Source organism: Nitrosovibrio sp. Nv6 (genome assembly GCF_900110495.1).
Classification (GTDB): domain Bacteria; phylum Pseudomonadota; class Gammaproteobacteria; order Burkholderiales; family Nitrosomonadaceae; genus Nitrosospira.
In genome coordinates this window covers 1-230,686 of record NZ_FODX01000003.1, presented here as the reverse complement: position 1 = coordinate 230,686, position 230,686 = coordinate 1, and the positions used below count along the sequence as shown (strand labels likewise).

Genomic DNA, 230,686 nt, shown 5'->3' with positions numbered 1-230,686 from the left:
ATCGAAGGCGGGCTCAGGTGGTAATAGTTTCCATCGGTTTCGTTTGAGTCTGGCTCATTTTCAGCGTATTCAAAAATCGGCAATGAAGGTCCTCACATTCAATAAAAAGATAAGCGGGATTTCAGTTCAGCGCATGATCGTCCTGATCATTTCGATAGGCGGCCTGTCTGGCTGCGCCTTCTTTGCCCCTCGCTATCAGATCACGCATCGTTATGAGCCTCCCACAGATCCGGCAGCCAGTATTTGCCTGGAAAAGTGTACCCAAAGGCTGGAGTCCTGCCAGCAAAGTTGCACATCCACCTATCAGGCATGCCTGAAGCGCATAGAGCCGCTCGTGGAAGAGAGATACAAAAATGCCATGCAGCGGTATGAAAATGAACTCGAAACGTACCGCCGTCACATGAATTCCAGATATCTGGGTTGGGGACGCGCTACGCTCGGATGGGGACGCTCCGCCTGGGGTTGGGGCGGCTATCCATGGGGATGGGGCGGGTCACCGTGGGGTTGGGGAGGACCTTATTATGGCCTGGGTTACTCCTATCCCTTTTATTACCAACCTGCGCCCCCCACCAGACCGAGTCGCACCAGGGAGTTTGACCGGTTGCGCTATGAGCAATGCGAAGTCGAATGCGGGTGTCAGTCGGTTCAGGATTCCTGTTTCCTGAGCTGCGGCGGCAGGAAAATTGTGGAGGAACGTTGTATTGCGAACTGCCCCTGAAATAACGACATTACCCTATACTCTGGTTGCAGATACTTCCAGGTTATCGATCAACCGTGTTTTACCCAGCCAGGCCGCTCCCAGTATAACCAGATTCTCATCGCCGACCTGTGCTGGCATCAATGTGTCGCATTGCTGTATTGCGATGTAATCGACTTTCCATCCGTGGCCGCAAAGGATTCCTTTTGCATTTTCCTCCAGCTCATGAAAATTTCTATCGCCGTTCGCTATTCCTTGCTTCACTTGGGATAATACGTGATGCAATCGCGTCGCTTCAGCGCGTTCCCTTTCTGTCAGATAGCGGTTACGAGAACTCAACGCCAGATGGTCGGATGCGCGTATGATTTCTCCCTCCACAATTTCCACTGGCAGATTCAACTGTCGCACCATTTCACGCACGATATGCAATTGCTGATAGTCCTTCTTCCCGAACACCGCTGCCTGGGGTTGCACAATATTGAAAAGTTTCAATACCGCTGTTGCCACCCCGCGAAAAAATCCTGGACGAAATTCTCCTTCCAGCGTGTCGGCCACCGGAGGCGGCTCCAGCATAAACTCTTGTGCGACCGGATAAAGAGTCTTTTCCTCGGGTGCGAATACCACGTCGACACCCCTATTTTCCAATAGCTCACAGTCATCCGCCAGATTACGTGGATACTGGTCGAAATCCTCGGTTGGTGCAAACTGCAGGCGGTTGACAAAAATACTTGCCACGACACAATCCGCTCTGTGGCGAGCAATGTCGACCAGCGACAAGTGGCCTTCGTGCAGCCCGCCCATAGTCGGAACAAGCGCAACGGAAGACTCACGCCCGAGGCGCAAACGCAAGGATGAGATGTCGGCAATGACCTCCACACTTAATCAGCCGGTTAGAATGCATGCTCCGGGCCTGGAAATTTTTCGGCTTTGACCGCCTTGACATAATTTTCCACCGCCTCATGGATGCTGCCCGTGCCAGCCATGAAATTCTTCATGAATCTGGCCTTTTTGCCCGAATAAATGCCCAGCATGTCATAAAGCACCAGCACTTGCCCCGAGCAATCCATACCGGCGCCGATACCGATAGTTGGAATAGAAAGTTTTTTGGTAACCTGTTTAGCGAGCTTGGCCGGGACGACTTCCATCAGGAGCATTCCGGCGCCGGCCTTTTCCAGGGAAACCGCATCTTCCAACAGCTGTTCGGCTTGGTAGTCGGTCTTGCCTTGCACTTTATAGCCGCCCAATTGATGTACCGATTGGGGCATTAAACCGATATGGGCGCAAACCGGGATACCGCGCCGCGTCAGGAATTCAACCGTTTCCGCCATGACGGAGCCACCTTCGAGTTTGACCATATTGGCTCCCGCGGCCATTAGCTCGGCAGCATTCTCAAAGGTGTCCTCCGGGCTTACCTGAGACGTACCGAAAGGCATGTCAGCCATGATGAATGCCTTGTTCGAACCCCGGGCCACGCAACGGGTGTGATAGATCATGTCATCCAGCGTAACGGGAAGGGTGCTTTCTTCTCCCTGGAGCACATTACCCAGTGAATCCCCCACAAGCAGAATATCGACGCCCGCATCTTCCAGCAACGCCGCAAAACTTGCATCATAACAAGTGAGTATGGCGATTTTCTCCCCATCATCCCGCATTTTTTGTAAAGCGTCGTGTGTGATGCGCATGGCTGAACTCCCGGTTTAGTGCGTCAAAAAAATTGCTGCTTGAGAATGACTGGATTGTCGCGGTTCAGCGCTGTCGAGATGAATAGCAGTGCGCGTTCTCATGCCGCTTCCACATGCCTTGCCGAAGCCGATTCAATCATTTTTAATATCCGTTCTGCCTGATACGTTAAAACTGCCACGTAAAAATTCCTCGCTGCGATCAGATCCCCCGATTGAAATATTCCCGCGGACCGCACATCTGCTCTACCTGCCTCAACAATAGATCAAAGTCCTCCTGGTTATCAACAAAATTGAGATTCTCGCTATTGATTATCATGAGTGGTGAGTCTTCGTAGTGATGAAAGAATCGGGTGTAACTGTCAGCCAGACGCCAAAGGTATTCGCCGGAAATATTTTTCTCCAAGGGGTTGCCGCGCCGTTTCACTCGTTCTATCAATGTGGCGGGAGAAGCCTGCAAATAAATCACCAGATCGGGTAGCGCCGCTTTGGGCTGCAGGTGATGATAAATTTTCCGGTACAGATCATATTCAGCATCGCTCAGCGTGAGTCTGGCGAAGAGCGGATCCTTATCGAGCAGGAAGTCGGCCACTGTCGTTTTGCTGAACATATCAATTTGTGCCAGGCCCTGTAGCTGGTCAGCGCGCTGGAACAGAAAAAACAATTGTGTTGGCAGCGCATAGCGCGGGATATCATCGTAGAATCTTTCGAGGAATGGGTTTTCGCCGGGCTTTTCGAGCAGGAGTTCGCTATCCAGGTGATCCGCGATGCGCCGCGCCAGACTCGTTTTGCCTACGCCTATCGGCCCTTCCACCACGATGTAGCGATATTCTTCCAGCTTCACTTATTTTTTTCTCTTTCAACTTGCTGTCCTCCACAGGCGGCCAGCAACTCAGCGATAGCGCCCAGCCCGGGTATGCGGAAGTCCGGCGCAATTTCCAATAGCGGTTGCAATACAAATGCTCGCTGATGCATGCGTGGATGCGGCAGGATCAGGCAGTCAGCGTTACACCGCAGGTCATCATACGTCAGTATGTCCAGATCCAGGGTTCTCGGCGCGTTGGCGTACTCACGTACGCGTCCGTGACCATGTTCAATATCCAGCAGGGCTCTGAGCAGGTCATATGGCGCGAGAGCGGTCTCGATTCGCGCCACTGCATTAATGAAATCAGGCTGATCGATCCGTCCCAGCGGCGCGCTGCGATAGAGTGAGGAGCGCACCAGCAGACGGCTTGAAGGGAGAGTCGCCAGTTCGTCAAACGCGCGCCTTACCTGGGATACCGGGTCATTCAGATTGCTGCCCAGACCGATGTATGCCTGAGACACCATCTGATCGTCCGAGGTTCGACTCATGACACTGATCTATTCCTGTTCGTCCGTAACGGCATTGCTGGTGCTGTCCTTATCGGTAGCGGTCGACTTGCGGCGGCTACGGCTTCTTCTACGCTTCTTTTGAGTTTCATCCTTGAGCAGCATGTCTTCACGTTCCCGGGTGCTCGCGTGCTGGAACGCTTTCCACCAATTGCCCAGCTCCTCGTCTACTTCGCCGCTTTCACAACGCAGTAACATGAAGTCATACGCGGCGCGAAAGCGGGGATGTTCCAGCAAACGGAAGGGCCTGCGTCCGGACCGCCCGGTAAAACGCGGCTGCATCGCCCAGATTTCCTTCATGACGGCGTCGTACCGGCGCGGGATCGCAAGATTGCCATTTTGTACCGCCAGCACATCGTCCATCGCCTGATGCAAAGCGGGAATCAATTTTTCTCCCGCGGTTTGGCGGATATTCCACGCCGCGATCACCTCATGCCATAAAAGGGCCGCAAACAGGAAGCCCGGTGATACAGGTTTTTCCTGACGCACGCGCTCGTCCGTATTTTTGAGTGCGAGCGTTATAAAGCGCTCACCCAGCGGTTGCTCGAGTATAACGTCCAGCATCGGCAGCAAGCCGTGATGCAATCCGCGACTGCGCAAGTCGATCACGCACGCCAACGCATGACCAGACAACAGCAGTTTCAGCATTTCATCAAACAGCCGTGACGGCGGTACGTTCCGCAATAGCGGAGCAAGGTCGCCAATGGGCGCGGCCGAATCCGGGTCGATCTGCATATCGAGCTTGGCCGCAAGCCGAACTACGCGCAGCATCCGTACCGGATCTTCACGATACCGCCGCACCGGGTCGCCGATGACCCGCAAGCGCCGTGCCTTGATGTCCTCGTAGCCGCTCAGATAATCCCAGATTTCTTCATGGACTGGATCGAAGAACAATGCATTGACAGTGAAATCGCGTCGCCTGGCGTCCTCTTCCTGGCTGCCGAATATATTGTCTCGCAGCAGGCGCCCATGCTCGTCAGCATGCGTGTCCGCCGTAATTCCGTCCTCCTCGCCGACGGACGTGCTCCCGCGGAAAGTGGAAACTTCCACTGTCTCGGCGCCGCACATCACGTGCACGAGTCGAAAACGACGGCCGATAATGCGCGAGCGGCGGAAAATGGCGCGCACTTCCTCCGGCGTGGCATTCGTGGCGACATCAAAATCTTTTGGAACCAATCCCAGCAGCAGGTCGCGCGCTGCGCCACCCACTACGAAAGCGGAATATCCCGCCTCTTGCAATGTCGAAGTTACTTTCAGCGCACAGGAGTTGATGTGATCGCGTGTAATGCCATGTTGTTCACGCCGGATGACATGCGGCACAGCAGAAGAAGAGCGTGTCGAGGTAGAAGCAGGCGTGTTGCGGTTGAAGACGCGGTGGAGAAGTTTACGAATCATTACAAAATTAGGTGAATAAGTTAAGTCCCAGGCGGGCGAACTCATCCAAGGTGAAAGTCAAGTGAGACAACGGCACTGCAGCTCATCAGGCGACAAAAGATGGCTCCAAAAAAGAGCTGAAAAACAAGTTGAGAAATGAGCGTCAGCCGCCGAATTCGGAATTATACACGTGGCATCGTTTCCGGAACGAAATGGCGTGCGACTCCGGCACCGAATTCGGTCATATTACACCGATAAAGCACTTCGAGATTGTCCCGATTGAGTACTTCGTCCACGCTACCCGCGAGGACGCGGCCGTTGTCGAACAGCATCAGTACGTGATTGCAGAAGCGGCTTGCCCAGCCGACCTCGTGTAGCACCATTACAAGCGCCTTGCCTTGCCTGGCCAATTCGCTAAATAGCGTCATGGCGCTCAATTGATGGCGCAGATCAAGATGCTGTAGCGGCTCATCGAGCAGATAGCATTGTGGCGACTGCGCAAGCAATAAGGCAATACGCGCGCGCTGACGCTCGCCGCCGGAAAGTGTCGCAAGCGGGCGATGGGCGAGGCTGGTCAATTCCATTCGCTCAATAGCCCGAGTAGCAATTTCATGGTCAATGGCCTGCCAGCCAAACATGTTTTTGACATGGGGATGGCGCCCCAACAACACATATTCATGTACGCTGCCCCAGAACTCGCCCGGCTCTTCCTGCAGCATGATGCCGAGATTGCGAGCGAGCTCGCGGCGGGGCCAGGCTTGCGGTGGTTTCCCAGCCACGGTTATCCGCGCTTCATCGCCATCCTCCGGTTGTCGCAAGCCGCCCAATGCGTGTATCAAAGTGGTCTTGCCGCAACCGTTCTGGCCAAGTATGGCCCAGCATTCGCCGGGATTGACGGCTAAATTCAAGTTGCGGCATAACATCTTGCCGGGATATTGCAGCGTCAGATCTCTGGTTTGTAGAATCATTCATTGGTGAAAATCAAGGGTGATGTGGCGGTGGTTCTTATACTCTGAGATATTCACTTTTTCTTCCCAGCCACCGCTGAAGGTGGCGTTTCGCGGCTTCCGGATAATCGCGCAGCACTTCCTCAGCAACGACACGGGCCGCATCGAGTAAATCCCCATCTTGTTCCAGATCGGCAAAGCGCAGCATGGGGACGCCGCTTTGACGGGCGCCCAGGAATTCCCCGGGACCACGAAGACGTAAATCCTGCCGCGCGATTTCAAAGCCGTCGGTTTGTTCGAAAATGATTTTGAGCCGCTCTCGAGCAATTGCCGAGAGGGGTTTCTGATACAGCAATATGCATATGCTGCCCGCTGCGCCTCGCCCCACCCGGCCTCGCAACTGATGTAGCTGTGCCAGTCCCATGCGTTCGGCGTGTTCGATCACCATCAATGAGGCGTTGGGCACATCCACGCCCACTTCGATAACCGTGGTCGCCACGAGCAATTGAATCTCGCCTTGCACGAACGATTCCATGACTGCCGATTTTTCCTGGGACGGAAGGCGTCCATGCACCAGGCCGATTTTCAGTTCCGGGAAAGTCAGGCTCAATATTTCATAAGTCTCCAAGGCCGTTTTGAGTTGCAAAGCCTCTGATTCTTCAATCAGCGGACAGACCCAGTAGGCCTGTTTCCCGGCACGGCACGCCTCGCGCACGCGAGCGGTCACTTCGTCGCGGCGGCTATCCTCAACCAGCTTGGTCACAATACGGGTTCTGCCGGGCGGCAACCCGTCTATTACCGACACATCCAGATCGGCATAGTAGCTCATCGAAAGCGTTCGGGGAATGGGTGTCGCGCTCATCATCAGTTGATGGGGCATTGAATTGGTTCCAGCACCTTTCTCCCTCAACGCCAATCGCTGGTGCACCCCAAAGCGGTGCTGCTCGTCGATGATCACAAGACCCAGCCGGTCGAATTCCACCCGCTCCTGAAATAGCGCATGGGTACCGATCGCAAACATGGCGCTCCCCTGGGCAATATCGGCGAGTACGGTTTCCCGCTGCTTTTTTTTCTGATTGCCGGATAACCAGCCGATTGTCACGCCCAGCGGCGCCAACAACGGGCCAAGCCACGTGGAAAGCTTCTGATAATGCTGCTCGGCAAGAATCTCTGTCGGCGCCATCAATGCCGCCTGGCAATTATTTTCAATTGCCTGTAACACGGCCAATGCGGCAACAACAGTTTTGCCGCTGCCCACGTCTCCTTGCAACAACCGCTGCATTGGATGGGCCGCAGCCAGATCGTGGCTGATTTCAGAAAAAGCATTCTTTTGTCCACTGGTGAGTTCGAAGGGCAGCGATTCCAGCAGCGCTTTGGTCAACCTGTTTTTTGCCATCAGGGCAGGGGCGGCGCCACTGCGGCGCTGCCGATAATGCAAACGCATGGAAAGCTGTTGCGCCAGCAATTCGTCGAATTTGATCCGGCGCCAGGCAGGATGAGTGCGTTCCTGCAATAGAGCGGACGACGCATCCGGTGGTGGCTGATGTAGAAATATTATGCTGTCCCTGAAACTTCGGAGGCGATTGCGGCTTAATACCGCATCAGGCAGCGTTTCCGAGAGATGGCTTTGCTCATCGCCACTATCCGGCGTCTGCCGCAGCGCTTGCTGAACCAGCTTGCGCATCGTTTCTGACGAGAGCCCGGCAGTGACCGGGTAAATTGGGGTCAGCGCGTCGGCCAGCGGTTCATGTTCACGCACGACACGGCATTTTGGATGAACCATTTCAACGCCAAAAAAACCCGGGCGCGCTTCCCCCAGCAGCCGCACCCGCGTACCGGCCGAATATGCTTTCACCTGGCTGCCATAAAAATTGAGGAAGCGCATGAACAGTATGCCGCTGCCGTCTTCCACCTGGCATACCAGTTGGCGCCGCGGCCGATACATCACTTCATTATGGGTTATGACGCCCTCGACCTGAACTGCCTTGCCTGCAGGCACATCGCGGATAGGATAGAGATGAGTTTCATCTTCATAACGCAGCGGCAAATGCAGCACCAGATCGAATTCGTCGGTGATGCCCAGCCTGTCGAGTTTTTCCTGTATTGTTTTGCTGGCGGGGCGAATGACGGCGGCGGACGGCATGGCGCGTGAAAGTGCAAGCCGTCCGGTCACCCCGGCAATACCAGCACCGCGTCCATCTCCACCTGTGCTCCACGCGGCAATGCCGCCACGCCTATCGCCGCACGCGCGGGGTAGGGCGCATCGATATAGCCAGCCATGATTTCGTTTACTTTCTGGAAATGGGCAAGGTCGATCAGATAGACATTCAATTTGACGATATCGCTGAGGCTTCCACTGCTTGCCGCTGCAACCGCCTTCAAGTTTAAAAATACCCTGTGGATTTGCTCCTCGATCCCGGCCGCCATCTCCATCGTGGAGGGGTCCAGGCCGATCTGTCCGGAAACGTAAACGGTATCTCCTCCACTCACGCGTATCGCCTGCGAATAGGTGCCGATTGCCTGGGGGGCGTCGGCAGTTTGTATCGTCTTTTTATTCATCTGATTTCCTTTTGTTGTAAATACCATTGCGGCATAAAAACTCGTAAATTTGAAACCCTGAATGCGGTCTTTGCGATATGATGAAGGGAACTTCAGCACATTTCAACCGCAAACCCAAATCCTGATGCTCAATCACCATCGCTTGAGGAACAAGGGACTGCAGGTTCAACAGCCTCTTGCACCCGTGAAAAAAATTCACCGGGCATAGCTCGATCATACAATAATACAACTCGTTCCCAAGTTCGCCATATTGCCATGATATCCGGACTTGAAAAGATCCTTATCGCCAAAATCCAATAAGAAGTAGAGCGCGAATGTTCACAAATAATATCCACAATCCATGCAAAAACTGATCATCCAGGGCGGTGTGCCGCTGTCCGGCGAAATCCATATTTCCGGCGCGAAAAATGCCGCATTGCCTATTTTATGCGCTTCCTTGCTTACGGCGGAAACACTCGCGATCGAGAATGTTCCGCAGCTGAATGACGTAACCACGATGCTGAGCCTTCTCGGGCAAATGGGCATCGGTATTGCGGCGGATGGCAAGAGGACGAAACTGACCGCGGCACATCTTTCCCATTTTGTTGCGCCTTATGAGATGGTGAAAACCATGCGCGCGGCCATTCTGGTGCTGGGCCCGATGCTGGCGCGCGCCGGTGCGGCACGGGTGTCCCTGCCCGGCGGCTGCGCCATCGGTTTGCGTCCGGTTGATCAGCATATCAAGGGATTGCAGGCAATGGGTGCGGAGATCGATATTGAGCATGGCTATATTAACGCAAAAGCAAAACGTCTTAACGGCGCGCATATTGTCATGGACATCGTCACTGTTACCGGCACCGAAAACCTGATGATGGCGGCGACACTGGCCGATGGGACAACGGTACTTGAAAATGCGGCGCGGGAGCCGGAAGTGACGGACCTGGCAAACTGTCTTATCGCCATGGGCGCGAAAATTCAGGGAGTCGGCAGCGATATCATCACGATTGAGGGCGTAGAAACCTTGAACGGCGCTACCTATCGCGTGATGGCCGATCGTATCGAAACAGGCACGTTCCTGGTGGCGGCCGCAGCCAGCGGCGGCGAAATACACCTCAAGGAGACACGCTCCGACACGCTCGACGCAGTACTAGACAAGCTGATGGAAGCCGGCGCAGCGATCGAACATGGCGAAGACTGGATACATTTGAAGATGAATAATCCACTGAAGTCCGTAAATCTGCGAACCGCACCCTATCCGGCTTTCCCCACGGATATGCAAGCGCAATTCATGGTATTGAACAGCGTCGCCACCGGCACCGCGATCATTACCGAAACCATATTCGAAAATCGGTTCATGCACGTACAGGAATTAAAACGCATGAATGCCGACATCAAGGTGGAGGGCAATACTGCGGTGGTATGCGGTGTTGCAAGCCTCGATGGTGCTAACGTCATGGCTACCGACCTTCGTGCCTCCGCCAGCCTGGTGCTGGCGGGATTGATCGCCAAGGGGGAAACCATCATTGACCGCATTTACCACCTGGATCGCGGCTATGAGCATATCGAGGACAAGTTGTCCCGGCTGGGGGCGAGAATCAGGCGAGCGAGTTAAGGAACCACAAAACAGCGAAGCCCAGGAATTATCATAAATCCCGTGAGTACATAGTTTCAGGGTAATGTCCTGGCGAGCCGGAACCCCAGGTAACGCATGCGTTTGTTCGTATTAAACCAGTTTCGGGTCGTCGTGCGCATGTCCTGCGGCCGGTGATTCCAGGAGCCGCCAAAAAACATGCGCTTCGCGCAATTGCCTTGCCAACAGGTGTCGGTCCATTGCCATACATTGCCCATCATATCGTAAAGGCCGAATGCATTGGGTTTGAAACTGCCCACGGGCGCAGTTCTCCTGTTGTCCCACTCGCTTCCACAGCCATCACAATTGGCATTATTGCGTCCGACATCATTGCCCCAATAATATGCAGTGGTGGAGCCTGCCAGCGCGGCAATTTTCCATTCCTCTTCAGTCGGCAGCCGGTAGTGCTTTCCGGTTTTATCCGATAACCATCGAATGTAGGCTTGCGCATCTTCCCAACTCACATTAACCACGGGTCTGTTGCCGCGCCCCCACCCGTTATCCGATGGGACATAAGCGCCACAGCCGCCGGCGGCCACGCAGGCATCCCACTCATTGAAGGTAACGGCATATTTGCCGATGGCGAATTTATGACCGGGAATGGATACCATTTCCGGACAAACGGCGCAGGCTTTGCTCCCTTCATTTTCTTGCCGATCTTTTTGGTCAAATTGGGCTAACCGTTGCGTTCCGTTTTCCTGAAACAGGCCGTCCGCTATCCCGATTTCCTTTCCGAATGTTTCACTGCTTTTCTCTTTGTCATCGTTCTCACCGGTTTTCTCGGACACGTCCAGATTTGCGAGCAGTAAAGCCTCGTCCACAGATGATTCGAATTTGCTGCTGGAATTCTCGCTGACAGACGTTTTTGCATTCAAGGCATTGTCCGCGCGTCCGGCGACAGAGCTGGCCGCGAATGCACTTACTTTGGCAGGTGTCAAAAAGATTGCAGATACTACAAATATCAAGGCGAACCGAGAGCGAGGATAAACTGATTTCATGAATTCCATTCTGAAAAGCGGATGAGAAAGATTTGTTTTAACACAAAATTTACAGACTATTGTATAGAAAAGCCACCGATCTCGAAAAACCCCCGGAGTTGCGGTACATAACAATACCGCTATATTGTTAAATTCCAATTTCCAGCGTAGCCTGTCCTGTTCCTCGTTTTCGCTTCATTCGTCAGAAAAAATGGACACGATATCAGTGCAGTGCTGCATCGCTGGAGGAGGTCCTGCGGGCATGATGCTGGGCTTGCTGTTGGCCCGCGCTGGTGTCGAGGTGCTGGTTCTGGAAAAGCATGCGGATTTTTTGCGCGATTTTCGTGGGGACACGATTCATCCTTCCACACTGGAAGTCATGCATGAACTGGGGTTACTCGAACCGCTACTGAAATTGCCACACCAAAAAGCATGGCGGATCACCGGACAGTTCGGCGATCTGGCGCTTACCATCGCTGACTTTACTTATCTGAAAACGCTTTATCCGTTTATCATTTTCATGCCGCAGTGGGATTTCCTGAATTTCCTGGCTAATCGTGCAGCCCATTATCCAACGTTCAGATTGCGGATGAATGCTGAAGTGACCGGCCTTATCGAAGAAACTGGACACATCGTTGGGCTACAGGCGGCAACGCCGAAGGGCCCGCTAACCGTGCGTGCGAATCTGACCGTGGGGGCAGATGGCCGCCACTCCACCGTGCGTGCGCACGCGGGCTTGCCGGGAACGGAATTCGGCGCGCCGATGGATGTATTATGGTTCCGGCTATCGCGATGCCCGCATGATCCGGAAGACCCCGTCGGACGTTTCGACACAGGCAGAATTTTCATCATGCTGAACCGGGGCGCCTACTGGCAGTGCGGTTTCGTAATTCCGAAAGGGTCGCACGCTCAAATTCAGGGGCGGGGCTTGCCATCATTGCGCAATAGCATTGCGGAATTGGTCCCCTTCACAGCCGACCGTGTTGGCGAATTGCAAGATTGGGAGGCAATCAAATTGCTTACTGTTCAGGTTGACAGGTTGCGCCGGTGGTATCGATCTGGTGTTCTCTGTATAGGTGACGCAGCGCATGTAATGTCGCCCGTCGGCGGTGTCGGAATCAACCTCGCGATTCAGGATGCAATCGCCGCGTCGAATTTGCTCGCTGCCCCGTTGCGCGAAAACCGGATGACGATCAAGGACCTCGATCGAGTTCAGTTGCGTCGCGAATGGCCGACACAGATGACGCAACGGTTGCAGCGCCTTCTTCAGAATCGGGTCATCGGCCGGGTGCTGCATGGGAATGATCCTCTCTCGCCCCCCTTTTTTCTCTGTCTCCTCGCTCGCTTTCCCTTCCTGCGATGGATTCCCGCCAGGCTGATCGGGATTGGGTTTCGTCCGGAGCATGTGAACACACCCAATGTATGGGGTGACTCAGGCATGGGATGAATCAGGTAAGGGGTTACTGCGCGAGGTTGCGCTTATCGTATTACGAGCCTCCACGGATCAAAAACACGCTGTGGATTCACGTTTTTGGCGTCGTGGCCAGCGATAATACGTGTGTTAGCGTACTGAATCTCCTGCCGACTGGAATATCATTCCAATCGCGGCAATTTGCTGTATTTTCATAGAGGAGGAGGGCAAGCATGAAATTTTCTTCAACATTGGCAGCAGAATTACTCGGGCTGGCTAGCGTATTGATCTTCAGCGCAGCCGGCACGGGAATGGTTCACGCGGGCGAACGCGATATGCCGGCTGAGATAGCGCCCGCTGATTCCCCGGCTGTGAGGGATAAAGAGAACGAGAATGGAGCTGAAAAGGAAAAGCGGTCGAAAAACAACCGTTCGTCCAGCACCAGGCGCGACAATTCCAGATACAGCACGGACGGTATCGAAAGATATGACGAAGATGAAGAATACAGCGGCACAGGCCCCAGGCGCGAGGGCCGCTACTAGGCAAACAGGGGACCTCGACCTGTCGGCGGCTGAAATCCGGGCTCTGTATAAGCACGTTACGTCAAGGGTGGCGCGTTACGTCACCGGTTGATCGGCTTATATCTGATCCGTTTTGGTTTGGCGCCTTCCTCACCCAGGCGCTTACGCTTGTCGGCTTCGTATTCCTGGTAGTTGCCGTCGAAGAACGCGACCTGAGAATTGCCCTCGAAGGACAGGATGTGCGTGGCAATACGGTCGAGGAACCAGCGGTCGTGCGAGATGACCAGCACGCACCCCGCAAACTCCAGCAACGCGTCTTCCAGTGCGCGCAAGGTTTCCACATCGAGATCGTTGGAAGGTTCGTCCAGCAGGAGCACATTGCCCCCGGAAATAAGCATTTTGGCTAGATGTAGCCTTCCACGCTCGCCGCCCGAAAGGTTGCCGACAATTTTCTGCTGATCGGCGCCCTTGAAGTTGAAACGGCCAAGATAAGCGCGCGCGGGCGTTTCATATTTCCCGACGTTCAGGATGTCATGGCCGCCTGAGATGGTATCGAACACGCTTTTGCCGCCTTCGAGCGCATCGCGCGATTGGTCCACATGCGCTATTTTTACGGTTGATCCGATTTCTATATCGCCGGAATCCGGGTGCTCCTTACCCGTGATCATGCGGAACAGGGTCGATTTTCCCGCCCCGTTGGGACCGATGATGCCGACGATCGCCCCGGGCGGAACCTTGAAGCTCAAATCGTCGATCAGCAGGCGATCGCCATAGGCCTTGGACACGTTCTTGAACTCGATGACTTCATTACCAAGCCTGTCGGCAACGGGGATGAATATCTCCTGCGTTTCGTTGCGTTTCTGGTACTCCTGGGAGTTGAGTTCATCGAAACGGGCAATTCGCGCCTTGGATTTCGCCTGGCGTCCCTTGGGGTTCTGGCGTACCCAATCGAGCTCTTTTTTTAGCGCTTTCTGACGCGCGGATTCGGCCGATTCTTCCTGCTTCAGCCGGGTTTCCTTCTGTTCCAGCCAGGAACTGTAGTTGCCCTTCCAGGGAATGCCGTGACCACGGTCAAGCTCCAGTATCCACTCCGCCGCGTTGTCAAGAAAATAGCGGTCATGCGTGACTGCTACGACCGTACCGGGGAACCGGGTGAGAAATTGTTCCAGCCATTCCACTGACTCGGCATCCAGGTGATTGGTGGGTTCGTCCAGCAACAGCATGTCCGGCTTTGACAGCAGAAGTTTGCACAATGCCACGCGGCGTTTCTCCCCGCCGGAAAGATTCCCGATAACGGCGTCCCATTCGGGCAAACGTAGCGCATCGGCGGCAATTTCCATCTGCTGATCGACATTGGCACCGCTGGCGGCAAGGATGGCTTCCAGCCGGACCTGCTCGGACGCCAGCGCGTCGAAATCGGCATCCGGTTCGGCATAAGCGGCATACACCTCTTCCAGTTTCTGTTGCGCACTGAACACTTCGCCCAGTCCTTCCTGCACAGCATCGCGCACGGTCTGCACGGGATTGAGCTGTGGCTCCTGCGGAAGATAGCCGATATTGAGGTTGGGCATCGCTGTAACCTCACCTTCGATATCCTTGTCCACCCCCGCCATGATTTTCAGCACAGTGGACTTGCCCGAACCATTGAGACCAAGCAGACCTATCTTTGCGCCTGGGAAGAAGCTGATGGAAATATCCTTGAGAATCGTGCGTCTGGGCGGAACGACTTTGCCGACGCGATTCATGGTGATTACGTATTGAGCCATAGATAAGTGTCAACGTTAGTAAAATTTTTCAAGTTTAACCTATGGAGAGGCTCTGCCGGGATTAAACAAATAGTTAAAAGAACGCCGGAGTCCTCCAGGTACCAGCCTTATCGGTTGTATCTTTCAGGCTTCGATTCTTCTGGTGCTGTTCGAAATTATCCGCATTTGATAGTTGCTAATTCTCCTGCTGCTCGTTCCAGCGGGCGTGCTCGGCTTTGGATTTCGGTCACACCGTTCAAGAGGTGATCCGGTATATCGAACCCTTTCTTTCCCACCAGCGCGTAATAGAACAGCTGACGTCCATCAATGGATATACGATGCCTGTATCGTTCCAGGTGATGAACTTCTAGCGCATCGCTTACCAGTAGCGATTTAATCAAGCGGGAGAATCCGGAAGTATCGCTCTCAAGTAGAAATGACTCTTTGATATTAAAGGCAATCCATCCTGACGGTGCAACAAGATTGAATGCATTGGCAAAGGCTTTTGCCGGAATATCGCCAAAACCAAGTGCGGCGACACAAGTAAGGCAATCGATTTGCCACGCAGCCAGTTCTCGTTGCATGGAAGTTTCGAGATTGGAGAAATCACAGACATAATATGCATCGTATACGCTTGGCCTGTCACGTTCACAGGCAATATAGGCTTCTTCCGAGATATCAGCCCCGATAACGCGCGCTACTCCCATATTGCACAGCTGCTCTCCAAACATACCGTTTCCGGCTCCAAAATCGAGCGCCCGCAATTCTGTCATTTCAACGCGATTGTCCCCTAGAACTTTCGCCAGGATATCGCCGATTTTCTGGGGCGAATTGCACTTGAGACGATGATAAAAAAGCTGTTCATACAAACCGGGACGTTTGTAAATTTCACCATATTCATGAAAACGGAACTTGATGTCCTGTCCGTTTTCGAGGACAGAGAAAAAGACCTCGTCCTCACCAAGCTGATGAGATTCTCCGATAGGGAATTTTATACTGTATTGCTGATGCTTCATTTTTTCTCCTCTCCATTGAAAAAAGCCTGACATGGTTGGAAGGAGGAAGGCGTCACCGTCGGCCAACCCCACTAATTCCAGGTTGTGATAGTCCTGTATGCCGCGCCATGCATTGCGTTTGACGTTGGAATGAAAAGTCTGTCCTGCTAAAATCCGCCGGAAAACCACGCGGATTCCTGATTCAAAGCCTTGTTGTCATTGAGCCGCTCCTTTTCAACCTCCCCATTTTCCGGTAGAGGCTGTTGAGCTATGCGGGTTGATTGCGGCTTAATTTGATACGCATGCCGGATCAGGCGTGGTATTACCTGTCAGCCGAGAAAGGTGAAAATGGTTCAGCTGGAAATAAGCCTGACCTTTTTACCATGCGTTTTAGTGCGACCCAGTGCACTTGGTGCGAATGAGTCGTTCAGTGCTATCTTTGGTATCGTAAAAATCGACTGACGGCTGACCCTCCGCGCTTTACTCATGCGCGTGGATTCGTTTGGCCTATCGTTCGTTGCTGCTTTCACGGCCGGACACGCTTTCATGCTCTCGACCAGCGCATGAAATTGGGGAAAGCAATTCTGTGATGCGCAGTTCCGCGTACTCTTTACAGCAAGGATAATAGCAATGCCGCAATGACGTATTCGCTGGAGGCCAGCAATTTACATTTCTTTCCGCCTATCTCCAGTACCGACTATAGGCGCAGCGACTCTATTATACCGTCTTTGCCTGTCGATTGAAGTTTTGCTGCCGAACCTGGGCTGATTCACGATGGAAGGCCCTATCACCGCAGCTTGTCGTAGCGCTAGCGCTTATCCTTTGATCATCCATATTTTCCAATGGCCAACGTTGTTTCTCTCAAAGCCATCAACGCTTCCTGTAAGGCGCCTTGCATTGAGCCAACTGACGTACGGCGGCCAGCAGACAGCTATCCCTGCCACGATCCTCACCCCCGTAATTTATCCATATGGCCCGTAGCCCGTGTGAGGCGCTCTCCGTTATCTTTGGTGTCGTAAATGTCGATGGACGGTCTGCCTTCTGCCGCCTTCTCCATGCGCGCACGAATTTCCGCCGCCATTTTGTTGTTGCGTTGCACGGCCGGGCGTCCTTCCATGGACTCGAACCAGCGCATGAAATTGGGGAACGCCGTTTTGTCGATGCCGCGATCCGCATGCCCTTTACACCATGGATAGGTTGCGATATCGGCGATTGTGTATTCGTCGCAGCCAAGCCAGGCGCTTTCACCTAACCGATTCTCCAGTACGTGGTACAGGCGCAGCACCTCGTTATTGTATCTATCCCGCGCATACTGATTGTCGCTGGCCTGTCTGTTGAAGTGATTGGCCTGGCCGAACATGGGGCCAATATGGGCCACTTGGAAAAATAGCCATTGGAACGTGTCATAACGCTTGCGCGTATTCCGTGGTAGAAACCTGCCGGTTTTTTCCGCGAGATACGCGAGAATAGCGCCGGATTCCATCATGGAGTACGGGCCATCTCCTGGTCCTTCCGTATCCACGATTGCGGGAATCTTGTTATTGGGATTGAGCTTCAGGTGTTCAGGCTTGAACTGTTCGCCGATACTGATATTGACGTCGATGTGCTTCCATTCGATTCCGGTTTCCTCAAGCATGATCATTACCTTCTGGCCATTAGGCGTTGGGCTCGAATGCAGTTCAATCATGGCTCCTCCTTTATGTCATTGTATTGATCGTTTTACTCGCATCGTTGAATTGTGTCTCTATGGAATTTTATGCAGGATGACTGGAGCGAGCGCAACCCGTCATCGGGCTTGTTTACCTCTCGCGAAAACTGTCATTAGCCAAATTGCCTCAATATCCTCCATGTTTGATACGTCATATCGTGTGCGAGTTTGTATGAGTTACGCTAAACTTTACCATCCTGCATTAGCAACAGGCGGGAATGGTTCAAAGGATTCATTTATTGCTATTACCCGTATCACTTTCCGCGGCTGAATGCTTAAGCAATAATTACACAAAGTTATAGTCCACTTTTCCACATTAATCCCGGAATTCGCCCTTGTTCAAAATAATTGGAGTTTTATTAGGCTACTACCTCTTCGGTATTTTCGGAGCATTTCTCGGTTATATCGTCGGAAGCTTTATTGACCGTTATAGGGCTTATGGTGCGGGTGCAATCAATCCGCTCACGAGCGCCCATCGCCAAAAAGTTTTTCTCGAAACCGTTTTCATCTCAATGGGAAAACTTGCGAAAGCAGATGGGCATATTTCCCAGGATGAGATTACCCATGTTGAAGACTTCATGCAAAAGCTGGGAATGTCCTCTGAGCACCGGCAACTCGCAATTGCCCTGTTCAAGCAAGGATCCGCGCCGGATTTTGATATCAGGCCCAAGCTGAACGAATTCATGTCTGTTTGTGGACATACGCACAGTCTCAAGCAGATGCTGCTGATTTACCTCATCGTCATGGCGTTGGCCGATGGGCGCCTGGATGCGGCGGAGGAGGGCCTGCTGCGTGACGTTGCCCTCCACTTGGGCTATGACCAGCTTGCTTTCAGGCAATTGCTGGACATGGTATTAAATCAGTCGCATTTTGCGGGAGGCCAGGCAACCTCGCCCACTGCTTTGGACGATGCTTATAAAGCCTTGGGCGTGACCAGGGAAAGTAGCGATCAGGAAATAAAACGTGCATATCGCAAACTGATGAGCCAGTATCATCCGGATAAGCTGATGGGCCAGGGCCTTCCCGAAGATATGATTGCCATGGCCACCGCGCAGGCTCAGGAAGTGCAGACTGCGTACGATTTGATCAAAAAGAGCCGCAATATGTAGGTTTGTAATGATTGCGATCACCAGATGTGGATATCACTAAAACGGAGGTTGGGCCTCCGCAATAAAAACTGTTATTAAGGGGAAAATAGACCGCCGGAAGAGGCACTTGATCCCTTGCGAAAATGCAGTAGATTCAAGACCATTCAGATGATCAGCTACAGTATGTACGGGTCAGACTTCACGCCCGAATATCCCTCCAAGGATTTTTCTGTCGATATGGTTATTGAGATAAGCTGCCCCAAACCCCCCGAAGAGTTCCTTCTTCGTAACATCCAGTTCTGATTCTTTAGCCGCCAGTATTTCACGGGTAGAAGGACGCTCGCACATTGCATCGTAAAACGTCTTTAATGCAGGATCGTCTCGAAACAGATGCATCTCGGGTATATCGAACAGCTCGGAAAACATTTGGCTAAGCTCGAGCGTATAGAACAACTGGAAATCCGGCAAAAAAGGCTCTTTGCCAAGCAGGAATGGCGCCATTTTCGAGCCATTAACCAATCGGGGTAGCCACATTTTGCTTAACAGAACAGAGCAAAGATTATAGATATGCCCTTCTTTTTCGATTTTGAGTTTCCATGCTTTTGGAAAATATGCGCTGACAACAAACCAGTTGAAGAATGGACCCGCAATGGAGAAAGTGATGAAGTCATTCTTGGCATCGACCTCTGCACAGAGCATCGGATCATCAACAGGATAAAACTTTTGTGCTTCTGGATAGATTCTCGCGAGATATCGACAGATCGCGTGACTTTCTGAAATATCAACACCATTGACATCCCTGAGAGTAGGAATTTTCCCAAGAGGATTTCGTTCCATATGCTCTGGCGTAAGCGTGCCCCCCTGAAACGGAGACACTCGTTCATAACGATAAGTTAGACCGGTTTCCGAGAGCATGTGTGCGACCTGACTCATATAAGGTGAGAGCCAGAATCCGTACAGCGTACGCTCGACATTTGATTGATCGGGCATGGAGAATTCCTTTTGTATTGCAGTTTAATGTTAAGTAGGTGCCTTATTAGGGGCATGGTACTGATCTGTTCCCGGTAGTAATGCCAAGGGCATTCCAGTAAAGTTCAGTTAAAAATTAACTTTCATCTCTCTCATAGCCTTGATTTCCTTTTGCATCATCTAATCCCGCTATTCTTTATTCGCTTCATTCTCTCTACGTAGAGATAATCGTATTTCCCCCATAAATTCCACCGGGTCCTGCTCAAATCGTTGAACCAGATTCTCGTGTACATTACTTTCAGGAACATATTTTGCACCCCAACGTACCAGCTCCATGATTGGAGGCGCCAGATCCACGCATTTTTCAGTAGGCATATAAATAATCTTGCGCGCATTAGCCGGATCGCGGCGTCGCAAAAGGAGGTGGGATTCCTCCAGTTTTTTCAGGCGATCAGAAAGGATATTGGTAGCGATTTTTTCCGGGGAATTTTGAAAATCCCCGAAGTATCGCTTACGGAAGAAAATGAGATCACGAACGACAAGCAGCGTCCATTTGTCGCCCAATATGTCCAGAGCGCAACTGACTGGACAGGAGGAACGGCTGATCTGGTTTGATTTCGTCATAACTTCGCGCTGGCCTGCAGATTAACTTGCTTTTTGCAACCAAGAATTATACTTTCATTCTGCAATTAATGTAGGTCCATGAGTGTAATAAAGTAAAGAAGCACTTTTCCTACGTTCGGGTGTTCTCGATACCGCATTATCCTCGCCGCCTCGAAGCCCGGCGCGTGGAAGCCCGCCAAACCTGTACCCGCTCGGATTTCATAAGTTTGTAACCAAGCAGGCTAAGCAGCAGCAGTGCAATCAACGGACCTGTTGCAGCACGAAAAATATTCGCGTAGTTGATCATCTGTACGCGCAACGAATACTCATAATGTACCGGAGGGACCGCCTCGCCGGTAATAAATACCGTGTATAACCCCTTATCCAGACTGGTCTCTCCCCTTATTACCCCATCGGGATGATAACTCGGACGCAGGTATGCCACTGTCTCATCATCAACCTCGCTGGTTCCCCGCACTACGCGTATCCCCACGGGGATGTCGCGCAGCGCCTGATCCGCAAGGTCTATTACCAATAAAGTATTCCCTTCCCTGGGTATTTCTGTGCAGTATTGATTGCTGGGTTCATGTTGAGGCTGGTAGGCACTCAAATGCACCATGCTGTCATCATCAAGCCTGCGAGCGCATGTATCTTCATCCATCGACACCTTCCCATGCGCCCCAGCCATGCCACAGTAAAGCGCTGCGGTAACAATAATAATGAGCTGTATCACTTGCTTGATCATTTGATTGCTCCTTGAGGTAGGGTTCAATTGTGTATTCGTTATCCCCTGCATGCTGTTTTACTGTGGCTTATTGCAAATCGCCCCATCCCCCTGTGATGTAACGGGGAGCGGGGCGGTTCAGGCAGTTCAGGCCACTGCTCAGATTCCTCAGTTAGCTCTTTACGGTACGATCCGGTTGCTGAGGATGACTTTGCTCTGGCCGTTCCAGACGACGTCGGTCAGGTTGGAGTAGCGGGTGACGATCTGTGCCACAACGCCGCCGGCAAACAAACCCGACCAGCCTAGCACCACAAAGCCCCAGTGCAACGGAGCGCTAAAGAGCTCTTCCATGAACCAGAAAGCATGGCCCCATTCGTTCAAGCCTACGTTCGGCAGAATCATGAGCGGACCGGCAATGGCCATCACCAACGGGAACGAGGTGCCCCGAGCGTACAGCGGCAGACGGGTCATGGCGTACAGGTAGGTGGCCACGCCGCACACGATGTACATCGGGAAGGAGCCATAGAACACCACCACGTGACTCGGGGTGAAGCTCGTGTCACGAATGATGACCTGGTGCCAGGAGGCATCCTGCTCGGTAAAGAAGCTGCCGCCCCAGTAAACGCCGAACAGATAGACGCCCAGCCACATCATAAAATAGAAGTAGCGCTTGATCTCAAGCTTGGGGTCGAGATTGTCCAACTGCTCCTTCGTATCCCGGGTCTTCCAGATCCAGCCCCAGGTGATCAGGGCAAAGATCGGCATCACGGTCATGTGCACCCGCCACAGCCCCATCCATACCTTCTCAAACTCGGGTTCCATCGAGTCCATTCCGTGCGAGTAGGCAAACGTCCGCTGGTACCAGATCCAGAATATCGCCACCGCCAGCATAGTGATGAGACCGAATTTGTACCACTTCGAGTCGTACCACAGCGACATGTCGTAGTCCCGACCTTCCGACTTCGCCTTACTTGACGTTTCTAGTGTTGTTGCCATATTTCAGTACTCCTTTAGATTAACTGCCCGCTACTGTTTGAGCGGATTTGCCTTTATTCTCCATAAATTTAAAATGTTTTATGGGGATAAGGCGCGTTACATCATTCACTCTTGCAAATACTGCGCCTATCAGGCAAAGATTTGAAAGCCGTTCCAGAATAGTGCTATTCCAAGCAGACCCAGCAGCCCAAACTTATACATCATTGATTCGTGCAATGACGGCATGCTGGAAGCACGAACACCTGCTTGCGGATAGCTGCGCAACCTTCGATGTCTTGTTGCCATTTCAGTACTCCTTTTGGTTAACTCACTACCACTTCTTCCATGACCTCTTACTAACGCAGTTAACAAGTATTTTGCTTGCAATTAGCAAGTGGTTGGAGTATAGACCTGGAGACGGATAGGCGTGTAGTCTGCTAAATCAGATATCAGAGTTCTATTTTTGAAACGATGGATGGCCCCTTATGCAAGACCTGAACGACCTCTATTACTACGTCCAAGCCGTGGATCATGGCGGCTTTGCTCCGGCAGGCCGGGCCCTGGGCATGCCGAAATCGAAGCTTAGCCGCCGCATCGCCAAGCTGGAAGAGCGCTTGGGTGTGCGCCTGATCCAGCGCTCGACACGTCACTTTGCAGTTACCGACGCCGGCGAGACTTATTACATGCATTGCAAGGCGATGCTGGTGGAAGCTGAGGGGGCCCAGGAAGCAATAGACACGCTAACAGCCGAACCCAGGGGTGTAATCCGGATGACATGCCCCATACCGCTGGTGAATGCTTATGTGGGAGTGATGCTGGCTGATTTCATGGTGCGCTATCCGCGCGTCACAGTGCAGATGGAGGCGACCAACCGACGTGTCGATCTGATCAGCGAGTCACTGGACATCGCCCTTCGTGTGCGACCACCGCCCCTGCAGGACAGTGATCTGGTTATGCGCATCCTGGCTGATCGAAGCCAATGTTTGGTGGCCAGCCCCGCGCTTGTCCAGCAACTTGGCTTTCCTGCTGCACCAGCCGCTTTGGGCAATTGGCCGAGCCTGGGCCTGGGGACTGCACAACAAATCCATAGCTGGATGCTGCATGGGCCGAATGGCGCACAAGCCACACTTCATCACACGCCACGCTTCGTGACGACGGACATGATCGCGCTAAGAGATGCCGCTGAGGCCGGTGTCGGTGCAGTGCAGCTGCCGATGGTCATGGCGCGAGACCAGCTGACGGCTGGTTCATTGGTTAGGCTGGTGCCAGACTGGGCGCCGTGTCGGGAAATCATTCATGCGGTGTTTCCGTCCCGGCGCGGGCTTCTGCCATCTGTGCGGGCGTTAATTGATTTTCTCGCGCAGCGTTTCGAGATGCTGCATGAGGACTAGGCTAGCTTAAAAGCACTATCGGGGACTCCAGATCGGGTAAGGATATAAGTTCCGTGCTGCGGCGAATGTAATAATCCAGAATGCCTTGGTGATCCAAGGTTCGCCTCCCGGTTTTGAATTGCATAAGGGATCCTTTTCGCCACAATAAAACGAACAATGAACGCATTGTTTTTGCTGATTCACATTGCTGCATAAGGATGGGCGAAAACAGAGAGTATATTCATGAAAATGGCTATCACAAGTATTCGCCAACGACCAGAACCTGGACTTACAGATAGACGCTCTAAACAGGGCAGAGTGTGACGGATATTCAACACGATCAAGGGGTCAGCGCGGCCACTATCAAACGTGAAGGGCTATCCCTGGGCAATTGCCGCGGTAGGGAAAGTGACGTGCGGCCATGTGGAAGCTGGACGCAAGCCGTCAAAGTGTCAGAGGCTCAACGTATCCAGTCATTTCATAATAGCCGCGGCCAGCGGGTTTACCATCGCGGGTAATGGTAACGGCGCCTTCCCAATAGACCGAGCCCGTCGATTGCCGCGAGTCGAGTTCCTGGTCGTCTTGCAGGGGGGTGAGCAGCCATTCGGTCGAGCCGGTCCGAATGCGCATTTCCACAGGATAAGTAGCATTCGTACGAGGCGAACGCCAGGTACGCTGGGGTTCGAAAGTTACCTGCTCCGGCTCGAATTTGGTGAAGCGGCCGGACGGGTCGCGGATTCCGGCATACGCCCACACTTTGCTGCCATCTTTGCTGCGGATTCGAAACGCCATCAGGGAAGATCCGTCGTCGAGATTTGCGCCGACCCAATCCCATCCTTCAGCCGCAGGATCGAGATAGGCGGTTGACCACTCGTGGTCGAGCCAGGCAATGCCATTGACAGCGGTTTCCTTGCCATCGCGGGTGACGGTTCCCGTAACTTGCAGCTGCGGCTCGCTGTAGTAATAGCTTGCTTGTTCCGGTCGCGGTCCTTTTCGCGAAAAACCATTGAGGTCTTGCAGCATCGGCGCCTGCGTGGGTATTAGCGACAATTGCAGCATAAAGTTATCCGCTGTTATGCTTGTCCCGTACCGTCCATTTTCCTCTCGCACGAAGTACCAATCGTTCAGCTTTACATTCGTGTTGCCCTCTTTTGTATAGGCCAGCCCGAAACCTTCGCGCGCGCTTTTTTGATCGTGAAGAAGCTTACCTGCGGCGGGATCGGACAATGCCGCATGCGCAATGATGAGTTGCTGGGGGGCAAAGCGGCTCGGATTGGATCGATCGTGTTGGGTCGCCACGCGAAAAAAAGTGACCTGGAAGCCGAGCGGCTTTTTTTCCGGGGTTTCCAACCAGCCTGTCGCATACCACCATTCGTTGCGAAAGTCAGGATGAGCGCCAAAGTCGTGGGGAAAGGCAAGCGGTACGCCCTGAATCACGGGGGAAAGCTGAGGTGGTGCAGCGAAACCGATAGCGGCACCGAACCAGGTAATGATGAAAAATGCAGCAAGAAATCTGGCCCGCTGAAATGATATTCTCGCGGCCCTGGATACCGAGCGCTCCTGCCTGCTGGAATGATCGACATAGGCAGGGTTGCATTTAAAAGGTTGCATTACCAATCCTCCCGTACTGCACGTATTGCATTGCCAGACACCGCATGGCGTCCTGATGCGAGCGCGGTCATGGCAGCCGACGCCATCAGTACCAGTGCCACTCCCAGCAGCCCTTTCCACGGGAGGCTGAGCTGCATTGTCCAGTGGAACGACTGGGGATTCACGATGAAGACGAGAATCAGGCTGATACACCAGCCGAGCACAAAACCGAGCACAGCCCCGAGCGCGGTCAACAGGCAGCCTTCCACGGCAAGCATACCGAGGACCTGCCGGCGCGTCATACCGATATGGCGTAACATTCCGAATTCTTTCGTGCGTGCGAAAGCTTGTGCTGAAAAGCTTGCCGCCACGCCAAGCAGCCCGATGATCACTGCCACGCCTTCCAGCAGATAGGTTACCGCAAAGCTGCGGTCAAAAATATTCAGGCTTAATGCGCGTATCTGACCGGGCTCGGAGAACTCCAGCGCGTCACCGAACGGCAGGCGTCTCATGGGTGCAATCACTTGCTCAGGGGTTATGCCGTTTTCCAGCCAGAGCGCGGCATCGTTCACCAGCCGATCCCCCGTCAGCCTTTGATAATCCGCCAGCTGCATCTGTACCGCGCCGAATTGCCGCCCGTAGTCGCGCCACACGCCCGCGACGACGAAGCTGGGCGCCGGATCGGCTATTGGCAACGCAACCTGCTTGCCCGGCGTGTAATCATATAAATCAACCATCGCTTCAGATACCCAGATTGGTATCGCGTCCTTCGGAAGCAAAGCGGGCGCAATTGCCTCACCGGTCATCGGTAGAGTATTGCCCGGATCGGTCATGTCGATGGGGCGCGCAATCAGCGCAATGCTGGGCCGGTCAGGATCGAGCGTCAATTTCGATGAGCGGAAAAAATCAGCACGGGCGATCCCGGGTATGGCTGCGAGCGCTTTCATTTCATCCGGCGTCACGCCGCGTGTGTCTCCGCCCATGGCTGTTCGTAAATATATGTCGGCGGGCAGAATATGTTTCAGCCAGTCGTCGACCGACACACGAAAACTTGCCACCATGATCGCCATCGCAACCATCAAGGTAAAGCTGGCAAGCACCCCGCCCAGAGCGATAGCCGCCTGATTGGGTGCATTGGCCAGTCGTGCCAATGCCAATGTCGTCAGTGCCGGCGTGGCCCCGGCGGTTCCGGACGTACGGTTGTCCACCGCAGAAGACACGGCAGAGAAAACCAATGCTGCAAACCGCGGCATGAGGACGATGCCACCAGTCAGTAATTGTGCTACAGCGAGATAGCCAAAGACCGGCAAATCGAAAATCGGCGGCAACTGCGTAAACAGGGCACCCGAGGCCAGACAAAGCAAGCCGGGCCAGGGCGTGGCCAGTTTCGAGAGTGCGACATCTTCGCTTCCGGATTTGAGTGCCTGCGCGGGCTTGGCGGTTGCCGCTTCCCAGGCCGGCGCAGCGCTGCCCAACAAGGTAATGCCTAATCCCAGAATGAAAAAGACCGCCGCTGCCAGCGGGTCAAAATACACGGTCGGTTTTACTCCCGTAAAAAATCCACCGCCAAGGTCTCCGCCAAAATAATGCAGTGCGGTGGCGGCGGTTGCATAGCCAAGGGCAAGCCCGGCCAGCGAGCCGACAGCGCCGAGAGCGCCTCCCTCGAATAAAACCTGAGTCAGAAGTTGCCTGCGCGTTAGTCCGAGTACCCGCAACAATGCGAATTGATGACGCCGCCGGACGACCGATAGCGCCTGCGTCGAGAATACCAGGAACGTGCCGGTGAATAGCGCTACCATGGCGAGCATGTTCAGGTTGACGCGATAGGCGCGCGACATGTTGGCGACACGGGTTTCCTGATCAGCAGTTTCCGTGATCAGATACTGGCCGCGTGGTTCCAGCTCCTGTTCCAATGCTGTCTTGAACGCCACCCGATCGATACCCGGCGCCAACTTCAACTCGATACGCGACAATTGGCCAATTCGGTGGAAGCGCCATTGCGCCGCGCCAATGTCCATCACTCCGATACGCTGTCCTGCGCGGGCCCGTGTCAGGCTGCCCGCAATCCGTAGCGTGATCGTTTGAGTTCCTACGCGGAGTGGCAAGGGATCGCCTTGCTTTACCCCCAGCCATTCCATCGCGGCGGGGGAGAGAAAAATGGCGTCATCAGCCAGGATATCGAATAGCTTGTCCTCACCCGGAATCCCGATCAGGTCCGGCGCCATGAGCGAGGCGCGAAAAATATCCAGTCCGAGAATTTTTAATGTGCCGTCTTTTCGTTCCTGCGAACTGCCTGGAATAGCAACATCCAGTTCCAATACCGGGTTGGCAAGTTCAACATTGTCGCGTTGCACCAGGACCGGATAGATTGACTCATCGAAGGTGGCTTGCGGGCTCCGCACTTCCAGGTCGGACTGACCCGAAAGACTTCGGGCGGCGGCGGAAAATTCACTGAATGCGGCGGCGTTGATCAGATGAATCGCAAACCCAAGCGCCACCCCGAGTGCAATTGCAATGACGGCGACCGCGGCCTGTACTCTGTGAGACTGCCATTCGCCCGACAACAGCCAGCGGGACAGCGTCCCCTTGTTCGCTGACTTCGTCATTCACTTTGATATGAATCTGCTGAAACTGCCGGAGCTGCCGCATCCGCCACTTTTGCTGGGGCCACGGGGTGCAGGCCGTCCTTCGTCAGCGCGAGGATCCGATCCGCCGTCGCGGCGGCAGCATGCGAATGGGTAACGATAATGCCCGATGCGCCGTTCGCCTTGATCTCCCTGCGCATTAGCATGAGGATATCGCGCGCGGTGTCGGGGTCGAGGTTGCCGGTCGGTTCATCGGCGAGTACCAGTTTCGGGCGGTGTACCAGCGCCCTGGCAATGGCGATGCGCTGAAGCTCTCCGCCGGACAGTTGATGGGGGAAGTGGTGTCCTCTGCCACCCAGACCAACCGCGTCCAGCATCGGTTCAGCGCGCTCTATCGGCGCGCCGTTAAGCAGCAAGGGCAATGCAATGTTCTGGCTGAGCGTCAAGTGTGGCAGGATGTGAAATGCCTGAAAAATGAAGCCGAATTCCTTGCGCCGCAAACGCGTCGCCGCATCGTCATCCAAAGACGACATGGCGACTCCATTAATCAATATCTCGCCCGTGTCCGGAACATCCAAACCGGCGATCAGATTCAACAGTGTCGATTTGCCGACGCCGGACTCGCCCATGATTGCCACGTACTCCCCGGCGCCGAGCGTGTAAGACAAATTGGCCAATACCTGCCGTCCGCTCGCATAGGCTTTGCCAATATGGCGCAGTTCCAGCATGACTGATTAAACTCCACCCAGCGCGCAGCGTGATATGAGACCGTATTTCACAACGATTGCTTTATCCGGCCGGCTTGGCCGGCGGTAAAAGGCAATAACAGGACAGCGCATGCGGTTATCCGGAAAAAATATTATTATTGTAACTGGGTTAGCCCTTGAGGGCAGCCTCAAATGGGTGGTAATGCGGCTTGAGGGTGATCTGGGAGCGCCGGAATGCAAGATTGATTTGAATTCGAGACGAAAGGAAGAGGGAAAGGAGAGACAATGCGTCATTTAAACGCGATTAAGTCCTCAATACGGGATCCAAATACGCGATTGGTCGCGATCTGGGTTGCCGTCGTAGTGGGTGCATGCCTTGATGCTATAAATCAGGGGATCCCGTTGCTATTGGGAGAACCCATGACATTTGGACGCTGGATTTCGTTTTTTATTACTCCAGTGGTTCCATTCCTGGTCAGCTGTCATGGCCAGGGGATGAGGAAAAAGGGATAATTATTTCCCCACGGCATCCGCATTGCAGCGTGATAACAGTGATGCATGTATTGTGGCAGGAAGTAACGTAAAGAACTATTCGTAACGTATGAACTCCTCCGCGGGGGAGTCAGCGCCGTATCGCCTGATCAGTGTTTCAATCTCCGCGAGCAGGGCGTCGTCTTCGTCGTCCTCCAGAACGCCATCGCCGACCAGTCTTGCAGACAGGCCGGAGGCAATCGCCTCTTTTATCGTTTCCAGCGTGGGCGGATTTTCCCGATTCTCGTCATTCATCACAGCATCAATCAAACGGGAAAGCGATTCACTCGCACTGCTCCGCGCAAAGTCGATGGCAAGCGCATCTTCGTCAAACTCCTCGATCAGCGCATCCAGTTCGTCAAGCAGCGACACGTCGATATCGAAATGATGCAACCGCTCCGCCTCGTTCAATGAAGCGGGCAGCAAGCCAGTGATAAAGGCGCGCACCGATGCTAGTGTTACAGGTTGCTCCGCATCCGGATCGTTGACCTGGCTTTCGATAAGCGCTGAAAGGTTGGGGCTGACGCGAGTGGCCACATCAATAGGATAACGGATCATGATTTTGTTCCTGGTATTAGGTACTCTGGCGCAATCGTTTGGTACGACGGCATGTTCTTCAGTTTAGGTCTCATGACAAAAAAGTCAATGTTCGATACATGAGCGAGAACCGTTGGGCCTGGACCTGCGGTAGAGCTGGATGAGGGGCAGTTAGCAGCCTGTCGGACTTAAAGGAAATCGGCTGCAAAAGCGTCTGGCTGGTCCATATTTCGCCGCTTTTTCGGCCAATAGAATAACTATTGGCCTTCAAAATCAACAAAATCTATCCTCACCCAGTCACTTTTTCGCTTCGATTCTTCAAGTCCGACAGGCTGCTAGCCCGAAGCGGAGAGGATGGCGATAACCTCTTCGTCCGTTACTTGCGGGAAATCCACGTAAAACTGTGCGACCGCGTGGAAATTGACGGGTGCCGAAAGGCATACCACCCGATCCGCGTTGCCGCGCACCTTTTCTAGCGTGTCGGGCGGCGCCACGGGCACCGCGCAGATCAGCTCTGCAGGCTTCTTTGCCCTGAGCGCATGCAATGCCGCGAGCATGGTCGAGCCGGTAGCAAGTCCGTCATCGATCACAATAACCACGCGTCCCGAGGGATCGATCGGTTCCCGCACGGGAGTGTATTGTGCCCGGCGCCGCCGTATTGTTTCCAGTTGGGCGGCGACTTCGTTCCTGATGTATTTCTCACTCGCGCCCACATCGCCGGCATAATCCGCAAGGTAGGTCCATCCGCTTTCATCGACTGCGCCAATGGCGAATTCGGGATTGCCGGGTGCGCCCACCTTATGCACCAGCACCACATCCAGTTCGCCGTCCAGTTCATCGGCGACGACTTTCGCCATCGGCACCGCACCCCTCGGAATCGCCAGAATCAACGGGTGCTTGCCTTGGTATTCAGAAAGAGCAGCGACAAGCTGTTTCGCTGCTGCAATGCGATTTTCAAAAATCATGGCTATCTCCAGTCATGCCCATCTTGCATTCCTGCGCAATAGGGGCAAAGTTTAAAGGCAGTCTCGTCAAACCTGACCATGTTGTTTTTCGTTGCGCTCCTCGTACCGGTCGTTGAAGCGGCATGGGCAAGCGATTTGAATAATCAGCTCATTGCGGGACCGGCGCCTTTGCTGGTTGCCGCATCGTTCGATTGAGAAGTACTTGAAGCTCGCTGAGCGGACGAGTGTTAAGTACGTTTTGTTTTTCCAGCCAGCCGCGCCTGGCTTGCCCAACCCCGAAACGCAGGTTGTCGAAGTCAAAAGTACTATGCGCGTCCGAATTGATGCTGACCAGCACGCCCTCTTCCTTGGCCATCTGGCAATAAATGTCGAACAAATCCATGCGGTCCGGCTGAGCATTAAGTTCCAGAAAGCAGCCGCGGCGTCCGGCTTCTCGGATAATACGCGGCATGTCGACGTCGTATGGGGCGCGCTGCTGGATGAGCCGGCCCCCCGGATGCGCAAGCATAGTGAAATGGGGGTGTTCCATGGCGCGCAGAATACGTTCGGTCTGTCTCGCTCGCGAAAGCCCGAATTCGCTGTGGATCGCGCCCAGAACAAGGTCGAGTTGCCTCAGGATATGGTCCGGTAGGTCGAGGTTGCCATCTTCCAGGATGTCCACCTCTATTCCCTTGAGCAAGGTGATACCCTCCAGTTCTTCGTTAATCGCATCGATTTCTTCACATTGGCGTGCCAGCCGCAGCGGATCGAGGCCGCGTGCGAAGGCAAGGCGGCGTGAGTGGTCCGTGATCGCAAGGTATTCCCAGCCGCGGGACTTCCCTGCAAGCGCCATTTCACGGAGGGTGTTGTGGCCATCGGTTGCTTTGGTGTGGGCATGGAGGTCGCCTCGAAGATCGCCGGGTTCAACCAGATGTGGTAGCCGTCCAACCCGCGCCTTCGCAATCTCGCCCCGATTTTCACGCAGTTCCGGCGGGATATAAGACAGGCCGACAGCACGGTAAACCGACTCCTCGCTGTCTCCCGCGATGCGTTTTTTACCCTGGTACACGCCATATTCGTTGATTTTCAATCCTCGTTTCTGAGCGATATACCGAACGGCAATGTTATGCGCCTTGGAGCCGGTAAAGTAGTGCAGGGCGGCGCCATAACTTTCCCTGGGTACGACACGCAGGTCGACCTGCATGCCGCACTTGAGAATAACGCTGGCTCGTGTGCCGCCCGCCGCCAGCGTTTCGGCAACCTCGTCATAAGCAATAAAATACTGCATGACAGTGCTGCCGGGCGTTGCCGCGACCACAATATCGAGATCGCCGACGGTTTCGCGCATGCGTCTGTAACTGCCCGCGACAGTTACCTTCATTACGCCAGGCACTGCCGCCAAGTACGATCGTAACGCTTCGGCATATTGCGCCGCGACCGCCAGCTTGAAGCGCCTTATCTGATTGACATGTGCTTCAACCGCCTGGAGGATGTTGAGCTCGGTCTTTTCGCCGAAGCCCGGCAGGACTCGAATGCGGCCATCGCGCGCAGCGCAGTAGAGTTGCTCGACAGTCTGAACATCCAGATCGTGATAGAGATGCCTGACTCGCTTGGGGCCAAGACCGGGGACTTTCAGAAGCTCGGTAACGGCGGGGGGAAGCTCCGCGTGCAGACGATCCAATAAGCTGCAATGATCGGTGGTCACAATTTCCTTTATCTTGGCGGAAAGGTCGTGACCGATGCCAGGGAGGCGTGTCAGGTCCTCGTCCTTTTCCGCCAGCACATATGCTTCTGTAGAAAGCTCGCCAATCGTGCGCGCAGCATTACGATAGGCGCGTATGCGAAACGGATTCGCTCCCTCGATCTCAAGCAGGGCGGCAATCTCCTCGAAGATGGCGGCGATGTCTGCATTATGGCTCGGCATGGGAGGTTTCCCCGGTTTGATCTTTTCAGCCAGACCCGACTGGCTGGGCACAGAAAGCGCCTTCCCGATTCAAAGTGTAGTACATCCAGAGAATCCGGTTAGGGGCCGGAAATAGCAGAGGCCAATCCGATTTGCACTTGACACCGCTAACAGGTTCTCCTATAGCTACTATATGGAGTGTGGTTTTTGGATTGAAGGTAATATGGCAGATCGAGATTAAATGAAGGAATTACGACCAAGGGATTAACTATGCTAGCCCAATCCCCACCTTATTTCGAACACGATGCCGATATCGGTATTATCGGACGCGGGGCTACTATCGAGCAGGCATTTGAGGCAGCAGCACAAGCGGTATTTGGCATTGTCACGCAGCTGGATACGGTGCAGCCAAAGACTGCGGTGACAATGGAGTTCGAAGAAGCCGACTTCGAGTTGGCCCTTGTAACCTGGCTGAATCTGTTGCTGGGCAAGGCGCGTGAACTTGGCATGGTTTTCAGCCGCTTCCATGTGCAGCACCGCGATAATCATTGGCGTGCCGAGGTACTCGGGGAAAAATGGCATCCGGGCCTTGAGCGCGGTGTCGAAGTGAAAGGCGCCACCCTCACCATGCTCTCGGTGAAACAAGCCGGCACAATGTGGGAAGCGCGCTGCATAGTGGACGTGTGATATGGATATACAGCTGTTACGCCAACTGCAACCCTACCTGTGGAGCCTGCCGCGCAAGTCCGGCGAGGAACGTGCAGAAGTATTGCTTTACGGCACCGAGCCCTTGCTTGTCAGCATGGACGATAAGGTACTGGAGCAAGCCGCCAATGTGGCCTCTCTGCCAGGTCTGGTCGGTGCCTCGATGACCATGCCGGACGCACATTGGGGCTATGGCTTCCCCATAGGGGGCGTCGCAGCGTTTGATGCTGAACAAGGCGGCGTGATTTCTGCCGGCGGCGTGGGTTTCGATATTTCCTGCGGTATACGCTGCCTGCGCAGCAACCTCGATTTGAACGATGCTGTGCCATACTTTCCCAAACTTGCGAATATTCTGTTTCGCGTCATCCCTGCTGGCGTTGGCGAAGAGGGCGAAATCAAGCTGAATCCCGAGCAGCTCGACCAGGTGATGCACAACGGCGCGCACTGGGCTGTACAACACGGGTATGGCAATGCCGCGGACCTGGAATATATTGAAGAACATGGCCGTGTCACCGGCGCTGTGCCCGATAACGTCTCTGAGCTGGCCAAAAAGCGCCAGCGTGGGGAGATGGGCACGCTCGGTTCCGGCAATCATTACCTTGAAATCCAGGTGGTGGATCGTATTTTCGACACGGCTGCCGCACTGGCTTTCGGACTGCATGAAGGGCAGATCCTGATTTCGATACATTGCGGTTCGCGCGGGCTCGGGCATCAAATCGGGACTGATTATCTGCTCCTGCTGGCCAAAGCTGCCAGCCGCACCGGCATCCGTTTACCCGACCGCGAACTGGCTTGTGCGCCGATCAAATCTCCGGAAGGTCAGCAATATATCGGTGCGATGAATGCGGCAATCAACTGCGCACTTGCCAATCGGCAAATCCTGACGCATTTGACGCGCACCGCCTTTACGGATATTTATCCGCAGGCCGAGCTTGAAACCTTGTTTGATGTTTCGCACAACACCTGCAAGGCAGAAACGCATGAAATCGACGGAAAGCCCAGATTGCTCCATGTACACCGCAAGGGGGCAACACGCGCATTTGCCCCGGGTCATCCGACATTACCCGAACGCTATCGTGCGGTAGGCCAACCGGTCGTCATCGGCGGGAGCATGGGGACCGGCTCATACATTCTTGCCGGCGCCAGCGGAAACCCGGCATTCGCCTCCGCAAGCCATGGTGCAGGTCGCGCCATGAGCCGCCACCAGGCATTGGCGCGCTGGAAAGGCCGCGCACTGGTGGACCAACTTGCGCAACAGGGCATCCTGATTCGCACGCGGTCGATGCGAGGTGTGGCGGAAGAAGCGCCAGGCGCTTACAAGGATGTTGATCTGGTTGCAGAGGCGACGGAACAAGCGGGGCTCGCGCGCAGGGTCGCTTTCCTTAAACCAAAAGTGTGTGTCAAGGGATAATTTTTACAGAGGAGGATCATGTATCAACGTATTCTGGTTCCGGTCGACGGCAGTCCAACTTCGGAGCGCGCGCTACAGGAAGCAATTCGGCTTGCCCAGCAACAAAGCGCTCAGCTGGAGTTGGTGCATATCATGGGGGACATTCGCCTTATGGATGCCGATAGTTATATCAATTACGCGGAAATGAAGGAAACAATAACGAGCACGGGCAAAAAAATACTGGCACAAGCACAAACGGTGGTTCAGCAAGCAGGCGCGGCAGTGGAGGTGAAACTGCTGGAAGCACGCGGTGAACGCATTGCGAGTGCGATCATGGAGGAGGCCAGGCGCTGGCAGGCAGACCTGATCGTAATCGGCACCCACGGCCGTACCGGCTTCAGCCGTGTTCTATTCGGCAGCGTCGCCGAAGGCGTAGTGCGGACAGCGCATATACCCGTGTTACTGATTCGCGGTGCCTAGATCAGATATGGGGTAATGCAGCATCATAAGGCAGTTCTATTAGAAGATGTGCAGCCCGCTTCATTCTGATGGCTGCACAATACGAATCGTCGAGAGGACACAATCATGAGATTGCAATTGCAAATCACCACACGCGATATTCCCCATTCCGAAGCACTGGAAAGCCACATCCGGAAAAAAGCGGAAAAGCTCGAGACGTTTTATCCTAACATCATAGGGTGCCGGGTAGTAATCGAGGTTCCGCACAAACATAAACAACAGGGACGCATGTTTAATGTGCGCCTCGACATTACGGTGCCAGGGAAGGAGCTCGTGGTGAACCGTGAGCCGGACGAAGATGTGTATGTTGCGCTGCGCGATGCCTTTGGCGCCGCCAAGCGTCAGCTCGAGGACTACGGACGGCGCCAGCGCGGAGAAATCAAGGCGCATGCGCCTGTGCTGCACGGCAGGGTGGTACGTTTGATGCCGGAGGAAGGTTACGGTTTTGTCGCGACGCCCGATGGGCAAGAACTATACTTTCATCGTGAAAATCTCGCCAACAATAATTTTGAGCAATTGGAAGAAGGCAGCGAGGTGCAGTTTCTTGAAGATATCGGCAGTGAGGGCTTTCAGGCGAAGCGCGTGAGCACCGGCAAGCATCACGTAGAAGAACCGGAAGAGGCAGAGCCGCGCTTGACCGGTCCGGCTCGCTAGAGAATATAGAACTGCAAGGGGTGATGCGGAGATTGCAATGAAGGCTGATCTTGCTGGCGGTGACGCACTTATCATAGTCGACGTGCAAAACGATTTTCTGCCGGGCGGCAGCCTTCCTGTGCCCCTTGGAAATGAGGTCATTCCCGGCCTCAACCGTTATATTGCAGCATTTCTTTTTCGCCAATTGCCCATTTTCGCTACCCGCGACTGGCATCCTCCCGATCACTGCTCCTTCCAGCAGCAAGGAGGACCCTGGCCTGCGCATTGTGTCGCGCAAACAGCGGGCGCGGCATTCCCGGCAAACCTGGAAATTCCGTGCGATACACACATCATTTCCAAGGCTACCTCCAGAGAGAAGGACGCGTACTCTGGTTTTTTCGAGACCGAGCTGAACGCTGTGCTGCAATCGACCGGTATTTCTCGCTTGTTCATCGGTGGTCTTGCCACCGAATATTGCGTCCTCAATACCGTCAAGGATGCCCTGACATATCGGTACACCACTTTTGTCCTGAGGGACGCGGTGCGCGGAATAGATGTCAACTCAAGCAGGTCTGCGCTAGAGGAAATGGCGCGCCTTGGCGCGAATCTCATCGACTTTGAAGCGCTCGCCGCGTGAACCCGCTTTCCAGTCCATTGTTGACTGATCATTATCAGTTGATGATGCTGGAGAGCTACCTCGAGCAGGACATGCAGGAAACCGCCGTGTTTGAGCTTTTTGTTCGCAAGCTGCCGCCGGGGCGAAATTTCATGATTGCGGCTGGACTGGAGCAGACGCTCGATTTCCTGGAAAACCTGAAGTTTTCACCGGAGGAGTTGACGTGGCTTGCTCCGCATTTCGGGGATTCCCTGATCGCCTACCTTGAGCAATTTCGTTTTACCGGTGACGTACATGCGATGCCGGAAGGCACTCTTTTTTTTCCGGATGAGCCTGTCCTGCGTGTCACCGCGCCACTGCCGCAAGCCCAGCTGGTCGAATCGCGCATCATGAACCTGATGCACTTCGAAACTTTGATAGCATCCAAGGCTGCTCGATGTGTCCTGGTGGCGCCCGACAAGTTGCTGGTGGATTTTGGCGTGCGCCGTGCACATGGGGCGGAGGCTGGGCTGCTTGCGGCGCGGGCGAGCTATCTCGCCGGGTTTTCCGGCACTGCCACCGTTCTGGCTGGGGCAATGTATCAAATTCCACTGTTTGGCACCGTTGCACATTCGTACATTCAGGTACACGAGGATGAAACAACTGCTTTTGAACACTTTGCACGCAGTCATCCTGACAACGTAATTTTGCTGATCGATACCTATGATACAGAAGCCGGTGCAGCCAAAGTCGTCGTCCTGGCCCGCAAACTTTCACAAGATGGAATCAGCGTAAAGGGCGTGCGGCTGGACAGCGGCGATCTCGGAATGCATGCCCGGTGCGTGCGCCAGATACTCGACGAAGGGGGCCTGGAAAAAGCGACCATTTTCGCAAGCGGGAATCTGGATGAATACCGGCTGCACAAGCTGTTGTCGTCCGGCGCGCCTGTAGATGGCTTTGGTATAGGGACTGCGCTGGATGTATCAAGCGATGCACCTTCGCTCGATTGTGCCTACAAGTTACAGGAGTATGCCGGCAAGCCGCGGCGCAAACGCTCGGAGGGGAAAGCCACCTGGCCTGGTCGAAAGCAGGTGTATCGCAAATATGCTAGCGCTGATGGCTGCATGGCTGGCGACGTTGTGGCGCTCGCAGAAGATGATTTTCATGAGGGAGAACCCCTTATCGTGCCCGTAATGGAGGCCGGTAGACGTATTGGTGAAAATATTCCGCTGGATGAAATGCGTCGTCGGACATTAGCGAGCTATGCCAGGTTACCGATGCCTCTGGCAACGCTTGAAGCGGCGCCAGCTTACCCGGTTGAAATTTCCACATCATTGCGAACGTTAGCGAAGCAACTGGATGAGGGTTCAGGCGCATCCGGGCGTCAAACCTGAACGTCATAGTCTGACGAACTCAACGCGTTCCGCCCTCCCAGGGACTGTACAGCGAACTCCATGGAGGAAATTTTAAGTTGTAGGGCAATAATGGACTCCTCCTTCTGTTGATTGCTGGATAGAAACTACAGTCTGGCACACTTCGATGCCGCAGGAGGGAGAGTCCATTTCATTGCCCTACGTTTTGATAGCGCGCAGCCGCTCATACAATTCCCGCTCTTCACGAGTAAGATGCTCCGGCACCTCCAATCGAATACGAAGATACATGTCCCCGTGCCGGTCGCTGCCAAACTCCGGCAAGCCTTTTCCCTCCAGGCGCAATATCGCGTCGGGCTGCGTGCCCGCGGGCACGATCACGCTGGTGGAGCCGTTCAGTGTGGGTACTTCAAGTGTAGTACCGAGTACCGCGCCAGTGATGGGCATGCTTACGGTCCGCAGCAGGTCGGCACCCGCTCGCTCGAAGCGCGGGTCGCGCAGCGAGCGAACCACCACAAACAGATCTCCGGCAATTCCATCCGGTGGGGGACCCGGCATTCCTTTTCCGGTTATCCGTAGCGCCATGCCTTCCTCGACGCCCACTGGGATTTTTACGGTAAGCGTTTCCCCTTGCTCCACTGTTCCACTGCCATTACATTCGGGACAGGGATGTTCATTGATTACGCCGCGCCCATGGCATGCTGAGCATGGAGTGATCTGCTGAATCAGCACATGCTCCTTTTCCTCGCGCCGGCTGTACGCAACGCGTCCTGTTCCGCCGCAGGTTTCGCATTTGCGGGGCGCAACGCCACCTTTTCCTCCAGTGCCATGACAGGCTTTACAGGTTACCGGCCGAGTAAAGCGAACCTTTTCCTCACCCCCGCTGGCTACGCGTTCGAGCGTAACGTACAAATCCACCTCGATATTCGCACCACGCAGTGGGCCTTTGCGACGACGCCGAAAAAAACTATCAAACGGACTCTCAACACCAAAATCAAAATTGAGCCCGCCAAAAATATCCGCAAAATTGATACCGTTGAACAAGTCTTCCCGGCTGAAATCCGCCACGCCTTCGAACCCGCGCGCATCATACTCGGCCCGCTTCTTGGGGTCGGACAATACCGCATAAGCCTCGGCAATTTCCTTGAAGCGTTCCTCGGCGCCCGGTTCCTTATTGCGGTCAGGATGGTATTTCAGGGCGAGGTTGCGGAAGGCATCCTTGATCGCCTTCTGGTCGGCGTTCCTGGCAATGCCTAGCAACTCGTAGTAGTCACGCTGGGCAGAAATAATGGTTCACCTTGAATTTATTTATTCAATGAGAAGATACCGTGATTTATCTTATTTGTTCAGCGAGAAATACCGTGAATGAGCTTCATCATCCCGGACATGATCCGGAGTCAGTGCCAGTCAACTAATGAATTTCGTCATTCCAGGCTTGACCCTGAATCCAGTCCCACCCAACCAATGAACTTCGTCATTCCGGGCTTGACCCGGAATCCAGTGCCAAGCCAACTCGACGCGCTTTGCACGCCGCTGGGATAATGGTTCTGTCAGCATGGCATTTTTACCAGTTACTCACTGGATCAATATATTCATGTACTCTTTCGATCTTTCTCAAAAGGCAAAAATTATTTTTGAAACCGGATTTTGCTTCCCTTGTTTGAGAGGGGCTGGAATTGCGTCGCCTGCCCTTATCGAGAGCCGGATCTGATCGAGAGATAAAAAGGATTAATCCGGATTCTTCTCTTCGCCCAGTTTTTTTTCAAGTTGCAGCAGGAATGATTTACTGATTTCCGTCAGCTCGTTCAGTCGCGCCGCAACCCTTTGATTGAGACTGCCTTCGGGATATTCTCCACTGTCGCCGGGCTCCCCGGCTGGCAAATTCGTCAAGATGCCAATAGCCTGATCGACATTCTCGATTGGGTATATATGGAACTGTCCGGCCTTGGCAGCCGCCACTACATCCTGGCGCAGCATCAGATGCTTGACGTTCGTCGAGGGGATCAGCACACCCTGTTCACCGTTTAATCCTCTGGCCGCGCAGATATCGAAGAACCCCTCTATTTTTTCGTTCACTGCGCCGATTGCCTGCGCCTGCCCAAGCTGATTTACCGACCCGGTCACGGCGAATGCCTGATTGATCGGTGCGCTCGCAAGATTGGAAAGCAGCGCGCACAATTCGGCCATAGAGGCGCTATCACCCTCGACCATCCCGTAGGATTGCTCGAACACCAGGCTGGCGGACAGCGCAAGCGGCTGGTTCCTGGCATAGCGCGCCGCCAGAAAAGAGGAGAGAATCAGTATCCCCTTGGAGTGAATGGCGCCCGAGAGCTTCACTTCACGTTCGATATTGATCAGTTCTCCGTCGCCAAAGCGGGTGGTGGCGGTAATCCGGGTCGGCTGGGCAAAGGCAAAATTACCCAGTACGATCACCGAGAGGCCATTGACCTGGCCTGCTACCGCACCCTCTGTATCAATCATCAGGGTGCCGCGCAGTATTTCTTCATGCAGCCGGTCTTTCAAGCGATCCTGCCGGCGGATCTGCGTATCGATAGCCCGCTGCACGTCACCGGCGGCAACCACCTCATGACCGGCTTCCCGGGCCCAGTGATCAGCTTCGCGTAGTAAATCGGCCACGCTGCGCATGTGTATGGAGAGCCTTTCCGCATCGCCAGCCAGGCGCGCACTGTGCTCGATGACTCTTGCCACTCCGCTGCGGTCGAAAGGCAGCAACGCTTCCTTCCGGGTCAGTGCGGATATCAGGCGTGCATACATCATAAGCGTATCTGCACTGCGCTCGATGCGCTCCTCGAAGTCCGCCGCCACCTTGAACAGTTCGCTGAATTCCGGATCGTATTCCTGCAACAGGTAATAGAATAGACGATCGCCGAATAGAACTATTTTGGCATCGAGTGGGATAGGTTCCGGCTCCAGCGACACAGTGCTGATCAGGCTGTACATCTGCCCCAGGGATTCAATGTGAATCTCACGGGATTGCAGCGCCCGTTTAAGCCCTTCCCAGGCGAATGGCTGCACCAGCACTTTGCGAATGTCCAGCAGCAGATAGCCGCCGTTCGCCCGGTGCAGCGCACCGGGCTTGATCAAGGTAAAATCCGTGACGAGCGCGCCAAGCTGGGCAATATGCTCCACTCGTCCGATAAGATTCGTGTAGGTTGGATTATCTTCGCTGATGATGGGTGCCCCAGCTTTTTTACCGTTCGTTGCCAGTACATTCACCTGATAGTTGTGGAACGTCTGGCGGGTGACGATAGTCATGCCGGAAATATTGGCGGACTCTTCCTGTTTGCGGAAATCGTCCACATGCTCCACCATATCCTGTTGTACCGCATCGAGATATTTCAGCACCTCGGGCAGATCGGCATAAATGGCGCGCAATTCATCTATCATATGCTCGACCGCAGATAGCGCAATTTCACGGTTGAGCTCCTTGACCCGCTCACTGCGTTCTCTCCGCCATTGCGGCACGTGGCTCAGGATCTTTTCCAGACGTTCCTGCAACTCGGCAATAGCGGTTTCTATCCGCTTTCTTTCTTCTTCCGGCAGTTTTTCATATTCGTCCGGTGGAATCACCTCCTTGTTGCGAGTCGGGGCAAAAGCAAATCCCTCGGGTGTGCGCAGCAGAGTGACCTCCTGCTTTTCGGCGTCATCACCCAGTCCCTTGAAAATATCCTCCTGCCGCTTGTGAAACTCCGCCTGGATTGCCGCCGTCTTGGCGCGATACTCATCGCTTTCAAACAGCGCGGGGATTGCACTGCGCAAATAATCCACCAGCTTCTCCATGTGCTGGCGCAACTCCTCTCCCCTGCCGGATGGCATTCGGAGCGCGTGGGGTTTGTGCGGCTGGGTAAAGTTATTGATATAACACCAGTCGTCCGGTTCTCGCTCGTCATGCGCTTTTTTTTCGAGGAACTGCTGCACCGAGCTCTTTTTTCCCATGCCCGATGGTCCGAGCACGAAAAGATTGTAACCCTCATGACGAATGCTTGCGCCGAAGTGCACTGCATCCATGGCGCGTACCTGCCCGATGATTTCCGTCAGATCCTCCAGATCTGCCGTGGTTTGAAATCCAAGCTGATCGGGGTCGCACGGGCTGCGGAGCAGTTGATGGTCCAGTGGAGAAAGAGTTGTCATTTTTTCCGGGTAACGGCAATGCCGTCTTATTAGTTGTTATGCTGCACAGGACATGGAGCTTATCTGTTTTCGTTATCACGATACTCGGCATCCACCACCTTGCCGCGCGGACCGGATCCGCTCGGCCGCGGTTCACCTGTTGCTGTGTCTACATTGGGAGGCTGTTCCGGTCCTTCCCAGCGGGTTTCCCCATAGGGCGCCCCTTTCTGGGCCTGGCCGGATTGCGCATAGAGTGTGGCCCCTGCCTCCTTCAGCGCCTTTTTTAATGCCTCGGCTCTCTCGGTGGCGAGGGAAACGTCTTTTCTGACCAAAGCTTCTTTTGTTTCGCGCAAGGCTGATTCAACCCTTTTTTTCAGCTCATCGGTGAGCTTGTCAGTAAAGTTGGCAAGCATTTTCTCAGCCTCGTAACATGTTGCGTCGGCGGCATTGAGCTTTTCCGCATCATCGCGCCGTTTCTTGTCAGCCTCGGCATAATGCGCCGCATCATCCACCATGCGTTTCTTGTCATCCTCGGAAAGTCTGGTAGAACCGGATATGCTGATGGACTGCGACTTGCCGCTCGCCACATCACGTGCGGAAACACCGAGAATGCCGTTGGAATCAATGTCGAAGGTCACCTCGATCTTGGGAACGCCGCGGGGTGCGGGCGGCAGGCCATCCAGATTGAATTCGCCCAGACTGACATTGTCGGCGGCCATGGGGCGTTCGCCCTGGAAGACATGTACGGTGACACTGGTCTGCATATCGGCTGCGGTGGTAAAAGTTTCAGTGCGTTTAACCGGGATGGGGGTATTACGGCCAATCAGGGAAGTCGCGATTCCGCCCAATGTTTCCACTCCCAGCGTAAGCGGTGTAACATCCACCAGCACGATTCCGCTTACCTCTCCCGCCAGCACCCCGGCTTGAATTGCGGCGCCGGCAGCTACGCATTCCATCGGGTCTACCCCCATCTCCGCCTTGCGCCCGAAGAGCTCCTCGAAGTAGGCGTGCACGACCGGCATGCGAGTCGGCCCGCCAACGAATACAACACGGTCCACATCTCGAGGAGCAATGCCAGCGTCATGCAGAGCCTGCTCAACCGGGCCGCGGCAGCGCTCGATCACCGGGCGCACCAGACGTTCCAGTTCGGTGCGGTTCAGATCCATTTCAAGATGACGAGGCTCGCCGTTCACGGTGGCAAGATAGGGCAGGCTGATGTGGGTAGTGATGTTGGCGGTGAGTTCGATCTTTGCTGCTTCCGCCGCTTCCAGCAGGCGTGCCGCCGCCTTGGCATCATTACGCACGTCCACGCCTACAGCCATATGAAAGCGCTCCACCAGATGCTCAAAAATACGCTGGTTCATGTCAGTGCCGCCAAGCTGGGTGTCGCCGCTGGTGGCCTTGACCTCGAACACGCCCTTGCCAAATTCCATGATAGTAACGTCCAGCGTGCCGCCGCCCAGATCGATCACGGCGATGCGCAATTCCTGGCCCAGCCGGTCCAGCCCGTAAGCCAGTGAAGCAGCCGTCGGTTCGTTGACGAGGCGTACAACCTCGAGCCCGGCAATACGGCATGCGTCCTTGGTTGCGGAGCGTTGATTGTCGTCGAAATAAGCAGGCACCGTCACCACGACTTTTGCCACGGCTTCACCCAGAAAGGCTTCGGCATCGCGCTTGATCTTCTGCAACAAAAAAGCAGAGAGCTGTTCCGGCGAGTATTCGCGTTCTCTTAGACGGATGATTTCCCGTTTGCCCATCCTGCGCTTGAAAGCGCTGGCGGTTCCTTCCGGATTTGCCGCCGCTTGGCGCCGTGCCGGCTCGCCTACCAGAATCTGCCCGTCGGCGGTAAGCGCGACGTAGCTGGGGAACGCTTTGCCACCGATGCTGATACCCTCGGCGCTGGGAATAATAACCGGCCGTCCGCCGCGTAGAACCGCGGCTGCAGAGTTGGAAGTGCCGAGGTCGATACCAATGATAGCCATATACCTCCCGAAATTTCTGATTCGCTACATAAAATAAACAAGTGCGACTGTAAAAGCTCCTACTACATGATAGTTCATGCAACGGCTTTCTGAAGTGTTTCAAGTATCACCCTTCGCAATTCACGCCATTGAGGACCGCCCTCAAGAACATGTTTCTGGTTGATTTCCAGCTCTATTCCAATATAGGTATCTGCGGAAAAACGGCGGCGCAGGTAAGTAACAAAACCGTCAGCCCTGCCCGCGTAGGGATAGTTGCGGCGTACCATCAGGCCGGGGGCGCACGCTTTGAGGTTTGTCCGCCACCGCCTGCACAAATCCCGCTCGTGAGGTCGTGACGGATCATAAAGCAGGCCGATATCGGCATTGCGGATTTGTCCATTGAGTTCCGGCGTGAAACTGTGTGATGAGATATGGATGATTTTTTCGCCGCGTCCAATCGCCTCGGCAATACTGGCCTCGGCCGAGGTGCGATAAGGCATGTAGTAGCGTGTCAGAATCTCGCAACGGACCGCGGCCGGCGCAAATCGAATGGCCTCGGAATAAAGTTGCGGATGGTGGACCGAGCGGTTGAGATCGATTAGCAGACGGCTTGTGGCAGCGGCAAACAAAGGAGCGTCAAGCGCCTTCGCAAGCTCCTTCGCCATGCGCAGGGCGCCGCGGTCGTAGCCGCGATGGCTGCGCAGCAAAGACTCAAAGCCGCCAAAGAATTGCTGGTAGCATTGTGGAATTCGATTGCCGCCATGTTCGCAGGTAATCAAAAAGTGGAATATATCAGTCAAGGCTGCCTTATCACTCAACCTCCCTTATGACCTCCCTCATGTGAACAGCGTTTGACGACAAACCGATAAATACGCTAACTCATCCCCAAAAACATCCGCCCTTCTTCCAGACACTCGCACAGTTCCCGATAGACGGCCATCAGCCGGGTCCTGCTGTAGTCGGAGCCCAGGGCGAGCAGAATGCGGCGGGCCAGCGGACCGTGCTTCAGCATGGTTTGGAGTCCGTTCTGCCAGGTTTTTCGTTGTTCAGGCTGGTTTCCCATCATTCGTGCGATGAGATGCTGCCACAGCTCGCGGACTTCGCAACGCTGAGCGGGAAAGCCCATAAGCCGCAGATATACGGAATCCGTTATCACCGCTCGCTCGGCATCGCGTATGCAAGCCCGCATGATCCTGATCAGTGCATCCGTATCGAAGGCCTGCTGTTCCGCAAGTGGCGCACAGGTTTCATCGTAGAGAGTTCGCACAACATCAACTGCGGCAGCGGCAATGGCGAGGTTAGCCTCCGGACATTCCTGTGTGTCCACCACGCGTATTTCGATGGCGTTGCGGTCGAAGCGGGGAACTGCGCCGCGCGCATTGAGCCATTCATGCTCCAGAATTCCTTCTTCATCAAACACCGCGATGTCCTCGTACATCGGCGCCAGAATTTCTGCCTCGTACACGGCGCGGCTAGTGGCCGTTTCCGGGATCACCCGGCCTATCGTCGAGGGTATCCTTATTTGATGTGTGCAATAGTTTTCCATGCGAAAATCGAGAAAACCGGAGTTGCCGCCATCGGCGATTGGCGAACTCGCGGACAGCGCCGGGAGGATAGGCAGCAGCAGCCGGACGGCAGCGTGAAGACGCGTAAATTCATGGTCACCGGCAAAGGGCAGATTGAGATGCATGCTCTGCAGATTGGCCCAGCCATGCCGCTTGCAATTGAAGATCCGGTCATAGGCGCGATAGATATCTGCATTGTCATGTGGCCACAGCCGTGTCTCAGTGCCAGGGTCCATCCACGGATGCATGCCGCCAGGCATGAGCCTGGCCCCCATGGGTTCGAGCAGGCGATTAATTCGCTGAACCTCGCCCTGAAAGGCCGCCGGTAGGGATTCCATTTCGGAGACGGGATTTACATTTTTGAGTTCGAGCAGGTGCAGCACCAGTTCGTTGGACCATGCCAGCGCACCTTGCCCTACCTCGGAAGCGCGCGTTCCCGAGAGCCTCTGCAGCAGCTCGTCAGCCACCGGCAAGACCGAAAGAGTCTCGCGATCGACGATCATATACTCCAGCTCTATGCCGTAGCCGGAGAATGCCTGTAAGGCGTTCATCGCCCCTCGGCCTGCTCGGCAGGCTGCCGATATGAATGGATAACCAGCAAATTGGCGTCATGCGTCACAATGCCCAGCATCACGGCGCCCATAACCCGATCGATATTACTCCAGTATTCCTGGGACGGCCCGTAAGGATCGGCTATCAGAACGGTACGCTTATCCCGGTTATAGCCGGCCATGACAACAAAATGGCCGGCCGGATAGCCGCGCACATCGTCCGGTATGTCATGCGGTCCATACTCCCGCGAGGCGCGATAAAGAAAGGTAGAGCTCAATCCCGTCAGGATAGGCAGACCGCGACGCAAGAGGCCGTGAATGAGTGACTGAGAGAGGTCGGTCAGGCGCAGCCTTCCGCCCAGGCGCAGAAATTCCAGATAGCCGTCGGTGGCGTGCCGCAGCCTGGGATTCTCTTTTACCTCGCGCTGCTGCCGGAGCCGATCGGCAATATTCACTCCGGCGACAAACCAGGTGGGATCGAATACAGTAAGGTTATATGTATATATTGTCGCCTGAAAGCCATTGCGCAGAGCATCGCAAGCCAGAAAAACAGCGAAGGTGCCACCGCCGCTTTCCAGTTTACGGGTGCGGGCAATGATGCTTTCCAACGGCTCGGTCTTTCCCCAATAACTGTAAATGGTATGCAGGCAGGTGGGTCCACAGGTCGTTTCATCCGGCTGCGGCAGGGTTGTGACCGGCAAGCGTAATGTGGTCCGGAGCATGGCAATAAATCTGATTACTGCCTGGGAATTACCGCGCTCAAGCGTAGCAATCAGATAAGATTAAGCAAAGTAAAGTAAAGGTTATCACGGCGATGATCGAAAAGGAATCGGGCTTCCTTGAGAACAGGCCTATCGGAACTCCCCGGCGAGAGTTGAGGGGGATCAGGTCCATCGTGTCCAATATGGCCGCGAATGGGCGCGATTTTGTTCCAGCTTATTTCCGAAATCAACGCTCAAACGTAATGCTTTTTATGTCGTGCCCAACAACTGTTTCAGCTTCTTCCACGCCGGCTCATCGGCAGTGATACCCGCTTCCTCATTGACGAACTCTACCGTAACTGCGCGCTCCTGCGCGGATAGCGCTTCCTGCTTTTCCTGCAATAATTCCAGCACGGCGAGATCGGCTTCAGAGGCATCGTTCGATTGACTCTGTCGCTGCATGATGCGTGAACGCAATGTCGCTGTGCTGGATTTCATTGACGCGATGGCAAATGGCGCCGCCAATTCATGTGCGAGCTGACGGAAATGTTCACGCTCATTCTGATTGAGAAAAGCAGCATCTACAATCACCGGCATACCAGCGGTGAGCAAGCCTTTAGCCAATTCGAGGAGTCGTGCGTACGTCCGCCGTGTCGCGTCCGCGCTGTAAATGCTGCTCGCATGCGTGCTGCTATCCGCCAGCGGAGCCAGTCCGAATAAACGCTTGCGTTCCACATCGGAGCGGATGCGGATTGCCTGAAGCTGCTCCAGCGCGGCCTGCGCAAAGGTTGTCTTGCCAGATCCCGGCAAGCCGTGGGTGATGACCAGCCCAGGCTGGTAATACCCGACGCGTTCCACAGCCAGAGCAAGAAAACTGCGGCACCTTGCCAGACCCTCGGCCTTGACGCGTTTGGACAGGCTCGTCTGTCTGGCGCGGATTGCGTTGACCATGGCGCGAACGGCGGCACGGTAGACGATATAGAAGCGCAATACGGATACGCCATCATAATCACCGGTGACCTCCAGATAGCCATTCAAAAAACGGTAGGCCAGGTCAGCGCGCTTGTAATGCAGCAGATCCATGACGGTAAAGGCAACTTCGCTCATCACATCGATCCAGCGCAGCGCAGGATCGAACTCGATACCATCGAAGGGAACGGGCTGCCCATCAATGAGTGCAATATTGCCAAGATGCAGATCTCCATGACACTCACGTATAAAACCCTGTGCGTGGCGATGTACGAAGTGTTTCTTGCATCCGGCATATTCTTTTTCACTGGCATGGCGCAAGGCGGCCACACTGCCTTCATCTTTGCTGCCCTTGAGCGCGGCTTGCAGCCGGTCCAAAGTTTGCGCCACCGCTGAATATATGACATCTGGGGAACCGAACGCTGATGCTGCTTCCGTTACGGGCAGGGCATTATGGAAATCTGCGATCTTGAACGCCAGGCTGTCGATGTGCTCTGGCAAAATTTTATTGTGTGCCGCCAGTCGATCGAACTGCCCGGAAGCGGGGAAACGCCGCATCCGGATAGCATATTCTATAGCTGGCAGTGCTCCGAACTCGGGTCTTTCCGGCGTGCCGCCGATGGGAATGACATCAAGATATATTTTCGGCGCGAGACGCCGGTTAAGCCGAATTTCTTCATCGCAATAATAGCGGCGCGATGCCAGGCTGGTAAAATTGAGAAAGCCCAAATCGACTGGTTTCTTTATCTTATATGCATACCTCCCGGCTAGCAGTACACACGAAATGTGCGTCTCGGCCAGCCGTACGCTCCTGGCCGCATGAGGATAGCGGCTACAGTCCATCAAGGCCTTGATCAGTCTGTTTTGAATATCTCCTTCAGCTCGTGGAGTATGGGGAAGCGGTTGTGATTGTTTGGGCGGCATGTCCATTACGACGTCATTACGCTGTTCAGGCAAATAAGAATAATGTACTCACGGGTTACGCCAAAAGGTTGAGGCAGGCTTGATCCATGAAGTTACATGCTGCAGACACCCAACGGGAATTTCAGCTGAACTGTTCCGTGAAAGACGTGAGAAACCGCGCAAACGAGTCTGCCCGCAGCCTGTTTATTCCCGCCGCCGCCTTGCGGCCGCCTCCAGTCTCAAACTTCATGCAAAGTATATCGGCGCCCTGCGGATTTGCCTTCGATGAACGCACGCTGACCGAGTAATCTCCGTATCGGTTGGGCGTGATCACTGCATGAGCGCGCGACGGGTTGCTGTTCGCAAGTCTATTTGCAAAGATACCACTCACCCGCCTCGCCCAAGGCGCATCCGGCAGTAAATAAGCCGCATGGTGAACGCCCTCCAGCACGGGAGACAAAGAATCGATCATACCGATATCATCACGGAACCCCGTTTCAAGCCGAGTAAAGGCGGGCGATTCGGCGATAAAAACAAATGGATCAGGATATGGCTTCATTTTTTCATACAGCTCAACCGGAGGGTAATGCAGATCTTCCACGGTATCGCCGTATCCGTTGTAGTTCAGGTACTCGCCCAGGCGCGCCAGCTTTTCTATTTGCCGTTCGGCAAGTCCCACCGATTCCGCCAGCGCGCAGGCACGTTGCCCAAGGTTGTCGCCAAAGGCGGCAACGATTGCCCATAATCGATACCGTCCCTCCAGATGGCGATCAACCAGAATACTGGTACACACATCTGCCGATACGTCAATGTGTGGGATGAAATTATCGTGCCGGGGTATTTCGCCGGCATAGTGGTGATCGAAGTATTCGACGGTTGCGCCAGCTTCGAGCAATCGCATGAGTCCTGTACGATTACTATCCAGTGAAATATCGAGCACGATTATCTGATCGCCAGACCCAGCCTGCACCCGATCAAGCAGCCTGATATCCCGCTTGACCCCGGTGATCAGTTCTGCCGGTGCCGGGTCTGCCAGCCGAAGCTGATGCAGCGCGCATAATCCATCGGCATCGCCGTTGAATGCGTAGTAGCGGCTCATATTTGTCGGTTTCCCAAAATTACGAGGGACAGCCTCCGTATTTATGAAATCAGGCATTGGATATTATACCTTGCCGAATCCTTCTCCCCGGTAAACTATCCTGCTCAGCTACAGATTCAACCTGTCCCTTGCGTACGATTCGCCGGCTGACAAGGCTTCGCGGGAAGAGACCAATTGGTTTCTGACCAGGATATTCAAGCCAAAGTGATGCTCGAGTAGACTTGCATAGATTTTTTTCGAACACTGGTACCTGGGGTATTCAGTTGCTCAGTGTAGGGGCGCCGGAGATAACCTTGCATCATCTCCGGACGAGGCAGTACGGCTAGCGGCTAGTGATGACCCTGGCTTGCATTTCCTCTGCCGTCAGGTAGGGCGATGCGAACGTTTTGCATCATCCCCTGGTCCTCATGGTCCAGGATGTGGCAATGCAGCACGAAGTCACCGATGTAGCGTTGATAACGGGTGCGGACGACCAGTGTGTACTGACCAGGAGGATTGCCGGGGGGAACCAGGTTTTTCACCCATAGCGTATCCTTCCACACGCCCTTCAGGGCGCGATACTGCGGATCGGGAATTCCATCTGTAGTATCCATCGAATCCACGGCGTCAGCGGTACTGACGTCTTTCCCGTTGGGATCCAGTATTTTAACGATCTGGAACGGATTGATGTGGATATGGAAGGGATGGCTGACGAAATCCGATTTCAGCGTCCATTCATCCACCCCGCCCAGTTTGAGTACCCGGTCGATTCTACCTGGATCGTAGGGTTTGCCGTTCACCTGGAACTGTGCCGGATTTTGGTTGACGTCTATATTGAACGTCATTTCCTGCGTGCCGGTAACTTCGCCATTCTCGATGTCGGCATGCGGCACGAACTTGGAAAGCTTCAACCCATCGCGCAGGTCGCTTTCCACCTTGCCCCGAATCTGTCCCGGCATATTAAGCCTGGCTGCGGTAACGAGTTCCGAAGTCAAGTAACGAGTGACATCGTCCGGAACGGGCCGGTCCTGATCGACGCGGACGAAACCCAGCAGTTGACGGGACGGCGCAGTCTGTTCGACACTTGCAGATGCTGAAGCGGCGTCATCAACCACGCAATAAACACCGGATTGCGGAAACACCATCAAAGCATCCCAGCGGTAGGCAGGCTGATAAACCGTGACATCTGTCTTGATCACGGCTTTTGTGGTCAGCCCATCCGCTGCGATCAGATACTGGGGCAATGCCGGACCGGTGCAATTCTCTTGCACGTACGCGTCGTGCTGGGCTGCCGTTAATCGGGCCGAACTGCGGCTGCCTTCCTTAAGCTTGCGGAATTTCAGATTGATGGTATCGCGAACGCCGCCATGAATTACGCGCCAACGTTCAATCTGACCCGTTTTCGCCCCTTTAAAGACGGGGAGGACCTGGCCATTGATACTCGTATACCTGCCCGAAGCTGGCCACGATCCGGGACCGAACTGGTCATAACCTTCGACACCGCCAACATCCCTGGGATCGCATTTATAGCTGCCGTCCGGGTTTGTCTTGATCTTCCCCTGGGCATCGCGGCAGGCGTACTGGATTTGCTGCATAACCAGTAGACGCTCCGTGAAAGGCTGAGTGCTGGTGGGCGTAAGCAATGTATCGATATCGCCGTTCGCGTTCTGCGAGGGGAAACGTGTGCCGCGGATGATAAGCGCCCCGGCCATGCCGCTGGCCACTTGCAATGCGGTGGATCCATGGCGGTGCGTGTGGTACCAGAATGTGCCTGCGGGGTGGTCTGACGGCACCTTGTACTCATACTGGAAGCTGACGCCGGGGTTGATGGAGATCAGCACGTTATCACCGTTTCCAGCAGGGTTTACCCATAGGCCATGGGTATGCAGATTTGTCCCGTTGAAGCAGTGAGGCGTGTTGACGTTCTCAATCTTCGTCGAGCAACTTGGATCCGGCGGCAACTGATTGTTCAACGTCATCCGGATCGTCTCACCAGGAAAGATTGAGATGGTAGGCGATACATAAGGAGCATCAGGATTGACTCCCTTGCCCTGATAGCTCCGCAGCTTCACCGCGTCGTAACGGTGTTCAGCCGGATTCCAGATCTTGCCGTCGGTGTAGGTGACATTCAGATCTAACGCTGTTTCGGTTGCCGGCAGAGGCATGCCTTTGGCCACGGCGCGCGGCTGAGCTTGGCGGATGATGTTCAGCAAAGGCGGATTTTCCACCACGCGCGAATGCTCCAATTGGGCATTTGCAACGGATGTAAAGGCGCACAACGCAACTGCGGACAGTGCAAGGGCGGGGAGGGGACGGGACACCAGGGACATGAAATTCTCCAATTGAACCAACATGGATACACGAATATTGCGGACTCAGTTACTCTCGGTTGCTCTTAATTGCTCTCATTTGCTAATGGGTACATAAATCAAATCGATGCTTTCAATTTCTCGGGGCTGCGGAGCACGAGCGGGCTCACCCGGCGCTTCGACTTCCAGGCGCAGCCGCACGCGTCCGCTTGTGATGACGTTCTGGGGAAGAGGGATGGTGTGCGTAACGGCTTCTTCTTGTCCGCTTAGTGCAGGGAAAGACGAGGCGGTACCGAGCAGTACTCCATCGGGAGTACTGATCCTGATCTCCGTCCCTCGCGGAAGTGCGCCCGCGCGAATCTGGACCCAAACTGCTTCCCCATTGGCGGGTGGGCGCGTGATCGGCAATTCGATCAGATTCGGCCGGGTTTCATCCTCTGCGATTGCGCTGCTCATACACGCGGCGGAACACATCAGTACGACAATGACTGACGCAAGGCGCAATCGTAATTTGCGTAATCCGCATAATCCGCGTAATCCGCATAATCCGCGTAATCCGCACATCATCTTCCCGGTCAATGCGCTTCCACCACGATGGAAAGAACTTCTGCCCTTGTCTCCACGCCGTGCTTTGCCGTCAGTACTCCAGGCATTGCCATTTTTTCCGGAACAACCTGGATATTCAATGGCGCGCCTGCCTTGAGCTGATTACCCTCACGAATCGCGGCAAGTGCACCTGAGAGAGGTACCGTGAATGTGATGGGTGCGTGCACGACGTGGTGACCGAACATCGAAAGAGTACCCACGTAATGCGGACTTGATGGACCAATCGCGGCATTGTCGGGCGCATTTACCAGAACAGCGAAATCATGGCCATGCGCCAGTGGAGGCAGGGCGAGCGTAACCTTCGCAAACAGCGTTGGCGCGTCCGGTCGTGATCCTGCCTGGAGCAGCGCGGGTGGAATCGTCACAGCGCCACTGGCCGCATCTCCCGCGCTTATTGTCGAATCAGTAACTTGCGCGCTGAAACGCTCGATCCGGGCTGCCGCAGCCGCCTTGGCGGCAGAGGCGGCCAGACCTTTTGGAACGATCTGCTCACCTGATCCGGGCTGATAGCTGTAGTTGAAATCTCCTATCGTGGCATAGTCGCCGGCGGTTCTTTTGGTTACCGGCTTCCCTTTCGAATCGACAAAGAACATGAACGGTTCTTTTGACCATGCCTTGTAATCCGGATCTTCCGGCAGCACCGGGTATCCAAGCGCCTGCTGCTTGCGGGTCCACACGTCCCAAAGCCGGTCGATGTTCGCGTGGTGCAGGAAAAAGAGAGGGTCGACAGGCGACAGGTTGGCCTGCATGAAACCGCCGCTGTCAGTGGTTTCGCCGCCTTGATCGGTGAAGATACCCCCAACACAATTATGAACCCTGTTGTGCGGTTGGCCTTCCAGTACGCCGAATCCGGTCAAACCGCTATGACCCGCGGTTTTAGGGCTGTTGAAGGTGGTGAAATCCCGTGGCGAAAGTGCAGCCAGCAGCGTTTCCAGCGAAACAGCCTTTGTCGTTTTCTCATCAAATCCAGGCTTCTCTCTCGTCAAGCCGCGAGCATGGGCTTGATCGAAAAAGAACAGGCCTCTCGGGTCATTCAGGATATCGAACCAGAGATCATCGGGAGATCGGACCCCGCGAGCGAGGAGTTGGCCATATTGCGTCTCGTCGTCAAATTGACCGTCCTTATAAATTCGTTTCCAGTAGCTCGCCTTCGCGACAACGTCGCGGAATCGGGCCTGGAATTCTCCGGATTGCCCAATATAGGCAGGATGAGCCGGTGTGAGCACATCCTCAAACATGACGTCGGGAACACCCGGTTGAAACGGACTTCTGGGGTCCGTGTTTTCGGTCCAATCCCAATACGGAAGCGCAAAACTCGGATCGCCGCTGAGCTCCCGGCAAATCTGCTCGAACCATCCTATATAGCCGCGATGCCAAACCAGAAACCACCAGTTGCCGTGCGGGCAGTCCATCGTGTGCGTGAGGGCAATGCGGTACCAGTTGCGCGGATCTTCCGGCGGCAGCCTGAGCATTGCATGGATCGCCTTTTTGTAGCTATTGATGGTTCGCTTCGCCTCCGGATTTAAAAGGTTCAAGCGCCGGTACTTGGCAGTCCCTTGTGCATACGATTGACCGAATGGAAGCGCGGCCGCGCCCACTGCAGTAGCAGCCGCAGCTGTCGCTTTTAAAAATGTGCGGCGTGACATGGGTGATGATGACTGCAATTTCTTGTCTTGCATTGAATAAACCTCTTTATGATTATTGATTATTGATTATTGATCGGGCATTACGTGGCTGGTTAGCCTGATTTGATTTGGGTAGGTGATTTCAGGAGCATGGAAGGGATGGGAACGGTGAAGGAGTATTATCTACATGTTTTGCTGCATTATTTTTGTCAATTCGTGCAAGCCAAACGCTTACTATGAAGACGAAGGGCACACAATTAGATACTCAAATGGGATTTCTGGGTAGCTGTAAGATCTTACAGGTATGAACTCGGAGACAGTTCGTTCGCTAGGCGTTGTACTTCAACGGGAGGGTGACGCCATGAATGTCCTGTTGTGCGATGGAGATCACAATTGCGATAGGCAAATTGCATCCGACAACAGCAATTTTGTGTATTCAGTACGCATAAAAAACGGATTGACTTTATTCGGGCCTGTTTTTTTCGCTCGGCACCGTGTGGCTAAAGAGTCAATGGCTGCGCGATGGCAAGTGCTCAGTGCTGAAGGTCCCGAGCGTGGTAATCCCGGTCGAGCGCAACCTGTTGCTTGATCCCACCCACCCTGACTTTGCCAGGATCAAGACCGGCCAGCCCGAGATACCTGAGAGCGGTTTGCGATTGATGCGCAATCTTTCGGAAAGTCTAAAGAAGGATGCAAATAAGCCGTAGTCATCCTAAGGCAATGGTGTTTCTTGAGGTGGCGGACAAAATTCATGATGGAAAAAGTACGTAAAGAGCGAATACTTATCCTAGCAAAAACCTATCCATCCCCCAGCACCCAATACGTAGAAACCTCTTGCATCGCTGGAATCAACGAGCATGCTGCCATGCGCCACATGCATCCGGTTCCGTTTCGACTAATCGGGAGAGATCAACAGTTCAGGAGATGGAGTGGATCGAGGCGCGAATTGAGAAAGCGAATCGAAATCATCGCAAAACCCTCGCTGTGTGGGATTCGGCGTGGCTTCCAGTGCCGTAGGGAGGGCTTGAACCGGAATTGTTATCGGCGGCGAACTAGATCGGTCTCAAAAAAAGCATCGACCCCATCGAGCCATTTGCGTAGTGCCAGCGCGACACTTTCGATCTTTCCATCTCGAAATGCGCATTCCCAGATCACAGCCACCCGCCAGCCCAAGGCTATCAGTTTTGCGATATGTTGTTGGTCACGGTCCATATTTGCATTGAACTTGATGGTCCAGAAATCTCGATTCGATGCTGGAGTAGTGCACCAGTGACAACCAGGATGCCGATGCCAGAAACAGCCATGCACGAACACCACTGCTCGACGGCTAGGAAAAACGATGTCAGGACGGCCCGGAAGGTCGGCGACATGGAGGCGGTAGCGCAGGCCTGCAGCATGCAGGCGCCGTCGCAGAAGCAGTTCGGGTTTGGTGTTTGCGCCCCGGATGCCGGCCATCATACGAGAACGAGTTGGAGGATCAACCACATCCGCCACGGTTTACTACCTCTCTTTTTTTGTGCAACGTGATACTCTTCATTCATTTTACCCTTAGCATCTAGAGAATTCTGAATGTCGTCAAAATATGCCGTCGTAGACATTTTTGCTGGTCCCGGGGGCTTGGCTGAGGGGTTTTCCAGCGTCCTCGACAGTACTGGCGATCGCCCCTTTTCTATCGCGCTCTCCATCGAGAAAGAGACGACGGCTTATTCTACCCTACTGCTTCGTAGCTTCCTTCGTCTGTTCGGCGGCAACCTTCCGGACAACTATTATCGGTTCCTGAACGAGGGGACCGCCGAACCGGACTGGGCTGAGCTCTATCCGAAGGAATGGGCGAAGGTCAAGGAGGAAGCATGGCAGCTTGAGCTGGGCGTCGAAGATTCTGCCGACCGACTCGACGCCCGGCTTGACAAAATCCGTGATACCAATGCAGGAAATGTCGTGCTCATCGGGGGGCCGCCCTGCCAAGCCTATTCTCTTGTCGGGCGAGCCCGAAATCAGGGCAAGGAAGGCTATAGTCCGAAGGAGGACCGACGCCACTTCCTATACGAGGAGTATATTCGTATTCTTAGGCGGCTACGTCCCGCCGCGTTCGTGATGGAGAATGTGAAGGGAATGCTCTCGTCGTCGGTCGATGGGAAAAGCCGCATATTCGACGGTGTACTGGAAGATCTCCGCGGCGATCATAGGGATAGTGAGCGCTACAGGTTGCTTGCCTTAGCGCCTCGATTGGGACGGCAACTGGATGTTGGGCGGCTTGAACCAAAGGCCGTGGACTTCGTAATCCGATCCGAGGATTTCGGAATTCCGCAGGCGCGTCACCGTGTCATCGTCGTCGGAATACGTGGTGACCTTGCCCAGCGGATTCCTGACAGCTCGCTCGGTGCGTGGCTCGATCACCGCCGTTCTTCAGTCACAATTGGCAGCGTGCTTGATGGGATGCCAAGGCTCAGGAGCGGCCTCAGCAAATCAGCGGATGGCGATAGCGAATGGCGTAATGTCGTGCTTCGAGCAATGGCAAAGGTGGCGGAGATCGATTCCGGCTTGCCCGCCGACCAGCATCTGGCATTTGCCACGCGAGCGGCGAAGTATCGTGCATGTCTCGCCGCCACAAACGAGCTACCAGGGCGTGAAGGCAAAGGTGTAGGCATCGCGGCCAAGTGCCCCGCCGAGCTGCGGGATTGGCTCATTGATACCCGCCTCACCACGCTTCCAAACCATCAGGCGCGGTGTCATATGGAAAGCGATCTTGCACGCTACTTCTACGCTGCGGTCTACGCGGAGGCGAGCGGTCGCTCGCCGAAGGCCTCGGATTTTCCTCCCGATCTTGCACCGGCCCACCAGAACTGGACATCCGGAAAATTCGCCGACAGGTTTCGTGTACAGCTTGCCGGAGCGCCATCCACGACCGTCACCAGTCACATCTCAAAAGACGGACACTATTTTATCCATCCCGACCCACTCCAATGCCGGAGCCTTTCGGTGAGGGAAGCGGCGCGCCTTCAGACATTTCCTGACAACTATTTCTTCAAGGGCAACCGCACTCAGCAATATATCCAAGTTGGCAATGCCGTACCGCCGCTACTGGCCCGCTGGATCGGCGAGGCGCTGAGCGCAATACTGATCGAGACTGAGCACGTGGGTGCTGGCCTATCACCCGAGCAAAACGATAACAGGAAGAGGCTTTCCCATGTCGCCTGAGTTTGACATTGCCAATCCCGGAGCGGTGGAGCTCTTCGAATCCCTTCGTGCATTCGGGTACGACCTTCCGACTGCGCTGGCTGATATCGTAGACAATAGCATCACTGCCCGCGCCCGTAACATCTGGATCGATCTCAACTGGAAGGGAGCAGACTCGCGGATCATCATCCGTGATGACGGCGACGGGATGACGGAAATGGGTTTAGTGCAGGCTATGCGCCCTGGGAGTCTCGGCCCGCTCGCCGAAAGGTCTGCGAATGATCTCGGCCGCTTCGGTCTTGGCATGAAGACCGCATCGATTTCCCAATGCCGATGCCTGACGGTAATGAGCAAGGCAACGTCCTCCACCACAGTCGTCCGACGCTGGGATCTCGATTACATCGCCTCGACGGGAACTGGAGAATGGCGACTTCTCAAGGGTATCGATCTGCTTCCGCCGACGGACCATGAAGTGCTGGCGGATCAAGCGACGGGCACCGTCCTGTTCTGGGATCGTCTCGATCAGCTCGTCGGCGACGCATCTCTGGATGACGAAGTGGCACAACGGCATTTCAGAGAGCGCGCCGATGCGGTGAAACTCCATCTTGCCATGGTCTTTCACCGATTTCTGCGGGGTAGAAATTCCATTCGAATTCACCTTAACGGCAGACCGATCGAGCCTTGGGATCCATTCCTCGAAGATGCGGACGCGGTTGATCCTATGCCATCTGAGACCTTGGTCTTCGGGAACGAGGAAGTGGTCGTGAAGCCGTTCATCCTTCCGCATCACAGCAAGTTATCTGCAGAACGCCATGCCTTGGCGGCGGGACCAAAAGGATGGAACGCCCATCAGGGTTTTTACATCTACCGGAACCGCCGCCTGCTGGTCGCGGGCGATTGGCTGGGCCTTGGAATGCAGAAGGAAGAGCATTACAAGCTCGCCCGAATCCGGGTCGACCTCGGCAATTCGTCCGATCTCATTTGGCAAATCGACGTCAAGAAATCGCGCGCACGACCGCCGACCGTCCTTCATAAGGACCTGCAGCGTTTGGCACGCGCTGCCAGAGGCCGGGCTGCGAAAATATACCGGCATCGCGGCAAGGTACTCCAGCGTCAGCACGGCGACAATCAAGTCTTTCTCTGGACGCACCTAGTTAGGCACGGGAAGACGTTCTACAAGGTAAATCGTGATCATCCACTCGTGCGCAAGGTACTAGGCGACACAGGCGATAAGGCAGCCGTCCGAGCCTTGCTCAACCTCGTCGAACAGGCGGTTCCTACACCGCTGATCGTAATCAACAATGCCGAAGCACCAAACGCCTTCGGCGGACCATTCGAGGATTCACCCTCTGATCTGCGTCAAGCGATGGAAGCGGTGTTTTTCGCAATGGTGGATCAGGGACGAAATCGTGCGGACGCTGCCCGGGCACTTGCTGGCATGGAGCCGTTCAATCATTTTCCAGAGCAGCTTGCTGGGTTTCTCGATGAGGTTGCCAGAAGAGAAAGCGAGATACAAGAGCTGATGAAAAGGAGGTAATGACAATGGGTTCAGCGGAAGCAAGGTTTGCCAGCGCCTATGCCGTGGCAAGCGGACTTCTCATGATGGAAAGCAGGATCACTCAGGAGGCGCTGGAAAGGGTCGTCACAGCCGTCGGCGCCATGCCGACGTTCGCCGATATCGATCTCAAACGCCTCACTAAGGAGCTCGAGGCCGACAACAACGTCCATGTTGGCGGTTATTCGGTCATAGACGACAAGGAATTCCGCGCGTGGATCGGTGCCAAGCGCGAAACGCTGCACTTCGCCTTCTGGGAACGCTATAGGCACTTCCTCGAGAAGCGCAAGCGCATCCCAAGGGACGTCCTGATCCAGTTGGACCGGCTGACGGACGACATCCTCGATCGTCTTCGCGACCCGGATACACCAGGAGATTGGGACCGCCGCGGCCTAGTTGTCGGCGATGTGCAGTCTGGAAAAACGTCGAATTACATCGGGCTTATATGCAAGGCGGTCGACAGCGGTTTCCCGCTCATCATAGTCCTTGCCGGTGTTCACAACAGCCTGCGTAGCCAGACGCAGCTCCGGCTTGATGAGGGGTTTCTGGGCTTCGACACAAGACTCAACCTCGTGTTCGAGCAGGAAAACCAGCGTATCGGCGCCGGCGCGATGCCTGGCGCGCCGTTCCTTGTCGCACATTCGCTGACCAGCAGCACAGAGACTGGCGACTTTCGACGAGGGACCGCGCAGGGAACGAAGATTGTTCCGGGCGGCCGTGATCCGGTCATTCTCGTAGTCAAGAAGCGAGTTTCGATCCTCACAAATCTGATCGCGTGGGTTCTCTCCGTCCGCGGCGAGAGCGACCCAGCGGTGCCTGGTGGCCGCGCCATTCGTGATATCTCGCTTCTGGTCATCGACGATGAGGCTGACAACGCGTCCGCAAATACGAACGAGTATCGAGACGAGGATGGAAACATCAACGAGGACAATGATCCGACACGGACGAATCGCCTGATCCGTCAGCTCCTAACAGCCTTTCAGAAGAGTGCCTATGTCGGATACACAGCGACCCCCTTTGCCAATGTCTTTATGCATCACGAGGCGTTCGCGAAGGATGTAGGCAAGGACTTGTTTCCCAGCAGCTTCATCATTAATATCCCGGCTCCATCGAACTATATCGGCGCGGAGAAGGTCTTCGGACTCAAGCGTCCAGGTTCAGCCGATGATGAAGCCGGCCTGCCCATAATCCGTCCGGTTTTTGATGCGGACGCCATCTTTCCGCCACGTCACAAGAAGGCGCTTCGGGTCTCCGAGCTACCGGACACGCTGCACGAAGCTGTTCTCGCCTTTATCCTTACCTGCGCCGCGCGGAGGGTCCGTGGAGATGCTGAAGTCGACAATTCCATGCTGGTCCATGTGACTCGGTTCACACTGGTACAGGAACAAGTAGCGCGGCTTCTCGATGAGGAACTCATCGACATCCGCCGACAGCTCGAATTCCCCGGGGCGGGTGGCTACGTTGAAAAGCGACTGCATGACCTCTGGGAACGAGATTTTGCCGCCAACGCGTCAGCGCTTCGCGAGGCCCTGCCCGACCATGATCTTCCGGAAGTGTCATGGGACGAGGTGAAGCGGTACTTGTTCGATGCGACGAAGCGTATCGTGGTTCGCAAGATCAACGGCTCGGCGAAGGATGCATTGGACTACCGCGAGCATCCCCGCGGCCTGTCGGTAATCGCGGTCGGCGGCGACAAGCTCTCCCGCGGCTTGACCCTCGAAGGACTGTCGGTCAGCTACTTTGTCCGGACGTCTCGCATGTACGATACGCTAATGCAGATGGGACGCTGGTTCGGCTACCGTCCCCGCTACGCGGACCTCTGCCGGCTCTACACCTCACCGGAACTTCTTAAATGGTACCGCCATATTGCCACCGCGACTGCCGAGCTCCGGGAGGAGTTTGATCTCATGTTCGCGATCGGAGGAAATCCACTGCAGTTCGGCAACCGCGTTCGGACACATCCGGATGGCCTTCTTATTACCGCCGCAAACAAGATGCGCGCTGGAACGCGCATTCGCGCCGGCTTTTCCGGCACGATATCGGAAACTGTGTCATTCGATTTGGCGAGTGCTGAGCGCAACTTCGGCACCTTTGCGGCCTTCCTTGAACGGTTGCCTCGGATCAAAGGCGCCAGTGGGCGCTATGCTTGGAAAGATGTCGAGGGTAGCGAGATAGCGACTCTGATGCGCGCGCTCGAAACGTCCCGGGACTCCTGGAAGGCGAACTCCCAAGCGATCTCGGAATATATCACTGATCGCGTCAAGAACGGAAGGCTCACGCGCTGGACAGTATCGCTCGTTGCAGCGGGACGGTCGAAGAAATCGCTGTCCATCGGGCCATATCCAGTCACGCTGATCCAACGCGACAACCGCTCCGAGGGTGACAGGTGGAAATACACCATCGGGCGCCTAGTGAGTCCGAGTGACGAAGCCACTGACCTCGACGAGTCCAAGTATTTGGCAGCCCTCGCTGCCACGACTGCTGCGTGGGAGAAGAAAACCGCTCCAAAGGGCGACAGGCCTGAGATACCGGGCGGACCGTTCATCAGGAAGCAGCGCGACTTCGAAAACGGTCTATTGCTCATCTATCCGATCGATTGGGGCACCGGGAAAGAGGTCCCGCTGATGGGCTTTGCAGTCAGTTTTCCTTTCGACGACGATGCACCTCTGATCGAATATGCGGAAAATAGCGTCAAGCAGCTCGAGGAGCTCTTCGAATGAACCCGGCTGAGATGCTCGAACTGTGGCAGGATCTTGGAAATGGCAATCGAAACGCCACTGGCATGGATCGGCGCAGGCTAAACAAGACTGCCCCGGTCGATATGTTCGCCTGCATATATTGGCCAAGCCGCGGGCCCGGTCTACTGGTTGAAGGAAATGGTGAACAGGGGCTCTTTGCAGGTCGCGTTCCTACTTGCCGCGGCGTACGGGTGACCCATGAGGTGCTCGAGACTAACTCGGGTGTACGTACCATTCTTAGAGTTATGCTCGAGGACCAGCGCCTGCTGGACATCTTCGCGGTTCTGTCGGCCGATCTCGTCAATGTGGTCGCATTGGAGCGTGGTGGGGCCTCTGCCCTACGTCGCTGCATCGATCGCCTCTGCATGTGGCAGGGACTCTTGGAGCGCGTACCCCTCGAGGGACTATCTGATGAAAGTCAGCGTGGGCTATTCGGGGAATTGATGGTGCTCGAACATCTGCAGCTTTCCGCGCTCGACCCCCTTGTGGGGGTGCTTTCGTGGGTAGGACCCGATGGCGCACACCAGGATTTCGAGATAGAGGGATTGGCGGTCGAAGTCAAGACAACGTTTACCAAGCGCCGTACTCGCCTTATGATTGCAAACGAGAAGCAGCTCGACGAGCGCACTCACCATACCCTGCTACTCGCGCATGTTCGGCTCGACGAGAGCGCAACTGAAGGTATCACGCTCCCCGATCTCGTCAGCCGCCTGCGGATTGCGCTGCAACCGGACCCAGCGGCATCACGGGAGTTTGATCTGCGACTCATGCAGTGCGGCTATCTCGACGTTCACGCGCCGCTCTATGGCGCTCATCGCTTCCGTGTCTTCGGGATGCGTATTTTCCGTGTCGACGGCGATTTTCCTCGGCTCACCGAGGCCAACCTCCCTCCGGGTGTGGGCGACATCCGCTATACGATTATAGCTGATGACCTCTCGAGCCATGAGATTACCAAGGAAACCGTGATCGAGTTGTTAAGGTCGACTCATGAATGAACTTGATGAGCTCAACGCATTTGCGCGCAGTGTCCAGCAGGACGTGATCGCGCGGGCCGACGCTGCTGATGACGGCGCTCTGCGGGCCGAGGTATTCACGGAGATCATGTTGGAATATCTGACCGAGGCCGGCGAGATCGACGATGGCATTTCCTGCTCGTTTGAGGCCCACGGAATACGCTGCAGCGGTTATTTTTTGTCGGAAGACAATGACCGACTCGATCTCTTTCTCTGCCTGCCGTACCTCGACGGAACCGCGGTCTCGACCCCGAAAAGCGAGATCAACACGGCGTTCAAGCGGCTGTCGGCATTTCTGGGAAAGGCTTTCGAAGGGGGGCACAAGAGACTGGAGGAGGCGTCGGACGGCTACGACATGGTCCGTTCGATCTGGCAGGCCCGAGCTGACCTCAGCAATGTAAGGCTATTTGTAATCACCGATTCCCTCGCAAGCATCGAACGGATCGACAATAAGACGCTCGGTGAGATCGAGGTTTCAAGCCATCTATGGGATCTGCGGCGAATTTACCGGTCGGCTTCGTCCAGTCGCGGGCGCGAGGCGATCCGCATTGACTTCACGAAGATGCACGGCAGTCCCATCCGATGCATCACGTCAACGTCTGAGGAGGGAGGATATCGCTGCCTCTTTGCAGTCCTGCCGGGTGATCTCATCGTCATGATGTACAAGCAGTTCGGGCCGAGACTGCTGGAGCGGAATGTGCGCAGCTTCCTGCAGCTCAAGGGCAAGGTCAATCAAAGTATTCGGAAGACAATTATCGAAGAACCCCAGATGTTCCTCGCATTCAACAACGGGCTCTCAGTCACTGCCTCTGGCGTCGTGATCCATGATAATGGTGACGGCACGGCCGATCTGCTCACAGCTGACGACTTTCAGATAGTGAACGGCGGCCAGACGACCGGGTCGATCTTCCGCGCGTCACGAAAGGACAAGGTGGACGCCAGCCGTCTTCACGTTCCGGTGAAGATCACCGAGATATTCTCGGACGGTGACGTGGAGCATATTGCACCGCGCATATCGCAGTCGGCGAATAACCAGAATAAGGTCAACATGACCGACTTCTCATCGAACCATCCGTTTCACAGAAGAATGGAGGAGCTGTCGCGGTTGATTTGGGCACCGCCGGCACCCGGGATGCAGCGCCAGTCGAAATGGTTCTACGAGCGCGCCCGCGGTCAATATCATGATGCCCTCGCCCAGAACCGAACTCTCATCGAACGCAAGGCCTACGAGGCAATCCAACCGCGTCGGCAGATGATCACAAAGACGGATCTAGCGAAATTTGAGCAAACATGGTCGCAGCTGCCGCATATCGTGAGCCGAGGTGGTCAGAAGTGCTACCTCCACTTCATGGACCTAGTTGAGCAGCGAGGCGCCTTCGTCCCAGACGAAGTCTATTTCAGGCGCGCCGTCGCGCGTGCTCTACTGTTCAAGGAAACCGAACGTATTGTCTCCAGGCAAAAATTCGGCGGCTATCGCGCCAACATCGTTACCTACACCCTCGCGTGGATTTCCCACCGAACCGCCAAGCGCATCGACCTCGATACGATCTGGCGTTCGCAGGGCCTGTCTTGGGCACTGTCCGCCTTCATCGAGACGTTGTGTGTCCACACTCACGAGCACATTACCACCCCGTCGGGTGGACAGAACATTACCGAATGGTGTAAGAAGGAAGTCTGTTGGGACCGATTTCGAGAGCGCGAGATAAGCATTCCGCCCCAAGTCGAAGGTGAACTTATTAGCCGAGACACGGCGCAGGTTCGTGGGGGGAGCCATGTGGTGGAAGAACAGACATCAGCTGTCGAAGCAGAGCTGATAACTCGCGTCAGCAGTATTCCCGCGGAAACATGGTTTAGCGTCGCAGCATGGGCAAAGGATACACAGACCCTGCAGTCGTGGCAGAGAAGCCTTTCTTTCAGTCTCGGAAAGCTTGCGCGAGATGGGAGGCGACCTTCTCGAAAGCAGGCCTTGCACGGCGAGGGGATAATCGCGGCGGCTCGGGCACTGGGTTTCCCAGGGTAGCGCAGTCAGCAGTCGTTGGCAAGATTCGAACGAAATTCTTTAGGACGGTCCTTTGGGCCCAACTACACAAACGCTTGAAGATCCCGAAATACTTTCTGCGTGACGTTCTCGCAATGCTTGTGAATGCGAATCGAGGTGGCTGTCGTGGTGACTTGGGCTCGCTTGGTGGGTCAGCTCGCGGACGATTAGGTCTGCATTTTTGGGATCAAAGGGCGATCTACTCGGCCGTTGTTGCCGTCTCAGGCGTAAAATCCGCAATAGCGGCGTTCGTAGTTCTGCTCCGAACTGGCGGAGAGAGAGGGATTCGAACCCTCGGTACGGTTGAAGCCGTACGCACGCTTTCCAGGCGTGTACCTTAAACCACTCGGCCATCTCTCCTGTTGAAGGAATCCCGGCCGGCAACCGGCAGGGGCGCAAAGGATAAACCAGAACGGCGTTTCCGGCAACTTTTCCGGTACCATAGCGGAAAAACGCAATCATCCAAAGAGGTATGACGGATGTTTAGCGTTCCAAAATCAAAAACCAGAAACAGGACTTTGTCATGCAAATCAAATCCCGCATCCGCACCGTCCCGCATTATCCCCATGAAGGCATCATGTTTCGGGACATCACTACGTTGCTTAAAGATCCTGTGGGATTGCGCGCCACCATTCAGGAAATTGCCAGCCGCTATAAAGACACGAAGATTGACAAGATTGCCGGTATTGAATCACGTGGCTTCATCATTGGCGCGCCCGTCGCTTACGAGCTTGGTATAGGTTTCGTGCCGGTACGTAAGAAGGGCAAGCTGCCTGCCGAAACGCGTGGGCGGGATTACCAGTTGGAATATGGCAGCGATCGCATCGAAATTCATGTGGATGCGATTCAGAAAGGGGATCGTGTGCTGCTGGTGGACGACCTCATCGCGACTGGCGGAACGGCAGAGGCCGCGGCTGCACTGATACAGGAAATGGGAGCTGAGGTTGTGGAGTGCTGTTTTGTTATTGATCTGCCGGATATCGGCGGAAGATCGCGGTTGGAGGATCAGGGGCTTAAGGTATTCGCGTTATGCGAGTTTGAGGGTGACTGATTTTCATCCGGCATATCGCTGAAGCGCCAAAGGTATTTTTTTCGTTGGGGTACCGTTGGGTTACGCTTTGCTAACCCAACCTACCGCTACCGCTCATACGAAGCAATGCGCTTTGCTTATTGAATCCTGTATTTTTATGCTTTTGTCTTAAAAACGAAAGTTGTACTGGACATAGAAGAGGTCCGGCGAAACACGCGGCGCTTGCGCCTTCAGAAAGTCGCCGGCAAACAGTTTCGAATATCCCACGAGCACGTCCTCGTGCCGGTCGACATGAATGTTGAGACGGAAGTCGATCTCATCGCCGACATAGCTGCCTGACTGGCCTGTGGCATCCCGCAAGGTGGCGGCGCCTGCGGCGTTGTACAGAAAGTCGCGTTTATTTGCGAGGTAGAACCGGTGATACTGGGCGGTAAACGTAGCCCATGGCTGGGGATGAAGATTAATCTGGGCGTTGAAGTCGTGGATATTCTGTCTGCCCACGCGGTCGATCCAGCCTAAATAATAGTTTCCGAAGGGGAAAAGCTGGTTGAAGGTGTTGCGGCTGCCATCGCTCAGGTTGTTGTCGCCCGAGGCGAAGTCATAGCGGAGCCAGAACTGGGGATTCATCGGCGCTTCCTTGAAGTGGTAGCCGGCGCCCGAGGCGACGGCGAAGGCCGAAATGTTCTGATTGGAATACTGGCCGAATTGATACATGCCTTCCAGTTCGTACAGAAACTGGTTGTAGTCGCCAGCAAGGCGGCTGCCGACCGTATGCACAATCGAATCGCCTCTCATGTTATTTCTGCCGAGAGCCAGACCCCGGTTGTCGTCCAGGCTCAGGAAATAAAAATCGGCCAGCTGCCCCTTCCTGGGCTTGTACGTTCCCCATAAGCCAAAGAATTCGCGCTTTTCATCCCAGTTATCGAATCTGCCTCTTTCCGTATTCATCGGACGTACCCAGAATGCGTCCAGATCAAATGTCGGGCTGCGCCAGAATCCTTTTACGCCCTGGAAGGTGCGCCGCGTATTGACCCAGTCAAGAGTGGAGATCAGCCTTTGCGAGCCATAGAGCAACTCCTGACGGCCTACGCGCAGATAAGCCGGGCCATCTTTGACGTTGGCGATTTTGATATCCGCAAAAAGATTCAGCATGTCGGTGTGATTGACGTCCGTGGGAAGCGGCGTCAAGCCCTGGCCGAAGGTACGCGCATCCAGAAACTCGGCAAATAAGCGAACTCGATCCTGATACCAGAAGTCCGCATGGAACCGGCTGCGGATCAAATGGTAGTTGTCGTTTGTGGTGGTTAACCGGGCGTCGGATTCCCGCGCATACCGATACCAGAAGTTGCCTCCGAAGGACAAAAGGAAGTCATCACCGAGATGGATGCGCTTGAGGGGGTCAAAAATATTCTTTTCATGCTCCGGCTTTTCCAGGTAGCGGAAATCGATGTCAAAAGCCGGCGTGGTCATCAGCGCATAGGGGGCGTAGGGGGAAACAGGCGGAGCGGGGCGCTGGTTCCCGGTTACATGATCCCCCAGTGAGTAGTAACCCGGCCCGGATGGCGCTATCGTAAACATACCCGGACGGGATGGAGCTGTTACGGGAGGAACTTTCGACCAGTCAAATCGAGTGCCGTTTTCCGGCTCCGCCGCAAAAACCTGGGGGGCGGTCCCCAGGATTCCTGCAAAAAGGCAAAATTTCAAAAAGGATTCAAGCCTGCGTATTGCAGGCGTGGCGGAAAACGTATTCGGCAGGATGGTTTTTATGCTTATGGCTTGAGAAGCCGGGCAACTGGGCAGGCTCATGGCGGGAAGGTTGCGTTTCCAGATCAAAAATTGGCCGCAACTATAGCAGAGCCAGGCAGAATTTTAAACAGCTGAACAATTGATAGCGGTTTTTATACAGGTTCCCGCGGCCTGGATATGAAAGATAGATACGATGCAATGCGCTTCGCTTATTGCACCCTGCATCGCACTATCGTGAATATGAAGATTGAATAGATGCAATGCGCATTTCTTATGCATCCTGCATTGTACGTCGATTGTACGCCGAACCATCGACCGTCGGTCCCCTACTCTGATTGCAATTTATGCTGGTTTCGATTGAGGCGCTACTCTAACGATAGAATTTTCCTTCACGTTCCGGTTGATAGACGATTTCCACTATCCGTACCTTTATCGTGCCTCCACCCGGCCTGGGCCACTCTATCTCATCCCCGGTGGCAAGGCCGAGGAGTGCACTGCCAACCGGTGCGAGAATGGAAATTTTATCTCCGGTGCCATCGACATCTTTCGGATAGACCAGGGTCAGGCAGAAGTCTTCTCCCGACGAATCGATACTGAAGCGCACGGTTGAATTCATGGTTACCACGGAAGGTGGAATCTGCTCGGGCTCGACAATTTCGGCGCGATCGAGTTCTGCCCGCAGATCCGCGCTGCCAGGGAAGGCATTGGCAGGCAGCGACTCAAGCAAGGTTTCGAGCCTGTCCAGGTCCTGAGATGTCAATACAATTTGCGGTCTGCTAGTCATTTCAGCCTCGTTTCAAGTTTGATTAAATTTACAGCAAGGGGACAGTATTGCCTGAGAGTATCGCGAGAATTTCGTGAGCCCGCGCCAGGTTCAATATGTTGCGATTGGGTTTCCCGTCGGCCGCGCTGGTTCACTCACCCGCGCTCTGTATCCAATCCCGGCACGTGGCGAGTCCCATCCGTACAGCCAATTGGGGGGGAGAATGCAATTGTACACCAAATCGTGCCCTTATTGTCCGGCTAGCCCTGAATAATGCCGGCAACCGATGACTCCGGCCAGCAGTCCTGGTCACGCCGCCGTGGCCGTTGACCCGCCTTTGTGTTGAGCGTAGAGTCAAATCAGGGAGTCGAATTCAGCACACTGTTTAAATTCCTGTTTATTTTTTGAGGAGTAATGACAATATGCAATCTCGAACCATTGTGAATCCTTCCCTGCTGGACCCGGTCAATCCGGCAGTTGACAAATATATGCGCAGCCTGGTGGGGCAAACGGATCATCCCGTCCTGGCCGAGATGGAGGCTGTCGCGGCAAAAAACAATTTTCCTATCGTTGGCCGGTTGGTGGGTATTTTTCTCGAGACACTGGCGAAGACAATCAATGCTGAACGCATATTCGAGTTTGGCAGCGGATACGGTTATTCCGCCTATTGGTTTGCAAAGGCTGTTGGCCAGGATGGACGGGTGATTTGCACCGATGGAGACCCTCTCAATAAGGAAAAGGCTGAGCAATATCTAAGGTCTACGGGTTTATCGAAAAGAGTCGATTTCCGCATAGGGATGGCGCAGGAGATATTCGCGCAGACTGAAGGGCTGTTCGACATTTGCTACAACGATGCCGACAAGGGCGATTATCCCCAGATTTGGAATATGGCAAAAGACCGGGTTCGTCCCGGCGGTCTTTATATTGCGGACAATGTGCTTTGGCATGGAAGAGTGGCGGTGGAACATTATGTCGATATTGTTCCCGGCTGGACCGAAGCGATTCTTGAGCATAATACGCTCATTTTCAATGATCCCGAATTTGACGCTTTTATCAATCCCACGCGTGATGGTGTTGTTGTAGCCCGAAAAAAAACGTAGCAACATTTCAACGTTTATCCACACTGGCTCATGCTCGCATAGATTCCGGCCAGGTGTGGGACAGATCAAAAAATACAACTTATTGTTGTTTTTCTGGATCAGGCGTGTAAAATTTAATTTCAGCAGCAGTTGTTGTAATAGCTGTGCGCTTGTAATAGCTGTACTTCATTTGACGCTCTTTCCATGACACTATGTCAAAGGGCGTCAAACCAGTACGGCGGATGTAGATGAGAAACTAGGGTTCCGGCTTCCTCTTCCTTATTGGCTGATTGGAAGTGTCTGGTCCGAGAGTTTCCGGCTTCGTCATGACGAGGCTCCACGGAGGGATAAAAACCCGGGAGATAATGTAATCAAATACATTGGCTCTTGGAATTTAACCCGCTGATAAAGGAGACTTGATCATGCACTTCTCTTCCATATTTTTCTCCTTTTTTGCAATAATCGGCCATGTTTCGGGCATCTCGGGTACATCGGATACCGCGAGGACAGAGAAACTTTCAGTCTCCCCGAATGGTGTTTTTGCCCACACGAACAGGCTCGTGAATTATACGCCGGGCGGAATGGTTACACTCTTTTCGAAAGAGGCGCCAGGCCGATGAAGGCAAACGGGAATAAGCATTCTTCTGCGACCTCCGCCGTGGCACCCGCCAAGCCCGCCACGGCCGCCACTGCCGATAAACTCCACCGCAGCATGAGCGTCTGGAACAGCTTCACCCTCGGTTTTGCCGTTGTTTCGCCGGTGGTTGGGCTCTACGCCATCATTAGCGTACAGACAGTTGTCACAGGGGGAGGCTGGTTTGCCGCGCTGGCTACCTGTCTGGTGATGCAGTTGCTGGTCGCTACTGTCTATGCGGAGCTGTCCTCGCAATTCCCGATCGCAGGCGGCGCTTACAAGTGGGCGCGTCAACTCGGCGGTGTCGCGGCGGGACAATTCGCCGGGGTCATCTACGTCAGCTCCACCATTGCAATGCTAACCACAACCGCCTACACCGGGGGCGTCTGGCTTTCCATTTTTTTTGGAGCCGAGAGCCAAACCGGGCACGCACTGGTAATATGGGGCGCGGTGTTTCTACTGCTGTGCGCCTTGCTCAACCTCGCTCACATCAATATCTTCAAGCTTGTAATCACAATGGGGGTATATGCGGAGGTGGTTGGATCGCTTGGCGTGGCGCTTCTATTGTTTTTATTCTTCCGGCAACATCCTTTTTCCGAATTATTCCAGCATCTGGGTACTGGCACGGCGCCCAGCGAGACCTCGGCATTTCTGGCAGCGCTCGCCATCGCTGGTTGGGCGTTCATCGGTTTTGACGCCTGCTCCACCATCGCTGAGGAAACGCATGAGCCAAAGCGAATGGTGCCGCGCGCCATCTTCTTTTCCTTGTGTGTAGTGGGGTCGGTGGTGCTCTTCAATTCCGCTGCGCTGACGCTGGCATTCGACCGCGATACACTGCTTGGCGCCAGCGCCACGTCGGATCCCATCACTCCTGTGATAGCAAGCAGCTTTGGGGAATGGGCCGAGAAACCCTTTTTGGGCATCGTCATGGTCGCGTTCCTTGCTTGTGGCGCATCCGTCGTGAAATATACCTCGCGTATCGTTTATTCAATGGCCCGCGAAGGCAATATGCCTGCTGTGCTAAGCCGGTTGGCGGCAGACAGGACGCCGCGCAATGCAGTTTTATGTACCGTATCGCTGGCTGGCCTGGGGTTGCTGTTCGGGCTGAACGATGGAGCGGTCGCCACGGTGATTGCCTTTGGCACGGGAGGACTCTACGCCATGTTCTCCATGACGACCGGGGTTGGGTTGTACACCCGGCTCACAGGACGCTGGAACCCGGATCTGGGCGAGTTGAAGCTGGGCGTCTGGGGGCTGGTGATCAATACGGTGGCTTTCATCTGGTCGGTATTTGAACTCGTCAATATCGCCTGGCCCCGCGCTTATGCCACCGCGCCTGATGCACCCTGGTGGCAGCTATGGGCCGTGCCCCTGGTGCTGGGCAGTATCGTGAGCATTACGGCCCTCTACATTCTGACGAATAAAATTCGAAAAAAACCTGCTTCAAAAAGCGTGGCGCCGCAGTGAATGAGCTATGCATATATCTGGACATTCGATTCAAGTGAAAAATTTATCGCAATGAGGAGAAAAAATATGAACCAACCGGATGCATATATTTGGGAACAACATATCCCTGGTGGATGCCACTGGTCTGGCATCGTGCGGCGGGGAACGACGCTGCGTTTGACGGATGTGTCGGGTGGAGCAAATGCCGCGGTGCTATTTTTCAACCAGGAAGAAAAACTGGAACGCTACAACATGGCGGATACGCTTAAATCCCAGCACACCTTCCGCCTGACCAAAGGGCATGCCTGCCACTCGGACATGGGGCGCATTTTCTGCTGCATTACGGAAGATACATCAGGCTGGAACGATACCGTCTGCGGCATGAGCGATGCCGACCTGATACGCCGGAAGTACGGAACGGGACGGTATCAGGAGCTTCGTAACGAAATGTTTCGCAGCGGGCTGGATGGAATGTTGATCGAATTGGCAAAGTGGGGTCTGGGCATGCGTGATGTGGTATCCAATATCAATTTCTTCAGCAAGGTGACCGCCAGCTCGTCAGGCGAATTGACATTTCATCCGGGCAACAGCAAAGCCGGAGATTATGTGGATTTGAGTTTCGAAATGGACACGCTGATGGTGTTATCCGCAGCGCCGCATCCACTTGATCCGGCAGAGGCTTATAAGCCCGGCGCAGTCAACATGGCGGCTTTCATGACGCCATCCTCGGCGGTTACGCAATGCACGCGCATTTCCGAGAATCTGCGCGCCCTGCAAAATACCCAGCGTTTATATGCCTGTCATGGAGGTGCCATATGAATACGAATACGAAGCGTTTTGCCGAAAGCAGGCTCGATCCTGAAGTTGCGGTGGTGGATGAGATCTGCGCCGCGGGGGAACCATGGACGAAGCTGGTCACGGAGGGACAGGTGTTCCGTATCGTCGATCTGGAGGGTAATCAGGCTGTCGATACGTTGTTCTTCAATGCATCCCATGCCTTTGAACGATATAGCGCAACCGATACCATTCGCCGGCAGAAGAGACTCTATCTGACTACCGGCAGCAAGCTGTATTCCAACTTCGGCAATGTCATGCTCACTATCATCGCGGATACATGCGGACGGCATGATACGCTGGGTGGCGCATGCGCGGCCGAGAGCAACACTGTGCGCTATGCGCTGGAGAAATTTCCGATGCACAGTTGCCGCGACAACTTCCTGCATGCGCTGACGCATGAACCGGTTTGCGAGCATCTCGGCATAAATAAGCGCGATCTTCCCAGTAACATCAATTTTTTCATGAATGTGCCGGTGTCGGAAGAGGGCGGTCTGGAGTTTGTGGATGGTGTATCCGCGCCTGGCAAGTATGTGGAGATGAAAGCTGAAATGGACGTGGTGGTGCTGATTTCGAACTGCCCGCAATTGAACAATCCATGCAACGCTTACAATCCTACACCGATCCGCCTGTTGATCTGGGATGATCCCGATGATATGACATTCGATTAGATATTTTTGAATTAGCCCTTGAATTCGCCCTGGTGTTTTCCTGAAATCATCCAGCGCAGCTCGACTCACCGCCAACAGGGAATAGATCATGTTCGAGAAAGTATTAATAGCCAATCGCGGCGCCATCGCCTGCCGCATCATCCGCACGCTGCGCCGCATGAACGTTAAAAGCGTGGCGGTCTTTACCGACGCCGATGCGCTGTCCCGGCACGTGATCGAAGCGGATGAGGCATATTGCATCGGCAGTGGCGTTGCCGCGGAAAGTTATCTGCGCGCAGACAAGATCCTGGAAGTCGCCAATCGGGCTGGTGCAAAGGCCATTCATCCCGGATACGGCTTCCTCAGCGAGCAGGCTGAATTCGCCGAGCAATGCGCGCTGGAAGGTATTTGCTTCATCGGCCCCACTCCACAGCAGATGCGTGCTTTCGGCCTGAAGCATACGGCACGCGAACTGGCATTGCAGAACGATGTGCCGCTGCTGCCCGGAACCGGCTTGCTGGAAGACGTGGAAGACGCACTCCGTCAGGCGGCGCATATTGGTTATCCCGTCATGCTGAAGAGTACGGCGGGGGGCGGCGGTATTGGAATGCGCTTGTGCTGGAATAAAGAAGAGTTGAGCGCGGCGTACGAATCGGTGAAATACCTCGCGCAAAACAATTTCAAGGACGCCGGCCTATTCCTGGAAAAATATGTCGAGAATGCGCGTCATATCGAAGTGCAAATTTTCGGCGATGGCAAGGGCGGCGTCATTGCGCTGGGCGAACGCGATTGTTCCATGCAGCGGCGCAACCAGAAGGTGATCGAGGAAACACCCGCGGCCCACCTGCCCCCCCATTTACGCCAGGCTCTGCTGGAGGCCGCAGTACGTCTGGGCAAAGCCGTCGCCTATCAGTGCGCTGGTACCGTGGAATACATCTTCGACGCATCCACTGGCGAATTCTATTTTCTTGAGGTGAATACGCGCCTGCAGGTCGAGCACGGCGTGACTGAAGAGGTGACCGGTATCGACCTGGTGGAATGGATGGTACGGCAAATCGCTGGAGACCTGCCGCCACTGGATTCGTTCGACATACAGCCGAGCGGTGCATCGATTCAGGTTCGCGTGTACGCGGAGAATCCGGCCAGGGATTTTCAACCGTCGTGCGGCACGCTCACCGCAGCCGAGTTTCCGCCGCCATCTGCGGCAAGAGTCGAAACCTGGGTGGAACGAGGCGTCGAGATCTCTCCGTTCTATGATCCCATGCTGGCAAAAATTATCGTGCATGCGGCCGACCGGGAGCAGGCCATTGCCAAGCTCCTGGCTGCGTTGGATGCAACCGCATTGCAGGGAGTCGAAACCAATTCAGGCTATCTCGAACAGATTCTGGACGGCGAGATGTTTCGCAGTGGCTGCCATACAACGAGCTTCCTGAATGGCTTTCATTACATTGCCCACACTATCGACGTCATCAGTCCCGGTGTGCAGACCACGGTGCAGGACTATCCGGGGCGGACCGGCTACTGGAGTGTTGGCGTGCCGCCATCCGGCCCGATGGATAGCCTGGCGTTCCGGCTGGCCAATCGTCTGGTTAACAATACCGAAGATAAGGCCGGGCTCGAAATCACCCTCGCCGGCCCGACCCTGCGTTTCAACTGCGACAGCGTAATCGCAATAGGCGGCGCGCCCATGGAGGTGCGGCTGGACGGCGAGCCTCTGGCGTATTGGCAATCGCATCCAGTCAAGGCTGGCTCGTTATTGCAGTTCGGTAAACTCGTGGATCATGGCTGCCGCGCTTATCTGGCGGTTCAAGGCGGTTTTCAGGTTCCGGATTATCTGGGCAGCAAATCCACTTTTACTCTCGGCCAGTTCGGCGGACACGCCGGGCGCACTCTTGTAACCGGCGATGTATTGCATATCGTGGATGCCAAAGAGAGCAAAAAGGTCCGGGGCGCCCGTGCCCAGCGCACGCTGGCGGAGGAACTGATTCCCTATTACAGCGATAAATGGGAAATTGGCGTGCTGTATGGTCCGCACGGTGCGCCGGATTTTTTTACCGAAGACGATATTCAAACGCTTTTCGCGGTTGACTGGAAAGTGCATTACAACTCAAGCCGCAGCGGTGTGCGTCTCATTGGCCCCAAACCGCACTGGGCGCGCAGCGACGGCGGCGAAGCGGGGTTGCATCCCTCCAACATTCACGACAATGCGTATGCGCTGGGCACGGTGGATTTTACCGGTGACATGCCGGTAATACTGGGCCCGGATGGCCCCAGCTTGGGGGGGTTCGTTTGTCCCGTCACCATCGTTCAGGCCGAATTATGGAAAATGGGGCAACTTAAACCGGGCGATAGCGTACGTTTTTGTCGGCTGTCGATGGATCACGCACTTGCCCTGGAAAAATTGCAGGATGCAACGCTAAAGCATCTTCGGGTTCCAGAAGTGATCCCGCCAGTGCCTGAGTCAGTGAGATCCGCAGCGGCAACACCAGTTCTCCACTTCATTCCGCAAAGCGCTCGCCAGGTTCAGGTGGTATACCGCCAGGCGGGCGATAAAAATCTGCTGGTCGAGTATGGCCCGCTGGAACTCGATCTCAATTTACGCTTTCGTGCGCACGCGCTCATGGAATGGCTCATGGAACGGTCGGGGAGCGCCGCTGATAGAGGCCGGCTCAAAGGTATTCTCGATCTGACGCCAGGCATCCGCACTTTGCAAATCCATTTCGATTCACGCGTGCTTTCGCGCGACAAGCTGCTGGATGTTCTGATCGCTGCGGAAAAGAAGCTGCCGGACATCGAGCAAATGGAGGTTCCCACTCGCGTCGTATATCTCCCGTTGTCGTGGGACGACGGCGCAACGCGGTTGGCAATCGAGAAATACATGCAGTCCGTGCGCAGTGATGCGCCCTGGTGCCCGAGCAATATCGAGTTTATCCGCAGGATCAATGGATTGACGAAGACCGAGGAGGTACAGAATATCCTGTTCGAGGCGAGCTATCTGGTGATGGGGCTAGGCGATGTATATTTGGGTGCTCCCGTGGCAACGCCGGTGGATCCTCGTCATCGCCTCGTCACCACCAAGTACAACCCGGCGCGCACGTGGACGCCTGAAAATGCTGTAGGCATAGGCGGGGCTTACCTGTGTATATATGGCATGGAAGGTCCGGGCGGTTATCAGTTTGTCGGCCGCACTGTACAAATGTGGAATCGCTATCGCCAGACGGCCGATTTCAAGGAAGGCAAGCCATGGCTACTGCGTTTCTTCGATCAAATTCGTTTTTATCCGGTTAGCGAGAGCGAATTGCTCAAGCTGCGCAGGGATTTTATAACCGGGCACTTCAAACTGCGGATCGAGGAAACTACGTTCAGTTTGAAACAGTACAACGTGTTCCTGCAACAGAACTGGGTGGAAATAAGTGCCTTTAAAGCCAGGCAGCAAGCCGCCTTTGAAGCCGAGCGCGAACGCTGGAAAGTTGAGGGTAGGGCAGAGTACGTGAGCGAAGCCACGCTTGAGGAAGCAGATACGCAAAGCGAGCTGGATCTGCCGGAAGGCGCACAAGCCATAAGCGCACACGTAACCGGTACAGTATGGAAGCTTCTGGTAGAGGAAGGGCAGCGCATCGAAATGGGCAACCCGGTTGTGGTAGTCGAATCCATGAAAATGGAATTCGCCGTGGAGGCGCCCATCAGTGGCACGGTGCGGAAGCTATTTTGCAAGCAAGGCGGACACGTGGCCGCGGGTCAGATGTTGCTTATCGTTCAGGAAGAGTGAATATGGACAAGCTGCTATCAGTAGAAAGCCTGGGCGACATCCCATCCCTGCTTCAACGCTATGCCAGCGGCGAGCTGACTCCAAGCCGGATGGTAGAGGCGGTTCATGCCGAAATTCGCGAGGACTCCGATCATGTCTGGATCTACACGCTACCGCTGGAATCGTTGAGGCAGTATGCCCTTGCAGCGGAAGAAAAAGGGATGGCGGCAATGCCGCTGTATGGTGTTCCCTTCGCCATCAAGGACAATATTGACCTGGCCGGCGTACCAACCACAGCGGCTTGCCCGGCGTTTGCATACACCCCGCAACGCAGTGCAACGGTAGTTCGGAGATTGATCGATGCCGGTGCGATTCCCATTGGCAAGACCAATCTGGATCAGTTCGCCACCGGGTTGAACGGCACCCGTTCTCCCTATGGCGCTTGCCGCAACGCATTTAATCCCGAATACATTTCGGGAGGTTCGAGCTCGGGCTCGGCGGTAGCGCTAGCAAAAGGTCTGGTTTGCTTCAGCCTGGGAACCGATACCGCGGGTTCCGGCAGAGTTCCCGCCGCGTTCAATAATCTGATCGGGTATAAGCCAACGAGAGGCTGGCTTTCCACGCGCGGTGTTGTTCCCGCCTGTCGCTCGCTGGATTGTGTTTCCATCTTTGCCCTTACCGCTGCTGATGCGGAGCGTGTTCTTGAAGTAGCAGCCGCCGGCTACGATGCCGAAGATATTTATTCGCGCCAGAGAAAGGGCAGTGACAACGATTTCAGCTTGCAACGGTTCCGCTTCGGTGTACCTCGCCAGCAACAACTGCAATTCTTTGGCAATAACGAGAGTGAGCGTCTGTTCACGGAGACCGTGGCAAAACTGCAAGCTTTGGGCGGAGAGGCCATCGAGATAGACTTTACGCCCTTTCAGGAAGCAGCGCGCCTGCTCTATGACGGCCCTTGGGTGGCCGAACGTTACGCCGCGATTCAACAGTTTTTTGACGTGCACAGCGACCAGGTGATTCCTCCCGTGCGGGAAATAATTGCTGGCGCACACCGATATTCCGCTGCGGATGCATACAACAGCTTGTACCGGTTGCATGCGCTTAAACGTCAGGCTGATTATATCTGGACGGACGTGGATTGCCTGTTGACCCCAACCGTCGGAACCATCTATACGATCGAGGCGATGCAGGAAGACCCCGTACGTCTTAATGCGAATCTTGGCTATTACACCAATTTCATGAATCTTCTGGATTATGCCGCAGTGGCGGTACCGGCCGGCTTCCAGAACGATGGATTGCCTTTTGGCATAACGCTGGCGGCGCCAGCCCATCAGGATGAGCGGCTGCTGCATCTTGCCGGACGTATTCAACAAGCCTATGGGTTATCTCCTGGCGCTGCTGGCGTTCCCATGCGAAACGAATATCCGTCGGAAAAGGTTTCATCCCAAGTGCCGCCACAGAAATTGCAGTTCAGCCCGCCATCTGACCCATCTGACCAGATACGAGTGGCGGTCTGCGGTGCGCATTTGTCCGGCTTGCCGTTGAATGGACAACTGACCAGCCGCAACGGGCGACTAAGGGCGAGCACAACCACTTCCCCCGATTATAAACTCTACGCCCTGCCGGGAGAGCCCCCGAAGCGTCCGGGATTGGTGCGCGTGGACAGGAATGAGCAGGGAGTAGCCATCGAAGTCGAGGTTTGGGAATTGCCAGTGCGTGAATTCGGCAGCTTTGTGGCGGGTATACCCGCGCCACTGGGCATCGGCACCATTACTCTGGCGGACGGTACAGCGGTACAAGGCTTTTTATGCGAGCGTTATGCGGTTGCGGATGCCGAGGATATTAGCCGATTTGGAGGCTGGCGAGAGTACTTGCAACAACTTGGCAAGTCTAGGGGGCTCTGTTGAAAAAAAATAAGAAACAGCTATATTTTAATATTTAACTAAATATTTTTTAATAATTTTTAAATTCACTTTTTATCAAAAATCATTTTTTGCAACAGAGCCGAAAACATGGCCCAGTTCATCAACACCAAAGAAAGCATCGTCACCGAAGCCGTCGATGGTCTGGTCGCGGCGTCTGGCGGTAACCTGGCGCGGCTCGACGGCTATCCGCATATACGGGTGGTCGTACGCAATGACTGGGATAAGTCCAAGGTCGCGTTGATCTCCGGAGGCGGATCGGGCCACGAACCGGCACATGCGGGTTTCGTCGGGGAAGGGATGCTGACGGCTGCGGTGTGCGGCGACATCTTCACCTCGCCGACAGTCGACGCGGTACTGGCGGGCATCCTTGCCGTGACGGGATCGTCCGGCTGCCTGCTCATCGTCAAGAATTATACCGGTGACCGATTGAATTTCGGGCTGGCGGCCGAACGCGCTCGCCAGTTTGGCTTGAATGTCGAGATAGTCATCGTCGACGATGATGTGGCGTTGCCCGACTTGCCCCAAGCCCGCGGCGTCGCCGGCACGCTTTTCGTGCACAAGATAGCCGGCGCGTTGGCCGAGAATGGCGCCGACTTGGCGCACGTCGCCGCGGCCGCGCGCAAGGTCGTGTCAAAGACAAAAAGCATCGGCATGTCGCTAAACACCTGCACCATCCCAGGTTCGCCAAAGGAGGATCGCATCCCGTCCGGCATGGCCGAGCTTGGGCTTGGCATCCACGGTGAAGCCGGGGTTGAGCAGGTCGAGTTCAAGGACGCGAGCGAAGCTGTCGCTGCCATGGTCGAGCGCCTGTCAGCTGCAATGGAAGAAAAGCCGCATGTCGCTATGGTCAACAATCTCGGCGGCACGTCGGTCATCGAGATGTCGATCATCCTCAACGAAATCCGGCGGTCAGCGATTGGCGAGCGGATAACCCACGTCATCGGGCCGGCGGCCATGATGACATCGCTCGACATGCATGGCTTCTCGATTTCGGTCTATCCTGCCGACGATGCCGAGATCGCCCTGCTCAAGCAGCACACACCGCTGGCGGCATGGCCGCGGGTCTCCCGGCTGGGCCAGGTCCCGGTTCAGGCGCTTCCGGACGGCCTGACACCTGTCGTTCCGATGCCCTCGATGCACAAGCCGACCAGGGAGTTCCTGACCAGATGCTGCGAGGTTCTGATCGCCGCCGAGAACGACCTCAACGCGCTCGACGCGAAGTCAGGCGATGGCGACACCGGCAGCACGCTGGCCGGCGCGGCACGCGCCCTGATCAGCGCCATGGACCGATTGCCGCTTGCCGACCATACCCAGCTCTATCGCGCCATTGGCTTGGAGCTTTCCAGAACCATGGGAGGCTCGTTCGGTGTACTCCTCGCGATCTTCTTCGCCGCAACGGGCGACGCGGCCTCAAGCGGCTTATCAATCCGGAGAGCGTTGCAGGCCGGATTGCGGAGAATGCAGGAGATCGGCGGGGCACGTCCGGGTGACCGTACCATGGTCGACGCCCTTGCGCCGGCCCTTGATGCCCTGGAAGAGAGCCTGCCCGACGCAGCGAGAGCCGCGCGTGCGGGTGCCGATCGCACTGTCTACATGAGCAAGGCGAATGCCGGTCGCGCTTCCTATGTAAATGCCAAGCAATTGGTCGGTCACGCTGATCCAGGTGCTGAGGCGGTCGCGCGGCTGTTCGAGCATTTGGCCGAATTTTAGATTTTAAGTATCAGTTATAACAAATAATAATCTCATTATTTATCGACGGCTGTCGATGGGGGGAACTCCATGGGACAAGGGAAAATAAGGTTTTATACGGTTGAACTGTGTTTTAGACGGGTAAAACAGAACTATGGTTGCCGCAAATCGGCATAATATTCCGTCTTGATCCGATCCACGTAATTTCTCAAATTGCTCTTCGACAAGCCGTGATCCTTGACGGGCGATTCGATCGGGCAAGCAATAGTATTGATCAGGAATCCGAAGGCGCTGGCATCTAGGGTGGTCGGTTGATCGCCCAGAAAATATTTCTTGTCCCCCAGGCATGCGGATAGCGCGTCGATATCCAGCATGCCAAGCTCGAAAATCTCTTCGGGTTTGTGCCGGCCTATGCCGTGACCATAAATTTGCCGCCCGATCCTGTAACGGTAGACGAGGGCTGCCACATCGCGAATGACAGGCGGCAAAACTCCGAATACCGCTTTTTTGTTGACCTGCCAATTTGCATCCGTATACTGCCACCGCGAATACATCGTGACCCAGAACAGATGTTCTTCGATCAATCGCTGCATCGCTAACGACAGTGCCGACTCTGACGGATTTAATCCTTTATCGAGATCTTTATATCTGGTTTTAAGATGCCGTAAGATGAAGCGGGAATCCGCCAGTTTCAGATCGCCATCCTTGATATAAGGCAGTTTTCCCTTTGGCGCAGACAATGGAAGCGTTGTCTTTATGTCATACTCGATCTCCGCCATTCTCAGATATGTTTCCGTTTTACAGCAGAAATGACTGAGATTTGGATTACCCCAGGTACGCTGGAATTGGTAAAGTATCAACATGACTGCCTCATTATGACATGTCCGGCGGATGCGATCGGACTATAACTTGCAATCCACAAGTCGGACGGGATTGCAGGTTGCGGTAGCTTACTTTACTGTCTTGCAAGATGCAAGTTACTGCATTACATTATGCAAGTTCCGGCTAGATGGGCTATGACTCAGGTACAAGACATGGATAACAAACTGATGTTTGAGCGATCACAATGTCCTATTACGAATGGGCTGGACATCTTCGGTGACAAATGGACGCTGCTGATCATTCGCGACCTGGTATTGGGCAAGCGCCGCTATCAGGAATTGATATCTTCGCCGGAAAATATCGCTTCGAACATACTTGCGCATCGGCTGAAGCGGCTGGAAGTTGCTGGTCTTGTTACCCGCCGGGCCTACCAGCAGAAACCCGAACGTTACGAATACGTGCTGACAGAGAAGGGTAAGGACCTGAGGCCTGTATTGGAGGCGATAAGCAGATGGGGAACGAAGCATTACCCCGGTACGTCGGTCTTTCGCGCTGTCGGGCAAGGCTAATGCAGTTGGCGCATAACGAACATCACAAATGAGTTCAATGTACATAATGAGAATTGGATTCATAGCACTCCCATGAATATTATGAAACTTTCGTTCCGTATGCTCCGCCGCGACTGGCGCGCAGGGGAACTCCGCGTACTGGTCATTGCGTTGATCATCGCGGTAGGCGGAATGACCACGGTAGGATTTTTTGCCGACCGTGTGCAAATGGCGCTTTCCCGCCAGGGCAACCAGTTGCTTGGGGCGGATTTGATAATTTTTTCCGACCATCCACTGGCTGCTCATTATGCCGACGAAGCGAAACGGCTTGGGCTGAATGTGTCAACAGCCCTTAAATTCCCCAGTATGACTGCGAAGGGGGAATTCAGCCTGTTGACGGAAATCAAGGCGGTTACAGCAGGTTATCCCTTGCGGGGCGAGTTGCGAATCAGTGAGGATTTCAGCAATGTATCGCCCAAGACTACCCAAGTCGCCAATTCGATTCCCTCGCCCGGCTCAGCATGGGTTGACGAGAAGCTCATGGTCCGCCTCGATCTCAAGCGAGGCGACGCAATTGAAGTGGGTGCGGCAAATCTTGTCGTTTCCGCTCTGATAACGCAGGAGCCGGATTATTCCATTGGTTTTCTCAATCTGCGCCCGCGCGTATTGATCAACGCGGCCGACCTGCCCGCAACCGGGTTGGTGCAGGAAGGCAGCCGGATCAGCTATCGTCTTCTGGTTTCGGGAGAATCCGGTGAAGTGGAGAATTTCAGGAAGTGGGCCCAATCGCGTTTGATGCTCGGAGAAAGAATCGAGGGTATCCGCGATGCCCGCCCCGAGATCAAGGCGGCGCTGGAGCGGGCGGAAAAATTTCTAAGCCTGACGGCGCTGGCAAGCGTAGTGCTGGCCGCAGCGGCGGCGGCGCTTGCCGTACGCCGCTTCACCCAGCGCCATCTCGACGGCTGCGCGGTAATGCGTTGTCTGGGGGCAAGCCAGGGGGCGATGTTGCGCCTGTACCTGTATCACTTCCTTACGCTGGGGTTGATCGCCAGCGGGCTTGGCTGCCTGCTTGGTTTTGCCGCACAGGAAGCATTGACTTTTTTCCTTTCCGGACTGGTGGAAGCGGAATTGCCATGGCCCAGCGTGTGGCCAGCTGTGCACGGCTTGCTGACCGGCATGGTGTTATTGCTCGGCTTTGCATTGCCACCCCTGCTCAACCTGCGAAGCGTGCCCGCATTGCGGGTATTGCGCCGCGATATCGGCATGCCGAATTCTTTTAGTATCACAGGCTACGCGCTGGGGCTGATAGCGTTGTCGGCACTGTTTTTATGGAAAGCCGGCGACGTGCGCCTGGGGGCGTCTGTCATAGGCGGATTCATTGCGGCAATAGCGGTTTTCGGTTTGCTTGGATTCCTTCTGCTAAAAGCGCTATCGCACATGCGCAGTCAGACAGCGGGTGCGTGGCGTTATGGGCTGGCAAGCATCCGCCGGCGCGCAACCTCCAGCGTGGTACAGGCGGTATCGTTGGGATTGGGATTGATGGCGCTCCTCGCGCTGACACTCATTCGAGATGATATGTTGCAGAATTGGCGTAGTACTCTGCCGCCTGACGCCCCCAATCATTTTCTGATAAATATCCAGGTAGACCAGTTACGGCCGTTGGCGGCTTTCTTCGACCAGCACGATATGGAACGGCCGCCGGTCTTTCCCATGGTGCGCGGACGTCTGACAGAGATCAACGGGGAGCCTGTAGCATCGGACGAATATGCCGATATTCGCGCAAAGCGGCTCGTGGAGCGTGAGTTCAATCTGTCCTGGACGGATGAATTGCAGAGCGACAATGAGATTGTCAAAGGCCGGTGGTGGAAAAGCGGGGAGAGGGGCAAGGCGGAGTTGTCGCTGGAAGAGGACATTGCGAAGACGCTTGGCATCGAAGTGGGCGACACGATGACATACGACGTCGCGGGCACCCCATTTTCCGCCAAGGTTACCAGTCTGCGAAAAGTGAACTGGGATTCGTTCCGCGTCAACTTTTTCGTGGTTACCCCGCCGGGTGTGCTGGAGAACTATCCGGCAAGCTACGTGACCAGTTTCCACCTGCCGCCTGAGCAGATAGAAGTCACAAACGAACTGATCAAGGCTTTTCCCAACCTGCTTGTGCTGGATGTAGCGAACATTATCAGCCAGGTCCAGAAGGTAATTGAACAGGTGACCAATGCGGTTGAGTTTGTTTTTCTGTTTACTTTGCTGGCGGGACTGGCGGTGTTGTATGCCGCCATCGTTTCCACTCAGGATGAGCGCATTCATGAGGCTGCCATATTCCGCACCCTGGGGGCAAGGCGTGGGCAACTTGCGCGCGCCTGGGCTGCGGAATTTGCCATACTGGGTGGACTTGCGGGTCTTTTCGCCGCGGCAGGCGCCAGCGCGCTCGGATATGTCATCGGTGAATATGCGTTGCATCTGGCTTACACTTTCAATCCATGGATATGGCTGACCGGCTTGCTCACGGGGATGGTAGGCGTGACCGCGGCGGGGTTGATGGGAACCCGCGCGGCGCTTTCAACGCCGCCGCTCATGACATTACGCAAGATTTGATGAAACACCGTCAGATTTTGCCGGTTCCGTTCTGATCGGGCAGGCTGCAAAATGGGCCGACGTATTGCTCATCTTGATATGGATGCGTTCTATGCGTCGGTTGAATTGCTTCGCTACCCAGAATTGCGTGGGCTACCGGTCGTTATCGGCGGACGGAGCGATCGGCAACCGATACTGCTCGAAGACGGCCGCAAGCGCTTCACGCGCTTGCGGGATTATGCCGGCCGAGGCGTCGTAACCACGGCCACCTACGAAGCCCGCGTTTTTGGCGTCTCCTCCGCCATGGGTCTGATGAAGGCAGCACACCTGGCTCCCGACGCCATCCTGCTGCCTGCGGATTTCGCCGCTTACCGGCATTATTCGAGCCTGTTCAAGGCAGCGGTTGCCGATATTGCTCCCCACATCGAAGACCGGGGCATTGACGAGATTTATATCGACCTGACCGAGCTATCGGGCGAGACGGAGATGCTTGCACGTCGCATCAAGCAGGCTGTGCGGGAAAGCACCGGCCTTTCCTGTTCCATTGGAGTGACGCCCAACAAGCTGTTATCGAAAATCTGTTCAGACCTGGAAAAACCGGATGGCCTCACGATCCTGGCGCTGGCGGATATCCCGAGCCGGATCTGGCCCCTCCCTGTTCGAAAAATCAATGGAATCGGTCCTAAAGCGGCCCAAAAGCTGGCTGCGCTTGGGATCACCACCATCGCCGAATTGGCGCGAGCCGACGCTGACTTTCTGCAGATGCACTTCGGCCGCAGCTACGGCTGCTGGTTACACGATGTTTCGCGTGGTATAGACGAGCGCCCGGTAGTTACAAACTCCGAACCCAAGTCGATCAGCCGCGAAACCACTTTCGAGCGCAACCTTCATGTCCGCCGGGACCGTCCTCTTTTGTCGGAAATTTTCACCGCCCTGTGTACAGATCTGGCACAAGACCTCCAGCGCAGGGGTTACACGGCTCGCACAGTCGGTATCAAGTTGCGATTTGAGGACTTCAGCACCATAACCCGCGATATTACGTTATCCTGTCCTGCCGCAGATGCCGTTGCGATCCGCCGTGCGGCTGAAGAATGCTTGCGGCGGGCCCCGCTCAAACGGAAATTGCGATTGCTGGGCGTGCGCGCCAGCTCATTATCTTCAGGCAGCGTTTCGCAGAACGCCAGCGTGATGCACCAGAGAGAACTACCGCTGACCATAATGAATGCCGGGTAAGGTTGGCCCGCTTAATGGCGTGCAATGGCGAGCGAGTCAAACCAACCATCGCGATATTGTGTCGGTGACGACTTCGGTTACAGATGAGGCGGTCCCGTATGTCGTTTGAAATGTTACATTGCGTCCACGCAATTTATTCTGCTTGTCATGCCAACAACAAAAACACTGATCCGTCTTCTAATCGTTGTAGTGATTCTGGCGGTGGGGGGCTACGCAATCTGGTTATCAACACGTCCCGAACCGATAGAGGTTGAACTTGCCACCATCAAGCGTGGCACTGTGGAATCCACAGTGGTAAATACGCGGGCGGGAACCATAACAGCTTGCCGCCGCGCAAAGCTTGCACCGGCATCGGGTGGCCAGATTGTCAGGCTCCTGGTAAAAGAAGGGGACCGCGTGGAAAAGGGGCAGGTGCTGCTGGAACTGTGGAACACTGACCTTGCCGCCCAGCGTGACCTGGCCCGCCGGCAACTTGCGACAGCCGAGGGACGCCGGCGCGAAGCTTGTGTCTTGGCTGAAAATGCGCACCGCGAAGCTGAGCGCACTCGTCAGCTTGCCGACAGAGGTTTCGTCAGTCCCCAGAGCCGGGAGAATGCGGATGCGGAAGCGCGCGCCCGGCAGGCCAATTGCGACGCAACCGAGTCAGACGTGAAACGCGCGCAGGCGCAAGTCCGTGTGACGCAAGCCGGACTGGAGCGTACAGTTTTGACCGCGCCATTCCCGGGCATTGTGGCGCTTGTTACCGGCGAGCTTGGCGAATACGCCACACCCTCACCACCGGGTATCCCTACGCCGCCAGCGGTTGACCTGATAGACGACACCTGTTTGTACGTTACTGCGCCAATGGATGAGGTTGACGCGCCCAAACTGAAAACCGGGCAATTTGCACGCATTACGTTGGATGCGCTTCCCGGTCAGGTTTTTGACGGAAAAGTGAGGCGTATCGCGCCCTACGTCACCGAGGTCGAGAAACAGGCGCGCACCGTGGATGTCGAGGTAGATTTTGAAGAGATACCGAAACATGCACTGCTGGTGGGGTACAGTGCCGATGTCGAGGTTGTCATAGAGCGGCACGACAACGTGCTGCGTGTGCCGACACAGGCAATCCGGCAAAACCGCAAGGTGCTGGTGGTCGATGAGGAGAACCGTTTAGCCGAGCGAAGTCTGGAAACCGGCCTCGCCAACTGGGCTTTTACCGAGGTTATCAGCGGCCTGAAGGAAGGCGACAAAGTGCTGCTCTCGTCTGATGAGGAAGACGTGAAAGCCGGGATGCAAATCAGGGAAAAGGCGACCGAGCCATGATCTCCGGTCGCAGGATAAATAGAGGCTGCGAGCTTCGATTAATCGTGCCAATCCCGGCGGGTTCCGCCTCAATCCGCCCATCCCGCTGATAATTCCAAGAATGATTCACCTTGCCGCCATCTCACGCGTGTTTCATATGGGAGATCAGGACGTGCGCGCGCTGGCCGGGGTCGATCTGGAGATCGAATCCGGTGAATATGTCTCCATCATGGGCCCCTCCGGATCCGGCAAATCCACCCTGCTCAATATCATAGGATTACTCGATCAACCCGATAGCGGCCGCTATGAGCTGGACGGAGAGGATGTCACCAGCCTGTCCGAGACCGAGCAGGCGCGCGTACGGCGAGAGAAAATCGGATTCGTGTTTCAGTCATTCCATCTTGTGCCAAGGTTGACGGCGGCGGAAAATATTGAATTGCCATTGATACTTGAAGGCATTGCTCCTGCTGAGCGAAAATCACGTGTAAATGAAGCTCTGCTGGGATTCGATCTGGGTGATCGCGCCGCACACCGGCCGGCGGAACTATCGGGCGGCCAGCGCCAGCGCGTCGCGATCGCTCGTGCGACGATCCTGCGGCCGACAGCTTTGCTGGCGGATGAACCCACCGGCAATCTCGATCACCGCATCGGCGCGGAAGTGATGGCGCTGCTGGAACGGCTGCACAAGGCGGGAACGACACTTATCGTCGTTACTCATGATCGGGAGCTGGGCGCACGGGCGCTTCGTCACATTGCCATGCGGGATGGTGAAATTGTGGCTGACGAAAAATGAACAGCCCATAAAATTACAAGTTACTGTGGAGATGAACCGGATGTATGAGACAGGTTGTGAGGCCTGGATTACTAACCGATCCGAAGCTCGATCCCTTGGTCCCTCGATTCCTCCATCCCTATTGAATAGCCAAAAAATTCAATTGATAATACCGCACGGCTCGACCGAAATATTCGGCAGTTCGGTCCACCGGCCACAGGCTGATAGCCGCCACTACCGTTGACGGTATTGATAACAATTTCAGAACACTACGAGCAAGAAGCAGGCATCCATAATGCAGCATACCTTTGTTGGCCTTGCATTGGTCATATTCTTTTTCTTTCCCCAGTTCGCCTATGCGGATATTACCGGCCAGGTAATCAATATTTCTGACGGCGATAATCTGGTAGTGGTAATAGACAAGAAATGGGTAAGAGTGCGCCTCGCTGGAATCGATGCCCCGGAAAAAAACCAGCCGTTCGGCGCAGATGCAAAACAGTCCCTTTCGGACCTCTGTTTTTGGGAGCAGGTGACAGTGACTCCGAAAGGGAAAGATCAATATGGACGCATGCTTGCCAAGGTTCGCTGTGGAGATTTCGATGCAGGCGAAGAACAGGTGAAGCGCGGCCTGGCCTGGGTATACAACCGGTATGTGAAAGATCCCAGTCTCAATCTTCTGCAGGAAGAAGCCAAGGTCGCTAAGCGGGGATTATGGGCCGATCCCCATGCGCGGCCGCCATGGAAATGGCGCGAAATGTGGGATTAGCAGCCTGTCGGACTTAAAGGAAATCGGCTGCAAAAGCGTCTGGCTGGTCCATATTTCGCCGCTTTTTTGGCCAATAGAATAACTATTGGCCTTCAAAATCCTCAAAATCTGTCCTCACCCAGTCACTTTTTCGCTTCGATTCTTCAAGTCCGACAGGCTGCTAGCCTGTAGCTCAGCATAAAGAGATAAGCCATGTTCCAACTTAAGTTCCAAGGCACATGAAACTGCGCGACACCTTGCAGTTTTCTCTAAAAACTGTTGCGAGCTATCGAACCCGTTCACTGCTCATCGTTCTGGCGATGGCATTGGGTGTGGCGGCAGTGGTAGTGCTGACTGCTTTGGGGGACGGAGCACGGCGCTATGTGGTTGGCCAGTTTTCCTCAATCGGTACCAATCTGATTGCTGTTTTGCCTGGACGAGCGGAAACGTCGGGTGGATTTCCTGGTGCTGCACTAGGGCAGACGCCGCGCGATTTGACCCTGGAAGATGCCAGGGCGCTTGGCCATCTCCCCCAGGTCAGGCGCTATGCGCCCCTCAACGTTGGCGTTGCGGAACTTGTGGCCGCCGGCCGTCTGCGCGAAGTTACCGTGCTGGGCAGCACGGCGGACATACTGCCCATACGGCACATGAAGCTCGCGCAGGGCAGCTTTCTGGCACAAGAAAAAGGGAAAGGAGGGGGCAGCGCGCAGATTCTTCTCGGTGCAAAGCTTGCCCAGGAATTCTTTCCTCAGAGCCATGCCGTCGGACAGCGGGTGAGGCTTGGTGACCGGCGTTTTCTGGTGTCCGGCGTGCTTGCGCCCCAAGGGGAATCAATGGGTTTCAACTCCGATGAAATCGTCGTTATCCCCATTAATTATGCCCAGGCGCTTTTCAACACTTCGTCGCTCTTTCGTATACTGGTTGAAACCAAAAGCCGTGGTGGCCTCATTTCCGCCAAAGAAGCGATAGGCGAAGTTTTGAAACAGCGCCACGATGGTGAAGAAGACGTTACCGTCATTACCCAGGATGCTGTGCTGGCCACCTTCGACCGCATTCTGCGGGCGTTGACCCTCGGCGTGGCCGGCATCGCCGCCATCAGTCTGGCCGTGGCCGGTATTCTGGTGATGAATGTGATGCTGGTGGCGGTCAGCCAGCGCACATCGGAGATCGGGCTGTTGAAAGCCATAGGCGCCCCATCAGCCGATATTCATCGTTTGTTCCTGGCGGAGGCAGTCTGGCTGTCACTGGTGGGCGCTATCACCGGCTTTGCACTCGGACAGCTGGGTAGTCTGTTAATCCGTCTGGCCTATCCTCAGCTTCCCGCCTGGCCCCCGACCTGGGCCAGTATTGCGGGAATTGCAGTTGCCTTCGTGACAGGCCTGCTCGCCAGCCTTTTGCCTGCCGCGCGCGCGGCGCGGCTTGATCCTGTGAAAGCGCTCAGTGGAAAATGAGTGGAAAATGAGTGAAAAAATGAGCGGAAAATAAGCAATGAGCGCTATCGATATGCTGCGTTTTGCTCTGCGCTCGCTCACCGCGCACCGGCTGCGTACTTTCCTGTCCGCAACGGGCATTGGGATCGGGATTGCGGCAGTCATCCTGCTGACCTCTATCGGTGAAGGAATCCATCAATTTGTGCTGTCGGAGTTCACTCAATTCGGCACCAACATCATAACCATCACGCCGGGCAAAATCAGCACGCATGGCGCATCGCTGGGCGCGATAGGGAGCGCGCGGCTGCTTACTATTGAAGATGCGCTGGCACTGAAGGCTTCGCGTTATCCGCAATACGTCAATGCCGGCGTGATCGGTAACGCGGAAATCAGCGCCCGTGGACGCAGCCGCCGGGTTACGGTCTACGGTGAAGGCCCGGATTTTGCACGCGCCTTCAATATGAAAGTGTCAACAGGCCAGTTCCTGCCTGCAGATGATCCCCGCAACCCGCGTGCTTACGCGGTGCTCGGGTCCAAGGTGCGCACAGAATTGTTCGGCAACGCCAATCCACTGGGCGCCAAGTTGCAGGTGGGCACATCCCGCTTCAGGGTGATCGGCGTCATGGAGTCAAAAGGACAGGTGCTGGGGTTCGACCTTGACGATACCGTGTTCATTCCCACCACACGCGCACTGGAAATTTTCAATCGCGAGGGTGTGATGGAAATCAATATTGCCTATCGGCCCGGCGCTCCCCTCAAAGCCGTGGTTGACGATATCCGCCGCATCATGGTTGCAAGGCATGGCCGTGAGGATTTCACCATCACGCCACAACAGCAAATGCTGAAAACCCTAAATACCGTGCTGGATGTGCTGCTCTTTGCTGTTGCCGCACTTGGCGGGATATCCTTGCTGGTCGGGGCAGTGGGCATGGTCACGCTGATGCATATTGCCGTGACCGAACGCGTCGCCGAGATCGGTCTGCTCACTGCGCTAGGCGCCACGCGAGCGCGCATCCGCATTCTGTTCCTGATGGAATCCACCTTGCTCGCTACATTGGGCGGACTGGGCGGTCTGGCTATCGGCACCGGGGTCGCCTGGCTGATAAAGTCCCTGGAGGTTGGCCTGCCAGTACACACCCCATGGGATTATGTCCTGGGGGCGTTGGGAATCTCGATACTGATCGGTCTTGCCGCCGGTGTCGTTCCAGCCATGCGAGCAGCACGGTTAAATCCAATCGAAGCGCTTCGAACGGAATAAAAGGTTACTACCAGGAGGTGCAGTTGTAGTAGTTGCAGGGCGTAACAGCGGAGCGTATTGCGCCGTATGCGAACTCACGTAATACCTCAACTATTGCCATTCCGAACCATCGAGTGCCTTACTCCGCCAACACATATTTCATTACCTTCAATCAACCGCAACACCGTGGTAAGGAATTCCTTAAGTGCCGGCCTGCTTGTTTTTCCGCAGCCAGCGAAAAAAGAATGCATAAATAAAGGCAGGGAGGAACGGAAGAATCCACGGGAACATTTGCGAAAGCCATGCGGATAAAAAACTATCCGTATAACGTGCCTTTGCGGCAGCGCAGGCTTCGGCGGAAGGCAGACGGCATGCAAGCTCGATTTCCAGGGACACCTGAGCATGGGCTCGCCAGAGCCAGTATGCCATTGCTGCCGCAAAAATGATCAGCAGCAGCGCAAATAAATTTACGCGGCCTTTTTGTCGCAGCATGGGTTTTCTCCAGGTCCAGGAGGATTGTTAAAGGAGAGGAAATCAGCGGCTTTGCGCGATGCTCGGAATCGTGATCGGATCGATAAGTAATTCCTCGACCTCACCCTTCGAATGATGTCCTCCGGTTGAGATAATGTCAAGTAGACGGCCAGGCGGCTGGAAATGCCATTGACTTAACCGCGGCAGGTGCCTGCGATGATATGCTGAACGTATAAAATATCCGATAGCCTGAGCGGATCATGCATTGCGGAAGCGCGTGTGCTTGAGCAACACGATAGACAGCAATGGCAGCGCAAAGCCGATCATGGTCACTGCGATCAACAGCAGACCCAGCTCGCTGTAATCGGCGGGGACCACGATCTTGCCAGTGTCAGGATCTTCTACCTGGCGCGTCACCACAAAAATCTGGTTCATATACTTCGTACCAAGCTGCGAAGCGGATAAGGCAAGATTGGTGAACGATGCCATCACCGCAAAGAAAGTAGCCTTGAGCCTTTCGGGCGCCGAGTTGGCGATCCAGGCGAGCATCGGGATCATGGCGATCTGGCCCAGAGGCGACTCCAGCGCGGTATCGATCACGGCAATGAATCGCGCATCAACGACACCGCCGGTAACGGAGGCGGTCCATTCATGCAAGCCGAAATACATGCCTACTATCGGCAGCGATAGCAGGGTTCCCGCGATGGTGAGCGCACCGATGATATAAGCAATCGAACGTTCCGCCATGAAGCGGCGAAAGATGAACATTCCCGCGAGCGTAAGCGTTGCCCCGATCAACGACAATGCGGCGAGAAACTGCTGATCGAAACCCAGGCTGTCGATCATCCACCATGTCGAGCCGGCGCCAGGCGAGGGCATTGCCCGGAAAACGAATATCAAAATCGCCGTACCCACCAGTACGTTGCGCGCTTCGGGCTCCAGTTCGCCAGTCAGTCGCCACATCAGAAATAGAACGATTGCCATGGATACGACAAAAATTATTTCTTCACCGCCGGGAATACGGCTCAGGCCCACACTCAGCGATATCGCGGTAAAGGCCAGTCCGCCGCCGAGAATCCACCAGTTGACCGGAGGAGGGTCCGCGTAGGCGCCGAGCAGCGCTTCAGCTTCGTGGCGGCTATGCCCTTGCGTGACGAGTCGCGCCACGTCGCGCCGCCGTAGCCAGGAAGCGAATAAAACACCAGCAACCGAAACCAGCGGGATGATCAAGGCGAGCTCGTAGACGAAAAGATAAGCGGCCGCTTTCTGCGCCTCGGGTAATTCGCCTACGCCTTGCAGCACAAAAACATTCACCACGGAGACGAGAATCCCCCCGGTGATGATGGCAACACGTCCTAGCGTTTGCATGGTGACATGCATGGACTTGCGATTTTCAAGCGTCAACGGATGGCCGTTCGCATCCACCCTGGGAACCGCTTCCACTGTCATGGCGTCCGCCACAACATCCTGAAGCACATAGCCGATGGGCGCAAGCAGTGCCGATGTGACGTACCAGGCTTCCACCGTGGCGACAGCGCGCATAGCATCAAGGTGCCCTAGCAACCCGATCATGATCACCAAACTCACCGTAATCAAGCCTGCGCCCAGATATACGAGCAGGCTCTTCCATCGCCATACAAGATCGACCAGATGGCCGAGCGGCATCTTCAAGGCCCACGGAAGCATCATCCAGAACCCGAGCGCCGCCAGAAACTCGGCTGAAAGCCCCAATCGCTCCTTGACGTAAAACGTGCCGACGATAGCCGTCAGGCCGGAAATCCCGGCTGCGGCATAAACCATGAGCGGGGGTAGATAGGACAGTCGCATTTCGCGCCCCAGTGCAAGAATATTGACGTCGAGCCATCGTCCCGCGGTAGCGATGAATCCGATGGCGGGAGGTGCGGTTGTCAGAGAACCAGGTTTTTCTGGAGATTTATTCATGGATGCGGCACGACAAAAATTCTGGGGTACAACCCCTGTTTTATCTTGCTCAAACGTCAGAGCTCAAATCTCGGCCCCTCAGACCTCCGGCGTTCATCGTCGATTCATGCCGGGGACCCTCATCTACGGCTCAGGCAACCTGCTTTCTGAGGCTATCCCAATAAGTAGTTGCCACATAGGCATTGGCACAAGTGAGGGTCGTCAGCGCTACCACACGATAAACAACGCTGCGGGGCGCTTTGATATTAACGGCCGGGTCAAGCAAGTCAGGCGCAATCGCGACACGTTTCAATGTCTCGCCGGCCAATAATATCGGCCAGATGCAAGCCAACCGCTGGCGGATCTCGGAGACAGGAATCGCCATGGTATAAATCCAGCCTTGATCCAGGTGCTCCATGGCGAGCCTGATGAGCCGGTTCAGCACCGGCCTGAATTTCGGCAGATTGGTTTCAATCAGCAAATCGGCTGGTTTCAACCCAGCTTCGGCCAGGAGCGACTCCGGCACATAGCAGCGGCCATTATGCAGGTCGCGCGCTATGTCCTTGACAATATTCGTGAGTTGCAGCCCTTTTCCGAATCTCACCCCAACGGCGGACATCTCTTCGACGTTCCACCGGTCCATTGTCGGCCGATGCGCACAGACCATTCTGGTCCAGAATTCACCCACACACCCAGCGACATAGTAAGTGTACCGGTCCAACTCGTCCAGTGTGGATAATGCGGTGAGCTGCGAGCTGGATTCCCCCGGAAAGCGGGTAAGGTCCATTTCCATCCCCTCGGGCAGTACCTCCATCAGCCATTGGATTCGCTCCCGATCGCCGGCGGGGTATTCCTCATACAGCCTGAAGCAGTCTTCCAGTCGCTGTAGAAGAATACTTTCTCCGGAGTCCTTCTGATGAGGAATCAGCGCGGTTTGAATCTCCTGAATGGCTTTCCAGTCAATCCCGGCGGTTGTGAACTGCGCGCGAAACTGATTAAGGTATTTCAGCCGCTGCGCGCGGTCGATCAGATCGGTATCCGCGATGGTATCCGCTGCGCGCGCAAAGAGATACGACAGTCCCATCTGATCGCGCACGCCAATCGGCAGCACATTAAGCGTGAGATAAAACGAACGGGAAACCTGCTTGAGGATACCGTGAAGAAGTTCGTCTGTAGCGGGGAGAGTACTCAAAGATAGGAATTCCAACAACGACTCATCAACAAGGGGCGAACATTACATGCTGCCGAGCCTGAAGGTCAAGACGCGCGTTTTTCGGACTGGTATTTCAGGGGCGAGAGAAGCTTTGGAATTTAAACAGATGGGTTAACGAAGCCCACCAAAAGAGGCGATCATTTGGAGTTCATGTAAAACCACGTTAGATTCATCATGTATGCTATTCGAGTATCTGCCGTAGGATGGGTGGAGCGCAGCGCAACCCATCGAAAGCAGCATGCTTAACATCTCCACTTGGAACAACAAACGCAGAGATAATCTCAAGCCCGAAAGTAGTACCTTGGTCCAATTGCAAGAAGGAGATTGATGAGACATAGTATCAAAATGATACTTATATATGCCATACGAATAGTAATAGGCTTTCAGCATATGGGTGAGTGGAGAGAGTTGCGCTAATAATGACGGATGAGAGCCAAATGGAAGAGATGCCGGTGATCTATCGCATACTGGCCCATGTGAAGAAAGATGCCAATGGCGTTTGGCATGAACATTTATTGAATGATCACCTGTTAAAGGTTTCCCGTTTAGCAGCAGGATACGCTCACGCTTTTGGTGCTGGCGAATGGGCGGAACTGGCAGGTTTGTGGCACGACCTTGGCAAATATTCACCGAGCTTTCAGGATTATATAAGATCAGCCAGCGGCTATGATCGGCAAGATGCACATATTGAGGATTCACCGGGTCGAGTAAATCATTCATCAGCCGGTGCAATCTACGCCTGTAAAAAAATTGGTGCGAAGGGGAGATTTCTGGCTTATCTGATTGCAGGCCATCATGCAGGCTTGCCGGACTGGTCTTCCTCGGAAACTGGAGCAGCGGCGCTGGCACACCGTTTGGAAGCCAAAGAGCATTTGGAGGCATTACCATTCTCGGAGATTCCGGGTGCAATAACTGATCCGGGTATAGCGCCGTTGGGCAAGTCCCCAGGTGGAGCAGACGGGTTGGCACTGTGGTTGCGCATGCTGTTTTCCTGCCTCGTGGATGCGGATTTTCTGGATACCGAAGCGTTCATGGACGACAAAAAAGCGTCTGCACGCGTGGGTTACCGTAATGTGACCAGTTTGGTGGCTGACTTCGACCAGTACATGGAGAGAAAAGCCTCCGAAGCTGAACCCACGCCGGTCAACGTTATTCGTAACGATATTTTACGCCAGTGCCGTGATAAGGCCTGCGTCGCGCCAGGTTTGTTTTCCCTTACGGTGCCTACAGGCGGAGGTAAGACATTGGCAAGTATGGCCTTCGCCTTGGAGCATTCCCGTTTTCATGACAAACAAAGAGTAATTTATGTTATTCCGTACACCAGCATCATCGAACAAACCGCGGGAATATTTCGCGAGATATTTGGCGAGAACGTAGTTGAGCATCACGCCAATCTGGACCCGGACAAAGATGAAAGAGCCCGCTCTCGTTTGGCTACGGAAAATTGGGATGCTCCCATCATAGTAACGACTAACGTTCAGTTCTTTGAATCCTTATTTGCTTCCCGCACCAGTCGCTGCCGCAAGTTACACAATATTGTAAATAGTGTGGTCGTCTTGGACGAAGCCCAGTTGCTTCCACCGGAATTTCTTCAGCCCATTGCTGATGTAATGAACCTGTTAGCGGCTCACTACGGAGTTACCTTCCTGTTTTCCACTGCTACTCAGCCCAAGCTCGAATCATTCCAGTGTTTCGGCGAACAGTCATTTCGTGGCCTGGATAATCTGAGTGAAATCATCGACGATCCGGAAGCGCTGTATAGCTCGCTAAAGCGGGTAGAGGTCGATATTCCGTGCGATTTGAACACACCACGCGATTGGGAAAGTTTGTCGGCGGAGCTGGTTCAACATCCAAGCGTACTCTGCATAGTCAATCGACGTGATGATGCGCGCCAGCTTCACCGGCTTATGCCCAAAGATACGCTGCATCTGTCCGCATTAATGTGCGGTGAACATCGCAGCCGTGTCATTGCCGACATCAAGGCGCGGCTAAAACGAAAGGAGCCGCTACGCGTCATTAGCACCCAATTGGTGGAAGCCGGGGTAGACGTCGATTTTCCGATAGTTTATCGCGCGTTGGCGGGATTGGATTCCATTGCTCAGGCGGCAGGAAGATGCAATCGCGAAGGTAAATTGAATAGCCTTGGGAGGGTTGTAATTTTTGTGCCGCCAACTCCGGCCCCGCCTGGCTTATTGCGTCAAGCAGCGCAAATTTCGGTCAGCTTATTGGCTGGACCCGATCGGAATGTTCTGGGGCGTAATCTTGCCAGGCAGTTTTTCGAACATCTCTACGTGCGTGCGCCCTCATTGGACAAGCAGCGTATCACTAATCTTCTTACCAGTGACGCCCGGCAAGGCCAGATTCAGTTTCGTACCGCTGCGCAAAAATTCCGGCTGATCGACGATAGCGCCTATCAGACTATTTTGGTCCGGTACGGAACGAGTCCAAAGCTTCTCGACGAATTGGCAAGCATTGGGCCGAAGCGGGACCTGATGCGTAAGCTGCAACGCTATGCCGTTAACATACCCAAATACCTGTTCACGCAGTTGGAAAGGCAGGATGATGTGTATCAAGTCCAGCCCGGTATCTACGCCCAAGTGGGGGACAGACTTTATGACGATTCTATTGGTGTAGTGATTGATGGCGGCATCGCACCCGATGAGTTGATTGCATGAACATTAACCAGGGAAGAAAAAAAATGAAGATATTTTGTCTGGAGGTAATAGGTGATTTTGCCTGTTTCACTCGGCCTGAAATGAAGGTGGAGCGTGTCAGTTATGACGTCATCACGCCTTCCGCCGCCCGCGCGATATATGAAGCAATCTTGTGGAAGCCTGCAGTACGTTGGCAAGTAATGAAGATCGAAGTACTGAAGCCGATCAAGTGGATTACCTTGCGGCGTAATGAAGTGGGTGCGGTAGTGTCTTCCCGCAATGCCCAGGCGGCTATGAACAGCGGTAGTGGCGACCTCGGGCTCTACATAGAAGATGAGCGCCAGCAACGTGCAGGGCTATTCCTCCGCGATGTCGCTTACCGCATCCATGCCGGGTTTGAGCTTCTTCCTAATGCTGGTGAGAACAATACTTCCGGAAAATTTCTTGACATGTTCGAGCGTCGCGCAAGCAAAGGCCAATGCGTGAACCAGCCTTATTTGGGTTGCCGCGAATTTGCCGCTGCTTTCCAACTGGTTGATAGCCCCGACGCGTTGCCCGCACCTATTGGGGAAAGCCGTGATCTGGGCTGGATGCTGTACGACATGAATTACGGCAACCGCGCTAGTCCTAACCCCCGTTTCTTTCGTGCCGAACTGAAAAGCGGCGTACTTGATTTAGCCAAGGTGGAGGTGCGGGAATGATTCTTCAAGCGCTATGCGATTATTACGAGCGTAAGCCGGATTTGCCACGCGCCGGCTTTGAGTTAAAGGGCATTCCCTTCGTGATCGAAATTGATCATGCTGGCAAGGTCGTGCAAATTGAGGATACGCGCAATGTTGAGGGAAAGAAGAGGATTCCTCGCAATTTTCTCGTGCCCCAAGGGGAGAAAAAAACCTCTGGTATTGCTGCCAATATACTGTGGGACAACGCTGAATACGTGTTGGGCGTTACTAGCCGCGGTAAACCGGATAGGGTCCAGGAACAATGTGCGGCGTTTCAGGCACGTTTGGAAGAGTTGTTTTTCAAAATAGAAGATACCGGGTTAAAAGCTGTGAGCCTGTTTTTCAAAACAGGAGATAAGACACGGTTGGAAGCCGATCTGCTCTGGCCAGAAATTTTGGAAACAAATCCTGTTCTGACCTTCAGATTGAATGGTGATCTCGAATTGATTTGCCAACGCCCTGCGGTTAGGGCGGCACTTGAGGAAAATAAGGCCCCCGATACAACCCAGATACGGTGTCTAATTACTGGGGGTGCTGATAGCTTCGAGCGTCTCCATACGGCTATCAGAGGTGTTCGCGATGCGCAAACCAGTGGCGCAAATATCGTCTCTTTCAACAAGGATGCTTTTAACTCATTTGGTAAGGAGCAGGGAGCAAACGCTCCTGTTGGAAAGCGTGCTGCCTTCGCATATACCACGGCGCTCAATTATCTGTTGAGTAAGGAGAGCAACCAGCGCATCCAAGTGGGTGATGCCTCAACTGTATTTTGGTCGGAACGGCATACGGAGCTTGAGGATATTTTTGCCGACTTGTTTGATGAGCCACCGAAAGACGATCCGACAAAACAAACACGCGCCGTAGAGGCGTTATTTAAATCTCCAAATACGGGAGCATTTAGCAATTGTCATGGTGCCACCCACTTTTACGTTCTTGGTCTTGCTCCCAATGCGGCACGCATAAGTATCCGCTTCTGGTTGATTGGCACGATTGCTGACATGTCGGTGCATATTCGGCAGCACTTTGACGATCTGGACATTACCCACGCCAATTTTGAAAAACCTCATCTCTCGCTTTTCCGGCTGTTGGTTTCCACCGCTGCACAAGGAAAGTCAGAGAACATCACACCCAACCTTGCTGGCGAATTCATGCGTGCAATTCTTGCCGGCTTGCCTTATCCCGCAACGTTGTTGCAAGCGGTCATTCGCCGCATCCGTGCAGAGCAGGAAGTTAAGTACCCACGCGCAGCCCTTATCAAAGCCTGCCTGAACCGGCAGATTCGTTATTCCCGAACTCAAGAGAAGGAGATCACCGTGTCACTCGATGAAAGTAACAATAATGCGGGCTACCGTATCGGGCGCCTATTTGCTGCCCTGGAAAAAGTGCAGGAGGAAGCAATCAATCCAGGCGCCACTATTCGAGACCGTTTCTACGGGGCGGCTTCCAGCACGCCGGTTACCGTATTCGCCAACCTGATGAAGCTTAAAAATCACCACCTCGCTAAGCTGGAAGAGGGGCGTAAACGTTTCTTTGAAAAACTCATTGGTCAGATCATGTCCGAGATTACTGATTTTCCGCAGCATTTGAGCCTTGCCGACCAAGGGCGTTTCGCCATCGGCTATTACCATCAGCGGCAAGCCTTTTTCACGAAATCTGAATCCACCCCATCCAATAACAAGGGAGAATAAAAAATCATGGCACTGAACAATCGTTACGACTTCGTTTTACTGTTTGACGTAAAAGACGGCAATCCCAACGGTGATCCGGACGCGGGCAATTTGCCACGCCTGGATGCTGAATCCGGACGCGGGTTGGTTACCGATGTTAGCCTCAAACGCAAGGTGCGCAATTTCGTCGGCATGACGAAGGATCAAACTGAAATAACCGAATCATTAACAGGTGAGAAAAAGAGGTTTGAGATTTACGTTAAAGAAAAGGCCGTTCTGAACAACCAGCACAAACGTGCATACGTTGGTATTGGCAAGCCGGAACTGCTTGAAGGTGACGACAAGAAACGCAAGGGGGGCGACGCAGTTGATGAGGCGCGTCGGTGGATGTGCCGCAATTTTTTTGACGTGCGCACGTTTGGCGCGGTGATGTCATTGGGAGTAAATTGTGGTCAGGTTCGTGGTCCGGTGCAGCTAACCTTTGCCCGTTCCATTGACCCAATTGTTACGCTGGAGCATTCGATTACCCGCATGGCTGTTTCCACGGAAGCCGAGGCTGAGAAGCAGGGCGGTGATAACCGCACTATGGGCCGCAAGTTTACCGTTCCTTATGGCCTCTACATGGCCCATGGGTTTGTATCATCCTTTCTCGCCAAGCAAACTGGTTTTGGGGAAGATGACCTGGAGTTGCTTTGGCAAGCGCTTGAGCAGATGTTCGAACATGACCGTTCCGCGGCCAGAGGCGAAATGTCCACTCGGGGTTTGTACGTTTTCAAGCACGATAGCGAATTAGGAAACGCTCGCGCCCATGATTTGTTTGCCCGTATTCGTCCACAGCTAAAGGAGAGCGTAGCGGCGCCACGCGATTTCGACGATTATGGAATGCACATCAATGATGCGGAACTACCTGCCGGTGTTAGTTTGATTCGTAGAGCGGGATAATGGATCAAAGCAAGGAGGTAGCTGAATGCGAGCCGATCATGATTTCGGCACTTCAGCATTACAGCTATTGTCCGCGTCAGTGTGCGTTGATTCATGTCGAGCAGCAATTCTCCAGCAACGTCCATACAGCCAGAGGTGACGCTGTTCATGCTCGTGTTGATGAGCCGGGATGGGAAACACAGCCGGGCGCGCGTGTCGAACGTGCGTTGCCGATCTGGTCCGATCGGCTCGGATTAACGGGCCGATGTGATGCCGTAGAGTTTCGTCACGACGGCACCATCTATCCGGTTGAGACCAAGCATGGTCCTCGCAAAGCTAAAGCGCATGACAATTTGCAGTTGGCGGCGCAGGCACTCTGTCTGGAAGAAATGACTGGCACATCAGTTACTCGCGGAGCGATTTACCACCACACTTCCCGACGTCGGCGGGAAGTGATAATTACTGATGCGTTGCGCTGCCAGGTGGAAGAGATAACAGCGGCAATACGCACGCTGCTGGTGTCCGGCAAACTACCACCGCCGGCGAATGATGCACGCTGCAAGGAGTGTTCGTTGAAGGAGATTTGCCAACCGGAAGCACTAATGGCTAAGCCCGCGCAAGCAATCTTGCGCTCGTCTCTTTTTTTACCGGAGTAACGTATGCATCAAGTTCTTAATACGCTTTACGTTATGACACCTCAAGCCTACGTACATTTGGAAAATGATACGTTGCGTATAGATGTCGAGCGTCAAAAGAAAATGCAGGTACCGCTGCACCATCTTGGTTCGGTCGTCTGCTTCGGCAATATTATGGTTTCCCCCGCTTTGATGCATCGCTGTGCGGATGACGGCATCAGCCTCGTCTTGCTCGATAATAATGGGCGTTTCAAGGCACGGCTGGAAGGGGCTGCGAGCGGTAATATCCTGTTGCGGCAGGCGCAACATCGCGTCGCTGCCGATGAGCAATTGGCGCTGGCAATAGTGCAGGCGATGATTGCTGGAAAATTGCGGAATTCACGCCAGGTACTGATGCGCGGTGCGCGTGAAGCGGATGATGCAGAAGACCAAGACATACTAAGCGGGGCGGCGGAATCCTTGGCCCGTTCGATTCGTAACCTGCCAATAACAGGCAGTCTTGATGTGTTACGCGGAGTGGAGGGGGATGCTGCAAAGATCTATTTCTCTGCGTTACCACGCCTGGTGCGGCGGAACATACGCGAATTTTTCACAATGAATGGACGATCGCGCCGCCCGCCACGTGATCGCTTCAATGCACTATTATCGTTCCTCTATTCGATGGTGATGAACGATTGCCGTTCGGCGCTGGAAAGCGTGGGACTTGATCCTCAATTGGGTTTTCTCCATGCCGTGCGTCCTGGAAGGGCGGCATTGGCATTGGATTTGATGGAAGAGTTCCGCGCTATTCTAGCGGACCGGCTAGCCTTGACCTTGATTAATCGTGGTCAGATCACCTTACATGATCTCAAAGAACGCGAAGGCGGTGCGGTTTATTTGGAAGGCGATGCTAGAAAGGCGGTGGTGGTAGCATATCAGGAGCGTAAGCAGGAGGTAATTACCCATCCACTACTGGAAAAGAAACTATCAATCGGCTTATTGCCACAGCTTCAGGCTCGCTTTATGGCACGAACCATCCGCGGCGAGATGGACGGATACCTACCCTTTCTCGCGAGGTAGCCATGCTCATTATCGTAACTTACGATGTTTCAACCGAAACAAGGGAAGGGCGAAAGAGGCTCCGTCGGGTGGCGAAGGTATGCGAAGGAACAGGACAGCGTGTGCAGAAATCGGTATTCGAATGCCGGGTTAACTTGATGCAGTACGAAGAATTGGAACGCAGGTTATTAGCAGAGATTGATCAGAAAGAGGACAATCTCCGTATCTACCGCTTAACCGAGCCAGTGGAGCTGCATGTGAAGGAGCATGGAAACTTCAGAGCGGTAGATTTTGAAGGACCTCTGGTCATTTGATGCGCGAACCTCAAGCGATGGCAATACACCAGGGGTATTCGCGCTTTATCCAAGTGCTTGGCAATTATGAACAATTCTCTTCACATTCTATGTTTCACCTCGATTGTTCCGGCTGGGGATAAAGGGTTCGCGCATTCGCAACAGAATTTTCTGTTGCATGAAGGTGTTGTAATTGTACTGTAGCGCCCGGCCAAACCGCCGGGCGAGGATTGAAACCTCAAAGCACAAGCTGTTCTCCCGCCCAGCCTGGCGTAGCGCCCGGCCAAACCGCCGGGCGAGGATTGAAACCAAATCGGGCGGCATTTTCCAATCCGTTATCCAGCGTAGCGCCCGGCCAAACCGCCGGGCGAGGATTGAAACCCGTATAGTCTAGTAGCCCACCGCCGAAGCTATTGGGTAGCGCCCGGCCAAACCGCCGGGCGAGGATTGAAACGCCAATGCAGCCAGGGAGTTTCAGGGGGTGATCAGGTAGCGCCCGGCCAAACCGCCGGGCGAGGATTGAAACTTACAAATACAGCGACAAGGGCAAGGAGTCAGATTGTAGCGCCCGGCCAAACCGCCGGGCGAGGATTGAAACGCTTCGAGGATGAGGTTGAGTGGCTACGGAAGAAAGTAGCGCCCGGCCAAACCGCCGGGCGAGGATTGAAACAATAAATCTGGCGGGAAAGTATACCGGGGACTGGTCGTAGCGCCCGGCCAAACCGCCGGGCGAGGATTGAAACAGTTCGGCCTGGAAGTCGTAGCCAATCAGCTCGTGTAGCGCCCGGCCAAACCGCCGGGCGAGGATTGAAACGTCTGGCTGCTCGAAAAAGGCTCGGCAGCCTGGATGTAGCGCCCGGCCAAACCGCCGGGCGAGGATTGAAACGGGGATGTGACTGACGTGGTCAAGGTCAAACCCGGCGTAGCGCCCGGCCAAACCGCCGGGCGAGGATTGAAACGCCCTACTCGGCTGGATGGATAACAGAGATCGGGCATGTAGCGCCCGGCCAAACCGCCGGGCGAGGATTGAAACATCCATCAGTCCGGCTGTGGCTGGCACGGTTACAGTAGCGCCCGGCCAAACCGCCGGGCGAGGATTGAAACGATGTGGTATGTGGCGTTGTGTTGGAAATGATTACGTAGCGCCCGGCCAAACCGCCGGGCGAGGATTGAAACCTGCGGATATACCCATGCGCGGGTTACGCCAGCGGTAGCGCCCGGCCAAACCGCCGGGCGAGGATTGAAACCGGCATAAGCGACTGGTACGACTATTTCTTTGAGGTAGCGCCCGGCCAAACCGCCGGGCGAGGATTGAAACTCGCAGCGGCAACACCATCACCGTAACCGGAAGCGTAGCGCCCGGCCAAACCGCCGGGCGAGGATTGAAACTTGCCGCGTAGCAAAACTTCAACACCCGGCACGCCGTAGCGCCCGGCCAAACCGCCGGGCGAGGATTGAAACAGTATTGGGCAGGAAAGCACTCAAGGCTCGCGGAAGTAGCGCCCGGCCAAACCGCCGGGCGAGGATTGAAACTGTTGCGGTGCACGGGCATGTTGAGTATGACGATGTAGCGCCCGGCCAAACCGCCGGGCGAGGATTGAAACGCAACAGCATGGGCAAAGGTAGCAAACCTTTCCGGCGTAGCGCCCGGCCAAACCGCCGGGCGAGGATTGAAACATCAACGGTGAAGGCAGCTGGGACGCCAACCCGTGGTAGCGCCCGGCCAAACCGCCGGGCGAGGATTGAAACCCCCAATGCGCCACATGTCGGAGATGTCATCAGATGTAGCGCCCGGCCAAACCGCCGGGCGAGGATTGAAACAGACTTATTGTCGAGTGCGATTTCGAGGAAGCGCAGTAGCGCCCGGCCAAACCGCCGGGCGAGGATTGAAACACAGACACGTTCGGAGTGCGTCCTGTGTCCGGCACGTAGCGCCCGGCCAAACCGCCGGGCGAGGATTGAAACTTCGCCGGATCGCCCTTGCCCAAGGGGATGATGGGGTAGCGCCCGGCCAAACCGCCGGGCGAGGATTGAAACTCTTATCAGCCAATTGGCCTATACGGAAGCCCGCGCGTAGCGCCCGGCCAAACCGCCGGGCGAGGATTGAAACAAGATTAAACGCGTCACCCCGACGGGTCAAATCGTAGGTAGCGCCCGGCCAAACCGCCGGGCGAGGATTGAAACATACAATTTTTAGCCGGTTCCATATCCGCGTTATGTAGCGCCCGGCCAAACCGCCGGGCGAGGATTGAAACAAACGGGACTTGCCGCCGTATCGACTGGCGCAACGTAGCGCCCGGCCAAACCGCCGGGCGAGGATTGAAACACAAGTCCGTAGCAGTTGTTCTCCCGGTCCCGGCGTAGCGCCCGGCCAAACCGCCGGGCGAGGATTGAAACAGCGATAACCGCTATGTGCTCGCGCGATTCGCGTTGTAGCGCCCGGCCAAACCGCCGGGCGAGGATTGAAACTAGTTGAGCTTGTTTGTGTTCGAGCAGGAACGGAGTAGCGCCCGGCCAAACCGCCGGGCGAGGATTGAAACAATAAACGTGCTCACGGCCTCGATAAACTCCATGCGGTAGCGCCCGGCCAAACCGCCGGGCGAGGATTGAAACCGCAAAAGAGCAACATTCCCCGTGGTCGTAGATGCGTAGCGCCCGGCCAAACCGCCGGGCGAGGATTGAAACATAAAAACGTAAAAAATCACTACGCTCTCCTTGCGGTAGCGCCCGGCCAAACCGCCGGGCGAGGATTGAAACTCAACACCATATTTACGTATGGCGGCATGAACCGGGTACGCCCGGCCAAACCGCCGGGCGAGGATTGAAACCGCGCAAGGGAGTTGCCTACCTTGATATCTCATAGTAGCGCCCGGCCAAACCGCCGGGCGAGGATTGAAACACGGTGGCCAAGGCCATGCAGCTCGATATCCTTCGGTAGCGCCCGGCCAAACCGCCGGGCGAGGATTGAAACAGTTGCGCGCTGGAGGAAATAAGTCCGCGATTAGGTAGCGCCCGGCCAAACCGCCGGGCGAGGATTGAAACTGTATCGCTGCCCATGGTACGTCCAAGTAAAAGGGTAGCGCCCGGCCAAACCGCCGGGCGAGGATTGAAACGGAAAGTTGGCCGGGATTTGCGCGGAATATCTCCAGTAGCGCCCGGCCAAACCGCCGGGCGAGGATTGAAACCCGCTATTGTAGGGATGGGTAACCTGTTCGGCTCGGTAGCGCCCGGCCAAACCGCCGGGCGAGGATTGAAACCCCACAACAAAAGGTAACACGCTGCATGAGGCTGGTAGCGCCCGGCCAAACCGCCGGGCGAGGATTGAAATTTGTTAGTAGGTGTTGATGAGCGGATAAAAAACTGTAGCCAGGCGATGATTAACTGTACGACCACCAGCCGTAACTCGGCGTATCCAAATTTTACACGAGCACAGACGCGTCCGCTTTTTCTCTCCGCCTGACCCATAGCCCAACCAGAAGCATTCCCGCCAGCATCATGGCGTAGCTCTCCGGTTCCGGTATGGCGGCGATCATCCCCACTTGGCCGTTGATACTTACCAGGTACAGGTTACCGGCAGCATCTTCGCCGAACGAGGTAATCCCACCGGAAATGCCGGTTGGGGACAGCAGTTCCGCAGTGCGGTCGGCGAGTGTCGTGTTGGGGTCTGCGGGATCGAAGGACATCACCTTGTCGTTCACGAAGTCGGCGAAGAAATAAGTACCTTCCAGCCCTTCGATCTCTGATCCACGATAGACATAGCCGCCGATGACCGAGCCGCCTTCGTCAGTATGGCTATATTCATGAATGGGTGGTGTGTGATTTGGAATCTCGGGGTCGTCAGGAAAATTCAACCGTGTGCCTTCAAACTTGCGCCACCCATAATTGCCGCCAGCGACGCCAATGTTGATCTCTTCGCGTGCGTTTTGCCCGACATCCCCGATATAGAAGGTGCCGGTTTCGCGGTCGAAACTGTCGCGGAACGGATTGCGCAGCCCATAAGCGTAGATTTCAGGGTTGCCGCCGGCAACATTTCCCTCCGGTATCGCATAACCGTATTGGGTAGGGTCACCAGGCGAACGATCGGTAGACACGTCGACGCGCAGAATCTTGCCGAGATTCTCGGAAAGATTTTGCGCGCGATTTCCGGGATCATTGCGGAACCCGCCGTCGCCGGTGGCGATGTAGAGGTTATTTGCTTCGCCGGGGCGAAAACCGATCCACCCGGCCTTGTGATTGTTGAACTCGGGTTGCGCGACAGTGAGTATAGTTTGGGCGCTTGTGGCATCTGCTACGTTTGGTTGAGCCGTGCCCACCTGATACGTAGCGACTACCGTATTGAGGGTAGTCTTATCGATATAATCGACATAAAAGCGGTGGTTGGAAGCAAAATTTGGATCAAATGCCATCCCGAGCAGGCCACGCTCGCCCTCGGTATTGACCGAGTCGGATAAATCCAGGAACGGGGTTGGCAGCACCGCCCCATTTTGGAGTACCTTGATCAAGCCGCCCTGCTCAACAATGAACAGTCGCGAATCTCCGGCGGGTGCGGTGGCGAACAAGGGCCGGTCAAGGCCGGTTGCGACGATCTGGGTTTGCAACTGTTGCCCGAAAGCGGGTTGTACCCAAGCGGTAGCGGTAAAAACCACGGCGAACAAGGCAGAAAATGATTTGGTTATCATGATAGCTCCTCGGAACGAGTTGTAGTGGGTACAACCAGGCGCCGCAAAAAAGAACCGCGGTTCTTATTTATATAGATAACACAAATCGGGTTGTCAAACCGGGAACGATAATTTATGGAGGCGTGCGTGAAAACGAGACTATCAGCGCCGTCGAGGCCCTTGATGCGATATTGCAAAACGCGTTTTTGCCCTCTATAACGATGCCCACCTTCACTCGAAATCGGTGCTACTGTCGCTGTATTTGCAAGCGGAAAATGGCGACAATACCTGTCTTGTTGTCCGAATTATTGATCACGAAAGTTTCCAATTTGCCGTATTACATTCGGTCGGCATTCAGTCAATTCCGAAAAAGGCGTCCAGCGTGATACCCAGCAGCGCTGCCAAAACCAGAAGTACGATAGAGCCAGCAATAGCCGACAGAAAGCTATAAAGAAAGACTCGTCCATAAGACATGTTCCAAAAGCGCTTGGAAGTTCTAAGGTTATGAGTAAATGAATAGATAGACGCACCAATCATAAGGAGGCCGCCGAAAATTTGCGATACCTGAGCCACGACCTGCGCCAAACCCAGTAATAACCACGCCATTCCCCCTATGATTGCACACATGGCAAGGTAACTATGGAAAGTTCTATTAGCGTGAGAAACATCCCTCAATATCTTGTATTGCACAGTAGTAAAAACCAGAAAAAAGACCAGCATCAGCAACGTGTCAATGACCTCGTCAGCGAGGTTCGGCTCTCCTTCCAGTAACGGCTCCGACAATTTTGTAATCGCAAGCACCGCATAACCGAACTCCATAAAGCGGAATGGACTAACGTTTACTTCCTTGTTTACGATCCGCATCGTTTCATTCGTCGGCGATGGCAGGATTTTGAAGAATAGGGCGATGAAGTTTTTTTTCTCGCCCAAAACAAAAAACTCATCCACGAGTTCTTTGGCCCCGGCAATGACAGTCCCGCGTATAGGTCTCTGTTCAGAAGCTATAGGGGGTACAAACTGAGGCGGCTGGGGTTCTGAATCGACTTCGAACTGGAACTCGGGGCCATGAAGTCCGAGTCGAACGCGATCGCCAGAAACGAGACTGATGCCGGACGTAAGTTGCTTGTCGTTGACATACGTCCCGTTTGTGCTGCCGAGATCGGTGATGCGATACCCGTGTTTCGGATCGGCGTCACACACAATCCTTGCGTGCAACCGGCTTACCGAACCATCGTTGTCGTATTTGACGTTGGCTTTGGAACCTCTTCCAATGCACAGTCCCTCGGGATTATCAAGAATGAATTGTTCAATCAGTCCTGCTTTTGAACCGCTCAAGTGCTTGATGTGCACGTGTCCCATGTTGCGGCCGTAAATTAATGGATAAGAACTAAAGCAGCAGATTTCCTATCTGACAAATTGAAATATAGTTTATCGATTCGGGTAATCAAGGTATTTGCGTGCGCACACTTCAATAGAACTCTTGCCCGTATGCACTTATAGCCAGTAGCCGCATGGTGCCGATTGGGGTAGCGCTATATTTGCTATATTCCTGCTCATAGCAGTCACCCAAAGTAAAACATCATCTTGAGCTTTTTGAAGCACATCTGATTGGAAGCAAATCAGGTATTGCCCGAGCACCGTCCATAACGCTGCGGGAAAAAATACGCGAGCGTGGTGTCTCCTGTAAATAAAAATCAGGTTGCTATACTGGAGTACATGCTCGTTCCCTTATGCCTATTGCCGGAGGCTACATGATCCATGAGGTAAGGGGCGATATCCTGTTGAGCCATGCTCAGGTTATCGTCCATGCGGTTGCTCCCCATGACCATTTCGACCAAGGTCTGGCCTTGAGTCTGCGTCAGCAATGGCCAGCTCTTGTGAAGGATTTTCGCCACTTCTGCCACACCGGGCAGCCCAAATCCGGCGAAGCGTGGGTATGGTCAGGCGCGATGAGCAAGCGTGTCGTCAGCCTTCTCACCAATGAAGCTCCAAAAAACAGTGAGAGCAGGCCGGGGCGCGCCAGGACTGAGTATGTCGATCGCGCGCTGCGCGAACTGCGGCATCTGTTGGAAAGCGGAAGGTTTGCCAATGTCGCACTGCCGCGCATCGCCACGGGTGCAGGCGGGCTGGATTGGCAAGTGGTAGAGCCACTGATCAAGCATCATCTCGGTGAGTTGGAATTGCCTGTCTACGTTTATACGCATTACGAAAAAGGACGCCAGGCGAACGAACCGGGGCTGAGCATTCGCGGCGGAACTCAAAAGAAATAGTGGGGCTCAGTGTGACTTTGCAACACGCAACAACTACCGGGTTTTCGTGAGCGGACGCAAGTACAACGTCTGCTCGGGCGGGCCAGGAAGGAACGGCGTCGGTTTGCCCTCGACCCAATCGCCGTGCCCGCTGCCATAATAAGGTGAGAGCGGGTGTCCGCTCTGTCCGCCGGGCATTTCGAAATAGCCATGCTCTTCACTGCCCGGTGCGACCGCCGAACGATTCGAGGCGCCAAAGCGAGGTGATTGCACGCGCGGCATCTTGCTGTCGCCCGGCAGCGCATCCTTTGGCATATCCAGCCAGCTCTCGGCAAACGCCGGCAGAGCCCGGCTGAGCGGATGGCGGATGCTTGCCGTATTGCGTTCACCCCAGGTACGAGCGGCGATACCGCCCGGCCGGCTTTGCATATGCTCAGCCACATGTTTCGCGCATCTGCCGAGCAAATCTTCCCAGTCGCTATAAACCGGCAGCAACAGGTGCTGGGGGCGACGCTCGATCAATGTCCATACTGCCTGTTCGGCCTGGGTTAACGTCGGGAGCGCAAAATCGGGATCGTTTTGGCGGACCGCTGCTTCAAAACCGTCGAGTACCCTATGGATAACCTCCTGGCGGAAAGCGCGTACCAGGCGGTAGGCAACTGATTCCGTAGATGCATGCCCATCCCAATCTCGAAGCGCTAGCTGCATCTCGGCGCGCCATGGCGCTGCTTCCGCCTGGTTCAGTGTCAGTTCGAGAAGTTGCCGCCAGCGTGTCAGGAACAATGCGCGATCATCAAGCTGAATTGCCAGCATATCGCCAGGTGAGAAGTGCTCGCGGTCGTATAAGTCGTCGCGGATCTGCTTTGCGCGCGCGCCAAGATCGTATCCGCCGTCACCCAGCCTGTCGAGCATGATGCCGTCAACAGTACGCGCATTCGCGGTCCAAAGACGCTGCCCTGGCGGATCAACAATAAGCGGATACTGCATAGGTAGGAGCCAGCCGTTCCATCCCGTATCCGGTGCGCTCCAATCCGCAGGGAGTGTTGGATCGTAGTTGCCCGTTCGCGCTGGAATTCGGCCGGCGATGGTCCAGGCAATCTTGCCTTTCCGGTCGCCAACGATAAAGTTTTGCGCCGGAATCCCGGCATTTTGTGCAATTACAATTGCCTCGTCTACCGTTTCCGCCTCATCAAGCTGAGTGAGCTCCATGTTTACCGCGTCGAGCCGGTGCGCGGTCCAGGCCAGCGCGAGTGGCGCGCCATCGTGGTCGGCAGCCAGGATTGGACCCCACTCGGTCTCGTACACTTCAAGTATCTCATCCGGCGCATAGCGCACATGCAAGACTTCACGGTGAACGGCAATGGATTTCCACCCGGTCGCGCTTCGGTAGCGCAAAGCATCAGCAGGGTCTGGCGTGATTCTTGCCCAGTCGATGAAATCGCCATAACTGTTTGTAAAGCTCCAGGCGATCTGGCGATTGGAGCCGACGGCGATTGCGGGTGTGCCCGGCAGGCTGGCGCCGATGACGTCATTCATTTGTCCGGTATGGCGTGAATTGGGATAGATCAGGCGTGTGCGGAACCATATATTCGGTACACGCAATTCCAGATGTATGTCGTTGGCGATCAGTGCGGCGCCTCCGGCCAGTTGGCCGGAGACTGCGAAGCTGTTACTGCCGGGAAAGTCATCAACGGGCTCATCGGCGCTGCGCTCATCGATGCGCGGCATGATGCCGGGGTCGAGCTTGCGCAGGTCGAGTTCGTCGGCGGAAGGAGGTTCCGGCCATTGAAACGCTGTGCCGATGAGCGGGGCGTCCCAGGCGCCGCCGCTGAAGGTGAGAAAACGGTAGGCAGCTTCCGGGAGTGCCGAGCGCATCATGGAGAAGTCCAGTTCGCGCAGATCGCTCGCCTCATTCAGCGTGAAATACATCGCTTGCACAACCAGTATGCTGTCCTCGCTGCGCCATGCAACGGGCTGCATTCGTGTCAGCAGATATGGGAACGGACGCGTCATAAGCGCATCCAGGCCCTGATTTACCCCATCTCGATATACGTCGAGCATTTGCCGTTGTTCGGCCGGCAGATTCGCCAGTGTTGCCGATGCGCGTGCGCGCATGCGGTGTTTCCGCGCCTCGCGGTCGACCGGCAAAGCGGCTGCCCCGAACAATTCGGCCAGTTCGCCCGCTGCTTTTCGCCGCATCAAGTCCATTTCGAAGAAGCGTTCCTGTGCATGGACGTAACCGAGCGCCCACGCCAGATCATGGCGATTCTGCGCGCGGAGTGTCGCGCTGCCAAGAGCATCGCGTTCCACAGAGACCGGTGCAGACAGGCCGGTTACGCTAACCGTCCCGTCATATTGCGGCAGGCTGCCGCGCAGCATGAGCCAGCCGCTGCTGCCCGCTAGCAGTACCGTCAGGATAAGAAATGCGAGCAGAAAACGGTAGATCGGGCGGAGCGCAGCAGTCATGAAAACGGGTATGGGGAAACACGGGCAACGCGCGTCATGGAGGATTTATCAAGGTGCCTTAACGATGAGCAAGGCGCGTGAGAAATCCGCGAGCTGTCGGCCAGCAAGCTCAAGAAGAGCTGAGCTTTTGCCGAATGAACTCGATGCGCTCGCGGTTCACGCCGAGATCCGACTTTCCGAGGCGAGATGCCGATCGGACTTGAATGACATTCGCATCTGGATCAAACCAGAACTCGGCATCATCCACATACTTCATGAGGCGGGTGGTGAACTGCGCGTAAATGTAGCCTGGTTCCCTTTTGACTATATTCGCGCCGTCCATGGCTTCGATAATGCCGGCAATGCGGTCGAGCGTGGCGTCGGGGTCACCTTTCAAAGGCAGAGGCGCTATGTCCGCGTAAGCGCGCTGCGGATGATCGGGGTAGAGCGAGGCCTGGCTGGATACGCTGTTGGGTGTTTGCGACGGAGGCTTGAGCTTCCCGTCGCGCACGCCGAGATCGGCAGGCGGTGTTCCCTTGAGGAGTCCGAGTTGACCGGCAACCAACCCGGCAATGGCGACAAGGGCAATGACGACAAGCGCCCATTTGACTATGAACACATCAGTACCTCGCTGGCAGAATGACGTGATAGAGGATGGATGGGCATGGATCTGCTCCCGCACTGGCAACGTAGTCATGATTCGACATCACTCGGCTTAGAGCTCTCATCCTCCTCCTACATCGTCGATTCTAGCGGATTTTGCTGAATCATCCTTCTCCAATAACGCTTTCCGACTGCAAGCTACGGGGCAAACTACTTGGTTTTACTGTTTGCCAGAACGAATTCCGCCAGGCGTTGAGCCGGCTCACCCTTAATATTGGGAAAGGCTGTCATCCCCATGCTTCCTTTCTGAACCTTCTGAATGATGGCATCCTTGTTTGCCATCTTGGCATCTATTGTCATCACGCTGCCAGCCGATTCCGGCTTGTGGCATTTTGTGCAGTTTGCATAAAAGATATCTTCTCCGCTGGCATTTTCCTGCGGGGTGTAATTATCGGTTTTTGCGCAGCCTGCCAGGCTCACCAATGCGGAAACCGTCAACAACAAAGCCATTTTCTTCATTTTTGCACTCCGATTTTACAGGATGGAAATTCCATCATTTTAAACTGCCAAGGGTGGGCATTATATCGTTCTATCCGGTAATAAAGGTACTTATAGCACTGGCACGGCGCTGAGATTTCATATGTTCAGGGTGAAACCGGTAATTGGTTTTTAAAATTATTCAATACGATTTTGCCGCCTGAAATAACCAGATCGGGGTATTCCAGGATTTTCAGGTTATGAGCGGGATCGCCCCTCACGGCAATAATATCGGCAGGGGCGCCCCGTTGAATGGTGCCCAGAAGGGAAAAATTCAGATGTTCACCCGCTTTCGATGTCGCTGCACGCAAGACGTCGATCAATTCCATTCTGCCCATTTGCATCATGTAGATTAGCTCCTGTGCGTCAATTCCGTGGGGAATGTCCGGATGCGCAATTTCAGCGCCATATAAAAATTCGCCCCCTAGTGCCGACCAGGTACGAGCATTGTGAACCACACCCGAACATTTGGATAAGGTATCGAGCGTAGTGACTATTTTTACGTTCTGCGCCACTGCCTTTTTTAACAACGGCTCGGGAATCACGTCACAGGGAACGTGAGCCCATTCATCGACACCCGCATTGACGGCGATTTGGGCGCCCTGTACCTCGGCAACGTGCGCTGTCACTTTGCGTTTATTGTTATGAGCCTCATCCACAATCGCCTTTACAATTTTTTCCGGCAATAACGGCCACGGTTGTTTCGCGGGGGAGGCGCTGCTGGCTGGCTTGTGATGGGTATTCGCCTGTGCTGCATCATGTGCTGCATCTGGTTGATCATGATGACCATGGCCGTGACCATGATTGTGACTGTTACCATGATTGTGACCATGACCATGACTGGACGACCATGGGGCGCCTGCTTCACCACCGGGCTCCAGCGCGATCTTGATCACGACCGCACCTTCATTGATGAGGTTGCGAACTGTTGTTCGCGCTTCTTCTTCGGTGGCGACCGCGGTTGCGACATTTGTATGTCCCATGATTGAAATGGGATAACCGCCAGGCGCCGTAATAATCGGTCCGGAGGTAAGTACACGCAGGCTTCCGTCTCCGCCATATGGCTTGTGTATGGGTCCGCCCACATCGCGGATTGTCGTGATTCCATGTTTCAGCACGGTGTCCGCCGGGATATTTTGAAACGCGAGATGAGCATGCAATTCGATAAAGCCGGGCAGTATGGTCGCATCGCCCAAATCGATGACGTTAGCATCGCTGGATTTGAATGACTCACGCGTGCCGATTTGTGCTACCCGCCCATTTATCACCAAGACGGAAGTATCCGTTCTCATGTTATTGCCGTCGAAAACCCTTGCGGCATGCAGAAGAACAGCGTCATGCATGGCTGGCTGAGCCGCGGATGGGGAGGAGGGCAGTGCAGTCAGGATTAAAAACAAGCAGGGCGTGATACGTTTGATCAATCCAAAGCGTGTGCTTTTCATCATTTTGTTTCCTTGATTTACAGGCGTTTCAGAATCTTGCGGCTAATGCATAATCAATATTTTTAAAAGTCATTGGGCTTGATGGCGCCAATGAGAACACAGAGCGCCGCCATGAGGAAAAGACTGCCCCATGCCGACTCGACCAGTTCATCTTTATCGTGGCTGGTTTTGTAATGGCAGCCCCAGAATATTCCCGAAGCGGTCCCGTCTCTATTCTTTTTATCATCGCTATTTTCTGGAAACCCGGTGAAGTATTGGCTTCGAACGATCGCGGTAACCTGTTGATGGGCATAAATGCACCACTGCGTTCCATCAGGCGCCAGGTCAGCCAGGGAGAGGAATGCCAGAGCCGCAATCGCGGAGGATGAAGGATCGGAAGGCCCTGAAGGATCGTCCAGTCGATTTGGTGGAAAGGAATTTGCACGTGAAGGACGTGAACGTCTCCAGTATTCGCAAGCTGATCTCGCATAGGCCAGGTAAGGTTCCCCCCATTGCGCCGCCGCCCGGCTCAGCCCCAGCATGGCCCAGGCTTGACCGCGAGACCAGATGCCGGCTCGGCCAGCGGTTCGAAAGCCCCCTTGCTCAAAGTATGCAGTTGCGTGATAAGCGCCGCTATCGGTATGGCATGCAGCTATTATGGTGTCCGCATGACAACGCGAGATTTGATGATAGATGCCATGCTCACTCCCATTAAGTAGCTGGATCAAGGGAGCAAGCGTGTCTATCGTAACGAGTTGATTTCCTTCTTTTCCGCCACCCATGCCGGTACCGAGAGGAATGCAATTCATTTCCGGATCATAGGAAGCTGCAATTGCGGCAATGGATTCTTCTGCAAGCTCGCGTGCATTTGCGTCGCCAAACCAGAGATCGCCTGGAGCTGCGCCATACCAGAAAATCAGGCTTCGGTTTATGGAATCGCTATTTATCTTTTGGGAGAGGCGCTGACAGATATCAGAGGCTTTGCGTTGATCCAATGCTGATCCTGTTACTCGTGATCGCAGCCACCAGCAACCGCTCCAGAATCCGCCAATCCAGGAACCTCCAGATGAAGTAACCCAGCGATCGGTGCTTTCAGGCGAATAAAGAGGGAAGGCATCCGCGCAGCTTGAATCAATAGCATCCATGCGGTGAGTCATCAAGCTAATTGCGCTCATCATTTCTTCATGAGTCAGCAGCGGACTCGGCAGCGGACTCAGCAGTGGGCTCATCATTCGTTCATCAATTCCATATAACTCTTTTTCCGATATATGCATAACGCCATCTCTCAAAAAACCAGATTGAAGTCTATGTAGACCATATCGGCGTCCTTTTTGCCCTGATAGACATCCTGGACGATGCTGCCGCCGAACGCATGCCCATAATAGAACCTCCATGACAATCGCTTGGTGAGCGTATGCGTGAAACTGATGTCCACCAGTTGGCCCACGTCGCTTTTGCCATGGGAAGGCCGCCCCGAATAGCCGAATGCTCCAGAGGCAAGCGTGGGACCCAAGCCGGCATAGAACAGGTCCTTTGAATTGCTGAGCGACAGATGATGCAGGTCAATGGTTACCCTGGTCTTTGGGGTGGGCGAGACGATCATCTGGAGAGATGCATCCTGCATATTCATCAGATTGTAGAATGGAAGCTTGGCATACGCGCGCCCGCTGGGAAGCACCGTAAAGTAGGTTTTATGCCTGCCGTCTGTTGCGTTGTCGTCGCCCGAACTTAGAAAATAGAGCGCGCGCAACCACGGCTTGAAGGCAACGCCGGTCCATTGATAACCTGCCTCGGCAGCTATCGCCCAGGCCCGGTGGTCCTGGTTGGTCCAGTTGCCAAACTGATAGGCTCCCCACAATAAAGCGTCGATGCTGCCCGAGTCGAGTTGCTGAAGCGTCAGCAGGTGAGCGCCTACGGTGTGAAGATTCAGATTCTGACTATCAAGTCTGGGTCGAGCGGCGACAGGGCGGTTGTCCACCACCTGTGCGTTACGCTTGTCATCGTAATTCACATAGAAGAGCCGGCCTTCGGTTCCTGGCAACAACACGTCCTTCTTGCTGGTCAGCGCGGCATAAAACAGGTTGATGTCGCTGATTTCATTTTGCCCCTGAACGGTAAATCCACCTTGGGTTGGACGTACGCCGGTTGCCGTGATATTGAAACCGGGCCGATCATAAGAGGCGGTAAAACCATCGAAGCTTCGCCCCACATGGACGACATTGGACGCCATGAGACGTTGCGCGATGCGTGCTCTTTTGAGACCATCGAACTTGGCAATTCCGGTTTTGTATTCCATGCCGTCCATAAACTCGAATCGACCGATCCTCAGGAATGCGCCCGGCAATCCCATGGCGTTGAACTTGAAGTCAAGATAAGCCTGTTTCAGAAAAATATTGCTGGCATTGGTGGACCGGTTCGCCCTGAAATAAGCGCCACCCAATCCTAAAGGACCACCGGGAGATGCGACTGCATCATTGGGAAGACCGTATAAGCCAACATATTGCGCTTGTGCGTAGCCATCAATATATGGGGTAGTGAGCAGTGCACCGAACCTTGTGCGCACCGCCCATAGATCGTAGTCGTTGTTATTATTTATTGCCGGATCTGGCCGGAAGTAATTCCACGCCTCGTAGCCGCCATAAAGCTCGCCGGTCATGCGCAGGTATTCATTGATCTGACCCACCGGTCTGATTCCGTCAATTGCCCATACTACATTGATTCGTAAAGAGATTCCGATCAATATCCAGAGAATCAACAGCCTGATTAACAGCCTCGATCGTTTTCGATAATCGACTTGCCTCTTTACACGCACGAGCTTGGAGTCTTTCACTTACCAATGTTTATCAATTTGTTCTTTGCTGCAAAAAATCAGGAACCGGAAAAATCATGGAAATAATCTCCTCCAGGAATGGGGTGTCAATCGCGTGCTGGCGCAGCGGCGCAGGCGAACCCTTGTTACTCGTGCACGGCGCCTCCGGCGATCACTTTGCATGGTCATCGTCATTGGCCGCACTTGAACGTCACTTCAGCGTCTGGACCATCGATCGACGGGGACGCGGCGACAGCGGCGATGCCGACGTTTATGCGCTCGAACGCGAGTGCGAAGATATCGCCGCGGTTACCGATGCTATCGGCGGCGCCGTGAATGTCCTGGGACATTCTTTCGGAGGACTCTGCGCCCTGGAAGCCGCATTGCTGACTCCAAACATTCATCGGCTCATCCTCTATGAGCCATCCATTTCGTTGACTGGCAGCGGCTGGTCTGTGGAACTCGGTGCACGCCTGCAAGCTCTGCTGGAAGCCGGAAACCGGGAAGAAGCTCTGCTGCTTTTTTTCCGCGACGTGGTCAAAACGCCACCCCATGAGATCGCCGCCATGCAAGCTGGCTCAAACTGGCCGGGACGGATAGCTGCAGCTCACACGATTCTTCGTGAATTGCAGAGTATCGACCGCTATGTTTTCCAGCCTGCCCGGTTCAGTTCCCTCCGAATCCCTACCTTGCTCCTCCTTGGCAGCGAGAGTCCGTCGCGCCGTCATCATATTGCCGAGGCACTTCACCAGGTCCTGCCGGGCAGCGAGGCCAAAATGCTTCAGGGACAACAACACAGCGCGATGAGAACCGCACCTGAATTATTTGTTCATGAAGTTGTAGCGTTCTTGAACATTCACAGCGGTCGCGCGCTGGAGGGGACCAGCAGCCATCGCTAACGCCTGCGCCCGACGCCGGCGAGCGCAGGCCAGCGCCAGCGCCATCAGGCAGGCGCATAAAAGCACACCGATCAGCACACTCCAGCCAAGCAGCAAGCCACGGGAATAATCCGATAATGCCCCGTAAAGCGGGGGGCCCAGTGCGAAGCCGCCGAAGAAAGCAACCGAAACAAAGCCGGACGCAGTAGTCACCGGACCAAATCCCGGTTCTCTTATCAACATGCTCATCGCTATTGCGTTGGTGCCCACCGCGGTAAGCCCCATGCCCACGGCCCCCACCCACAACCGCCAGTGGGCGTCCGGGCTTGCCTGCATCGTCACTGCCATTGCACAAGCCGCTATAACAATAAGGAAAAGCAGAAGTAGCGACTCGTCCTTGAGTCTTGCTCCCATGGGCGTCAACACGATCCGGGATAGCATTCCCATTACCCCGAAAACAGCGATTAAGGTACCGGCCAGCGGTAGCGGCATGCCTTGTCGGATGGCAAAGGTCGGCAAGAAGGTGACGAAAGCAGAGAGAGATATGCCGACGCAAAACTGGATGCCCATCAACCGCAGCAACAGCGAATTCGGAAGCGAAATCCCGAAGCCCCTGCCACTTCCGCTGTGTTGCCTGGGTGTGACGAAATGCGTTGTTAGTCCGAATAGTATTGCTACCGGAACAATGACCCAGAACGCCGTATGCCAGCCATATTGAGATGCGATACCGGGAAGTATCAGACCTGCGAAAAGAGCGGCGAACTGAACGCCTGATTGCTTGAGTCCGACAACTGCTGCTTTCTTCTCCGGCGGAACCTGCTGCGCGATCAGTAGATTTGTGACCGGGTTGGCGAGCGCCTGGGCGATTCCGCAGATGGTAGTGGCTGCGACTAAACCATAATAATTTTCAACCGTTGCGATCAGCGCAAAAGCCAACGCGATGGCGGAGAAAAGTATCGTTAACGCATAACGCGAACCGATGCGATCTACAAAAGCCCCTGCCCAGAGCGATAAAACAGCCGCCAGGCCAAATGAGCTCATCACCAGGTAACCCAGCAGCTCGGGCTTGAAATGCAGGTCACGGCCAAGCAAGGGCCCAAGCGTGCTAATGGCATATAGAACCAGCATGGGTAAGGCCATGGCAAATACCAGAACAATCCGAAACCAGATGCTTGCAATAGTTGTCTTGGTGCTGGCCGTCATCTTTGTCCGTTCCCGGATCGAGACAGAATTTCACCGAACAAGTGCGGAAGATTCAGAAAGAGTGGATCAGGCAAAGTAATACACATCCTCGTCTTTAAAAAAATTGATGAGTCGGCGCCCCACCGAACTGATAAGCGACTCGTCCGTACCATCCAGAATGCGTGAGGTGCGCGCTATCCTGTAAATACCCGAAAGCGGGGTGAGATCGCTGATGCCTTCCGCCCCATACAGTTGCACCGCCGAGTCCGAAGCAGTGCATAGCGCTTGTGACGCCGCTATTTTGGCGACGTTGATTTCGACATCGCTTGGACGTCGGGCGTCGATGCCTCTTGCAGCTACCCGGATCAATTCCCGCGCACTTGCAATCGCTTGATATGCATTGACGACGTGCTGGCGCACCAGTTGTTTCTCGGATAACCGGGCGGATAGGCCGCGCTCGGAATTAATCCGGGCGCCCATTAGATCGAAACATCGCTGTGCCAATCCTACCCAGTTCATTGAGCGAAGCAATCGGCCAATGCCGAGCCGTTGACCCATTAGATCAATGCCACTACCAGGGGAGCCAAGAAGGTTGTGCTCAGGCACTTGCACGCCATTGAAAGAAATTTCGCCCTGGCCGAGAGAGCGTCCCATCATGGTGATTCGACGTTCAATCTTGAATCCGGGTGTATCAGACGGAACCAGAATCATGGACAGGGCCTTGCCGGAGACACTACCTTTCCCAGCAGTACGCGCCAGGACGGTGACAAAAGTCGCCTGGTCCGCATTGCCAACAAACCATTTTCTTCCGTTTATGGTCCAGCTTCCGTCCGACAAATGGGCGGATGTGGTTATCAAGGCAGGGAACGAACCGCCATGTCCCGGTTCTGTCATGCCATAACTCGGAACCGCTTTCCCAGCCACCATGGGATCCAGAAAGTTTTTGCGGATTTCATCACCGCCGAATTTGAGGAGCATATGCGCATCCAGTGCGGAGTGGCTGCCGAAAATCGCGGGCGAAAATTCCGAACGCCCTTCCTGTTCAGCAACAATCAGGTAATCTTCAAGGGAAGCTATTTTTCCACCGTGAGAAAGAGGATAAAACAAACCCCATAGTCCGGCGGATCGCGCTTTTTCGGTTAGTTCCGATTGCAGCCGAAATGATGAATCTCTACCTTCACCTCCATTCCCATCCAGCCGCGGCTCATTTGGAATGATCATTTCATCAACAAATTTTCTCACCTCACGGGAAAGTGAAATGGCTAGCTTCGTATGCGCTGATTTTCTATTGATGCGCAGCATTAATGGGCCTGCTGGGCGAGAACTGGCTCAGCCATCGATTGCGTAAACTCTATCTCCGCAGTCAATCGTTTTTTATCGATTTTTCCCGCCGGGCTGAGCGGCAATTGCCGGTAATAGCGTAAGTATTCAGGGAGCTTGTTTGTCTCCAGGCCCTGTTGACGCAGATAGTCGGTAAATTGGGATAGCGAAGGAAGTTCAACTCCGTTCCGCAACGCCAGGCAGAGGCAAACCCGGTGACCCAGATCCGGATCGGCAACCGGTACACAGGCGGCACTGACGACCGCGGGATGGGAAACAGCAATACTTTCTATTTGGGCAGGGCTGATATTGACGCCACCCCGGATAATGATGTCTTTCTTTCGCCCGGACAGCACCAGATGCCCCTCATCATCGATTAGACCGAGGTCTCCTGTATAGACCCATCCATCTTTATCACGATATAGCGCATCGAGGTCTGGCGCATTGACATACTGCATTGGGCTCAGCGGACCCCTGGCGGTTATTTCACCGACGCAACCTTGAGGTACTTCCCGCTTCTGGTCATCCACTATCCGGATACAACAAATATCCGGATTAGGCCGGCCTGCCTTCCGGGAAATGGTTTCCGCATCATCATCAAGCGCGGTATGGCAATTAACCCCATCCGCAGAACCATATAAGCCGATAAATCCACATCCGAATGCCTCGGTGCATCGGCGAATCGAGGCTTCGTCGATTTTCGCTCCGCCGCTGATGATGGCGATCAGGCTGGAAGTGTCGGTTTTCGCTAACGCCGGGTCCGCGGCGATGCGTTGAAACATGGTGGGTACGCCGAGGATGTGAGTAGGCTTCAACTCCTCTATTGTTTGAATGGCCGCTGCAACGTCAAAGTGCCGCAGGACGATAAGCAATCCGCCAAGCCATGACAGAACACCGAATGCCGCAGTTGACCCAAAGGCTGTGCCAAGCGGCATTAGGTAAAGACCCCGAAAAGTCTTTCCATCAGGATGTATTTGTTGCAGAAAACGCCCTCTGCCGCCAGCCAGTGCGTTGTGGGAATAGGCAACCCATTTTGGCTCAGACTCTGTTCCGGATGAGATCAGGAAGCGAACGGGTGAATCCGGGCAGACTTTTGGTAACTGACTTGATTCAATTGGCTCGGCTTGAAATAGGTCGTTCAGTGCGTGCCAGCCTTTTTCGGCTTTTCCGTCAACAATGAGGACACGCAATGAAAGCAAAGTGGGCCGTATTGTTTCAATAAGCTCGCATAGATCGGTCTTTGCGTGCTCCCGCTCGACAATAATCACGCGAGCATCACACCGTTTCAGTAAAGACTGAATATCGAGGCGGCCGCGTCCGGGTGGAAAGGGCGCCACGATCGCGCCGAGCGCGGCAGCCGCGAGATCGATTGCACAGCTATGCCAACCGTTGGGAAGCTGGTACGCAACGACATCTCCGGGAACAATTCCCAATTTCCTGAGGCTGGCAGCCAGGCGATGAACCTTGTCCAATAGCCCCCTGTAAGTGATGGTCTGGTCAAGTGATGCAACCGCGGGACTATCGGGATGTTGCCGCACATGTCCGCAAAACAACTCGTACAGGGATTTATCCGGATATAGTCCTTTCTGGGACCACTGTCTGCGAATCTCGGCAGGAACGATGTCTATGATTCCGGAATGATTCATTTAAATCTCCACGGAGAATTAACCTTGGTATAAGGGCCAGGACTCAGGTTTGGTTGCAGGTACGCGATGGTTTGCAAATCGGAGAGGTCTTCAACAACAACCGCTGCCGGAATTTGCGCCTGTTCAAAAATTCTGGCCCATTCATCCGCCGTTCTTGACAGGAATAAATCGCTCAAGCTATGCGGGAAGCCTTCTTCTTCAACCTCGATAGCGGCATCAAGCGCTTCGGATAGCCGCAACGAGGTTTTAAAGTCGGGGCATTCGACCGCAATCTTTCCCTGCTTCGTGACATAGATAGTGCTGATGAGGCTTGTTGAGGTTTCGCTTGTTGAGGTTTTTGAACCAGGGCTTGGCAGGTTGTATATGTTCCGGAAATCATCCGCGCACAAAAGGGTTGCCGAACTCATCAGTGATGAAGTGACCTTCGCACCCACGTTATTCATGCATCGGTTGAGCAGCGCGATAGTGATCCCTTGTGCGGCAACGACGCCTCCAAGCACATCAAGTACCGTAAATAGGGACCCGCGAATACCAGAGGCCTCGGCAATCTTTTTAGCAACGCCGGAATAGGCCTGAGCCATGAAATCCGTGCCCGGCATTGAACTCGATGAGACGTGCGCCGCACTGTCGGTTGCCCAGCCACCGGCGTAGGCATAAACCAGGGAAGGATTTATCGCGGTCAGCGCTTCGTGGTCAAGATTTAGCAGCACGGCTTTGCCTGGCGCCCAGTTGTGCAGAAACACATCGGCATGTTCCGCCAGTTCCTTGATTTCCGCTTGTCCCGCTGACGATTTGATATCGATTTCCCGAACCGCCTTATACCGGTTCAGTGCATCGAAGCGTGCGGAACAACCCTCGGCCATCGGAGGCATGCCTCGCAGAGGATCCCCGCCGGGGGGTTCTATCCGGATGACCTCCGCACCCAGAAGTGAGAGCAGGTGCCCGGCAAGAGGACCCTGAATCCGCCGGCACGATTCGACAACGGTGAGTCCGCTTAACGGCAGATCACCTGTCGCACGGCTTGACCCTCTACCGCTGCGATTCGACTCGAACAAAAACTCCCATGGACCTTGCCGCCACACGTGCCTGCTGTCATCGTCTTGGGCTCGGTCATCAATGGAACGGATTGGACAAATAGCGATGCCGGTTCTGGCGCATATTTGTGAAATGCGGTGATAAGTCAATCTTGATATTGCGCCAGGTAATTCAGCGGGCAGAGGGGATATAGCTTTGGCATATCTCAGCAAAAAAGCTTTCCATCCCTTTCCAGCCCCCGCTGAACTTATGCCGATCTCGGCCCAGAATTTTTGCCAGGGTCCGGCATCGAGTGTTTCGAGTTCAAAGATGACGCCGTCCAATGAAACAAAAGGAAGGCAAGCGGAACGTGAGATAGGGTCGGGGAACAGGGTCTCAGGTGTTTCAGGAGATTCCGAAGCCGTTGCCCCCGCAATATACTGTCCCACGCTTAACAGGGCTGCCGATGCCATTGAAACAGTGCTGTTCGACACTGAAAGACCCCGCAGTTGACCAATCGAAGCGGCAACTCCACCCTGAAGCGCCAGCGCGGCAGTCAAGGTCGAAACGTAGTTCAATCCCAAAGGCCGGGATTTACCGTCTGCCCGGCCATGCACCGACATCAACCCGCATGCCGCCTGCATTACGTTTTCCGTCACCGATGCTTGTCCCGAGATATCGTCCCATGGGGTTACCTCGCATACCACCGGTGTGGTATGGGGCGTCCTGAATTCAAAAGAAAGCGCCCCGTTGCCTGAGCAATCCTCATGCGCCTCGGTTTTCATACCCAATGCCGTAGTCTGATAAAGAAGCGAGGAGGCGATGGCGTCAAAATCGGGGACTGAATTTTTTAATGGACCCGTTATTGCACAACCTGCCAATGCACGATTCATACGCATATTTCTTATCTATGGGGAAGGGTTAAGTTTGGTTGGTTTGGCTTATCCTCCGCCTCCGGCGACGGCAGGCAGAATGGTTAACGAGTCGCCATCATTCAGTCTCGTCGAAAGGCCATTACTGAAACGGATATCGTCATCGTTCACGTATATATTGATGAAGCGGCGCGCCTCTCCGCCGGTTATCAGTTTCTCCTTGACGCCGGGATATTGCTGCTCCATCTGTTCGATAGCTTCAAGCACATTGAAGCCGTCAATTTCGATCCGTTTTTGATTGTTGGTGAGCGGTCTCAATATGGTTGGGATACTTACGGTAATTGGCATATTTGTCCCCTTGGGATTGGTGGTTGGTTATGAAGAAATGCAATTGCGAAAAATCAAGAGTTCTTGAGGTGAAGAGGTGAAGGCCGAATGTTTCCGCCTTTATTTAAAGAAAGCCATTGCGAAGCAAGACGCCCCTCAAGCCACCATGGATAATTCCCATTCCGATTTATATGAATTCCGCACCCTTACCCGTTCTTCGGTCACCATCCCATCCCAAATGCGAAAACTGCGAATCTCTTCTCCGTACCTGGGGTCTGCGGGAATAATGACGTAGTGGGATCTAGGCTCGCTTGCATATTTGACATCGGTTTGACTTGGGTAGGCCTGTGTATTGGTATGCGAGTGGTAGATAACGATTGGCTCTTCGTTACGCGCCTCCATTTCTCTCCAGACCCGCAACTGCTCTTTGGGGTCAAACTGAAAAAATGTTTCCGATTGCGCGGCGTTGCGCATCGGGATCAGGCGCAACGGAAGATTGGACCCGTGGGGGCCGGCAATGACGCCACAGGTTTCGACAGGGTGATCTTTACGCGCTCGGGCAAACATTGCTTCAACTAATTTAGCGTGTATGGTCAGCATAATTTTTCAGCCTCCTGAATGTTGGTCATGTATCGATCTGAACTGAAGAAAAATATTTCCCGCACTACCAAGAAAAGGCAGTTTTTGAAAAACATCGTTGGGTTTGTAGCTATTTGATCATCGAATCGCGAAAAGCTGGACTGCGGCTGAAACGTGAGCAGTCAGGGCAAAAAAACAACCTTCATTCGCCTTGATGCTGCTCAATAAATGGGAAGTGAACGGTCCACGTCTCTTATCCACGCTAGAATTCCTCCATCCAGGCTCCTGACGTTCGTGAAGCCCCGCTTTTGCATTTCAATGAGAGCATCCCTGGAGCGCACGCCCATTTTGCAATGAAGCACGATGAGGTCTTCCTTGTTGAGTTGGGATAAGACCTCGCTGGACATCATTTTATTTTTGGGAATATGATTCGCGCCTTCTATGCGAACGAGGTTCCATTCTTCGATTCCACGGATATCGATGAGCCGCAAATCCATACCGTTGTCTCGCATATTTTTCAGTTCCTTTGCACTGATCGTGGGAACATTTGTTTTACCGTCAGCCGGCTGCTTTAGTCTGCACAGTTCCTGGTAATCGACCAGTCCGGTTATGGCAGTTCTTGTTGGTGCGCGTCGCAGGGGGATGAATCGGTATGTCATATCCAGGGCGTCGTAGACAGCAAGCCTGCCAAGTAAGGTTTCACCTAAGCCGATAATCAACTTGACTGCCTCAGTCGCCATGATCGCGCCGATCGAAGCGCAGAGGATGCCTAATACCCCGCCTTCCGCGCATGACGGCGCCATTTCCGCAGGCGGTGGCTCAGGATATAGATCGCGATAGTTCAGGCCGCGTCCGTTCGGCGCATCTTCCCAAAACACAGAGGCCTGCCCTTCGAACCGAAAAATGGAACCCCAGACATATGGTTTTCCAGAAAGCACGCAGGCGTCATTGACTAGATATCGTGTGGCGAAATTATCCGTACCGTCTATTACCAGGTCGTAGCCCGAAATTATCTGAATGGCATTGGTTGCTTCAAGACGTTCATTATGAAGTTGAACGTGAACATAGGGATTCAACTCATTGACCGAGTCCTTCGCGCTTCTGGACTTGAATCTGCCAACATCCGATTGTCCGTGGATAATTTGTCTTTGCAGATTGGATTCATCTACGGTGTCGAAGTCAATGATTCCCAATGTCCCAACCCCGGCTGCCGCGAGATAGAGAAGAACCGGGGATCCCAGGCCCCCGGCGCCTATCACCAGGACTTTACTGTTCTTGAGGCGCTTTTGTCCTTCTATGCCAACGTCGGGAATCAGCAGATGGCGGCTGTACCGCGAGATTTCTTCCGGGGTTAATGCTTCTGAAGGGGCTGCTAACGGTAATAGTTGCATCAAAACCTCCATGTTTAAATCATAGAATTCAATATTTATTCTGGCGTTTCAGCTTGAATGCCCGGTTCGAAGATGAATCCGGGAAATGAAACGGGCGATGCTCCGGCTTACAAGGTTTTGTTCACTCAGAAGCTCGCCGATAAACCGATCTGACCCCAGCGCCCCGGCATGGGATATCCAGGACGATAGGCATAATTGGCATCCAGGAGGTTCTCCATGGCTACGAAAATTTCGCCTTTCTTTCCCAGCATCGGCAATTGGTAAGACACACGTGCATTCATGATCACAAATGAATCAACTTTTTCGGTATTGACAGTTCCCGCAGTGCGAGCGCGGTTAAGCGCCAGCACACTCGACTGATATTGGGTATCGACTGTCAAGCGAAAGGGGCCGATCCGTCCATTTATCCCTGCGGTGACAGCTCTCTTGGGCGTATAGGGCAAATTGTCTATGCTGGGATCAAGCAAGGTCAGTCCGCCAAATACCGTCCAATTCGGGGTAATATTTTGCCGGACTGCAATTTCGGCGCCACGCATCACATAGGTGCCGAGATTCAGGAATTGGGGAGGAGGCGGAACATGTGGCGGGAAACCGAAGATATAACGGTTTTTTACCTGATCAACAAACACGCTGATGTCGATTTGCGTGGCATCAACGGGATTCAGTTTCACGCCGACCTCCGCATGATTCAGTTCTTCCGCCGCAAGCTGTTTCCAGCTTTGCCCCAGCGCAGGGATCAGGGAGGAGAGAACGGGAGCTTCCAAACCGGGATAGTTGATGCCACGCGACACATTACCAAACAGGGTAATTCTCTCGGATACCAGAGACAGGCCCGCATGCGGCGAGGTCCTTGTCCGGAACATGCTGTGATCATATACCCGCATACCCACAGCGGGCACCAGTGCCCAGCCCTTGCCTAGATCGATCTTCTGGCTCAGGGCAACATAGGGCGATGTGACGCGGAAAGTCGGCGCATTAAAACTCCCCTGGGGGGTGGGTGCCACACGATTGAATCGTACGTCACCCGAGATCCAGTCATTGTCTAATCCTGCAACAATCGTTCCCCCGGACCAAAGAGAGAACTCTTCCTTCCAGCGCAGACCGGTCATTTGAAAATTGGTAGGCGTATCCCCCTCCAGACCAGACTGATGCAGCCAGTTGCCTTCTCCCCTGTTGTGGTAAAAACGCAGGTCGCCGCGCCAGTCGCCATGACGATGCGATGCAAAAACGGAAACCATTCCGGCCTGAGTGTTGTACTGCGGCGCCACGGCGGGCGCCGGAAGACGGTTGTCACCCGGATCACGCGCCTGGTTGTCGACATAAAGAAAGCTCGTGCCAACAGACCAATTGTCGTTCAGCCGCATGCCAATGCGGCCCATGACATTGTTCAATTCGCCGCTGGCATTGAGTCGATGTCCATTCGACTGGGCATGGCCTTGTGCCAGCATGAAATCTACATTTCCGTAGCGGCCAACCAGATCCGCCTGTTCGATAAAGGTGCTGAAGTAGCCGCCGGATATCCTTGCACTGGCCTGGATACCATCTTCGGCTGCGCGCTTCGTTTCCAGGTTGATCGAGGCAAAGTTGTTGCCGTTGATCTGTGGTTGCGGGCTTTTATAGACAGTGATGGATTGCATGCCGTTAACGGGCAGCAAATCGAGCAGTGGATGACTCCACACACCCATGTAAAACGGAACGCCATCAATGTAGGTCTTGATTTCACTACCTGGCCGGCTGACGCCCATCCCGCGGATATAAACAGCGCCGCCCTGATCGCCGCCAAAGGCGCCCACCGGGTTGTAGCGAGATATTTGCACGCCGGGGGTGCGGCGTAGTGCCGTAGCAAGATCGAATGCATTCTGATCGCGCAACTGGCTTTCGGTCACCACCGCGGATGTGCTTGAAAACGGATCGATGCGGACGCTGTCAATGATCGGGTTGGCCGTCACAACAACCGGAGATAGTTTGGTGCTCGGAGATGGTGCTGTACTCTGTGCCATTGCGAACCCTGAAAAGACCATTGTTATGGCCATTGATATGATGGCCACTGTGGTTTTTCTTATTCTCATTCTTATTCTTTTATTTGAATTATCTGTGCTGGAAAAGACAAGACCTACTAATGTCAAAGACATATAGTTTTCTGAATCCCATGTGCTTCCGCACACGACTGACGCAATGAGTTTGTTTTTTATGATGGACAAATATAAATTGCCGTGGCGGGACGGCAATCGGGAGTTTGAAACAATCGCTTAAACGCGGTTACAAACACCCATATACTTGCTGATATGGAATGTAAATCAAATCGATGAGATTAGGAATGTGACATATTGTCGCATGTGACAAATTGACGCATGTGACATATTGTCGCACCTCCGTCGAGCTCGGCTGAGCAGATCGAAGACGGAAATTTAATCTTTTGTCATAGCGTCGCGGTTACCTGTATCGCTGCGATAAAGCTGACACTCGAGATAACGCGTTGGGGATTCTTCTTTTTTAACCTTGGGCTAACCGCTAACCCTGCGCCGGCAAACGACCGAGGAGCCGGAGGGCAAGCAGTGCGGTGACGGGAAGATAAATGAAAAGACCGGTCATTCCTAAAAGGTATTCTCCAATCCAGAAAGTGATAGCGAGATTGAAGATCAATACCCCATAATAAAGACCGCAGCCGAGGAGTATGCGTCTGGTGATCAGCGGGGCAGGAGAGAGACTGGTCTGAGCCAGTTTGCGATCCAGAGGAAGATAGGCAAGAAGCGAGAGGAAAGCTACGACAGCCCAGCCAATATAGTTCGCGACCGGTACACCGAAATGCGTACCGGGATCGGGATAGTAATATATCTGACCGAGAAACCACCGTTCGCCGCGGAGCGTGGCCGGATCAATAATGATATCGAGGTACGTGAAAAAAATCATCGTGAGCACCACCACGGGCCAACCGGTTCTCGCCGCAAGTGGAAATCCCATCGGTATCATGTTGATACCAGAACCGGCGTTGCTGCTGCTGGTCGCAGGCAGGAGAAAAGCCAGGGCCATGCAATAGCTCGCATAAAGAAGAAAGGGAAACGAGAGAGAATCCATAAACGGGACATTCGAGATATACAATTCCTGGCCGACCGTGGAACCGGTATAGTGATACCAGCCGAACGGAATCCCGGTGCGAGTAGAAGAGAACTCGCACAAAAATGCCACAACAAACGTGATTCCCATGAAACAGCCTGTTCTCCGCCAGCCAATCAGCCTGCTTGCCAGGAACAGAAACACGGCGAGAAATACGAAAACGTAGGGGCGCAGGATAATTGTCTTTAGCAGGAGGCTGAGGAATTCCATCGGATGTTCTATCGATTCGGTAAATGAGCTTTGAAATTTTGATTTTTATTGCTTATGCCCGTGGCGCAAATACCGCCTTTTCGTGATCTCGCGGCTTGTTCCTGATAGTTTGCGCAGGCCGGATTTTTATTATGGGAGCCGGGGCCAGAGTATATCCTGCTGAATTTCGGGTCGTAATAAAATTTTATCGGCGCGAACTACAGGATCTCTATAGGTCTTTCCGGGGATGGAATAGGGTTGGCGAAATAGCCTCTTACATCAGGAGTCCCGTTTATAGCGGGAATTTGCGACGTTGCGTATTGTTATCTACCTTGTTTATTCTCGCCAAAATCACTTGATGAAAGCGTTGCCGATCTCAGGCAAGTAGAACGAGGATGAGAAAAATTCCCCGGTACCCTTGGCTAAAACCTCAAAAACCGAACAGGGCCGGAAAAATGCCGCATTTTGCGACCTGCCTCCTACCAATAAATCTGTAATGTCACATTTTTATTCTTGATGATTTCCATGGTGAGGCGCGCGCTCAAGTTTTTTGCTTTTGCTGTTCTGATCCTGCTTCTCGCTGCACTCGCTATTGCGGCCTTCGTTTTCTACGTGGAAGTCCAGACCTCTACATTTCAGGCGCGGGAACTGTCCAGGCTGGCCAATGACCTGCGCTGGGACATGCAAAGCGGCCCGAATGGCGACCCGTATTTTTCGCAGGCAGGGCCATATGACGTTCGTCTGGGCTATAGCCGCTTGCCGGAAATGTTTCAGCATTTGGCAAAACACGGTTTTCAAGTCCATTCTCAGGCACGAGTTTCCACGCGCATGAAGGAGCTTGTCGAGCAGGGCCTGTTTATTCCTTATCGTGAGAAGTCTCAGGCGGGCCTGGAGATAACCGCGGAGGATGGTCAGCCGTTGTATCGCGCTATGTTTCCGTCGCGCATCTATGAAAACTTCGAATCGATCCCGTCCGTGGTGACAGACAGTCTGCTATTTATCGAGAATCGCGAGTTGCTCGATCTGGCTCACCCGAAAAAGAATCCGGCCATAGATTGGAATCGGTTGGGCAGGGCAGTGCTGGACAAAGGAATTCAACTTTTCCGCACCGAGCATGATGTACCAGGAGGTAGCACGCTCGCAACACAAATCGAAAAATATCGCCACTCTCCCAACGGAATGACGATGAGCGCAAAAGATAAGCTTCAACAGATTGCCTCCGCCTCTGTACGCGCTTATCTGCATGGCACAAACACATTACCGGCGCGCAAGCAGATTGTAGTAGATTATCTTAATACAGTCCCGCTTTCGGCTGCTGCGGGTTTCGGGGAGACGAACGGGATAGGAGACGGGCTCTGGGCGTGGTACGGCCTGAAATTCGACGAAACCAATCACATCCTGAATTCGCGATTCGTACAAGGCGACGCCCTTGTCGAGGCGGCATTTCTCTACAAACATATACTAAGCCTGATGATCGCCCAACGCAGGCCGTCCTACTACCTGCTTGGCGGCCGCGAAGAACTTGCCGAGCTTACCGACAGCTATCTGCGGGTCTTGGCTCAGGCAGGTGTGATCCCCTCCCGTCTCAGGGATGCCGCGCTCAAACTGCCGCTCCGTTTTCGTGACACCGCTGCCGCACCAGAGGAAATCAGGAATTTTTCCGAGCAGAAGGCTGTTAATGCAGTGCGTATGCGCCTTGCCTCTCAGCTCGGGTTACGGCGGATGTACGACCTGGACCGGCTGGATTTATCCGTGCAAAGCACGCTCGACGTCGAACTGCAGAAAAAAACCACCGATCTGCTGCGTCGGCTCAAGGATCCGGAATACGCACACGCTGCCGGGCTATACGGACACCGCCTGCTTGGCACGGAAGATCCGGGGAAAATTATCTACAGCTTCACGCTTTCAGAGTTGACACCGGAAGGCGCTAAATTCCGGATCCTGGCGGACAATTTCGAACAACCCCTGGACATCAATAAAGGCACCAAGCTGGACTTGGGTTCTACCGCAAAATTACGCACGCTGGTGACCTATCTTGAGATTATCGAGGCCCTGCATAGTAAATATTCGACAATGGAGCTGAAAGCGCTCCGCAAACAAGAAGTTGCCACCGGCGATATTCTTAGCCGCTGGGCGATCGGGTATCTTTTGCAAAGCACGGACAAGAGTTTGGCATCCATGCTGAACGCCGCTCTGGAGCGGAAGTACTCGGCCAATTCCGAAGAGCGGTTCTTTACCGGTGGCGGCTCCCATATTTTTCATAATTTCATGCGTGAAGACGACCGCAAGATTTTGAGTGTGCGTGAGGCGACGAGGAACTCCGTCAATCTGGTATACATCCGTTTGATGCGGGATATCGTGCGCCACTACATGTTCCAGGTCGGGGGTTCGTCCGCCAGGATACTGAAGGATGTCGGGAGTTCGGGCCGTGCAGAATATCTCAGACGCTTTGCTGACAAGGAAGGCCGGGAGTTTATCAATCGGTTCTATCTCAAGTACAAAGGCAAAACGGCGAGACCGGACCAGGTTAGCGAGGCATTCTTTTCCAGCTTCCGGCATACGCCTCGCCGCCTCGCCGCCGCTTATCGCTATATTTATCCTGATGCCGCGCTCGCCGAGTTCAAGAAATCCATGGCGCCGCACCTGCCCGGTTTCAAAGGCGTGACGCCGGCAATGCTCGATGAATTGTATGAGAGCTATGCACCGGGTAAATATTCGCTGGCCGACCAAGGCTATATCGTGACCGTGCACCCTCTGGAATTGTGGCTGGTACGCTACCTGATCTCTCACCCCGATGCGCAGCACAAGGATATTATCGAGGCCAGCAAGGATGAGCGGATAGACGTCTACCACTGGCTGTTCAAGACTGTGAACAAGAACTCGCAGGATATCCGGATTCGCGGTCTTCTGGAGCTTGAAGCATTTCTGGAAATTCACCGCAACTGGAAACGCGTAGGCTATCCTTTCGATTCGCTGGTGCCGTCGCTCGCCACAGCTATCGGGACCTCGGCTGACCATCCCGCCGCGCTCGCGGAGCTGATGGGTATCATCCTCAACAATGGAGTCCGGGTGCCGCCGGTGCTTATCGAACGGCTTCGCTTTGCGGCTGGTACCCCTTTTGAGGCCATTGTCGAACGGGCGCCCGCGCAGGGCGAACGAGTGTTCTCGCCCGAGCTGGCGGCAGCGGTACGCGGTGTTCTGACCGACGTGGTGGAGACCGGTACAGCTTCGCGGCTGGCGCGGGCCATGGTGGAAGAGGATGGCGCTGAAATTCTGATCGGCGGAAAGACCGGAACCGGCGATCATCGTCATGTCACGTTTTCTTCGCCGGGTGTCATCAAGGAATCCAGAGCGGTAAACCGCTCTGCCACCTTTGTTTTCTTCATTGGGGACCGTTTTTTCGGGACCATGACCGCATTCGTACCCGGCGCGGATGCCGAGAACTACGCATTTACCTCGGCACTCTCGACGCAAGTCATGAAACACCTCTTGCCTATATTGAAACCGCTTGTTGACAGGACTCGGTCGTTACCCGATCAAAGCCCGGCGACACGTGCGGTTAAAAGCGATCTGCGTGAAGAAAGCGAAAAGCCAGAGGTGAATCCAGGCTGATCCGGGTTGCGTTGGATAAGTCAAGACCGCTCATTTTTCGGGCGACCGTTCTCTCTTGCATCCCGTACCCCTAGCACCACTCGCATTCCAAAAAGACGGGTTGAAGACCCGTTATTGCCAGGAAGCAAAAGGGACCAATCACAGCAGATTCATCCCTTCTGCTTTGTCTGTATCGTCATGCGGTGCGAACGATGGGAGCCGTCATTGTGGACCGCGCACACATATCCCCTTGCATTTAGCGCCATCCTGTGTGGGATTGCAGTCGTCCGAAGGGTCGTCCACGCAAATCATGCCGCCACGGCAGTTATACCCGGTTGTCCCGCCGCAGGGGCGGTTGATCTCGTCTTCCTTCGCGGTGTTCACTTTGCATGTTCCCGGGCACTTGAGACCGTCCTGAGTCGGATTACAGTTATCCCCGGGATTGTCCACGCATATCAAGCCTTCGCGACAGGTAAGTTGGGAGGGCCCGCCACAAGGCCGGCCGTCGATGGCGCCTTCCTGCTGTGACGCAGACGTGCTACCGCCCGACGCGTCAGCCTGAGCATGAGCCGTCACGCTTAAACCAGTAGCCAAGCCCACGGTTAACGCAAGCAGCGCTATAAAGCGCCCAGCTATACCAATGATCGAATAAGATTTCATGGTAACTCCAATGAAGTAGAAAAAAGGTGCTCCGTGAGAAATTTCCCTCATTCTTGCTCTAACTGCTGATTATTCTTGACAATTATTAAGATAAGCAAAAATTTATAGTAATTTAAACAGCGAAAGTTGTGCGGTTCTGTGCGGTGACGCACTGTTGCAGAGGTTAAATCGCACAGCGCCTCGATAAGCAGGGATTGAGCTTGCAGGATAATCGAGGGGACACTGTGTCCGGACATATGTGACTAATACATGCAGGCAGTAGTCGATGAACGTGGATGCGTTAGGGAAAGGAAAGCGAACGGGAGCGGCACAGATTGCTCAGTCGTCGCTATTGATCCATCGCAGGAAAACGATAATCCCTAGAATCAGGCCAAGGCCCAGGACGGCCTTGATAAATTCCTTGACGAACCAAAACAACATAGACTCATACAGGTCCAATTACGTATCCTCTTCAAAGCTGAGCAATCATTTCCGGGACCACCACCAGAGCAGCAGCGACAGCAACAAGGATACCAGCAGGCCCGTAGTCAGGGGAAAGTAGAGTCTGAAATTCTCACGCTCAATGACGATGTCTCCCGGCAGCCTTCCGAAGGGTAATTTCGATAGCCAGGGCCACGCAATGCCAACAAACAGAAGCAGGATCCCGGCAATGATGAGTAGGCGTTGCATAGGATTTCTTTGAGAGCGTCGCGTCGATCCGGAGTGTTGTCTCGCTTTGAGAACCTGGAGGAAGACTGAAGGTTAGTGTAAAGGTTTTTTCCGGGAAATATCAATTTTGCTCTTCTGCCAATGTTTCCAATAGCTCATAACATGAAGTCAACCTCGACATTTGTCAGCAATCTTCTTGCCTTGTTCCCCGCCAATTTGCTTTCCTAAGTGTGCTAACACACGGAATTACGGTACAGCATCAGATAAGATTCCATTTTGAATCCGTCATGATCGAGGAAAAAATGACAAATCTTCTGATTCTATTAGCTGCCTTTTTGATCGCAAACACCGCAATGGCCGCAGAGATAAATGGTTGTCCTATCAGATCGGGCACATTGTGCGTAGAGTGGGATCTTCGCGGCGCCGATTTGCATGGCGCGGATCTTGCTCGAGCTGGGCTTCGTCAATCCAATTTAAACGGCGCCGACTTGCAAGGTGCAAATTTATTCAATGCCAATATGGACATGATCGATCTCACTGGCGCCAACCTCAGTGGTGCCATATTGGATGAGGCGGATATGAAAAACGCCACAATGGTTGATGCCAGGCTTAATCTCGCGCGGCTTAAAGACACGAATCTTAAAAGCGCCAACTTGGCGGGTGCTGATCTCACTGGCGCATTGCTCAAGGGCGCCAATTTAAGTGGCGCTAATCTTACGAAGGCCCAATTTCGCAATGCCCAGCTTCAAAGAGCGGATTTATCGGGGACGGTGATGACACAGACTGATTTTCGCGGTGCTGACCTCACTAGGGCAAAGCTGGACAACGCAATGCTGCAAGGAGCTGATTTTAGAGGCGCGATCCTCGACGAAGTCGATTTTTCCAGCGTAAATACGGAGGGCTGCCAGGGCTGCCCGAAAGTGAAGTAGTTAAACGACCGCTGTTATTTGATGGCGTTACCGACGGTCGCAGAAATTCGACGCCAGCCACTGGCGCCGAGTAAAAAAAGCGGCGGTATTCACGTTTAATACCCAGAAGGCAGAAGGCGGAGACCAGCTTCGCCCCAGCGCGGGGCAGAAATAACATTCTGTGAAGAACTGTTATGGCTATCGAGTTCAAAAGCAATCTTGCTTCAACTTCGGTTCCGCTTAAACATTCCTGGGAACATACCGTGGGCAGCGGGCGTGCGTTGCTTGCGCTGCGCGCCGATTGGCAGGCGCAGTTGAGGCGCGCGCACACCGAGCTCGGATTTCGCCACGTACGCTTTCATGGCCTGCTTGATGACGATATGGGTACGTTGATCCGCCACACCGGGAAACCCCTCTACTCATTTTTTAATGCGGATCAAATCAACGACTATCTGCTGTCTATCGGCATGAAGCCATTCGTCGAGCTTTCCTTTATGCCGTCGATGCTGTCTTCAGGCAAGTCTACCGTGTTTCAATATCGGGCCAACATTACTCCGCCCAAAAATTACCGGCAATGGGGAAAACTTATCGACAGACTGGTTCGTCACTGGATTGACCGCTATGGATCGGGCGAAGTTAGCGGATGGTGCCTGGAAGTATGGAACGAACCCAACCTGAAGGCATTCTGGACAGGCGGTAAAAAAGGTTACCAGCAGCTTTACCGTACTACCGTCGAAACCATAAAGAATATAGATTCCGCATTGAAAGTGGGCGGCCCTTCGAGCGCCCAGAGCGCCTGGATCCCCGAGTTTCTGGATTATTGCGCTCAACACGAGCTCCCGATTGATTTCGTCAGTACGCATTATTATCCCACCGACGCCTTTGGCCAAATCGGCGCCGACACACTTACTCAACTCGAACACGCACCACGTGATGTAATGAAAGAGAAGGCGGAAACCGCGAGCGTACAAGCCCGCGGTCTGCCGCTCTATTACACCGAATGGAATGTAAGTTCGAATCCGCGTGATCCGTTACACGACGAGTCCTTTGCCGCGGCGTTCGCCGCGAATATCGCACTCTCGGTTGATCCGTTCGTAGAGGGTTACAGCTTCTGGACCTTTACTGATATCTTCGAGGAGAATTATTTTCCCAGCGTGCCTTTTCACGGCGGTTTCGGCCTCCTGAATCTGCACGGCATTCCCAAGCCAATCTATAGGGCGTTTCAGCTGTTGCATGGCTTGGGAAATAAACTCCATCGGGTGGAAGGCTCGCACGAAACGGTCAGCGTATGGATAAGTGGGGGAGATAAGGCCATTACCGTATTTATCACCAATTACGCCATGCCGCGTCATGAAATATGCACGGTTTCGGTCCACGTGCAGCTAACTGACGCACCGCGGCCGTTGTCGGCCCACGTGATACGCATTGATGAAGACCACGTAAATCCGAAGCATGTCTGGCAGGAAATGGGCGAGCCCGAATACCTGAACCTGCGTGACGTTGAGACGCTGCAATCCGCCTCGGCGCTGAACCCCGAGCCGTATCCATTACACGTCCTGGAAAATCGCATAGATTTCGATATCTCGATGCCGCCGCAATCGATCGCTGCGATGAAAATTGAGTGTGCGTCCGGCAGCACACCTGAACGGTTCTAAACGAGGGACGCGGGAAGCCGGGTTGAAATTCCGTTCCAACGGTGAAACTTGATCATGCTTATGTCCGAGTCCATAGCATCCGAACAATCCAGGCAAGATGAGATGCTCAGGAGTCTGCAGCAGGACTCGTTCAATTATTTCGTCCACAAAATCAATCCCGCAAACGGACTCGTCCTGGACAAGTCGCATTCTGATTGGCCAGCAAGTATTGCCGCGGTGGGCCTCGCGCTCGCGGCCTATCCGGTTGGAGTTGAACGCGGTTTCATGACGCGGCAAGAGGCTGTGAAGCGCACGCTCATCGTGTTGAAGTTTTTCGCGAACGCACCCCATGGCCCCGAGCGCGACGCTACCGGGTACAAGGGGTTTTATTATCATTTCCTGGACATGAACACGGGAAGACGCGTCTGGAATTGCGAACTCTCCAGCGTCGACACCGCCTTCCTGATCGCCGGCATGCTCATCGCACGAGCCTACTATAAGCACGAGACGGAGGAAGAAGGGGAAACCCGCAGGCTTGCCGATGAACTTTACAGGCGTGTTGATTGGCAATGGATGCAGAACGGGGAGGCTGCAGTAAGCCATGGGTGGACGCCCGAAAAAGGTTTTCTGCGTTATCGATGGACTGGCTATGACGAGGCGCTGATCATCTATCTACTTGGATTGGGCTCACCCATACATCCATTATCCGACGAAAGCTATACGGCATGGACTTCCACCTACAAGTGGAAGAAGATCTATGACATAGAGTTTCTTTATGCGGGACCGTTATTCATTCACCAGTTGTCGCATGCATGGATCGATTTTCGCGGAATTCAGGATTCGTTCATGCGTGAGCACGACAGCGACTACTTCGCAAATTCTCGTTGCGCGACGCTTGTTCAGCAGCGGTATGCGGCGCGTAACCCGCTCGAGTTCAAACATTACAGTGAATATTGCTGGGGTATAACTTCCAGCGACGGCCCAGGCCCTGTTGTCAGGCAAGTGGACGGCATCCTTCGTGTTTTTTATGATTACATCGGCCGCGGCGCCCCGTACGGCCCGGACGATGGCACACTGGCGCCATGGGCTGTGGTCGCTTCACTCCCGTTCGCGCCCGATATCGTGCTCCCGACCATCGAGAACTACGAACGCATGAACCTGAGAGAAGCCCAGGAGTATGGTTACAAGGCCACGTTCAACCCCACCTTTCCGGTTGAGCCGCACCACGAATTCGGATGGGTATCGCCCTATCACTTTGGTTTGAATCAGGGGCCAATCGTTATGATGATCGAAAATTATCACTCTGGCTTGTTGTGGTCACTGATGCGGCAATGCCCTTATCTCGTGACCGGTTTGCGCCGTGCAGGCTTTCGTGGAGGCTGGCTGGAGGGCTAGAGAGGAACTGCCCTTCCGAGTGTTGAATCATCATACTGACCAGTGCAGTCAACCTTTCTGCATTGAAACTGCGGACACTCAGTATGACCAAATGTCGTCTGTTTAACTTATCCGATGGCTCGCTCAACCCCCGAGACGCAATATGAATAAGGAATATGTATGTCAGCGAACGGAGCGGCTCTGGGAAGTGTTTAAAATTCAGGAAGGTCAGGTACGGAGTTTGGAAGAAGGTTGTTAATGGAACATGCTTGACCTGCTGTTTCAGTTGGACTGAGCGGATTCAGTGCCATAACCCCTTTTCACGGTTTTTAGGAGGATAACATGAATATTTCGATACAGAAGAACTCCCGGGATTTTTTGGCTGCCCTCGCACTGGTGTTTGGCGTATGCGCCGCAACTGGCGTTGGCGCGCAAGAGCTGCCTGATAGACCAATAATGAATAAAAAGCCGGAGCCTACGGACAAGAGCAAGCCACAGTCCGGAACCAGGGATGGCCCGACGACTGTTCAGGTGCCGATATTGATGCTAGTCCCGGTTGAGGTTTCGGTCGATCTGGAAAGAAAAGGCTGCTGGGTAAAGTTTTATGAAAAGAAAAATTATGAAGGCGACAGCTTGACGCTCGCAGGTCCGCTGAATTTGCCACGGCTGATCGGCCCCTTCGGAAGTGATTGGGAGAACAAGGTTCGCAGCCTTAAAACCGGCCCCAGGGCAGGCGTCACCATTTATGACAATCGAGACTTCAGAGACCAGAATAAATTTATCGAGGCAAATGGAAATGTCCCCGATATGTCGGAAAAGATGGGATTTTTCGATGATTTCCGATCAATGATGTTGAGCTGCAAATAGGCGCCCGCAGGGTGCCTGCATCCCGCTACGGGGTCCACCTTCCTTCGGAAGGCACTGCTCCGCCCTTCCCGGCTGGCCCCAAAGCATCGTCCGAGGGGCTCCGCGAAGCGGGGATGGGGCAGCGTCGGGGCGCGACGGCCACAGGACGTCTACAATTCCGCTGCGGGTCATACCTTGGCGCATCAAGGTCGGCAGAAATCGAGAACAACGCGTTTGAGAATGTGCAACCGGCGGTGAAAAAAATGTTCTGCGCCGGGTACCACGACGACCGGTAATTCCTGGGGAGCAGCCCAGTCCAGCACGGTTTTCAGAGGGACTGTTTCGTCCTGATCGCCGTGAATGATCAGAACCTCGGGCGCATGCTCCATGTCGTTACTGGCGCCAGGATAGGCGATAGGCGGCGCGTTCAAGCGCTGGACCGCCGGCGCTATCAATACCACTTTTTGCGGCTTGACCCGTTGGGCTGCATACGCCTGAATCGCCCCGCCGAAGGAAAAGCCAGCCAGCAATAGTGGCGCGGGCGTGTTCAGGCGCGCAGCGAACTGACTTGTGACGGTTTCCACTACCGCAAGCACATCCTCCGTTTCTCCTTCACCATTGTCTTCGCCAGAATTACGGCGGCCTTCGCTTTGTTCCACGCCGCGAAAATTGAATTTGACCGATATAAATCCCGACTCAAGAAAAGATTTGAACAGGGTGTACACAACCTTGTTGTTCATGGTTCCGCCATACCGCGGATGAGGGTGTGCGACCACCGCAATACCGCGGGGCGGGCCTGAATCGGGCTCGGCAAGATCCGTTTCCAGCTTTCCTGCCGGACCATCAATGAATAATTTCTGGGGAACGTGCGGATTCAACAATGGGCTCAGCCATACAATAATTGAACAGTATATTCAGGAATCTCTGAACTGCTCTGTGAATTCTAAATTCGCAACCGCTCGACCACGCGTCCGTTTTTCAAATGCTCCTCGATGATCTCATCAATATCCTCCTTATCCACATAGGTATACCAGACGTCTTCGGGATACACCACGATAACCGGACCTTCATTGCAGCGGTCGAGGCAGCCAGCATTGTTAATCCTCACTCTCCTGTTCTTGCTGTCGAGTTTTAGCGCTTTAATGCGTGCCTTGGCGTAGTCGCGCATGGCCTGAGCCCCAAAATTATTACAACATAATGCTCCCGCTTCGCGCTGGTTTACGCAGAAAAATACATGGCGTAGATAGTAGCTCATGAGAATGTTCGAGGAAATTGGATGAATAAAGATTATACCGGAACAACGGTTGTCTTCTCAGGCTGATCAGTTTACACCCAAAACATCATCGGACTTTATCCACTTGCTCAGAGGCTTATCACAACACTCCGCGGCTTTTTTTTCAATTTCCCCTGCTATCTCAATTTTATTTCAGTCCACAAGCGGCTCAGCAGCCTCCGTTGTTTGCGGTCCAGGTCGCGCAGCATTTCCAGTCGGGTGAGCAGTTCCGGATCCGGAAATATCGCTTCGTTACCCGCGATTTCCGGCCGGACATATTGCATCGCAGCCATGTTGGGATTGCCGGAGCCTATAAGATTGGTGAGCTCAGCGGAATTCTTGCCGTCCAGCATGAAATTGATGAATTGATGGGCGAGATGGGGCCGGTTTCCGCTTCGATGCAGCACCATGCTATCGAGTGCCAGAACCGCGCCTTCCTTCGGCGTCGAGTAGCCGATCATGAATTTTCGTCCGGTTTTTTTGGCATCGAGCGCCGCCTGAAACATATCGTTGGAATAGCCGTGCGCGACCCAGAGATTGCCTACGGCCAGTTCCTTGACATAACTGGTATTGCTGAAGGCCGCCCAGTAAGGCTTGGCGCGCACGATAAGGTCAGCCGCTTCCTTCCAGTGATTCTCATCGACATCGTTAATCGAATAGCCCAGATACTTCAGCGCCGCAGCCATTAACTCGCGCTGGCTATCCAGCACTGTGACGCGGCCCCTTATTTTTTCGAGGTATTTCGGTTCGAAAATGATTGCCCAGGTGTCGACAGGCAGGCCGAGTTCCCTTATCTTCTCCTCGTTGAAGCCGAGCAGGGTGAGCGTATAGGCGTAAGGTACGGAATACTTGTTGCCGGGATCGAATGCGGTGTCGAGATATGCAGGATTGATATTCTCGAGATTGGGCAACAGCGATTTATCGAGCGGTTTCAGCGCACCCTGACGAATCAGGGCGTCCATCGCGTTCCCGGTGGGGACGATGAGATCATACCCTGCCGCTCCAGCCGCAAGTTTTGCCAGCATTTCCTCATTATCGGAATAATAATCCTGCGAGAGTTCGCAATTGCAGAATGTCTCGAAGCGAGCAATCGTTTCCGGCGCAATGTAATTATTCCAGTTGAACAGATGCAGAACGTTTTCCGCGCCATCAATCGTGTGTGGATCGTGTCTGGCGCAGCCGGTCGAGAACAGGGCCAGCCAGGCGAGCAAGAACACAAGCGATCCCGGAGATCCCCTGAAACGCAGCCCGTTCATTTTCCCGCTTCGTTACGAGACATTGTTCTGGCCGAAGCGCGTGCCTCCAGCTGGAATGCAACAATGATCATGACCAGCGTGAGCAGCATCAGTAATGTGGAGATGGCGTTCACTTCGGGTGTCACGGCGACTTTTATCATGGTATAGATCTGGATGGGAAGAATGGGTTCGCCAACCCCCTTGGTAAAGAAGGTAATGACAAAATCATCGATGGACAAGGTAAATGACATCAAGGCGCCCGCGACTACCGCCGGCATGATAAGCGGCAATGTGACAAGACGGAAAGTCTGCCAAGGAGATGCGCCCAGGTCGCGTGCAGCCTCGAAGATACTTTCATCCATGCCCTGGAGCCGCGCCCGCACGATGATCGCGACGAACCCGATACAGAATGTGGTATGCGCGATGATGATGGATACCATGCCGAGCGTTAAATTCAGGACCTGCAAAAAGAATAACAGCAGCGATACACCCAGCAGGATTTCGGGCATTGCCACCGGTGTGAATACCAATACCGGCAATACCCTGAGTTTGTACCGGTGTATCGCCAGCCCAGCCATTGTGCCGAGCAGGGTGGCGCTGAAACTCGCGCAGACCGCGATAATCAGGGAATTACGCGCGGCAGCGAGCATTTCAGTATTGTTGAACAGTGCTTTATACCAGGATAATGTAAAGCCGACCCATTCTGCATTCAATCTGGAATCGTTGAACGAATACAGAACTACGATAGCGAGCGGAATGTACAGAAAGGCGTAAGTCAGCACCGCTGCGGACCACAGCCATATATTGCTGCGGCTCATGCTACGCTCTCTGTCCCGCGGCGAAGCGCGAGAACCATGTGGCTAGTCCAGCGACGGATAGCACCGCCAGTGTCAGCATGATCGACAGCACTGAACCAAAAGGCCAGTCGCGGGTGCCGAGGAATTGATCCTTGATGAGGTTGCCGATAAGAATATCCCCCGTGCCGCCCAATATTTCCGGCACCGCGAACATGCCGAGCACCGGGATGAATACCAGTGCCGAACCCGAAAATACGCCCGGCAAGGAAAGCGGCCAGGTGACGCTCCAAAAGCGCTGCCAGCTGTTCGCGCCCAGATCCTGCGCCGCATCGAGGAGTGAGGGATCGTGCTTTTCAAGGTTGGTATAAAGAGGCAGCACCATGAACGGCAGATGTACATAAACCATGCCTACCAATACCGCGAAAGGTGAGAACAACAGCGTTACCGGAGCGATTCCGAATACACCGAGAATGGCGTTGATAAAATGGCTAAGCCCCGATTCCGGCCCAAGAATAATCATCCAGGCGTAAATACGGATGAGAAAATTGCTGGCGAACGGCAGCACCACCAGCAGTACCATCAGATTGCGGAAACGCTTCTTGCTGCGCGCGATCAGCATTGCCAGCGGATAAGCCATGATGAGGCAAATCAGCGTGGTAGTTGACGCAATGACGAAAGATTTGAGGAAAATTTCAGCGTAAAGAATGTCGCTGAAAAAGAACTGATAGGCTTCGGGCGTGAGGCCATACTCGCCCGCGGCCGTATCCTCGGGCGTGACAGGAGCCAATCCTCCGAATTCGCCCGGAAAACGGAACGAGGTCAGGATCATGATCAGACTGGGGGCGACGAAGAATATCAGCAGGAACAACAGCGGCGGTCCGCCTACCAGAAATCTGGCAAGGCGCGCATCCTTGGCGCCTTCCTTAATCATTGAGAAAAATACCCACATCATGGCGCCAGGAGACGCCTACTTGATCCCCCACCTCGAAAAAGGTGGCGCGTCCAGGCGCCGAGTTGGGCAGCAGAGCCTCAATGTAGATGCCATTGGAAAGCTCCACGATATAAGTGGTGACATCCCCTACGTACAGAAAATCGTGCACCTTGCCCAGGAAATGGTTCTTCAGATACGGCTCGGCCGAAGGATGGGAAATACGAATCTGTTCAGGGCGAATTGCCATCACGCCGTTATCACCGACTTTTACGTCCGCGTTACCGGCAGCCGTCACTTCGCCTAAATCCTTCACATCGAGTTTTAAATGCGAGGGCGCCGTTTCCACCACATGTGCGTTCATCATGCTGATCTTGCCGATGAAATCCGCGACGAAACGATTTCTCGGAAAACTATAAATTCTCGAGGGTTCGTCAATTTGTTCAACATTGCCACGATTCATCACTGCGATGCGATGCGACAGCGCCAGCGCTTCATCCTGGGCATGCGTGACAAAAACGAACGTAATTCCCAGCTCCTTCTGAAGATTAATGAGTTCGATTTGCATCTCCTCGCGCAGCTTCGCGTCGAGCGCGCCCAGCGGTTCGTCCAGCAACAGCAGACGGGGGCGATTGACAAGTCCTCTCGCGAACGCCACGCGCTGTTTCTGCCCGCCTGACAATTCGTGAGGAAAACGGCTGCCAAAATTCGGCAAGCGCACGCTATCCAGAGCCTCTCCGACTCTGGTTTTTATTTCCTGTGGTGTCTTGCCTGCCATCTTGAGTGGAAAAGCGATATTGTCCGCTACCGTCATATGCGGAAACAAAGCATAGGTTTGGAACACAGTATGGACCGGGCGTTTTTCCGGTGGAGTGCCGACCATATCTGTGCCGTCCAGCAGAATTTGACCCGAATCAGGGAGATCAAATCCGGCTATCATCCGTAACAGCGTGGTTTTGCCGCAACCGGATGGCCCCAATAGCGTAAAAAACTCACCAGCCTTTACGCTGATGCTGACATTATCGACAGCGGTATAGTTCGAAAAGCGCCGTGTCACATTACGGATTTCCAGGAGCGCCATTGTCGTCCCAAATTAAAGTAAAAAAGCTGAAATTTTACCAAAATTCGTTTATGGATTGACTAGCCGCCCCCGCCCTGGATCATTGCCCGGAAGGGCTTCTCGTGGAAGGAGAAGGGTGGGCGGAACTATCTTCGTCAGAAAGATGCAGATATTGCCGGAACTGGCCCAGGAGTACTCGGGAGTAAAATGCGTTCGCTAATCATTATTTCCCAAAGCTGAAGTAGTGCAGGCGAAGAGAACCTAAAACAAAACGAATTATCAAACCTTATACCCACAGCTGCCACAGCATTGCCACCGTTAGCAACGCTATAAGGATGGAAAACAAGAGGTTCTGGCGCCTTTTTTCGAGGATAAACTGATTCATTTTTTCTTCCAGCGCACTTGTACGAATTTCCGTCAAGGCATGATGCATCAAGCGCGGAAACTGTGGCATTATTACCGCCCAGCTCGTCGCTTCCTTCTGCAGGCGGCGACTGAATCCGCGCCAGCCCAGTTGGTCCGCCATCCAGTTTTCCAGGTACGGCTTTGCAGTTGTCCAGAGGTCGAGATCGGGATCGAGGTCGCGTCCTAGCCCTTCGATATTCAAAAGGGTTTTTTGCAACATTACCAGCTGCGGCTGGATTTCCACGTTGAATTGGCGCGACGTCTGAAACAGCCGAAGCAGTACACGGCCGAACGAAATTTCCCTCAGTGGCTTGTCAAAAATTGGCTCGCATACGGCACGGATTGCGGTTTCGAAATCATCAACCCGCGTTTCTTTCGGCGCCCAACCCGCCTCCACGTGGGCCTCCGCCACACGCTTGTAGTCGCGGCGAAAAAATGCAAGAAAGTTTTGTGCCAGATAATTTTTGTCCTCATCGGTGAGGGTGCCCATTATGCCGAAATCGACGGCAATATAACGGCCGTCTCTGCCAACAAAAATATTTCCGGGATGCATATCGGCATGAAAATAACCGTCACGGAATACCTGGGTGAAGAAAATTTCCACTCCGACGCGAGCAAGTCTGGGAATGTCTACGCCCAGTTCGCGAAGCTTGCCCACGTGACTGATAGGCGTGCCTTTCACGCGCTGCATCACCATGACGCCGGAATAGCAGTAGTCCCAATAGACTTCCGGGACCAGCAACAACGGGGAATCCAGAAAGTTGCGCCGTAACTGGCTGCAGTTGGAAGCCTCACGCATGAGATCCAGCTCATCATCCAGATGGCGGGCGAACTCGGTTACGACTTCGCGAGGCTTCAGACGCTTTGCATCAGGCCACAGCGCCTCAAGCAGTAAAGCGCCGGAATCCATCAATGCCACGTCATGGGCGATTATCGGTGCGATGCCGGGGCGCAGCACTTTCACTGCTACCTCTGTACCGTCATGCAGCACAGCCAGATGAACCTGGGCAATTGATGCGCTGGCTACCGGTTCGGCATCGAACGTCAGGAAGACTTCGTTGACGGACTTCCCATAGATTTGCTCCAGTGTTGCAAGGGCCACGCTGGAGGGAAACGGCGGAACCTGATCTTGCAGTTTTGCCAGCTCATCGGCAATATCCTGTGGCAGAAGGTCGCGGCGCGTAGAGAGCATCTGGCCAAATTTGACAAAGATGGGGCCCAGCGCTTCCAGTGCCAGGCGAAGGCGTTCGCCTCGCGCTCTATCCAGCCGCCGCCAGAATGTAGCCGCCTTGACGACGGGTCGCAGCAGGCGCAATCGCTCGTGGCCCAGAACAAATTCATCAAGGCCGAAACGAAATGCGACAGCGAGTATTTTGAGAAGACGAAAGAAACGCATTTATTCTATGACGACAGTTCGCCCGATTTATTCAGAGGTTCCTTGGATAATCTTCTCAGCTCGTTTACAGGCGCTTTTTTGTCAGTGCTTTCACGCGCGTTTCCAGGTTTGCGGCATGTTCCCGTAATGCGTTTACTTCATGGATGAATGCATGCATATCCGCGGGCTTGGCAAGCAGCGGCTGCTCTTCGGTCAGGTATTCCAGCAATGTCCGCGATAAGTTTTGAACGGTTCCGGTATGCCAATGCAACAGACTTTGGCCTGCCTGCGTCACGCGATGTGCCAGAATATCGCCCATCACACCGCTTAAATCCTGCTCCATATCCCAGTGCAGATTTTTCCCGATATCGAGGATTTCTTCAGCGAAGGCACCGTCACCCGAAACCCGGATTTCACGGTACGCATCTTCGTCATGAGCCAGCAAACGCGGCACCAGGCCGGGAACAAGGGTAAAGATAGCATCAGTGGGAGCATTCCTCGCCGCCATGGATACCTCGCCGCTGGCCTGGACGGTCAGGGCGAGGTCAAGGAAGGGCGGAACGCAAAAACGCGCCGTCTTGCCGGCACAGGACTGAAGCCGCCTGCGCGCCCAGCTTTCCCCACGCAGCAAGTGGTTGAGCGGGGCTATCGCAACGGATGCCAGCATGGTGGGTCAGGATCTAGGAGACTTGCTGAATTCCTGCCAGCAGCCAGACTGATTCAGGGTCTTTAAGATTCTTCTGTACGTGCCATATTTCATCAAATGCTTCCGGAGACGAGTTGGCGGATTCACGCAATTGACCGTTGAACCGTACGCTGGCAATGGCTGTGTCCTTCTCGGTAACTACTTCGAGTAGTTCCGCATTGATGGCCATCACCTCGGTTCTTTGAGCCTCATTGCCGCGCTCGTTTATCTGCATGCTGATCTCGGCAAACATTTCCGGAGTGGTGTATTCCCGGATATCGCTCAGGTCACGAGCGTCATTGGCTGCCTGAAGGCGGATGAATGAAGTTTTGGCATTGCGCAGAAACGGCTCGACCTTGAAGTCCGCAGGAATATTTGCGTTGCTGCCGGTAGCTGGCGCCGCCGTTCTGGCCGCTGACGCCCCCGAAGGTGCTCCTGTTGCCGGGCCTGCCCCCGCGTTTTTTGCCGACGGCGCGCCGCTACCGGCGCCAGCTCCCATGCCTGAATATTGCATTGGCCTTGCGGAATGCTCCTGGCGAGGCCTGCGCAACATGCGCACGACAAAGAAAACCGCGGCCATCAGCGCAGCCAGCATCAACACGTCCATCATATTGATGCCTTCGAATGCGCCGCCCATGAAAAGTGCCGCCAGCAGTCCGCCCGCAGCCAGGCCGGCCAGCGGCCCCATCCATTTACTGCCACCCGCAGCGGCCGAGCCGGGCGCGGCCGCTGGCGTTTGCGCCGGTTTGGGAGCCGCTTGCTGGTTTATCGCTTCGCGTTGCTTGCCAATGCTTTTACCGCCGCCAAAGCGCCTTGCTTCCGCATCGAAGGCGGCCAATCCGAAGCTTAAAATGGCCAAGGTCAGCAGGGTCAATATTTTCTTCATGAAGGTCTCCTGAGATACGGTGAAAGTGAAGAGTATAGCATTATCAATTCGTCGCGATGTCTCATAAATTGGGCCGGTTATCTTATTTTCAAGCCATTTCCGAATACTCGTATCAGCGCGCGACAAGGTCGAAATATCGAAACGCGGTGCTTACCTGGATCAGGTCTTTATTGTCCTTGAACTGGAAATACTTCTGATTCCGATAGGCAGATTCAGATAGCAGATTCAAACGCGAGGGGTCGTATATTTGCGGGGCATGGGTTTGCTGCGAGCCGAAACCTGGAGTCCTTGCCGGGTCGCTCAAATGGGAAGCTTATTGGTACTCTCTTGAGATGCCGTAGGGTCGTAGGGGTAATACCGTCATATGATAGTTTCCGCACAGACGGCCACTAAAACCCCGTATTAAATAAATAGAATAGTTCGATCAGCAGGCATAGTTCGATCAGCAGGCTTATTGCGAGGAATTGCACGTGGAAAAAATTCAACGCATTCTCGTCGCTACCGATTTTTCGCCGCGTGCCGACAGGGCCGTGCAGCGTGCCGCGCAGCTGGCGGCGGAGCACGAAGCAGAACTGGATCTGTTGCACGTTCTTCCCGTGTTTCCGCTCGAATCGTTCAAGCACCTGATCGCCGAGACCCCCTTGGAAACGGAGCAGCGACTCTGCAATCGTGCCAAGCTGGCGCTGCAAAATAAGGTGGAAACTTTAACCAGGGATGGGATAAGCGCCAGACATCACGTCGCGGTTGGCAGAGCGCATGTCGAGATAAATCGTTATGCAGAGTCTCATCATGTCGATCTGATAGTGGTCGGCGACCAGGGCGAGACATTTGTCAAGGAACTCTTTCTGGGTACTACCGCATCGAAAACCCTTCGTACGGGACATCATCCGCTGCTGATCATAAAACAGGAACCGAAGGGGCAATACAAGCATGTGCTGGTGCCAGTGGATTTTTCACGTCCTTCTCTGGACGCCTTGAACGTGGCGCTGAAAGTTGCGACGCAGGCATCGGTTCATGTGTTGCATGCAATCGAGATGCCGCTTGGGCGGAAAATGGAGCAGGCCGGCTTCAACGCGAAATGGATCGATCTCTACCGCAACAAGATGCTGAGCCGGGCCCGTGAAGGCATGGAGAAGATAGTCGCCGACCACGCCCGCGGCGATACTCGGGTGGCGTCCCTCATCGAGTATGGCCACTCACCGACAGTGATCCGGGAGAAAACACAATCTCTTGATATTGATCTGATTGTCATGGGTAAGCGTGGCGAAACAGAGCTGGACGAGGCGTTATTCGGGTCTGTGACAAAGCACGTTCTCTATGAGACGCCATGCGACGTGCTCGTAGTCAGTCCTATGGCTGGTTCTAGTCAGTTCATAGTCAGTTCATAGTCAGTTCATAGTCAGCTCATAGCCAGTTTTAGGGTCGGCCCCTGGTTAACCTTATGCTCCGCCCGTAGCCGGCGCGTAAATAACCGTAGTGTAGTAGCCCACACGTAGCACAGAGCCGGATTCTCCAACAAGTTCTTTTTTCATGACCATTTTAACCATTAACACCGGTAGTTCATCGGTTCGTCTGGTCGCATTTGTCCGCAACGGCGACACTTTGAAGGAGTTGGCGGGCGTCCGTCATGACCTGTCCGGCCGCGAACCGCGGATCATGCTGAAGGAATTCATGCAGACGCATGGGCTCAAGGAAATAAGTGTGGTAGCCCATCGCGTGGTTCACGGCGGCGCAACGCTTATTGCATCCCGGCGGCTCGACCAGGAAGTGGAAAGAGAGATTGAGCATCTGGCGCCATTGGCGCCGTTGCACAATCCGGTTGCGCTGCACTGGATACGCTCAGCACGAGAGGTGCTGGCCGGCGTTGCCCAGGTCGCGGTGTTTGATACCGCCTTTTTTGCAGCTCTGCCGGAGCCAGCCCGGACTTATGCCATTCCCCACGCACTTGCTGAAAGGCATGGGCTGCGGCGTTACGGATTTCATGGGCTGGCGCATCAGGCCATGTGGCGGAGCTGGCGGGAATCGCAGTCAGGCGGTCCGCGTGGAGAGAGGGGGTCGAGAGTAATTTCCATGCAGCTTGGGGCAGGCTGTTCGATCACTGCGGTTGAGGACGGATTGGCCCGCGACACGTCAATGGGATTTTCGCCGCTGGAGGGGCTCATGATGGCGACGCGCTCGGGCGATATAGATCCGGGTCTGATCACGTTTTTGCAACGCCAGGAGAACCTGGTACCTGAGCAAGTGGATCAACTGCTTAACCAGCGCTCGGGTCTGTTGGGAGTCTCAGGGATCAGCGGCGATATGCATGAACTGCTGAAATCGGATGATGAGCGCGCGCGGCTTGCAGTGGATTCATATTGCTACCGGGTGCGCAAATATATTGGCGCCTATTTGGCCGTGCTCGGGGGCGCCGAGGCCATCGTTTTTGGCGGCGGTGTGGGCGAGAACGTGCCGGCAGTGCGAGAAAAAATTCTGGCCGGCATGCAGTGGTGCGGAGTTGAAATCGATCCGGAAAAAAATTTCGGCTCCAATGGAACGTCGTTAATCAGCAGCCAGACGAGCAGGGTTGAAGTATGGGTAATTCCCGTAAACGAGGCAATAATCCTGGCGCGAGAAGCGGACGTCGTGATGGCCGAAGAAAATAAAAATTGAAGGAGATCCACATGAATGAAGCCGAACCGGCAACCACAACTGGAAATCGCGCTCTTAATACCCCTCTTTCGACAGACGAGTTGCGCAAGACGGACGCATACTGGCGCGCGGCAAATTACCTCTCGGTCGGGCAAATCTATCTCCTTGACAACCCGTTGCTCAAGGAGCCGTTGGCCCTCGCGCACATCAAGCCCCGCTTGCTGGGTCATTGGGGCACCACACCCGGGCTTAATTTCATCTACGCGCACCTGAACCGTATCATCAAAAAGTTTGATCTGAATATGTTCTACATAGCCGGTCCCGGTCATGGTGGGCCGGCAATGGTGGCAAACACCTGGCTTGAGGGCAGCTACAGCGAGTTTTATCCGCACATTTCCCGGGACGCCACAGGCATGCAGCGGCTGTTTAAACAGTTCTCCTTCCCCGGCGGCATTCCCAGCCACGCCGCGCCGGAAACGCCCGGCTCGATTAACGAAGGCGGGGAGCTGGGTTACTCGTTGTCGCACGCTTTTGGCGCGGCATTTGATAACCCGGATCTGATCGTGGCATGCGTGGTTGGCGATGGTGAGGCTGAGACCGGGCCGCTGGCTGCCGCCTGGCACTCTAATAAATTTCTCAATCCTGTCAATGACGGCGCGGTGCTGCCGATTCTGCATCTGAACGGCTACAAGATAGCAAATCCGACACTGCTCGCGCGCATCAGCCATGAAGAATTGGAGAGCCTGTTCGCAGGCTATGGTTATCAGCCTTATTTTATCGAAGGATCTGATCCGGAACTTATGCATCAGTCCATGGCGGCTGCGCTGGATGTCGCGGTTGACCGGATTCTAACCATTCAGAACGAGGCCCGTACCAGGGAAACAAGCCCCGGGGCAAGCGCCGGCCCTGGGATATACCCGCGCTGGCCGCTGATCATTCTACGCAGCCCCAAGGGGTGGACTGGCCCGGAAGAGGTTGACGGCAAAAAAGTGGAAGATTACTGGCGTTCGCACCAGGTGCCGCTCGCGAAGATCGGTTCAAACCCGCAGCATTTGAAGCAATTGGAAGGCTGGCTGAAGAGCTACAAGCCGGAAGAATTGTTTGATGACAGAGGTGTTCTCATGCCGGAGCTGGCAGCGCTGGCGCCGGAGGGAGAGCGGCGCATGGGCGCAAATCCCCATGCCAATGGCGGCCAGCTGCTGAAGGAACTGGAAATGCCGGATTTCCAGGACTATGCTGTCGAGGTGCCTGCACCAGCTTGCGTAGTGGGTGAAGCGACGCGGGAAATGGGCAAATTTTTGCGCGACGTGATGAAGCTTAATCTGAAAAGCCGCAATTTCAGGGTGATGGCACCGGACGAGCTCAGTTCCAACCGCCTCGACGCCCTGTTTGAGGTGACCGGTCGAACCTGGGTCGCTCAGACCCTGCCGGAGGATACGCATCTTTCCCCCGATGGAAGAGTGATGGAGATTCTCTCAGAGCACACATGCCAGGGCTGGCTTGAAGGTTATCTGCTGACGGGACGCCACGGCCTCTTTTCCTGCTATGAGGCGTTCATCCATATTGTTGACTCCATGTTCAATCAGCACGCCAAGTGGCTCAAGGTAAGCAGTAAAGAAATTCCCTGGCGCAGCCCTATTGCCTCGCTTAATTATCTGCTGACGTCGCATGTATGGCGGCAGGATCACAACGGCTTCTCGCACCAGGATCCTGGGTTCATCGATCACGTCGTCAATAAAAAAGCCGATATCATCCGTGTTTATCTCCCGCCGGATGCGAACACGCTCCTGTTCATTACGGACAAGTGCCTTCGTTCGCGCAATTTCATCAACGTTATCGTGGCGGGTAAACAACCGGCGCTGCAGTGGCTGGATATGGATGCGGCTGTCAAGCACAGCACGGCTGGGATCGGCATTTGGGGTTGGGCGAGCAACGATCGGGACTGCGAACCCGACGTCGTGATGGCCTGCGCCGGGGACGTGCCTACTCTCGAAACACTGGCCGCGGTCGATCTGCTGCGGTGTCATGTTCCTCAACTCCGGATACGAGTTATCAATGTAGTGGACCTGATGACTTTGCAGCCGCAGCACGAACATCCGGATGGGCTATCGGATCGTGACTTTGACACGTTATTCACTACCGACAAGCCGATCATTTTTGCCTACCATGGTTATCCGTGGCTCATTCACCGCCTAACCTACCGCCGCAACAATCACGACAATCTGCATGTGCGCGGCTACAAGGAGGAGGGCACCACCACGACTCCCTTCGACATGACGGTGCTCAACGACCTGGACCGTTTTCATCTGGTAATGGACGTTGTCGACCGCGTACCGAAGCTGGCCTCCAAAGGCGCTTACCTCAAGCAATTGATGCGCGATAAACTGATCGAGCACAAGCGTTATATCACGCTCCATGGCGAGGATATGCCAGAGATCCGGGAGTGGCGTTGGCCTGATTCCCATTCATAGTCCTATCTCAGATCAGGGCATGAATGGCTCTCAAGCTATCTCTACCTCCTCTGGCGAATTCACGACGCCAAAGGAAGCCCGTGCGTAACATTTGGCATAGGGGTGATGTGCTTGCAATAATACGTCGCCTTAAAAGCTTATCGACTACCGGCTGCGGCGACATAGCCTTTCTTCTTGCTCAAGAGCACATAAAAGATGATTCTCGCCGCGCTGCGAGTCATGCTCAGCGCATCCAAAGAAGCTATGGAAAACACTTCACAAGCATCTTGCCACGGCTGCCGAATTGCATCAACATCGCCCTTCGATCTACCTCGCGACCAACCCGGTCCTCATGGCGGCCCTTGCCAGGCACAGCAGACCTGCTACAGCGGTTCGGCGCCGCCCTTGTTTTTCGTCGATCTGCGAAGATAAACTTATGCCGTCATTAAACCGGAAGCCTGTAAATTCAAATCTACTGATCCGGAAGGAAGGTTGATGATATTCATCATCAATGCAGTCGCGCTTTATGCTTCATTTTCGCTGAACCAGATGCTCGCGGTCTACTGGGGCGCTGTTTTGCCGGTATTTTATGCGCTTGTCGTGGCGCCTCATGTATTGATCGGTAGACCGGATATGCCGCCCGCAACGATAACCAGAATTCTTGCCGATAAGTGGGACAATGCCGACGATTTGACCGCTTATATCGTGAAGCACTGGATGGCGCTTGCCTCTCCGACCACTTCGTGGAAAAAGCAGCTTAACAGTGTAATCCTGTACCTGACATCTTTCCTCCTCGGTTTTGTATATTTCCTCAAGGAAATGTTTGCCGGCGGCATCTTCATGTGTATGGTGGGGTACGTGCTCTACCAGATGAGCCTGAGGGTAGACAGACCGAGGTCGGTTTATGGCAATTCGGATTTCAGGGATGGCAGTGATAGCGAATTCGCGAGGAAAGAATGGGAGCTCGCGGCCATGTCAATCGTTGCATTTTCTGATTTATACCCGGATGATCGGCCACTGAAGGAATCAGCAAACAAGATTTCAGAGGACAGTGACGTGCAGCTGCTGCTGGCGAAATATCGTCATGACCACGGGTTCGGACGGGTTGCCTAGAATGCGTTGCACGTTTTTGCGGGCTCTTCTGCATTCATCCGCTTTCTCGCCATTAATGATTTTCCTAATAGATCTTTCGCTCCAGTTTCGCCTCATGCATTACAGCTGTTGCCAGTTCCTCGATGGATTTGCTGGTTGCGTCGAGATACGGAATTCCTTCACGGCGCATCAGCATTTCCGCTTCGCGCACTTCATACTGGCAATTCTTGATAGATGCATATTTGCTGTCCGGTTTGCGTTCGTTTCGCATTCGATGCAGCCGTAGGGGATCGATGGTAAAGCCAAACAGCTTGCTGTGCACATTCCTGAGCTGGGCCGGGAGCGTCGCGCGATCGAAGTCCTCGGGGACGAGAGGATAATTGGCGGCATGAATACCGTATTGCAGCGCGAGATAGAGGCAGGTGGGAGTCTTGCCGGTGCGGGATACGCCGATCAGCGTAATGTCGGCCTGGCGCCAGTTCTTTTGTGAAATACCGTCATCATGTTCCAACGTGTACCTTATTGCCTCAATTCGCTGGCGGTGATCGATCGGGTTTTCGACCCGGTGGGAAAGCCCAACGGTATGCGATGAACGTATGCCAAGTTCGATTTCCATCGGGGCAATAAAAATACTGAAACAGTCGAGATGCAATGCATTGGCAGAGTCAAGAACAAGCCGTATTTCGGGATTTACGAATGTACTGAATACCAGTGGACGCGACTGTCCCATGCTGGCGCGCTCATTGATTTGCCCCACAACGGCCACGGCTTTTTCCCTGGTATTGAGGTAGGGCAGGGTGATTTCTTCAAAAGCCACGTTTTCAAACTGGCTGAGCAGACTATGCCCCAGCATTTCGACAGTAATGCCAGTGCGATCCGAAAGGAAGAACGCAGTTCGCTGCGACAGCTCCGACATGGGCAGCTTCGTCATGGTTGACATTTGATCCGGCTCGCCAGTAATGTTGACACGTTGATTTATGCGACTTAGGGCAAAATATCGCGTTTAGGGATGTAATACAATCCTCTTTAATCACCTACCGCACCCCACTTGCGAACAGGAGCAGAAATGAGCGATTCACGATATGTGATCTGGTTCGACGAGTTGCGCATGAACGATGTGAGCAGTGTCGGGGGCAAGAATGCTTCGCTGGGTGAAATGATCAGTCAGCTTACCCAGGCAGGAGTCAGGGTTCCCGGTGGTTTTGCTACGACAGCCGATGCCTATCGTGATTTTCTGGCTTATGGTGGACTTGCGCAACGCATCGAGGAGCGACTTGCAAACCTCGATACGGGAGATGTCGCCGCGTTGGCAACGGCTGGCGCGCAGATTCGCGGCTGGATAATAGAAACACCGTTGCCCCCACGATTGGAAAAAGAAATTTCCGATGCTTACGAAAAGATGTTGCGTGAAGCGGAAGACGGCGATATCTCCCTGGCGGTGCGCTCCTCGGCAACCGCCGAGGATTTGGCAGACGCTTCATTTGCGGGGCAGCAGGAAACCTTTCTTAATGTACAGGGGCCGGACAATCTGCTGAAGGCGGTCAAGGATGTATTCGCATCGCTCTACAATGACCGTGCTATTTCCTATCGCGTGCACAAGGGTTTCATTCATTCCGAAGTGGCGCTATCCGCGGGGATTCAACGAATGGTTCGCAGCGACATCGGGGCCGCCGGAGTAGTGTTCACCCTGGATACCGAATCAGGTTTTGATAAAGTAGTTTTTATCACGTCTTCTTATGGTCTCGGCGAAACCGTGGTCAAAGGCGCGGTGAATCCCGACGAGTTCTACGTTTACAAACCCGCATTGACGCAGGGAAAGCCCGCAATTCTGCGGCGGAATCTCGGGTCCAAGCTCATCAAGATGCAATTTTCTGCAAGCCGTGAAGCGGCCCGTCCAGTCGAAACAGTGGATGTGAAGGAGGCGGAGCGCAAGCGATTTTCCATCAGCGACGCGGATATCGAGGAGCTGGCTCATCATGCGGTTGTCATCGAACGGCATTATCAAAGACCGATGGATATCGAGTGGGGCAAGGACGGCGTTGACGGCAAGCTCTATATCCTGCAAGCCCGGCCCGAGACGGTGCAGGCACGGGCAGGGATGGATACATTGCGGCGCTATCGCTTGAAGGGCAAATCCGAGATATTGGTTTCAGGGCGCGCCATCGGCCAGAAAATAGGCACGGGGCCCGTGCGCCTGATCTTGAATGCCAGTGAAATGTCACGCGTGCGCGAAGGCGATGTGCTGGTGACTGACATGACCGATCCCGATTGGGAGCCTGTCATGAAACGTGCTTCCGCCATTGTCACCAATCGCGGCGGCCGTACTTGCCATGCCGCAATCGTTGCTCGTGAACTGGGGATTCCGGCAGTGGTGGGCTGCGGTAACGCTACTGATTTGCTGGCTGAGAATCAGATGGTGACGGTATCCTGCACGGAGGGCGATACCGGCAATATTTATCGGGGGGTGCTGGAAGTTGAAGTTAACGATCTCGCACTGGAAAGTATGCCAAAGCCACCGGTCAAAATCAGCATGAATGTCGGCAATCCGGAACTGGCGTTCGGGTTTCAGCGCATGCCCAACGATGGCGTAGGGCTTGCGCGGCTGGAATTCATCATTGCGCGCATGATCGGAATCCATCCCAAAGCCGCACTGCAATATTCCAATCTTTCCGCCGACCTGCAACAGCAGGTGGAAAGCCAAAGTGCAGGTTACCCCGATCCGGTCAGTTTTTATGTAGAAAAACTGACCGAAGGCATTGCTACTCTTTGCGCCGCTTTTTTCCCCAAACCTGTGATCGTACGTATGTCGGATTTCAAATCGAACGAGTATTCCAGCCTCATCGGCGGACAGCAATATGAGCCCAGGGAAGAAAATCCGATGCTGGGCTTTCGGGGCGCATCGCGCTATGTAGCAGACAATTTCCGCGATTGTTTCGAACTGGAATGCCGGGCGCTGAAGAAAGTACGCGATGAAATGGGACTCCCCAATCTGGAAATCATGATCCCCTTTGTGCGAACGCTGGCAGAGGCCCGGCGCGTAATAGAGCTGCTGGAAGAGAACGGCTTGAAGCGCGGTGAGAACGGGCTGCGGTTGATCATGATGTGTGAGATTCCTTCCAACGCACTGCTGGCCGAGCAATTTCTGGAATATTTCGATGGTTTCTCCATCGGCTCCAATGATCTTACACAACTCACACTTGGACTGGATCGCGATTCAGGCCTCGTTGCCGAAGCCTTCGATGAACGCGACCCCGCGGTGAAGGCCCTGCTGCGGCTGGCCATCCAGGCGTGCCGTAAAGCCGGCAAATACGTCGGCATTTGCGGTCAAGGGCCATCAGATCATCCCGATCTGGCGCTTTGGCTTATGGAGGAAGGAATCGAAAGCCTTTCGCTTAATCCCGACACTGTAGTGGATACCTGGTTGTATCTCGCAGGGGAGGCAAAAAAAAAGGTATAGTTCTAAAGCCGCGGTGTTACTCCGAATCATGCTTCGATAAGGATGCAAATGGCAAAAAATAGTACTCCGCGCCATGTCGGCTTCATTCCAGACGGGAATCGCCGCTGGGCCATGAACCGCGGCCTGCCTAAAGAGGAGGGATATGCATCAGGTATCGGGCCGGGTTTATCACTCTACGAAATTTGCAAAAAACGCGGAATAGCCGAAGCTTCCATTTACTGTTTTACGCAAGACAACACCAGGCGGCCCAACGCGCAGAAGCTTGCCTTTACCGATGCATCCGTAGCGTTTGCTTTTGAAATTGCTCGCCGCGGCGCGGCCCTGCTTGTTCTGGGCGACGAGACTTCCGCGCAGTTTCCCAAGGTTCTGGAATCATTCAGAACGCGCCAGGGCACCGGCATGAAGGTGAATCTACTCATTAACTATGGATGGGAATGGGATCTGGATGGCCTTAAAAATGGCGGTCTGCGCTCAAATGATGTTTCGCGTCTTGATCTGATTGTGCGATGGGGAGGAGGACGCCGCCTGAGCGGTTTTCTTCCGGTGCAATCCGTGTACGCGGATTTTTATGTCAGGGATGAATACTGGCCGGATTTCGAGCCCCAACATTTTGAGCATGCCCTGTCCTGGTTCAAGCGGCAGGACCGGACACTTGGCGGATAAATCCGGCACCGCGTGCAGCGGCATGTCGGGGAGTCCAAATCGAGAATCAGACTGCAAGGTTGCGCGTCGGCGTGTCAAAAGCGAGTACATCATCGCGAAGGGATGAGGTTTTGCCGACAAATGATGCGGAGATAAAACCAAAATGATAAAGCGGCCTACTTTCGAACAGATGCGAGACCTGGCCGGCAGTCTGCACATGCATATGTCTGAGCAAGAAATTCGGGATTACATGGAACTCATGGAGGCTACATTTAAAGCCTATGACAAGGTTGACGAGCTTCCAGACAATCTTCCCGCAGTCGCATACCCACGCACCGCGGGTTATCACCCCTCTCCATCTGAAAATCCCCTCAATGCCTGGTAGAAGCGAGGGGGATTGGAGAGAGATGTAGCGAAGCTCGCAATGCTTCTTGGACGGCATTCCAAACAACCGTATTTTTTTGGCGGAAGGAGATAAACATGTCAGCAGCCTCGGATGCGAAAAGAATGTTCGTCGAAAATCTCAATGCCTTTGGCGACCAAAAAACCCAGCCCGAGAAATATAACCTTTATCTCGGCCTTATTTATCTGGTTGCGTCCGTGGAACAAATCCAGCAGGACTTGGAGCAAATCAAGCAGCAACTGGAGAAGCGGCATTGAATTTTGCCGAAATTTATCGGCTAAAGTGATTGCGCGTCATAGATTCGACATATCGTTATGAGAAAATCATTTCCGGTGTTTACATTTACCCCTTCTGTAAACATCTTGGGTCCGTCCTCTCCGATATTGACCCATGCCCAGCCACGGTTAGTCCGTTCTGGGCTTTTTTGTCTCCCATGAATAATAGGGACACCCATTAGCCGCCCCCGTGTCAAGGGCGAAACCAAATTTTCCCTGCTGTTTTTTTTGACAGCGGGGTTTTCTTTTTGCAGACCTGTTTGTTGTTTCCAGTCGAACCCGTTTCCTCATTATTGGCTACGATCGAGTCGTGCCTGTCACCCATGTGGATCAAGCAGTGTCCGATATTCTGGCGCTGCCCTGGCGCAAATCGCCCCAGAGAAACGTTGGTGCCGCCAAGGTGTCCGGGCAATGATCACAGACCTGTGGCTCGCTTTTAAGCGTCCAGTCCCCAACTGGCTCACCCCGGCAGACGACCCGGAGTACAACACTCAGGCGGTGGCAGCAGGTCTCCATTCAGACTCGCTGGCTCGCATCCAGTCCCCATTGCTGGCTGACCTGCTGTCACCTTTAACCTCATCAGGCAAAACAGCGCTTCACGTCAAACGGCTGTTTCTCCTTCAGGATGTGGTAGCTCGCCCGCGCCAGCTTGTGTGCCAGCGCCTTGGTGGCCACCACGCTGTTGGTTTTGGTTTTCTTCTTGTCAAAGAAGCGTCTGGCCTCATCACTGAAACGCCGGGCAAGGTTGGCTGCTTCAATGAAAGCCCACACCAGGTAGGCATTGCCGTTTTTGGTGTTGCCTGCGCCTTTTTTCTTGCTGTTGGAATAATGGGCACTGTCTACACAGCGGGCGTATGAAGCAAAATTGCCAACCTGCGCAAAACGGCTGATATCGCCCGTCTCCAGCATGATCACAATTGCCAATACTTCACCGATGCCGGGAATGCTCTTGAGCAATGCATACTCGGGACGCAATTTGGCACTTTCCAGTAAGCAGACTTCCAATCGTTCGATTTCCCGGTTGAGTACCTCGATGACGGCCACATTCGACTTTACCGCCAGCGCCACATCGGCAGATAACCTCAACGTATCGACCTGTTCAATCCTCAGTCGCTTGATTGCGTTACTCGACAGGGTTGCGCCCAGTTCCCGCGCCAGGATGTTTTCGACCGCCAGTACATGCTGTGTGCGCGAGCGCACCAGTTGGATACGCTTGCGCGCCAAATCCCGCAGCCCCCGCTCGGATGGCGGATGAATATATCCGGTGGGCAGAATGCCCAGCCGTAGCAGGTGGGCCAGATGGGCAGCATCATCCTCGTCACCACTGTGCTTGAGCCCATCGTAGCGCTTCATGGCAACGGTGTTGGCCAGCTTGACCTCATAGCCTGCCGCCATCCATCCATCGACCAGCCAGTACCAGTTGTAGGTGGATTCGACTACCACCCCCGCCAGTTCGGCCTTGTGCGGTTCCAGTACCGCAACAATCCTGCTCAGATCGTTCGGGCAGCGTCGACTGGCGAGAACCTTGTCCATTTCATCCGTAATCACTACTACGCTATTGTTGGAATGCAGGTCTATGCCACAGAATCTCATTTCGGCCTCCTTGAGTAAATTACAAAGTTCGCACCTTGCTTTTTACTCCACCGCAGCCTGCGGCGGGAGGTCGGCTAGATGATTCTCAGACCATGGTTTTTCCCATCTTCCGAGACTGCCCGTACATGCGAGGAAAAGCCGGGTTAGCTCAGTTTGCCCCTATTACACTATTACATACTTGCCTCTAATGTGATTTAACGCACGGATGGAATATATGAAAAGCGAAATCATATGTTCCCCGCATCCCGACAACTATTGCTTGTTTTGGTGGCCCTGTTCGTACACCGGTTCTTGGCGAGACCGCTCCCGGCTGCGCTTCGAGTTCGATCGCCGGACTGACGAGAATCTCTGATTGGAAACTACCTCAGCAATTTTCATAGGAGTACAGGTATGAAACCAGAAGACGACGCCAGCGCCTCACGGCGCCAGTTTGTTGGCGGCATGACGGCTGGCCTTGCCGCGGCATTCGTCTCCCCGGCCTTCGGGCAGCAAGAAAGCGGTCCCGCCGGTTCGCTACAAGGATCCAGCAAACAGGACCCGACGACTCAATACCCGCGTCCCCCCTTCCCCCCGCAGAAACAGGAGCCACCCGGCCTTGCGATCAAGATGATACCGCGGCCAGACCATGGCGAAACAACCTACAAGGGCTCGGGCCGGCTGGTGGGTAGAAAGGCACTCGTGACCGGCGGCGATTCCGGCATTGGCCGCGCCGCCGTTATCGCCTTTGCGCGTGAAGGCGCCGATGTCGCGATCAACTATCTTCCTGTTGAGGAGCCCGACGCGCGGGAGGTCGTGGAACTGGTCCGGGCAGAAGGGCGAAAGGCGGTCGCGATCCCCGGTGACATCCGGGACGAGGGTTTTTGCTCCCGCCTCGTCACCACCGCGATCCGGGATCTGGGCGGACTGGACATCCTTGTCAACAATGCGGCCATGCAGGCCGCGCAGCCCTCGATCGTCGATCTCACGACCGAGCAGTTCGACTCGATATTCAAATGCAACGTTTATGCGATGTTCTGGATCACCAGGGCTGCCATGCCGCACCTAAAGCCCGGCGCGGCGATAATCAATACGAGTTCCGTCGAGGCTTACACTCCATCCGAGGCGTTTCTCGATTACGCGCAGACGAAGGCGTGCATCGTTGCTTTCACAAAATCGCTGGCGAAGCAGGTAGCCCAGCAGGGTATACGGGTAAACGCGGTGGCGCCGGGACCATTCTGGACGCCGATGCAAACGACCGGATGGGCAGATCTCAGCCGGTTCGGCAAAGATACTCCGCTTGGCCGGCCCGGCCAACCTGCTGAGCTAGGTCCTCTGTACGTCTTGCTTGCCTCGCAGGAATCAAGCTACGCAACCGGACAAGTGTGGGGTGCCTCGGGCGGGGAAGGACAACCCTAGCACCACGGCGGACATTATCAGAAGCGGATGGTGTTTTCCTGCATCACGAGGATTGGGCTAAGGCTCCTCAGGGCAAGGAAATGGGGTCAGACACCATTATTCTGCGGTAGCCAACGCCATCGCCTTGTGCCCAAACTGCCATCGGGAAAAGCACTTCGGATGATTAAATCTGAATTGACTTATACAGTAATGGAAAGAATTTAAAATATAAGTCACTGTATATGGTGCCGACACCAAGAGTCGAACTCGGGACCTTCTGATTACAAATCAGCTGCTCTACCAACTGAGCTATGCCGGCGCGGGTGCAATTATAGAGGTTGGGAAGCGGGGGAGCAAACCGTGAAGGTGCTGCAAAGTGATCAGAATTCTATTTGATGACCTGAAAGCGGCGTTTTACACCTGCAGATGATGAGCTTTGTGTTGACAGTTGTGGTTTACCAGATTCTTCAATACTGTTTTCCGCCTGGCCTTTATCGCTTTCACCCTCAAGTGCGAAGAGGATGCCTTGTGTCGTTTCCTTGGCAAATATTCCCTGGACTGCGTTCACTGGCACTGAAATTTCGCGCGAGACGCCGCTAAATCGGGCGGAGAACTGGATTACATCGTTACCGAGCGTAAGATGATGTGCGGCATCATGGCTGATGTTGAGCAGAATCTCGCCATCTTTTACAAATTCATCTGGTACGCGAGTCTGGGCATCTACTTTAACGGATAGATAGGGCGTAAAGCCGCTATCGGAACACCATTCGTAGATGGCGCGAATCAAATACGGCTTGGTGGAAAGCTCTTTCATTTGCGCATCGCCTTCTCGGAGGCGGTGAGTGCGTCGATGAATGCAGGCCTGCTGAACAGCCGTTCGGCGAATTTCAATAGCGGTGCGGCCTGTTTGGGTAGCTGGATACCATAGTGATCCAGCCGCCAAAGCAGGGGCGCAATGGCCACATCGAGCATGGAAAATTCATCCCCCAGCATGTATTTCTGTTTGACAAATACAGGCGCAATCACCGTCAGGTTATCACGAATGGCTGCGCGCGCCTTATCCGCAGCCTTCTGATTTCCGTGCTCGACCGCATCAATATGGCAAAAAAGCTCTTGCTCAAAGCGATGCAGAAATAGCCGTGCGCGGGCACGCATTACCGGGTCCGCGGGCATCAACTGGGGATGAGGAAAACGGTCATCGATATATTCATTGATGATATTGGACTCGTAGAGGATGAGATCACGCTCTACCAGCACTGGCACCCTGCCATACGGACTCATTACCGCAAGGTCTTCCGGCCTGTTATGCAGATCCACATCGATGATCTGAAAATCCATACCCTTCTCGTACAGCACGATACGGCAGCGGTGGCTGAACGGACAGGTAGTGGCTGAATACAATGTCATCATGACTTGTTACTTTCAGCGTATATGGGCGGAACACTTTGTAGCAGATGAGAAATAATCAATGGACGTCCTTCCAGTATTCCTGTTTCAGTGCATAGGTCAGTCCCAGCATGGCAAACAGGAAAAGCATTACAATAATTCCCAATTGTACCCGTTTAGTGGCGGCCGGCTCACCCAGATAAACCAGGAAGTTAACAAGATCAGTAACATATGCGTCATACTCTGTTTTTGAGAGCGTGCCAGGCTTGTCGAGTTTCAGTTCCTTTACCTCATGCGTGCCGCCATGGCCATCGTCGACATTCTTCACCATGAGTGATTGCTCGCCCTGCAACTGATATAGCACATGAGGCATGGCAGCTTTGTCGAATACGAGATTATTCCAGCCGGTAGCTGTGGATTCATCACGATAAAACTTCCTGAGATATGTGTAGAGCCAGTCGGGACCGCGCGAACGCGCGATTACCGACAGATCAGGGGGGGCTACGCCCAACCATTGCTTGGCGTCTTTAGTCTTCATGGCGACAGTCATCAGTTCACCTACTTTCTGTCCGGTGAATATCAGGTTATCGCTGATCTGATTCTCCGTGAGTCCGATATCTCTCAGCCGGTTGTATCGCATATATTCCGCGCTATGGCACGACAGGCAATAGTTGACAAAGGTCTGTGCGCCGCGTTGCAGCGAAAGTTTGTCGCTGGGATGGATCTGTGCATGATCCAGCTTCACGTCCGAGCCGCTGGCAAACGCGACAAGCGGAGCCAGGCAAAAGACTAATAAGATACTCGTTATTTTTCTCATTCTGTCACCCTGGTTGGTTCAGGCTTGGTTTTGTCTATCTTGCTGTACCACGGCATGAGAATGAAGAAGGCAAAGTAGACCACCGTGAATATCTGCGCGAGTAACGTGTAGAGAGGGGTAGGCGATTTCGTGCCGAGGTAGCCAAGCACAAAGACACTAATGACAAAGAGTGTGAGGGCAAACTTGAAAATCGGCCCCTTGTAGCGGATCGATTTTACGGGACTGCGGTCCAGCCAGGGCAGCAGGGCGAAGATTGCGACCGAACCGCCCATCAGTACGATACCCCAGAGTTTTGCATCTATCCAGAGAAAATTAACGGTGACCGCCCTCAGCATCGAGTAGTACGGAGTGAAGTACCAGACCGGAGCGATATGGTCGGGTGTTTGCAGTGTATTGGCGGGAACGAAATTGTTGTACTCAAGGAAATAGCCCCCCATTTCCGGGGCGAAAAATATGATCCCGGTGAACAGCATCAGGAACACGACCACGCCAAAAATATCCTTCACGGAATAGTAGGGATGGAAAGGGATGCCATCCACCGGAATATGCGTCACCGGATCCTTGTTTGCCTTGATTTCAATCCCGTCCGGGTTATTCGAGCCGACTTCATGCAATGCCAATATATGCACCACCACCAGCACCACCAGCAAGACGGGCAGAGTGACGACGTGATAGGCAAAAAAGCGATTCAGCGCGGCGTCCGACAGCATGAAGTCGCCGAGAAGCCAGTTCGAGAGCGTTTCGCCTACTACCGGAATTGCACCGATCATACTAATGATCACCTGCGCGCCCCAATAGGACATCTGCCCCCAGGGGAGGATATAACCAGTAAACGCCAGCATCATCAGGACGAAGAAGATACCCATGCCGATAAGCCAGAGAAGTTCGCGCGGCTTGCGATATGAGCCGTACATCATGCCGCGGAACATATGCAGGTAGACGACCACAAAGAACATGGATGCGCCAGTGGAATGCATGTAGCGGATCAGCCAGCCGAAATTCACATCCCGCATGATGTATTCCACCGAGGCGAATGCCATGCTCGCGTCCGGCTTGTAGTTCATGGTGAGAAAAATACCGGTGAGAAGCTGATTCACCAGGACAAGCATGGCAAGCGAACCGAAGTAATACCAGAAGTTGAAATTCTTCGGTGCGTAATACTCGCTGAGATGGGCCCTCCAGTTAGCGGTTAACGGAAAACGCGCGTCTATCCAACCGATCATGGACTCCAATCGTTTGCTCATTTATGCGGTCTCCTTACGATCAGACCCGATCAATAGCGTGGTATCGCTTAAATACGTATGGGGAGGGACGACCAGATTCGTTGGCGCCGGAACGCTTTTGTAAACGCGGCCGGCCAGATCGAACTTGGAACCGTGACAGGGGCAGAAAAAACCGCCCAGCCAGTCGGCGCCGAGATCCGCAGGAGCGATATCCTTGCGATACACGGGAGAGCAGCCGAGGTGGGTGCAGACACCTTCCACTACGAGAATTGCCGGCTTGATGGAACGCGTTTCGTTCTTTGCATAGGCGGGTTGCTGGTCTTTTTCCGACTTGGGATCAGCTACCTGGCTGTCAAGCTTCTTCAGATTGGCCAGCATATCCGGAGTACGGTTCAGTACCCACACTACCTTGCCACGCCATTCCACCAGAAGCAGCATACCTGGTTCAAGTTTGGTAATGTCGACCTCGACCGGTGCACCAGCCGCCTTTGCGCGTTCGCTGGGCATCATGCTTAATACAAAAGGAGTTGCCACCGCAGCAGTTGCGATCCCGCCCGCAATCGAAGTTGCGACGAGGAGAAAGCGCCTCCTGCTGTTCATTTCTTGTTTTTCCCCAATATCTGCCATATTTTTGCAGTCCCGTTTTTCAGTTCGGACCTCTAAAAAAACTCATAAAAAACTTAACCATTTTACCATAGTACGTATTGGAAAATAAATACGCATTGTAAAAACTTGTTGATTGGACGGTAAAATCCGCTACAGATCGCTCTTTATCCATCAACGCGCTGCGACCGCACTTTCTTGCTGCGTCGTTGGATTTTGGTTCTTTTTTTCGCGCTAGATGGTTCGAGCCTGGCTTGATTCATATACCATTTATAATATTTTTACTCGGGGAGAATCTCACGGCGAGCGCAGCGGCCATTTAGGGAAGATTACCGAACGGATATCAGAAATGCGTTGCTGTAACTGATCCACCGATGTAGCCGATCGACAGCAACAAGCAAACGTCGGGTGAACATTTATTGCGCGCGGCTGGTCCAACAATACATGTTTTGAGTTCATGACTATGAAGAAAACGCTCGTTAACTGCCCGCAATGCGGCAAGATTATCGTCTGGGATATCAGCAATCGGTACCGCCCTTTTTGTTCGGAGCGCTGCAAGCTGATCGACCTGGGCCAATGGGCCACGGAATCCTACCGCATCCCTACCGAAAAGAATACGGAAAGCCAGGGGAACGATCCATTAAGAGATGATGAGAAATAGGCAGTCTATCCAGACGTTCCTCAGGTAATACCTCGCATCAGTGCTATGCCGTGTCCGCCGTGATCCCATGCTGTGGTTAAATCGCATGGCTGCAACCCGCCTAGCGCATACACGGGTATGGAGCAGCCACGAGTGAGCGCGGCAAATTTCTGCCAGCCCAATGGAGTAGATCCGGGATGACTCAATGTCGGCAGCACGGGAGCCAGCACGATAAAATCCATGCGCAGCTGCTGGGCTCGAAAAAGCTCTTCCGCATTGTGACAGGATGCCCCGCACCATTCGATATCCGGGCGCTTCACCAGATTCATCAGCTGTGTTGATGGAAAATGTATTCCGTCCGCGTCCGCTTCGCGGCAGAAGCCGATGTTGCCAACATCGCCGTTCACCAATACCCTCGCACCGTGACGATGAGCAAGGGTAATTACTTCACTTGTAAAATCATGTAATTCTTTCCTTGCCATCTCTTTCTCTCGTATCTGCACAAGGCGTAGCCCTTTTTGCAATGCGCGTTCGATCCGGGCCAGTGCAACATTCGCTCCCCATTCCGCGGCATTGGTAATTCCGTAGATCGGTGGCAGATCGAGTGCGCGCAAGACAGGTGCGTTCGCCGGCAGCATCGGTTCAACGCCGGTATTGTTTGCAAATTGCCATGACAACTCTTGGTCTTCACAAGGCTGTGGATCGCCATGCCATTCTACGACACGATAAAAGCAGAGGCGTACGGTGGCGTGCGGATAGGTAAACGTGCGAGTGATCCAGGGATAGGCATGCTCGACATATATACCCAGTTCTTCCAGCAACTCGCGTCTGAGCGCATGTAGCAGTGGCTCATCGGGGGTCACCTTCCCGCCCGGAAACTCCCAGTAGCCCGCATAGGGCTTGCCTTGGGGCCGGCGCGCCAGAAGAAAAGCGCCGTCGGGCCGGGTGATGACCCCGGCAGCGACTTCAACGATGTCGGAGGGATGAAACATGCCGAACGGAATTATTTACGGCTCCCATTGCCACTTTTTCCCGTCTATTCCATCCGTTCCATCTGTTTTCTGTTTTCCCGCCCAGTCTCGTGCAAACTGCCACGCTACGCGTCCGCTTCGGGATCCGCGTGCCAGCGCCCACTGCAGCGCCGCTTCACGTATTGAAGGAGCCGTTTTTTCCAAACCGAAATAGGTCAGCCAATGCTCAAGAATAGTCAGGTATTGCTCCTGATCGAATGGGTAGAACGATACCCACAGTCCGAAACGTTCCGATAACGAAATTTTTTCCTCGACCGCTTCACTGGGGTGGATTTCTTCTCCTATATGCCTTGCGTCCAGATTGTCCCGCATGGATTCGGGTATCAGATGGCGGCGATTGGAAGTCGCATAGACAAGGACGTTTTCAGAAGCCGTGGCGATGGAACCGTCGAGTACTACCTTTAATGCCTTGTAGCCAGGCTCGCCAGCCTCGAACGAGAGGTCGTCACAATACAGAATGAAGCGTTCCGGACGCCGGTGTATCTTTTCGACGATGTCGTGCAAATCGGTGAGATGATGCTTTTCCACTTCTATTAAACGTAGTCCCATTGCCGCATACTTGTTCAGCATTGCCTTCACTAACGATGACTTTCCTGTTCCACGCGCGCCCGTAAGTAGCACATTGTTGGCGGGATGGCCTCGTACAAACTGATGCGTATTCTGATCTATGAGTTTTTTTTGCCGTTCGATACCCTGCAAGGCGTCGAACGCAATGTGATGAGCGTGGATGACAGGCTGAATAAAGCCGGTACCGCCGCTTTTTCGCCAGCGGAAAGCTTTAGCTGCGTTCCAGTCAGGCTCGGGCTGGCCAACCGCGAGCAACTCCTCCATACGGGAAAGTAATGTTTCGGTGCGATCATATAGCTTGTCCCAATCTTTCATGAGTACCCATTCTAATATCGTATTGCAACAAACGGAGGCCGACCATAAAGGCCTGCGCTGGTAATCGCATCGCCCCGGCAATACAGTTTATTCCTATCGGTGTTTCGCCTTTTCGATCCTCTGCTATTAGCGGCGATGACTACAGAGCCTGGATTGGTAGCGCCCAAGTGCGCGTCATTATGTGTGCTATCGAACGGAACCGCTCAGCTGAAAACGTCACAATTTGGCGTGTTACGTTAAGCGTATGCGAGGTGCTGCGGTTTGGGTTCCTATCGTAACAGACTGTAATAAATAGAAACAAGGAAGATAGAATCTTTGTTGGGACGCGGCGATTGGTTAGTGCGTGCTTTCCCGGAGGTTTCCTTTAAATGAAGCAAAACATTTAGGAGAAGACATCATGAATATGCCCAGTAAAAAATCAATTATTTCTCTCGCCATAGGATCCGCTGTTGCCGCAACCTTCGGTACTGCATCGATTGCGTCCGCGGCCGAGAACCCCTTCACTGCGCAATCCCTGGATAAAGGTTACATGGTGGCCGAGTCTCATTATCACGACAAGGACCCATATGGCGACAAGAAGGATGGGTACGGCGAAAAGAAGGGCGACAAGAAGTACGGCGAGGGCCGATGTGGAATGTCCATGGCGGATACCGACAATGATGGTCGAGTCAGCAAGGATGAACATGCGCGCCATGCTGAAACAATGTTCGAACGGATGGATACCAATATGGATGGGTATATCGATAAGGACGAGGCAAGCAAGATGAGAAAGAAGCATGGCCACGGCGACCGGCATCGGTCCGGTGACAGATATGGTTCGGGTGATCGTGGTGATCGTGGCGGCGTGGACGTGTATCGTGAGCGCGAATACGGAGCGGGCGAAACAGTAGATCGCGACCTGCCTCACATGAGGCCCATGGGTCAGTAAGAAAACACTGGTCAGCGGTTGCGCCAACTGATTTAATAAGCTGGGCCTTGTGTTGAATCAGGCGAGTTGCGCGTTGGTGCGCAACTCGCAACCGCTGCTGTTGCGTTTGCTGCTTATAGCGCTTCCGGGTGTCCTGCTGAAGGTTCCTTGGGTTAGCTTCGGTAATCCGCATTAATCTTCACGTAATCGTAGGACAGATCACATGTCCAAACTGTGGTGGATGCGTGCCCTCTGTTCAGGACGACGCGCACGGTGATTTCAGGTTGCTTCATCACCCGCTGGCCATCCTGTTCCAGGTAGCCCTCAGCCCTGCCACCCTTTTCTGCGACCAGCACATTATCCAGATAGAGTCGCAATCTGTTGACATCAAGCCTCTCTATGCCCGCATAACCAATGGCTGCGAGTATTCGGCCAAGATTTGGATCAGATGCGAAAAAAGCGGTTTTAACCAGCGGTGAATGTGCAATGGCGTACGCAACCTTAAGGCATTCATCCCGTGTCTTGCCGCCTTCGACCTGTATGGTGATGAACTTGGTCGCGCCTTCCCCGTCGCGTATGATAGCTTGTGCAAGCTGCGCCGCAACCTCGGTTATTGCATCTCGCAGCTGGGCAAATTCAGCGCTTTCGTTATCCGTGATTGCTGAATTGCCGGCACGGCCCGTTCCGATCACAATGAAAGCGTCATTCGTTGACGTATCGCCGTCCACTGTGATGCGGTTAAACGAATTTTCTGCTGCGTATCGCACGATTTCTTCCAGCAGCGGCTGACTCAAGGCGGCATCGGTTGCGATATAACTCAACATTGTCGCCATATTTGGATGAATCATCCCCGAGCCCTTGGCAATGCCGGTAATGGTCGCGGTTGCGCCATTGAGAGAAACCTGCTTCGATGCCGCCTTGGATACGATATCGGTTGTCATGATTGCCTGCGAGGCAGCAAACCAGTTATCCGTCTTGAGGTCGGCTACCGCTGCGGGTAACCCGGCAATAATCCTTTCCAGCGGAAGGGGTTCCATAATCACCCCGGTCGAAAATGGCAGCACCTGGTGGGTGTTACAACCGAGCAATCGCGCCAGTTCGGCGCAAGTAGCGCGAGCGCTCGTAATTCCTCCTTCGCCTGTGCCTGCATTGGCATTACCGGTATTCACCACCAATGCACGGATTGAACATAACGAGTTGAGACTCAAAAGATGTTCTTTAGCGACTATTACGGGCGCGGCACAGAAATCGTTTCGTGTAAAAACGCCGGCGACCTTTGTACATTCATCCAAAGTGATCACAAGCAGGTCCTTGCGGTCCGGTTTTTTTATGCCAGCTTCGGCAGTGCCCAGGGCGACGCCTTTTATTGGCAGCAGTTGCTCGGGTAGTGGAGGTGTGAAGTTGACTGGCATAATAATGCAACCGGTAATAATTTAAGGACCTGTAATGGGTCTCAATCAAAACAGCATGATGGTATTATCTTTCACCGTTGCCTTTGAACTCGAAAGGACATGCGATGGAAATAGAAATAGCACAATATGCTAACTCATCTTTAATATCCTCCGCCGATTTTCCTCATTTTTCAGGCCCGATGACTATCAACATTAACGTAACAGACACAATTCTTCGCTCTGCAATAAATAGTTGCTTGTCAGTTTCCTGTTTGAGTTTCTTGCAGGATATAAATCCATTCCGGAAATTCACTTGCCGCATTCGCGGCAGACATGATAACTGCGCATTGATCAGGAATGGGAGGAAAACCCATGAATTGCGATAAAGAGCTGGACGTGCGGGGCTTGAACTGTCCCTTGCCTATTCTGCGCACCAAAAAATCCCTGATGGACATGACGACCGGGCAAGTATTGAAAATTATGGCGACCGATCCCGGCTCGGTGATCGACTTTCAGGTCTTTGCCGATCAGACGGGCAACGAGTTGCTCTCTTTGTTGGAAGCAGCTGGAGAATTCACGTTTTACATGAAGAAGAAATGATGGATCATGGTCTCTGGCCCGCGATGCTTAAAGTGATCGAATCTGCGGTATGCAAGTCTGAAGCCGGGGCGCTCTGGTAGACGAGGATATAATCAAAGCGCTGTGCATGCGTCGGCAGCTGCGGCCAGATTCCGGTATCGTCCCAACCACGATAGCGGAACAGGAAATTCAGAATTGTCCTGCATCGCTCTATGTGCGGCGGCCATCGCGCCCAGCATGATTGCGCGGCCGCAGCTATCTCCCCCGGCACGTATATTGGATTCGACTGCCGTACGATAGTCGGTTGCTTGTTGCGCAATATGAAAAATAACCGGCAAGCCTTCCGTGACATGACAAGCAAGGCCAAAACGCTCGGCAGCCGCAACGCCATCCAGTTTTGGCATGGCCAAGGCCTGTTCCAGCAGCGGTTGAAGCGTGTTTCCCGCAAATGGCAATGCATCCGTCAAAGCCTGCGTCATGGGAATGCCGTTCAGCAGCTTGAACAATGCCGCGGAGGAACATTGTGCAGCGGCGACTGCCAGTTCATTGTTATTTGTCACGCGCACCACTTCCTCGGTACGCTTCATCAGGTCTTCCAAGGTCCCGCCATGCGTTGCGACGAGTGCCGGAAGCGCTGACAGAGCCGGATGCTGGTCGTCATCCGCGCCTGATACGGCTGGAAACTCGGCGGGTTCAAGGAACAGCAATTTGCGCAATGTCAGGCGGGTAGGGGAGTCGATGTAACCGATAAATTCTCCACCAGGCCCAAAGTGTGCGCGGTATTCGGTCTGATACTCAATGCGGTTGAAGTTGCCGTGCTTTGCCAGGTGCTTCAGCATCAATAAGCAAACCTCACCATAGCCGGTGGACTCACCGGGCGCTTTTCGACCATGCGCGAGGTAGCCTCTTTTTTCAGCATAGTGGACTGCCTCGGGCTGAAGAAAAGCTAATCCTTTGACTGCTTCAATCTCTGCAATGCGCGTTTGATCGTAAAGCCAATGCAGACCCAGCGCGGCGGAATCGGCGACAAGTGCGCCAAGAACGGCAGCGGTATTTGCGTTCTTCATTTTCAAATTCCTTTCCTGCCGCAGAGGCAGTCAGTTGGTTTACATTACCTGGTCAAATACTTTTACGAAACTGCTTTTGAGACTAAATTTCTTCTTCCACTGGCAGCCTTCGCGCTTCGTCTTCCAGCATTACGGGAATACCATCCCGGATTGGGAAAGCCAGCCGATCCCCCTTGCAGATCAGTTCATTTTCGGATTTCCTGTAAAGTAGCGGCGCCTTGCACAGGGGGCACACCAAAATATCGAGCAATTTCGAATCCATAAGTTTTCCTCAGCTTTTATACGTTATTTCAATCCATAGTCCTGCTTCGCGCAAACCGGCAGCAGACATTATGATGCAAACCGCTGATGTAACTCCCGTAAGCGCAGAATTTGCTTCCCATGCCTCCATTCTATCGCTTGCTTCCCGCGGTTACAGAATTGTTGTACTTCGCCCCGCACCGCCTGATCCCTTATCTGGATGAAACTGGCGCGCAAATATTGCTAGCGGGAGCTCTACCTGGGGTTCTCGGTTGTGAAAGTGATGTGATTGTATCCCGCCAGCCGTGCGGCCTCCATCACAGTTATAACGGACTGGTGTGTGGCCTGCGCATCCGCATTGATGACGATTACCGGGTCGGGCCGGTCGCCTGCTGCTGCACGTAATTCCTCACTAAGCCGTTCGGTACTGGATTCGACGGCTGTACGGTTGACTGTATAGTTCCCGGCGGCGCTTATCGAGATATCGATGATATTCGGACGCTCACTGGGCTTGTCGGATGTAGCCTGTGGCAGACTGATTTCCAGTTCGGAGAATTTCGAGTAAGTGGTGGTAATCATGAGAAAAATCAGAATTACCAGCAATACGTCGATCATTGGCACCAGATTGATTTCGGGTTCTTCTTTTTGTCTGCCGCGCTGGAAATTCATGCTGTTTAGCTGTATGGCGATAGATGAACGTAAAAGAAATAAGGCTATATCTGAAAACCGAAAAGTTGAGCTGCCAGTTCTGCTTCGGTTTTGCAGTTGTGCAAATTAACCCGTTCGTCCCCGGACGGGATATTGATAAAAATGCTTGCCCTGTAAACGGTGCCGCAGCGTTAACCTTCCTTGCCGGGCCGGAAATCCACCTGGCGCTCGCCATGAACGATTTCTACCAGTTTCAACGCCTGCAATTCCATTTCTATCACCAGCGCATCCACTTTAGCACGGAAGTAACGGTAAAACATGATGCTGGGGATGGCAACCAGAATGCCGAATGCCGCGTTGTAGAGCGCTACGGAAATACCGTGAGCGAGTTGTGCCGGATTGCTGCCGCCAGTAGGGGAATTCGCGCCAAAGATTTCAATCATGCCAACCAGCGTCCCAAACAGACCCATCAGCGGGCTCAGGGAGGCAATGGTTCCTAACGTGGTGAGATATCGTTCAAGATCGTGAGCGACAGCACGGCCGGCTTCCTCAATGGATTCTTTCATGACTTCACGCGTGCTTTTGTCATTCCTCAACCCTGCGGCAAAAATCTGGCCCAGAGGAGAGTGTTTCTGCAGGCGCGCCAGCATATCGGTACTGACGCCGCTTTTCCGATATTCTTGTACGACTTTGGACAACAGATCTCTGGGTGTTACCATACTCAGGCGCAAAGCCCACATGCGTTCGCCAATAATGCCGACAGCGACGACGGAAGCTAAAATGATCGGCCAGATCGGCCAACCGGCAGCTTGAATCAAAGCGAACACCAATAACCCCCTATAGGAACCTCTGAATGAGCCCTCCGTGGAGCGCGTTGCGGTAAATCGGGATGATCGCAAGGCGCACGACGAAGGCTGTAGCTTATTCTACGACGCGGAGGAGTGCAACGCGGTGAACGCCCGGTTTTCCGCAACCCGAAGGGACGGCGGCTTTGCGGGCGGTCTGCTTTGTCAGGCTCCTAGCGAAGGGGCCGCCCCAAAGCGTTGCACGAAGGTTCCCGCAAAGCGGGATCGGACAGCGTGGAGGCGCCCCCGAGCAAGTCTGTGGTGCCTGCATCCCGCTGCGGGGTCGCACCTTCCTCTGGAAGGCACTGCTCCACCATACGCGGGCGCACCATTCGCGTCGTCGCCTTTCGCGCATCCCATCCCGCAAAGCCGCCGTCGCGTCCCCATAGGACTCATTCAGAGGTTCCTTAAATCAGAGCCGTAATGTAGCTTGCCTCCATGATTTCGGCAAGGATAGGATCGTTTTTCTTGTCCACAATAGCTGTGGATAAGTTTGTGGGTAATTTGCAAATAGAAGCATTAAGTCGCCCTGCCATAACAACTTTTTCTGATTAGATTAATTTTTGAACTTGAGTAAAACCTTTAAAAAACAAACACTTGATCGCAACCCTAGCGTTCATGCGGGTTTGCCCGCTGCAATTATGCATTTTTCGTGACAAGTGTGGATTATTGTAGAATGTCAAGATGAATCTCATTATGGAAATGGAGTTTGCCCAGCCGGTCCTGAGCGTGAGCGAATTAAACCGCAGCGCCAAGGACTTGCTGGAGCAGGCTTTTCCGTTGTTATGGGTAGCCGGCGAAATTTCGAATATCAAACGCTACGGTTCGGGCCATTGGTATTTTTCACTCAAAGATGCGGATGCCCAGGTGCGCTGCGTTATGTTCAGGGATAAGAATCAGTATCTCGACTGGCAGCCCAGGGACGGCATGCGAGTGGAGGTGCGCGCACTGGTGACGTTGTATCCTGCGCGCGGGGATTTTCAGCTGAGTGTCGAACACATTCGCCGCGCCGGGCAAGGTGCTTTGTTCGAAGCTTTCGAGCAACTCAAGGCCAGACTCGGAAACGAAGGGCTGTTCGACTCCGACCGCAAAAAGCCGCTACCGCTATTCCCGAAGCAGATCGGTGTCGTTACATCTCCAGCCGCCGCTGCACTGCACGATGTACTATCCACCCTGCAGCGGCGTATGCCTTCTGTGCCCGTAATCGTTTATCCCACACCGGTGCAAGGCGCGGGCGCTTCTGTAAAAATAGCGGCGGCTATTCAAAACGCTGCAAACCGCGCTGAATGCGATGTTCTGATTCTATGCCGCGGCGGCGGCTCTATCGAAGATTTGTGGGCGTTTAATGAGGAGGTGGTGGCACGCGCAATCGCTGCTTGTCTCGTTCCCATCGTCAGTGGGGTAGGTCACGAGACTGATTTCACCATTGCTGATTTTGTGGCTGACGTCCGTGCACCCACGCCTACCGGTGCGTCTCAGCTCGTCTGCCCGGATCGTGAAGAATTGGTCCGTCTTGGCGAAATTCTTTGGGGCCGCATCCAGCGCGCTACGCAACGAGATATTGAAGGCCGCATGCAGTATGTGGATATGCTCGAATTCCGCCTGATACACCCGGGAAGGCAAATTGATGACCGGATTGCGCACCTTCAGCGTTTACGCAAGCGGCTTGCTGACTCATGGCTGCGGATTTCCGAGAGCAGAAAGTGGCATTTGCGTGACCTTGAACAGCGCATGATTGCGGCCGGGCCGGACATTTCGCGTCTGGACGAACGCCAACGCGAGCTCAGCCTCCGTTTGCGCCGGGCTGTTGCCGTTCGAATGGAAACGCTCATGATGAGCTTGCAGCGCCGGCAGGCAGACCTTGCTCACCTTAACCCGAAATCGGTGTTAGAGCGCGGTTACAGCATTGCCTATTCGGTTGACGGGACGGTGCTCCGAAAAAGCGATGAGATCAATGCTGGCGATACCATTCAAGTGGTTTTTGCCAAAGGTTGGAGCAAGGCGTCCGTAATAGAGAAAGGTGAGTAACTTCTGATTGATCCCAAAAAACCCGCGATCATTGTGGACATTTAGACAACGGTGATGCAGACTTGGAATTCGACAGACCATCTGTATCTGCTTCTCAAGTACCATATGGATCACGGGTGTTCGCTGGCACAAGCCGCGTGCGTCATGCTCGCATCCGTTAAGTCCGTTAAGCTCATGCGGCCTTTGCGGGTCCATCGAGCTTTTATTTAGCTCTCTCATCAGGAACGTGTATCCCTATGTCAAGAACCTTCATCATGCTAGGCGCTGTCAATGCGTTTCTATGTGTCGCTTTCGGCGCGTTCGGTGCGCATGGTTTGAAACAAAGACTCGCTGCCGACATGCTTGCCGTATACCAAACGGGCGTGCAGTATCATTTTTATCACGCGTTGGGTCTTGTCCTGGTTGGTCTCATGCTGTTGCACTTTCCAGCATCCAAACCAATAGTATTGTCGGGCTGGCTGATGCTTACGGGAATTGTTCTATTTTCCGTGAGTCTTTATGCCCTGAGTCTGACGGGAATACGCGGACTTGGCGCGATCACGCCGTTGGGCGGAGTTGCATTCCTGAGCGGTTGGGCGTTGCTCGCCTATGGAGCATGGGCTGCGAAATAGCTACCGGCTCGATGGTCACTGTTGTCATACCGGGATCGTTGTGACGCTCCACCAATTTTTCGCTCCCTGTCCGCGCGGCCTGGAGTCCGCACTCGTCTCCGAGCTGGAGCGGCTTGGCGCCTCTTTCGCAACGGGGCGCGACGGCGGGGTGCAGTTTCAGGGCGACTGGACCATCTGCTACCGGGCTAATCTGGAAAGCCGCATTGCCAGTCGCATTCTCTGGCAGGTCGCGAGCGAACTGTATTCCAGCGAAGCCGATGTGTACGAAACAACTCGCGCATTACCCTGGAAAGAATGGTTCGGTCCGGCGCTTACCATCCGCGTTAACGTGGCTGCCATCAAATGCCCATTGCGCAGTCTGGAGTTTGTCACGCTCAAGATCAAGGATGCGGTCTGCGATAAATTCCGGGAGACGGCGGGTTGTCGCCCCAGCGTGAATACCGTGCAGCCGGATATCCGCATTCACGGCTTTCTCAATGCCCAAAGATTTTCTTTGTATCTTGATACTTCCGGAGATGCGTTATTCAAGCGTGGTCTTCGGAAAAATGCTGGAGAGGCTCCGATAAGAGAAAATCTCGCAGCCGGAATTTTATCGCTGACAGGCTGGCAGCCGGGCATTCCGCTGCTTGACCCCATGTGCGGCAGTGGCACATTCCTGCTTGAGGCAGCACAGATCGCGCTGAATATCGCGCTTGGAGCGGGGCGTAGTTTCGCTTTTGAAAAGCTGGCGAATTTTGATAAAGACCGATGGGATCAGGTTAAGGAAGCAGCGACAGCTCGGCAAAAGCCGAGAATGCCTCAGCCAATATTCGGCAGCGACTTGTACGGTGATGTTTTGGCTATCGCCCGCGCAAATTTATCCGACGCGGGATTTTCTGAACTGGTTACCCTCAAGCAGGCGAACGTGCTCGAGGTATCCGCTCCTGCGTCTTCCGGTTTTCTTGTGACCAATCCCCCTTATGGCGTACGCATAGGTGAACAGCAACAGCTTATCGAGTTTTACCCGAAACTGGGGGATGCGCTGAAGAAAAAATTCAGTGGATGGACTGTTTATATCATCACTGCCGACCCGCTTCTTCCAAAATCCATCCGTTTAACGCCTACGCGCCGTATCCCCCTGTTTAATGGCGCGCTGGAATGCCGCCTACTGGAGTATAAAATGGTTGCGGGTGGAATGCGCAGAGTGAGAAAAGCCGACGTTACGAAGGACATAATGACGCCTCTGGATCAGACTGTCAAAAGCAGGCATGGTTAATCCGACGAAGTCAGGAACAAGAGCAATATTTCTATTGGTATTTCTGGGCTGTACGAGCCTGGTTGGTTACGCGCTTTATCTTCAATTAGTAAAAAATCTTTTGCCCTGCCCGCTTTGTGTCGTGCAACGCATCGCATACTGGCTAGTGGGTTTAACGGCGCTCTTGGCATTTTTCCACTCACCCGATGCAATAGGACGTCGGATTTACAGCGGCCTGATTGCAATCTTTGCCTTCTCGGGGGCGGCAGTGGCATTGCGTCATGCCTGGCTGGTTCGCTATCCGGAGGCATTCGAATGCGGTATCAGCCCGGAAGAAGCATTCTTGAACGCCTTGCCGCTTGCGCAATGGTGGCCCGGCATGTTTGAAGCAAATGGAGACTGCGCCGATGTAACCTGGAAGTTCGCATCACTCACTCTTCCGGATTGGTCGGCAATTTTTTTCATGGTCTTTGGTGGTCTTGCGATTTGCGTCATGCTTGCCAGCCGCAATAGGCGCCTAATGAAGTGACTGGATACACTACATCGGGAATTTGACAATAAGTGCTGGAAAACGCGAATGGAGAGCTATTTGTTCGGAAGAGATTGTCGGGTTCTTGAAAATTGAACATCCCGCCCATACTTATGATCTACCTTTGATACGAGAGAACGGAATTAACCCCTATGAAACGGATTTTTCTATTTATAGTAACCAACCTGGCAATTTTGCTGGTGCTGAGCATTACGCTGCGGATATTGGGCGTGGACCGCATGCTGGACGAACAGGGCGGTATAGATTTCAATTCATTGCTGATCATGTCTGCAGTGATTGGTTTTGGCGGTTCGTTGATTTCGCTCGCGATGTCCAAATGGAGCGCGAAACGGATGACAGGCGCCGTGGTGATCGAGCAGCCTTCCGATCCGACTGAGCGGTGGTTAGTGGAAACCGTCCGGCGCCAGGCTGAGCTTGTCGGTATTGGTATGCCGGAAGTGGCAATTTATGATGCGCCCGACGTTAATGCCTTTGCTACCGGGATGAACCGAAATGAGGCTTTGGTGGCGGTAAGCACTGGCCTGCTTCAGAATATGCAAAAGGATGAAATTGAAGGTGTACTGGCACATGAAATAAGTCATGTCGCTAACGGCGATATGGTGACGCTTGCTCTGATTCAGGGCGTGGTCAATACCTTCGTGATTTTTCTGTCCAGGGTAATCGGGCATTTTGTGGATAGGGTGGTATTCAAAACCGAAAGGGAACATGGTCCGGCTTTCCTGATCACGACGCTGGTGGCCCAGATGGTGCTGGGAATACTTGCCAGCATGATAGTCATGTGGTTCAGCCGACAGCGTGAGTTCCGCGCTGATGCAGGCGGGGCGCAATTGGCCGGCCGTAACAAGATGATTGCCGCGCTGGAGCGCCTTAAACAACGACACGAACCCACACAGTTGCCGGATCGGCTGGCGGCATTTGGAATTTCGGGAGGAGGCGGTGGCGTCAAGAGCCTGTTCATGTCGCATCCGCCACTTGAGGTACGCATCGCGGCATTGCGTGAGATGACCTGATCGGATATCAGGTGGTATCGGGATTCTGTAAGTCAAAAAGGCGGGAGCAGTATATGCTCCCGCCTTTTTTTCGTGCTAATTACTCAGCCCGTTATACTCAGTGCAAGCTGAAAACTTGACCGAATTTATTGAAGAGAGAACTATCAATCACTCAACTTCCAATCAGTCGATATCTTCATCCTCTTCGCTCTTGGGCGGATTGCCGTCATACACCAGATTGCGTCGCCGCTGAAGGTAGGCATCGCGTATAAACTCGTATTTATCCAACGCCGCTTCATCCAGCGTTTTCTCGGATTTAAGCAAACCCGCGCGGGTATCGGCAGCTCTGCTGCTCCCGACTATCGGGCCTATAAAAGGAGCGACGAAGAAGCTGCCTACAAAAACAGGATCGGTGGCTACGTCCAGCACACGTCCACCCGCATCTCTGGTCGAGCTGGGGCCGAGAAAAGGCAGTACTACATAAGGGCCGCTCGCGACGCCGTAATGCCCTAAAGTTTGTCCGAAATCCTCATCGTGCTTTTCAAAACCGATGTCACTGGCCAGATCGACGATGCCAGCCAGGCCGAAAGTGCTGTTGAGCAACAGCCGCGTACTGCTCGTCAAGGCATTGCTGAATTTGAGTTGCAGCAGGTTGTTGATGGTCACGGGAATATCGTTCAAATTGGAAAAGACATTCCCTACTGCGGCTTGGAGCGGATCCGGCATCACCCACTTGTAGCCTTTTGCTATCGGCCTGAATACATAGTCGTCAACCGACTCGTTGAACTCGAATACCGAGCGGTTCATTGGTTCCCACGGATCTCTTTTACTGTAAGCCGGATAAGTAGCGGGCGGCGCTGCATTCTTGAATACTGGCCCGTTAAGCGATTCCCGTTCTTCTTTTCCATTATTGATTGTGCCGCTATTACTGGCCGGCGCGACCGGATCAGGGGGAGCGCTGGTACTCGTGTTGGCCATCGCGCTCGTTTCAGCCGAGGCGCCTGCGCTCGCCGTAGACGTGGTCGCCGTGGTGGTCGTGGTAGGGGTGGTAGTCGTGGTGTCGGTCGTAGCGCTCTTGTCTACCGAAGTGCCCGGGTTTTCACTAGTGCCGGTATTCGCCGCGGTGTTCGTATCAGTCGTGGTGTTTTTGTTGGTCGTGGCGCAGCCGTTAAGAAAAAATCCCAGGAGTATCAGTGATAATGCAGAAGGTCTGAGGAAGCGAGCCATGGTCGAAAGATAAATGGTTTTGCAGTTGATGGTGTGAATAAGGTGCCGCCATTATATGGCTAATCCCTACTGACCGCGCAAATTTTTTCTGGCAGGAAACATTGTTTCTCTTACGTTTCTTTTCACTTGCCGCCGGTCCTCAAAAACCTGACTACCGTGAGCCCGAATCCATTTAACGACGTTTTCGCCCTGATTGAGTGGGGCGTTAGCGCGGGAAGCGGGCACCGGGTCTGGATGAATGCTGATGGAACCTGTTTCCGAGACAAGACGCCGTTCCAACATTCATGCTCAAATTACCACTGTCGGTTATAGTTCGCCGCGCCCCGCAAAATTCTTCAGGCGGAAACCGAGCAGCCATAACATGCCGAAATAACTTATCGCGCCGATCGCCACCACCCCTGTCAGCCGCGTTGCGCGTTCGAAAGCAGAGTGTGTGAGCCATGATGCGTCGCTGCCAGAGGCAAACCACAGGGCGCCGCCCATCGTTGCCAGCGCCATCAATATTTTTGCCATGAAAATCAACCAGCCCGGCTGTGGGTGATAAATTTTATGGCTGCGTAACTTGTAGTAGAGCAGTCCAGCGTTGAGGCATGCGCCCAGGCCGATGGCTAGCGCCAGTCCCGCGTGGCGCAGCGGTATAATGAACGCGAGGTTCATCAGTTGGGTGGCGACGAGCGTGATGGCCGCGATTTTCACTGGTGTACGGATGTTCTGCCGCGCATAAAATCCGGGGGCCAGCACTTTTACCAGAATTAGCCCCAGCAGCCCCAGACTATAAGCCACTAACGCATTGCGCGTCATCCATACGTCGTTGACCGAAAATTCACCGTGATAAAAGAGAGTGGTAATGAGCGGAGTCGCAAGCAGCGCCAATGCCAGCGCCGCGGGCAGCGTTAGCAGCACGGTCAGGCGTAAGCCCCAGTCCAGCAGGCGGGAATACTCCTCATTGCTGTTGTCGGCATAATGCCGGGCCAGTGACGGCAGCAATATCGTCCCAAGCGCCACGCCTAACAGGCCAGCGGGAAACTCCATCAGCCGGTCCGCATAGTAGAGCCAGGACACGCTCCCGCTGATGAGAAAGGACGCGAATATAGTGTTGATGAGCAAACTGATCTGGCCGATCGATACGCCGAACACCGCCGGCCCCATTTGCCTGATAACGCGCCACGCGCCAGTATCCGCAGATTTGAGGCGTGGCCGCGGCATTAACTTGAGGCGCATGAGGAATGGCGCCTGGAAGGCGAGCTGGAGCACGCCGCCGATGAATACTGCCCACGCAAGTGCCAGTACCGGCGGGTCCAGTAGCGGCGCAAGCCACAGCGAACAGCCGATGAATGACAGATTCAGCAACGCCGGGGTTAACGCGGGTATGGAAAATTTGCCGTAGGTGTTGAGGATGCCTCCTGCCAGCGATACAAGCGAGATAAACAGAATGTAGGGAAATGTGATGCGCAGCAGTTCGACTGTCAGCGCAAATTTCTGAGGACTGCCCGTAAAACCGGGCGCACTCACGTAGATTACCAGCGGTGCAGCAAGGACTCCGATGAGAGTAACCAAAAATAAAGCGATCGAAAGCAATGTTGTAACGTGGTTGATCAGCTCGCCTGTTTCTTCGAACGTGCGGCGGTTTTTATATTCCGCGAGTATGGGCACGAATGCCTGGGAAAACGCACCCTCCGCAAAAAGGCGGCGCAGCAGGTTGGGAATGCGAAAGGCCACGAAAAAGGCATCGGTTGCGATGCCTGCGCCAAAGATGCGCGCGATGAACACATCTCGCACGAATCCCAGGATACGGGAAATCAGCGTCATTCCGCTGACAGTAGCGAGGGCGTTAAGCAGATTCATGGATGAGTATGTTAACCTGAATAGTGCTATTGGTTTGGTCAACAGGTGAAAATTTGAATAGCTGCCATAAGGACTTGAGGACTTGAATAAATTCTCCTCGGAATCGGGATAATTATAAGGAGGCGTATCAATGACTGAGACCAATGCCTGAGTTGGTGGGCATGAAAGCCGGCGATACCGCAAGAAAGCGCTCTGGCAGGTGTTTCCGAATCATCCACGATGCGGAATACTCCCGGTTATTCTTGCAATATGCCGGAAACATCCGTATCATTCAAAAAATTTGCGAAACAGTTAATTCGAGGAATTTTCATGGCCAATAGTGCACAAGCCAGAAAACGTGCAAGACAGAACGTCAGTCAACGCGACCGTAACACGAGTTTGCGCTCCCAGTTGCGGACGGCGATCAAGCATGTAAGAAAGGGTATCGAATCTACCGACAAAGCGACTGCACAAGCTGCATTCCAGGCATCCGTCGGCACCATAGATTCCATTGCCGACAGGGGCATCATCCACAAGAATAAGGCAGCCCGTCATAAAAGCCGACTGTCCGCCGCCATCAAGGCGATGGCCTGATCATCTACATCTCAATAAAAAAGCCCGGGCACTCCCCGGGCTTTTTTATTACTCCTGATCTCTTCATATAATCCGGTAAGATCGCACAACAACTTCAGGACGCGCTGGGATTGCGATTCTTGACGGCATCCGTTAGCGCCACTACCAAATCCATCGGGATTGGAAAAATGATGGTATTGGATTTGTCACTAGAGATAGACGTGAGCGTCTGAAGGTAGCGCAGTTGCATTGCTCCCGTTTGCTGGGACAGAATCTGCGCCGCCTGCATCAATTTGTCCGATGCCTGCAATTCGCCTTCGGCATGAATCACCTTTGCGCGCCGCTCGCGTTCTGCCTCCGCCTGGCGGGCGATGGCCCGGATCATCGATTCATCGATATCCACATGCTTGATCTCGACGTTGGAGATCTTGATACCCCATGCATCAGTCTGAATGTCAAGGGCCTTTTGAATGTCCATATTGAGTTTCTCACGTTCCGCCAGCATTTCATCAAGCTCATGCTTGCCCAATACCGAGCGCAGGGTAGTCTGCGCGAACTGGCTGGTCGCTGCAAGGAAGTTCTCCACCTGAATGATGGCTTTTTGCGGATCGACCACGCGAAAGTACACCACGGCGTTGACTTTCACCGAGACGTTGTCGCGTGAAATAACGTCCTGGCTGGGCACATCCATAACCACCGTGCGCAGGTCAACGCGCACCATTTTCTGAATGCCCGGAATTATCACGATCAGGCCCGGGCCTTTTACCTTGTAGAAGCGGCCAAGCAGGAACACCACGCCGCGCTCATATTCACGCAGGATGCGAAATATCGTGAACAATGCCAGGAGGATAATGACGAGGGCACCAAAACCTAAATTGAGCATGATCATCTCCTTTGGTTAATTCTCCACCAGGGTTACATGTAAAACCAGACCCTCGATTCCTGTTACACGCACTTTCTGCCCGCGGACCAGAGGCTGGGCGCACCGCACGCTCCACAGTTCACCATGAATACGCGCCATACCTTCATTCGGCGTATCCTCCAGCATCTCTCCCACGGCGCCGATCAACTCTTCTCGTCCGCTGACAATGGGTTTGTGCCGCGACTTCAGTGCCATACCAATGACAGAAATCAGGAATAATGCACTGGCTATGGAGATTATGGCAATCATGGGCCAGGGAATACCATAGCCGGGAATATCGCTGTCGATCAGCATCAGTGAGCCGAAAGCAAAAGCAATAACGCCGCCGATACCGAGCGCGCCGAAGCTGGGTAGAAAGGCTTCCGCCACCATGAATGCGATACCGAGCAGGATCAGGGCAAGACCGGCATAGCTCACCGGCAGCAACTGGAATGCATACATGGCAATGAGCAGGCAGATAGCGCCTGCCACGCCGGGCAACACGAAGCCGGGATTGGAAAATTCGAAGAACAATCCGTAAATACCGATTAGCATCAGTATATATGCCACGCTCGGATTGGTGATGATAGCCAGAAGCCGTGTCCGCCAGTCCGGCTCGACGATCTCCACTGTGGCTGAAACGGTATCGAGAACAAGGGCCTGACCAAGTACATTCACTTGCCTGCCGTTCATCTGCTTTAGCAAATCCGGCACATCAGTGGCGACATAATCGATGACCTTGAGATTCAGCGCTTCTGTCGCTGATAGACTTACTGCTTCATGCACGGCGCGCTCGGCCCATTCCGCATTGCGCCCGCGCATCTGTGCAAGCGAGCGGATGTATGCGGCAGCGTCCTGAATCATTTTGTGGGACATTGCATCTTTTTTTGACGCCTTCTCGTCTTTGGTTACCTTCCGCCCGGGATGCTCGTCAGGCTGCGTTGCAGGCGAATCGGGTGATGACTTCGGTCTGGTTCCAGGCTCAGGCTCCGGCTCCGGCGCAGGCTCCGGCAAGCCCCCGATCTGTACAGGTGTGGCCGCACCCAGATTGGTGCCGGGCGCCATCGCGGCGATGTGGCTGGCATAGAGAATATAAGTTCCGGCACTGGCCGCCCGAGCTCCGCTCGGCGCGATGAAAACCGCCACCGGCACGGACGAAGCCAGTATGCCGCGTATGATCTGCCGCATTGAAGTATCGAGACCGCCTGGTGTATCCAACTGCAATACGATGAGTGACGCTCGCTCGTCGGCAGCGCGTTGGAGACCGCGCTGAATGAAGTCAGCGCTGGCCGGAGCAATTGGACCATCTACTTTCAGTACTATGACTGGTGCAGCCAGAACCAGCGTCGGCAACAGAAGCAGAAACGCCACCACGCTCACGCTATTAGTCAGAGTAGGGACAAATGGTTTCATTGTTTTACTATAGACGGTTTCAATCTCGCCCGCGTTCAGCTAAACAATACGATCCACTGGTTTATTGACTTATTCGGCGGTTCCGAGACTTGCAATCAACGTTGTTTTAGCGCATAAAGCGATTTTTCTATCAAGAAGCAGCGCTCATGAAGCGACCGATAAGCCGAATTCTCATTATCAACGATGAGAAACTGATACTGAAGGAACTGATCAAGGGCCTGAATGCTGCTGCCAAATCCCTCGAGAACCCATTAGGCATTACTTTCGCAGGCGTTACCACTGCGCGCGAAGCGCTGCAAGCCATCGAGGATGACGGCGACATCCAGTCGGTATTGGTGGACGATACGCTCTATACCCTGAAAAATGGGGAAAAGGGTTCCCGTAACCTGCAAATGACAGCCTTGAAGCTGGTGCAGGAAATTACCCGTTTTCGTCCTGAACTTGATATCTACATCCTGATCGCGCAGGAAAAAGAGGATGAGGTGGTGGATGCGCTCTTCTCGGAAACCGTTGACGGCTATTTCTACCGCGAGGAACGCGACTATCGAGGCATGTATCGCATTCTCAACGCCCAGCTTCAGGAAAAAGCACGCACACCTTTTTATGACCAGCTCAAAAATTATGTGCTGATGGCAAAGGATGCCTGGCACACACCGGGGCACTCCTCAGGCGATTCGCTGCGCGACAGTCCCTGGGCCAGTGATTTTTACGAGTTTATAGGTGAGCATATTTTCCGCGCTGACCTGTCCGTGTCGGTGCCGGTGCTCGATTCGCTGATGGAGCCAACCGGCGTCATCGCAGAAGCGCAGAAGATCGCAGCAAAAGCATTCGGGGCGCGGCGCACATTCTTCGCTACAAACGGTACTTCCACCGCCAACAAGGTGATATTCCAGACCCTGCTCGCCCCCGGCGAAAAACTGTTGCTGGACCGGAACTGCCACAAATCCGTACATCACGGAGTTGTATTATCGGGCGCTAATCCAATCTATCTCGACTCATCGGTAAACAAGAAATTCGGCGTTTACGGTCCGGTACCCAAACAGACCCTGTTCAATGCCATCGATGAACATTCCGATGCACAAGCCCTGATACTCACCAGTTGCACTTACGATGGGCTGCGTTATGACTTGCGCCCGATTATCGAGGCAGCCCATGCCAAAGGCATAAAAGTGATCATCGACGAAGCCTGGTATGGATTCGCCCGCTTTCACCCTGCGTTCCGCCCGACCGCGCTGGAGGCGGGTGCGGACTATGCCACCCAAAGCACACATAAAGTACTATCGGCTTTCTCACAGTCCAGCATGATCCACGTCAATGATCCCGAGTTCAACGAGCATCTGTTTCGCGAGAATTTCAACATGCATACTTCCACCAGTCCGCAGTACAGCATGATTGCAAGCCTTGATGTAGCGCGCAAACAAGCGACGCTGGAAGGCTACAAGCTGCTGTCGCGCACCCTGGAGCTGGCAAAGGAAGTGCGTGCCCAGGTCAATTCTACCGGCGTATTTCGCGTGCTGGAGCTCGCTGATCTACTGCCTGATGAGGTGAAGCAAGACAACATTCAACTCGATTCCACCAAGGTTACCGTCGATATTTCCCGTTGCGGCTTTACTGTGGAGGATTTAATCCGGGAATTGTTCGAGCGATACAATATTCAAGTGGAGAAATCCACCTTCAATACTCTCACTCTGCTTCTTACCATTGGCACTACCCGTAGCAAGGTTTCACGTCTTTATGATGCGCTGATGCGCATTGCGCGGGAAGGCCGTGCGCCCAGACGTCTCTACCAGACCCCGGAGCTTCCCGTTTTTACCGATCTCAAATACCTGCCGCGCGACGCATTTTATTCCGGCGGCGAACGGGTGCCACTGCTGGATGAACAGGAGCGCATAAATGATGATTTGAAAGGGAGGATTTGTGCGGACCAGATTACTCCCTACCCTCCCGGTATTCCTGTCCTGGTGCCAGGGCAAACCATTACGCACGAGATCGTGCAGTACCTGGTTAGCATGCTGCGCTCACAAAAACGCGTGGAAGTGCACGGAATTGTTTACGACGGCTATCTGCCCTGTTTGAGGCTGTTAACCGCCGCTGAGGAAAAAGGCTTGAAAAAGCTGGTTAAATAGGTAAACATAACGAGTTGCACGACAAGCTATCCATCACGCGCACGGCGGCTTATGCCGCCGTGCCGCTTTCCGACCCCTGACAAACGCGGGCATTACCTATGGAACCCCTGAACAAGTCCCCTCGGACGCAGCAGCATCCCGTGCGAGCTACAGCAAAACCGGACGTTCGCTACGTTGCACTCTCTGGCGTCATGGACGGGGCCGCGATCTTTGCCGACCCCCCCGACTCCTTTTTGACCATCAATTTTGCCAATTTCCGGCTCAGTTGTCAGCGCCACTGGCAACTCGATTTTTAATTGATCGCTCCACAGAACATTCATTCAGAGACTTCTTATATGTCCAATTTGATGAACACCTATCTGCAGCTACCTGTTACATTTGTAAGAGGGGAAGGCGTCTGGCTGTGGGACGAAGAGGGCAGGCGCTATCTGGACGCGCTTGCCGGCGTGGCGGTATGCGGGCTGGGACATTGTCATCCGGAGCTTGTGAAGGCAATTTGCAACCAGGCCGGTACGCTTATCCATACGTCCAATCTTTATCATATTGGGAGACAGGAACAGCTGGCCAGCAGGCTGGCCCTGTTGTCGGGCATGGATAACGGTTTCTTCTGCAATTCGGGCGCGGAAGCGAACGAAGCCGCGATCAAGCTGGCAAGGTTATACGGACATGGCAAAGATATAGATTTGCCTACCATCGTCGTGATGGAAAAATCCTTTCACGGACGCACCATGGCAACCCTGACAGCAAGTGGCAACCGAAAGGTACAGGCGGGTTTTGAACCGCTGCTCACGGGTTTTGCGCGAGTGCCGTACAACGACCTGGAAGCAGTGGCGCAAGTAGGCGTGCATAACAAGAATATTGTAGCCATACTGGTTGAACCCTACCAGGGAGAAGGGGGCGTCAATGTGCCCCAGGCAAACTATCTGCAAGGCCTGCGCCATCTGTGCGATCAAAACGGCTGGCTTCTGATGCTGGACGAAGTGCAATGCGGGATCGGCCGAAGCGGCAACTGGTTCGCGTTTCAGCACAGCGGCATTACTCCTGATGTGATAACGCTCGCCAAGGGCTTGGGGTCGGGTGTACCCATCGGCGCTTGCCTCGCCAAAGGCACGGCGGCGAAAGTATTCAAGCCCGGCAATCACGCATCCACTTTCGGCGGCAACCCGCTAGCCTGTGCGGCTGCGCTGACAACGCTCAAAGTCATCGAAGAACAGGACTTGCTGGGAAACGCGATGGAACAGGGCGACTTCATGCGAAGTATGTTCAAAGCGCAATTAGCCGGCCTGCCCGATGTCGTGCAGATTCGCGGGCAGGGATTGATGATTGGTATCGAGCTTTCCAGACCGTGTGGCGATCTCGTAAAAGAAGCGTTCAAAAAAGGGCTTCTCATCAACGTGACCTCAGATAAGGTAGTGCGTCTGCTACCGCCCCTGGTAATCCAGCGGAGCGAGGCGGAGCAGGTGGTAACAATATTGTCCGACATCATGAAGGAATTCCTGGCGGCGTGACAGCAGCTTGCAAACCCCCAAAGTGAGCCGTGAAAGGCACCCCGGGTTTATGTTTTCGGCGATTCGATTCACTTTACGGCTCGGAATATTATGCAGATCAAGCATTTTCTACAGTTCAACGATTTTTCCCTTGAGGAATTCGAGTATCTGTTTGAGCGTACACGCTGGATCAAGCATGAGTTCAAGCAATACCGGCGCTATTGGCCATTGCAGGACCGTACTCTGGCAATGATTTTCGACAAGCATTCGACCCGTACACGGCTTTCGTTTGAGGCGGGTATGCATCAGCTGGGCGGCGCGGCGATCTATCTCTCCACGCGGGATACGCAGTTGGGCCGGGGCGAGCCAGTAGAAGACGCGGCGCGCGTGATGTCCCGCATGGTGGATATAGTCATGATCCGGACCTATGAACACGACATTATCCGGCGTTTCGCAGCACATTCACGGGTGCCCGTCATCAACGGGCTGACGGATGAATATCACCCATGCCAGATCCTTGGCGATATTTTTACTTTTATCGAGCAGCGTGGAAGTATCTCGGGCAAGACGGTGGCGTGGATAGGAGATTCGAATAACGTTTGCAATACGTGGCTTCAAGCGGCTGAGGTGTTCGGTTTCAACGTGCATGTCTCGACTCCCCGAGGCTACGAAGTGGAGCCGGAACGGGCAGGGCTGTATGGCACTGACCACTACGAGGAGTTCGCCGATCCGCATGACGCGGTGAGAGAGGCTGATCTTGTTACCACGGACGTCTGGACCAGTATGGGGTTCGAGGCGGAAACCGAGGAGCGGAAGAAAGATTTTGCGGAGTTTCGGGTAGACGCGGAAATGATGTCCTGCACCAGGAAAGACACGCTGTTCATGCACTGCCTGCCTGCTCACCGCGGTGAAGAGGTGGCGGCGGAGGTCATCGATGGCCCGCAGTCGATAGTGTGGGAAGAGGCTGAGAACAGGCTGCATACCCAAAAGGCGCTGATTGAATATTTGTTGCTTGGAAGATTGGAAGAAACCTGATCTCCCAAAATATCCAGCAGCTTCCATTTCACTCTCCTGCTCCGCAGGATAAGCAGTCAACCCGGACCAAACAGATTCAAAATGAGAACAGAGTCTTCGCAAAACTTCACTGAGACGACAAAATGATGAATCACCCGTCATCCTCTTCGAATTTATGTCTACGAGCCAAGTATGGAAAAAATGAACAAAGCTGATGCGTCCGAAATTAACAAGGTTGTCCTGGCATTTTCCGGCGGACTGGATACGTCGGTGATTTTGAAGTGGCTACAAGATACCTATCAGTGCGAAGTTGTCACCTTCACCGCGGATATTGGACAAGGTGAAGAGGTGGAACCTGCTCGCGCAAAAGCCCGGCAACTAGGCGTGAAGGAGATTTTCATCGAGGATCTGCGTGAAGAATTTGTGCGTGATTTCGTTTTCCCCATGTTTCGCGCCAATGCTGTTTATGAGGGTGAATATCTGCTTGGCACCAGTATCGCCCGTCCGCTGATTGCCAAGCGGCAGATTGAAATCGCCCACCAAACCGGTGCAAACGCGGTTTCTCATGGCGCCACCGGAAAAGGCAATGACCAGGTGCGTTTTGAGCTCGGCTATTACGCACTTGAACCCAGTATCCGTGTAATCGCGCCATGGCGCGAATGGGATCTCACGTCCCGCGAAAAGCTGCTGAGTTATGCTGAAGAGCACGGCATCCCGGTGGAGATGAAGAAAAAGGACGGCTCTCCATACAGCATGGACGCCAATCTGCTTCATATTTCCTATGAAGGCCGTATCCTGGAAGACCCAGCGCAGGAACCTGAGGAGTCCATGTGGCGCTGGAGTGTAGCGCCTGAAAATGCGCCAGACAAGGCGGAATACGTTGATCTGGAATTCAGGCAGGGCGATATTGCGGCCTTGAACGGTGAAGACCTCTCCCCGGCTTGCGTACTTGCCAAACTGAACCAGTTGGGCGGCAAGCACGGCATCGGCCGCCTGGATCTGGTCGAGAACCGCTACGTTGGCATGAAGTCCCGCGGGTGTTACGAGACCCCTGGCGGCACCATTATGCTGCGCGCCCATCGTGCAATAGAATCTATTACCCTCGACCGGGAAGTGGCTCATCTGAAAGACGAGCTGATGCCGCGCTACGCAGAGCTTATTTACAACGGTTACTGGTGGAGCCCGGAGCGTAAAATGATGCAAACCATGATTGATGCATCCCAGACCCATGTAAACGGCTGGGTACGAGTGAAACTCTACAAGGGAAATGTGATAGTGGTCGGGCGAGACTCCAAAACGGATTCACTGTTCGATCCCAATATCGCTACCTTTGAGGACGACCAGGGTGCGTACAACCAGACGGATGCGGCGGGTTTCATCAAGTTGAATGCGCTGCGAATGCGTATTGCCGCAAATTTGAAAAATAGCAAATGACCATCGGACCGCGATTGGGATAACCGGATAACCTTATTCGCATTCGCAAGGAATTAAGCCAAGCATGTCTTCAGCCAATCAAGGAGAGTACGCATGCCATCATTTGACATTGTTTCCGAAGTTGACAAGCAGGAAATCAGAAACGCAGTTGACCAGACGAATAAGGAAGTCAGCACTCGGTTCGACTTCAAGGGATCGGATGCGCGCGTGGAACAGGCTGATTACATACTTACTATCTTTGCCGATGATGAATTCAAACTGAGCCAGGTGCTGGACATTTTGACGGCCAAGCTCGCCAAGCGCAACGTTGATGTCCGCTGTCTGGACAAAGCGCAGTCGGAAAAAATCAGCGGTAACAAAGTCAAACAGCAGGTCACCGTTAAAACGGGAGTGGAAAGCGAACTGGCAAAAAAAATCATCAGGCTCATCAAGGACAGCAAGCTCAAGGTGCAGGGCAGCATTCAGGGAGAGGCGGTACGCGTCTCGGGCGCCAAGCGCGACACGTTGCAGGAAGCAATACAGCTGGTCAAGAAATCCGTTACTGAATTTCCGCTTCAGTTCCAGAATTTCCGCGAATGACAGGCTACATTTCCCTTGCGATAAGTTTTGTCACCCCTGGTTTTGTCACCCCAGACCCGAAATCCACTTCTCATATAAGCGACAAGCGATCCGGTTCAGCGCCGATACTCGCTCAGCCAGACTCGTTTGGATTGCTTCTATCGATTCCACCGATGGCCCCGAACCAGCGGCGATTTCCGCGGCGCCTGTTTTGCACCAGGCTTTCATCATCTCTTCAGTCATTTCCACATGGCATTGCAGCGCCAGGTGGCTATCCATAGCGAATGCCTGGTTTTCGCAATAGGGGCTGGAAAGCAGAAGGGTGGCGTTCTCCGGAACGGTAAACTCTTCGCCATGCCAATGGAACGCCTCAAATACCGGCAGCTCTCCAAACCACATGCGGGCGACATGATTATCTGCGACGCTAACCTCACCCCAACCGATTTCCTTGACTGCGCTTCTCCTGACGATCCCTCCCAAGGCCTTCGACATCAATTGCCCGCCAAGACAATGGCCTAACACAGGAATATCATTCGTCACGGCCCGATGAATTAATGCAAGCGCCGGCTCGATCCATGGCAAACCGTCGTTGACGCTCATGGGGCCGCCCATGAATACCAGTCCGCTAAAATGATCGATACTGGCAGGGGGCATCTCACCAGCATCGATCTTGACGAGCTGCCAAGGGATAGAATGAGAATCGAGGAAAGTGGCCAGATATCCCGGACCTTCGATGGGAAAATGCCTGAAAATTGCAACGGGTTTCATTGAAATGCGCCGGCTTTCAGTTTACGCACTTGCTGGCAGCCCTCCGATTCTCGGCGTCGGCAGGAGTAGGTCATAGGGATGGCGCTTGTTCCGGACTGAGCGCATGTCAACAACGGATAGGAAGGATTAGAAAATTGCCCGGACCCAGCAGACCGGCGGACCCGGCGAATGCAGGATACTATAGGCCAGGCTTCCATGGCGCCACATCTGCATCCGCAATCATGCGTTGACCGGTAACGCGTACGCCATCAAAGTCCGCTCCTTCGTGAGCCCCAATGAGGTATGTTCCGCTCTCTACCAGGATTTCTACCTGTCCATTAGCCACGGCAACGGTGCCGCCGTTCGCGGATTTGCGGACACTGAAGCGGGTTCCGATATCCCTGATGTATGTTGTGCCCACTTTCAGCTGCAGCTTACCGGCACCTTGGCCCTTGGCGTCAAAATAAGCATTACCTCGCAGCAATTCGATCTGGGGAGGCTCGGCGTTGCTGACGGTAACGCTGCTGTCGGCATCCAGACTGATGTCGATCCCCGGCGTGGCGGTAACGGTCAACCGTTCTCCTGGTATGGTCTGGTGGATGCGGGTTGCCAACGGTTTGGCAATGAACCATGACATTAAACCAAGACCGAGAGCCGTGGTAGCAATGGAACCATGCAGCAGGAAGCTTCGCCATCGGGTGCGAGCAGCTAGAGCCATATAATCCTTGCCCTTGAGGTCACATAGCGCTTGTCACATTGTATGCCCATGCCTGAACTTCCCGCGATTGACATCATGCTCCAATTCTCACCATACTCCGGCCAGCGTTACTGTTTTGAGGGATCGGTAACAAACCCGATTCGTACTAAGCCGGCTTTTGCTGCAATAGACATCACCCGCGCCACATGTTCGTAGTCTACGCGCCCGTCGGCCCGAATATGCAGTTCGATATTGGGATTCTGTTGCGCCGCTTCGGTAAAGCGCGGCGCCAATTGGTCGACGGTGGTCGTTTCACCATTCCAGTAAAGGCTGGCATCTTCGCGAAGCGCGAATTCGATATGGTCTGGTTGCGTGATATTCGGACTGCTGGATGCTTTCGGTAAATCGACTTTAACCGAGTGCGTCAGCAATGGCGCCGTGATGATGAAGATCACCAGCAATACCAGCATTACGTCAACCAGCGGCACCACGTTGATTTCGGACATCGGTGCCTGACGATTGCTACTGTTCATGCTGCCAAATGCCATTACGACCTCCGTTCAGTGGGAGCAACTGCGGGGGAAACTATAGGTGCCACTACCCGCAACGACCGTTCATCCCCCGCGGAGCTATTGGTTTTGGTCCCAACTGCGATCAAGACGAAAAGATCATGTGCAAACGCGTCAAGGCGCGCCAGCCATATTCGATTACGCCGCACAAATGTGTTATATGCCAATACCGCCGGAATCGCAACAGCCAGTCCCAGCGCCGTCATTATCAGCGCTTCCCCTACCGGACCGGCTACTTTGTCCAGTGTTCCCTGGCCGGACAGTCCGATCTGCACAAGCGCGTGGTAAATACCCCATACCGTCCCGAACAAGCCAATATACGGTGCGGCCGAACCGGCTGAGGCAATCACTGTGAGTCCATTTTCCACGCGGGTGGCTTCCTGGTCGAGCCCGTTGCGTAATACACGTGTGATGAACTCGCTGGCACCGCCCGCAGCGGCCAGTTTCTGCAACCCGTGCTTTTCAGAGTCGACCGCCGCGTCCATCGCCTGTTGGGCGAGTTGCGCAAACGCATTATCGTCGGACCCTTCCTTCAGCGTGGAGTTCACCTCCTGTAGAGAACTCGCGCTCCAGAAACGCTTGAGAAAGGCGTCTGCGCGCCTTCCCGCCAGAAAATTGGAAATGCCTTTGGTGAGTATGAGGTACCAGCTCGCTACCGATAGCGCAAGCAGCAGTAAAAGCACACTGATGCCTACGCCATCGAGTTGGGCGAGAAAATTCGAGAAACCGAGACCTTTTTCCATTTGAATCAATCTCCTTGGAGTACAAAGTTGAAGGGTTGCAGCGCAATGGCGCGGACCGGCTGGCCATTGCGCATGGGCGGATTGCAGCGCCAGGTTTTCACTGCGGCCATGGCAGCCTCATCGAGACGTTTGAAACCACTGCTATTGGCTACTTGTGCCACGCTAACATGACCTTTTTCATCCAGTTCCACTCGTAACACCAGCTTTCCCTCTTCGCCAAGCCGGCGGGAAAGCGCGGGATAAGCAGGTGCGTTCAGTTGCGGGCATCCGACAGATAATTCGGAGGACAGCGTGACTGGTCCTGCCGGCATTTGCGGAGCAGGGGGTGCCACAGGCGCTTCCCGCACCGGTTCTGGATCTGGTTCGGGATCCGGTTCTACCGGGGGAGGGGGAGCAACAGGTTCGCTCTTGGACAATACCGGTGTTTCCGCCACCAATTGGCGTGATTTTGGCTTCTTCACCGGTTGAGGCTTGGGTACGGGAGGAGGCGGCTCAGGCTTGGATTCTTCCTTCGGCCTGGCTGAAGGGATGAAATCGACCATCAGTGTCACCAGCTGTTTTGGCGGGGGAATTATCTCCTGCTTGAACAGGTAGTAAAGCAGCGCCCCATGAATCGCAAGGACGAAAATCAGGCCAGGCAAAAAGGCTGGATTGTACTTCATTGCTTCGCGTTCAATGTCATGAGTCAGGTATGGCATTGCGGGCCAGCCACTCTTCGACAAATTTCCTGTTGACCAAGCCGGTCTTGACCTCGCGCTGGTGTTTCTGGTCATAAAAATAAGTCCGCGGCACCTCCCCGTACCAGCGGCCGTCAATTTCCAGGCGCAAACGTTCCGGCATCTCATCTGCAAAGACCCATTGCTCGGCCTTGCTCATCCCGTAGCTTTCCATTCGGGCGGCGAGTTGCGGCGTATCGCTTACCGCATCGGTAGCGATCAGCACGACGTCCAGCCTGGGATGGCTGCGTTTGAGTTCGCTAAGCATTTTAAGTTCAGTCGGACAATATTGACATTCGAGCGACCACAAAACGAGAACGAAAGGCTTGCCTTCACGAGGCGCAAGCACCTGCTGCAGGCTGCCTGCCGTAAAAGGACGAACGCTCTCGGCTGCGCCGGCGGCATTCATGAAAATCAGCATCAGCACTAAGGCTAAACGACGTATCATAGGACTGCCTCCACTGGATCGACTATGCAAAACGGTATGTCCGCGTTGGCCAGGAATAAATGGCGAAAAGGCTGCGCGCTTCATAATCGGTTGGCGAGCAGCCTGAACCTGGATTTGAAAATACCGAACACACTAGTAATGTAAATCTAATTAAGAATCAGTCGCAATCCAAGTTAAAATTTTACCACTAACCCGCAAATCTACGTATAGTAATATTCGTCATACCGGGGGTTTTTCCCTTTTGGCCAGATCCTCCATTAGCGCCAATTATCATGATAAGTGGGAAAAGTTGTCGTATCAATGCGACAAATTGTCGCATGTCCAAGTGGAAATCAACACTTGAAACGGTGCTGCAAAATTCCGGCATGGTTCGCACTCCATAGCAGGGATTGCAAAAATCAACTCATGAAACAAATAGATAATTGCCATTTCTCTAACACTGATTCGTCTTACAGCAAAACGAGGTCGCTAGACCAGTCGCATTGCTGGAGTTGACAGGTAGCGCCATAGCATTCTAATCTCGTAAAATTCAGTCTCTGCTACCGGTATGCCAGCAGCCGTAATGACCCTGCTTTTTGGCAAACTGTTCCGGCAAACCGAAAAAAATTTGCTAACATTGCGGCGGGGCGCGGAGCCTCTGCTTTTTTTTCTTCCCATAGGCAAATTGTCCTGGCTACTCAACAGGAATTGTCCAATTTTCTGGCTGAAGCCGAACGGCGCGCCTATAAGCAGGCATTGTTCGCGGTACGAGACGAACATCTGGCGCTGGATATTGTTCAGGACTCCATGACCAAGCTCGTCGAGAAATATGCCGCCAAGCCATTGGAAGAGCTGCCTCTCCTGTTTCAGCGGATTCTGCAAAATACCATACGCGACTTTTACCGGCGGCAGAAAACTCGCTCCTTATGGACTACCCTGTTTTCATCGTTCATGCCTCGCAACCGGGAAACGGAAAGCGACGAATACGATCTACTCGAAACTTTGCAATCGGACGGGGCGTCTAATTTTGGCAAACCGCATGAACAATTAGAACAATCACAACTTATTGGCCTGCTGGAGAAGGCAATTAAAACCCTTCCCGTGCGTCAACGAGAAGCTTTTCTCCTGCGTTACTGGGAGGAGATGAATGTTACAGAAACGGCAAAGATTATGGGATGTTCTGAAGGAAGCGTGAAGACTCACTGCTCGCGTGCGGCCCATGCTCTTGCTACCATGCTGAAAAAAGATGGAATTGAGCTATGAGTGAGCCGGAAATAGGGACAAAAATTGCGCGGCTACTGGATCGCGGTCTGGATGACATGAAGCAGGGTACCTTAAACCGCCTTGAGTCTGCGCGCCGAGCTTCCCTTGAGAATTACCACATGAGAGAGACAGTGGTTGGTGTCGGTCACGGGCATGGCGGGCAGGGCGCCTCTGCGAGGAGTGGGCACGAGTGGCATTCCAGAACCGCCAAGCTGCTATCAGCGATCGCGCTACTGTTTGCCCTGGGAGGTGTCGCCTATTGGCAGGCTCTCCAGCAGAGTGATGAAAATGAGGATATTGACATAATGCTACTTGTCGATGATCTGCCTATAGACGCCTATCTCGACGATGAGTTCGATGAATGGCTAGATCATTAGCAGCGGCAGTGTTCTGGTCATGCTTGTCATTATCTGCCCTGTCTGAAGCCGGCCAGCCTTCATGGGAGAAGCTGAAGCCTCAGCAACGGGAGGTCCTGGCTCCGCTTGCTGAAGAGTGGAACGACATGGACTCCGCAAAAAAGAAGAAGTGGCTTGGCATTGCCAAACGCTATCCGGAAATGACACCTTCGGAGCAGCAGCGTGCCCAGTTGCGGATGCGCGACTGGTATTCGCTGACTCCCGAACAGCGCGAGCTGGTGCGTGAGAAGTATAAGACGATCAAAAAATTGCCGCCGGACAAGCGTCGCGAAATAAAGCAGAAGTGGCGTGAATATGAGCAACTGCCCGAAGCCGGAAAGGGGCAATAGGCCCGGAAAAGGCCATCGGCCGGAGGGGCAATAGCCGGGGAGCAGTGAGCTCTCTGTGCCTTCCCGCCGTTCTCTGTCATTTGAGCACCATAATAAGAAAAGACGAAAGCGCTTCTGAATGAATCCTCTGAAATGGTAAAAACCTCCGCACCTGGATTGTGGCGGCGGTTGCTGAGCATGCTTTATGAATTACTGATTCTGATTGCGGTTTTATTTATCGCCAGTTTCGCTTTTCATCTTGTATTCCGGGATACTGGTTCTGTTTTTTTTCGCCCAGCATTCCAGCTTTACCTCCTGCTGATAGCCGGTATTTATTTCACCTGGTTCTGGACCCACGGTGGACAAACACTGCCCATGCAGACCTGGAAGCTCCGTGTGGTCACCGCCGCCGGGGAACGGCTTCATCTGAAGCAGGCGCTTGCGCGTTATTTATTTGCAGTAATCGGGATTTTTTTCTTCGGCGGCGGAATACTTTGGGCATTATTCGACCGGGATGGTCTATTCCTGCACGACCGGCTCGCAGGCACCAGGATCGTGAGAATTGAGGGATGAGATGGAACCGGGATCAGGCCTGGGAAACTGAAGCTTCAGCTTCCTCCCTGGCTGTGCTTGTAGATAGCGCAGGTAGAATTTTTTGAGCATTTCCCGGCAAGTCCGGCGCGGTGACCCGGATTTATTCGAACGCTCCTTAAGCAGTTCCTCCTACCGTTAATCCATCTATGCGCAGCGTAGGCTGACCAACGCCCACCGGCACGCTCTGGCCTTCTTTACCGCAGGTACCGACGCCTGGGTCCAGCGACATATCATTGCCAATCATCGAAACGCGCGTAAGTACATCGGGACCGTTGCCTATAAGGGTGGCGCCTTTCACCGGATAGGAAATCTTCCCGTTTTCGATCATGTATGCTTCCGCTGCGGAAAACACGAATTTTCCACTGGTGATATCCACTTGGCCCCCGCCAAAATTCACCGCATATAAACCATGTTTTACTGAAGCAATGATCTCTTCAGGGCTTTTGTCGCCGTTCAGCATATAGGTGTTGGTCATACGCGGCATCGGGATATGAGCAAACGACTCACGTCTGGCGTTGCCCGTCACGGGCACATTCATGAGCCGCGCATTCAGGCTATCCTGCAAATAACCCTTGAGTATCCCGTTTTCGATCAACACTGTGCATTGCGTGGGATTTCCCTCGTCATCAATATTAAGCGAACCGCGCCGTCGCGCAATCGTGCCATCATCCACTACCGTAACGCCTGTTGCAGCAACGCGTTCACCGATACGGCCAGCGAATGCGGAACTTCCCTTGCGGTTGAAATCCCCTTCAAGTCCATGGCCGATCGCCTCATGCAACAGTATGCCGGGCCAGCCGGCACCAAGTACTACAGCCATGGTTCCAGCGGGCGCGGGTTTTGCGCCCAGATTGACAATAGCCTGATGCACTGCCTTGGCGGCATAGTCGCGCAGTACGTCGTCGGTAAAATAAGCGTAATCGAAACGTCCGCCACCGCCCGCCACCCCCTGCTCACGATTCCCGTTTTCTTCGGCGATGACTTGCACCGAGATTCGCACAAGAGGCCGCACATCCGCCGCCAGGAGACCGTCACTGCGCGCCACCAGCACCACTTCGTATTCTCCCGCCAGAGATGCCATAACCTGGATAACACGCTTGTCCATGGCACGCGCATAACCTTCCAGCTTTTCGAGCAACGCCACCTTGTCCGTGTCTCTCAGGCTCGCGATAGGGTCCTCTGGAAGGTAAAGTTCACGCCCTTTGCTGCGTCTGACCGCTTGTACCGATTGTTCTACACCGTGACGGGCAATGGCACGGGTTGCCTGGGCTGCCGAGGCAAGGGCGGGCATGCTGATATCGTCTGAATAGGCGAACGCAGTCTTGTCGCCACTTACGGCGCGGACGCCAACACCCTGATCAATATTAAAGCTGCCGGATTTGACTATGCCTTCTTCCAGCGCCCAGCCTTCGGCACGGCTATATTGAAAATACAGATCGGCGTACTCGACATGGTGCGTAAGCATCTGGCCAAATACCTTTTGTAACCCGGCGGCATCTATCTGGTGGGGCGCGAGTAAACAATTATTGGCGGTGGCGAAGAGATCGTTGGGCTGGATGAGGGATTCTGTAATCATGATATCCGGTAGACAAAAAAAACGGCGATAGATTCAACAGTGATGCAAGGTACGGTGACTCAATGCCGGCAGGCTATTGCGCAAGCTGGCCTGGTATTCCGGATTGATATCCGCGATCACGACTCCTGATCCGCGCGGAAGGCGATTGAGCACGACGCCCCAGGGGTCGACGATCATGCTGTCTCCATGGGTTTCCCGTCCATTGATATGATAACCTCCCTGAGCGGGCGCAACGACATAGGCGAGATTTTCAATAGCGCGGGCACGAATCAGGGTTTCCCAGTGAGCCTTGCCGGTTGTTGCGGTGAAAGCCGCTGGAGCGAAAATAATATCCACTTTACCCATGGAGCGGTAGAGCTCGGGAAACCGCAAATCATAACAAATGGAAAGGCCGATACGGCCAAACGGCGAGTCCAGGGCAACGACGCTGCAACCCGCTTCGATCGTTTCTTCCTCCGCGTAGCGTTCGTTCCCAAGCTCCAGGCCAAATAGATGTATCTTGTCGTAGCGAGCAACCTGCTGTCCTTTGTCATCATACACGAGGCAGCTATTTCGTACCTTGTCCGGATTCGAGGACTCCAGGGGTACGGAACCGCCCACCAGCCAGATTCCGAGACGTTTCGCAATATTGCTCAGGAATTGCTGTATGGGTCCGCTATTAACCTGCTCACGCGCCGCCACCCTGTCGGCATCCTTCATGCCCATAATGCAAAAATATTCCGGCAGTGCGGCCAGCTTCGCCCCCTGAGCGGCGGCGACGGCAAGCAGCCGGGCGGCTTCCTCCAAATTGCCGGGTATATTGGGCCCCGCCGACATCTGAATGGCGGCAACACGAATAGAACCGTCGGGGGCCTGACAAGTATTTGGGTTCTCAAGCATATTTATGACAAAGATTCATGGGCAGCGATAATAAGCGCCAAGCCACTTATATACCTATACTCGGCGCTACGTAAAAGGTGCGCTGAACGCAGGAAAACAGAGTAACTTAAAATGATGATCATATAAACCCTTAAAGCATTATGGCATTGATATCCTTCACCACCATTTTTGAATCCGTTGTCTTTGCCTGAGTGCCCGTTGCAAATGAATCGAATCCCGATTTCGAGTGTCCCTTCCGAGAACTGCATCCAATTGTAATGCCGGTGCCTGGCTGTAGACATCAGGGCGCGTGTTCGATGGACTCATGCGCATGCCGTGGGATTTTGGTTACGACCGGATCGGCCCAGGTACCAGTAATATTGTATTCGTTGGATGTGGTCGGGTTTTGCAATGCCGTGCTTGCAATCACAGTCGCCATGCCGACAACCGGAGTGGCCAAGCCGAATGACGGTGTGACTCTGATATGAAGTTTTTGCGTTTCCGCTTCAAGATTCATCTCGCCGTTCATAATGACCTTTGCAGCCGGTCCTTCGATTCGGAGATCCTCGGTAAATGCCACGCCTCGGGTAATTTTTACGTCCCCGGAGATGTCGTCAAACCCGAAACCCTCGCTGAACACATCATGAAAGTCCAATGTGATCCTTCGCGGCAGGGCCCGAAGGCTGAAAATGCCGAATAATCTGCCGATCCCGGGCTCGAATTTGGGAAACTGTCCTCGTCTGGCGTTCAGCTTGAAGTTCCCGGACAAGGTAGCGTAATCTATCGACTGAGGGCCGCCATGCCACGACAACATGCCCTCAAGGCTTCCGCTGCCGCGTTTTACGCGATCAGGATGGCCGAGGCGCGTCAAGAACTTGCCAATATCGTCCGCTTGCAGCGTGAGAGTAGCCTCTACGCGGGGTGGTACCGTTCGATTCCGCCATACGCCTCGGATCATTATTGAGCTGTCCGGATTCGTTATGTGCAATTTCTCGATTTGCCAATTCCTGCCATGCTGATCAGCTATGAGTTCCAGTTTTCCCAACTGTATCTCGTCGACCAGGAAATGGTCTGCTGTGACGTCAAGCGCGGGCAGGTTTTTTAACTGCTGCGCTTGTGCCGTCACGCCCGGATCAGGACGAGGAGAGGCCGCGGGAACGATCAGTCTGTTGAGTCGGGCCACGATCTTGCCATTACCGGACGGGTCCCAGGTGACACCACCGTTGATCTCATTGCTTGCTATGGTGGAATACCAGAACATGTCCTCCTTGTCGGCTTTCAGCGTGACATCGTTCAGGCGCCTGCCCAGAAAGTCGAGTGCACCAATGTGGAGGTTGATGCCGGTCAGACCGAAAGAAGGTCCCGGTTCGTTATTGAATTCCTTCAGCAAGCGACGCCAGCGATCCAGATTCAGCAACGGTACTGCACCGGTCACCGATATACCCGAATTTTCGGACAGAACAACAGGGGTGGGGCCGAAATTGACTGTGCCCCGCTCTGCATGATATTCCCCCGTGCCGTCCCGGATACGTTCAATTGTGGCCGTAACCTGGCTGCCAACACTCAGATTCAGTTCATCCAGATCCTGGCCGCTGGCTTTTCTTTCGAAACGCAGAGGTACGGCATCGCTGGCGGTCTTGGAGAGGGGCGCGGGCAGATCGGACATAATGCCATGCAATGATGATTCGATGGATACGTTCACCAACTTGTCGCGCATATGGAGGTTAGCTCGCCAATCGGTGCTGCCGTGCAAATGACGTACCCATAACGGTGCGGGGCCCGTAACCCTTTCCTGCGGCGGTTGATATAGATTGTCGAGGTTAATCCTGCCAATGGCTGATAACTCCATGCTTCCGTCCGGCTTATCCGTGGAACTGATGAGCACGGGTCCGCCGAGGAGCCGGGCGGTTATATTTTCGACCTTGATCCCGGCGCGGGTAAAAGTCATTACGCCGTTAATGCTATGCAGGTTGGGTATATTCGGGCTGGCGTCAATCTGATTATCGGTGAATTGATAATTACCTGCCAGGCTGGCTGCTTCAGGACGATGCAGGGGAATATCAAGCTTGAGCAGCAGCCTCCCATTTCCGGTAATGCCGATTTTGTCGACAAGGCGGTTATCGTAGCTGTCGGCCGTGCTCGCCGCAGCGAATTTGAGGAACTGCCGAGTGGGGCCGTTCGCTTCAATTTCGCTTCTCAGCATTGCGTCGGCGGCAGTCATGTCGGCAATTCGCAACTTCGCTTTGCTTAGGGTCGTGCCAAAGATATCGGCTTGCGACGCATCGAATTCCATGCGGCTGCCGTGAAAATGCAAGTCTCCCGACATGTTTTCTATCCGTGGCCACCCGGTGATGTTATCGAGCGTCACTCCCGATGCTTTCGCATGCATCTTGAAAACGCCATTATCATCACCCCCAAAAGGAAACCGCCCCAGGTCGCCCTTGAGGTGGAGCCGGGTATCGAAAAACCTCCCCTCGACAATCGATTCCTCAAGCCGGTCGCGAGAGTGTCGATCTACGCCCATTGGCATATAGTCCAGTAGATAGCGTGCATCCGCCCGCGTCACATGACCTGTCAGGTCAATGATCCCGGGTCCATCAGGTGTGGTACGGTAATTTCCGTAAGCCAACCCGGCAGCGTGGGTATTGGAAAACGATATATTATTGAAGGTGAAGGCGATTGAATCCTTATCGGGCAGGATCTTCCAGTCGGCTTGGCCCGTGAAGGTGTCCAATGCCAGCGGCTCGCGAAATACATCAGGCAGTTCCAATACGGCATTTTGAGAGTTTAGGTTCAGTGTGCCGCCTCGCTCGGTAATGTCGATATTACCGGTAATACCGCTGAATGCGGGCAGGCGCTCCAATCTCAGGCCCAGGTTGGTAAAACTCCCTTTTGTGCTGAAGTATGAAGGCCTTGGCAATTCACCGTTCCATTGGGCACGCAGATAATGAATGTCTCCACGCGGTGAGGTTCGGCCAAGTTGTTCGCGCAATGATGCATCGATTGGCAGATATTGAGCCAGGCTTCCAAGAATTTCCAATCTTGAGTCATCGATAATCAGCTTTCCGCTACCCGATTTTTCACCATAAGCGGGAATCGTTTGCAGCAAAAAACTTACAGGCTGTAATTCTCGTTCCCGACTTCCATGTATGGAAGTTCGCAATTTTTGTGCGAAAAATTCTGCCCCTTTTTTCGTTCCGTCGTTTATTTTTTTCCACCCGACTCTACCTTGCAAGCGGACAAGGTTCAATTCGGGCAGATCCGGCGCCAACTGGGCTTGAACATCATGCAGGCGCATATCGACCGTCAATTTCGTCATGTCTGCGCCGTTAATTCCAGCCCACAGACGTAGTGCCCCAATGCCGCGATTCAACTTGATTTCCGGGGGAAAGGGCAGCCAGATACGCCAGGCGGCAATATCGGCACGATTTATTTGCATGAACAGCCGGCCCCGCCATAATTCCGAGTTGATTAAAGACCCGCCAGTAAAATCCCCGCGCATATCCAGTTGTGCGGCAAGCTCGGCGGGAGGGGTGGCGCGCATACCAAACCGATGGCGATCGCCACGATTCTCCAGGCGCAGGTTGACTAGCAGTTCCAGTTCGGCCGCGCCGCGCTGGTCGTCCTGCCAGAGGATGCTGGCGTTATTGATCGTGACTCGTCTCTGATTCAAAAGCCAGTCGGAAAAGCCGTCTTCGCTTGCAGTCAGTTCCTTGTTGAGCGCGAATCCGGCAACATGGATCATACCTGCGGCATCGCGGCGCACGATCAGGTCGGGTTGTTCGATCGCGACTTCGCGAAAGAGCAGTTCGCCGTGTAATACCGAGCGCCACGAAACTGTGCCTTCCAGGCGATGCAGCAGCAGCGTAATATCGCCCTCTCGATCATGTATCTTTACCGCGCCCAGCATCATATGAGGGCGAAATCCATCCCAGTTCGCGGTGATCTCACCTATGGTGATGTGCTGCCCGGAAGCCTGGCTGATGGCGGAAGCGATGTTTTCACGGTACTGCTCTATGTCGGGCAGGAGCCAGTAGCGTAGTGATAACAGCAACAGGGAAAAACAGGCCGCGACAGCGATCAGCACCCACGTCAACAACCGGAACAAAAAGCCGCCACGCCGTGCAAGAGGTGAAATTACTGATGGGTTCAATAAATAGTTCCGGTTTATAGACTTTGGACGCTGCGACTTCTATCATTGCGGACGGCACAGCCGTTCAAAGCCCGGGTACGAAACAGCGAACGGCAGCGATAAAACGCTTAGATACAGGCACCCGGTCTTTGTTCAATCCTGTGGACAGGCCGGATGGCGAAGCGGATAGGCGGAAACATGCCACTCGAATACCGTTTTTCAGTTTATTGTAACCCGAATTCTCAACCATGCATGGCGATCATCCAGCCGGAGCAATAATCGAGTCAATCCTGCCATTCAGCCGTTACATTCAGCGCCTGGTGGAGAGCGAGCCCGAGTTACTGGCCGAGCTCAAGGAAGGTTTGCAGCGGCCTTTCTTGCGAGAGGAAATGCAGGCCTTTCTGGATGCGGACTGCAATATCGCAAATGACGAAGAGGCCCTTCACAGCGTATTGCGGAGCTTGCGCAAGCGCGTAATGCTGCGCCTGGCCACGCGGGATCTTGGCGGACTGGCCAGTCTTGTCGAGGTTATGGCCACTATGACCGACTTGGCAGAGCTCGCCATCAGCTTTGCACTCGGGCATCTTCAGACCTGGTTGACTGATCCCGCCCGCTACGGCCAGCCCAGGAGCGCGGAAAACACGGTTCAGGAAATGCTGGTAGTCGCGATGGGCAAGCTGGGTGGTGCCGAGCTCAACGTTTCCTCGGATGTGGACTTGATTTTCGTATATCCGGAAGACGGGGAAACCACGGGGTACAGATCTGTTTCCAATCATGATTTTTTTGCTCGCCTGGGGCGCAAGCTGATTGCCAGCCTCAACGACATTACGACGGATGGTTATGTTTTTCGCGTGGATATGCGGCTGCGCCCCTATGGCGAAAGCGGCCCGTTGGCAATGAGCTTCGCCATGCTGGAAGAGTACTTCATTACCCAGGGACGCGAGTGGGAGCGCTACGCCTGGATCAAAAGCCGTGTAATAGCCGGTCCGTATGCGGAAAGACTCGTCCTCATGGAACAGGTAACGCAACCGTTCGTGTTCCGGAAATATCTCGATTTCGGCGCCTACGAATCCATGCGGGGTCTGCACGCGCAAATACGCCAGGAGGTGAATCGCCGCGAGATGTCCGGGAATATCAAGCTCGGACCAGGCGGCATTCGTGAGATCGAGTTCATTGCCCAGTTATTTCAATTGATCCGCGGCGGGCGTGACGCCGATTTACGCATCCGCTCCACACTTGACGTATTGGGTCGGCTGCGGGAAAAACAGCAACTATCGGAAAAAGCTGTAACAGAACTCTCGGAAGCTTATTGCTTCCTGCGCAAACTGGAACATCGCATACAGTATCTGGACGATCAACAAACCCAGATGCTGCCGGAAATTCCAGCGGATCAGTCCTTGATAGCCGCTTCCATGGGTTTTTCCTGCTATTACGAATTTCTGAAGCAGCTCGATAGCCATCGCGGCAATGCCGCGCGTCATTTTGAGAGGGTATTTGCGGCTCCGGGGGAATCGCAAGCCCCTAACGGGCTTGCGTGGTTGTGGCAGGATAGGGACAGCGGGGACGGTGGAGATGGCGAGGACGCCGGGGACGATGGCGGGACCGAATCCGCAGCGGCCGCTGCACAGCTGATTTCAATGGGATTCTCCAGTCCCCGGACAATTCTTGGGCGTTTACAGGAATTTCGTAAAGGTGCGCGCTATCGGCAATTGCCGGAATCCAGCAAGAAGCGAGTTGATGCACTTATACCAGCCTTGATCGAGGTGTCGGCCAAGTTTACGCCCGCGGATGTCACGCTGGAGCGTTTATTGCAATTGCTGGAAAATGTGAGCCGGCGCGCAGCCTATCTCGCGCTGCTGCGGGAGTATCCCAAGGCCCTGGAACGGGTGGCCAAACTTGTCAGCGCAAGTGAATGGGCAAGTGAATATCTGAGCCAGCACCCGATTTTGCTGGACGAGTTGCTTAATCCCGGCGATTTTCAAAGCGCGCCCGACTGGTCCCGATGCAGAGCAAGATTAATTCAGCAATTAAATGATGCTGCCGGTATCAGAGGCAATGACACCGAGCAGCAGATGGACGTGCTGCGGCATTTTCACCACGCCCAGGTATTTCAATTGCTGGCCAGGGATGTCGAAGGATTGCTACCGCTGGAGACCTTGAGCGATCATTTGACCGAGTTGGCGGATCTGGTACTCGATAATGTATTGCATCTCGCCTGGTCCGGATTGAGAAGGAAGCATCGGGATAAACCTGCTTTCGGCATCATCGGCTACGGCAAGCTCGGCGGCAAGGAGTTGGGCTATGCATCGGATCTCGACATCATTTTTCTGTATGACGATACTCATCCCGATGCACCGGAGATATATGCCAGGCTGAGCCAGCGCATCAATTCCTGGCTTACCAGTTACACCTCAGCCGGACTGCTGTACGAAACCGACCTGCGTTTGCGCCCTAACGGGAGTAGCGGATTGCTGGTAAGTTCCATCCAGGCTTTTGAGCAATACCAGCGAAACCAGGCCTGGGTATGGGAGCATCAGGCGCTGACGCGGGCCCGGTTTGTGGTCGGGGATGCTCGTGTGGGAGAAGCTTTCGAGCGCATTCGCAAGGAAGTTCTTTGCCAGCGGCGAGAACTGGCGGTACTGAAGGGCGAGGTCCTGGCGATGCGGCAAAAAATTCTCGATGCCCACCCGAATTCGAGTGGGCTGTTCGATGTCAAGCATGACCGTGGCGGCATTATTGATGTTGAGTTCATCGTGCAATATCTGGTTCTCGGCTACGCTTTCAAATATCCGGAATTGACCAGCAATCTTGGTAACATTGCGCTGCTGAAACTCGCGGGAAAACTGGGACTTATCCAGATGCGTACCGCCGAACGCGCGCTCAGCGCCTATCGGGAATTCCGGCGCGTGCAGCATCGGCTAAGATTAAGTGGGGATTCGGGACTGACGGGAATACCTCCACCGGACAGCAAATCACAAAAGTTTGCGCGGGTTGAAACAGATTATGTGAGAGAGGGCTTTACAGCAGTGTTGCGGTTATGGGATGAGGTGTTTGGCACAACTCATTTTTAGTTACTCGTTCATCCCGTCTACCCTCGCCGGGTTTTGTTGCCGACAGAGATGGTTGGGTTCACTTCACTTATATGAAGTGCGCACCTGCGCCTCATTTTTCACATAAAAATGGGTTAGAATATGCGAATCTAAATTCTCTCCGGAGTCCTCTGAATGTCAATGGCTGACCGCGACGGCGTGATCTGGAGCGATGGAAAAATAATCCCGTGGCGCGACGCAACCACACATGTGCTTACCCACACTCTCCACTACGGCCTCGGTGTATTCGAGGGCCTGCGGGCCTACCAGACGCCCCGGGGCCCCGCAATCTTCCGTCTGCAGGAACATACCGATAGGCTGTTCAATTCGGCGCATATTTTCATGATGAAAATGCCTTATGACAAGGCGACGCTGATGCAAGCCCAGCGTGATATGGTCAGGCAGAACAAGCTGGAATCGTGTTATATCCGGCCGATTGTTTTTTATGGCTCCGAAGCCATGGGAATTTCCGCCAGAACGATTTCGGTGCATGTGGCTATCGCTGCCTGGTCATGGGGGGCTTACCTGGGCACCGAAGGCTTGGAAAACGGCATTCGCGTCAAGACATCCTCATTTTCGCGTCATCATGTCAACGTTAACATGTGTCGCGCCAAGTCAGTCACCACTTATGCTAATTCAATATTAGCCCACCAGGAAGTTGCCAATGACGGCTATGACGAAGCGCTGTTACTGGATGTGGACGGCTACGTGGCGGAAGGGGCAGGCGAAAACATATTCATCGTCAAGCGCGGCAAGCTTTATACCCCCGACATGACTTCCTGTCTGGAAGGTATTACGCGCGCTTCCATCATAGAGTTTGCGGGAGAAATCGGAATTCCCGTAATCGAAAAAAGAATCACCCGTGATGAGGTTTATTGTGCTGACGAGGCGTTTTTCACCGGTACCGCAGCGGAAGTGACCCCGATTCGTGAACTTGATAATCGCAGGATAGGCGAGGGAAAGCGCGGTCCGGTCACGGCCAGGCTGCAAGCCATGTTTTTCGACTGTGTCAGCGGCAAGACCGAGAATCATGCCGACTGGCTTACTTACGTCTGATCTGCGGCTGATCATATCGACATCTGATCCATATCCGGTATTACCACTGAGGAAACAGCTGATGCAGAACCAGGCTAACAATAACAAACAGCGTCAAATCGAAATTGCTGCTGATGATTTGCCCCTTCATTGCCCAATGCCGTCCATGCTCTTATGGAATTCGCATCCCCGTGTATTCCTGCCGATAGAAGATACAGGCGAGGCACTGTGCCCCTACTGCGGAACACGTTACATGCTTAAGGGTGGTGCAGTGGCAGGTCATCACTGACCAACAATTATTTGAATACCAGAACTTAAGGAAGCCGAAACGAGCCGTAGTTGCTGCTTGCTCGTATTGATTGAGCTACGCCGGATTATTGTACCAACCTCACGCTTATCTCATGCAAAAACTCCCGCACGAAATTTTCAAGGCCTACGATATCAGAGGTATTTTCGGAAAAACACTGACCGCCGATATCGTCGAAGCCATTGGTCAGGCTATTGGATCCGAAGCACGGGCCCGCGGACTTGCAGCGATAGCGATAGGCCGCGACGGCAGATTGTCGGGTTTGGAACTGGCGCAGGCACTGGCGAGGGGTTTGCAAAAAAGCGGCGTCAATGTGATAGATGTGGGGATGGTGGCCACCCCCATGCTCTACTTTGCCGCGCATACACTGTGCAATTATTCCGGTGTGATGGTGACCGGAAGCCATAATCCGCCTGAGTATAACGGCTTGAAAATGGTGCTGGGCGGCGAAACCCTTGCGGCGGAATCCATCCAGGCCTTGCGTCGGCGTCTCGAAAATGATGACTTCGCTTACGGGAATGGCGATTACCAAAAGCATGATATTGCCGAAACATACCTTCAGCGCATCACCGGCGACGTCAGGCTGATGCGGCCCATGAAGATTATTGTCGACTGTGGTAACGGCGTCCCCGGTGCTTATGCGCCAAGCTTGTACCGCAGACTGGGATGCGAGGTCACTGAATTGTTTTGCGAAGTCGACGGGACCTTTCCCCATCATCATCCCGATCCCTCCGTACCTGAAAACCTGCGAGACCTGATCCAGGCCCTTAAAACCACCGATGCGGAAATAGGGCTTGCATTCGACGGTGATGGTGATCGCGTGGGCGTGGTTACCAAGAGCGGCAGTATTATCTATCCCGATCGCCAGTTGATGCTGTTCGCTGCCGATGTATTGGCCCGAAATCCAGGAGGACGGGTTATTTTCGATGTGAAGTGTACCCGCAACCTGGCGCCCTGGATCGAGCAGCACGGCGGTGAGCCTATCATGTGGAAAACAGGGCATTCCTTTATCAAGGGAAAACTGAAAGAAACTGGTGCGTTACTTGCCGGGGAGATGAGCGGTCACATATTTTTCAACGAACGCTGGCTCGGATTCGATGATGGGCTTTACGCAGGCGCACGTCTGCTGGAGCTGCTCAGTTCCAAAGCCGATATCAACGCTGCGCTAAACGAAATTCCCGACGCGCTTAGCACACCGGAGCTGCAGATCAAATTGGAAGAGGGGGAAAACTACGCGGTTATCGCAGAATTACTGAAAACCGCGCGCTTTGATGGTCCGGAACGCGTCATCACGACCGATGGATTGCGGGTCGAATACAAAGATGGCTTCGGCCTGGCGCGCTCATCCAATACGATGCCGGTGATTGTGCTACGCTTCGAAGCAGACAATGAGGCAGCGTTAAACCGAATACAGCGGGATTTTTGCCGGGTTATTTTACAGATCAAACCGGATGCGAAACTGCCATACTAGATAGACCGTGGAGGTCCTGCTTCGGCCTGTCAGTAGGTCGCGCAGTATCAAATCGAGTATTCTGGAAAGTTGGGTAATACGTTAAAAATGAGACTTTATTAATATCATGATGAACTGGGGAGAAAATACTAAAACCAGCGTTCTGTTTGTCTGCATGGGCAACATCTGTCGTTCTCCCACTGCGGAGGCTGTGTTCCGACAACAGGTCAAGACCGCAGGCTTCGAAAAAGCAATTCACATCGATTCTGCAGGTACTCATGATTATCACGTTGGTCAGCCGCCGGACGAGAGGGCTCAGAAAGCGGCGGGGCGGCGAGGGTATGATACGAAGGAGTTGCGCGCGCGCCAGGTACACGAAAAGGATTTCGAGGTTTTTCATTACATCCTGGCGATGGATAGAGCCAATCTTGCCGTACTTGAACGGGAATGCCCACCTCAGTACAGCCATAAACTGGGATTGCTGATGCAGTACAGTGAAAGGTTTTCCAAGGGTATGGAAGAAGTACCTGATCCTTACTTTGGAGGAAGCCAGGGTTTCGAGCACGTGCTGAACATGGTGGAGGAAGCAGGGCGAGGATTGCTCAACCGGATTTGTAACGAAAAATAGCGGAACTTATATCACCGTGGACGAGCGGCCATGGTGTAGTGTATTAAAAAAAGGCGGGGTATTACCCGCCTTTTTTTAGGATGCTGGTTTTACTTATGTGTCTCAACCTGCACCAGCGGTTCATCCTGCTCCATTACCGCCGGAGGAGGAGTTCTTTTCCGCCGCCGCTGCGCCGGTGTGGGTTCTCCCCCTGCATCGGGTTCGGCTGGTTTTACTTTTTCCGGTAGGGTTTCAATCATGATAAGACCGCTTGCAGCCAGGTTCAGCGGTTCGATCACGGGCGTTGGCCGAAGCGGCTGGGTCTCCGGCTGCTCGGGCACAGAAACGCCTGCTTCGATTTCAGCCACGGCTACCCCGCTTTTTGTTTTATCAATTTCCTCCTCGGACGGCCCTGGTACGTTTGTAATAGCGGCGGGCAGGTTTACCGCTGGTTCCTCCTGGGGTTTCTCGCCAACTTCCTCGCGGGGCTCCTCGCCAGCTTTCTCGACGAACTCCTCATTGTGCTCCTGAGTGCGCTCCATGATGGACTCCTGAGCGGTCTCTTGAATGGGCTCCGGAACCGGTTGCCGCTTCAGTAGTTCAGCTTCCGGCTCAGCTTCCGGTTCAGTTAATATTGGCACTACCGGTGCTTTAGCCGGTGATGGCTGTACAGTTGCCGGCTCGGTTTCATCTACCTTCGAGGATTCAGAAGGTGGCGTACCGGTTGCTTCCAAAGATGCCTCTGCTGCCTGCAGCGGAGGGAGGGTAAGGATAAGCGCCGATGTTTCCTGTATCGATGGGGAAGGCGCCTCCAATACGGGGCTTTCGTCACGCATTACCTGGTCAGCTTCCTGCTGGAGATGGGCGTCTTTGGAAACTCCCAGCTTGTTTTCGCGAGCAGGGCGCTCTGAACGTTCCCCCCGGTCACGCTGCCTTCCACCACGACGACGGCGGCGCCCGCTGTCTTCACCTTGCTGTTGCAGGATATCTTCAGTCGCAGGCTGCTGCTCTTCTGGCGATAGCTTGAGTTCGGTCCGGATTTTCTCTTCGCGTGGCGGCCGCACGTGTTTTTTTTGAGCGAAGCGTTCACTCTGTGGCTTCGCTTCGCTACGTTCCGCGCGCTGAGGCGCAGCTTCCCGAGCCTGTTTCAAAGACCCAACGGCAACCTTGGCCGTAGCACCGCTGACTTCGCCGCCACGCTCGCCCCGGTCGTCCCGGCCAGGCTGGGCAACACGGGGTGTTTTTTCATATTCGCCATCGCGTCCTTCCCGTCCACGATCCCTTCGTCCGCGTACCCGCTCCGGACGCTGCGGGGCAGCCGTTATCTGTTCCGGCCGCGCATTTTTTTCTGCTGTTCCCATCTGCTTGAACCAGTTAAAAATCCTGTCCAGAAGGGGGACCTGCTCGGGTTCATGCTGCGCGATTCGCTCACGTATCGGAGCGGGCTGTGATGGCGTAATGCCTCGTACTGCGGCTTGTTGCCGGGCCGGTTTGATTTCCTGTGAAGTTGACGGCAATGAAATTTCCTGTACTGGCTTTTCAACCAACTGGTAGCTGGTCTGAATTTCGCCAAGTTTCACGTCATCATGGCGCAGGCGGGTAATGTTGTAGTTTGGCGTTTCGAGATGGACGTTCGGAATCAGTACCACACTTACCTTCAACCGAGCTTCAATCGCATGAATCTCCGCACGTTTCTCGTTTAATAAGTAAGTGGCCACATCAACCGGTACCTGGACATGAAGCACGGCAGTATTCTCTTTCATCGCTTCCTCCTGAATAATCCTGAGGATATGCAACGCAGAGGAATCAGTGCCGCGAATGTGACCGGTTCCGTGACAACGCGGGCAGGAAATGTAACTGCTCTCGCCCAACGAAGGGCGCAAGCGCTGGCGCGATAATTCCAGCAAACCAAACCGGGAAATCTTGCCCATTTGCACACGTGCGCGGTCGTAACGCAATGCGTCATGCAGCCGGTTCTCTACCTCACGCTGATTGCGAGCGATTTCCATATCGATAAAGTCAATCACAACGAGCCCGCCCAGGTCACGCAGGCGTAATTGCCGCGCGATTTCCTCAGCGGCTTCCAGATTCGTGTTCAACGCGGTTTGCTCGATATCGGTACCACGCGTGGCACGTGCCGAGTTCACATCAACTGACACCAGTGCTTCGGTATGATCAATAACGATGGCGCCGCCGGAAGGCAGCGTTACCTGGCGTGAATAAGCAGTCTCAATCTGATGCTCAATCTGAAAACGTGAGAATAGTGGCACGTCGTCGCGGTAGAGCTTGACGCGGCCGACATTAGCCGGCATTACGTGGCTCATGAACTGGCACGCCTGTTCGTAGATGCTTTCAGTATCAATCAGGATTTCGCCAATCTCCTGATGAAAATAATCGCGTATGGCGCGTATTACCAGACTACTTTCCTGATAAATCAGGAAAGCGCCACTTTGACTGCTGGAAGCATCTTCAATGGCACGCCACAGTTGCAGCAAATAATTCAAATCCCACTGCAGCTCTTCTTCGCTACGTCCTATTCCGGCGGTGCGGGCTATAATACTCATGCCAGGAGGAATGGTCAGTTGCGACATGACATCGCGCAGTTCCGCACGGTCTTCACCCTCTATGCGGCGTGACACACCCCCGCCGCGTGGATTGTTGGGCATCAGAACCAGATAACGGCCGGCCAGGGAAATATAGGTCGTGAGCGCGGCTCCCTTCGTCCCACGTTCATCTTTATCGACCTGAACGATGAGTTCCTGACCTTCATGGAGTGCGTCCTGAACGCGGACACGGGCTGAGTCCGGACTTTCCTTTAAATAAGAGCGGGAAATTTCCTTGAATGGCAGAAAGCCGTGCCGCTCGCCGCCGTACTCGACGAAAGCGGCTTCGAGGCTAGGCTCGAGACGGGTTATAACTGCTTTATAGATGTTGCTCTTGCGTTGTTCCTTGCCGGCGGATTCAATGTCGAGATCAATAAGTTTTTGACCATCGACAATGGCGACACGCAGTTCCTCCGGCTGTGTCGCATTAAATAACATGCGTTTCATTTTATGCCTCCCGCGCTCTGGTCACGGGTAGACAGCCTACGTGCGAGGACAAGACGTCCTGCGCGCGTATACGAGAGCTTTTAGTCAGGTAACTTGGTCATGGTGTCGGAATGCTTTGTCTAAAATGACTTTAAGATGACTATTTCTCTGGCTTGTCACTATGGTCCTGCTTTTTTCGCAAGCAGAACCAGAAAATTAAGTTTCAATCAGGCTTCGACTACGGCTGCCCGCGAGCAGGCGCTACGAAACTGAAAACTGAAATCGACGTGTGCTTTGAGCGCGTATCCATTACTATCGCTACTTTATTGGTGAGCGACGTTAACCAGATTCGGGGTTGTGCCCTTATCCCTCGGACAAAAATCCCATCAACAGCGCCGTTTTACGCACCGGATAAAGGATAGGCTGGAACCCCAATTGGTAAGTATAAGTAGAATTAGGCATTTAGGCAAAGAATTTCCTATAAGTGCTGCGGTTACCGAAATTATAGGCGAGGACAGCGAAGGTCAGCGCATTGACAATTTCCTGATCAAGCGCCTGAAAGATGTGCCCAAAAGTCATATCTACCAACTATTGCGCAGCGGGCAGGTCCGGCTTAACAGCAAGCGCATTGGCGCGGACTATCATCTTCAACCGGGCGATGCCGTGCGCATACCGCCGGTGAGGACGGTGGAAAGAAGTTTTCCGCCTGGAAAGAAACTGAGTAAGAGCCGATTTATTCCGTTCGATGTGTTGTTTGAGGATGAAGCTCTTGTCGTCATCAATAAGCCCTCCGGTGTTGCGGTGCACGGTGGAAGCGGCGTGAGCTTCGGCGTCATCGAACAATTGCGTGCCCAGCATCCCGACTGGAAATTTCTGGAACTGGTCCATCGTCTCGATAGGGAAACCTCGGGAATCCTGCTCCTTGCCAAAAGCCGGGCCGCGCTGGTTGAGTTGCATCGGCAGATCCGCGAAGGCATGATGGAAAAGCGTTACCTGACGCTCGTCAAAGGCAAGTGGCGCAATGCGCGACAAAGCGTGAAGCTGTCTCTCAATAAATACGTAACATCGACAGGGGAGCGGCGCGTAGCTGTGATTGCCGATGCCAGGGAAAAAAAGGAAGGAGTAACAGCGCATACCGTTTTCAATCTGAAGAAATCCTGGCGGGACTTCAGCCTGCTGGAAGCGGAACTGAAAACTGGTCGTACTCATCAAATTCGCGTGCATCTCGCTCATCTCGGTTTCCCCATAGCGGGCGATGATAAGTATGGCGACTTCGCATTGAACAAGGAACTTGCCAAACGCGCCAACGGCCCAATTCTGGCACGCATGTTCCTGCACGCGTTCCAGGTTGAGGTGACTCATCCCGTTACTGGCAAGAAGCTTCATCTTGAAGCACCGCTACCGAACGATTTATCGGAATTTCTGCTCGGTTTGGACGCTGCTGACAAGCGGGTGCGTTCATAATGTTAGCAATGGGAGGTCGTATGCCTGGCTCCCGCGTCCCCCGGGATACACGGAAGGGACCGGGTTTTCCATCGCTGACTCATGCAAGAGAAAAGCGCGCAGTATGAGAAAATGGATGAGGAGCGTAATGTTGCCGGCGCGGCGCGCCATACGCTTTTCTGCTTTATTTCACTTGAAGGATTGAAACAACCATGGCTGATTCGGAAAATCGTAATGAGGACTGGGAGAAGCAGGTACTTGAGAAATTAGCTTTTTCTTCCTTGCAGGAACAACGCAGAGCGCGTCAGTGGGGCATATTTTTCAAGTCACTTGCTTTTATCTACCTGTTTATTCTTTTATTTTTCGGCTTGGGCTGGCTTGGAGGCGATGAAATCTCCATGTCCCGCAAACACACCGCCCTGGTCGAGCTGCGGGGCGTAATTTCCCCGGACAGCCTTAGCAGTGCTGATAATATCAATGCAGGGTTGCAGCAGGCATTCAAGGATGAAAAAACACAGGGTGTGATTCTGCGCATCAACAGTCCGGGCGGCAGCCCGGTACAGGCGGGCTATATCAACGACGAAATCCGCCGTCTTCGTGCCGAGTATCCTGAAATCCCTCTTTATGCCGTAATAGAGGACGTCTGCGCTTCAGGTGGTTATTATGTTGCCGCCGCTGCCGACAGGATTTACGTGGACAAGGCCAGTATTGTCGGATCTATCGGGGTGCTGATGAACGGATTCGGTTTTACCGGTGCAATGGAAAAGCTTGGAGTCGAGCGGCGGTTACTCACGGCAGGGGAAAACAAGGCTTTTCTTGATCCGTTCTCTCCAACCAATGCCGAACAGGAGAAATATGCAAAAAAAATGCTGGATGATATCCACAAGCAATTTATTCAGGTAGTGCAGGAAGGTAGAGGTGAACGCTTGAAGGAAGGGTCGGAGATATTCAGCGGCAAGGTCTGGACCGGTCAGCAAAGTATAGAACTGGGGCTTGCCGACGCCACGGGCAGCGCGGACTACGTCGCGCGTGAAGTCATCAAGGCGGAAACCATTGTTGATTACACGACTCGGGAAGGATTTGCCGAGCGCTTTGCGCGGCGTTTTGGCGCGGTAACAGCAGAGGCGTTGATCGACGCGGGAATTGGATGGGGGTTGCGATGATTGCGATTTGGCAGTTAGCCCTGGAGCAAAAAAATAGCGGGCTTATTATGGATATCGGGCAAGGCATGCTTCCATTCCCTGACTGCCCTGGTTGAAATGTATTCGTCTGCCAGGGTAAGGTTGCATGCAATACAGAGACTGGTGTCATCGCGGCAGCAAGAAATAATCGACTCCAGCAGTTTCTGGTTGCGGTAGGGGGTTTCGATAAGTATCTGTGTCTGATCACGCACTATCGAGTCTTTTTCCAGCTCGACGATTTTCTTGACACGTTTGCTGGTTTCCACAGGTAGATAGCCGTGGAACACGAAGCGCTGACCGTTCAATCCGGAGGCCATCAGCGCCAGCAGTATTGAGGATGGTCCCACCAATGGGACCACCCGAATTTTCTTTTGGTGGGCAAGACGGACCAGACCCGCCCCCGGGTCTGCTACTGCCGGGCAGCCGGCTTCCGATAATAGCCCAATGTCGCTCCCTGCGAGGAGGGGCGAAAGCAGATTTTCAAATTCCCTGGCTTGAGTATGTTCATCCAGTACCTGCATGCTGATCCTCTGTAACGGCAGGATGCAATCGATCTGTTTTAAAAATTGTCTCGCGGTTTTTGGATGCTCTACTATATAGCGATCAAGCCTCGCCACGCATTGCCGGACAGCAGCGGGAATTGTCCAGGCAATATCACCTTTGCCCAAGGGGGCGGGAATGAGATAGAGAATGCCCGAATTCACACTACCTCGAGGCCTGCCCGCGATAGCATTTCCACTAGCGCGATCAGCGGTAATCCAATCAGCGCACTTGGATCATCGCTGACGATGCGTTCGATCAAGGCAATTCCCAATCCCTCGGCCTTGGCGCTTCCTGCGCAGTGATAAGGCTGTTCCCTATCGAGATAATTATCGATCTGCTGATTGCTTAAATTGCGAAACTTGACAAGGGAAGGGACGAGCCGGGTCTGCATATCGCCCGTGCGACTGTTAAAAAGACTCAATGCCGTATGAAATACAACCTCCTTTCCCCGAACGGCACGGAGCTGGCGGACCGCGTTCATGCGGGTTAATGGTTTGCCGAGCTGTATGCCTTCCAGCATCGCTACCTGATCGGCGCCGATAATCAAGGCATCGGGATGGGTGACCGCAACCGCTTGAGTCTTTGCCGCGGCCAGCCGGAGAGCGGTAGCGTCAGGAGTCTCTCCAGCCAGCGGGGTTTCATCTACTTTCGGGTTGCAGGCTTCAAAAGGAATTTGCAGGCGCTGAAGTAGTTCATGACGATAAACGGAACTGGATCCCAATACAAGTTGCTGGCCAATTTGTTGTGTTTTCAAGGTTTATTCTTGGAGGTTTTTGACACTGGGGGGCAAAAAATATATTATGCGCGCCGTATACGTGTCCCCGGGATTCTAATACCAAAAGCGCACTTTCATCAATTGAGTGCTAATTGAGCGAAACGATATGGATAGCCGAGGAACGAACTATGGATAGGATAGTTGAATTCTCCGGTATGCGATAAAAACATTATGAGTGAACAGCGAGGCATGCGCAAAGCATACCCCGGACTTTGCTTCGATTTTATAAAAAAGACTTCCACCTTATGCCGGTACGGCTCATCATAGACGCTCTTGATTTTGCCAGAAATGCTGGCGCGCATCATGGTAAAATTGCGCTTTCCGAGTTCGAGCGCTTGCAGGATTATCTGACTGATAATGACGGCGAGTTACAGTATGCAGTTACGGGTACTCTGAACAGAGAGGCCAGACCGGTCCTGCAAATCGTAGTTCAGGGATCGATAAACCTCCAGTGCCAGCGTTGCCTGGGCCAAATTGGACATGCGCTGGATCTGCAAACGGATCTGCTTCTGGCGCAAAATGAAAATGAGCTGTCCAGCCTTGATGAGGATGAATCAGTTGATTGTATTCTAGCGACATCGGATATGGATGCTCTGGCACTGATCGAGGACGAAATAATCCTGAGCTTGCCGATTTCCCCGCGTCATGGAGAAAATGAATGCTTGGTCGACAATATCCATAGCAATGATGCAGCAGGGGAAAAACCTCTCTTTGCCGCACTGGCAGCGTTGAAAAACCTGCACTGAAAAATAATTTAAGGAGTTGAATGTTATGGCAGTCCAACAAAACAAGAAATCCCCGTCAAAGCGCGGCATGCATCGATCGCACGATTTTTTGACCAACCCGCCGTTGACGCTGGATTCCAGCACCGGTGAAGTACATTTGCGTCACCACATCAGTCCTAACGGTTATTACCGCGGCAGGAAGGTCGTCAAAACAAAGGGAGATTAAATTTCGCCCCATCTTTCTGGGGGTGCCGAAGTTGATCCCGGCCTCAAGGGCCTCAAAAAATTGAATATTACCGTAGCTGTAGACTGCATGGGTGGCGATTACGGCCCTCGTGTGACAGTTCCTGCAGTCGTCGATTATCTTCATCGTAACCCCGGAATCGATATCATTCTGGTAGGGCTGCCCGAGGTCATCGAATCGGAATTGCGGGCTGTCAAGGTTGCGCCCAGGTCCCGGTTGAGGGTTCATGCCGCGAGCGAAGTCGTTGGTATGGACGAGTCGCCTGCCCTGGCGTTACGCGGCAAGAAAAATTCCTCAATGCGCGTTGCTCTCAACCTTGTAAAGAGCGGCGACGCCCAGGCCTGCATCAGCGCGGGCAATACCGGCGCGTTGATAGCTGCTTCACGTTTTGTGCTGAAAACGCTTCCCGGCATCGACCGGCCGGCTCTTGCGGTGGTGTTGCCGACAATAAAGGGACACACCTATGTCCTTGATCTCGGCGCAAACGTGGATTGTAGCGCGGAGCATCTGCTTCAATTCGCTGTCATGGGGGCAACTCTTGTATCCACAGTGGACAACAAGGAGAAGCCCAGCATCGGCTTGCTGAATATAGGCGAGGAAGAGATCAAAGGTAATGAAGTGGTGAAACAGGCAGCGGAACTGCTGCGCGGCAGCGGGTTGAATTTCTACGGCAATATCGAGGGTAACGATATCTATAAAGGAACGACGGACGTGGTTGTGTGTGACGGCTTCGTTGGAAATGTAGCATTGAAAACTTCTGAGGGAGTGGCACAGATGCTTTCCACTTACCTGCGCGAAGAATTCCGACGCAACCTTCTCACTAAATTCGCGGGGCTGATCGCCTTGCCGGTCATTAATGCATTCAAGCGGCGGGTGGATCACCGTCGATACAATGGCGCCAGTTTGCTGGGGTTGCGTGGCATTGTCATCAAAAGCCATGGCTCGGCTGACAGTCACGCGTTCGGTTTCGCCATCGCGCGTGCTGTGGATGAAGTTCGCGGCGGAATGCTGCGTCATATAAGCGAGCGCGTGGCGCAATTGCCGCATCCCGGTAAAAATCCGGACAAATATTCTCCGCCCCTGACGGAAGAGAGCCCCGCATGATTTACTCGAGAGTTATCGGAACAGGCAGCTATCTGCCGGAAAAAATTCTCACAAATCAGGATCTCGAGCAGATGGTGGATACCAGCGACGAGTGGATACGCAGTCGCACCGGTATAGCACAGCGACACATCGCTGCGGATAACGAAATGGCGAGCGATATGGCACTCAATGCCAGCCGCGAAGCGATGAAGGCGGCGAGCGTCTCCGCCGAAGAGATCGATCTGATTATTGTCGCCACTACCACCCCGGATGTGATCTTCCCCAGCACCGCTTGTATTTTGCAGGATAAGCTCGGGGTGAAGGACTGTCCCGCATTTGACGTACAGGCGGTATGCAGTGGTTTTGTCTATGCGCTTGCCACCGCGGATATGTTTATTCGTGCTGGTAAATACCGTACGGCGCTGGTGGTTGGAACGGAAGTTTATTCACGCATACTCGACTGGAGCGATCGCAGCACTTGCGTGCTGTTTGGCGACGGGGCGGGCGCGGTCGTACTTTCCCGCAGCGATCGCCCGGGAATAATCTCGAGCCACTTGCACGCGGATGGCAGCTATAAAAATATCCTGACAGCGCCCGGCAACGTCTGTGGGGGCAAGGTTCAAGGCACGCCGTTCGTCATGATGGAAGGCAACACGGTTTTCAAATTTGCGGTAAAAGTTCTGGAAGAAGTCGTACATGAGGCTCTGGCTGAAAATAATTTGAAGGCCTCCGATATTGATTGGCTGATTCCTCATCAGGCCAATATCCGCATCATTATTTCCACGGCAAAAAAACTGGGCATACCTATGGAAAAGGTGGTCGCTACTTTAGAGAAGCATGGCAATACTTCCGCTGCATCCATTCCACTGGCGCTGGATACTGCCGTACGCGATGGGCGCATCAAATCCGGTCAGCATGTGCTTATGGAAGGTGTGGGTGGAGGGTTTACCTGGGGAGCGGTATTAGTTTGTTGGTAAACAACATCCTGTCCCTTGGCAAATCCCGCCGGGGCGCTCCATCTTGCGGTCTGATCATCTCTCCCGTATATTTTGTCGTCATTCGCATGGCAGATGTCTGATCCTTATTCAATGCGCGCCATGGTTTCGTTTAAAGTCCGATGCGGCGTCATTATCCCGTTTTCATCCTCCTTTACAACATTGAATAACGCTGGCGAATTACGGGTCGGTTCCAGTCAATAGAATATGCAATCAACAATACGCCCTCCCGTAAAATTTGCCTGCGTTTTTCCTGGCCAGGGATCGCAGGCGGCAGGTATGATGGACGGATATTCCGATTTTTCCATTGTGCGTGAAACCTTCACCGAAGCATCTGATATTCTCGGGCAGGATTTCTGGGCGATGGTTAATGAGGGCGCGACCGATAAACTTAATCTGACGGTCAATACCCAACCGTTGATGCTGATTGCCGGCATGGCGGTATATCGCGCCTGGCAAAGCCTTGGGGATATGAAACCGGTATTCATGGCTGGCCACAGTTTGGGCGAATATACCGCGCTGGTCGCCTCTGAAGCCTTGACCTTTGCCGATGCACTGCCACTGGTGCGTTTTCGGGGCGAGGTAATGCAACAGGCAGTACCGGAAGGCGTCGGTGCGATGGCGGCAATTCTGGGGCTTGACGACGAGGTGTTGCGAGCAGTCTGCGATGAAGTTACAAATTATTCAAATGGCGAATTACTGGAACCGGCCAATTTTAATTCGCCCGGGCAGATGGTGATCGCGGGTCATAAAAACGCAGTACTGAAAGGGATGGAACTGGCCAGGTCAAAGGGCGCGAAACGGACGCTGATGTTGCCTGTGAGCATACCCTCGCATTGCTCTCTGATGAGTGAAGCGGCCGGCAAAATGCAACAGCGGTTGAAAGTTGTCGCGCTTCGGCCGCCAAAAATCCCGTTGTTGCACAACGCGGATGTGCAGCAGCATGAAGACCCGGAAGTTATAAAGGAAATTCTGATACAGCAGTTGTCCAGCCCGGTTCGCTGGACGGAAATCATTCGTTCTTTTGCCGCTGCCGGCGTTACCCATGTGGTGGAATGTGGGCCCGGCAAGGTGTTGACGGGGCTCAACAAGCGAATAGACGCTAATTTGCAGAGCATGGCATTGGCGGACGGGGCAGCGCTCCATCATGCTACAAGCATACTGGTGTAATTGCATGTATGAGGATATGGGATGGATATCGCTCGGCGCATCTGGTGCGCAGAGTTTATCCGTGTTTATCGTGATCGAACGAACTGGAAAATGATGTTGCAAGATCAAATAGCATTCATAACCGGTGCCAGCCGCGGTATCGGACGGGCCATCACGCTTGAGTTGGGCAGGCAGGGCGTTACCGTGATCGGTACTGCAACCACTGAGGGTGGCGCCCAATTTATTAGTCGCTACCTGAAAGAGGCGGGCTTCAAAGGTACTGGCGTGACGCTGAACGTAAATAATACCGCTCAGATTGAAAGTGTTCTTAAAAGTGTGGAGGAGGAATTCGGGGATATCGCAATATTGGTGAATAATGCTGGCGTCACCCGTGACAATTTGCTTCTCCGCATGAAAGATGAGGAATGGGATGAAATCATGGAAACCAATCTCAAATCCGTATTCCGTTTGAGCCGTGCTGTGCTGAGAGCAATGATGAGGGCCCGTTACGGACGCATAATCAATATTTCCTCAGTGGTAGGCGCGACCGGTAATATGGGCCAGTCCAATTATGCGGCTGCCAAGGCGGGAATATTCGGTTTCAGCAAATCGCTGGCACGCGAGGTGGGCAGCCGCAACATTACGGTCAATTGCATTGCGCCTGGTTTCGTAGCGACGGACATGACTCGTTCGCTTACCGAGAAACAACAGCAACTCTTGCTCCAGCAGGTGCCGATGGGCAGATTGGGGCGCCCGGAGGAGATAGCATCGGCAGTCGCCTTTATTGCCTCGCCAGCCGCAGGATATATTACTGGTGCGACCCTTCACGTCAATGGCGGAATGTATATGGATTAATGGAAAATATTGTCATAACTTTCAAAAATTTCTTGCCGTTCAATATGTCGAATATAAATCGACAGGTGGAGTTCACGAGCAGCTTGTCTGCTTTTGAGCTTCCAAGCGTTCGGATTTTATTAATACCGAAAACTTGCTAGAATGACGGCGTTTTTCTTACCGGAGAAGAGGTCCCTAGATGGAAAATGTAGAACAGCGTATAAAAAAAATCGTGGCTGAGCAGCTTGGTGTGAATGAGGCCGACGTCAAGAGCGAGTCGTCTTTTGTCGATGATCTGGGCGCGGATTCGCTTGATACCGTAGAGCTGGTCATGGCGTTGGAAGAAGAATTCGAGTGCGAAATCCCCGACGAACAGGCAGAGAAAATCAACACCGTTCAACAGGCAATAGACTACATCAATTCTCACACCAACTAATTTGCTTCAAGCAATCCCATATCGGAGCCATCTTGTCCAAACGTAGGGTAGTCATCACCGGATTGGGCATGATTTCGCCTGTCGGTAACACCGTTCCAGATGCATGGGACAACGTTCTCGCCGGGAAATCGGGCGTCACCCGAATAACCCGTTTCGACGCTTCCGCGTTTGCTTCCCAGATAGCTGGGGAAGTCAAAGATTTTGACATTACGCATTATCTTTCTGCTAAAGACGCACGCCGGATGGATATCTTCATCCACTATGGCATGGCGGCAGGTATTCAGGCGGTCAGGGACGCGGGGCTGGGGGATTTGGCTGGCACTCCTCTTGATTCCGAACGTATCGGTGTCAACATCGGTTCCGGCATCGGCGGTCTTCCCATGATCGAGAACACGCATGATGCTTATCATGCGGGCGGTCCGCGCAAAATCTCTCCATTCTTTATTCCTAGTACGATCATTAACATGATCGCAGGCAATCTGTCGATCATGTTTGGCTTCAGGGGGCCGAATCTTGCCATTGTCACAGCCTGTACCACCGCTACGCATTGCATAGGCGACTCAGCCCGCCTGATTGAATATGGAGATGTGGATGTGATGGTCGCCGGTGGCGCAGAGTCCTGCGTAACGCCACTGGCCATTGGCGGCTTTGCCTCCGCGCGAGCCCTGTCAACCCGCAATGATGACCCGGCGACTGCCAGTCGGCCGTGGGACGAGGGTCGGGACGGCTTTGTTCTGGGTGAAGGCGCCGGTATTCTTGTGCTGGAAGAAATGGAGCACGCCAAACGCCGCGGCGCGAAGATTTATGCTGAACTGGCCGGCTTCGGCATGAGTGCGGACGCCTACCATATGACCGCACCGCTGGAAGACGGAGAGGGCGCCGCGCGTTGCATGACCAACGCCCTTAGAAACGCGGGGATGAATGCCGATGAAGTGGATTATATTAACGCTCACGGCACATCCACTCCGCTGGGGGATATCTCGGAATCCGTCGCCGTGAAGCGCTGCTTTGGTGAGCATGCGAAAAAGCTTGTAGTGAACTCCACCAAATCCATGACCGGTCATTTGCTTGGCGCCGCCGGTGGAATAGAAGCCATATTCAGTGCTCTCGCGATATATCATCAGATCTCACCACCTACTATCAATATCTTCGATCAGGATTCGCAATGTGATCTGGATTATGTTCCCAATACTGCGCGGAAAATGAAAATCGACGTCGCGATGTCAAATTCGTTTGGCTTTGGCGGCACGAATGGTACACTGATTTTCCGTAAAACCTGATTTTTGCCGTTATAGCGCATGCGCACGCTAAAACGTCTGACCTATCTCGCCCTTGCCGGTTTTTTTCTGTTCGGCGCATGGCTTGTTTATCATGTCAATACCGCCGTTCAGCTTCCCGTTGTTCCGTATGAATTTTCCATCAAGCCGGGCAGCAGCTTAAAAAGCATTGCAACGCAATTAACCGACGCTGGCATTTTGCGTGACGCCTGGTCGTTTGTCCTGCTGTCGCGGGTAACGGGGGTTGCATCGTCAGTCAAAGCGGGTGATTATGAGATTGCTGCGAACATTTCGCCCCTGCAGTTGCTTGAGCGCATTACCAAGGGCGACATAAACCAAAGCGAGATCAGATTCACAGAAGGATGGACTTTTTCCCAGCTCAGGCAAACCCTGGATGAGCACCCGGCCCTCCGGCACGATACCGTCAATTTGACTGATTTGGAGATTCTGCGTCTGATCGGGGCCACCGAAACAGCAGCAGAAGGATTGTTTTTCCCCGATACCTATTTTTTTGCGCGAGGCAGCAGTGACGCGGCGATATTGAAACGGGCCTATCATGTGATGCGGAACCATCTTGACAACGCCTGGGCTGGGCGAGCCGCAGATTTGCCGTTGGCAGACCCATATCAGGCCTTGATTCTTGCTTCAATCGTTGAAAAAGAAACTGGCAGAGAGAGCGACCGTAGCATGGTCGCAGGCGTATTTATCAACCGGTTGCGATCCAGCATGTTGCTGCAAACCGATCCGACTGTCATTTATGGACTTGGCAACAAGTTTGATGGCAATCTTCGCAAAAAAGATCTTTTAACCGATCAGGAATACAATACCTACACACGCCGCGGCCTGCCGCCAACCCCCATTGCTTTACCGGGACTTGCCTCCATCCTGGCGGTACTCAACCCCGCCAAGACCGATGCGCTGTATTTTGTTGCCAAAGGGAATGGGGAATCACACTTTTCCCGTCATTTAATCGATCACAATCGCGCAGTATCCAAATACCAGAAGCGATAGTACGCATGATTGGCATTTATGCGTAATGAATAGCTGGCTGGCGGCTGTTAAAAAAATTCACGCCCGGTAGATCGTATTTACGCATTCAATAGCGCAAGATCCCCGTCCTGCCGCCCACCTTTTCCGTCCGATAAAAGTAAAAATTGAACATTAACGTCTTCAAAAGTAGAATAGTGTTATCGAATAAATAAAAAAAACCGGCCGGGTTGCTTCTTTGCTCAGCTGAGGCTGGATATATCGTATCCCCGCCGCCTCCAAGCCAACTACACCAACTAGCCCCCCATTTAATAATTCAATCAGGAAAACGAATGAGCCACACTCTATATGAAGCGTCAGTTTTACGCGTGCAACGCTGCGAACTAGCTGTTCCGGGTTCGAATCCGGGGATGTTTGAGAAAGCGCTGAAAAGCGGCGCGGACTTCATCTTTCTCGATCTTGAAGATGCAGTTGCGCCCGACGACAAACTGACTGCACGCAAAAATGTTATCGAAGCGCTCAACGATCTGGATTGGAGAGGCCATGGCATAACAATCTCTGTACGTATAAACGGGCTGGATACACAATTCATGGTTCGTGATGTAGTGGATCTGGTTGAAAAGGCTGGTCATGGGATCGACACAATATTGATTCCGAAAGTAGGTGTTTATGCTGATGTCTATATGGTTGAAGCCATGTTGAATCAATTGGAAATGCAACAGGGACTGAAAAAAAGAATCGGTGTTGAAGCATTGATCGAAACAGCTTTAGGTATGGCAAATGTAGAAGATATCGCCCGAAATGGCGCATCCGGCCGACTTGAAGCGCTACATTTCGGTGTAGCCGATTACGCCGCTAGTAATCGGGCCAGAACAACAAATATAGGCGGACTCAATCCAGACTATCCAGGCGATCAGTGGCATGCTGCCATCAGTCGCATGACTGTAGCGTGTCGTGCCTACGGTTTACGTCCCATCGATGGCCCTTTTGGGGACATCAAGGATCCCGACGGCTTCAAACTGGCGGCTAGAAGAGCGGCCGCTTTAGGCTGCGAAGGTAAATGGGCTATCCATCCATCACAAATCGCACTTGCGAACGAAGTATTTACCCCGCCTGCTGCGGAAGTCGAGAAAGCACAACGGATCCTGGCTGCCTTGAAAGAAGCGGCGTCTCAAGGTAAAGGCGCGGCGGCACTGGACGGCCGGCTGATCGACGCCGCTTCCGCAAGAATGGCCAATAATGTGGTTAAAATGGCGGAAGCAATGGGCGCAAAAGGCGCATAGTTCGCTTCTCGCGGCCGCGTCAGCGGCCTTTTGTTTTTTGACTCATCGGAATGGGTCAGGGATAGATAAGGGGATAGAATAAGGTGAATCGTCGGAATACTCACGGAAAAATGCAGGAAACAATATTTGCGGAAAATTCAATCGCGTCGCGGTATCCATGAAGTACACAGCCGGTTCTCGATAGTGGCACGGCCAGCCTGAAGAAGAGTTGGTATCAGACGCTTCTGTCTGTTTCAGCTGAGGGTCAGCATTATGACGGGGCTCAAACCCCGCAATATAATCCCATTTTCAGTTCGGCGATCAGCGAGTGGAGATGGCCGGATTTCTCCATTGAGGTGACTTGATCCGTTCCCCGGCTCAACGGTATTCGTGAGAGTTCCGGATAAACTATTTTATAAACAAAATAAGGTGATGCATTGGATATACACGAGTATCAGGCGAAGGAGATTTTGACGAAGTATGGCGTTAAGATTGCGGAAGGCGGTTTGGCCTACAGTGCTGAGGAAAGTGTGCAGCGGGCCAGGGAAATCGACGGTAATGTCTGGGTAGTAAAAGCACAGATTCATTCAGGCGCGCGCGGCAAGGCCGGGGGTATCAAGGTCTGCAAAACGCATGACGAAGTTAAAGCGGCTGCGGAAGAACTGTTGGGAAAACAGCTGGTAACTCATCAAACAGGCCCGATGGGTAAAGTCTGTTCCAGGGTTTATGTGGAAGCAGGGACGCAAATTGTCAAGGAAATGTATCTTTGCTTTCTGATTGACCGGAGCTCCGAAGGCATCGTCATGGTGGGTTCCGCACAGGGTGGAATGGAAATTGAGGAATTGGCTGAAACAGATCCCGATGCGATAAAAAAAATTTACATTGAACCCGCTGTCGGTCTCCAGGATTTTCAGGCACGGGAGATGGCTTTTGCTTTAGGGTTGGAAGCCACACAATTAAGTCATGCGGTCAAAACCATAAGAGGTTGCTATCGCGCCTTACGTGATCTTGATGCGAACATGCTGGAGATCAATCCGCTGGTTATTACCGGCAACGGCGAACTCATCGCACTTGACGCAAAACTGAGTTTTGATGACAACGCGCTATTTCGGCGTCATGAGATTGCCGAACTGCGCGATAAAACGCAGGGAGATCCACGTGAAATGGCAGCTACCGATCATGGCTTGAGTTATATCGGTCTGAATGGGGACATCGGCTGCATGATCAATGGCGCCGGTTTGGCGATGGCGACCATGGATATGATCAAACTGGCGGGTGGCGAGCCCGCGAATTTTCTTGACGTGGGTGGCGGGGCCTCCGCTGATCGCACGGAAAAAGCATTTCGTCTGGTATTGGCTGATAAAGGCGTTAAAGCAATATTGGTGAATATATTTGCTGGAATTAACCGCTGCGACTGGATCGCCGAGGGCGTCGTGCACGCAGTAAAAAACATCGATATAAAGGTCCCGCTGGTTGTCCGTCTATCGGGCACAAATGTCGAGGAGGGTCAGCGTATCATTGCCGAGAGTCGTCTGCCCATCATCACGGCGGGAACGTTAGCGGAAGCGGCGGGCAAAGTTGTCCGGGCTCGTAATGAAGTAATTGCGAAAGAGTGCGAAGGGAAAACAAATGGCGATCTTGATTAACGAGAGTACACGTATCATAGTCCAGGGCTTTACCGGCAAAATTGGTACTTTCCACGCGCAGGACATGATCAACTATGGTTCCAATGTAGTAGGGGGGGTAACTCCCGGCAAAGGGGGTCAGCAACACTTGGGCCGCCCCGTCTTCAATACAGTGAAAGAAGCTGTGCAACAAGTCGATGCGGATGCCAGTATCGTATTTGTGCCGCCGGCATTTGCCGCGGACTCAATCATGGAAGCGGCCGATGCGGGCATTAAATACTGTGTAGCCATTACTGATGGTATTCCCACGCAGGACATGATGACTGTAAAGAACTTTTTGCGTCGCTTTCCTATCGAAGAAAGAATGGTGCTGACCGGTCCGAACTGTGCGGGTACGATAAGTCCGGGCCGGGCGATGCTGGGGATAATGCCCGGACATATCTTTATGAAAGGTGATGTCGGGATTGTTGGCCGTTCCGGGACGCTGGGCTACGAAGCAGCCGACCAGATGAGGATGCTGGGTATCGGCATATCAACATCGGTAGGTATTGGCGGAGATCCGATTATCGGCAGTTCTCATCGTGATATTCTGGAGAGATTCGAGGAGGACGCTGAAACGAAGGTGGTGGTAATGATCGGCGAAATCGGCGGGCCGCAGGAAGTTCAAGCGGGTATTTTTGCCAAAGATCACATGACCAAACCAGTCATTGCTTATATCGCAGGTTTAACTGCACCGGAAGGCCGTCGGATGGGCCATGCAGGCGCGATCATTTCGTCGGCAGGCGAAAGTGCCGCGGAAAAAGTATCCATGTTAAGAGATCTTGGTGTCACGATCTGTCCCACCCCTTCGGCCATTGGCGACACCATTGCGGAGGTATTGGCCAGGATGTGAACCTATGTGAGCGTATGGGAGTTTATGCTGCTCGTGATATTTATCGGATGTGATTAATGGAGGCTGAGACATGGCAATCTGGATGACGGCATTAAAGATCATTCCATGGGGAAGCGTACTGGAATCCGCGCCGCAAATTGTCAAAGCAGCAAAGCATCTTTTTGCGGAAACAAAGACTGATAAAAGTGATTTTTCAGCAGCTCCAAATTGGTCGGCAAGCGACGGGTCGATTAATCTGGATAAACGAGTTCGTCTGCTAGAAGCAAAAATCGTTGAATTGAGTGATGAACAAAGATCATCCGCTGAGCTGATCAAATCGCTTGCTGAACAAAACGCGCTTATCATCCAAGCCATCGAAGTTTTTCGAGTTCGAGTAAAGATTCTGCTTGTTGCTTGTATTTCACTGGTCTGTGTACTTGCTGGCGTCGTATTCTGGCTGGCGACGAATTGATCAAGTTAAAAGCCGGGCCGATGGGTATTCCAGCAAATGTCGAACATGAGCAGACGATAGCTTTAAGGTTCTCCGCAGTGCTGTCGGCTGTCTTTCCCATTCCCGCCGCGACCATCAGCCACAGGTAATAACATCGGCTGCCGGTATACCAGTAATCGCAGTTCTTTAAATCTCATCCTGCGCATCTCTTCCATCTCGTCGTAGTCATATATAGCCTTTTATATCCTTTCCTTTCTCTATCTCTTCATCAGCGGCTATAACGGACAGAACATATTTTTGACAGATCCGGACAATCGGACAGCTTATTTGTTCTCTCATCGCGCCTCATTTTTCTTGACACAAAGTAGTCATGAGTTTAGGCTACGCGGTGTTTCAGGGAGGGGCCCGGGATTGTCCTGGGGTTTTATCAGACAAAACGGCATCGTGGCGAGGGATGGCCTGTATTTGCGGGTAGCAGCGTGCAGACAGGCTATAGTCACAGATACCGAAGCACAACAATTATTACGGAGTAAAGGAGAGCAAAATGGTAGTCAAGCCTTGGCTTAGGCTGGTGACGCTGACATGCGGGG

General features: G+C 53.9%; 196 protein-coding genes, 2 tRNA genes, 1 CRISPR repeat array and 1 riboswitch. Of the genes, 96 read left to right on the top strand and 102 right to left on the bottom strand.

Annotation, left to right across the window (positions count from 1 at the left end; genetic code table 11):
* The first annotated feature begins 82 nt into the window (after nt 1-82).
* A complete protein-coding gene (locus tag BMX66_RS09690) occupies nt 83-718 on the top strand; it encodes a hypothetical protein (RefSeq protein WP_090881583.1) in 636 nt (211 codons plus the stop codon).
* Between the two features lie 15 nt (nt 719-733).
* On the opposite strand, the gene panC is transcribed toward BMX66_RS09690, so the two are convergent.
* The 8 genes from panC to BMX66_RS09650 form a co-directional block, all read right to left on the bottom strand.
* Nucleotides 734-1,573, bottom strand: coding sequence for a pantoate--beta-alanine ligase (gene panC / locus BMX66_RS09685; protein ID WP_090881581.1), 840 nt, complete (start codon nt 1,571-1,573; stop codon nt 734-736).
* A gap of 14 nt (nt 1,574-1,587) precedes the next feature.
* Nucleotides 1,588-2,379 carry a 3-methyl-2-oxobutanoate hydroxymethyltransferase gene (gene panB / locus BMX66_RS09680; protein WP_090881579.1) on the bottom strand — a complete coding sequence of 264 codons (792 nt, stop codon included), beginning with the start codon at nt 2,377-2,379 and terminating at the stop codon, nt 1,588-1,590.
* 199 nt (nt 2,380-2,578) lie between these two features.
* Entirely contained in the window at nt 2,579-3,220 is a 642-nt protein-coding gene (locus BMX66_RS09675; RefSeq protein WP_090881577.1) for a deoxynucleoside kinase, read from the bottom strand.
* On the bottom strand, nt 3,217-3,729 hold the full coding sequence (folK, locus tag BMX66_RS09670) for a 2-amino-4-hydroxy-6-hydroxymethyldihydropteridine diphosphokinase (protein ID WP_090881575.1): 513 nt from the start codon (nt 3,727-3,729) through the stop codon (nt 3,217-3,219). The genes BMX66_RS09675 and folK overlap by 4 nt, the downstream gene beginning before the upstream one ends.
* Nucleotides 3,730-3,738: 9 nt before the next feature.
* Entirely contained in the window at nt 3,739-5,142 is a 1,404-nt protein-coding gene (gene pcnB, locus BMX66_RS09665) for a polynucleotide adenylyltransferase PcnB (protein WP_090881707.1), read from the bottom strand.
* Nucleotides 5,143-5,303: 161 nt separating this feature from the next.
* Nucleotides 5,304-6,089: an ABC transporter ATP-binding protein gene (locus tag BMX66_RS09660; protein ID WP_090881573.1), complete on the bottom strand. Its 786-nt coding sequence runs from the start codon at nt 6,087-6,089 to the stop codon at nt 5,304-5,306.
* Nucleotides 6,090-6,126: 37 nt separating this feature from the next.
* A complete protein-coding gene (recG, locus tag BMX66_RS09655) occupies nt 6,127-8,211 on the bottom strand; it encodes an ATP-dependent DNA helicase RecG (RefSeq protein WP_090881705.1) in 2,085 nt (694 codons plus the stop codon).
* Nucleotides 8,212-8,237: 26 nt separating this feature from the next.
* Nucleotides 8,238-8,627, bottom strand: a complete 390-nt coding sequence (locus BMX66_RS09650; RefSeq protein ID WP_090881571.1) for a RidA family protein — start codon at nt 8,625-8,627, stop codon at nt 8,238-8,240.
* A gap of 340 nt (nt 8,628-8,967) precedes the next feature.
* On the opposite strand from BMX66_RS09650, the gene murA reads away from it, so the two are divergent.
* Nucleotides 8,968-10,218 (top strand): UDP-N-acetylglucosamine 1-carboxyvinyltransferase, encoded by a 1,251-nt coding sequence (murA, locus tag BMX66_RS09640; protein ID WP_090881568.1) that lies wholly within the window; start codon nt 8,968-8,970, stop codon nt 10,216-10,218.
* A 56-nt stretch (nt 10,219-10,274) separates the two neighbouring features.
* Here murA and BMX66_RS09635 read toward each other — a convergent pair whose 3' ends face one another.
* Complete coding sequence (locus BMX66_RS09635; protein WP_158593403.1) at nt 10,275-11,174, bottom strand: formylglycine-generating enzyme family protein; 900 nt, start codon at nt 11,172-11,174, stop codon at nt 10,275-10,277.
* Nucleotides 11,175-11,424: 250 nt separating this feature from the next.
* On the opposite strand from BMX66_RS09635, the gene BMX66_RS09630 reads away from it, so the two are divergent.
* Nucleotides 11,425-12,660, top strand: a complete 1,236-nt coding sequence (locus BMX66_RS09630; protein ID WP_090881564.1) for an FAD-dependent oxidoreductase — start codon at nt 11,425-11,427, stop codon at nt 12,658-12,660.
* A gap of 197 nt (nt 12,661-12,857) precedes the next feature.
* Nucleotides 12,858-13,166: a hypothetical protein gene (locus BMX66_RS09625; RefSeq protein ID WP_090881562.1), complete on the top strand. Its 309-nt coding sequence runs from the start codon at nt 12,858-12,860 to the stop codon at nt 13,164-13,166.
* An 80-nt stretch (nt 13,167-13,246) separates the two neighbouring features.
* Here the strand turns inward: BMX66_RS09625 and ettA are convergent, their stop codons facing one another.
* The 3 genes from ettA to BMX66_RS09610 all read right to left on the bottom strand — a co-directional run bounded on the left by ettA (nt 13,247) and on the right by BMX66_RS09610 (nt 17,572).
* The gene (gene ettA, locus BMX66_RS09620; RefSeq protein WP_090881559.1) at nt 13,247-14,911 is read right to left on the bottom strand and encodes an energy-dependent translational throttle protein EttA; all 1,665 of its coding nucleotides are present in this window, start codon (nt 14,909-14,911) and stop codon (nt 13,247-13,249) included.
* A 155-nt stretch (nt 14,912-15,066) separates the two neighbouring features.
* Nucleotides 15,067-15,906 (bottom strand): class I SAM-dependent DNA methyltransferase, encoded by an 840-nt coding sequence (locus BMX66_RS09615; RefSeq protein ID WP_090881703.1) that lies wholly within the window; start codon nt 15,904-15,906, stop codon nt 15,067-15,069.
* Nucleotides 15,907-16,834: 928 nt separating this feature from the next.
* On the bottom strand, nt 16,835-17,572 hold the full coding sequence (locus BMX66_RS09610; RefSeq protein WP_090881557.1) for a glutathione S-transferase N-terminal domain-containing protein: 738 nt from the start codon (nt 17,570-17,572) through the stop codon (nt 16,835-16,837).
* A gap of 356 nt (nt 17,573-17,928) precedes the next feature.
* On the opposite strand from BMX66_RS09610, the gene djlA reads away from it, so the two are divergent.
* Entirely contained in the window at nt 17,929-18,702 is a 774-nt protein-coding gene (gene djlA, locus BMX66_RS09605) for a co-chaperone DjlA (RefSeq protein WP_090881555.1), read from the top strand.
* Between the two features lie 171 nt (nt 18,703-18,873).
* On the opposite strand, the gene BMX66_RS09600 is transcribed toward djlA, so the two are convergent.
* From BMX66_RS09600 to BMX66_RS15650, 5 genes are all read right to left on the bottom strand, one after another.
* Nucleotides 18,874-19,671 (bottom strand): glutathione S-transferase family protein, encoded by a 798-nt coding sequence (locus tag BMX66_RS09600; protein ID WP_090881553.1) that lies wholly within the window; start codon nt 19,669-19,671, stop codon nt 18,874-18,876.
* Nucleotides 19,672-19,839: 168 nt separating this feature from the next.
* Nucleotides 19,840-20,214, bottom strand: a complete 375-nt coding sequence (locus BMX66_RS09595; RefSeq protein WP_255398894.1) for a winged helix-turn-helix transcriptional regulator — start codon at nt 20,212-20,214, stop codon at nt 19,840-19,842.
* A gap of 196 nt (nt 20,215-20,410) precedes the next feature.
* The gene (locus tag BMX66_RS09590) at nt 20,411-20,998 is read right to left on the bottom strand and encodes a hypothetical protein (RefSeq protein ID WP_090881549.1); all 588 of its coding nucleotides are present in this window, start codon (nt 20,996-20,998) and stop codon (nt 20,411-20,413) included.
* Nucleotides 20,999-21,157: 159 nt separating this feature from the next.
* Nucleotides 21,158-21,973 (bottom strand): methane monooxygenase/ammonia monooxygenase subunit C, encoded by an 816-nt coding sequence (locus BMX66_RS09585; protein ID WP_090881547.1) that lies wholly within the window; start codon nt 21,971-21,973, stop codon nt 21,158-21,160.
* A 129-nt stretch (nt 21,974-22,102) separates the two neighbouring features.
* Nucleotides 22,103-22,258: a hypothetical protein gene (locus tag BMX66_RS15650; protein ID WP_158593402.1), complete on the bottom strand. Its 156-nt coding sequence runs from the start codon at nt 22,256-22,258 to the stop codon at nt 22,103-22,105.
* Between the two features lie 179 nt (nt 22,259-22,437).
* Between BMX66_RS15650 and BMX66_RS09580 the strand changes: the two genes are divergently transcribed.
* Nucleotides 22,438-23,343, top strand: a complete 906-nt coding sequence (locus BMX66_RS09580) for a LysR family transcriptional regulator (protein WP_090881545.1) — start codon at nt 22,438-22,440, stop codon at nt 23,341-23,343.
* A gap of 423 nt (nt 23,344-23,766) precedes the next feature.
* Here BMX66_RS09580 and BMX66_RS09575 read toward each other — a convergent pair whose 3' ends face one another.
* From BMX66_RS09575 to BMX66_RS09565, 3 genes are read right to left on the bottom strand one after another with little or no spacing between them, the layout of a single operon-like run.
* The gene (locus BMX66_RS09575; RefSeq protein WP_090881542.1) at nt 23,767-24,933 is read right to left on the bottom strand and encodes a lipocalin-like domain-containing protein; all 1,167 of its coding nucleotides are present in this window, start codon (nt 24,931-24,933) and stop codon (nt 23,767-23,769) included.
* A complete protein-coding gene (locus BMX66_RS09570; protein ID WP_090881540.1) occupies nt 24,933-27,518 on the bottom strand; it encodes an FtsX-like permease family protein in 2,586 nt (861 codons plus the stop codon). Before BMX66_RS09570 ends, BMX66_RS09575 begins: the two co-directional genes overlap by 1 nt.
* A complete protein-coding gene (locus tag BMX66_RS09565) occupies nt 27,515-28,225 on the bottom strand; it encodes an ABC transporter ATP-binding protein (protein WP_090881538.1) in 711 nt (236 codons plus the stop codon). The genes BMX66_RS09570 and BMX66_RS09565 overlap by 4 nt, the downstream gene beginning before the upstream one ends.
* Nucleotides 28,226-28,489: 264 nt before the next feature.
* Here BMX66_RS09565 and nrtS point away from each other — a divergent pair, with 264 nt between their 5' ends.
* The gene (gene nrtS, locus BMX66_RS16140; protein WP_177168770.1) at nt 28,490-28,717 is read left to right on the top strand and encodes a nitrate/nitrite transporter NrtS; all 228 of its coding nucleotides are present in this window, start codon (nt 28,490-28,492) and stop codon (nt 28,715-28,717) included.
* A gap of 75 nt (nt 28,718-28,792) precedes the next feature.
* Here the strand turns inward: nrtS and BMX66_RS09560 are convergent, their stop codons facing one another.
* The 3 genes from BMX66_RS09560 to polX form a co-directional block, all read right to left on the bottom strand.
* Nucleotides 28,793-29,293 (bottom strand): hypothetical protein, encoded by a 501-nt coding sequence (locus tag BMX66_RS09560; RefSeq protein ID WP_090881536.1) that lies wholly within the window; start codon nt 29,291-29,293, stop codon nt 28,793-28,795.
* Nucleotides 29,294-29,607: 314 nt separating this feature from the next.
* Nucleotides 29,608-30,237, bottom strand: coding sequence for a phosphoribosyltransferase (locus tag BMX66_RS09555; protein ID WP_090881534.1), 630 nt, complete (start codon nt 30,235-30,237; stop codon nt 29,608-29,610).
* Nucleotides 30,238-30,385: 148 nt separating this feature from the next.
* Complete coding sequence (gene polX, locus BMX66_RS09550) at nt 30,386-32,140, bottom strand: DNA polymerase/3'-5' exonuclease PolX (protein ID WP_090881532.1); 1,755 nt, start codon at nt 32,138-32,140, stop codon at nt 30,386-30,388.
* Between the two features lie 249 nt (nt 32,141-32,389).
* Here polX and BMX66_RS09545 point away from each other — a divergent pair, with 249 nt between their 5' ends.
* The 6 genes from BMX66_RS09545 to BMX66_RS09520 all read left to right on the top strand — a co-directional run bounded on the left by BMX66_RS09545 (nt 32,390) and on the right by BMX66_RS09520 (nt 37,355).
* The gene (locus tag BMX66_RS09545; RefSeq protein WP_090881530.1) at nt 32,390-32,806 is read left to right on the top strand and encodes an archease; all 417 of its coding nucleotides are present in this window, start codon (nt 32,390-32,392) and stop codon (nt 32,804-32,806) included.
* Between the two features lies 1 nt (nt 32,807).
* On the top strand, nt 32,808-34,235 hold the full coding sequence (locus tag BMX66_RS09540) for an RtcB family protein (RefSeq protein WP_090881528.1): 1,428 nt from the start codon (nt 32,808-32,810) through the stop codon (nt 34,233-34,235).
* Nucleotides 34,236-34,253: 18 nt separating this feature from the next.
* Entirely contained in the window at nt 34,254-34,694 is a 441-nt protein-coding gene (locus tag BMX66_RS09535) for a universal stress protein (protein WP_090881526.1), read from the top strand.
* A gap of 105 nt (nt 34,695-34,799) precedes the next feature.
* On the top strand, nt 34,800-35,387 hold the full coding sequence (locus BMX66_RS09530) for an HPF/RaiA family ribosome-associated protein (protein ID WP_090881524.1): 588 nt from the start codon (nt 34,800-34,802) through the stop codon (nt 35,385-35,387).
* 37 nt (nt 35,388-35,424) lie between these two features.
* A complete protein-coding gene (locus BMX66_RS09525) occupies nt 35,425-36,003 on the top strand; it encodes a nicotinamidase (protein WP_090881522.1) in 579 nt (192 codons plus the stop codon).
* The gene (locus BMX66_RS09520) at nt 36,000-37,355 is read left to right on the top strand and encodes a nicotinate phosphoribosyltransferase (RefSeq protein ID WP_090881520.1); all 1,356 of its coding nucleotides are present in this window, start codon (nt 36,000-36,002) and stop codon (nt 37,353-37,355) included. The genes BMX66_RS09525 and BMX66_RS09520 overlap by 4 nt, the downstream gene beginning before the upstream one ends.
* A gap of 177 nt (nt 37,356-37,532) precedes the next feature.
* Here the strand turns inward: BMX66_RS09520 and BMX66_RS09515 are convergent, their stop codons facing one another.
* The 11 genes from BMX66_RS09515 to BMX66_RS09465 form a co-directional block, all read right to left on the bottom strand.
* Nucleotides 37,533-38,591: a DnaJ C-terminal domain-containing protein gene (locus tag BMX66_RS09515; protein WP_199679304.1), complete on the bottom strand. Its 1,059-nt coding sequence runs from the start codon at nt 38,589-38,591 to the stop codon at nt 37,533-37,535.
* A gap of 468 nt (nt 38,592-39,059) precedes the next feature.
* Nucleotides 39,060-41,483 carry a Lon protease family protein gene (locus BMX66_RS09510; RefSeq protein WP_090881516.1) on the bottom strand — a complete coding sequence of 808 codons (2,424 nt, stop codon included), beginning with the start codon at nt 41,481-41,483 and terminating at the stop codon, nt 39,060-39,062.
* Between the two features lie 59 nt (nt 41,484-41,542).
* The gene (dnaK, locus tag BMX66_RS09505) at nt 41,543-43,444 is read right to left on the bottom strand and encodes a molecular chaperone DnaK (RefSeq protein ID WP_090881515.1); all 1,902 of its coding nucleotides are present in this window, start codon (nt 43,442-43,444) and stop codon (nt 41,543-41,545) included.
* 74 nt (nt 43,445-43,518) lie between these two features.
* Complete coding sequence (locus BMX66_RS09500; protein ID WP_090881701.1) at nt 43,519-44,223, bottom strand: N-formylglutamate amidohydrolase; 705 nt, start codon at nt 44,221-44,223, stop codon at nt 43,519-43,521.
* A gap of 74 nt (nt 44,224-44,297) precedes the next feature.
* Complete coding sequence (locus BMX66_RS09495) at nt 44,298-45,539, bottom strand: carboxylate-amine ligase (protein ID WP_090881513.1); 1,242 nt, start codon at nt 45,537-45,539, stop codon at nt 44,298-44,300.
* Nucleotides 45,536-46,261 carry a cysteine peptidase family C39 domain-containing protein gene (locus BMX66_RS09490; RefSeq protein WP_090881511.1) on the bottom strand — a complete coding sequence of 242 codons (726 nt, stop codon included), beginning with the start codon at nt 46,259-46,261 and terminating at the stop codon, nt 45,536-45,538. The genes BMX66_RS09495 and BMX66_RS09490 overlap by 4 nt, the downstream gene beginning before the upstream one ends.
* 249 nt (nt 46,262-46,510) lie before the next feature.
* Nucleotides 46,511-48,133, bottom strand: a complete 1,623-nt coding sequence (locus tag BMX66_RS09485; protein WP_255398893.1) for a bifunctional aminoglycoside phosphotransferase/ATP-binding protein — start codon at nt 48,131-48,133, stop codon at nt 46,511-46,513.
* Nucleotides 48,134-48,254: 121 nt separating this feature from the next.
* Complete coding sequence (locus BMX66_RS09480) at nt 48,255-49,211, bottom strand: DHH family phosphoesterase (protein ID WP_090881699.1); 957 nt, start codon at nt 49,209-49,211, stop codon at nt 48,255-48,257.
* Nucleotides 49,212-49,540: 329 nt separating this feature from the next.
* Nucleotides 49,541-51,520 (bottom strand): multicopper oxidase family protein, encoded by a 1,980-nt coding sequence (locus BMX66_RS09475; RefSeq protein ID WP_255398892.1) that lies wholly within the window; start codon nt 51,518-51,520, stop codon nt 49,541-49,543.
* A gap of 75 nt (nt 51,521-51,595) precedes the next feature.
* Complete coding sequence (locus BMX66_RS09470; protein WP_143058219.1) at nt 51,596-52,078, bottom strand: hypothetical protein; 483 nt, start codon at nt 52,076-52,078, stop codon at nt 51,596-51,598.
* Nucleotides 52,075-53,784, bottom strand: a complete 1,710-nt coding sequence (locus tag BMX66_RS09465; protein ID WP_090881505.1) for a tyrosinase family protein — start codon at nt 53,782-53,784, stop codon at nt 52,075-52,077. The genes BMX66_RS09470 and BMX66_RS09465 overlap by 4 nt, the downstream gene beginning before the upstream one ends.
* A gap of 482 nt (nt 53,785-54,266) precedes the next feature.
* On the opposite strand from BMX66_RS09465, the gene BMX66_RS15355 reads away from it, so the two are divergent.
* The gene (locus BMX66_RS15355; protein WP_121169265.1) at nt 54,267-54,437 is read left to right on the top strand and encodes an RES family NAD+ phosphorylase; all 171 of its coding nucleotides are present in this window, start codon (nt 54,267-54,269) and stop codon (nt 54,435-54,437) included.
* A 331-nt stretch (nt 54,438-54,768) separates the two neighbouring features.
* On the opposite strand, the gene BMX66_RS09460 is transcribed toward BMX66_RS15355, so the two are convergent.
* On the bottom strand, nt 54,769-55,224 hold the full coding sequence (locus BMX66_RS09460; RefSeq protein WP_177168769.1) for a very short patch repair endonuclease: 456 nt from the start codon (nt 55,222-55,224) through the stop codon (nt 54,769-54,771).
* A 75-nt stretch (nt 55,225-55,299) separates the two neighbouring features.
* Here BMX66_RS09460 and BMX66_RS09455 point away from each other — a divergent pair, with 75 nt between their 5' ends.
* Genes BMX66_RS09455 through BMX66_RS09435 form a run of 5 tightly spaced genes read left to right on the top strand, consistent with a single transcriptional unit; the run spans nt 55,300 to nt 64,233 of the window.
* Nucleotides 55,300-56,928, top strand: a complete 1,629-nt coding sequence (locus BMX66_RS09455) for a DNA cytosine methyltransferase (protein ID WP_090881502.1) — start codon at nt 55,300-55,302, stop codon at nt 56,926-56,928.
* Nucleotides 56,918-58,444: an ATP-binding protein gene (locus BMX66_RS09450; RefSeq protein WP_090881500.1), complete on the top strand. Its 1,527-nt coding sequence runs from the start codon at nt 56,918-56,920 to the stop codon at nt 58,442-58,444. Before BMX66_RS09455 ends, BMX66_RS09450 begins: the two co-directional genes overlap by 11 nt.
* Nucleotides 58,445-58,449: 5 nt before the next feature.
* Nucleotides 58,450-61,182, top strand: coding sequence for a Z1 domain-containing protein (locus tag BMX66_RS09445; RefSeq protein WP_158593401.1), 2,733 nt, complete (start codon nt 58,450-58,452; stop codon nt 61,180-61,182).
* Nucleotides 61,179-62,195: a PD-(D/E)XK motif protein gene (locus BMX66_RS09440; RefSeq protein WP_090881496.1), complete on the top strand. Its 1,017-nt coding sequence runs from the start codon at nt 61,179-61,181 to the stop codon at nt 62,193-62,195. The genes BMX66_RS09445 and BMX66_RS09440 overlap by 4 nt, the downstream gene beginning before the upstream one ends.
* Entirely contained in the window at nt 62,188-64,233 is a 2,046-nt protein-coding gene (locus BMX66_RS09435) for an AIPR family protein (RefSeq protein WP_090881494.1), read from the top strand. Before BMX66_RS09440 ends, BMX66_RS09435 begins: the two co-directional genes overlap by 8 nt.
* A gap of 286 nt (nt 64,234-64,519) precedes the next feature.
* Here the strand turns inward: BMX66_RS09435 and BMX66_RS09430 are convergent.
* Nucleotides 64,520-64,611, bottom strand: a tRNA-Ser gene (locus BMX66_RS09430).
* Nucleotides 64,612-64,774: 163 nt separating this feature from the next.
* On the opposite strand from BMX66_RS09430, the gene BMX66_RS09425 reads away from it, so the two are divergent.
* Nucleotides 64,775-65,302: an adenine phosphoribosyltransferase gene (locus BMX66_RS09425; RefSeq protein ID WP_090881492.1), complete on the top strand. Its 528-nt coding sequence runs from the start codon at nt 64,775-64,777 to the stop codon at nt 65,300-65,302.
* 147 nt (nt 65,303-65,449) lie between these two features.
* Here the strand turns inward: BMX66_RS09425 and BMX66_RS09420 are convergent, their stop codons facing one another.
* Complete coding sequence (locus tag BMX66_RS09420; protein WP_090881490.1) at nt 65,450-67,087, bottom strand: alginate export family protein; 1,638 nt, start codon at nt 67,085-67,087, stop codon at nt 65,450-65,452.
* A gap of 310 nt (nt 67,088-67,397) precedes the next feature.
* Nucleotides 67,398-67,811: a nucleoside diphosphate kinase regulator gene (gene rnk, locus BMX66_RS09415; RefSeq protein ID WP_090881489.1), complete on the bottom strand. Its 414-nt coding sequence runs from the start codon at nt 67,809-67,811 to the stop codon at nt 67,398-67,400.
* A gap of 401 nt (nt 67,812-68,212) precedes the next feature.
* On the opposite strand from rnk, the gene BMX66_RS09410 reads away from it, so the two are divergent.
* From BMX66_RS09410 to BMX66_RS09380, 7 genes are all read left to right on the top strand, one after another.
* The gene (locus tag BMX66_RS09410) at nt 68,213-68,890 is read left to right on the top strand and encodes an O-methyltransferase (protein WP_090881487.1); all 678 of its coding nucleotides are present in this window, start codon (nt 68,213-68,215) and stop codon (nt 68,888-68,890) included.
* Between the two features lie 224 nt (nt 68,891-69,114).
* Nucleotides 69,115-69,233, top strand: a riboswitch (guanidine-I (ykkC/yxkD leader).
* A gap of 252 nt (nt 69,234-69,485) precedes the next feature.
* On the top strand, nt 69,486-70,970 hold the full coding sequence (locus BMX66_RS09405; RefSeq protein WP_255398891.1) for an APC family permease: 1,485 nt from the start codon (nt 69,486-69,488) through the stop codon (nt 70,968-70,970).
* A 66-nt stretch (nt 70,971-71,036) separates the two neighbouring features.
* The gene (locus BMX66_RS09400; RefSeq protein ID WP_090881693.1) at nt 71,037-71,768 is read left to right on the top strand and encodes an urea amidolyase associated protein UAAP1; all 732 of its coding nucleotides are present in this window, start codon (nt 71,037-71,039) and stop codon (nt 71,766-71,768) included.
* A complete protein-coding gene (locus BMX66_RS09395) occupies nt 71,765-72,454 on the top strand; it encodes an urea amidolyase associated protein UAAP2 (RefSeq protein WP_090881485.1) in 690 nt (229 codons plus the stop codon). Before BMX66_RS09400 ends, BMX66_RS09395 begins: the two co-directional genes overlap by 4 nt.
* Nucleotides 72,455-72,542: 88 nt before the next feature.
* On the top strand, nt 72,543-76,202 hold the full coding sequence (uca, locus tag BMX66_RS09390; protein WP_090881482.1) for an urea carboxylase: 3,660 nt from the start codon (nt 72,543-72,545) through the stop codon (nt 76,200-76,202).
* A gap of 2 nt (nt 76,203-76,204) precedes the next feature.
* Nucleotides 76,205-78,088 carry an allophanate hydrolase gene (gene atzF, locus BMX66_RS09385; protein ID WP_090881480.1) on the top strand — a complete coding sequence of 628 codons (1,884 nt, stop codon included), beginning with the start codon at nt 76,205-76,207 and terminating at the stop codon, nt 78,086-78,088.
* 105 nt (nt 78,089-78,193) lie between these two features.
* Nucleotides 78,194-79,816 (top strand): dihydroxyacetone kinase subunit DhaK, encoded by a 1,623-nt coding sequence (locus BMX66_RS09380; RefSeq protein ID WP_090881478.1) that lies wholly within the window; start codon nt 78,194-78,196, stop codon nt 79,814-79,816.
* 131 nt (nt 79,817-79,947) lie between these two features.
* Here the strand turns inward: BMX66_RS09380 and BMX66_RS09375 are convergent, their stop codons facing one another.
* Nucleotides 79,948-80,658: a glutathione S-transferase family protein gene (locus tag BMX66_RS09375; RefSeq protein ID WP_090881476.1), complete on the bottom strand. Its 711-nt coding sequence runs from the start codon at nt 80,656-80,658 to the stop codon at nt 79,948-79,950.
* A gap of 171 nt (nt 80,659-80,829) precedes the next feature.
* On the opposite strand from BMX66_RS09375, the gene BMX66_RS09370 reads away from it, so the two are divergent.
* The 8 genes from BMX66_RS09370 to BMX66_RS09335 all read left to right on the top strand — a co-directional run bounded on the left by BMX66_RS09370 (nt 80,830) and on the right by BMX66_RS09335 (nt 90,458).
* Entirely contained in the window at nt 80,830-81,186 is a 357-nt protein-coding gene (locus tag BMX66_RS09370; protein WP_177168768.1) for a winged helix-turn-helix transcriptional regulator, read from the top strand.
* Nucleotides 81,187-81,258: 72 nt separating this feature from the next.
* Nucleotides 81,259-83,760 (top strand): ABC transporter permease, encoded by a 2,502-nt coding sequence (locus BMX66_RS09365; protein ID WP_090881472.1) that lies wholly within the window; start codon nt 81,259-81,261, stop codon nt 83,758-83,760.
* A 51-nt stretch (nt 83,761-83,811) separates the two neighbouring features.
* Nucleotides 83,812-84,972 carry a DNA polymerase IV gene (gene dinB, locus BMX66_RS09360; protein ID WP_090881469.1) on the top strand — a complete coding sequence of 387 codons (1,161 nt, stop codon included), beginning with the start codon at nt 83,812-83,814 and terminating at the stop codon, nt 84,970-84,972.
* A gap of 147 nt (nt 84,973-85,119) precedes the next feature.
* On the top strand, nt 85,120-86,274 hold the full coding sequence (locus BMX66_RS09355) for an efflux RND transporter periplasmic adaptor subunit (protein WP_090881691.1): 1,155 nt from the start codon (nt 85,120-85,122) through the stop codon (nt 86,272-86,274).
* A 100-nt stretch (nt 86,275-86,374) separates the two neighbouring features.
* Nucleotides 86,375-87,046, top strand: a complete 672-nt coding sequence (locus BMX66_RS09350; protein ID WP_090881467.1) for an ABC transporter ATP-binding protein — start codon at nt 86,375-86,377, stop codon at nt 87,044-87,046.
* Nucleotides 87,047-87,320: 274 nt separating this feature from the next.
* The gene (locus BMX66_RS09345) at nt 87,321-87,791 is read left to right on the top strand and encodes a thermonuclease family protein (RefSeq protein ID WP_090881465.1); all 471 of its coding nucleotides are present in this window, start codon (nt 87,321-87,323) and stop codon (nt 87,789-87,791) included.
* A 218-nt stretch (nt 87,792-88,009) separates the two neighbouring features.
* Complete coding sequence (locus BMX66_RS09340) at nt 88,010-89,221, top strand: ABC transporter permease (protein ID WP_090881463.1); 1,212 nt, start codon at nt 88,010-88,012, stop codon at nt 89,219-89,221.
* Nucleotides 89,222-89,258: 37 nt separating this feature from the next.
* The gene (locus BMX66_RS09335; protein WP_090881461.1) at nt 89,259-90,458 is read left to right on the top strand and encodes an ABC transporter permease; all 1,200 of its coding nucleotides are present in this window, start codon (nt 89,259-89,261) and stop codon (nt 90,456-90,458) included.
* 180 nt (nt 90,459-90,638) lie between these two features.
* Here the strand turns inward: BMX66_RS09335 and BMX66_RS09330 are convergent, their stop codons facing one another.
* The 3 genes from BMX66_RS09330 to BMX66_RS09320 all read right to left on the bottom strand — a co-directional run bounded on the left by BMX66_RS09330 (nt 90,639) and on the right by BMX66_RS09320 (nt 94,020).
* Nucleotides 90,639-90,929, bottom strand: a complete 291-nt coding sequence (locus tag BMX66_RS09330) for a hypothetical protein (RefSeq protein WP_090881459.1) — start codon at nt 90,927-90,929, stop codon at nt 90,639-90,641.
* 237 nt (nt 90,930-91,166) lie between these two features.
* Entirely contained in the window at nt 91,167-92,849 is a 1,683-nt protein-coding gene (locus BMX66_RS09325; RefSeq protein WP_090881455.1) for an MFS transporter, read from the bottom strand.
* 130 nt (nt 92,850-92,979) lie between these two features.
* The gene (locus BMX66_RS09320; protein ID WP_090881452.1) at nt 92,980-94,020 is read right to left on the bottom strand and encodes a phytoene/squalene synthase family protein; all 1,041 of its coding nucleotides are present in this window, start codon (nt 94,018-94,020) and stop codon (nt 92,980-92,982) included.
* A gap of 458 nt (nt 94,021-94,478) precedes the next feature.
* Between BMX66_RS09320 and BMX66_RS09315 the strand changes: the two genes are divergently transcribed.
* Genes BMX66_RS09315 through cas2 form a run of 7 tightly spaced genes read left to right on the top strand, consistent with a single transcriptional unit; the run spans nt 94,479 to nt 101,989 of the window.
* On the top strand, nt 94,479-96,716 hold the full coding sequence (locus tag BMX66_RS09315) for a CRISPR-associated helicase/endonuclease Cas3 (protein ID WP_090881689.1): 2,238 nt from the start codon (nt 94,479-94,481) through the stop codon (nt 96,714-96,716).
* Nucleotides 96,713-97,396 (top strand): type I-C CRISPR-associated protein Cas5c, encoded by a 684-nt coding sequence (gene cas5c / locus BMX66_RS09310; protein WP_255398889.1) that lies wholly within the window; start codon nt 96,713-96,715, stop codon nt 97,394-97,396. The genes BMX66_RS09315 and cas5c overlap by 4 nt, the downstream gene beginning before the upstream one ends.
* Entirely contained in the window at nt 97,393-99,102 is a 1,710-nt protein-coding gene (gene cas8c / locus BMX66_RS09305; RefSeq protein ID WP_090881449.1) for a type I-C CRISPR-associated protein Cas8c/Csd1, read from the top strand. The genes cas5c and cas8c overlap by 4 nt, the downstream gene beginning before the upstream one ends.
* A 3-nt stretch (nt 99,103-99,105) precedes the next feature.
* A complete protein-coding gene (cas7c, locus tag BMX66_RS09300; RefSeq protein ID WP_199679309.1) occupies nt 99,106-100,023 on the top strand; it encodes a type I-C CRISPR-associated protein Cas7/Csd2 in 918 nt (305 codons plus the stop codon).
* 38 nt (nt 100,024-100,061) lie between these two features.
* Nucleotides 100,062-100,658: a CRISPR-associated protein Cas4 gene (gene cas4 / locus BMX66_RS09295; RefSeq protein WP_255398888.1), complete on the top strand. Its 597-nt coding sequence runs from the start codon at nt 100,062-100,064 to the stop codon at nt 100,656-100,658.
* 3 nt (nt 100,659-100,661) lie between these two features.
* Nucleotides 100,662-101,696, top strand: a complete 1,035-nt coding sequence (cas1c, locus tag BMX66_RS09290) for a type I-C CRISPR-associated endonuclease Cas1c (protein ID WP_090881441.1) — start codon at nt 100,662-100,664, stop codon at nt 101,694-101,696.
* A 2-nt stretch (nt 101,697-101,698) separates the two neighbouring features.
* Complete coding sequence (cas2, locus tag BMX66_RS09285; RefSeq protein WP_090881438.1) at nt 101,699-101,989, top strand: CRISPR-associated endonuclease Cas2; 291 nt, start codon at nt 101,699-101,701, stop codon at nt 101,987-101,989.
* A 179-nt stretch (nt 101,990-102,168) separates the two neighbouring features.
* A CRISPR array of direct repeats spans nt 102,169-105,296; the repeat unit is 37 nt; unit sequence GTAGCGCCCGGCCAAACCGCCGGGCGAGGATTGAAAC.
* A 91-nt stretch (nt 105,297-105,387) separates the two neighbouring features.
* On the opposite strand, the gene BMX66_RS09280 is transcribed toward cas2, so the two are convergent.
* Nucleotides 105,388-106,647, bottom strand: coding sequence for a PQQ-dependent sugar dehydrogenase (locus tag BMX66_RS09280; protein ID WP_090881435.1), 1,260 nt, complete (start codon nt 106,645-106,647; stop codon nt 105,388-105,390).
* Nucleotides 106,648-106,980: 333 nt separating this feature from the next.
* Nucleotides 106,981-107,985 (bottom strand): FHA domain-containing protein, encoded by a 1,005-nt coding sequence (locus BMX66_RS09275; protein ID WP_090881432.1) that lies wholly within the window; start codon nt 107,983-107,985, stop codon nt 106,981-106,983.
* 392 nt (nt 107,986-108,377) lie between these two features.
* Here BMX66_RS09275 and BMX66_RS09270 point away from each other — a divergent pair, with 392 nt between their 5' ends.
* Nucleotides 108,378-108,896 (top strand): macro domain-containing protein, encoded by a 519-nt coding sequence (locus tag BMX66_RS09270; RefSeq protein WP_090881685.1) that lies wholly within the window; start codon nt 108,378-108,380, stop codon nt 108,894-108,896.
* Between the two features lie 33 nt (nt 108,897-108,929).
* Here the strand turns inward: BMX66_RS09270 and BMX66_RS09265 are convergent, their stop codons facing one another.
* The 6 genes from BMX66_RS09265 to BMX66_RS09240 form a co-directional block, all read right to left on the bottom strand.
* A complete protein-coding gene (locus tag BMX66_RS09265) occupies nt 108,930-111,341 on the bottom strand; it encodes a penicillin acylase family protein (protein ID WP_090881429.1) in 2,412 nt (803 codons plus the stop codon).
* A 109-nt stretch (nt 111,342-111,450) separates the two neighbouring features.
* Entirely contained in the window at nt 111,451-112,017 is a 567-nt protein-coding gene (locus BMX66_RS09260; RefSeq protein WP_255398887.1) for a DUF1499 domain-containing protein, read from the bottom strand.
* 116 nt (nt 112,018-112,133) lie between these two features.
* A complete protein-coding gene (locus BMX66_RS09255; protein WP_090881426.1) occupies nt 112,134-112,442 on the bottom strand; it encodes a c-type cytochrome in 309 nt (102 codons plus the stop codon).
* Nucleotides 112,443-112,567: 125 nt separating this feature from the next.
* A complete protein-coding gene (locus BMX66_RS09250; protein ID WP_090881423.1) occupies nt 112,568-113,905 on the bottom strand; it encodes an amidohydrolase family protein in 1,338 nt (445 codons plus the stop codon).
* Between the two features lie 59 nt (nt 113,906-113,964).
* A complete protein-coding gene (locus BMX66_RS09245; RefSeq protein WP_177168767.1) occupies nt 113,965-115,113 on the bottom strand; it encodes a glucuronyl hydrolase in 1,149 nt (382 codons plus the stop codon).
* Nucleotides 115,114-115,166: 53 nt separating this feature from the next.
* Nucleotides 115,167-116,564, bottom strand: coding sequence for an alginate export family protein (locus BMX66_RS09240; protein ID WP_255398886.1), 1,398 nt, complete (start codon nt 116,562-116,564; stop codon nt 115,167-115,169).
* Nucleotides 116,565-116,767: 203 nt separating this feature from the next.
* Between BMX66_RS09240 and BMX66_RS09235 the strand changes: the two genes are divergently transcribed.
* Nucleotides 116,768-117,589 (top strand): alpha/beta fold hydrolase, encoded by an 822-nt coding sequence (locus BMX66_RS09235; RefSeq protein ID WP_090881417.1) that lies wholly within the window; start codon nt 116,768-116,770, stop codon nt 117,587-117,589.
* On the opposite strand, the gene BMX66_RS09230 is transcribed toward BMX66_RS09235, so the two are convergent.
* The 9 genes from BMX66_RS09230 to BMX66_RS09190 form a co-directional block, all read right to left on the bottom strand.
* Nucleotides 117,512-118,771 (bottom strand): MFS transporter, encoded by a 1,260-nt coding sequence (locus BMX66_RS09230; protein ID WP_090881414.1) that lies wholly within the window; start codon nt 118,769-118,771, stop codon nt 117,512-117,514. The genes BMX66_RS09235 and BMX66_RS09230 overlap by 78 nt on opposite strands.
* A 66-nt stretch (nt 118,772-118,837) precedes the next feature.
* Nucleotides 118,838-120,052, bottom strand: coding sequence for an acyl-CoA dehydrogenase family protein (locus tag BMX66_RS09225; protein ID WP_090881411.1), 1,215 nt, complete (start codon nt 120,050-120,052; stop codon nt 118,838-118,840).
* On the bottom strand, nt 120,052-121,716 hold the full coding sequence (locus BMX66_RS09220; RefSeq protein WP_090881408.1) for a class I adenylate-forming enzyme family protein: 1,665 nt from the start codon (nt 121,714-121,716) through the stop codon (nt 120,052-120,054). The genes BMX66_RS09225 and BMX66_RS09220 overlap by 1 nt, the downstream gene beginning before the upstream one ends.
* Complete coding sequence (locus tag BMX66_RS09215; protein WP_255398885.1) at nt 121,713-123,629, bottom strand: CoA transferase; 1,917 nt, start codon at nt 123,627-123,629, stop codon at nt 121,713-121,715. Before BMX66_RS09215 ends, BMX66_RS09220 begins: the two co-directional genes overlap by 4 nt.
* A 42-nt stretch (nt 123,630-123,671) precedes the next feature.
* Nucleotides 123,672-123,950 carry a MoaD family protein gene (locus BMX66_RS09210; protein ID WP_090881405.1) on the bottom strand — a complete coding sequence of 93 codons (279 nt, stop codon included), beginning with the start codon at nt 123,948-123,950 and terminating at the stop codon, nt 123,672-123,674.
* A gap of 135 nt (nt 123,951-124,085) precedes the next feature.
* Nucleotides 124,086-124,529, bottom strand: coding sequence for a M67 family metallopeptidase (locus BMX66_RS09205; RefSeq protein WP_090881402.1), 444 nt, complete (start codon nt 124,527-124,529; stop codon nt 124,086-124,088).
* A 200-nt stretch (nt 124,530-124,729) separates the two neighbouring features.
* Nucleotides 124,730-125,899 (bottom strand): molybdopterin-synthase adenylyltransferase MoeB, encoded by a 1,170-nt coding sequence (moeB, locus tag BMX66_RS09200; protein ID WP_090881399.1) that lies wholly within the window; start codon nt 125,897-125,899, stop codon nt 124,730-124,732.
* A gap of 125 nt (nt 125,900-126,024) precedes the next feature.
* Complete coding sequence (locus BMX66_RS09195; RefSeq protein WP_255398884.1) at nt 126,025-127,899, bottom strand: TonB-dependent receptor; 1,875 nt, start codon at nt 127,897-127,899, stop codon at nt 126,025-126,027.
* A gap of 511 nt (nt 127,900-128,410) precedes the next feature.
* Nucleotides 128,411-129,223 carry a carotenoid biosynthesis protein gene (locus tag BMX66_RS09190; RefSeq protein WP_090881393.1) on the bottom strand — a complete coding sequence of 271 codons (813 nt, stop codon included), beginning with the start codon at nt 129,221-129,223 and terminating at the stop codon, nt 128,411-128,413.
* 504 nt (nt 129,224-129,727) lie between these two features.
* Here BMX66_RS09190 and BMX66_RS09185 point away from each other — a divergent pair.
* On the top strand, nt 129,728-132,814 hold the full coding sequence (locus BMX66_RS09185) for a transglycosylase domain-containing protein (protein ID WP_255398883.1): 3,087 nt from the start codon (nt 129,728-129,730) through the stop codon (nt 132,812-132,814).
* A 201-nt stretch (nt 132,815-133,015) separates the two neighbouring features.
* On the opposite strand, the gene BMX66_RS09180 is transcribed toward BMX66_RS09185, so the two are convergent.
* Nucleotides 133,016-133,453 (bottom strand): hypothetical protein, encoded by a 438-nt coding sequence (locus BMX66_RS09180; protein WP_090881387.1) that lies wholly within the window; start codon nt 133,451-133,453, stop codon nt 133,016-133,018.
* Between the two features lie 465 nt (nt 133,454-133,918).
* Complete coding sequence (locus tag BMX66_RS09175; RefSeq protein ID WP_090881383.1) at nt 133,919-134,122, bottom strand: DUF2905 domain-containing protein; 204 nt, start codon at nt 134,120-134,122, stop codon at nt 133,919-133,921.
* 281 nt (nt 134,123-134,403) lie between these two features.
* Between BMX66_RS09175 and BMX66_RS09170 the strand changes: the two genes are divergently transcribed.
* From BMX66_RS09170 to BMX66_RS09155, 4 genes are all read left to right on the top strand, one after another.
* Nucleotides 134,404-135,030 carry a pentapeptide repeat-containing protein gene (locus BMX66_RS09170; protein WP_158593399.1) on the top strand — a complete coding sequence of 209 codons (627 nt, stop codon included), beginning with the start codon at nt 134,404-134,406 and terminating at the stop codon, nt 135,028-135,030.
* Nucleotides 135,031-135,203: 173 nt separating this feature from the next.
* A complete protein-coding gene (locus BMX66_RS09165) occupies nt 135,204-136,664 on the top strand; it encodes a GH39 family glycosyl hydrolase (protein WP_090881376.1) in 1,461 nt (486 codons plus the stop codon).
* A gap of 54 nt (nt 136,665-136,718) precedes the next feature.
* Complete coding sequence (locus BMX66_RS09160; protein WP_255398882.1) at nt 136,719-138,038, top strand: glucoamylase family protein; 1,320 nt, start codon at nt 136,719-136,721, stop codon at nt 138,036-138,038.
* A 321-nt stretch (nt 138,039-138,359) separates the two neighbouring features.
* The gene (locus tag BMX66_RS09155) at nt 138,360-138,884 is read left to right on the top strand and encodes a beta/gamma crystallin domain-containing protein (RefSeq protein ID WP_090881373.1); all 525 of its coding nucleotides are present in this window, start codon (nt 138,360-138,362) and stop codon (nt 138,882-138,884) included.
* 182 nt (nt 138,885-139,066) lie between these two features.
* On the opposite strand, the gene BMX66_RS09150 is transcribed toward BMX66_RS09155, so the two are convergent.
* From BMX66_RS09150 to BMX66_RS09110, 9 genes are all read right to left on the bottom strand, one after another.
* Nucleotides 139,067-139,741, bottom strand: coding sequence for an alpha/beta hydrolase (locus BMX66_RS09150; protein WP_090881678.1), 675 nt, complete (start codon nt 139,739-139,741; stop codon nt 139,067-139,069).
* 65 nt (nt 139,742-139,806) lie between these two features.
* Nucleotides 139,807-140,118, bottom strand: a complete 312-nt coding sequence (locus tag BMX66_RS09145) for a (2Fe-2S) ferredoxin domain-containing protein (protein WP_090881370.1) — start codon at nt 140,116-140,118, stop codon at nt 139,807-139,809.
* A 155-nt stretch (nt 140,119-140,273) separates the two neighbouring features.
* The gene (locus BMX66_RS09140; protein ID WP_090881367.1) at nt 140,274-141,392 is read right to left on the bottom strand and encodes an ABC transporter substrate-binding protein; all 1,119 of its coding nucleotides are present in this window, start codon (nt 141,390-141,392) and stop codon (nt 140,274-140,276) included.
* Nucleotides 141,389-142,189, bottom strand: coding sequence for an ABC transporter permease (locus tag BMX66_RS09135; protein ID WP_090881364.1), 801 nt, complete (start codon nt 142,187-142,189; stop codon nt 141,389-141,391). Before BMX66_RS09135 ends, BMX66_RS09140 begins: the two co-directional genes overlap by 4 nt.
* 1 nt (nt 142,190) lies before the next feature.
* Nucleotides 142,191-143,120: an ABC transporter permease gene (locus BMX66_RS09130; protein ID WP_090881362.1), complete on the bottom strand. Its 930-nt coding sequence runs from the start codon at nt 143,118-143,120 to the stop codon at nt 142,191-142,193.
* Nucleotides 143,092-144,177, bottom strand: coding sequence for an ABC transporter ATP-binding protein (locus BMX66_RS09125; protein WP_090881359.1), 1,086 nt, complete (start codon nt 144,175-144,177; stop codon nt 143,092-143,094). The genes BMX66_RS09130 and BMX66_RS09125 overlap by 29 nt, the downstream gene beginning before the upstream one ends.
* 265 nt (nt 144,178-144,442) lie before the next feature.
* Entirely contained in the window at nt 144,443-145,957 is a 1,515-nt protein-coding gene (ubiB, locus tag BMX66_RS09120; RefSeq protein ID WP_090881356.1) for a ubiquinone biosynthesis regulatory protein kinase UbiB, read from the bottom strand.
* Between the two features lie 64 nt (nt 145,958-146,021).
* The gene (locus BMX66_RS09115) at nt 146,022-146,603 is read right to left on the bottom strand and encodes a ubiquinone biosynthesis accessory factor UbiJ (protein ID WP_090881353.1); all 582 of its coding nucleotides are present in this window, start codon (nt 146,601-146,603) and stop codon (nt 146,022-146,024) included.
* A gap of 13 nt (nt 146,604-146,616) precedes the next feature.
* Nucleotides 146,617-147,507 (bottom strand): Tim44 domain-containing protein, encoded by an 891-nt coding sequence (locus BMX66_RS09110; RefSeq protein ID WP_090881350.1) that lies wholly within the window; start codon nt 147,505-147,507, stop codon nt 146,617-146,619.
* A gap of 470 nt (nt 147,508-147,977) precedes the next feature.
* On the opposite strand from BMX66_RS09110, the gene BMX66_RS09105 reads away from it, so the two are divergent.
* The 4 genes from BMX66_RS09105 to BMX66_RS09090 all read left to right on the top strand — a co-directional run bounded on the left by BMX66_RS09105 (nt 147,978) and on the right by BMX66_RS09090 (nt 153,701).
* The gene (locus tag BMX66_RS09105) at nt 147,978-148,895 is read left to right on the top strand and encodes a universal stress protein (RefSeq protein WP_090881347.1); all 918 of its coding nucleotides are present in this window, start codon (nt 147,978-147,980) and stop codon (nt 148,893-148,895) included.
* Between the two features lie 142 nt (nt 148,896-149,037).
* The gene (locus tag BMX66_RS09100) at nt 149,038-150,159 is read left to right on the top strand and encodes an acetate/propionate family kinase (protein ID WP_090881344.1); all 1,122 of its coding nucleotides are present in this window, start codon (nt 149,038-149,040) and stop codon (nt 150,157-150,159) included.
* A gap of 11 nt (nt 150,160-150,170) precedes the next feature.
* Entirely contained in the window at nt 150,171-152,609 is a 2,439-nt protein-coding gene (locus BMX66_RS09095; RefSeq protein WP_090881341.1) for a phosphoketolase family protein, read from the top strand.
* Between the two features lie 474 nt (nt 152,610-153,083).
* Nucleotides 153,084-153,701 carry a hypothetical protein gene (locus tag BMX66_RS09090; RefSeq protein WP_090881338.1) on the top strand — a complete coding sequence of 206 codons (618 nt, stop codon included), beginning with the start codon at nt 153,084-153,086 and terminating at the stop codon, nt 153,699-153,701.
* Nucleotides 153,702-153,765: 64 nt separating this feature from the next.
* Here BMX66_RS09090 and BMX66_RS09085 read toward each other — a convergent pair whose 3' ends face one another.
* On the bottom strand, nt 153,766-154,620 hold the full coding sequence (locus tag BMX66_RS09085) for a posphoenolpyruvate synthetase regulatory kinase/phosphorylase PpsR (RefSeq protein ID WP_369826975.1): 855 nt from the start codon (nt 154,618-154,620) through the stop codon (nt 153,766-153,768).
* Between the two features lie 126 nt (nt 154,621-154,746).
* On the opposite strand from BMX66_RS09085, the gene ppsA reads away from it, so the two are divergent.
* The 4 genes from ppsA to BMX66_RS09065 all read left to right on the top strand — a co-directional run bounded on the left by ppsA (nt 154,747) and on the right by BMX66_RS09065 (nt 158,439).
* A complete protein-coding gene (gene ppsA, locus BMX66_RS09080; RefSeq protein ID WP_090881335.1) occupies nt 154,747-157,137 on the top strand; it encodes a phosphoenolpyruvate synthase in 2,391 nt (796 codons plus the stop codon).
* A gap of 48 nt (nt 157,138-157,185) precedes the next feature.
* Nucleotides 157,186-157,800: an undecaprenyl diphosphate synthase family protein gene (locus tag BMX66_RS09075; RefSeq protein WP_090881332.1), complete on the top strand. Its 615-nt coding sequence runs from the start codon at nt 157,186-157,188 to the stop codon at nt 157,798-157,800.
* Nucleotides 157,801-157,942: 142 nt separating this feature from the next.
* On the top strand, nt 157,943-158,164 hold the full coding sequence (locus tag BMX66_RS09070; RefSeq protein WP_090881329.1) for a hypothetical protein: 222 nt from the start codon (nt 157,943-157,945) through the stop codon (nt 158,162-158,164).
* 95 nt (nt 158,165-158,259) lie between these two features.
* Entirely contained in the window at nt 158,260-158,439 is a 180-nt protein-coding gene (locus tag BMX66_RS09065) for a hypothetical protein (RefSeq protein WP_090881327.1), read from the top strand.
* Nucleotides 158,440-159,036: 597 nt separating this feature from the next.
* On the opposite strand, the gene BMX66_RS09060 is transcribed toward BMX66_RS09065, so the two are convergent.
* Complete coding sequence (locus tag BMX66_RS09060) at nt 159,037-160,050, bottom strand: IS110 family RNA-guided transposase (RefSeq protein ID WP_090881324.1); 1,014 nt, start codon at nt 160,048-160,050, stop codon at nt 159,037-159,039.
* Between the two features lie 390 nt (nt 160,051-160,440).
* On the opposite strand from BMX66_RS09060, the gene BMX66_RS09055 reads away from it, so the two are divergent.
* Nucleotides 160,441-161,445 (top strand): SDR family oxidoreductase, encoded by a 1,005-nt coding sequence (locus BMX66_RS09055; protein ID WP_090881321.1) that lies wholly within the window; start codon nt 160,441-160,443, stop codon nt 161,443-161,445.
* A gap of 222 nt (nt 161,446-161,667) precedes the next feature.
* Here BMX66_RS09055 and BMX66_RS09050 read toward each other — a convergent pair.
* The 6 genes from BMX66_RS09050 to petA form a co-directional block, all read right to left on the bottom strand.
* Nucleotides 161,668-161,743, bottom strand: a tRNA-Thr gene (locus BMX66_RS09050).
* A gap of 69 nt (nt 161,744-161,812) precedes the next feature.
* Nucleotides 161,813-162,238 carry a ClpXP protease specificity-enhancing factor gene (locus BMX66_RS09045; RefSeq protein WP_090881318.1) on the bottom strand — a complete coding sequence of 142 codons (426 nt, stop codon included), beginning with the start codon at nt 162,236-162,238 and terminating at the stop codon, nt 161,813-161,815.
* Nucleotides 162,235-162,834, bottom strand: coding sequence for a glutathione S-transferase N-terminal domain-containing protein (locus BMX66_RS09040; RefSeq protein ID WP_090881315.1), 600 nt, complete (start codon nt 162,832-162,834; stop codon nt 162,235-162,237). Before BMX66_RS09040 ends, BMX66_RS09045 begins: the two co-directional genes overlap by 4 nt.
* Before the next feature lie 55 nt (nt 162,835-162,889).
* Entirely contained in the window at nt 162,890-163,627 is a 738-nt protein-coding gene (locus BMX66_RS09035) for a cytochrome c1 (RefSeq protein WP_090881312.1), read from the bottom strand.
* Entirely contained in the window at nt 163,624-164,871 is a 1,248-nt protein-coding gene (locus BMX66_RS09030; RefSeq protein WP_090881309.1) for a cytochrome b, read from the bottom strand. The genes BMX66_RS09035 and BMX66_RS09030 overlap by 4 nt, the downstream gene beginning before the upstream one ends.
* Entirely contained in the window at nt 164,872-165,477 is a 606-nt protein-coding gene (gene petA, locus BMX66_RS09025; protein WP_090881306.1) for a ubiquinol-cytochrome c reductase iron-sulfur subunit, read from the bottom strand.
* Between the two features lie 439 nt (nt 165,478-165,916).
* Between petA and yacG the strand changes: the two genes are divergently transcribed.
* On the top strand, nt 165,917-166,114 hold the full coding sequence (gene yacG, locus BMX66_RS09020) for a DNA gyrase inhibitor YacG (protein WP_177168773.1): 198 nt from the start codon (nt 165,917-165,919) through the stop codon (nt 166,112-166,114).
* Nucleotides 166,115-166,134: 20 nt separating this feature from the next.
* On the opposite strand, the gene BMX66_RS09015 is transcribed toward yacG, so the two are convergent.
* On the bottom strand, nt 166,135-167,085 hold the full coding sequence (locus BMX66_RS09015) for a Nudix family hydrolase (RefSeq protein WP_090881300.1): 951 nt from the start codon (nt 167,083-167,085) through the stop codon (nt 166,135-166,137).
* A 15-nt stretch (nt 167,086-167,100) separates the two neighbouring features.
* Nucleotides 167,101-168,006: an ATP-binding protein gene (locus tag BMX66_RS09010; RefSeq protein WP_090881297.1), complete on the bottom strand. Its 906-nt coding sequence runs from the start codon at nt 168,004-168,006 to the stop codon at nt 167,101-167,103.
* Between the two features lie 397 nt (nt 168,007-168,403).
* Here BMX66_RS09010 and BMX66_RS09005 point away from each other — a divergent pair, with 397 nt between their 5' ends.
* Nucleotides 168,404-168,934, top strand: coding sequence for a CREC-EF hand family protein (locus tag BMX66_RS09005; RefSeq protein ID WP_235001325.1), 531 nt, complete (start codon nt 168,404-168,406; stop codon nt 168,932-168,934).
* Between the two features lie 152 nt (nt 168,935-169,086).
* On the opposite strand, the gene argJ is transcribed toward BMX66_RS09005, so the two are convergent.
* Nucleotides 169,087-170,325, bottom strand: coding sequence for a bifunctional glutamate N-acetyltransferase/amino-acid acetyltransferase ArgJ (argJ, locus tag BMX66_RS09000; RefSeq protein ID WP_090881294.1), 1,239 nt, complete (start codon nt 170,323-170,325; stop codon nt 169,087-169,089).
* Nucleotides 170,326-170,676: 351 nt separating this feature from the next.
* Here argJ and BMX66_RS08995 point away from each other — a divergent pair, with 351 nt between their 5' ends.
* A complete protein-coding gene (locus BMX66_RS08995; RefSeq protein ID WP_090881291.1) occupies nt 170,677-170,904 on the top strand; it encodes a sulfurtransferase TusA family protein in 228 nt (75 codons plus the stop codon).
* Nucleotides 170,905-170,996: 92 nt separating this feature from the next.
* Here BMX66_RS08995 and BMX66_RS08990 read toward each other — a convergent pair whose 3' ends face one another.
* From BMX66_RS08990 to BMX66_RS15640, 5 genes are all read right to left on the bottom strand, one after another.
* Nucleotides 170,997-171,950, bottom strand: coding sequence for an ADP-ribosylglycohydrolase family protein (locus BMX66_RS08990; RefSeq protein ID WP_090881288.1), 954 nt, complete (start codon nt 171,948-171,950; stop codon nt 170,997-170,999).
* Nucleotides 171,951-172,032: 82 nt separating this feature from the next.
* Entirely contained in the window at nt 172,033-172,212 is a 180-nt protein-coding gene (locus BMX66_RS08985) for a Trm112 family protein (protein ID WP_090881284.1), read from the bottom strand.
* A gap of 233 nt (nt 172,213-172,445) precedes the next feature.
* Nucleotides 172,446-172,859, bottom strand: coding sequence for an ExbD/TolR family protein (locus BMX66_RS08980; RefSeq protein ID WP_090881280.1), 414 nt, complete (start codon nt 172,857-172,859; stop codon nt 172,446-172,448).
* Nucleotides 172,860-173,029: 170 nt separating this feature from the next.
* Nucleotides 173,030-173,665, bottom strand: a complete 636-nt coding sequence (locus tag BMX66_RS08975; protein WP_090881276.1) for a MotA/TolQ/ExbB proton channel family protein — start codon at nt 173,663-173,665, stop codon at nt 173,030-173,032.
* Nucleotides 173,666-173,856: 191 nt separating this feature from the next.
* Nucleotides 173,857-174,015, bottom strand: a complete 159-nt coding sequence (locus BMX66_RS15640) for a hypothetical protein (RefSeq protein WP_158593398.1) — start codon at nt 174,013-174,015, stop codon at nt 173,857-173,859.
* A gap of 352 nt (nt 174,016-174,367) precedes the next feature.
* Between BMX66_RS15640 and xseA the strand changes: the two genes are divergently transcribed.
* The 5 genes from xseA (at nt 174,368) to htpX (ending at nt 179,116) form a co-directional block, all read left to right on the top strand.
* A complete protein-coding gene (gene xseA / locus BMX66_RS08970) occupies nt 174,368-175,711 on the top strand; it encodes an exodeoxyribonuclease VII large subunit (RefSeq protein ID WP_255398881.1) in 1,344 nt (447 codons plus the stop codon).
* Between the two features lie 236 nt (nt 175,712-175,947).
* Nucleotides 175,948-176,322: a DUF423 domain-containing protein gene (locus BMX66_RS08965; protein WP_090881273.1), complete on the top strand. Its 375-nt coding sequence runs from the start codon at nt 175,948-175,950 to the stop codon at nt 176,320-176,322.
* Nucleotides 176,323-176,362: 40 nt separating this feature from the next.
* Nucleotides 176,363-177,577: a THUMP domain-containing class I SAM-dependent RNA methyltransferase gene (locus BMX66_RS08960; RefSeq protein WP_090881671.1), complete on the top strand. Its 1,215-nt coding sequence runs from the start codon at nt 176,363-176,365 to the stop codon at nt 177,575-177,577.
* On the top strand, nt 177,570-178,085 hold the full coding sequence (locus BMX66_RS08955; protein WP_090881270.1) for a disulfide bond formation protein B: 516 nt from the start codon (nt 177,570-177,572) through the stop codon (nt 178,083-178,085). Before BMX66_RS08960 ends, BMX66_RS08955 begins: the two co-directional genes overlap by 8 nt.
* A 152-nt stretch (nt 178,086-178,237) precedes the next feature.
* The gene (gene htpX / locus BMX66_RS08950) at nt 178,238-179,116 is read left to right on the top strand and encodes a protease HtpX (protein ID WP_090881267.1); all 879 of its coding nucleotides are present in this window, start codon (nt 178,238-178,240) and stop codon (nt 179,114-179,116) included.
* Nucleotides 179,117-179,278: 162 nt separating this feature from the next.
* Here htpX and BMX66_RS08945 read toward each other — a convergent pair whose 3' ends face one another.
* On the bottom strand, nt 179,279-180,322 hold the full coding sequence (locus BMX66_RS08945) for an MlaA family lipoprotein (protein ID WP_255398880.1): 1,044 nt from the start codon (nt 180,320-180,322) through the stop codon (nt 179,279-179,281).
* 306 nt (nt 180,323-180,628) lie between these two features.
* Nucleotides 180,629-182,167 (bottom strand): murein biosynthesis integral membrane protein MurJ, encoded by a 1,539-nt coding sequence (murJ, locus tag BMX66_RS08930; RefSeq protein ID WP_090881254.1) that lies wholly within the window; start codon nt 182,165-182,167, stop codon nt 180,629-180,631.
* 309 nt (nt 182,168-182,476) lie between these two features.
* Here murJ and rpsT point away from each other — a divergent pair, with 309 nt between their 5' ends.
* The gene (rpsT, locus tag BMX66_RS08925; protein WP_090881669.1) at nt 182,477-182,740 is read left to right on the top strand and encodes a 30S ribosomal protein S20; all 264 of its coding nucleotides are present in this window, start codon (nt 182,477-182,479) and stop codon (nt 182,738-182,740) included.
* A 94-nt stretch (nt 182,741-182,834) separates the two neighbouring features.
* Here the strand turns inward: rpsT and BMX66_RS08920 are convergent, their stop codons facing one another.
* Complete coding sequence (locus BMX66_RS08920) at nt 182,835-183,602, bottom strand: slipin family protein (protein WP_090881667.1); 768 nt, start codon at nt 183,600-183,602, stop codon at nt 182,835-182,837.
* Between the two features lie 15 nt (nt 183,603-183,617).
* Nucleotides 183,618-185,033, bottom strand: coding sequence for an NfeD family protein (locus BMX66_RS08915; protein ID WP_090881251.1), 1,416 nt, complete (start codon nt 185,031-185,033; stop codon nt 183,618-183,620).
* A 146-nt stretch (nt 185,034-185,179) separates the two neighbouring features.
* Here BMX66_RS08915 and BMX66_RS08910 point away from each other — a divergent pair, with 146 nt between their 5' ends.
* The 5 genes from BMX66_RS08910 to BMX66_RS08885 all read left to right on the top strand — a co-directional run bounded on the left by BMX66_RS08910 (nt 185,180) and on the right by BMX66_RS08885 (nt 191,673).
* The gene (locus BMX66_RS08910) at nt 185,180-187,159 is read left to right on the top strand and encodes an aminotransferase class I/II-fold pyridoxal phosphate-dependent enzyme (RefSeq protein ID WP_090881248.1); all 1,980 of its coding nucleotides are present in this window, start codon (nt 185,180-185,182) and stop codon (nt 187,157-187,159) included.
* Between the two features lie 335 nt (nt 187,160-187,494).
* Nucleotides 187,495-188,667 (top strand): aspartate aminotransferase family protein, encoded by a 1,173-nt coding sequence (locus BMX66_RS08900; protein ID WP_090881242.1) that lies wholly within the window; start codon nt 187,495-187,497, stop codon nt 188,665-188,667.
* 90 nt (nt 188,668-188,757) lie between these two features.
* Nucleotides 188,758-189,681, top strand: a complete 924-nt coding sequence (gene argF, locus BMX66_RS08895; protein ID WP_177168765.1) for an ornithine carbamoyltransferase — start codon at nt 188,758-188,760, stop codon at nt 189,679-189,681.
* Nucleotides 189,682-189,852: 171 nt separating this feature from the next.
* Nucleotides 189,853-191,094, top strand: coding sequence for an argininosuccinate synthase (locus BMX66_RS08890; RefSeq protein WP_177168764.1), 1,242 nt, complete (start codon nt 189,853-189,855; stop codon nt 191,092-191,094).
* Between the two features lie 93 nt (nt 191,095-191,187).
* The gene (locus BMX66_RS08885; protein ID WP_090881232.1) at nt 191,188-191,673 is read left to right on the top strand and encodes a YajQ family cyclic di-GMP-binding protein; all 486 of its coding nucleotides are present in this window, start codon (nt 191,188-191,190) and stop codon (nt 191,671-191,673) included.
* A gap of 45 nt (nt 191,674-191,718) precedes the next feature.
* Here the strand turns inward: BMX66_RS08885 and BMX66_RS08880 are convergent, their stop codons facing one another.
* From BMX66_RS08880 to BMX66_RS08855, 6 genes are all read right to left on the bottom strand, one after another.
* Nucleotides 191,719-192,420 carry a type 1 glutamine amidotransferase gene (locus tag BMX66_RS08880; protein WP_090881229.1) on the bottom strand — a complete coding sequence of 234 codons (702 nt, stop codon included), beginning with the start codon at nt 192,418-192,420 and terminating at the stop codon, nt 191,719-191,721.
* A gap of 178 nt (nt 192,421-192,598) precedes the next feature.
* Complete coding sequence (locus BMX66_RS08875; protein WP_090881226.1) at nt 192,599-193,117, bottom strand: FecR domain-containing protein; 519 nt, start codon at nt 193,115-193,117, stop codon at nt 192,599-192,601.
* A 107-nt stretch (nt 193,118-193,224) separates the two neighbouring features.
* Nucleotides 193,225-193,644 carry an ExbD/TolR family protein gene (locus tag BMX66_RS08870; protein ID WP_090881223.1) on the bottom strand — a complete coding sequence of 140 codons (420 nt, stop codon included), beginning with the start codon at nt 193,642-193,644 and terminating at the stop codon, nt 193,225-193,227.
* The gene (locus BMX66_RS08865; RefSeq protein WP_090881220.1) at nt 193,644-194,408 is read right to left on the bottom strand and encodes a MotA/TolQ/ExbB proton channel family protein; all 765 of its coding nucleotides are present in this window, start codon (nt 194,406-194,408) and stop codon (nt 193,644-193,646) included. The genes BMX66_RS08870 and BMX66_RS08865 overlap by 1 nt, the downstream gene beginning before the upstream one ends.
* A 5-nt stretch (nt 194,409-194,413) precedes the next feature.
* The gene (locus BMX66_RS08860) at nt 194,414-195,106 is read right to left on the bottom strand and encodes an energy transducer TonB (protein WP_255398879.1); all 693 of its coding nucleotides are present in this window, start codon (nt 195,104-195,106) and stop codon (nt 194,414-194,416) included.
* On the bottom strand, nt 195,087-195,572 hold the full coding sequence (locus BMX66_RS08855; protein WP_090881218.1) for a TlpA family protein disulfide reductase: 486 nt from the start codon (nt 195,570-195,572) through the stop codon (nt 195,087-195,089). The genes BMX66_RS08860 and BMX66_RS08855 overlap by 20 nt, the downstream gene beginning before the upstream one ends.
* Nucleotides 195,573-196,241: 669 nt before the next feature.
* On the opposite strand from BMX66_RS08855, the gene BMX66_RS08850 reads away from it, so the two are divergent.
* The 4 genes from BMX66_RS08850 (at nt 196,242) to BMX66_RS08835 (ending at nt 198,111) form a co-directional block, all read left to right on the top strand.
* Nucleotides 196,242-196,814, top strand: coding sequence for an RNA polymerase sigma factor (locus BMX66_RS08850; RefSeq protein WP_090881215.1), 573 nt, complete (start codon nt 196,242-196,244; stop codon nt 196,812-196,814).
* The gene (locus tag BMX66_RS08845; protein ID WP_090881212.1) at nt 196,811-197,191 is read left to right on the top strand and encodes a DUF3619 family protein; all 381 of its coding nucleotides are present in this window, start codon (nt 196,811-196,813) and stop codon (nt 197,189-197,191) included. Before BMX66_RS08850 ends, BMX66_RS08845 begins: the two co-directional genes overlap by 4 nt.
* Nucleotides 197,176-197,559 (top strand): DUF3106 domain-containing protein, encoded by a 384-nt coding sequence (locus BMX66_RS08840; RefSeq protein ID WP_090881209.1) that lies wholly within the window; start codon nt 197,176-197,178, stop codon nt 197,557-197,559. Before BMX66_RS08845 ends, BMX66_RS08840 begins: the two co-directional genes overlap by 16 nt.
* Nucleotides 197,560-197,691: 132 nt before the next feature.
* Nucleotides 197,692-198,111 (top strand): RDD family protein, encoded by a 420-nt coding sequence (locus BMX66_RS08835; protein ID WP_090881206.1) that lies wholly within the window; start codon nt 197,692-197,694, stop codon nt 198,109-198,111.
* 136 nt (nt 198,112-198,247) lie between these two features.
* Here BMX66_RS08835 and tldD read toward each other — a convergent pair whose 3' ends face one another.
* The 3 genes from tldD to BMX66_RS08820 all read right to left on the bottom strand — a co-directional run bounded on the left by tldD (nt 198,248) and on the right by BMX66_RS08820 (nt 204,719).
* Nucleotides 198,248-199,708: a metalloprotease TldD gene (tldD, locus tag BMX66_RS08830; RefSeq protein WP_090881203.1), complete on the bottom strand. Its 1,461-nt coding sequence runs from the start codon at nt 199,706-199,708 to the stop codon at nt 198,248-198,250.
* Between the two features lie 33 nt (nt 199,709-199,741).
* A complete protein-coding gene (locus BMX66_RS08825) occupies nt 199,742-200,587 on the bottom strand; it encodes a carbon-nitrogen hydrolase family protein (RefSeq protein ID WP_090881200.1) in 846 nt (281 codons plus the stop codon).
* A gap of 280 nt (nt 200,588-200,867) precedes the next feature.
* On the bottom strand, nt 200,868-204,719 hold the full coding sequence (locus BMX66_RS08820; protein WP_255398878.1) for a YhdP family protein: 3,852 nt from the start codon (nt 204,717-204,719) through the stop codon (nt 200,868-200,870).
* A 227-nt stretch (nt 204,720-204,946) separates the two neighbouring features.
* Here BMX66_RS08820 and glnE point away from each other — a divergent pair, with 227 nt between their 5' ends.
* The 5 genes from glnE to BMX66_RS08795 all read left to right on the top strand — a co-directional run bounded on the left by glnE (nt 204,947) and on the right by BMX66_RS08795 (nt 211,207).
* Nucleotides 204,947-207,769 carry a bifunctional [glutamate--ammonia ligase]-adenylyl-L-tyrosine phosphorylase/[glutamate--ammonia-ligase] adenylyltransferase gene (gene glnE, locus BMX66_RS08815; protein ID WP_090881197.1) on the top strand — a complete coding sequence of 941 codons (2,823 nt, stop codon included), beginning with the start codon at nt 204,947-204,949 and terminating at the stop codon, nt 207,767-207,769.
* A gap of 153 nt (nt 207,770-207,922) precedes the next feature.
* Nucleotides 207,923-208,843: a branched-chain amino acid transaminase gene (locus BMX66_RS08810; RefSeq protein WP_090881194.1), complete on the top strand. Its 921-nt coding sequence runs from the start codon at nt 207,923-207,925 to the stop codon at nt 208,841-208,843.
* A gap of 61 nt (nt 208,844-208,904) precedes the next feature.
* Nucleotides 208,905-209,111 (top strand): zinc-finger domain-containing protein, encoded by a 207-nt coding sequence (locus BMX66_RS08805; protein ID WP_090881191.1) that lies wholly within the window; start codon nt 208,905-208,907, stop codon nt 209,109-209,111.
* Nucleotides 209,112-209,223: 112 nt separating this feature from the next.
* Nucleotides 209,224-210,600, top strand: coding sequence for a phosphomannomutase/phosphoglucomutase (locus BMX66_RS08800; protein ID WP_090881189.1), 1,377 nt, complete (start codon nt 209,224-209,226; stop codon nt 210,598-210,600).
* Between the two features lie 106 nt (nt 210,601-210,706).
* On the top strand, nt 210,707-211,207 hold the full coding sequence (locus tag BMX66_RS08795) for a low molecular weight protein-tyrosine-phosphatase (RefSeq protein WP_090881186.1): 501 nt from the start codon (nt 210,707-210,709) through the stop codon (nt 211,205-211,207).
* A gap of 89 nt (nt 211,208-211,296) precedes the next feature.
* Here BMX66_RS08795 and BMX66_RS08790 read toward each other — a convergent pair whose 3' ends face one another.
* Nucleotides 211,297-214,236, bottom strand: coding sequence for an Rne/Rng family ribonuclease (locus BMX66_RS08790; protein ID WP_090881183.1), 2,940 nt, complete (start codon nt 214,234-214,236; stop codon nt 211,297-211,299).
* A 423-nt stretch (nt 214,237-214,659) separates the two neighbouring features.
* On the opposite strand from BMX66_RS08790, the gene BMX66_RS08785 reads away from it, so the two are divergent.
* Together BMX66_RS08785 and BMX66_RS08780 are read left to right on the top strand one after the other, a co-directional pair.
* Nucleotides 214,660-215,679, top strand: coding sequence for an RluA family pseudouridine synthase (locus BMX66_RS08785; RefSeq protein ID WP_369826976.1), 1,020 nt, complete (start codon nt 214,660-214,662; stop codon nt 215,677-215,679).
* Between the two features lie 191 nt (nt 215,680-215,870).
* A complete protein-coding gene (locus tag BMX66_RS08780) occupies nt 215,871-216,821 on the top strand; it encodes a S49 family peptidase (protein ID WP_090881176.1) in 951 nt (316 codons plus the stop codon).
* 14 nt (nt 216,822-216,835) lie between these two features.
* Here BMX66_RS08780 and BMX66_RS08775 read toward each other — a convergent pair whose 3' ends face one another.
* Together BMX66_RS08775 and BMX66_RS08770 are read right to left on the bottom strand one after the other, a co-directional pair.
* Complete coding sequence (locus BMX66_RS08775; RefSeq protein ID WP_090881173.1) at nt 216,836-217,543, bottom strand: SAM-dependent methyltransferase; 708 nt, start codon at nt 217,541-217,543, stop codon at nt 216,836-216,838.
* Nucleotides 217,540-218,136 carry a Maf family nucleotide pyrophosphatase gene (locus tag BMX66_RS08770; protein ID WP_177168763.1) on the bottom strand — a complete coding sequence of 199 codons (597 nt, stop codon included), beginning with the start codon at nt 218,134-218,136 and terminating at the stop codon, nt 217,540-217,542. Before BMX66_RS08770 ends, BMX66_RS08775 begins: the two co-directional genes overlap by 4 nt.
* 233 nt (nt 218,137-218,369) lie before the next feature.
* Between BMX66_RS08770 and BMX66_RS08765 the strand changes: the two genes are divergently transcribed.
* The 13 genes from BMX66_RS08765 (at nt 218,370) to BMX66_RS08705 (ending at nt 230,117) form a co-directional block, all read left to right on the top strand.
* Nucleotides 218,370-218,903, top strand: coding sequence for a YceD family protein (locus BMX66_RS08765; protein WP_255398877.1), 534 nt, complete (start codon nt 218,370-218,372; stop codon nt 218,901-218,903).
* A gap of 25 nt (nt 218,904-218,928) precedes the next feature.
* The gene (gene rpmF / locus BMX66_RS08760) at nt 218,929-219,108 is read left to right on the top strand and encodes a 50S ribosomal protein L32 (RefSeq protein ID WP_090881170.1); all 180 of its coding nucleotides are present in this window, start codon (nt 218,929-218,931) and stop codon (nt 219,106-219,108) included.
* A gap of 60 nt (nt 219,109-219,168) precedes the next feature.
* Nucleotides 219,169-220,230: a phosphate acyltransferase PlsX gene (gene plsX / locus BMX66_RS08755; RefSeq protein ID WP_090881167.1), complete on the top strand. Its 1,062-nt coding sequence runs from the start codon at nt 219,169-219,171 to the stop codon at nt 220,228-220,230.
* A complete protein-coding gene (locus tag BMX66_RS08750) occupies nt 220,227-221,186 on the top strand; it encodes a beta-ketoacyl-ACP synthase III (RefSeq protein ID WP_090881162.1) in 960 nt (319 codons plus the stop codon). Before plsX ends, BMX66_RS08750 begins: the two co-directional genes overlap by 4 nt.
* A 225-nt stretch (nt 221,187-221,411) precedes the next feature.
* Nucleotides 221,412-222,374, top strand: a complete 963-nt coding sequence (gene fabD, locus BMX66_RS08745; protein WP_121169264.1) for an ACP S-malonyltransferase — start codon at nt 221,412-221,414, stop codon at nt 222,372-222,374.
* A gap of 90 nt (nt 222,375-222,464) precedes the next feature.
* On the top strand, nt 222,465-223,208 hold the full coding sequence (gene fabG / locus BMX66_RS08740; RefSeq protein ID WP_090881655.1) for a 3-oxoacyl-ACP reductase FabG: 744 nt from the start codon (nt 222,465-222,467) through the stop codon (nt 223,206-223,208).
* 178 nt (nt 223,209-223,386) lie between these two features.
* A complete protein-coding gene (gene acpP, locus BMX66_RS08735; protein WP_074793778.1) occupies nt 223,387-223,623 on the top strand; it encodes an acyl carrier protein in 237 nt (78 codons plus the stop codon).
* A 32-nt stretch (nt 223,624-223,655) separates the two neighbouring features.
* Nucleotides 223,656-224,903, top strand: a complete 1,248-nt coding sequence (gene fabF, locus BMX66_RS08730) for a beta-ketoacyl-ACP synthase II (protein ID WP_090881160.1) — start codon at nt 223,656-223,658, stop codon at nt 224,901-224,903.
* 18 nt (nt 224,904-224,921) lie between these two features.
* Complete coding sequence (gene mltG, locus BMX66_RS08725) at nt 224,922-225,911, top strand: endolytic transglycosylase MltG (RefSeq protein WP_090881157.1); 990 nt, start codon at nt 224,922-224,924, stop codon at nt 225,909-225,911.
* Nucleotides 225,912-226,219: 308 nt separating this feature from the next.
* Nucleotides 226,220-227,170: an HpcH/HpaI aldolase/citrate lyase family protein gene (locus BMX66_RS08720; protein WP_090881154.1), complete on the top strand. Its 951-nt coding sequence runs from the start codon at nt 226,220-226,222 to the stop codon at nt 227,168-227,170.
* 416 nt (nt 227,171-227,586) lie between these two features.
* Entirely contained in the window at nt 227,587-228,795 is a 1,209-nt protein-coding gene (locus tag BMX66_RS08715) for a malate--CoA ligase subunit beta (protein WP_090881151.1), read from the top strand.
* Entirely contained in the window at nt 228,779-229,666 is an 888-nt protein-coding gene (gene sucD, locus BMX66_RS08710) for a succinate--CoA ligase subunit alpha (RefSeq protein ID WP_090881148.1), read from the top strand. Before BMX66_RS08715 ends, sucD begins: the two co-directional genes overlap by 17 nt.
* 70 nt (nt 229,667-229,736) lie before the next feature.
* Nucleotides 229,737-230,117 (top strand): hypothetical protein, encoded by a 381-nt coding sequence (locus BMX66_RS08705; RefSeq protein ID WP_090881145.1) that lies wholly within the window; start codon nt 229,737-229,739, stop codon nt 230,115-230,117.
* The last annotated feature ends 569 nt before the right edge of the window (nt 230,118-230,686 follow it).

Excerpts from the sequence above, each read along its gene's own strand:
- BMX66_RS09690 (WP_090881583.1), top strand. The coding sequence starts at position 83 with ATGAAGGTCCTCACATTCAATAAAAAGATAAGCGGGATTTCAGTTCAG.
- panB (WP_090881579.1), bottom strand. The coding sequence starts at position 2,379 with ATGCGCATCACACACGACGCTTTACAAAAAATGCGGGATGATGGGGAG.
- folK (WP_090881575.1), bottom strand. The coding sequence starts at position 3,729 with ATGAGTCGAACCTCGGACGATCAGATGGTGTCTCAGGCATACATCGGT.
- pcnB (WP_090881707.1), bottom strand. The coding sequence starts at position 5,142 with ATGATTCGTAAACTTCTCCACCGCGTCTTCAACCGCAACACGCCTGCT.
- BMX66_RS09660 (WP_090881573.1), bottom strand. The coding sequence starts at position 6,089 with ATGATTCTACAAACCAGAGATCTGACGCTGCAATATCCCGGCAAGATG.
- recG (WP_090881705.1), bottom strand. The coding sequence starts at position 8,211 with ATGCCGTCCGCCGCCGTCATTCGCCCCGCCAGCAAAACAATACAGGAA.
- BMX66_RS09650 (WP_090881571.1), bottom strand. The coding sequence starts at position 8,627 with ATGAATAAAAAGACGATACAAACTGCCGACGCCCCCCAGGCAATCGGC.
- murA (WP_090881568.1), top strand. The coding sequence starts at position 8,968 with ATGCAAAAACTGATCATCCAGGGCGGTGTGCCGCTGTCCGGCGAAATC.
- BMX66_RS09630 (WP_090881564.1), top strand. The coding sequence starts at position 11,425 with ATGGACACGATATCAGTGCAGTGCTGCATCGCTGGAGGAGGTCCTGCG.
- BMX66_RS09625 (WP_090881562.1), top strand. The coding sequence starts at position 12,858 with ATGAAATTTTCTTCAACATTGGCAGCAGAATTACTCGGGCTGGCTAGC.
- ettA (WP_090881559.1), bottom strand. The coding sequence starts at position 14,911 with ATGGCTCAATACGTAATCACCATGAATCGCGTCGGCAAAGTCGTTCCG.
- BMX66_RS09615 (WP_090881703.1), bottom strand. The coding sequence starts at position 15,906 with ATGAAGCATCAGCAATACAGTATAAAATTCCCTATCGGAGAATCTCAT.
- BMX66_RS09610 (WP_090881557.1), bottom strand. The coding sequence starts at position 17,572 with ATGATTGAACTGCATTCGAGCCCAACGCCTAATGGCCAGAAGGTAATG.
- BMX66_RS09600 (WP_090881553.1), bottom strand. The coding sequence starts at position 19,671 with ATGCCCGATCAATCAAATGTCGAGCGTACGCTGTACGGATTCTGGCTC.
- BMX66_RS09590 (WP_090881549.1), bottom strand. The coding sequence starts at position 20,998 with ATGATCAAGCAAGTGATACAGCTCATTATTATTGTTACCGCAGCGCTT.
- BMX66_RS09585 (WP_090881547.1), bottom strand. The coding sequence starts at position 21,973 with ATGGCAACAACACTAGAAACGTCAAGTAAGGCGAAGTCGGAAGGTCGG.
- BMX66_RS15650 (WP_158593402.1), bottom strand. The coding sequence starts at position 22,258 with ATGGCAACAAGACATCGAAGGTTGCGCAGCTATCCGCAAGCAGGTGTT.
- BMX66_RS09580 (WP_090881545.1), top strand. The coding sequence starts at position 22,438 with ATGCAAGACCTGAACGACCTCTATTACTACGTCCAAGCCGTGGATCAT.
- BMX66_RS09575 (WP_090881542.1), bottom strand. The coding sequence starts at position 24,933 with ATGCAACCTTTTAAATGCAACCCTGCCTATGTCGATCATTCCAGCAGG.
- BMX66_RS09570 (WP_090881540.1), bottom strand. The coding sequence starts at position 27,518 with ATGACGAAGTCAGCGAACAAGGGGACGCTGTCCCGCTGGCTGTTGTCG.
- BMX66_RS09565 (WP_090881538.1), bottom strand. The coding sequence starts at position 28,225 with ATGCTGGAACTGCGCCATATTGGCAAAGCCTATGCGAGCGGACGGCAG.
- nrtS (WP_177168770.1), top strand. The coding sequence starts at position 28,490 with ATGCGTCATTTAAACGCGATTAAGTCCTCAATACGGGATCCAAATACG.
- BMX66_RS09560 (WP_090881536.1), bottom strand. The coding sequence starts at position 29,293 with ATGATCCGTTATCCTATTGATGTGGCCACTCGCGTCAGCCCCAACCTT.
- BMX66_RS09555 (WP_090881534.1), bottom strand. The coding sequence starts at position 30,237 with ATGATTTTTGAAAATCGCATTGCAGCAGCGAAACAGCTTGTCGCTGCT.
- polX (WP_090881532.1), bottom strand. The coding sequence starts at position 32,140 with ATGCCGAGCCATAATGCAGACATCGCCGCCATCTTCGAGGAGATTGCC.
- BMX66_RS09545 (WP_090881530.1), top strand. The coding sequence starts at position 32,390 with ATGCTAGCCCAATCCCCACCTTATTTCGAACACGATGCCGATATCGGT.
- BMX66_RS09540 (WP_090881528.1), top strand. The coding sequence starts at position 32,808 with ATGGATATACAGCTGTTACGCCAACTGCAACCCTACCTGTGGAGCCTG.
- BMX66_RS09535 (WP_090881526.1), top strand. The coding sequence starts at position 34,254 with ATGTATCAACGTATTCTGGTTCCGGTCGACGGCAGTCCAACTTCGGAG.
- BMX66_RS09530 (WP_090881524.1), top strand. The coding sequence starts at position 34,800 with ATGAGATTGCAATTGCAAATCACCACACGCGATATTCCCCATTCCGAA.
- BMX66_RS09525 (WP_090881522.1), top strand. The coding sequence starts at position 35,425 with ATGAAGGCTGATCTTGCTGGCGGTGACGCACTTATCATAGTCGACGTG.
- BMX66_RS09510 (WP_090881516.1), bottom strand. The coding sequence starts at position 41,483 with ATGACAACTCTTTCTCCACTGGACCATCAACTGCTCCGCAGCCCGTGC.
- dnaK (WP_090881515.1), bottom strand. The coding sequence starts at position 43,444 with ATGGCTATCATTGGTATCGACCTCGGCACTTCCAACTCTGCAGCCGCG.
- BMX66_RS09495 (WP_090881513.1), bottom strand. The coding sequence starts at position 45,539 with ATGAACGCCTTACAGGCATTCTCCGGCTACGGCATAGAGCTGGAGTAT.
- BMX66_RS09490 (WP_090881511.1), bottom strand. The coding sequence starts at position 46,261 with ATGCTCCGGACCACATTACGCTTGCCGGTCACAACCCTGCCGCAGCCG.
- BMX66_RS09485 (WP_255398893.1), bottom strand. The coding sequence starts at position 48,133 with ATGCCGCCCAAACAATCACAACCGCTTCCCCATACTCCACGAGCTGAA.
- BMX66_RS09480 (WP_090881699.1), bottom strand. The coding sequence starts at position 49,211 with ATGAGCCGCTACTACGCATTCAACGGCGATGCCGATGGATTATGCGCG.
- BMX66_RS09475 (WP_255398892.1), bottom strand. The coding sequence starts at position 51,520 with ATGTCCCTGGTGTCCCGTCCCCTCCCCGCCCTTGCACTGTCCGCAGTT.
- BMX66_RS09465 (WP_090881505.1), bottom strand. The coding sequence starts at position 53,784 with ATGCAAGACAAGAAATTGCAGTCATCATCACCCATGTCACGCCGCACA.
- BMX66_RS09455 (WP_090881502.1), top strand. The coding sequence starts at position 55,300 with ATGTCGTCAAAATATGCCGTCGTAGACATTTTTGCTGGTCCCGGGGGC.
- BMX66_RS09450 (WP_090881500.1), top strand. The coding sequence starts at position 56,918 with ATGTCGCCTGAGTTTGACATTGCCAATCCCGGAGCGGTGGAGCTCTTC.
- BMX66_RS09445 (WP_158593401.1), top strand. The coding sequence starts at position 58,450 with ATGGGTTCAGCGGAAGCAAGGTTTGCCAGCGCCTATGCCGTGGCAAGC.
- BMX66_RS09440 (WP_090881496.1), top strand. The coding sequence starts at position 61,179 with ATGAACCCGGCTGAGATGCTCGAACTGTGGCAGGATCTTGGAAATGGC.
- BMX66_RS09435 (WP_090881494.1), top strand. The coding sequence starts at position 62,188 with ATGAATGAACTTGATGAGCTCAACGCATTTGCGCGCAGTGTCCAGCAG.
- BMX66_RS09425 (WP_090881492.1), top strand. The coding sequence starts at position 64,775 with ATGCAAATCAAATCCCGCATCCGCACCGTCCCGCATTATCCCCATGAA.
- BMX66_RS09420 (WP_090881490.1), bottom strand. The coding sequence starts at position 67,087 with ATGAGCCTGCCCAGTTGCCCGGCTTCTCAAGCCATAAGCATAAAAACC.
- rnk (WP_090881489.1), bottom strand. The coding sequence starts at position 67,811 with ATGACTAGCAGACCGCAAATTGTATTGACATCTCAGGACCTGGACAGG.
- BMX66_RS09410 (WP_090881487.1), top strand. The coding sequence starts at position 68,213 with ATGCAATCTCGAACCATTGTGAATCCTTCCCTGCTGGACCCGGTCAAT.
- BMX66_RS09405 (WP_255398891.1), top strand. The coding sequence starts at position 69,486 with ATGAAGGCAAACGGGAATAAGCATTCTTCTGCGACCTCCGCCGTGGCA.
- BMX66_RS09400 (WP_090881693.1), top strand. The coding sequence starts at position 71,037 with ATGAACCAACCGGATGCATATATTTGGGAACAACATATCCCTGGTGGA.
- BMX66_RS09395 (WP_090881485.1), top strand. The coding sequence starts at position 71,765 with ATGAATACGAATACGAAGCGTTTTGCCGAAAGCAGGCTCGATCCTGAA.
- uca (WP_090881482.1), top strand. The coding sequence starts at position 72,543 with ATGTTCGAGAAAGTATTAATAGCCAATCGCGGCGCCATCGCCTGCCGC.
- atzF (WP_090881480.1), top strand. The coding sequence starts at position 76,205 with ATGGACAAGCTGCTATCAGTAGAAAGCCTGGGCGACATCCCATCCCTG.
- BMX66_RS09380 (WP_090881478.1), top strand. The coding sequence starts at position 78,194 with ATGGCCCAGTTCATCAACACCAAAGAAAGCATCGTCACCGAAGCCGTC.
- BMX66_RS09375 (WP_090881476.1), bottom strand. The coding sequence starts at position 80,658 with ATGTTGATACTTTACCAATTCCAGCGTACCTGGGGTAATCCAAATCTC.
- BMX66_RS09370 (WP_177168768.1), top strand. The coding sequence starts at position 80,830 with ATGGATAACAAACTGATGTTTGAGCGATCACAATGTCCTATTACGAAT.
- BMX66_RS09365 (WP_090881472.1), top strand. The coding sequence starts at position 81,259 with ATGAATATTATGAAACTTTCGTTCCGTATGCTCCGCCGCGACTGGCGC.
- dinB (WP_090881469.1), top strand. The coding sequence starts at position 83,812 with ATGGGCCGACGTATTGCTCATCTTGATATGGATGCGTTCTATGCGTCG.
- BMX66_RS09355 (WP_090881691.1), top strand. The coding sequence starts at position 85,120 with ATGCCAACAACAAAAACACTGATCCGTCTTCTAATCGTTGTAGTGATT.
- BMX66_RS09350 (WP_090881467.1), top strand. The coding sequence starts at position 86,375 with ATGATTCACCTTGCCGCCATCTCACGCGTGTTTCATATGGGAGATCAG.
- BMX66_RS09345 (WP_090881465.1), top strand. The coding sequence starts at position 87,321 with ATGCAGCATACCTTTGTTGGCCTTGCATTGGTCATATTCTTTTTCTTT.
- BMX66_RS09340 (WP_090881463.1), top strand. The coding sequence starts at position 88,010 with ATGAAACTGCGCGACACCTTGCAGTTTTCTCTAAAAACTGTTGCGAGC.
- BMX66_RS09335 (WP_090881461.1), top strand. The coding sequence starts at position 89,259 with ATGAGCGCTATCGATATGCTGCGTTTTGCTCTGCGCTCGCTCACCGCG.
- BMX66_RS09330 (WP_090881459.1), bottom strand. The coding sequence starts at position 90,929 with ATGCTGCGACAAAAAGGCCGCGTAAATTTATTTGCGCTGCTGCTGATC.
- BMX66_RS09325 (WP_090881455.1), bottom strand. The coding sequence starts at position 92,849 with ATGAATAAATCTCCAGAAAAACCTGGTTCTCTGACAACCGCACCTCCC.
- BMX66_RS09315 (WP_090881689.1), top strand. The coding sequence starts at position 94,479 with ATGGAAGAGATGCCGGTGATCTATCGCATACTGGCCCATGTGAAGAAA.
- cas5c (WP_255398889.1), top strand. The coding sequence starts at position 96,713 with ATGAACATTAACCAGGGAAGAAAAAAAATGAAGATATTTTGTCTGGAG.
- cas8c (WP_090881449.1), top strand. The coding sequence starts at position 97,393 with ATGATTCTTCAAGCGCTATGCGATTATTACGAGCGTAAGCCGGATTTG.
- cas4 (WP_255398888.1), top strand. The coding sequence starts at position 100,062 with ATGATTTCGGCACTTCAGCATTACAGCTATTGTCCGCGTCAGTGTGCG.
- cas1c (WP_090881441.1), top strand. The coding sequence starts at position 100,662 with ATGCATCAAGTTCTTAATACGCTTTACGTTATGACACCTCAAGCCTAC.
- cas2 (WP_090881438.1), top strand. The coding sequence starts at position 101,699 with ATGCTCATTATCGTAACTTACGATGTTTCAACCGAAACAAGGGAAGGG.
- BMX66_RS09280 (WP_090881435.1), bottom strand. The coding sequence starts at position 106,647 with ATGATAACCAAATCATTTTCTGCCTTGTTCGCCGTGGTTTTTACCGCT.
- BMX66_RS09275 (WP_090881432.1), bottom strand. The coding sequence starts at position 107,985 with ATGGGACACGTGCACATCAAGCACTTGAGCGGTTCAAAAGCAGGACTG.
- BMX66_RS09270 (WP_090881685.1), top strand. The coding sequence starts at position 108,378 with ATGATCCATGAGGTAAGGGGCGATATCCTGTTGAGCCATGCTCAGGTT.
- BMX66_RS09265 (WP_090881429.1), bottom strand. The coding sequence starts at position 111,341 with ATGACTGCTGCGCTCCGCCCGATCTACCGTTTTCTGCTCGCATTTCTT.
- BMX66_RS09260 (WP_255398887.1), bottom strand. The coding sequence starts at position 112,017 with ATGACTACGTTGCCAGTGCGGGAGCAGATCCATGCCCATCCATCCTCT.
- BMX66_RS09255 (WP_090881426.1), bottom strand. The coding sequence starts at position 112,442 with ATGAAGAAAATGGCTTTGTTGTTGACGGTTTCCGCATTGGTGAGCCTG.
- BMX66_RS09250 (WP_090881423.1), bottom strand. The coding sequence starts at position 113,905 with ATGATGAAAAGCACACGCTTTGGATTGATCAAACGTATCACGCCCTGC.
- BMX66_RS09245 (WP_177168767.1), bottom strand. The coding sequence starts at position 115,113 with ATGATGAGCCCACTGCTGAGTCCGCTGCCGAGTCCGCTGCTGACTCAT.
- BMX66_RS09235 (WP_090881417.1), top strand. The coding sequence starts at position 116,768 with ATGGAAATAATCTCCTCCAGGAATGGGGTGTCAATCGCGTGCTGGCGC.
- BMX66_RS09230 (WP_090881414.1), bottom strand. The coding sequence starts at position 118,771 with ATGACGGCCAGCACCAAGACAACTATTGCAAGCATCTGGTTTCGGATT.
- BMX66_RS09225 (WP_090881411.1), bottom strand. The coding sequence starts at position 120,052 with ATGCTGCGCATCAATAGAAAATCAGCGCATACGAAGCTAGCCATTTCA.
- BMX66_RS09220 (WP_090881408.1), bottom strand. The coding sequence starts at position 121,716 with ATGAATCATTCCGGAATCATAGACATCGTTCCTGCCGAGATTCGCAGA.
- BMX66_RS09215 (WP_255398885.1), bottom strand. The coding sequence starts at position 123,629 with ATGCGTATGAATCGTGCATTGGCAGGTTGTGCAATAACGGGTCCATTA.
- BMX66_RS09210 (WP_090881405.1), bottom strand. The coding sequence starts at position 123,950 with ATGCCAATTACCGTAAGTATCCCAACCATATTGAGACCGCTCACCAAC.
- BMX66_RS09205 (WP_090881402.1), bottom strand. The coding sequence starts at position 124,529 with ATGCTGACCATACACGCTAAATTAGTTGAAGCAATGTTTGCCCGAGCG.
- moeB (WP_090881399.1), bottom strand. The coding sequence starts at position 125,899 with ATGCAACTATTACCGTTAGCAGCCCCTTCAGAAGCATTAACCCCGGAA.
- BMX66_RS09195 (WP_255398884.1), bottom strand. The coding sequence starts at position 127,899 with ATGGCACAGAGTACAGCACCATCTCCGAGCACCAAACTATCTCCGGTT.
- BMX66_RS09190 (WP_090881393.1), bottom strand. The coding sequence starts at position 129,223 with ATGGAATTCCTCAGCCTCCTGCTAAAGACAATTATCCTGCGCCCCTAC.
- BMX66_RS09185 (WP_255398883.1), top strand. The coding sequence starts at position 129,728 with ATGGTGAGGCGCGCGCTCAAGTTTTTTGCTTTTGCTGTTCTGATCCTG.
- BMX66_RS09180 (WP_090881387.1), bottom strand. The coding sequence starts at position 133,453 with ATGAAATCTTATTCGATCATTGGTATAGCTGGGCGCTTTATAGCGCTG.
- BMX66_RS09175 (WP_090881383.1), bottom strand. The coding sequence starts at position 134,122 with ATGCAACGCCTACTCATCATTGCCGGGATCCTGCTTCTGTTTGTTGGC.
- BMX66_RS09170 (WP_158593399.1), top strand. The coding sequence starts at position 134,404 with ATGACAAATCTTCTGATTCTATTAGCTGCCTTTTTGATCGCAAACACC.
- BMX66_RS09165 (WP_090881376.1), top strand. The coding sequence starts at position 135,204 with ATGGCTATCGAGTTCAAAAGCAATCTTGCTTCAACTTCGGTTCCGCTT.
- BMX66_RS09160 (WP_255398882.1), top strand. The coding sequence starts at position 136,719 with ATGCTTATGTCCGAGTCCATAGCATCCGAACAATCCAGGCAAGATGAG.
- BMX66_RS09155 (WP_090881373.1), top strand. The coding sequence starts at position 138,360 with ATGAATATTTCGATACAGAAGAACTCCCGGGATTTTTTGGCTGCCCTC.
- BMX66_RS09145 (WP_090881370.1), bottom strand. The coding sequence starts at position 140,118 with ATGAGCTACTATCTACGCCATGTATTTTTCTGCGTAAACCAGCGCGAA.
- BMX66_RS09140 (WP_090881367.1), bottom strand. The coding sequence starts at position 141,392 with ATGAACGGGCTGCGTTTCAGGGGATCTCCGGGATCGCTTGTGTTCTTG.
- BMX66_RS09135 (WP_090881364.1), bottom strand. The coding sequence starts at position 142,189 with ATGAGCCGCAGCAATATATGGCTGTGGTCCGCAGCGGTGCTGACTTAC.
- BMX66_RS09130 (WP_090881362.1), bottom strand. The coding sequence starts at position 143,120 with ATGATGTGGGTATTTTTCTCAATGATTAAGGAAGGCGCCAAGGATGCG.
- BMX66_RS09125 (WP_090881359.1), bottom strand. The coding sequence starts at position 144,177 with ATGGCGCTCCTGGAAATCCGTAATGTGACACGGCGCTTTTCGAACTAT.
- ubiB (WP_090881356.1), bottom strand. The coding sequence starts at position 145,957 with ATGCGTTTCTTTCGTCTTCTCAAAATACTCGCTGTCGCATTTCGTTTC.
- BMX66_RS09115 (WP_090881353.1), bottom strand. The coding sequence starts at position 146,603 with ATGCTGGCATCCGTTGCGATAGCCCCGCTCAACCACTTGCTGCGTGGG.
- BMX66_RS09110 (WP_090881350.1), bottom strand. The coding sequence starts at position 147,507 with ATGAAGAAAATATTGACCCTGCTGACCTTGGCCATTTTAAGCTTCGGA.
- BMX66_RS09100 (WP_090881344.1), top strand. The coding sequence starts at position 149,038 with ATGACCATTTTAACCATTAACACCGGTAGTTCATCGGTTCGTCTGGTC.
- BMX66_RS09095 (WP_090881341.1), top strand. The coding sequence starts at position 150,171 with ATGAATGAAGCCGAACCGGCAACCACAACTGGAAATCGCGCTCTTAAT.
- BMX66_RS09090 (WP_090881338.1), top strand. The coding sequence starts at position 153,084 with ATGATATTCATCATCAATGCAGTCGCGCTTTATGCTTCATTTTCGCTG.
- BMX66_RS09085 (WP_369826975.1), bottom strand. The coding sequence starts at position 154,620 with ATGTCAACCATGACGAAGCTGCCCATGTCGGAGCTGTCGCAGCGAACT.
- ppsA (WP_090881335.1), top strand. The coding sequence starts at position 154,747 with ATGAGCGATTCACGATATGTGATCTGGTTCGACGAGTTGCGCATGAAC.
- BMX66_RS09075 (WP_090881332.1), top strand. The coding sequence starts at position 157,186 with ATGGCAAAAAATAGTACTCCGCGCCATGTCGGCTTCATTCCAGACGGG.
- BMX66_RS09070 (WP_090881329.1), top strand. The coding sequence starts at position 157,943 with ATGATAAAGCGGCCTACTTTCGAACAGATGCGAGACCTGGCCGGCAGT.
- BMX66_RS09065 (WP_090881327.1), top strand. The coding sequence starts at position 158,260 with ATGTCAGCAGCCTCGGATGCGAAAAGAATGTTCGTCGAAAATCTCAAT.
- BMX66_RS09060 (WP_090881324.1), bottom strand. The coding sequence starts at position 160,050 with ATGAGATTCTGTGGCATAGACCTGCATTCCAACAATAGCGTAGTAGTG.
- BMX66_RS09055 (WP_090881321.1), top strand. The coding sequence starts at position 160,441 with ATGAAACCAGAAGACGACGCCAGCGCCTCACGGCGCCAGTTTGTTGGC.
- BMX66_RS09045 (WP_090881318.1), bottom strand. The coding sequence starts at position 162,238 with ATGAAAGAGCTTTCCACCAAGCCGTATTTGATTCGCGCCATCTACGAA.
- BMX66_RS09040 (WP_090881315.1), bottom strand. The coding sequence starts at position 162,834 with ATGATGACATTGTATTCAGCCACTACCTGTCCGTTCAGCCACCGCTGC.
- BMX66_RS09035 (WP_090881312.1), bottom strand. The coding sequence starts at position 163,627 with ATGAGAAAAATAACGAGTATCTTATTAGTCTTTTGCCTGGCTCCGCTT.
- BMX66_RS09030 (WP_090881309.1), bottom strand. The coding sequence starts at position 164,871 with ATGAGCAAACGATTGGAGTCCATGATCGGTTGGATAGACGCGCGTTTT.
- petA (WP_090881306.1), bottom strand. The coding sequence starts at position 165,477 with ATGGCAGATATTGGGGAAAAACAAGAAATGAACAGCAGGAGGCGCTTT.
- yacG (WP_177168773.1), top strand. The coding sequence starts at position 165,917 with ATGAAGAAAACGCTCGTTAACTGCCCGCAATGCGGCAAGATTATCGTC.
- BMX66_RS09015 (WP_090881300.1), bottom strand. The coding sequence starts at position 167,085 with ATGTTTCATCCCTCCGACATCGTTGAAGTCGCTGCCGGGGTCATCACC.
- BMX66_RS09010 (WP_090881297.1), bottom strand. The coding sequence starts at position 168,006 with ATGAAAGATTGGGACAAGCTATATGATCGCACCGAAACATTACTTTCC.
- BMX66_RS09005 (WP_235001325.1), top strand. The coding sequence starts at position 168,404 with ATGAATATGCCCAGTAAAAAATCAATTATTTCTCTCGCCATAGGATCC.
- argJ (WP_090881294.1), bottom strand. The coding sequence starts at position 170,325 with ATGCCAGTCAACTTCACACCTCCACTACCCGAGCAACTGCTGCCAATA.
- BMX66_RS08995 (WP_090881291.1), top strand. The coding sequence starts at position 170,677 with ATGAATTGCGATAAAGAGCTGGACGTGCGGGGCTTGAACTGTCCCTTG.
- BMX66_RS08990 (WP_090881288.1), bottom strand. The coding sequence starts at position 171,950 with ATGAAGAACGCAAATACCGCTGCCGTTCTTGGCGCACTTGTCGCCGAT.
- BMX66_RS08985 (WP_090881284.1), bottom strand. The coding sequence starts at position 172,212 with ATGGATTCGAAATTGCTCGATATTTTGGTGTGCCCCCTGTGCAAGGCG.
- BMX66_RS08980 (WP_090881280.1), bottom strand. The coding sequence starts at position 172,859 with ATGAATTTCCAGCGCGGCAGACAAAAAGAAGAACCCGAAATCAATCTG.
- BMX66_RS15640 (WP_158593398.1), bottom strand. The coding sequence starts at position 174,015 with ATGGTGCGCCCGCGTATGGTGGAGCAGTGCCTTCCAGAGGAAGGTGCG.
- xseA (WP_255398881.1), top strand. The coding sequence starts at position 174,368 with ATGAATCTCATTATGGAAATGGAGTTTGCCCAGCCGGTCCTGAGCGTG.
- BMX66_RS08965 (WP_090881273.1), top strand. The coding sequence starts at position 175,948 with ATGTCAAGAACCTTCATCATGCTAGGCGCTGTCAATGCGTTTCTATGT.
- BMX66_RS08955 (WP_090881270.1), top strand. The coding sequence starts at position 177,570 with ATGGTTAATCCGACGAAGTCAGGAACAAGAGCAATATTTCTATTGGTA.
- htpX (WP_090881267.1), top strand. The coding sequence starts at position 178,238 with ATGAAACGGATTTTTCTATTTATAGTAACCAACCTGGCAATTTTGCTG.
- BMX66_RS08945 (WP_255398880.1), bottom strand. The coding sequence starts at position 180,322 with ATGGCTCGCTTCCTCAGACCTTCTGCATTATCACTGATACTCCTGGGA.
- murJ (WP_090881254.1), bottom strand. The coding sequence starts at position 182,167 with ATGAATCTGCTTAACGCCCTCGCTACTGTCAGCGGAATGACGCTGATT.
- rpsT (WP_090881669.1), top strand. The coding sequence starts at position 182,477 with ATGGCCAATAGTGCACAAGCCAGAAAACGTGCAAGACAGAACGTCAGT.
- BMX66_RS08920 (WP_090881667.1), bottom strand. The coding sequence starts at position 183,602 with ATGCTCAATTTAGGTTTTGGTGCCCTCGTCATTATCCTCCTGGCATTG.
- BMX66_RS08915 (WP_090881251.1), bottom strand. The coding sequence starts at position 185,033 with ATGAAACCATTTGTCCCTACTCTGACTAATAGCGTGAGCGTGGTGGCG.
- BMX66_RS08910 (WP_090881248.1), top strand. The coding sequence starts at position 185,180 with ATGAAGCGACCGATAAGCCGAATTCTCATTATCAACGATGAGAAACTG.
- BMX66_RS08900 (WP_090881242.1), top strand. The coding sequence starts at position 187,495 with ATGTCCAATTTGATGAACACCTATCTGCAGCTACCTGTTACATTTGTA.
- argF (WP_177168765.1), top strand. The coding sequence starts at position 188,758 with ATGCAGATCAAGCATTTTCTACAGTTCAACGATTTTTCCCTTGAGGAA.
- BMX66_RS08890 (WP_177168764.1), top strand. The coding sequence starts at position 189,853 with ATGGAAAAAATGAACAAAGCTGATGCGTCCGAAATTAACAAGGTTGTC.
- BMX66_RS08885 (WP_090881232.1), top strand. The coding sequence starts at position 191,188 with ATGCCATCATTTGACATTGTTTCCGAAGTTGACAAGCAGGAAATCAGA.
- BMX66_RS08880 (WP_090881229.1), bottom strand. The coding sequence starts at position 192,420 with ATGAAACCCGTTGCAATTTTCAGGCATTTTCCCATCGAAGGTCCGGGA.
- BMX66_RS08875 (WP_090881226.1), bottom strand. The coding sequence starts at position 193,117 with ATGGCTCTAGCTGCTCGCACCCGATGGCGAAGCTTCCTGCTGCATGGT.
- BMX66_RS08870 (WP_090881223.1), bottom strand. The coding sequence starts at position 193,644 with ATGGCATTTGGCAGCATGAACAGTAGCAATCGTCAGGCACCGATGTCC.
- BMX66_RS08865 (WP_090881220.1), bottom strand. The coding sequence starts at position 194,408 with ATGGAAAAAGGTCTCGGTTTCTCGAATTTTCTCGCCCAACTCGATGGC.
- BMX66_RS08860 (WP_255398879.1), bottom strand. The coding sequence starts at position 195,106 with ATGCCATACCTGACTCATGACATTGAACGCGAAGCAATGAAGTACAAT.
- BMX66_RS08855 (WP_090881218.1), bottom strand. The coding sequence starts at position 195,572 with ATGATACGTCGTTTAGCCTTAGTGCTGATGCTGATTTTCATGAATGCC.
- BMX66_RS08845 (WP_090881212.1), top strand. The coding sequence starts at position 196,811 with ATGAGTGAGCCGGAAATAGGGACAAAAATTGCGCGGCTACTGGATCGC.
- BMX66_RS08840 (WP_090881209.1), top strand. The coding sequence starts at position 197,176 with ATGGCTAGATCATTAGCAGCGGCAGTGTTCTGGTCATGCTTGTCATTA.
- BMX66_RS08835 (WP_090881206.1), top strand. The coding sequence starts at position 197,692 with ATGGTAAAAACCTCCGCACCTGGATTGTGGCGGCGGTTGCTGAGCATG.
- tldD (WP_090881203.1), bottom strand. The coding sequence starts at position 199,708 with ATGATTACAGAATCCCTCATCCAGCCCAACGATCTCTTCGCCACCGCC.
- BMX66_RS08825 (WP_090881200.1), bottom strand. The coding sequence starts at position 200,587 with ATGCTTGAGAACCCAAATACTTGTCAGGCCCCCGACGGTTCTATTCGT.
- glnE (WP_090881197.1), top strand. The coding sequence starts at position 204,947 with ATGCATGGCGATCATCCAGCCGGAGCAATAATCGAGTCAATCCTGCCA.
- BMX66_RS08810 (WP_090881194.1), top strand. The coding sequence starts at position 207,923 with ATGTCAATGGCTGACCGCGACGGCGTGATCTGGAGCGATGGAAAAATA.
- BMX66_RS08805 (WP_090881191.1), top strand. The coding sequence starts at position 208,905 with ATGCAGAACCAGGCTAACAATAACAAACAGCGTCAAATCGAAATTGCT.
- BMX66_RS08800 (WP_090881189.1), top strand. The coding sequence starts at position 209,224 with ATGCAAAAACTCCCGCACGAAATTTTCAAGGCCTACGATATCAGAGGT.
- BMX66_RS08795 (WP_090881186.1), top strand. The coding sequence starts at position 210,707 with ATGATGAACTGGGGAGAAAATACTAAAACCAGCGTTCTGTTTGTCTGC.
- BMX66_RS08790 (WP_090881183.1), bottom strand. The coding sequence starts at position 214,236 with ATGAAACGCATGTTATTTAATGCGACACAGCCGGAGGAACTGCGTGTC.
- BMX66_RS08780 (WP_090881176.1), top strand. The coding sequence starts at position 215,871 with ATGGCTGATTCGGAAAATCGTAATGAGGACTGGGAGAAGCAGGTACTT.
- rpmF (WP_090881170.1), top strand. The coding sequence starts at position 218,929 with ATGGCAGTCCAACAAAACAAGAAATCCCCGTCAAAGCGCGGCATGCAT.
- BMX66_RS08750 (WP_090881162.1), top strand. The coding sequence starts at position 220,227 with ATGATTTACTCGAGAGTTATCGGAACAGGCAGCTATCTGCCGGAAAAA.
- fabD (WP_121169264.1), top strand. The coding sequence starts at position 221,412 with ATGCAATCAACAATACGCCCTCCCGTAAAATTTGCCTGCGTTTTTCCT.
- fabG (WP_090881655.1), top strand. The coding sequence starts at position 222,465 with ATGATGTTGCAAGATCAAATAGCATTCATAACCGGTGCCAGCCGCGGT.
- acpP (WP_074793778.1), top strand. The coding sequence starts at position 223,387 with ATGGAAAATGTAGAACAGCGTATAAAAAAAATCGTGGCTGAGCAGCTT.
- mltG (WP_090881157.1), top strand. The coding sequence starts at position 224,922 with ATGCGCACGCTAAAACGTCTGACCTATCTCGCCCTTGCCGGTTTTTTT.
- BMX66_RS08720 (WP_090881154.1), top strand. The coding sequence starts at position 226,220 with ATGAGCCACACTCTATATGAAGCGTCAGTTTTACGCGTGCAACGCTGC.
- sucD (WP_090881148.1), top strand. The coding sequence starts at position 228,779 with ATGGCGATCTTGATTAACGAGAGTACACGTATCATAGTCCAGGGCTTT.
- BMX66_RS08705 (WP_090881145.1), top strand. The coding sequence starts at position 229,737 with ATGGCAATCTGGATGACGGCATTAAAGATCATTCCATGGGGAAGCGTA.